This is a genomic window from Sphingomonas sandaracina (assembly GCF_036663695.1).
Lineage (GTDB): Bacteria > Pseudomonadota > Alphaproteobacteria > Sphingomonadales > Sphingomonadaceae > Sphingomonas.
Genome location: NZ_JAXOJK010000001.1, coordinates 803,053 through 1,028,243 on the forward strand (window position 1 = coordinate 803,053; position 225,191 = coordinate 1,028,243).

General features: G+C 65.2%; 227 protein-coding genes and 2 tRNA genes (2 of these 229 only partly in view). 109 read left to right on the forward strand and 120 right to left on the reverse strand.

The features are described from left to right. From U1707_RS03500 to U1707_RS03570, 15 genes are all read left to right on the forward strand, one after another. Nucleotides 1-645, forward strand: partial view of a L,D-transpeptidase family protein gene (locus U1707_RS03500; RefSeq protein ID WP_332798715.1) — the 3' portion only. The gene continues 831 nt to the left of window position 1, outside the view; 645 of the gene's 1,476 nt are visible here — the last part of the coding sequence; its start codon lies off the left edge, out of view; it ends in the stop codon at nt 643-645. A 499-nt stretch (nt 646-1,144) separates the two neighbouring features. Continuing rightward, complete coding sequence (locus U1707_RS03505; RefSeq protein ID WP_332798716.1) at nt 1,145-2,323, forward strand: inositol-3-phosphate synthase; 1,179 nt, start codon at nt 1,145-1,147, stop codon at nt 2,321-2,323. Then, nucleotides 2,320-3,213, forward strand: coding sequence for an HD domain-containing protein (locus tag U1707_RS03510; RefSeq protein ID WP_332798717.1), 894 nt, complete (start codon nt 2,320-2,322; stop codon nt 3,211-3,213). The genes U1707_RS03505 and U1707_RS03510 overlap by 4 nt, the downstream gene beginning before the upstream one ends. After that, nucleotides 3,210-4,304 carry a class I SAM-dependent methyltransferase gene (locus U1707_RS03515; RefSeq protein WP_332798718.1) on the forward strand — a complete coding sequence of 365 codons (1,095 nt, stop codon included), beginning with the start codon at nt 3,210-3,212 and terminating at the stop codon, nt 4,302-4,304. The genes U1707_RS03510 and U1707_RS03515 overlap by 4 nt, the downstream gene beginning before the upstream one ends. A gap of 2 nt (nt 4,305-4,306) precedes the next feature. Next, nucleotides 4,307-5,302: a Gfo/Idh/MocA family protein gene (locus U1707_RS03520; protein ID WP_332798719.1), complete on the forward strand. Its 996-nt coding sequence runs from the start codon at nt 4,307-4,309 to the stop codon at nt 5,300-5,302. Further along, entirely contained in the window at nt 5,293-6,108 is an 816-nt protein-coding gene (locus U1707_RS03525) for an MBL fold metallo-hydrolase (protein WP_332798720.1), read from the forward strand. The genes U1707_RS03520 and U1707_RS03525 overlap by 10 nt, the downstream gene beginning before the upstream one ends. Further along, a complete protein-coding gene (locus U1707_RS03530) occupies nt 6,105-7,625 on the forward strand; it encodes a YcaO-like family protein (protein WP_332798721.1) in 1,521 nt (506 codons plus the stop codon). Before U1707_RS03525 ends, U1707_RS03530 begins: the two co-directional genes overlap by 4 nt. Then, nucleotides 7,622-8,452 carry a sugar phosphate isomerase/epimerase family protein gene (locus tag U1707_RS03535; protein WP_332798722.1) on the forward strand — a complete coding sequence of 277 codons (831 nt, stop codon included), beginning with the start codon at nt 7,622-7,624 and terminating at the stop codon, nt 8,450-8,452. Before U1707_RS03530 ends, U1707_RS03535 begins: the two co-directional genes overlap by 4 nt. A 47-nt stretch (nt 8,453-8,499) precedes the next feature. After that, nucleotides 8,500-9,660 carry a glycosyltransferase family 4 protein gene (locus tag U1707_RS03540; RefSeq protein ID WP_332798723.1) on the forward strand — a complete coding sequence of 387 codons (1,161 nt, stop codon included), beginning with the start codon at nt 8,500-8,502 and terminating at the stop codon, nt 9,658-9,660. Between the two features lie 7 nt (nt 9,661-9,667). Beyond that, nucleotides 9,668-10,363 (forward strand): PIG-L deacetylase family protein, encoded by a 696-nt coding sequence (locus U1707_RS03545; RefSeq protein WP_332798724.1) that lies wholly within the window; start codon nt 9,668-9,670, stop codon nt 10,361-10,363. A 58-nt stretch (nt 10,364-10,421) separates the two neighbouring features. Continuing rightward, entirely contained in the window at nt 10,422-11,351 is a 930-nt protein-coding gene (locus U1707_RS03550; RefSeq protein ID WP_332798725.1) for a galactosyltransferase-related protein, read from the forward strand. Between the two features lie 7 nt (nt 11,352-11,358). Next, nucleotides 11,359-12,438, forward strand: a complete 1,080-nt coding sequence (locus U1707_RS03555; RefSeq protein WP_332798726.1) for a glycosyltransferase — start codon at nt 11,359-11,361, stop codon at nt 12,436-12,438. Then, nucleotides 12,428-13,360 carry a polysaccharide pyruvyl transferase family protein gene (locus tag U1707_RS03560; protein WP_332798727.1) on the forward strand — a complete coding sequence of 311 codons (933 nt, stop codon included), beginning with the start codon at nt 12,428-12,430 and terminating at the stop codon, nt 13,358-13,360. The genes U1707_RS03555 and U1707_RS03560 overlap by 11 nt, the downstream gene beginning before the upstream one ends. Beyond that, the gene (locus U1707_RS03565; protein ID WP_332798728.1) at nt 13,357-14,304 is read left to right on the forward strand and encodes a glycosyltransferase family 2 protein; all 948 of its coding nucleotides are present in this window, start codon (nt 13,357-13,359) and stop codon (nt 14,302-14,304) included. The genes U1707_RS03560 and U1707_RS03565 overlap by 4 nt, the downstream gene beginning before the upstream one ends. Before the next feature lie 87 nt (nt 14,305-14,391). After that, nucleotides 14,392-14,691, forward strand: coding sequence for an HNH endonuclease (locus tag U1707_RS03570; RefSeq protein WP_332799051.1), 300 nt, complete (start codon nt 14,392-14,394; stop codon nt 14,689-14,691). Between the two features lie 64 nt (nt 14,692-14,755). Here U1707_RS03570 and U1707_RS03575 read toward each other — a convergent pair whose 3' ends face one another. From U1707_RS03575 to U1707_RS03585, 3 genes are all read right to left on the reverse strand, one after another. Then, nucleotides 14,756-15,439: a hypothetical protein gene (locus U1707_RS03575; protein WP_332798729.1), complete on the reverse strand. Its 684-nt coding sequence runs from the start codon at nt 15,437-15,439 to the stop codon at nt 14,756-14,758. Nucleotides 15,440-15,571: 132 nt separating this feature from the next. After that, nucleotides 15,572-15,838: a hypothetical protein gene (locus tag U1707_RS03580; protein WP_332798730.1), complete on the reverse strand. Its 267-nt coding sequence runs from the start codon at nt 15,836-15,838 to the stop codon at nt 15,572-15,574. Between the two features lie 62 nt (nt 15,839-15,900). Then, nucleotides 15,901-16,416 (reverse strand): YciE/YciF ferroxidase family protein, encoded by a 516-nt coding sequence (locus tag U1707_RS03585; RefSeq protein ID WP_332798731.1) that lies wholly within the window; start codon nt 16,414-16,416, stop codon nt 15,901-15,903. A 195-nt stretch (nt 16,417-16,611) separates the two neighbouring features. Here U1707_RS03585 and U1707_RS03590 point away from each other — a divergent pair, with 195 nt between their 5' ends. Both U1707_RS03590 and U1707_RS03595 read left to right on the forward strand, forming a co-directional pair. After that, nucleotides 16,612-16,962 carry a hypothetical protein gene (locus U1707_RS03590; protein WP_332798732.1) on the forward strand — a complete coding sequence of 117 codons (351 nt, stop codon included), beginning with the start codon at nt 16,612-16,614 and terminating at the stop codon, nt 16,960-16,962. Nucleotides 16,963-17,205: 243 nt separating this feature from the next. After that, a complete protein-coding gene (locus tag U1707_RS03595; protein ID WP_332798733.1) occupies nt 17,206-18,195 on the forward strand; it encodes an SDR family oxidoreductase in 990 nt (329 codons plus the stop codon). Nucleotides 18,196-18,274: 79 nt separating this feature from the next. Here U1707_RS03595 and U1707_RS03600 read toward each other — a convergent pair whose 3' ends face one another. The 3 genes from U1707_RS03600 to U1707_RS03610 form a co-directional block, all read right to left on the reverse strand. Continuing rightward, complete coding sequence (locus U1707_RS03600) at nt 18,275-19,090, reverse strand: response regulator (protein WP_332798734.1); 816 nt, start codon at nt 19,088-19,090, stop codon at nt 18,275-18,277. A gap of 246 nt (nt 19,091-19,336) precedes the next feature. Next, nucleotides 19,337-20,668, reverse strand: a complete 1,332-nt coding sequence (locus tag U1707_RS03605) for an AmpG family muropeptide MFS transporter (RefSeq protein ID WP_332798735.1) — start codon at nt 20,666-20,668, stop codon at nt 19,337-19,339. A 77-nt stretch (nt 20,669-20,745) separates the two neighbouring features. Further along, complete coding sequence (locus U1707_RS03610; protein WP_332798736.1) at nt 20,746-21,195, reverse strand: response regulator; 450 nt, start codon at nt 21,193-21,195, stop codon at nt 20,746-20,748. Between the two features lie 119 nt (nt 21,196-21,314). Between U1707_RS03610 and U1707_RS03615 the strand changes: the two genes are divergently transcribed. Together U1707_RS03615 and rsmD are read left to right on the forward strand one after the other, a co-directional pair. Next, entirely contained in the window at nt 21,315-22,925 is a 1,611-nt protein-coding gene (locus U1707_RS03615; protein WP_332798737.1) for a pseudouridine synthase, read from the forward strand. Continuing rightward, on the forward strand, nt 22,925-23,461 hold the full coding sequence (gene rsmD, locus U1707_RS03620) for a 16S rRNA (guanine(966)-N(2))-methyltransferase RsmD (RefSeq protein ID WP_332798738.1): 537 nt from the start codon (nt 22,925-22,927) through the stop codon (nt 23,459-23,461). The genes U1707_RS03615 and rsmD overlap by 1 nt, the downstream gene beginning before the upstream one ends. Before the next feature lie 29 nt (nt 23,462-23,490). On the opposite strand, the gene U1707_RS03625 is transcribed toward rsmD, so the two are convergent. The 26 genes from U1707_RS03625 to rpsJ form a co-directional block, all read right to left on the reverse strand. Further along, on the reverse strand, nt 23,491-24,750 hold the full coding sequence (locus U1707_RS03625) for an MFS transporter (protein WP_332798739.1): 1,260 nt from the start codon (nt 24,748-24,750) through the stop codon (nt 23,491-23,493). Between the two features lie 51 nt (nt 24,751-24,801). Next, nucleotides 24,802-26,151: a sensor histidine kinase gene (locus U1707_RS03630; protein WP_332798740.1), complete on the reverse strand. Its 1,350-nt coding sequence runs from the start codon at nt 26,149-26,151 to the stop codon at nt 24,802-24,804. Nucleotides 26,152-26,157: 6 nt separating this feature from the next. Beyond that, the gene (locus tag U1707_RS03635) at nt 26,158-26,850 is read right to left on the reverse strand and encodes a winged helix-turn-helix domain-containing protein (protein ID WP_131586709.1); all 693 of its coding nucleotides are present in this window, start codon (nt 26,848-26,850) and stop codon (nt 26,158-26,160) included. A 480-nt stretch (nt 26,851-27,330) separates the two neighbouring features. Further along, the gene (locus U1707_RS03640) at nt 27,331-27,981 is read right to left on the reverse strand and encodes an adenylate kinase (RefSeq protein ID WP_332798741.1); all 651 of its coding nucleotides are present in this window, start codon (nt 27,979-27,981) and stop codon (nt 27,331-27,333) included. Between the two features lie 52 nt (nt 27,982-28,033). Then, nucleotides 28,034-29,398, reverse strand: a complete 1,365-nt coding sequence (gene secY, locus U1707_RS03645; protein WP_332798742.1) for a preprotein translocase subunit SecY — start codon at nt 29,396-29,398, stop codon at nt 28,034-28,036. Nucleotides 29,399-29,844: 446 nt separating this feature from the next. After that, on the reverse strand, nt 29,845-30,387 hold the full coding sequence (gene rplO, locus U1707_RS03650; RefSeq protein ID WP_056047631.1) for a 50S ribosomal protein L15: 543 nt from the start codon (nt 30,385-30,387) through the stop codon (nt 29,845-29,847). A gap of 120 nt (nt 30,388-30,507) precedes the next feature. After that, a complete protein-coding gene (gene rpmD / locus U1707_RS03655; protein WP_055872633.1) occupies nt 30,508-30,684 on the reverse strand; it encodes a 50S ribosomal protein L30 in 177 nt (58 codons plus the stop codon). A gap of 6 nt (nt 30,685-30,690) precedes the next feature. Then, nucleotides 30,691-31,482, reverse strand: coding sequence for a 30S ribosomal protein S5 (gene rpsE / locus U1707_RS03660; protein ID WP_332798743.1), 792 nt, complete (start codon nt 31,480-31,482; stop codon nt 30,691-30,693). A 3-nt stretch (nt 31,483-31,485) separates the two neighbouring features. Then, on the reverse strand, nt 31,486-31,842 hold the full coding sequence (gene rplR / locus U1707_RS03665; RefSeq protein ID WP_031393749.1) for a 50S ribosomal protein L18: 357 nt from the start codon (nt 31,840-31,842) through the stop codon (nt 31,486-31,488). Continuing rightward, entirely contained in the window at nt 31,842-32,375 is a 534-nt protein-coding gene (gene rplF, locus U1707_RS03670) for a 50S ribosomal protein L6 (protein ID WP_332798744.1), read from the reverse strand. Before rplF ends, rplR begins: the two co-directional genes overlap by 1 nt. Continuing rightward, on the reverse strand, nt 32,375-32,770 hold the full coding sequence (gene rpsH, locus U1707_RS03675) for a 30S ribosomal protein S8 (protein WP_031393751.1): 396 nt from the start codon (nt 32,768-32,770) through the stop codon (nt 32,375-32,377). The genes rplF and rpsH overlap by 1 nt, the downstream gene beginning before the upstream one ends. 10 nt (nt 32,771-32,780) lie before the next feature. Further along, on the reverse strand, nt 32,781-33,086 hold the full coding sequence (rpsN, locus tag U1707_RS03680) for a 30S ribosomal protein S14 (RefSeq protein WP_056015537.1): 306 nt from the start codon (nt 33,084-33,086) through the stop codon (nt 32,781-32,783). Between the two features lie 159 nt (nt 33,087-33,245). Beyond that, on the reverse strand, nt 33,246-33,869 hold the full coding sequence (rplE, locus tag U1707_RS03685; protein WP_332798745.1) for a 50S ribosomal protein L5: 624 nt from the start codon (nt 33,867-33,869) through the stop codon (nt 33,246-33,248). Then, nucleotides 33,862-34,179, reverse strand: a complete 318-nt coding sequence (rplX, locus tag U1707_RS03690; protein WP_056047623.1) for a 50S ribosomal protein L24 — start codon at nt 34,177-34,179, stop codon at nt 33,862-33,864. The genes rplE and rplX overlap by 8 nt, the downstream gene beginning before the upstream one ends. Beyond that, nucleotides 34,179-34,547, reverse strand: coding sequence for a 50S ribosomal protein L14 (rplN, locus tag U1707_RS03695; protein ID WP_031393755.1), 369 nt, complete (start codon nt 34,545-34,547; stop codon nt 34,179-34,181). The genes rplX and rplN overlap by 1 nt, the downstream gene beginning before the upstream one ends. Before the next feature lie 267 nt (nt 34,548-34,814). Next, nucleotides 34,815-35,087: a 30S ribosomal protein S17 gene (gene rpsQ / locus U1707_RS03700; RefSeq protein WP_031393756.1), complete on the reverse strand. Its 273-nt coding sequence runs from the start codon at nt 35,085-35,087 to the stop codon at nt 34,815-34,817. 10 nt (nt 35,088-35,097) lie between these two features. After that, nucleotides 35,098-35,304, reverse strand: coding sequence for a 50S ribosomal protein L29 (rpmC, locus tag U1707_RS03705; RefSeq protein ID WP_055872644.1), 207 nt, complete (start codon nt 35,302-35,304; stop codon nt 35,098-35,100). A 4-nt stretch (nt 35,305-35,308) separates the two neighbouring features. Then, complete coding sequence (rplP, locus tag U1707_RS03710) at nt 35,309-35,743, reverse strand: 50S ribosomal protein L16 (RefSeq protein WP_031393758.1); 435 nt, start codon at nt 35,741-35,743, stop codon at nt 35,309-35,311. Between the two features lie 15 nt (nt 35,744-35,758). Further along, the gene (gene rpsC, locus U1707_RS03715) at nt 35,759-36,466 is read right to left on the reverse strand and encodes a 30S ribosomal protein S3 (RefSeq protein WP_055872646.1); all 708 of its coding nucleotides are present in this window, start codon (nt 36,464-36,466) and stop codon (nt 35,759-35,761) included. Then, nucleotides 36,466-36,843, reverse strand: coding sequence for a 50S ribosomal protein L22 (gene rplV / locus U1707_RS03720; RefSeq protein ID WP_056047621.1), 378 nt, complete (start codon nt 36,841-36,843; stop codon nt 36,466-36,468). The genes rpsC and rplV overlap by 1 nt, the downstream gene beginning before the upstream one ends. Then, nucleotides 36,843-37,118, reverse strand: coding sequence for a 30S ribosomal protein S19 (rpsS, locus tag U1707_RS03725; RefSeq protein ID WP_031393761.1), 276 nt, complete (start codon nt 37,116-37,118; stop codon nt 36,843-36,845). The genes rplV and rpsS overlap by 1 nt, the downstream gene beginning before the upstream one ends. Before the next feature lies 1 nt (nt 37,119). Beyond that, nucleotides 37,120-37,959, reverse strand: a complete 840-nt coding sequence (gene rplB, locus U1707_RS03730; protein WP_055872649.1) for a 50S ribosomal protein L2 — start codon at nt 37,957-37,959, stop codon at nt 37,120-37,122. Between the two features lie 4 nt (nt 37,960-37,963). Further along, nucleotides 37,964-38,278 carry a 50S ribosomal protein L23 gene (locus U1707_RS03735; protein WP_056047618.1) on the reverse strand — a complete coding sequence of 105 codons (315 nt, stop codon included), beginning with the start codon at nt 38,276-38,278 and terminating at the stop codon, nt 37,964-37,966. Continuing rightward, nucleotides 38,271-38,897, reverse strand: coding sequence for a 50S ribosomal protein L4 (gene rplD, locus U1707_RS03740; RefSeq protein WP_056047616.1), 627 nt, complete (start codon nt 38,895-38,897; stop codon nt 38,271-38,273). Before rplD ends, U1707_RS03735 begins: the two co-directional genes overlap by 8 nt. Before the next feature lie 2 nt (nt 38,898-38,899). Then, the gene (rplC, locus tag U1707_RS03745) at nt 38,900-39,646 is read right to left on the reverse strand and encodes a 50S ribosomal protein L3 (RefSeq protein WP_056060507.1); all 747 of its coding nucleotides are present in this window, start codon (nt 39,644-39,646) and stop codon (nt 38,900-38,902) included. Nucleotides 39,647-39,934: 288 nt separating this feature from the next. Beyond that, nucleotides 39,935-40,243 carry a 30S ribosomal protein S10 gene (gene rpsJ, locus U1707_RS03750; RefSeq protein ID WP_007406109.1) on the reverse strand — a complete coding sequence of 103 codons (309 nt, stop codon included), beginning with the start codon at nt 40,241-40,243 and terminating at the stop codon, nt 39,935-39,937. Nucleotides 40,244-40,543: 300 nt separating this feature from the next. On the opposite strand from rpsJ, the gene U1707_RS03755 reads away from it, so the two are divergent. Beyond that, entirely contained in the window at nt 40,544-40,963 is a 420-nt protein-coding gene (locus U1707_RS03755; protein ID WP_332798746.1) for a hypothetical protein, read from the forward strand. A gap of 164 nt (nt 40,964-41,127) precedes the next feature. Here U1707_RS03755 and tuf read toward each other — a convergent pair whose 3' ends face one another. The 5 genes from tuf to U1707_RS03780 form a co-directional block, all read right to left on the reverse strand. Further along, nucleotides 41,128-42,321: an elongation factor Tu gene (gene tuf, locus U1707_RS03760; RefSeq protein WP_132741515.1), complete on the reverse strand. Its 1,194-nt coding sequence runs from the start codon at nt 42,319-42,321 to the stop codon at nt 41,128-41,130. Between the two features lie 106 nt (nt 42,322-42,427). After that, the gene (fusA, locus tag U1707_RS03765) at nt 42,428-44,524 is read right to left on the reverse strand and encodes an elongation factor G (RefSeq protein WP_332798747.1); all 2,097 of its coding nucleotides are present in this window, start codon (nt 44,522-44,524) and stop codon (nt 42,428-42,430) included. Nucleotides 44,525-44,648: 124 nt separating this feature from the next. Continuing rightward, nucleotides 44,649-45,119 (reverse strand): 30S ribosomal protein S7, encoded by a 471-nt coding sequence (rpsG, locus tag U1707_RS03770; RefSeq protein ID WP_055872660.1) that lies wholly within the window; start codon nt 45,117-45,119, stop codon nt 44,649-44,651. Between the two features lie 134 nt (nt 45,120-45,253). Beyond that, nucleotides 45,254-45,625: a 30S ribosomal protein S12 gene (gene rpsL, locus U1707_RS03775; protein WP_010164594.1), complete on the reverse strand. Its 372-nt coding sequence runs from the start codon at nt 45,623-45,625 to the stop codon at nt 45,254-45,256. Nucleotides 45,626-45,973: 348 nt separating this feature from the next. After that, on the reverse strand, nt 45,974-46,987 hold the full coding sequence (locus U1707_RS03780) for an alpha/beta fold hydrolase (RefSeq protein ID WP_332798748.1): 1,014 nt from the start codon (nt 46,985-46,987) through the stop codon (nt 45,974-45,976). A gap of 146 nt (nt 46,988-47,133) precedes the next feature. Here U1707_RS03780 and U1707_RS03785 point away from each other — a divergent pair. The 3 genes from U1707_RS03785 to nusG all read left to right on the forward strand — a co-directional run bounded on the left by U1707_RS03785 (nt 47,134) and on the right by nusG (nt 48,505). Continuing rightward, nucleotides 47,134-47,210 (forward strand) — tRNA-Trp (locus tag U1707_RS03785). A gap of 547 nt (nt 47,211-47,757) precedes the next feature. After that, nucleotides 47,758-47,955, forward strand: a complete 198-nt coding sequence (gene secE / locus U1707_RS03790; protein ID WP_056047594.1) for a preprotein translocase subunit SecE — start codon at nt 47,758-47,760, stop codon at nt 47,953-47,955. A gap of 13 nt (nt 47,956-47,968) precedes the next feature. Next, the gene (nusG, locus tag U1707_RS03795) at nt 47,969-48,505 is read left to right on the forward strand and encodes a transcription termination/antitermination protein NusG (protein WP_055872668.1); all 537 of its coding nucleotides are present in this window, start codon (nt 47,969-47,971) and stop codon (nt 48,503-48,505) included. A 492-nt stretch (nt 48,506-48,997) separates the two neighbouring features. Here nusG and U1707_RS03800 read toward each other — a convergent pair whose 3' ends face one another. Beyond that, a complete protein-coding gene (locus U1707_RS03800) occupies nt 48,998-51,232 on the reverse strand; it encodes a hypothetical protein (RefSeq protein ID WP_332798749.1) in 2,235 nt (744 codons plus the stop codon). 209 nt (nt 51,233-51,441) lie between these two features. Further along, on the reverse strand, nt 51,442-52,398 hold the full coding sequence (locus U1707_RS03805; RefSeq protein ID WP_332798750.1) for a hypothetical protein: 957 nt from the start codon (nt 52,396-52,398) through the stop codon (nt 51,442-51,444). Between the two features lie 416 nt (nt 52,399-52,814). Between U1707_RS03805 and rplK the strand changes: the two genes are divergently transcribed. From rplK to rplL, 5 genes are all read left to right on the forward strand, one after another. After that, nucleotides 52,815-53,246 carry a 50S ribosomal protein L11 gene (gene rplK / locus U1707_RS03810; protein WP_031392847.1) on the forward strand — a complete coding sequence of 144 codons (432 nt, stop codon included), beginning with the start codon at nt 52,815-52,817 and terminating at the stop codon, nt 53,244-53,246. A gap of 1 nt (nt 53,247) precedes the next feature. Beyond that, a complete protein-coding gene (rplA, locus tag U1707_RS03815) occupies nt 53,248-53,940 on the forward strand; it encodes a 50S ribosomal protein L1 (RefSeq protein WP_131585904.1) in 693 nt (230 codons plus the stop codon). Nucleotides 53,941-54,280: 340 nt separating this feature from the next. Continuing rightward, nucleotides 54,281-54,637, forward strand: a complete 357-nt coding sequence (locus tag U1707_RS03820; protein WP_332798751.1) for a GFA family protein — start codon at nt 54,281-54,283, stop codon at nt 54,635-54,637. A 277-nt stretch (nt 54,638-54,914) separates the two neighbouring features. Further along, nucleotides 54,915-55,430 carry a 50S ribosomal protein L10 gene (gene rplJ, locus U1707_RS03825; protein WP_332799052.1) on the forward strand — a complete coding sequence of 172 codons (516 nt, stop codon included), beginning with the start codon at nt 54,915-54,917 and terminating at the stop codon, nt 55,428-55,430. A gap of 64 nt (nt 55,431-55,494) precedes the next feature. Next, a complete protein-coding gene (rplL, locus tag U1707_RS03830) occupies nt 55,495-55,869 on the forward strand; it encodes a 50S ribosomal protein L7/L12 (protein ID WP_056047577.1) in 375 nt (124 codons plus the stop codon). Nucleotides 55,870-56,399: 530 nt separating this feature from the next. Here the strand turns inward: rplL and U1707_RS03835 are convergent. The 5 genes from U1707_RS03835 to U1707_RS03855 all read right to left on the reverse strand — a co-directional run bounded on the left by U1707_RS03835 (nt 56,400) and on the right by U1707_RS03855 (nt 59,321). Then, nucleotides 56,400-56,825: a hypothetical protein gene (locus U1707_RS03835; RefSeq protein ID WP_332798752.1), complete on the reverse strand. Its 426-nt coding sequence runs from the start codon at nt 56,823-56,825 to the stop codon at nt 56,400-56,402. Further along, on the reverse strand, nt 56,777-57,169 hold the full coding sequence (locus U1707_RS03840) for a hypothetical protein (protein ID WP_332798753.1): 393 nt from the start codon (nt 57,167-57,169) through the stop codon (nt 56,777-56,779). The genes U1707_RS03835 and U1707_RS03840 overlap by 49 nt, the downstream gene beginning before the upstream one ends. Then, a complete protein-coding gene (locus tag U1707_RS03845) occupies nt 57,166-57,384 on the reverse strand; it encodes a helix-turn-helix domain-containing protein (protein WP_332798754.1) in 219 nt (72 codons plus the stop codon). The genes U1707_RS03840 and U1707_RS03845 overlap by 4 nt, the downstream gene beginning before the upstream one ends. Continuing rightward, entirely contained in the window at nt 57,384-57,899 is a 516-nt protein-coding gene (locus U1707_RS03850; protein ID WP_332798755.1) for a DUF2975 domain-containing protein, read from the reverse strand. Before U1707_RS03850 ends, U1707_RS03845 begins: the two co-directional genes overlap by 1 nt. Before the next feature lie 111 nt (nt 57,900-58,010). Next, the gene (locus tag U1707_RS03855; protein WP_332798756.1) at nt 58,011-59,321 is read right to left on the reverse strand and encodes an LPXTG cell wall anchor domain-containing protein; all 1,311 of its coding nucleotides are present in this window, start codon (nt 59,319-59,321) and stop codon (nt 58,011-58,013) included. Between the two features lie 489 nt (nt 59,322-59,810). Here U1707_RS03855 and U1707_RS19000 point away from each other — a divergent pair, with 489 nt between their 5' ends. Next, a complete protein-coding gene (locus U1707_RS19000; RefSeq protein WP_443025654.1) occupies nt 59,811-60,308 on the forward strand; it encodes an META domain-containing protein in 498 nt (165 codons plus the stop codon). 267 nt (nt 60,309-60,575) lie between these two features. On the opposite strand, the gene U1707_RS03860 is transcribed toward U1707_RS19000, so the two are convergent. The 4 genes from U1707_RS03860 to U1707_RS03875 all read right to left on the reverse strand — a co-directional run bounded on the left by U1707_RS03860 (nt 60,576) and on the right by U1707_RS03875 (nt 65,117). Then, on the reverse strand, nt 60,576-61,853 hold the full coding sequence (locus U1707_RS03860) for a Xaa-Pro dipeptidase (RefSeq protein ID WP_443025642.1): 1,278 nt from the start codon (nt 61,851-61,853) through the stop codon (nt 60,576-60,578). A gap of 98 nt (nt 61,854-61,951) precedes the next feature. After that, a complete protein-coding gene (locus tag U1707_RS03865) occupies nt 61,952-62,548 on the reverse strand; it encodes a TadE/TadG family type IV pilus assembly protein (RefSeq protein ID WP_332798757.1) in 597 nt (198 codons plus the stop codon). 47 nt (nt 62,549-62,595) lie between these two features. Beyond that, nucleotides 62,596-63,177 (reverse strand): TadE/TadG family type IV pilus assembly protein, encoded by a 582-nt coding sequence (locus tag U1707_RS03870; protein ID WP_332798758.1) that lies wholly within the window; start codon nt 63,175-63,177, stop codon nt 62,596-62,598. Between the two features lie 2 nt (nt 63,178-63,179). Beyond that, nucleotides 63,180-65,117: a TadE/TadG family type IV pilus assembly protein gene (locus U1707_RS03875; RefSeq protein ID WP_332798759.1), complete on the reverse strand. Its 1,938-nt coding sequence runs from the start codon at nt 65,115-65,117 to the stop codon at nt 63,180-63,182. 204 nt (nt 65,118-65,321) lie between these two features. Between U1707_RS03875 and U1707_RS03880 the strand changes: the two genes are divergently transcribed. Further along, nucleotides 65,322-67,706 carry a hypothetical protein gene (locus U1707_RS03880; RefSeq protein WP_332798760.1) on the forward strand — a complete coding sequence of 795 codons (2,385 nt, stop codon included), beginning with the start codon at nt 65,322-65,324 and terminating at the stop codon, nt 67,704-67,706. Nucleotides 67,707-67,854: 148 nt separating this feature from the next. On the opposite strand, the gene U1707_RS03885 is transcribed toward U1707_RS03880, so the two are convergent. Next, on the reverse strand, nt 67,855-68,916 hold the full coding sequence (locus U1707_RS03885) for an SDR family oxidoreductase (protein ID WP_332798761.1): 1,062 nt from the start codon (nt 68,914-68,916) through the stop codon (nt 67,855-67,857). Between the two features lie 95 nt (nt 68,917-69,011). On the opposite strand from U1707_RS03885, the gene U1707_RS03890 reads away from it, so the two are divergent. From U1707_RS03890 to U1707_RS03900, 3 genes are read left to right on the forward strand one after another with little or no spacing between them, the layout of a single operon-like run. Further along, nucleotides 69,012-69,389 carry a winged helix-turn-helix transcriptional regulator gene (locus U1707_RS03890; protein ID WP_332798762.1) on the forward strand — a complete coding sequence of 126 codons (378 nt, stop codon included), beginning with the start codon at nt 69,012-69,014 and terminating at the stop codon, nt 69,387-69,389. 40 nt (nt 69,390-69,429) lie between these two features. Then, nucleotides 69,430-69,660: a hypothetical protein gene (locus U1707_RS03895; RefSeq protein ID WP_332798763.1), complete on the forward strand. Its 231-nt coding sequence runs from the start codon at nt 69,430-69,432 to the stop codon at nt 69,658-69,660. Nucleotides 69,661-69,687: 27 nt separating this feature from the next. Beyond that, on the forward strand, nt 69,688-69,975 hold the full coding sequence (locus U1707_RS03900; protein ID WP_131585933.1) for a hypothetical protein: 288 nt from the start codon (nt 69,688-69,690) through the stop codon (nt 69,973-69,975). Between the two features lie 119 nt (nt 69,976-70,094). Here the strand turns inward: U1707_RS03900 and zwf are convergent, their stop codons facing one another. The 4 genes from zwf to U1707_RS03920 form a co-directional block, all read right to left on the reverse strand. Next, nucleotides 70,095-71,594: a glucose-6-phosphate dehydrogenase gene (gene zwf / locus U1707_RS03905; RefSeq protein ID WP_332798764.1), complete on the reverse strand. Its 1,500-nt coding sequence runs from the start codon at nt 71,592-71,594 to the stop codon at nt 70,095-70,097. Nucleotides 71,595-71,691: 97 nt separating this feature from the next. Further along, nucleotides 71,692-73,299: a cation:proton antiporter gene (locus tag U1707_RS03910; protein WP_332798765.1), complete on the reverse strand. Its 1,608-nt coding sequence runs from the start codon at nt 73,297-73,299 to the stop codon at nt 71,692-71,694. 244 nt (nt 73,300-73,543) lie between these two features. After that, entirely contained in the window at nt 73,544-74,329 is a 786-nt protein-coding gene (locus U1707_RS03915) for a SapC family protein (RefSeq protein WP_332798766.1), read from the reverse strand. 61 nt (nt 74,330-74,390) lie between these two features. Then, a complete protein-coding gene (locus U1707_RS03920) occupies nt 74,391-75,818 on the reverse strand; it encodes an FAD-binding oxidoreductase (RefSeq protein ID WP_332799054.1) in 1,428 nt (475 codons plus the stop codon). A 107-nt stretch (nt 75,819-75,925) separates the two neighbouring features. Here U1707_RS03920 and U1707_RS03925 point away from each other — a divergent pair, with 107 nt between their 5' ends. From U1707_RS03925 to U1707_RS03935, 3 genes are all read left to right on the forward strand, one after another. Beyond that, entirely contained in the window at nt 75,926-76,405 is a 480-nt protein-coding gene (locus tag U1707_RS03925; protein ID WP_332798767.1) for a hypothetical protein, read from the forward strand. A 272-nt stretch (nt 76,406-76,677) separates the two neighbouring features. Continuing rightward, nucleotides 76,678-78,372, forward strand: coding sequence for a DEAD/DEAH box helicase (locus U1707_RS03930; protein WP_332798768.1), 1,695 nt, complete (start codon nt 76,678-76,680; stop codon nt 78,370-78,372). 5 nt (nt 78,373-78,377) lie between these two features. Next, nucleotides 78,378-78,896 (forward strand): thioredoxin family protein, encoded by a 519-nt coding sequence (locus U1707_RS03935; RefSeq protein WP_332799055.1) that lies wholly within the window; start codon nt 78,378-78,380, stop codon nt 78,894-78,896. Between the two features lie 524 nt (nt 78,897-79,420). On the opposite strand, the gene U1707_RS03940 is transcribed toward U1707_RS03935, so the two are convergent. The 7 genes from U1707_RS03940 to U1707_RS03970 form a co-directional block, all read right to left on the reverse strand. Next, nucleotides 79,421-80,035, reverse strand: a complete 615-nt coding sequence (locus U1707_RS03940) for a glutathione S-transferase family protein (protein ID WP_332798769.1) — start codon at nt 80,033-80,035, stop codon at nt 79,421-79,423. A gap of 188 nt (nt 80,036-80,223) precedes the next feature. Beyond that, on the reverse strand, nt 80,224-81,093 hold the full coding sequence (locus U1707_RS03945) for a dienelactone hydrolase family protein (protein WP_332798770.1): 870 nt from the start codon (nt 81,091-81,093) through the stop codon (nt 80,224-80,226). Between the two features lie 34 nt (nt 81,094-81,127). Further along, the gene (locus U1707_RS03950) at nt 81,128-82,192 is read right to left on the reverse strand and encodes an MBL fold metallo-hydrolase (RefSeq protein WP_332798771.1); all 1,065 of its coding nucleotides are present in this window, start codon (nt 82,190-82,192) and stop codon (nt 81,128-81,130) included. Nucleotides 82,193-82,641: 449 nt separating this feature from the next. Beyond that, nucleotides 82,642-83,319 carry a DUF1013 domain-containing protein gene (locus U1707_RS03955; RefSeq protein WP_107961628.1) on the reverse strand — a complete coding sequence of 226 codons (678 nt, stop codon included), beginning with the start codon at nt 83,317-83,319 and terminating at the stop codon, nt 82,642-82,644. A 100-nt stretch (nt 83,320-83,419) separates the two neighbouring features. Further along, the gene (locus U1707_RS03960; RefSeq protein ID WP_332798772.1) at nt 83,420-84,442 is read right to left on the reverse strand and encodes a glycosyltransferase family 4 protein; all 1,023 of its coding nucleotides are present in this window, start codon (nt 84,440-84,442) and stop codon (nt 83,420-83,422) included. A 160-nt stretch (nt 84,443-84,602) separates the two neighbouring features. After that, a complete protein-coding gene (locus U1707_RS03965) occupies nt 84,603-85,487 on the reverse strand; it encodes a UDP-2,3-diacylglucosamine diphosphatase (RefSeq protein ID WP_332798773.1) in 885 nt (294 codons plus the stop codon). Nucleotides 85,488-85,894: 407 nt separating this feature from the next. Next, nucleotides 85,895-86,926, reverse strand: coding sequence for an NAD(P)H-quinone oxidoreductase (locus U1707_RS03970; protein WP_332798774.1), 1,032 nt, complete (start codon nt 86,924-86,926; stop codon nt 85,895-85,897). Between the two features lie 73 nt (nt 86,927-86,999). Between U1707_RS03970 and U1707_RS03975 the strand changes: the two genes are divergently transcribed. The 14 genes from U1707_RS03975 (at nt 87,000) to U1707_RS04040 (ending at nt 101,732) form a co-directional block, all read left to right on the forward strand. Then, nucleotides 87,000-87,194 (forward strand): DUF1192 domain-containing protein, encoded by a 195-nt coding sequence (locus U1707_RS03975; protein WP_332798775.1) that lies wholly within the window; start codon nt 87,000-87,002, stop codon nt 87,192-87,194. Between the two features lie 143 nt (nt 87,195-87,337). Beyond that, on the forward strand, nt 87,338-89,656 hold the full coding sequence (gene clpA, locus U1707_RS03980) for an ATP-dependent Clp protease ATP-binding subunit ClpA (RefSeq protein ID WP_332798776.1): 2,319 nt from the start codon (nt 87,338-87,340) through the stop codon (nt 89,654-89,656). A 611-nt stretch (nt 89,657-90,267) separates the two neighbouring features. Beyond that, nucleotides 90,268-91,938 carry a GGDEF domain-containing protein gene (locus tag U1707_RS03985; RefSeq protein WP_332798777.1) on the forward strand — a complete coding sequence of 557 codons (1,671 nt, stop codon included), beginning with the start codon at nt 90,268-90,270 and terminating at the stop codon, nt 91,936-91,938. Between the two features lie 88 nt (nt 91,939-92,026). Further along, nucleotides 92,027-92,227 (forward strand): hypothetical protein, encoded by a 201-nt coding sequence (locus U1707_RS03990; protein WP_332798778.1) that lies wholly within the window; start codon nt 92,027-92,029, stop codon nt 92,225-92,227. A gap of 53 nt (nt 92,228-92,280) precedes the next feature. Next, the gene (locus U1707_RS03995; protein WP_131585984.1) at nt 92,281-92,520 is read left to right on the forward strand and encodes an exodeoxyribonuclease VII small subunit; all 240 of its coding nucleotides are present in this window, start codon (nt 92,281-92,283) and stop codon (nt 92,518-92,520) included. A 13-nt stretch (nt 92,521-92,533) separates the two neighbouring features. After that, nucleotides 92,534-93,424 carry a polyprenyl synthetase family protein gene (locus U1707_RS04000; RefSeq protein ID WP_332799056.1) on the forward strand — a complete coding sequence of 297 codons (891 nt, stop codon included), beginning with the start codon at nt 92,534-92,536 and terminating at the stop codon, nt 93,422-93,424. 22 nt (nt 93,425-93,446) lie between these two features. Beyond that, entirely contained in the window at nt 93,447-93,953 is a 507-nt protein-coding gene (gene coaD, locus U1707_RS04005) for a pantetheine-phosphate adenylyltransferase (protein WP_332798779.1), read from the forward strand. Nucleotides 93,954-94,169: 216 nt separating this feature from the next. Beyond that, entirely contained in the window at nt 94,170-94,892 is a 723-nt protein-coding gene (locus tag U1707_RS04010; protein ID WP_332798780.1) for a peptidylprolyl isomerase, read from the forward strand. Nucleotides 94,893-94,899: 7 nt separating this feature from the next. After that, nucleotides 94,900-95,925 (forward strand): tRNA preQ1(34) S-adenosylmethionine ribosyltransferase-isomerase QueA, encoded by a 1,026-nt coding sequence (queA, locus tag U1707_RS04015; protein ID WP_332798781.1) that lies wholly within the window; start codon nt 94,900-94,902, stop codon nt 95,923-95,925. Nucleotides 95,926-95,933: 8 nt separating this feature from the next. Further along, nucleotides 95,934-96,389 carry an EF-hand domain-containing protein gene (locus U1707_RS04020; protein WP_332798782.1) on the forward strand — a complete coding sequence of 152 codons (456 nt, stop codon included), beginning with the start codon at nt 95,934-95,936 and terminating at the stop codon, nt 96,387-96,389. A 1-nt stretch (nt 96,390) separates the two neighbouring features. Beyond that, nucleotides 96,391-97,539 (forward strand): tRNA guanosine(34) transglycosylase Tgt, encoded by a 1,149-nt coding sequence (gene tgt, locus U1707_RS04025; RefSeq protein WP_332798783.1) that lies wholly within the window; start codon nt 96,391-96,393, stop codon nt 97,537-97,539. After that, on the forward strand, nt 97,536-97,733 hold the full coding sequence (locus tag U1707_RS04030) for a hypothetical protein (protein ID WP_332798784.1): 198 nt from the start codon (nt 97,536-97,538) through the stop codon (nt 97,731-97,733). Before tgt ends, U1707_RS04030 begins: the two co-directional genes overlap by 4 nt. An 8-nt stretch (nt 97,734-97,741) precedes the next feature. Continuing rightward, nucleotides 97,742-100,579: a M16 family metallopeptidase gene (locus U1707_RS04035; protein ID WP_332798785.1), complete on the forward strand. Its 2,838-nt coding sequence runs from the start codon at nt 97,742-97,744 to the stop codon at nt 100,577-100,579. Nucleotides 100,580-100,718: 139 nt separating this feature from the next. Continuing rightward, a complete protein-coding gene (locus U1707_RS04040) occupies nt 100,719-101,732 on the forward strand; it encodes a cell wall hydrolase (RefSeq protein ID WP_332798786.1) in 1,014 nt (337 codons plus the stop codon). A 105-nt stretch (nt 101,733-101,837) separates the two neighbouring features. On the opposite strand, the gene U1707_RS04045 is transcribed toward U1707_RS04040, so the two are convergent. The 7 genes from U1707_RS04045 to U1707_RS04075 all read right to left on the reverse strand — a co-directional run bounded on the left by U1707_RS04045 (nt 101,838) and on the right by U1707_RS04075 (nt 106,236). Then, nucleotides 101,838-102,065, reverse strand: a complete 228-nt coding sequence (locus U1707_RS04045; RefSeq protein ID WP_131586001.1) for a hypothetical protein — start codon at nt 102,063-102,065, stop codon at nt 101,838-101,840. Nucleotides 102,066-102,167: 102 nt separating this feature from the next. Then, entirely contained in the window at nt 102,168-102,380 is a 213-nt protein-coding gene (locus tag U1707_RS04050; RefSeq protein ID WP_031394996.1) for a cold-shock protein, read from the reverse strand. A gap of 280 nt (nt 102,381-102,660) precedes the next feature. Then, complete coding sequence (locus U1707_RS04055; RefSeq protein WP_332798787.1) at nt 102,661-103,074, reverse strand: glycine zipper 2TM domain-containing protein; 414 nt, start codon at nt 103,072-103,074, stop codon at nt 102,661-102,663. Between the two features lie 76 nt (nt 103,075-103,150). Further along, complete coding sequence (locus U1707_RS04060; protein WP_332798788.1) at nt 103,151-103,603, reverse strand: DUF3597 domain-containing protein; 453 nt, start codon at nt 103,601-103,603, stop codon at nt 103,151-103,153. Nucleotides 103,604-103,652: 49 nt separating this feature from the next. Continuing rightward, nucleotides 103,653-105,062 carry a hypothetical protein gene (locus tag U1707_RS04065; RefSeq protein WP_332798789.1) on the reverse strand — a complete coding sequence of 470 codons (1,410 nt, stop codon included), beginning with the start codon at nt 105,060-105,062 and terminating at the stop codon, nt 103,653-103,655. Then, nucleotides 105,059-105,301 (reverse strand): hypothetical protein, encoded by a 243-nt coding sequence (locus U1707_RS04070; protein ID WP_332798790.1) that lies wholly within the window; start codon nt 105,299-105,301, stop codon nt 105,059-105,061. The genes U1707_RS04065 and U1707_RS04070 overlap by 4 nt, the downstream gene beginning before the upstream one ends. A 605-nt stretch (nt 105,302-105,906) precedes the next feature. After that, a complete protein-coding gene (locus U1707_RS04075) occupies nt 105,907-106,236 on the reverse strand; it encodes a hypothetical protein (protein ID WP_332798791.1) in 330 nt (109 codons plus the stop codon). A 166-nt stretch (nt 106,237-106,402) separates the two neighbouring features. Here U1707_RS04075 and U1707_RS04080 point away from each other — a divergent pair, with 166 nt between their 5' ends. Then, nucleotides 106,403-108,319, forward strand: coding sequence for an AAA family ATPase (locus U1707_RS04080; protein ID WP_332798792.1), 1,917 nt, complete (start codon nt 106,403-106,405; stop codon nt 108,317-108,319). 17 nt (nt 108,320-108,336) lie between these two features. Here the strand turns inward: U1707_RS04080 and uvrA are convergent, their stop codons facing one another. Next, nucleotides 108,337-111,228 (reverse strand): excinuclease ABC subunit UvrA, encoded by a 2,892-nt coding sequence (gene uvrA / locus U1707_RS04085; protein ID WP_332798793.1) that lies wholly within the window; start codon nt 111,226-111,228, stop codon nt 108,337-108,339. Nucleotides 111,229-111,456: 228 nt separating this feature from the next. On the opposite strand from uvrA, the gene U1707_RS04090 reads away from it, so the two are divergent. The 4 genes from U1707_RS04090 to U1707_RS04105 all read left to right on the forward strand — a co-directional run bounded on the left by U1707_RS04090 (nt 111,457) and on the right by U1707_RS04105 (nt 116,438). Further along, nucleotides 111,457-112,278, forward strand: a complete 822-nt coding sequence (locus tag U1707_RS04090; protein WP_332798794.1) for an energy transducer TonB — start codon at nt 111,457-111,459, stop codon at nt 112,276-112,278. A 120-nt stretch (nt 112,279-112,398) separates the two neighbouring features. Beyond that, nucleotides 112,399-112,926 carry a hypothetical protein gene (locus U1707_RS04095; protein ID WP_332798795.1) on the forward strand — a complete coding sequence of 176 codons (528 nt, stop codon included), beginning with the start codon at nt 112,399-112,401 and terminating at the stop codon, nt 112,924-112,926. A 271-nt stretch (nt 112,927-113,197) separates the two neighbouring features. Beyond that, the gene (locus U1707_RS04100) at nt 113,198-113,641 is read left to right on the forward strand and encodes a hypothetical protein (protein WP_332798796.1); all 444 of its coding nucleotides are present in this window, start codon (nt 113,198-113,200) and stop codon (nt 113,639-113,641) included. A gap of 187 nt (nt 113,642-113,828) precedes the next feature. Continuing rightward, nucleotides 113,829-116,438, forward strand: coding sequence for a class III lanthionine synthetase LanKC N-terminal domain-containing protein (locus U1707_RS04105; RefSeq protein WP_332798797.1), 2,610 nt, complete (start codon nt 113,829-113,831; stop codon nt 116,436-116,438). A 50-nt stretch (nt 116,439-116,488) separates the two neighbouring features. Here U1707_RS04105 and lpdA read toward each other — a convergent pair whose 3' ends face one another. The 18 genes from lpdA to sdhC form a co-directional block, all read right to left on the reverse strand. Next, nucleotides 116,489-117,883, reverse strand: a complete 1,395-nt coding sequence (gene lpdA / locus U1707_RS04110; protein ID WP_332798798.1) for a dihydrolipoyl dehydrogenase — start codon at nt 117,881-117,883, stop codon at nt 116,489-116,491. A gap of 1 nt (nt 117,884) precedes the next feature. Next, a complete protein-coding gene (locus tag U1707_RS04115) occupies nt 117,885-118,244 on the reverse strand; it encodes a DUF5615 family PIN-like protein (protein WP_332798799.1) in 360 nt (119 codons plus the stop codon). A 3-nt stretch (nt 118,245-118,247) separates the two neighbouring features. Next, nucleotides 118,248-118,484 carry a DUF433 domain-containing protein gene (locus U1707_RS04120; RefSeq protein WP_056060652.1) on the reverse strand — a complete coding sequence of 79 codons (237 nt, stop codon included), beginning with the start codon at nt 118,482-118,484 and terminating at the stop codon, nt 118,248-118,250. Nucleotides 118,485-118,491: 7 nt separating this feature from the next. Further along, nucleotides 118,492-119,742 carry a 2-oxoglutarate dehydrogenase complex dihydrolipoyllysine-residue succinyltransferase gene (gene odhB, locus U1707_RS04125; protein WP_332798800.1) on the reverse strand — a complete coding sequence of 417 codons (1,251 nt, stop codon included), beginning with the start codon at nt 119,740-119,742 and terminating at the stop codon, nt 118,492-118,494. 101 nt (nt 119,743-119,843) lie between these two features. Beyond that, complete coding sequence (locus U1707_RS04130) at nt 119,844-122,780, reverse strand: 2-oxoglutarate dehydrogenase E1 component (RefSeq protein WP_332798801.1); 2,937 nt, start codon at nt 122,778-122,780, stop codon at nt 119,844-119,846. A gap of 153 nt (nt 122,781-122,933) precedes the next feature. Next, entirely contained in the window at nt 122,934-123,818 is an 885-nt protein-coding gene (gene sucD / locus U1707_RS04135; RefSeq protein ID WP_332755579.1) for a succinate--CoA ligase subunit alpha, read from the reverse strand. Nucleotides 123,819-123,872: 54 nt separating this feature from the next. Continuing rightward, nucleotides 123,873-124,169 (reverse strand): GIY-YIG nuclease family protein, encoded by a 297-nt coding sequence (locus tag U1707_RS04140; RefSeq protein ID WP_332798802.1) that lies wholly within the window; start codon nt 124,167-124,169, stop codon nt 123,873-123,875. A 66-nt stretch (nt 124,170-124,235) separates the two neighbouring features. After that, entirely contained in the window at nt 124,236-125,198 is a 963-nt protein-coding gene (mdh, locus tag U1707_RS04145) for a malate dehydrogenase (RefSeq protein WP_056060667.1), read from the reverse strand. A gap of 271 nt (nt 125,199-125,469) precedes the next feature. Continuing rightward, on the reverse strand, nt 125,470-126,561 hold the full coding sequence (gene zapE / locus U1707_RS04150; protein WP_332798803.1) for a cell division protein ZapE: 1,092 nt from the start codon (nt 126,559-126,561) through the stop codon (nt 125,470-125,472). Nucleotides 126,562-126,683: 122 nt separating this feature from the next. After that, nucleotides 126,684-127,172, reverse strand: a complete 489-nt coding sequence (locus U1707_RS04155) for a PaaI family thioesterase (RefSeq protein ID WP_332798804.1) — start codon at nt 127,170-127,172, stop codon at nt 126,684-126,686. A gap of 187 nt (nt 127,173-127,359) precedes the next feature. Then, nucleotides 127,360-128,154: a succinate dehydrogenase iron-sulfur subunit gene (locus U1707_RS04160; protein WP_332798805.1), complete on the reverse strand. Its 795-nt coding sequence runs from the start codon at nt 128,152-128,154 to the stop codon at nt 127,360-127,362. Nucleotides 128,155-128,287: 133 nt separating this feature from the next. Then, on the reverse strand, nt 128,288-128,869 hold the full coding sequence (locus tag U1707_RS04165) for a ClpP family protease (RefSeq protein WP_332798806.1): 582 nt from the start codon (nt 128,867-128,869) through the stop codon (nt 128,288-128,290). Nucleotides 128,870-128,929: 60 nt separating this feature from the next. Then, nucleotides 128,930-129,127, reverse strand: coding sequence for a type II toxin-antitoxin system HicA family toxin (locus tag U1707_RS04170; protein WP_332798807.1), 198 nt, complete (start codon nt 129,125-129,127; stop codon nt 128,930-128,932). Nucleotides 129,128-129,133: 6 nt separating this feature from the next. Continuing rightward, the gene (locus tag U1707_RS04175) at nt 129,134-129,382 is read right to left on the reverse strand and encodes a DUF1902 domain-containing protein (protein WP_332798808.1); all 249 of its coding nucleotides are present in this window, start codon (nt 129,380-129,382) and stop codon (nt 129,134-129,136) included. Between the two features lie 188 nt (nt 129,383-129,570). Further along, nucleotides 129,571-129,843: a hypothetical protein gene (locus U1707_RS04180; protein WP_332798809.1), complete on the reverse strand. Its 273-nt coding sequence runs from the start codon at nt 129,841-129,843 to the stop codon at nt 129,571-129,573. A 1-nt stretch (nt 129,844) separates the two neighbouring features. Further along, nucleotides 129,845-131,647 (reverse strand): succinate dehydrogenase flavoprotein subunit, encoded by a 1,803-nt coding sequence (gene sdhA / locus U1707_RS04185; protein WP_332798810.1) that lies wholly within the window; start codon nt 131,645-131,647, stop codon nt 129,845-129,847. Next, nucleotides 131,647-132,033 carry a succinate dehydrogenase, hydrophobic membrane anchor protein gene (gene sdhD / locus U1707_RS04190; protein WP_187504522.1) on the reverse strand — a complete coding sequence of 129 codons (387 nt, stop codon included), beginning with the start codon at nt 132,031-132,033 and terminating at the stop codon, nt 131,647-131,649. The genes sdhA and sdhD overlap by 1 nt, the downstream gene beginning before the upstream one ends. Next, a complete protein-coding gene (gene sdhC / locus U1707_RS04195) occupies nt 132,033-132,443 on the reverse strand; it encodes a succinate dehydrogenase, cytochrome b556 subunit (protein WP_332798811.1) in 411 nt (136 codons plus the stop codon). Before sdhC ends, sdhD begins: the two co-directional genes overlap by 1 nt. Nucleotides 132,444-132,732: 289 nt before the next feature. On the opposite strand from sdhC, the gene U1707_RS04200 reads away from it, so the two are divergent. The 4 genes from U1707_RS04200 (at nt 132,733) to U1707_RS04215 (ending at nt 137,307) form a co-directional block, all read left to right on the forward strand. Continuing rightward, nucleotides 132,733-134,076, forward strand: coding sequence for a methyl-accepting chemotaxis protein (locus U1707_RS04200; RefSeq protein WP_332799057.1), 1,344 nt, complete (start codon nt 132,733-132,735; stop codon nt 134,074-134,076). An 8-nt stretch (nt 134,077-134,084) separates the two neighbouring features. Beyond that, the gene (locus tag U1707_RS04205) at nt 134,085-135,473 is read left to right on the forward strand and encodes a methyl-accepting chemotaxis protein (RefSeq protein WP_332798812.1); all 1,389 of its coding nucleotides are present in this window, start codon (nt 134,085-134,087) and stop codon (nt 135,471-135,473) included. Between the two features lie 219 nt (nt 135,474-135,692). Further along, nucleotides 135,693-136,382 (forward strand): SDR family NAD(P)-dependent oxidoreductase, encoded by a 690-nt coding sequence (locus tag U1707_RS04210; protein ID WP_332798813.1) that lies wholly within the window; start codon nt 135,693-135,695, stop codon nt 136,380-136,382. Further along, nucleotides 136,372-137,307, forward strand: coding sequence for a 50S ribosomal protein L11 methyltransferase (locus U1707_RS04215; RefSeq protein ID WP_332798814.1), 936 nt, complete (start codon nt 136,372-136,374; stop codon nt 137,305-137,307). Before U1707_RS04210 ends, U1707_RS04215 begins: the two co-directional genes overlap by 11 nt. A gap of 215 nt (nt 137,308-137,522) precedes the next feature. Here U1707_RS04215 and phhA read toward each other — a convergent pair whose 3' ends face one another. Then, complete coding sequence (gene phhA / locus U1707_RS04220) at nt 137,523-138,401, reverse strand: phenylalanine 4-monooxygenase (protein WP_332798815.1); 879 nt, start codon at nt 138,399-138,401, stop codon at nt 137,523-137,525. 22 nt (nt 138,402-138,423) lie between these two features. On the opposite strand from phhA, the gene U1707_RS04225 reads away from it, so the two are divergent. Beyond that, nucleotides 138,424-139,089: a TIGR02117 family protein gene (locus U1707_RS04225; protein WP_332798816.1), complete on the forward strand. Its 666-nt coding sequence runs from the start codon at nt 138,424-138,426 to the stop codon at nt 139,087-139,089. A gap of 256 nt (nt 139,090-139,345) precedes the next feature. On the opposite strand, the gene U1707_RS04230 is transcribed toward U1707_RS04225, so the two are convergent. After that, nucleotides 139,346-139,624 (reverse strand): hypothetical protein, encoded by a 279-nt coding sequence (locus U1707_RS04230; RefSeq protein ID WP_332798817.1) that lies wholly within the window; start codon nt 139,622-139,624, stop codon nt 139,346-139,348. After that, the gene (locus U1707_RS04235) at nt 139,625-140,641 is read right to left on the reverse strand and encodes a glycerophosphodiester phosphodiesterase (RefSeq protein ID WP_332799058.1); all 1,017 of its coding nucleotides are present in this window, start codon (nt 140,639-140,641) and stop codon (nt 139,625-139,627) included. Nucleotides 140,642-140,781: 140 nt separating this feature from the next. Between U1707_RS04235 and U1707_RS04240 the strand changes: the two genes are divergently transcribed. The 6 genes from U1707_RS04240 to U1707_RS04265 all read left to right on the forward strand — a co-directional run bounded on the left by U1707_RS04240 (nt 140,782) and on the right by U1707_RS04265 (nt 148,703). Continuing rightward, nucleotides 140,782-141,345, forward strand: coding sequence for a 2Fe-2S iron-sulfur cluster-binding protein (locus U1707_RS04240; RefSeq protein WP_131586072.1), 564 nt, complete (start codon nt 140,782-140,784; stop codon nt 141,343-141,345). Next, a complete protein-coding gene (locus U1707_RS04245; protein WP_332798818.1) occupies nt 141,342-142,334 on the forward strand; it encodes an FAD binding domain-containing protein in 993 nt (330 codons plus the stop codon). The genes U1707_RS04240 and U1707_RS04245 overlap by 4 nt, the downstream gene beginning before the upstream one ends. Next, on the forward strand, nt 142,331-144,568 hold the full coding sequence (locus U1707_RS04250) for a xanthine dehydrogenase family protein molybdopterin-binding subunit (protein ID WP_332798819.1): 2,238 nt from the start codon (nt 142,331-142,333) through the stop codon (nt 144,566-144,568). The genes U1707_RS04245 and U1707_RS04250 overlap by 4 nt, the downstream gene beginning before the upstream one ends. 287 nt (nt 144,569-144,855) lie before the next feature. Continuing rightward, a complete protein-coding gene (locus tag U1707_RS04255) occupies nt 144,856-147,060 on the forward strand; it encodes a molybdopterin cofactor-binding domain-containing protein (protein WP_332798820.1) in 2,205 nt (734 codons plus the stop codon). A 115-nt stretch (nt 147,061-147,175) separates the two neighbouring features. Beyond that, a complete protein-coding gene (locus U1707_RS04260; protein ID WP_332798821.1) occupies nt 147,176-148,099 on the forward strand; it encodes an XdhC family protein in 924 nt (307 codons plus the stop codon). Then, nucleotides 148,086-148,703, forward strand: a complete 618-nt coding sequence (locus U1707_RS04265) for a nucleotidyltransferase family protein (protein WP_332798822.1) — start codon at nt 148,086-148,088, stop codon at nt 148,701-148,703. Before U1707_RS04260 ends, U1707_RS04265 begins: the two co-directional genes overlap by 14 nt. Here U1707_RS04265 and U1707_RS04270 read toward each other — a convergent pair. From U1707_RS04270 to U1707_RS04290, 5 genes are all read right to left on the reverse strand, one after another. Next, nucleotides 148,678-149,886, reverse strand: a complete 1,209-nt coding sequence (locus U1707_RS04270; protein ID WP_332798823.1) for an ABC transporter permease — start codon at nt 149,884-149,886, stop codon at nt 148,678-148,680. The two genes, U1707_RS04265 and U1707_RS04270, sit on opposite strands and share 26 nt — an antisense overlap. Nucleotides 149,887-149,889: 3 nt before the next feature. Then, entirely contained in the window at nt 149,890-150,252 is a 363-nt protein-coding gene (locus tag U1707_RS04275; protein ID WP_332799059.1) for an endonuclease domain-containing protein, read from the reverse strand. An 80-nt stretch (nt 150,253-150,332) separates the two neighbouring features. After that, the gene (locus U1707_RS04280; protein WP_332799060.1) at nt 150,333-150,989 is read right to left on the reverse strand and encodes an ABC transporter ATP-binding protein; all 657 of its coding nucleotides are present in this window, start codon (nt 150,987-150,989) and stop codon (nt 150,333-150,335) included. Between the two features lie 58 nt (nt 150,990-151,047). Next, nucleotides 151,048-152,430, reverse strand: coding sequence for an efflux RND transporter periplasmic adaptor subunit (locus U1707_RS04285; protein WP_332798824.1), 1,383 nt, complete (start codon nt 152,428-152,430; stop codon nt 151,048-151,050). Next, a complete protein-coding gene (locus tag U1707_RS04290) occupies nt 152,430-153,911 on the reverse strand; it encodes an efflux transporter outer membrane subunit (RefSeq protein ID WP_332798825.1) in 1,482 nt (493 codons plus the stop codon). Before U1707_RS04290 ends, U1707_RS04285 begins: the two co-directional genes overlap by 1 nt. 693 nt (nt 153,912-154,604) lie before the next feature. Here U1707_RS04290 and otsB point away from each other — a divergent pair. Genes otsB through U1707_RS04305 form a run of 3 tightly spaced genes read left to right on the forward strand, consistent with a single transcriptional unit; the run spans nt 154,605 to nt 158,562 of the window. Then, nucleotides 154,605-155,384, forward strand: coding sequence for a trehalose-phosphatase (gene otsB / locus U1707_RS04295; protein WP_332798826.1), 780 nt, complete (start codon nt 154,605-154,607; stop codon nt 155,382-155,384). Next, nucleotides 155,381-157,177, forward strand: a complete 1,797-nt coding sequence (locus U1707_RS04300) for a glycoside hydrolase family 15 protein (RefSeq protein WP_332798827.1) — start codon at nt 155,381-155,383, stop codon at nt 157,175-157,177. Before otsB ends, U1707_RS04300 begins: the two co-directional genes overlap by 4 nt. Next, entirely contained in the window at nt 157,174-158,562 is a 1,389-nt protein-coding gene (locus tag U1707_RS04305) for an alpha,alpha-trehalose-phosphate synthase (UDP-forming) (RefSeq protein WP_332798828.1), read from the forward strand. Before U1707_RS04300 ends, U1707_RS04305 begins: the two co-directional genes overlap by 4 nt. A 103-nt stretch (nt 158,563-158,665) precedes the next feature. Here the strand turns inward: U1707_RS04305 and U1707_RS04310 are convergent, their stop codons facing one another. Next, nucleotides 158,666-159,754, reverse strand: coding sequence for a mechanosensitive ion channel family protein (locus tag U1707_RS04310; RefSeq protein WP_332798829.1), 1,089 nt, complete (start codon nt 159,752-159,754; stop codon nt 158,666-158,668). 106 nt (nt 159,755-159,860) lie between these two features. Here U1707_RS04310 and U1707_RS04315 point away from each other — a divergent pair, with 106 nt between their 5' ends. The 3 genes from U1707_RS04315 to U1707_RS04325 all read left to right on the forward strand — a co-directional run bounded on the left by U1707_RS04315 (nt 159,861) and on the right by U1707_RS04325 (nt 163,054). After that, complete coding sequence (locus tag U1707_RS04315) at nt 159,861-160,601, forward strand: phosphocholine cytidylyltransferase family protein (protein WP_332798830.1); 741 nt, start codon at nt 159,861-159,863, stop codon at nt 160,599-160,601. Further along, a complete protein-coding gene (locus U1707_RS04320; RefSeq protein ID WP_332798831.1) occupies nt 160,598-161,713 on the forward strand; it encodes a CDP-glycerol glycerophosphotransferase family protein in 1,116 nt (371 codons plus the stop codon). Before U1707_RS04315 ends, U1707_RS04320 begins: the two co-directional genes overlap by 4 nt. 201 nt (nt 161,714-161,914) lie before the next feature. After that, a complete protein-coding gene (locus U1707_RS04325; RefSeq protein ID WP_332798832.1) occupies nt 161,915-163,054 on the forward strand; it encodes a CDP-alcohol phosphatidyltransferase family protein in 1,140 nt (379 codons plus the stop codon). 135 nt (nt 163,055-163,189) lie between these two features. Here U1707_RS04325 and asnB read toward each other — a convergent pair whose 3' ends face one another. Next, nucleotides 163,190-165,094, reverse strand: a complete 1,905-nt coding sequence (asnB, locus tag U1707_RS04330) for an asparagine synthase (glutamine-hydrolyzing) (RefSeq protein WP_332799061.1) — start codon at nt 165,092-165,094, stop codon at nt 163,190-163,192. Nucleotides 165,095-165,240: 146 nt separating this feature from the next. Here asnB and U1707_RS04335 point away from each other — a divergent pair, with 146 nt between their 5' ends. From U1707_RS04335 to U1707_RS04375, 9 genes are all read left to right on the forward strand, one after another. Continuing rightward, the gene (locus U1707_RS04335; RefSeq protein ID WP_332798833.1) at nt 165,241-166,593 is read left to right on the forward strand and encodes a lipopolysaccharide biosynthesis protein; all 1,353 of its coding nucleotides are present in this window, start codon (nt 165,241-165,243) and stop codon (nt 166,591-166,593) included. Nucleotides 166,594-166,727: 134 nt separating this feature from the next. After that, complete coding sequence (locus tag U1707_RS04340) at nt 166,728-167,189, forward strand: DUF2141 domain-containing protein (protein WP_332798834.1); 462 nt, start codon at nt 166,728-166,730, stop codon at nt 167,187-167,189. 151 nt (nt 167,190-167,340) lie between these two features. After that, complete coding sequence (locus U1707_RS04345; protein ID WP_332798835.1) at nt 167,341-168,366, forward strand: diacylglycerol/lipid kinase family protein; 1,026 nt, start codon at nt 167,341-167,343, stop codon at nt 168,364-168,366. Continuing rightward, nucleotides 168,363-169,271 (forward strand): hypothetical protein, encoded by a 909-nt coding sequence (locus U1707_RS04350; protein WP_332798836.1) that lies wholly within the window; start codon nt 168,363-168,365, stop codon nt 169,269-169,271. Before U1707_RS04345 ends, U1707_RS04350 begins: the two co-directional genes overlap by 4 nt. Then, nucleotides 169,268-170,035 carry a nucleotidyltransferase family protein gene (locus U1707_RS04355; RefSeq protein ID WP_332798837.1) on the forward strand — a complete coding sequence of 256 codons (768 nt, stop codon included), beginning with the start codon at nt 169,268-169,270 and terminating at the stop codon, nt 170,033-170,035. Before U1707_RS04350 ends, U1707_RS04355 begins: the two co-directional genes overlap by 4 nt. Before the next feature lie 61 nt (nt 170,036-170,096). After that, nucleotides 170,097-170,870 (forward strand): 4-hydroxy-tetrahydrodipicolinate reductase, encoded by a 774-nt coding sequence (dapB, locus tag U1707_RS04360; protein ID WP_332798838.1) that lies wholly within the window; start codon nt 170,097-170,099, stop codon nt 170,868-170,870. Nucleotides 170,871-170,874: 4 nt separating this feature from the next. Continuing rightward, nucleotides 170,875-171,576 (forward strand): endonuclease III, encoded by a 702-nt coding sequence (gene nth / locus U1707_RS04365; protein WP_332798839.1) that lies wholly within the window; start codon nt 170,875-170,877, stop codon nt 171,574-171,576. A gap of 90 nt (nt 171,577-171,666) precedes the next feature. Next, nucleotides 171,667-171,743 (forward strand) — tRNA-Arg (locus U1707_RS04370). Nucleotides 171,744-171,893: 150 nt separating this feature from the next. Then, complete coding sequence (locus tag U1707_RS04375; protein ID WP_332798840.1) at nt 171,894-172,679, forward strand: hypothetical protein; 786 nt, start codon at nt 171,894-171,896, stop codon at nt 172,677-172,679. 28 nt (nt 172,680-172,707) lie between these two features. On the opposite strand, the gene U1707_RS04380 is transcribed toward U1707_RS04375, so the two are convergent. The 3 genes from U1707_RS04380 to U1707_RS04390 all read right to left on the reverse strand — a co-directional run bounded on the left by U1707_RS04380 (nt 172,708) and on the right by U1707_RS04390 (nt 175,794). Beyond that, nucleotides 172,708-173,748 (reverse strand): MlaA family lipoprotein, encoded by a 1,041-nt coding sequence (locus tag U1707_RS04380; protein WP_332798841.1) that lies wholly within the window; start codon nt 173,746-173,748, stop codon nt 172,708-172,710. Between the two features lie 179 nt (nt 173,749-173,927). Further along, entirely contained in the window at nt 173,928-174,692 is a 765-nt protein-coding gene (locus tag U1707_RS04385; protein ID WP_332798842.1) for a metallophosphoesterase family protein, read from the reverse strand. A 7-nt stretch (nt 174,693-174,699) separates the two neighbouring features. Next, nucleotides 174,700-175,794 carry a catalase family protein gene (locus U1707_RS04390; RefSeq protein WP_332798843.1) on the reverse strand — a complete coding sequence of 365 codons (1,095 nt, stop codon included), beginning with the start codon at nt 175,792-175,794 and terminating at the stop codon, nt 174,700-174,702. A 137-nt stretch (nt 175,795-175,931) separates the two neighbouring features. On the opposite strand from U1707_RS04390, the gene U1707_RS04395 reads away from it, so the two are divergent. The 3 genes from U1707_RS04395 (at nt 175,932) to U1707_RS04405 (ending at nt 178,090) form a co-directional block, all read left to right on the forward strand. Continuing rightward, on the forward strand, nt 175,932-176,606 hold the full coding sequence (locus U1707_RS04395; protein WP_332798844.1) for a fumarylacetoacetate hydrolase family protein: 675 nt from the start codon (nt 175,932-175,934) through the stop codon (nt 176,604-176,606). Between the two features lie 120 nt (nt 176,607-176,726). After that, entirely contained in the window at nt 176,727-177,857 is a 1,131-nt protein-coding gene (locus U1707_RS04400) for a PepSY-associated TM helix domain-containing protein (RefSeq protein ID WP_332798845.1), read from the forward strand. After that, nucleotides 177,854-178,090, forward strand: coding sequence for a hypothetical protein (locus tag U1707_RS04405; protein ID WP_332798846.1), 237 nt, complete (start codon nt 177,854-177,856; stop codon nt 178,088-178,090). The genes U1707_RS04400 and U1707_RS04405 overlap by 4 nt, the downstream gene beginning before the upstream one ends. A gap of 51 nt (nt 178,091-178,141) precedes the next feature. On the opposite strand, the gene U1707_RS04410 is transcribed toward U1707_RS04405, so the two are convergent. After that, the gene (locus U1707_RS04410; protein WP_332798847.1) at nt 178,142-178,804 is read right to left on the reverse strand and encodes a hypothetical protein; all 663 of its coding nucleotides are present in this window, start codon (nt 178,802-178,804) and stop codon (nt 178,142-178,144) included. Nucleotides 178,805-178,916: 112 nt separating this feature from the next. Between U1707_RS04410 and U1707_RS04415 the strand changes: the two genes are divergently transcribed. The 3 genes from U1707_RS04415 (at nt 178,917) to ctrA (ending at nt 181,870) form a co-directional block, all read left to right on the forward strand. Continuing rightward, nucleotides 178,917-179,582 (forward strand): response regulator, encoded by a 666-nt coding sequence (locus tag U1707_RS04415; protein WP_332798848.1) that lies wholly within the window; start codon nt 178,917-178,919, stop codon nt 179,580-179,582. Next, on the forward strand, nt 179,579-180,967 hold the full coding sequence (locus U1707_RS04420) for a sensor histidine kinase (RefSeq protein WP_332798849.1): 1,389 nt from the start codon (nt 179,579-179,581) through the stop codon (nt 180,965-180,967). The genes U1707_RS04415 and U1707_RS04420 overlap by 4 nt, the downstream gene beginning before the upstream one ends. Nucleotides 180,968-181,168: 201 nt before the next feature. Further along, entirely contained in the window at nt 181,169-181,870 is a 702-nt protein-coding gene (ctrA, locus tag U1707_RS04425; protein ID WP_055872989.1) for a response regulator transcription factor CtrA, read from the forward strand. A gap of 196 nt (nt 181,871-182,066) precedes the next feature. Here the strand turns inward: ctrA and U1707_RS04430 are convergent, their stop codons facing one another. Further along, nucleotides 182,067-183,494 carry a phospholipase D-like domain-containing protein gene (locus tag U1707_RS04430; RefSeq protein ID WP_332798850.1) on the reverse strand — a complete coding sequence of 476 codons (1,428 nt, stop codon included), beginning with the start codon at nt 183,492-183,494 and terminating at the stop codon, nt 182,067-182,069. Between the two features lie 100 nt (nt 183,495-183,594). Between U1707_RS04430 and dinB the strand changes: the two genes are divergently transcribed. After that, the gene (gene dinB / locus U1707_RS04435) at nt 183,595-184,680 is read left to right on the forward strand and encodes a DNA polymerase IV (RefSeq protein ID WP_332798851.1); all 1,086 of its coding nucleotides are present in this window, start codon (nt 183,595-183,597) and stop codon (nt 184,678-184,680) included. 26 nt (nt 184,681-184,706) lie between these two features. On the opposite strand, the gene U1707_RS04440 is transcribed toward dinB, so the two are convergent. From U1707_RS04440 to U1707_RS04450, 3 genes are all read right to left on the reverse strand, one after another. Further along, nucleotides 184,707-186,614, reverse strand: coding sequence for a CHASE4 domain-containing protein (locus tag U1707_RS04440; protein ID WP_332798852.1), 1,908 nt, complete (start codon nt 186,612-186,614; stop codon nt 184,707-184,709). Further along, nucleotides 186,614-188,524, reverse strand: coding sequence for a putative bifunctional diguanylate cyclase/phosphodiesterase (locus U1707_RS04445; RefSeq protein WP_332798853.1), 1,911 nt, complete (start codon nt 188,522-188,524; stop codon nt 186,614-186,616). The genes U1707_RS04440 and U1707_RS04445 overlap by 1 nt, the downstream gene beginning before the upstream one ends. A gap of 95 nt (nt 188,525-188,619) precedes the next feature. After that, nucleotides 188,620-189,534 (reverse strand): ROK family protein, encoded by a 915-nt coding sequence (locus U1707_RS04450; protein WP_131586140.1) that lies wholly within the window; start codon nt 189,532-189,534, stop codon nt 188,620-188,622. 189 nt (nt 189,535-189,723) lie between these two features. Here U1707_RS04450 and U1707_RS04455 point away from each other — a divergent pair, with 189 nt between their 5' ends. Continuing rightward, nucleotides 189,724-190,326 carry a Dps family protein gene (locus tag U1707_RS04455; protein ID WP_332798854.1) on the forward strand — a complete coding sequence of 201 codons (603 nt, stop codon included), beginning with the start codon at nt 189,724-189,726 and terminating at the stop codon, nt 190,324-190,326. A 70-nt stretch (nt 190,327-190,396) separates the two neighbouring features. On the opposite strand, the gene U1707_RS04460 is transcribed toward U1707_RS04455, so the two are convergent. Then, on the reverse strand, nt 190,397-191,035 hold the full coding sequence (locus U1707_RS04460; RefSeq protein ID WP_332798855.1) for a hypothetical protein: 639 nt from the start codon (nt 191,033-191,035) through the stop codon (nt 190,397-190,399). Between the two features lie 122 nt (nt 191,036-191,157). On the opposite strand from U1707_RS04460, the gene ispH reads away from it, so the two are divergent. Genes ispH through rnhA form a run of 3 tightly spaced genes read left to right on the forward strand, consistent with a single transcriptional unit; the run spans nt 191,158 to nt 193,544 of the window. Continuing rightward, on the forward strand, nt 191,158-192,114 hold the full coding sequence (gene ispH, locus U1707_RS04465; protein ID WP_332798856.1) for a 4-hydroxy-3-methylbut-2-enyl diphosphate reductase: 957 nt from the start codon (nt 191,158-191,160) through the stop codon (nt 192,112-192,114). Between the two features lie 27 nt (nt 192,115-192,141). Beyond that, nucleotides 192,142-193,092, forward strand: a complete 951-nt coding sequence (gene thrB, locus U1707_RS04470) for a homoserine kinase (protein WP_332798857.1) — start codon at nt 192,142-192,144, stop codon at nt 193,090-193,092. Further along, nucleotides 193,089-193,544: a ribonuclease HI gene (rnhA, locus tag U1707_RS04475; protein ID WP_332798858.1), complete on the forward strand. Its 456-nt coding sequence runs from the start codon at nt 193,089-193,091 to the stop codon at nt 193,542-193,544. The genes thrB and rnhA overlap by 4 nt, the downstream gene beginning before the upstream one ends. A gap of 37 nt (nt 193,545-193,581) precedes the next feature. On the opposite strand, the gene U1707_RS04480 is transcribed toward rnhA, so the two are convergent. Continuing rightward, complete coding sequence (locus U1707_RS04480; protein ID WP_332798859.1) at nt 193,582-194,106, reverse strand: hypothetical protein; 525 nt, start codon at nt 194,104-194,106, stop codon at nt 193,582-193,584. On the opposite strand from U1707_RS04480, the gene U1707_RS04485 reads away from it, so the two are divergent. After that, the gene (locus U1707_RS04485) at nt 194,105-194,659 is read left to right on the forward strand and encodes a hypothetical protein (protein WP_332798860.1); all 555 of its coding nucleotides are present in this window, start codon (nt 194,105-194,107) and stop codon (nt 194,657-194,659) included. The two genes, U1707_RS04480 and U1707_RS04485, sit on opposite strands and share 2 nt — an antisense overlap. Before the next feature lie 227 nt (nt 194,660-194,886). Here U1707_RS04485 and U1707_RS04490 read toward each other — a convergent pair whose 3' ends face one another. Continuing rightward, nucleotides 194,887-195,981, reverse strand: a complete 1,095-nt coding sequence (locus U1707_RS04490) for an NAD(P)/FAD-dependent oxidoreductase (RefSeq protein ID WP_332799062.1) — start codon at nt 195,979-195,981, stop codon at nt 194,887-194,889. Then, a complete protein-coding gene (locus U1707_RS04495) occupies nt 195,981-196,976 on the reverse strand; it encodes an alpha/beta fold hydrolase (RefSeq protein ID WP_332798861.1) in 996 nt (331 codons plus the stop codon). Before U1707_RS04495 ends, U1707_RS04490 begins: the two co-directional genes overlap by 1 nt. Before the next feature lie 19 nt (nt 196,977-196,995). Between U1707_RS04495 and U1707_RS04500 the strand changes: the two genes are divergently transcribed. The 8 genes from U1707_RS04500 to U1707_RS04535 are packed head-to-tail and all read left to right on the forward strand — an operon-like array spanning nt 196,996 to nt 204,592. Then, entirely contained in the window at nt 196,996-197,472 is a 477-nt protein-coding gene (locus U1707_RS04500; RefSeq protein ID WP_332798862.1) for an A24 family peptidase, read from the forward strand. 46 nt (nt 197,473-197,518) lie between these two features. Further along, a complete protein-coding gene (gene cpaB / locus U1707_RS04505) occupies nt 197,519-198,556 on the forward strand; it encodes a Flp pilus assembly protein CpaB (protein ID WP_332798863.1) in 1,038 nt (345 codons plus the stop codon). 1 nt (nt 198,557) lies between these two features. After that, nucleotides 198,558-200,153: a type II and III secretion system protein family protein gene (locus U1707_RS04510; RefSeq protein WP_332798864.1), complete on the forward strand. Its 1,596-nt coding sequence runs from the start codon at nt 198,558-198,560 to the stop codon at nt 200,151-200,153. A 48-nt stretch (nt 200,154-200,201) separates the two neighbouring features. Beyond that, nucleotides 200,202-200,831, forward strand: coding sequence for a CpaD family pilus assembly protein (locus U1707_RS04515; RefSeq protein ID WP_332798865.1), 630 nt, complete (start codon nt 200,202-200,204; stop codon nt 200,829-200,831). Then, nucleotides 200,831-202,120 (forward strand): CpaE/TadZ family protein, encoded by a 1,290-nt coding sequence (locus tag U1707_RS04520; protein WP_332798866.1) that lies wholly within the window; start codon nt 200,831-200,833, stop codon nt 202,118-202,120. The genes U1707_RS04515 and U1707_RS04520 overlap by 1 nt, the downstream gene beginning before the upstream one ends. A 53-nt stretch (nt 202,121-202,173) precedes the next feature. Beyond that, nucleotides 202,174-203,145, forward strand: coding sequence for a type II secretion system F family protein (locus U1707_RS04525; RefSeq protein WP_332798867.1), 972 nt, complete (start codon nt 202,174-202,176; stop codon nt 203,143-203,145). A gap of 10 nt (nt 203,146-203,155) precedes the next feature. Next, on the forward strand, nt 203,156-204,148 hold the full coding sequence (locus U1707_RS04530; RefSeq protein WP_332798868.1) for a type II secretion system F family protein: 993 nt from the start codon (nt 203,156-203,158) through the stop codon (nt 204,146-204,148). A gap of 54 nt (nt 204,149-204,202) precedes the next feature. Further along, a complete protein-coding gene (locus U1707_RS04535) occupies nt 204,203-204,592 on the forward strand; it encodes a hypothetical protein (RefSeq protein ID WP_332798869.1) in 390 nt (129 codons plus the stop codon). A gap of 265 nt (nt 204,593-204,857) precedes the next feature. Here the strand turns inward: U1707_RS04535 and ppdK are convergent, their stop codons facing one another. From ppdK to U1707_RS04550, 3 genes are all read right to left on the reverse strand, one after another. Next, nucleotides 204,858-207,521, reverse strand: coding sequence for a pyruvate, phosphate dikinase (ppdK, locus tag U1707_RS04540; RefSeq protein ID WP_332798870.1), 2,664 nt, complete (start codon nt 207,519-207,521; stop codon nt 204,858-204,860). 91 nt (nt 207,522-207,612) lie between these two features. Then, on the reverse strand, nt 207,613-210,021 hold the full coding sequence (gene glyS, locus U1707_RS04545) for a glycine--tRNA ligase subunit beta (RefSeq protein ID WP_332798871.1): 2,409 nt from the start codon (nt 210,019-210,021) through the stop codon (nt 207,613-207,615). A gap of 229 nt (nt 210,022-210,250) precedes the next feature. Continuing rightward, on the reverse strand, nt 210,251-211,090 hold the full coding sequence (locus U1707_RS04550; protein ID WP_093398883.1) for a glycine--tRNA ligase subunit alpha: 840 nt from the start codon (nt 211,088-211,090) through the stop codon (nt 210,251-210,253). 188 nt (nt 211,091-211,278) lie between these two features. Between U1707_RS04550 and U1707_RS04555 the strand changes: the two genes are divergently transcribed. The 4 genes from U1707_RS04555 (at nt 211,279) to U1707_RS04570 (ending at nt 214,496) form a co-directional block, all read left to right on the forward strand. Continuing rightward, the gene (locus U1707_RS04555; RefSeq protein ID WP_332799063.1) at nt 211,279-212,145 is read left to right on the forward strand and encodes a TraB/GumN family protein; all 867 of its coding nucleotides are present in this window, start codon (nt 211,279-211,281) and stop codon (nt 212,143-212,145) included. A 263-nt stretch (nt 212,146-212,408) separates the two neighbouring features. Continuing rightward, nucleotides 212,409-213,107, forward strand: coding sequence for a 50S ribosomal protein L25/general stress protein Ctc (locus tag U1707_RS04560; RefSeq protein WP_332798872.1), 699 nt, complete (start codon nt 212,409-212,411; stop codon nt 213,105-213,107). A 217-nt stretch (nt 213,108-213,324) separates the two neighbouring features. Beyond that, on the forward strand, nt 213,325-213,894 hold the full coding sequence (gene pth, locus U1707_RS04565; protein WP_332798873.1) for an aminoacyl-tRNA hydrolase: 570 nt from the start codon (nt 213,325-213,327) through the stop codon (nt 213,892-213,894). Further along, the gene (locus U1707_RS04570) at nt 213,891-214,496 is read left to right on the forward strand and encodes a TIGR02466 family protein (protein WP_332798874.1); all 606 of its coding nucleotides are present in this window, start codon (nt 213,891-213,893) and stop codon (nt 214,494-214,496) included. Before pth ends, U1707_RS04570 begins: the two co-directional genes overlap by 4 nt. 199 nt (nt 214,497-214,695) lie before the next feature. On the opposite strand, the gene U1707_RS04575 is transcribed toward U1707_RS04570, so the two are convergent. Further along, nucleotides 214,696-215,760: an NAD(P)-dependent alcohol dehydrogenase gene (locus U1707_RS04575; protein ID WP_332798875.1), complete on the reverse strand. Its 1,065-nt coding sequence runs from the start codon at nt 215,758-215,760 to the stop codon at nt 214,696-214,698. Between the two features lie 344 nt (nt 215,761-216,104). Here U1707_RS04575 and ychF point away from each other — a divergent pair, with 344 nt between their 5' ends. Then, nucleotides 216,105-217,202 (forward strand): redox-regulated ATPase YchF, encoded by a 1,098-nt coding sequence (ychF, locus tag U1707_RS04580; protein ID WP_332798876.1) that lies wholly within the window; start codon nt 216,105-216,107, stop codon nt 217,200-217,202. Nucleotides 217,203-217,240: 38 nt separating this feature from the next. On the opposite strand, the gene U1707_RS04585 is transcribed toward ychF, so the two are convergent. Continuing rightward, nucleotides 217,241-217,663 carry an excalibur calcium-binding domain-containing protein gene (locus U1707_RS04585; protein WP_332798877.1) on the reverse strand — a complete coding sequence of 141 codons (423 nt, stop codon included), beginning with the start codon at nt 217,661-217,663 and terminating at the stop codon, nt 217,241-217,243. Nucleotides 217,664-217,858: 195 nt separating this feature from the next. Here U1707_RS04585 and U1707_RS04590 point away from each other — a divergent pair, with 195 nt between their 5' ends. Together U1707_RS04590 and U1707_RS04595 are read left to right on the forward strand one after the other, a co-directional pair. Further along, complete coding sequence (locus U1707_RS04590) at nt 217,859-219,286, forward strand: ABC transporter substrate-binding protein (RefSeq protein WP_332798878.1); 1,428 nt, start codon at nt 217,859-217,861, stop codon at nt 219,284-219,286. Between the two features lie 5 nt (nt 219,287-219,291). Next, the gene (locus U1707_RS04595; RefSeq protein ID WP_332799064.1) at nt 219,292-219,717 is read left to right on the forward strand and encodes a DUF4112 domain-containing protein; all 426 of its coding nucleotides are present in this window, start codon (nt 219,292-219,294) and stop codon (nt 219,715-219,717) included. A gap of 30 nt (nt 219,718-219,747) precedes the next feature. On the opposite strand, the gene U1707_RS04600 is transcribed toward U1707_RS04595, so the two are convergent. From U1707_RS04600 to nadC, 3 genes are all read right to left on the reverse strand, one after another. Continuing rightward, nucleotides 219,748-220,461, reverse strand: coding sequence for a ribonuclease T2 family protein (locus U1707_RS04600; RefSeq protein ID WP_332798879.1), 714 nt, complete (start codon nt 220,459-220,461; stop codon nt 219,748-219,750). Further along, entirely contained in the window at nt 220,458-220,898 is a 441-nt protein-coding gene (locus U1707_RS04605) for a hypothetical protein (RefSeq protein WP_332798880.1), read from the reverse strand. The genes U1707_RS04600 and U1707_RS04605 overlap by 4 nt, the downstream gene beginning before the upstream one ends. A 64-nt stretch (nt 220,899-220,962) precedes the next feature. Continuing rightward, entirely contained in the window at nt 220,963-221,826 is an 864-nt protein-coding gene (gene nadC / locus U1707_RS04610; RefSeq protein WP_332798881.1) for a carboxylating nicotinate-nucleotide diphosphorylase, read from the reverse strand. Between the two features lie 165 nt (nt 221,827-221,991). Between nadC and U1707_RS04615 the strand changes: the two genes are divergently transcribed. Then, a complete protein-coding gene (locus U1707_RS04615) occupies nt 221,992-222,141 on the forward strand; it encodes a hypothetical protein (protein WP_332798882.1) in 150 nt (49 codons plus the stop codon). Nucleotides 222,142-222,184: 43 nt separating this feature from the next. Here the strand turns inward: U1707_RS04615 and nadA are convergent, their stop codons facing one another. The 4 genes from nadA to grxD form a co-directional block, all read right to left on the reverse strand. After that, entirely contained in the window at nt 222,185-223,168 is a 984-nt protein-coding gene (gene nadA / locus U1707_RS04620; RefSeq protein ID WP_332798883.1) for a quinolinate synthase NadA, read from the reverse strand. Nucleotides 223,169-223,197: 29 nt separating this feature from the next. Continuing rightward, nucleotides 223,198-223,911, reverse strand: coding sequence for a DUF4230 domain-containing protein (locus tag U1707_RS04625; protein WP_332798884.1), 714 nt, complete (start codon nt 223,909-223,911; stop codon nt 223,198-223,200). Beyond that, the gene (locus U1707_RS04630; protein WP_332798885.1) at nt 223,908-224,765 is read right to left on the reverse strand and encodes an MBL fold metallo-hydrolase; all 858 of its coding nucleotides are present in this window, start codon (nt 224,763-224,765) and stop codon (nt 223,908-223,910) included. The genes U1707_RS04625 and U1707_RS04630 overlap by 4 nt, the downstream gene beginning before the upstream one ends. 421 nt (nt 224,766-225,186) lie before the next feature. After that, nucleotides 225,187-225,191, reverse strand: partial view of a Grx4 family monothiol glutaredoxin gene (gene grxD / locus U1707_RS04635; RefSeq protein ID WP_332799065.1) — the end only. The gene runs 319 nt beyond the window's last position; 5 of the gene's 324 nt are visible here — the last part of the coding sequence; its start codon lies beyond the right edge, outside the window; its stop codon occupies nt 225,187-225,189.

Sequence of the window (225,191 nt, forward strand, 5' to 3'; positions counted from 1 at the left end):
GCCGCGGCGCAGCTTCGATACTACCACGACGGCACGATGCGGGACGTGCGCAAGGTCGTCGTCGGGGAACCGGGCCATGAGACCCCCGCACTTTCCTCGCCGATCTTCAGGCTCGTCGCGAATCCGACCTGGACCGTACCGAAATCGATCCAGAACGGCGAGATGGCGAACGTCGGAGCGGACTATCTGCAGGCGCACAACATGGTCCTGCGCGACGGCTGGATCGTCCAGCAGCCGGGACCAGACAATGCGCTTGGTCTCGTGAAGTTCGACATGGCGAACGATCAGGCGATCTACCTCCACGATACATCCGCGCCGGCATTGTTCGAACGCAGTCAACGTCACCTGAGCCACGGCTGCGTTCGGGTCGAGGATGCAGTGGGTTTCGCGCAGATGCTGGCCGACGACGAAGGCGTTGCGGACGCATGGCAAGCGGCGCAGGCATCGGGCGAGATGACATTCGTCCCCCTGCCGACCCGTATCCCGGTCCGACTGCTCTACCACAATGTCTATATCGGCGACGACGGGGCGGTCGCATTCCGCACGGATCCCTACGGCTGGAACGATCCGATCGCGGAGCAGCTCGGCTTCTCCAAGGCCGCAGCACGGCGTGCGGAGGCCCAGGCGATCGACGTCGGTCCGTGATCCCTGTGGTGCCGGGCATAGCAAACCGTGGTTTCGAGGGAGGTGGCGGCGCGCGCCTGCCTCCCGCTGATCGATCGATGCCCGACCGCTCGTAGCGGTCGGCGCGAGGCGGTTCACGCGGATACCATGTCGGTCTCACGAGATCGTTGAAATCTGGGTGAGACCGTTTCGACAGCGGAAAATGGCGATGTCCGCTCGTTCGAACGTAAACCAGTAGCCGGATCGATCATGTCGAACTGCGAAGGCCACGACGTGCGTCCGGTGAATGTCCCACGGACGCAGTCGAAATGCCATTGGTCTGGCATCGTGCACTTTTTGGACTTCCACCATCGAGCTCGCGAACCTGACTGGTCCCGTAAGGTCCCGTTATTTGATCGCGCATTCGGCAAACGGAAACATATGTAATCGCCGGCGCAATTTAGCTGGCGTTTGCGTAGACATCGGTGGACTTTGCTTATCGGTTGGCTAGCCACGCCATCTAAATTGAAGGGACGTAGCTATGGGCGAACGGGTCGGGATCGCAGTGATCGGACTGAATGGCGCGGTGGCCACCACCGCGGCCGCGGGCATCGCGATGATCCGCGCAGGGTCGAACGACCTGTCGGGTCTGCCTCTAGCCAGCCGCGACGTGGACGGCATGGCGGCATACCGCGACCTCCATTTCGGTGGCTGGGACCTCAGCCATGACGACCTCGCGACCGCCGCGCTGAAGCACGGCGTGCTGACGGAAAGCGAGCTTGCCAACGGTGCGTCGAGCCTCTCCGACATGCGGCCTTGGCCCGCGGTCGGATCGGTCGACTTTTGTGCGAACATCGACGGCGCGAACAAGATCGCAGCATCTGGCCACCGGGCCGCGGTGAAGCACATCCAGGACGATCTGGCGCGGTTCAAGACCGAGCAGAATCTTGACCGCGTCGTAATGATCAATCTGGCCTCAACCGAGCGCAAGGCCGATCTCGGCGCGGATGCGCTGACCAGCGTCGAAGGCTTCGAACGCGGCCTCGACGCCGACGATGCGGCGATCAGCCCGGCGATGCTCTACGCCTATGCGGCGATCGCGAGCGACACGCCCTATGCGAACTTCACCCCGTCGGTCGCCGCCGACGTGGCGCCGCTTGCCGAGCTTGCCCGCCAGCGCGGCGTGCCGATCGCCGGCAAGGACGGCAAGACCGGCCAGACGCTGCTGAAGACGGTGATCGCACCGGCGCTGCGTGACCGGGCGCTGCACGTCGATGGCTGGTTTTCGACCAACATCCTTGGCAATTCGGACGGCCTTGCGCTCGACGATCCCAAGAGCCTTGCGTCGAAGGTCGATACCAAGAAGTCGGTGCTCGACCAGATTCTCGGCTATCCGGTCGAGGATCACATCATCATGATCCATTATTACAAGCCGCGCGGCGACAACAAGGAAGCTTGGGATAATATCGACATAACGGGGTTTCTTGGCCAGAAGATGCAGCTCAAGCTGAATTTCCTGTGTAAGGATTCGGTGCTCGCCGCGCCGCTCGCGATCGAGATCGCGCGCTGCCTGGCCCTCGCCCAATCGCGCGGCGAAGGCGGCGTGCAGGACCAGATGGGGATCTTCTTCAAGATGCCGCAGACTGCCGATGGCGGCGAGCCGATCCACGCGTTTGGCGAGCAACAGCTGATCCTCGACACCTGGCTCGACCGCCGGTGAAGTTCGACGCGGCGCATCTCCCTCTGTTGCGCGAACTCGGCGCCCTGAAGCGGATCCGGTCGGCCGAGCGCGACGGGTCGATCGCTGAGCGACTTTTCGCGCGCGGGTGGGCTGCGCTAGCGGCGGGCGAAGCGCCGGCGGTGGTGATGCGTCGCACGGTCGCGGCTGCGCTCGCTGCGGCGCGGTTGGGCGATCTCGACCGGGTCACGCTGGCGGAGCTTGGTTTGTCGGACGCGGAAGCGTGCGCTGTGCTCGAACGTGGCTTCGACGAGGTTGCGGTCCTGCTCGATCCGGCGCTGGCGGCCGATCTGCGCGGAGCGCTCCCGGAGGGCGCACCGGGGGCAGAGCCGGTGCCGCGGTTCGTCGCGCAACTGGCGACGCAGCCCCGCGCGGGCGTCACCTGTCCCGGCCGGCCGCGCCTGTTGCTCCAGCCGCCGGAGAACCACGCCGAGCATTGCCTGATCGTCGCGGTGTACGGCGTGCTCGCGGCGCCCGGCTACGGCGCGGATCCGGCAGAGGTGTTCTTCGCGTCGATGGCGCATCATTTCCACAATGCGGCGATGCCCGATGCGGGGTTTACCGGCGAAGTGCTGCTCGGCGACCTGCTCGACCGTGTGATCGACGCGGCGCGCGAACAGGCGATGGCGATGCTCGATCCAGCGGTCGCAGCCGACGTCCGCACCGCGCTCGCGCCAATCGCCGGCGACGCGACACCGGCAGCACGCGCGTTCCATGCCGCCGACGTGCTCGACCGCGTGCTGGAGATCGAACAGCACACCCGCGCAGCCTCGGCGACGATGGACACCGTTCTCCACACCTACGAACTCGTCCACGCGGGGCCCGTGAAGGACTTCCACGACCGCGTGCTGGCCGACGTCGGCCTGTTGTGACCTACCGCTCGCCCGTCACCGGCCGGCCGCTTGTGGCCGACACGCCGCATTCGCTAGCGGCACCCGGCGAGCGCTGGCCGGTGGTCGACGGCATCCCCTATCTGCGGACCGATAGCGAGGGGCTGGTCGCGGTGGCGCTCGACCATCTCGACGCGGACTGCCCGGACGACGCGCTGGTCGCGCTGCTGACCGATCAGGATGCGTGGTGGACCGGCCCTGCGACCGATCTCGGCGAGCTGAAACGGCTCGTCCGCGAGCGCGACACATTGTCACTGCGCGCGGCGATGGCGTTGCTGCGGATGGGGCCCGTCGCGGATTATTTCGCGCATCGCTGGAGCGATCCGACCTATCTTGCCGGGCTCGCGCTGGTCGAGGCGCATTGGCGGGAGCCGGGTACCGCGTTCGAACTGGCCTGCGGGATCGGCCATTATCTGCGCGAACTGTCGGCGCGCGGCGTCGCGTGTGTCGGCGCGGACGTGGTGTTCTCGAAATGCTGGCTCGCGAAGCACTGGGTCGCGCCGGCCGCCGACTATGTCGTGTTCGACGCTGCCGGTCGGTGGCCGGTGGAAACGCAACAGTTCGACCTCGTCGCGTGCCACGACGCCTTCTATTTCCTGCCCGATCAGCCGCGGGTTGCCGGGTTGTTGCGCGAGACCGTCGCACCAGGCGGCGTGCTCGCGGTCAGCCATCTCCACAATGCCGCAGTCGCAGGCGGTGCGATGGGCCCGGCCCGCACCTCGGACGAATGGGCGACGCTCTTCCCGGCCGCCATCGCCTATGACGAGCGCGAATTGCGGCGTGCTCTACTCGCAAGCGATGCGCCCGTCCCGACCGGCTGGTTCGACGATCCGGGAACCGAGGCGTGGTCGATCATCGAGACGGACGCCGGTGCGCCGCGCACGCTGACCGGCGGGCTGGCGATGCCGGTTGCCAATGCGGTGCTGCAACCCAACCCTTTGCTCGAAGGCGATACGCCGCGCTGGCCCTCCGATCGCTACCGCGTGGAATATGGCTCGGCTGCAACATGGCTGTCGGACACCGGCGATGCGGCGCGAAACCGCCGCGTCGTCGACCTGCCGCCGCGGTGGTGAGCATGCGCTGGGGCATCGTCGGCTTCGGCTGGGTCGCACGCGACTATATGGCACCGGGCATCGCCGCGGCTGGCGGGACGCTGGTCGCGATCGCCGACCCCTCGTCGATGGCGCAGGCCAGCGCGATGTCGGGCGGCATTCTGGCCTATGATACCGCCGAGGCGATGCTCGCCGACGCTGCGCTCGACTGCATTTATGTCGCTACGCCCAATAATCTCCATGCCGACCCCGTCCGCGCAGCCGTCGCAGCGGGCGTCCCGGTGCTGTGCGAAAAGCCGATCGCCGCGACGCTGGACGATGCCGAGACGATCGGCGCGGCGGTTACGGGACATCTGTACGGTACCGCTTTCGACCAGCGTCACCACCCTGCTCACCGCGCCATGGCGCAGGCGATCAGCGACGGGGCGATCGGCCGACCGATCGCGGTACGGATCGTCTATGCCTGCTGGGTCGACCCGAGCTGGTCGCCTTCCGGCGAAGGCGGCGGCTGCAACTGGCGCGCCGATCCGGCAGCGGCGGGCGGCGGCGCGGTCATCGACCTCGCCCTCCACGGCCTCGATCTCGCCGCGATGTTGGTCGACGAACCGCTCGCGCGCCTGCACATCGACCTGCAGCGGCGCATCCACGACTATCCGGTCGACGATGGCGGCATCCTCTCGGGTCGCACCGCAGGCGGCATCCTGGTTCAGAGCCATGTCGCGTATAACTGCCCCGAAGTGCTGCCCCGTCGCCGGCTTGAGATCCTTGGCGAGGACGGCCTGCTCGTCGCGACCGACACGATGGGCCAGACCGAGGGCGGCACCGTGATCCGGCGTTGCGCACTGACCGGGAATGAGACCGCCCTGCCCTTCGACGCCGCGCTGTCGCCCTTCGCCGCGCAGGCTGCCGCGTTCGCCGCCGCCGTCCGCGGCGAAGCGCATGATTTCTCGATTCATAGGGACCTGTCGCTGATGCGCCTATTCGACGCCGCCTATACCGAGGCGCGATCATGCCTCTGAGCTGGTACGCCTGCGCGCATTGCGGTTTCTGGCAGCGCCATTTCGCGCCCGCCGATTGCCTGGTGTGCAACGATACGCGCAACGACCTGCCCGAGGACGGCTGGTCCTTCCTCCCCGAACAGGACGTCGCCGCGAGCCATGACGGCAGTTGGCGGCAGGTCGCCGACGATCTCTGGGCCTTCACCACGACGCCCCATCTGGGGTTAGGCGGTACCGGCTGGCTGATCGTCCGCGAGGGCGGCAATATCGCCTTCGAGGCGGCGCCCTATTATTCGCCCGCGATGCTCGAACAGATCGAACGGCTCGGCGGCATTCGCTATCTCGCGGCCAGTCACGCGCATGGCTATGGTGCGCTGTTCCAGCTCCAGCGCGAGTGCGCGCCGGAGATGCTCGCGATCCACAAGGACGACCTCGGCATGACCAAGGCGTTCCGCGTCACGACGCCGTATGACGACGTGCTGGAGATCGCGCCGGGCTATACGCTGCACCACGTCGGCGGGCATTACGAGGGCCAGGCGGCGCTCCACGATGCTATTGGCCGACGCCTGTTCTGCGGCGATATGTTCAAGATCGACCAGGATGCGGCGGGCGTCAGCCAGGCGATTTCGAGCCACAAGGCTTTCCACAAGGACATCCCGCTGACCCACGGCGAGATCCGCCACTACCGCGCGGTGATCGCGCCGCTGGCGTTCGACGCCGTCCTGACCCCGTTCGAATATGCCCCCGAAGTCGGTCGAGACGTCGCCATCGCCGTGCTCGACGAGGCGCTGGCCCGCGCGCCGGGCGTGAAGAGGATCCCGCTATGACCCGCACTGTCACCGGCCTGCCCGAACAACTCGGCGCGGCCTGCCATCTGTATCTCGACGCGTTTCCCGCCGGCGATATCGTCGCCTTCCCGATCGACGCAATCGACCGCGTCGGCATCCCGGTCTGGGTGGTCGCGCTGTTCCCGGAGACCGCGGAGCTGGGCGGCATCATGCCGTACGGCGTCGGCTATGGCGCGATCGACGAGGCCGCGATCCTCGGTGCCCTGGGCGAGATCGCCGAGATGGTCTGGCCGACGCTCACCTTGTCGGCGCGCGGCAAGACGCACGGCAGCTATGCCGACCTCGTCCGAGAACGCGGCGATCGGGGTATCGCCGATCCGCTGACCCTGTGCCTTCCCGCAGGGTCCCCGGTCGGACGCGACACCCCGCTCGACTGGGTCGAGGCCAGGCGGTGGGCGGACGGCTCCAGCGTGCTCGTGCCGATCGACCTCGCCGCCTATTCGGCCAAGGAACTGGCGCCGGGTTACGTGCCGTTCACGACGATCATTTCCAACGGGATGGGCGCCGGACCGGACCTCGACTGGGCAATCGGTCACGGGCTGTGCGAAATCCTTCAGCGCGACGGCAACGGGTTGCTGTTCCGCGCGCTCGACCGCGGCGTCGCGATCGACCTACCCGACTCGCTGCCGGCGGAGATCGGCGATCTGATCAACCGGTTCGCTGCCGCCGACGTCCGCGTGATCCCCAAGTTCGCCACCGACGAGTTCGGCCTTGCCAACGTCTACTGCGTCGGTGTCGACGCGCGCGATCCCACTGTGCCTATCATGGCAACCGCCTGCGGCGAGGCGGCGCATCCCGACGCGGCGGAGGCACTGGCCAAGGCAATCGCAGAATATGCCGCGAGCCGCGCGCGCAAAGCCTTCGCGCACGGCCCGATGGCGCTCGCCGAGAGTATCGCCCCGCGCGGCTATATCGACCGGTTCATGGCGCAGGCCGGCGGCGCCGCCAAGTCGAGCGACAGCCGTGCGTTTTCGGAGATGCAGCGCTGGACCGACGTCGATGCGGCGACGCTCAGAGACTGGCTCGCCGAAACGATGCTCGCCGAGCGCAGCCGCCGCGATTTTACCGACCTGCCGCGCGCGGACGTTCCCGATGCACGGGCTCGCGGACGGCTGGCGCGGGAAGCCGTCGAGGCCGCGGGTTTTGACATTCTCTACGTCGACATGTCCCCAGCGGACGCCAGCGTCGCGGTGGTCAAGGTGATCGTGCCCGGCATGGAGGTCGAGACGATGAGCTATTACCGGATCGGCGAGCGCAACGTCGCCAAGCTGATCGGACTCGACAGCCCGTTGGTCAGCTTCGGTGGGGAGGAAAGCACGACGCGCCGGCCCGTCCGTCTCACCGACGACGCGATCGCCCGGCTCGGCGGCCAGCCGTTCTTCGATACGGCATTGGCTGACGAGATCGTCGGGCCGCTGTATCCGCTCTACCGCGAGCCGGAGGCGCATCATGTCGCCTGGAGCGAGCGGAGCCTTGAAACGGAGGCGCCACGATGACTCTGCGCTTCGCCTACAACACCAACGGAGCCGCCAACCACCGGTTGGACGACGCGCTGCACCTGATCGCCGATGCGGGCTATGACGGCGTCGCACTGACACTCGACCACCACCACCTTGACCCTTTTGCCGACAATTGGACGCGCGAGGCTGAGCGCGTCGGCGCGCTGCTAAGGTCGCTCGGGCTAGGGTCGGTGATCGAGACCGGCGCGCGCTATCTGCTTGACCCGCGCGACAAGCACGAACCGACGCTAGTCACCGCCGACCCGGCCGGCCGAGACCGCCGCGTCGCATTCCTGGCCCGATCTCTCGAAATCGCCGCGATCCTGAACGCGGAGACGGTCTCGTTCTGGGCCGGCGTGCCAAAGCCGGGCGTCGCCCATGCTGACGCGCTCGACTGGCTCGACGCAGAGATCGGCAAGGTCGTCGAGCATGCATCGCGCGTTGGCATCCCGGTAAGCCTGGAGCCCGAGCCTGGCATGCTGATCGAAACCGTCGCCGACTATGCACGTCTCGCGGACCGCCATCCCGACCTGATGCTCGCGCTCGACACCGGCCATTGCCTCGTCACGCAGGATATCGCCCCCGATGCCGCGGTGCTGGCTTATGCCGATCGTCTCGGCACCGTCGCCGTCGAGGACATGCGGCGCGGCGATCACACGCACCTCCCCTTCGGCCAGGGCGACATGGACATTCCCGCCATCCTGACCGCGCTGGGAACGATCGAATACGACCGCCTCGTGTGCGTCGAACTGTCGCGGGAGAGCCCGCGCGCGCATCAGGCGATCCCGGAGTCGATCGCCTACCTTCGGGCGGCCCTGTCCTGATGCGGATCTGCTTCGTCTCGCGCCGCTTTTTCCCGGCGATATCGGGGATGTCCATCTACGCGATCAACCTGCTGCGCCAACTCGTGGCGGCGGGCCACGATGTGACGATGATCAGCCAATATTACGGCGATCCGGCGCGCGCACGCGTGTACGGCGGTGGCCCGCCGCCGCCCGTGCGGGGCGTGCGCGTCGTCGGGCTCGAAGCGCTCGGCGAGCAGGATGGCGGCGATTTCGAGCGGGATATCGACGCCATCGTCGACGCCATCGCGCGCGACCATGCCGTGCATCCGTTCGACATCCTCCACGCGCAATATGGCTATCCGACCGGCTGGGCGACGATGATCGCGGCCCGGCGCCTCGGCCTGCCCTGCGTCGTGTCGATCCAGGGCGGCGACGGGCATTGGGTCGGCTCGTGCTGCGAGACGCACCGGCTCGCGATGGTGCGCGTGCTCGACCATGCCGGCGCGCTGCTGATCGGCGGGAAGAGTTTCGCGAACGAAGTGCACGACCGGCTCGGCACCGCGCTCGACCGGTTCACCATCGTTCCCGGCGCAGTCGACACCGATCATTTCACGCCGACAACGCAATCCGCCCCCGAAGGCCCGGTCCGCCTCCTGTACCATGGCCGCGTCGATCGCCGCAAAGGCGTGCTCGACTTCCTCCAGGCGTTACCGGACGTACGCGGGGACTGGCACGCGACTATTTCCGGCATCGGCCCGGATGTCGACCCTGCGCAAGCGCTCGCTGGCGAACTCGGCCTTACCGACCGCGTGACGTTCAACGGCTATGCGGACTATGACGCCGTCCCCGCGCTCTACCGTGCGCACGACGTGTTCGTGTCGCCGACCTATGCGGAGGGGTTCTCGAACACCATCCTCGAGGCGATGGCATGCGGGCTTGCGGTCGTTTCATGCCATGCGGTCGGGGTCGTCGACTGCGTCCGCGACGGCGAGAATGGCGTGCTGACCGATCCCGGCGACGTGCCCGCACTGGCGGCCTCGCTGACCCGCGTCATCACCGATACGAACCTGCGCACGCATCTCGCGGCGGCCGCGCTGGAAGAATGCCGCCGGGTGTATAGCTGGGACGCGGTCGGGCAGCAGATCGTCGGAATCTACCGCGACCTGCGCGACCATTCGCAAGTCGCCTTCGACACGGACCTGCCGATCACGCCCTGCCGCTTTCGCAGCGAGCCGCATCTGCTGTGACCGATCGATGAAGCTGCTCGCGATATCGCCGCATCTCGACGATGCCGCCTTCTCAGCCGGCGGTTTGCTGGCGTCGCGCGTCGACCAGGGCTGGGAGGTTACGGTCGCGACCTGCTTCACCGGCAACGTCGCGCAACCGACCGGGTTCGCGCTCGCCTGCCAGCTCGACAAGGGGCTGGGTACGGACGTCGATTATATGGCGCTGCGCCGTGCCGAGGATATCGCCGCCTGCCGGGCGCTGGGGGCAAGCGCGATCCACCTGCCGTTCCTCGAGGCACCACACCGGGGCTATGCCTCGGCCGCGATGCTGTTCGCCGCGCGGCTGCCCGACGACCGGATCGTCGACGATGTCGCGGCGGCGCTGGCCGCGCTTCTTGCGGCGGAACGGCCGGATCTCGTGCTCGGGCCGTTGTGCCTTGGCAACCATGTCGACCATCACGTCGTTCTGCATGCGATACGGCGATCCTGTGCCGGTCGCACCGTGTTGCTGTGGGAAGACTGGCCTTATGCCGATCGCGAAGACCGGGTTGCCGCCATGCCGGCGGTGATCGAACATCTGACGCCCGAAACGCGGGCGCGGCGTATTTCCGCCTGTGCCGCATACGGGTCACAACTCGGCTTCCAGTTCGGCGGCGTCGATGCGATGACCGAGCGGACCGGGCGGATCGCCGAAGAACGTTATTACGCGCTGCACGCGGGCTGATCGACCGACCACGATCGACGCGTGCCGCCGCCATCCTATTGCAAGCAGAGCTATCGATATGACCGAAGTTTCCGTCGTTACCCTGGGCAAGGGGCGTCCAGACCATCTCGTCAACGTCGTCCGCGGGCTGATGCGCCAGACGCTATTGCCGACCGAGCTGATCGTCGCTGTGATGCAGGATGAGCTGTACGACCTGCCCAAGGCGCCGTTCCCGATCCGCCAGATGCAGGTCGTTGCCGACGCCTTGCCGCTCGCCTCCGCGCGCAACGCCGCGGCACACGCCGCGACTGGCGAGGTCATCGTGTTTCTCGACATGGACTGTATCCCGACGCCCGCGCTGCTGGCCGATTATTCCGGGTTCCTCGACACGTTCGACGGGCTGTTGATGGGCGAGGTCCTGTACCTGCCAGGCGGCGCGACCGTCGGCGACTGGTCGTACGACCGGTTCGCCGAGATCGCGGTGAAGCATTCGGACCGGCAAGGTCCGCCGCCGCGCGGCATCGAGATCTGCACCGACTATCGCTGCTTCTGGTCGCTGAACTTCGCGATGCGTAAGGCGACATTCCTCGGCCTTGGCGGCTTCGACGAACGCTATGTCGGCTATGGCGGCGAGGATACCGATTTCGGCAAGGCGCTAGACGAGGCCGGCATCCCGATCGCATGGATCAAGGGCGGTCTGGCCTATCATCAGTATCATCCGCACCACATGCCGCCGGTCCACCATCTCGACAGCGTTGTACGAAACGCGGAACTGTTCGAGACGAAATGGGGCTATCGAACGATGGGCCATTGGCTCCAGGCGTTCCGGCTGATGGGCCTGATCGATCCGACACCGGGCCGGCCGATCCGCATCCTGCGCCGTCCCGACGCCGCCGATCTCGCGCTGACCGGCCAGCAGAGCCACCAGCCCTATGCCAACACCGCGACCGTCATCCGCCTTCTGGAAGACCGGCTGGCAGCCACCGAGAATGCCGCAGCGGCCGAATGAGCGTCGTATGAAAATCGCTGTCCTTAGCCATGTCCGCCAGCCGATCGCGCAGCCGTTTGCGGGGGGCATGGAGTCGCAGTGCTGGCATCTGGCAGCAGGTCTCCAGGAGCGCGGTCACGACGTCGTGCTGTTCGCCTCGGGTGACAGCGATCCGCGTTTCACCATCGATGCCGTGATTCCTGAGCATTACGAACGGACCTTTCCGGGCGCGGAACACCGCGGCCACGCCCCTTTGATCGCGCACCTCGACGACGCCTACCAAGCCGCCTGCGACCGGATCGCCGCCGGGGGCTTCGACGTGGTCCACAATAACAGCCTGCATCGCTTTCCGCTCGAACCGGCGCGAACCGCCGCCGTCCCGACTGTCACCTCGTTGCATGTGCCGCCCTATGATGCGCTGCGCTGGTTCGTGCACGCGAGCGCGGTACCCACTCACCGCCTCACCGCGACGTCCGCGCACCAGCTTGCCGCCTGGTGGCCGGAGGGAGCACCACGCGAAGCGTCCGTGCTGCACAACGGAATCGATCCCGACGCATGGCCGTTCGTCGCGCAAGGGAATGGCACCGCCGTCTGGTGCGGACGGATGACGCCGGACAAGGCGCCGCATTTGGCGGCGCAGGCGGCCCGGATGGCGGGCATCCCAATCACTCTGTTCGGTCCGATCGAGGACCATGAATATTGGGACGCCGACGTCGCCCCGCTGCTGGATGACGACATCCGGTATGGCGGTCATCTCGGCGCGACCGCGCTCGCGACGGAGATGGGGCGCGCTTCGGTATTCGTTTTCACGCCCTGCTGGGACGAGCCTTTCGGTCTGGTTGCGATCGAGGCGATGGCGTGCGGCCTTCCGGTCGCGGCATTCGATAGAGGCGCCTTGCGGGAGATCGTCGGCGAGACCGGGTGTTTCGCACCGCCCGGCGATGTGCCCGCCCTTGCCCGAGCTATCGTTGCCGCCTTCCGACTTCCCCGCGTGCCTCAGCGCGATCGCGTCGAGGCCGCGTTTACGCAGGGTCGATGGCTGGGTCGCTGCGAGAGCCTCTACCGTGACGTCGTCGGCGACACAGCGGGACGACGTCATGATAGCTGACGATCCGCTGGCGCCACAGCACGCTGCTCTGGGTGACGTGTATCGAGCGCATGTCGGGCTTGGCGCCTGTTACGCGCTGGTCGATTTCCCTGATCATGCGAACGTCGGCGACAGTGCGATCTGGCTGGGTGAACTCAAATTGCTCCGGCAGATAACGGGGCGTGATCCTTGCTATGTTTCGACCTGGCACGATTTCGACCTCGATGCCTTCCGAGCGGCGTGCCCCAACGGCATCCTGTTCCTTCACGGCGGTGGAAACCTCGGCGACATCTGGCGGCATCACCAACGGTTCCGCGAGGACATCCTGTCGACGGTCCGCGACCGCCAGGTCGTCCAGTTGCCCCAATCGATCCATTTTCGCGTATCCGCAGAGGCCGATCGCTTCGCCGCGCGCGTCGCCAGCCATCCGGACTTCGTCCTGTACGTCCGCGACGGTCGCAGTCTGGATTTCGCCCGGCGGCATTTGGCATGTCCGTCGTACCTCGCACCGGACTCCGCGTATGCGCTCGGCAAGCAATGTCGCGCGGCGGCGCAATGCGATCTGCTCCTCCTGATGCGCACCGACGACGAACGGCAAGGCTACGCGATACCGTCGACCACACAGGCGACCGTCGTCGACTGGCTCGAGGACGATGCTGACCTGCCCGTCGGCATCGATGCTCCCGCGCGCGAGGCTCAGGCGATAGCGCGGGTCGAACGCGGACTGAGGCTGCTCGCCCGAGGCCGGGTGGTCGTGACGGACCGACTACACGGTCACATACTCGCTGATCTGTTGGGTATCCCCCACGTCACGCTCGACAATGATTACGGCAAGATCGCTGCCTATCTGGACGCCTGGCCGGATCGAACGACGACGATGACTAAGGCCACGACGATGGAACAGGCCTTAGCGCTTGCCGAACGGCTTGTCGGCGCACGGTGACTGCCGCCATCGACGTCTCTCTCCTCATTTGCACGCGCAATCGTGCCGGTTCTCTGGCGGCGACGCTGGACTCGGTCACGCGGGCGGCGGCGCACGCTGGCGCCGTGGCCTTGGAGGTCGTGCTCGTCGACAACGGCTCGGTCGACGATACCCCGCAGCAGCTGGCGGCGTGGCAAGCGATACAGGCGTTCCCTGTTCATCGGGTCCGAGAGCCGCGTCCGGGCCTTGCCCGAGCTCGCAACACCGGACTTGCCCTGTGCACGGGCCGCATCGTCTCACTGACGGATGACGATTGCGTCCTGCACGCCGGCTATTTCCCGGCGCTGCTCGCGGCGTTCGCAGGGGTCGGCGGATCGGCGATCATCGGTGGCCGCATTCTTTTGGGCGATCCGGCCGATCTCCCCGTCACCATCAAACTCGAAGATCACCCCATGGTGGCGCCCTCCAGCGGGTTTCCGGGCGGCTTCGTCATGGGAGCGAACCTGGCGTTCACCGCCGATGTCCTGTCGTTGACGGGAGGCTTCGATGAGCGGTTCGGCGCGGGAGCACCATTCGTCGCCGCCGAGGATACGGATTTCCTGTTTCGCGCGGCAGGGTTGGGCGTTCCGGTGCTCTACGACCCGCTGATCGTCGTCGACCACCATCACGGGCGACGTCATACGGACGACGAGACACGGCTGCTGGCGGGCTACAGCTTCGGCGACGGCGCCCTTTATGCAAAGTATTTCTTCTCGGACCGACGCGCGCTCTACGCCATCGCCGCCGATATCCTTGCCGTTCGCTTCGACATCACGCGTCCTGTGACGGCGCACGCGGGCATAACGCGGTTCTACTGGTTTCGCCTCCGCCACAAAGCCAGGGGCTTTGCCTATTTCTGGTGGCTCGCCCTGCGATCGTGCCTGCCGCAACGTGCTGTGCCCGCACCGGATTACATAAGAGGGTAGCGCGTCCGATGCTTGGTTGTCCGGCCCCGCGCACCATATTCCGGCGATGGGCGGACGTGTGAAGCGAATGGCGGGGCTGAAGCAGCCATGGTACGAGCGCACGCGATCGACGAGACCGACCGATGCGGCCTTTGCACGCGAACACTCGGTCGAAAAGTGGAATGGCATCACCGCATTCCGAAAAGCCGCGGCGGTACCGAAGTTCTGCCGGTTCATCCGATCTGCCACCGCATCATTCACGCCAGCGTCTCCAACCATGATCTCGCCACGACGTTCGCAGACCTCGACGCCTTGAAAGCACGACCGGATATCAGCCGCTTCCTACGCTGGATCGCGGATAAGCCTCCCGATTTCCATGCCCCCACCCGTCGCCCTGATTCACGATAGAGATACCGGTTCTGGTATTGGCGCGATGCAAACGCCGTAGTCAGGCTCTGCGTGCACGCATGATCTACGGGGTAGCAAAATCGCGTCTGACGGCGTCGAGCGATAGCGGTGCGGCTGGCACGACGAACCGCAATGCGGATATCGGCGCAGGGTCGATCGTGTCGAGTTGAAATCCGAAGAAAGACAGCGGTGCGCCCTTGGCCAACATGCCCGTCACGCCGATCAACGGACTGGCATCCCCGAAGATGGCGTGCATCGTCCCGAACGATGTGTCGAACTGCCGGCGCATCGCCGCAGCAAGCGGCGCCAATGCGGGATCGTCGCTGACGACCAGAAACGGTGCGTCGTCTGCCTCGCTTCTGCCTTCGGAGACCAAGCCGTAGGCAAGTCCCTTTCGCCCTCGTATGCCGACTTCGCCGCGTGCAACGAGACGGACACCCTTTTCGCCCTTGCGAGGCGAGCGGCGCACCTTTGGAGCCGCTTGCTCGATCATCGCGACGGCAATGTCTTCCTGACGCATGACCATGGGTCCGGCGGCGCGCGTCTCCACGTGATAATCCTGCCCCGCATGGGTGAGGAAATACGCGGTGTCGTCGCCGAACGTCATTCGAAGATCGCCATCGGAGGCGATTTCGATCGTCATCATCGTCGTTTCGTCAGGACCGACATAATGCGCCGTCATGTCGGCAAGCGCAGGGTTCGCCCATGCAAACGCGACCACTGCTAGACATGCAAACCCAAGCTTCATGGCCTGTCCGTGTTTGGATATGCCCGGCACGAGATACCGCGATCCATAGATCGGCGGCGGCATGGCCCAGCTTATCGTTCCTAGTTTCCATCGACGCGTTTGCAGACGAACCGCTGCGGCAGCGCTCAACGCTCAACGCTCGTTGGAGTGGCGATCTTCGGCGGGCGTGAAATACCGTGCGATATCCACATCGGTGATCGCATGACCGCTGGCCTCCTTGACGAGTGCCGCGATGTCGCCGTCGGTCCGACCGGCGTCGCGCAACTGCTCGATCTCGTCGCTCACCATGTTGATGAAGGCCGGAACTGGGAACCGCTCCTCACCCAGACCTAGCGCGTCACGAAGATGCTTCTGGGCGCTCAACGCCTCGGGGAGCGTGAACGCGATGTCGTCGGCCATGTCGGTGTCCTTCACTGAAATCTGCGACGGTCGGGGGGGCTGCCCCCCGACCGTCGCGATGCTTATGCCGTTACCGCTTCGGCCTTGGCGTTGACGCTCGTCGTCGCCATCGCCGTCAACTTGTCGTCGGTGGCATATTCCTCGTCGAGCGTTTCCTTCAGGATCGCCGCGATCTCGGAACGACCAAGCTGCTTGGCCCATGCGATCAGCGTGCCGTAGCGCGCAATCTCGTAATGCTCGACCGCCTGCGCCGACGCGATGAGTGCCGCATCGAGAACGGCCTTATCCTCGATCTCCCCTGCGACCTCATTGGCCTCCTTGATGATGCCGTCGATCGCGGGGCACGTGACGGCCTTGGCCTTCTCACCCAGCAGTTCGAAGATGCGCTCCAGGCGCACGACCTGGCCCTCGGTTTCGCGCAGATGCATCTCGAACCCCTGCTTCAACGCAGGCGCCGTCGCCTTCGCTGCCATCTTGGGCAACGCCTTGGTGATCTGGTTCTCCGCATAATACACGTCCTGCAACTGGTGCAGGAACAGGTCGTCGAACGTCACGATGTCTTTGGAAAACAAGCCCATGATAGTGTCCTCGCTCAGCAGGTAGCCGCGAAGCAAACTGCTCCGGTGCCGTCGGAACGCGCCGACTTCGGGGTAAGTTTCGTCGTGAAGGCGGACAACAGGCAGGCATATCCGGATCCGGGGTCGTTGCCGGCACGGTTATTCTGCGCCCCATCGCATGTTGGCGTCGGACCCGTCTTGTGTGAGTAAGGCCAAGTGAGCATCGGTCTGATCAAGATACTCGTCCTGCTGGCGTGCAGTATGTTCTACTGGCATCTGGTATGCAGGGTGACCGGGACGCAGGAGCCTTGGGATGCGGACACGTACTGGCGTGTCTGGTATCCGGTGTCCTTGGGTTTAGCCGCGTTTGCAGGGCTGTTCTTCCAGAGGCGCGGATGGATGGCGGGAGCGATACTGACGTTCGCTCAGTTGCCGGTCATGTGGTTGAATACTGGGGCGGGCAATATCTGGGTGACCGGTATCGTGATGTCGTGCGTACTGGCTCTGCCGGTTGCGGCGATCTCTGCAATGGCCGGCTGGCTCGCGGTTCGTCGACGGTCCGCGTGAGCGATCGGCCTCGGCTACCGCGGGAGGGTGACCGAACTCTCCAGTCGCACCTCGAATTTCCGACGCGGTGACAAGATAACGATCTTGTCACCCAATGATGACGGGATAAAACGATCCAACATCGTGATGCAGCGCGGCGAGCAATCGAGGCATTAACATAAACTAAGGTATAATAATCAACGATTTGGGAACATAAGGAAATGGCTGGCGCTTGGAGTGATGATCATTCCGGGAGCTACGACCATGACCGATACCACACGTCGCACATTCGTGACCGGGGCAGCAATTACGGCGGGCGCCATTGCCGGAACTGCCGCCAACGCCAAGCCGCAAAGTGGTGGCGCCACGCCGGCGACGACGCCCGTAGCGGCGGCTTATCCCAAGCCCCCCTACCCCGTGCAGCGCCAGCCGTGGCCGGGTCTGGCGTCCAAGATGATGCCGAGGCCGGATCATGGCGAGACGAGCTACAAGGGTTCGGGCAAGCTCACCGGCAAGAAGGCCCTGATAACCGGTGGCGACAGCGGCATCGGCCGCGCCGCCGCCATCGCTTATGCGCGCGAGGGTGCGGATGTGGCGATCAACTACTTGCCCGCCGAAGAGCCCGACGCGCGCGAGGTCGTTGCGCTGATCCGGGCAGAGGGACGCAAGGCGGTCGCCATTCCCGGCGACCTGCGGGACGAACGGTTCTGCCGCCGCCTGGTGCAGCAGGCGAGCGAGCAGCTCGGCGGACTCGATATCCTGGTCAACAACGCCGCCCGTCAGCAGACGCGTCCCGGCATCGCCGATATCACGAGCCAGGATTTCGACGATACGATGAAGACCAACGTTTACGCGCCCTTCTGGCTGACAAAGGCGGCGCTCGAACGCATGGGTCGGGGTGCGGTCATCGTCAACACGTCCTCCGAGCAGGCGGGCAATCCTTCACCCGATATCGTCGACTATGCCCTCACGCGTGCCGCCGTCCTGAACTTCACCAAGAGCATGGCCAAGCAGGTCGCGAGCCGCGGCATCCGCGTGAACGCGGTGGCACCGGGCCCGTTCTGGACGCCGTTGCAGGTCAGCGGCGGGGCGACGCCAGAAAAGTTGCGGAGCTTCGGCGGGGACTCGCCGATGGCGCGTGCTGGCCAGCCGGCCGAGATCGCAGCGCTCTACGTCGCTGCGGCCGATCCGGCGTTGAGCTATTCGACGGGCCAGATCTTCGGCTCGACCGGCGGCAACGGTCAGCCCGCCTGACGAAGCGTGCCGCAACCTGTTCGGGTTGCGGCACCGATCGACACGATGTTTACGGATGTACTCAGGCCGATTTGACGGCTCAGCTTTCGACGACGTCCGGCATCAGGATATAGCCGTTGCCACGTACCGTGCGGATGATCTCCGTCGAATCGAACGCCTGCAGCTTGCGCCGGAGACGGCTGATGTTGACGTCGATCGTACGCCCCCGCGACATGCTCTCCGCCCTGCCAGACCGCGCGATCATATCGTCGCGTGTGTGTACGACCTGTGGTTGCGACACGAACACGCTGAGGAGCTGAAACTCGCCGTCGGTGAGGCGGACCGCGGTGCCGTCGGGCGTGTAGAGTGTTCGCATTCGCGAGTTCAGCGTCCACCCGGCAAACGTGTATGCTTCGGTGCGGGCCGACGGTGGCGCGGTGGCCGCAGCCGGTTCGGGCGATCCCGACGGGGCGGGTGCCGCAGCACCACGCCGCCGCAACACCGAGCGTATCCGTGCGAGAATTTCCCGCGGGCTGGACGGCTTCGTCACGTAATCGTCGGCTCCGAGTTCGAGGGCGACCACGCGGTCTACCTCGCCAGCAAGCGCCGAGAACATGATGACCGCCGGCGCCTCGCCGCTTTGCGTAAGCGTCCGGAGTACCGAAAGGCCATCCTCGCCCGGCATCATCATATCGAGCACGACCAGATCGCACGGGTGACGGACCAACCACGAGCGAAGCGCCGCGCCACTCTCCACCGCCTCGGCGCGCAGGCCGTGATCGACCAGAAACTCTGTCAGCAATTCGCGCAGGCCCGGATCATCGTCGACGATGACGATCCGCGCACTGCCGACATGGTCGTCGACGTCGCTCGGGGCGGATTGGCGTGGGATGAAGCCGATATGGTGCGCGATCATGCCCGATTCTCTGCATCTCGTGTTTGTCCGGGATATTTCCGGTGTAACGCTGACGACATCGGAACGGCGCGGTTTGCGACAATCTGTTAGGCGTCGACGACGTAATGCGACCGGAGTATCACGCCATCGACCTGCAAGGCGGGGGTCGTGTGGTGAATCGAGCGGTCACGGTAGCGTGTCCCGCGGCATACGGGCGTCGCCGATCACTCGGCAACGCGAAAGGCGCATCGTTTCGCCGAAAGACGGTCAGTCCTGCGCAGGGACGCGAGCGTCGCCTTCGCCCTCCACGCCTGCACTGCCGATCGACCGGTCGATCATCCCCGAGCGGCTCATCCACCAGAACAGCACGATACCGGGCAGGGCAAGCGCCGTCGTGAGAAGATAGAAGTCGACATACCCCATGGCGTCGATGAGTCCGCCGGCGGTGGTGCCCGTGACGATCCGGCCGAGGACGCTCGCCGCAGCCGAGATCAGCGCGAACTGCGCGGCAGTGAAGCGCAGGTCGCAGAGCGCGGAGAAATACGCGATCACGACGACGCCACCGAAGCCGCTCGCCGCATTCTCGAAGCCGATCGCCGCGGCCATGCCGAGGTTCGAATGCCCCGCCGCGGCCAGCGCGGCGAACGACAGGTTCGATACGCCCATCAGGACGAGCGACAGCAGCACCGACCGCTTCATCCCCATCCGCGCATACAGGATACCGCCGATGAAGATGCCGACGAGATACGCGAAGAAGCCGACCCCGACGTCGTAGAACGCGATCTCGTCGCCGGTGAAGCCGAGATCGTCGAACAGCAACCGCAACGTGAGGTTGGCCAAGGTGTCGCCAACCTTGAAGATCAGGATGAAGGCCAAGACGACGAACGCGCCTTCGCGGGAGAAGAACTGCACGAACGGCACCCAGATGGCGCGAAATCCCTCGCCCAGCCCACGCCGTTCGATCGGCGGGCGGCGACGTTCGGGCTCGCCGAGTATCAATCCGGCCAGCACCGCCGGCAGCGTGAAGACCGTGCAAGCTAGATACGCCGCGCTCCACCCCGCGCGTTCGGCGACGACCAGGGCAAGCGCTCCCGCGCCGGCGGACCCGATCCGCCAGCCATATTGGCTCATGCCCGATCCGACGCCCAACTGGCGCGGTTCGAGAATCTCGATCCGGAACGCGTCGATCACGATGTCGAAGGTGGCACCCGCCGCGCCGACCAGGATCGCCGCGGTTGCGGTACTGGCGATGCTCGCCGAAGGATCGACCAGCGCCAGGTTGACGACCGCTGCGACGACCAGCGCCGCGGTCACGATCAGCCAGGAGACACGCTGCCCCAATCGACCGACGATCGGCAACCGAATGCCATCGACGATCCAGGCCCACAGGAACTTCAGATTATAGACGAGGAAGGCGAGACTGAACGCCGTCACCGTCTTCTTGTCGATTCCGCTCGCCGCGAGCCGGGTGGTCAGCGTCGCACCGATCATCGCGTAGGGAAAGCCCGACGACATGCCGAGAGCGAGCGCCGCTAACGGTGCCTTTTCCGCATACGGCCGAAACCCGTCGCTCCAGCGTCTGCTCGCGGTTTCGTTCATACGCTACACTCCCTACTCGATCGAGCGGGACCCTAACGCGAAAACCGCGCGATGCCAGCGCCGGCTAGCGCGCCACCTCAGGCCAGCGTCTCGAATAGCCTGAACCCGGGTGGGAGACGCTTGGGGACAGTGCCGCCAATCCTCGCGTCGATGACTGCGATCGCGCCGATCAGATCGCGCGGTGCATATGGCTTCGACAGGCACCCGGCTGCGAGCGTCGTGGCCTCGTCCGGGAAATTGCCGGTCACGAACATCACCGGCACACCCCGCGCTTGCGCCGCGCGCGCCACGTCGAGACCGGAGCCGTCAGCTAGATGGACATCGACCAGAACCAGATCGATGTCCGTATTGCCGTCTTCGCCAATGCTGTTGGCGATGATCGCCAGGGCGTCCGCCACCCGGTCGACCGTCGCGACGACCGTGTATGCGGCGTCGGTCAGAAAATGCTCGTTGTCGAACGCGATTAGCGGCTCGTCCTCGACCAGCAGGAGGCGCACGATGTTTCGTTTCTTCTTTCCGAACAACATGATCGCTAAGACCCCACCGCGCGCCGAACGGTCGTTACGCTTGTGTGTCTTAACGCGCCGCAGCACGAACGGTCGCAAATATTTCGCGCTGGCGAGCGATCCATAGTATCAGCCGCGCCATGACGACTTCAAAAGACGATAACCCGACTGCCAGCCCGTCGAACGACGCGCTTGCAACCCCAAACACAACCCCCGACACGACCAGCGCCCCCCCCCCAGCCGCACCGGTCAAGGGCGACCGTATCGCCAAGCTGCTCGCGCGCGCCGGCATCGCCTCGCGCCGCGATATCGAACGGATGATCGCCGAGGGGCGCGTCGCGCTGAACGGCTCGACGCTGGATACGCCCGCCACGATCCTGCGCAATCTCAACGGGGTGACGGTCGATGGCGACCCGGTCGAGGCGCCGAGCTCGGCGCGGCTGTTCCTGTATCACAAGCCGACAGGACTGCTCGTGACCGAGCGCGATCCCGCCGGACGCACGACGATCTACGACCGCTTGCCGCGCGAACTGCCGCGACTGGTGCCGGTCGGCCGCCTCGATCTCAACACCGAGGGGCTGTTGCTGATGACCACCGACGGCGGGCTCAAGCGCCAGCTCGAACTGCCCGCGACCGGTGTCGAGCGTGCCTATCGCGCGCGCGCCTATGGCAACATCACGCAGCTACAGCTCGAGGAACTGATCGAGGGGATCGAGATCGAGGGCGTCCGCTACGGCTCGATCAACGCGAATATCGAGCGCCGCACCGGCGCGAACGTGTGGATCGAAATGATCCTTACCGAGGGCAAGAACCGCGAAGTCCGTCGCGTGCTGGAGCATCTCGGGTTGCAGGTCTCGCGGCTGATCCGGACGCGCTACGGCCCGTTCGTCCTCGGCGATCTCGCGCCGGGGCAGATCGGTGAAGTCCTTCAGCATGACGTCGTGGCGTTCCAGAAGGAACTGGCGAAGGGCAAGCCCGAGGGTCCGGGTGCGCGCGCCAATATCGGTATCAGCGCCAGTGCCGGCGCGGGTGCCGGGATCGGCGCGCGGTCGAGCCAGCGTGGCAGCAACGCCCCCCGGCCTGCGCCGACGGCTCGACCCGCCCCTGGTGCCCGTCCGAGTTCGGGTGCGCGGCCTGCTGCCGGTGGAGTGCGTACGCCCGTTCGCAGTCCGTATGCGGCACCTGCAAGCTCGGGCTTTTCAAGCGGCGTAGCACCAACCGATCGGCCATCGCGACCGGCGCGTCCCGAGCGGATTCGGCCGACCGCGGCGATGCAGCGCGGCGACGTCAACGATCCCTGGGCACGGCCGGATGCGCGCAATGCCGCGCGGCCGACCGGAACGCATCATGCCCGGCCGACAAGTGGCGACACGACCAAGCCCTATGTGCGGCAGGAGCGCGCAGACCGCGGCGAAGAGCTGAGCACCAACCCCAAGATCAAGCATTTCCGCGCCGCCAAGCCGCCGCGGGAGCGTGCTGCGCCGTCTCGTGTCGGTGCGGGCGGCACCTCGGCTCCGCGTCAGGAACAGCCGCGGGGATTTCGTCCGCAGGCCGACGATTCGCGGGCACGCGGGGCGCTCGACAAGCGGGCCGCGCGCAGTGCCGCCGGACGTCCCGGTGCGGAGCCGCGACCCGTCCGGTCGGACGGTCCCACACGGCCTGATCGGGGCGCACGACCGACCCCACCCGGCAAGGGTCCATCGGGAGGGCGCGGTCATCCGCCCCGTGCACCGCGTGGAGGGAAGCGCTGATGCGGATCATCGCAGGCCAATGGCGCGGACGCACGATCGTCGCGCCCAAGGGTGACGCCACGCGTCCGACCGCGGACCGGATGCGCGAGACGTTGTTCTCGATGCTGACGAGCCGGGTCGGAAGCTTCGAGGGGTTGGCGGTCGCCGATCTGTTCGCCGGCTCGGGCGCGTTGGGTATCGAGGCGCTGTCGCGCGGTGCGGCAACATGCCTGTTCGTCGAGCAGGACAAGCTGGCGGTGGACGTGCTCAAGGCGAACCTCGCCAAGCTCGGCGTGCGCGGCGACGTGCGCGCGACGTCGGTGATGGCGCTCGGGCCGGCGCCTGCCCCGCTCGACGTTATCCTCATGGACCCGCCGTATAATACCGGCGCGGGGATGGTGGCGCTCGACAAGCTGGCGCGGCTCGGGTGGACGAGCCCGGCGACGTGGATCAGCCTGGAGACGGCGAAGGCGGAGGTCGTCGAACTCGCCGGCTTCGAGATCGATGCGACGCGCGTGCACGGGAAGGCCAGGTTGACGCTGTTACGGCCAGCGTGAGTGTTGTCCCGCAACGGCGGGAGCACATGTTATTTCGAGGGGGTGCGGCCGAGTATCAGCAGCCCGCATAGGCTCAGCACCCCCGCCGCCATCAGATACCCGCCGACCAGCCACAACCCGTGCGGCGCCAGCGCCTCCGCCACGATCGGCGCGAGCGCTCCGCCCAGCACCCCGCCCAGGTTGAACGTCATCGACACGCCCGTGTAGCGCACGCCCGCCGGAAACAGGCTCGGCAGCCATCCACCCAGCGGGCCATAGGCGAACCCCATCACGAACAGTGCGCCCGACAACCACAGCCACACGGTGAACAGCGATCCCGACCCCAGCATCGGCCCCATCAGCGCGCCGACGCCGATGCACCCGGCAAACCCGATCGCCAGCATCCGCGCCGCGGAATGCCGGTCCGCGAGCACGCTCGCCACAATCACGCCCCCTGCGAGAAACCAGATCGCGACCAGTTCGACCGCCAAGAACGCCTCACGCGAATAGCCGAGCGTCTTGGTCCCGTAGCCAAGCGCGAACGCCGTCGCGAGGTAGAACAGCGCGAAACACGCGATGACGCCGAATGTACCCGCCAACGTCGGCCGCAGATGCTGCGTAAGAAGCGTTGCGATCGGCACCTTGGGAAGCGCTTCGGTCGCCTCGGCCTCGAGGAAGGCGGGCGTCTCGGTCAGCTTCAGCCGCACCCACAGACCGAGCCCGACGAGGATCGCGCTCAACAAGAACGGGATCCGCCAGCCCCACGCGAGGAACTGCGCCTCGTCGAGGGCGAGCCCGATGATCAGGAACAGCCCGTTCGCCGCAAGGAAACCGACCGGCGCACCCAGCGGCGGGAACATGCCCCAGGTGTTCTTGCGGTGCGGTGGCGCATTCTCGACCGCGAGCAACGCCGCACCACCCCATTCTCCCCCGAGCCCCAGCCCCTGCCCCAGCCGCATCAGGCACAACAGCGCCGGGGCGATCCAACCGACTTGCGCGTAGGTCGGCAGGAACGCGATCCCGACGGTCGATCCGCCCATCAGCAACAGCGATGCGACCAGGGTCGACTTGCGCCCGATCCGATCGCCGAAATGCCCGAACACAATCGCACCGACCGGCCGCGCGACGAACGCAAGGCCGAACGTGGCATAGCTCAGCAGCAACTGTGCGGACGCCGATTGCCCTGAAAAGAACAGCGGCCCGAACACCAGCGCCGCGGCAGTCGCGTAGATGTAGAAATCGTAGAACTCGACCGCGGTGCCGACCAGGCTGGCGGCAAGAATGCGGCGGTGGGAGGCGAGCGTCGTCATGGACACGACATCGCCGCACCGACGATTGGGGTCAACCATCTGCCGCGCGGCTCATACGGGGAGAACGATCCGCGCGATCAGCCCCGGTCCGTTGTCCGCGAGTTCGAAATGCCCGTCATGGAGCCGCGCGACCGCTTCGATCAGAGCCATGCCGAGGCCGGCGCCGGGGGTGGAGCGAGCGCTGTCTAGGCGGCCGAAACGTTTCAACGCCTGCGCGCGGTCGGCGGCGGCGATGCCGGGGCCGCGATCCTCGACCTGGATCGCGACGCCGTCGCTACGGTGGACGATCCGTAGCGTCACTTCGCCACCGCCGGCGCCGTGGCGCAGCGCGTTGTCGATCAGATTGGTGATCGCCTGGCTGATGAGTTCGCGGTGCAGTTTCATGGGCGGCGGGCGGTCGTCGATCGCGATCGTGAAGACGAGGCCGGCGTCCTCCGCGACGGGTGCATAGAGTTCGCCGATCTCCTCGAGCAGGTTCGCCGGTGACACTTCGATAAAGCGATCGCGCGACACCGAACCCGAGCGGCTGATCTCGATAACCATCGTCAGCATCCGCATGACGAGATCCGTCTCGACCAGCAGGCCCCCGAGCGCGGCCTCGCGCGCATCGGGATCGGCGATCAGCACCGCCTGCTCGGTCTTCGTGCGAAGGCGGGCGAGCGGCGAGCGGAGGTCATGCGCCAGACTGTCGGTGACGATCCGCAATTCGGCCATCACGCCTTCGAGCTTGCCAAGCATGACGTTGAGCCGTGCGGCAAGGCGGTCGAACGCATCGCCGCCACCGGCGACCATGTCCACGCGGCGCGAGAGATCGCCCTCGCCCGCCGCCTCGATCGCCTTGGCGATACCGTCCAGGCGGCGTCCGACATAGCGGGTAAGGACGAGCCCCCCGAACACGCCGAGTGCAAGCGACAGGAAGACAGCGACGGCGAGCGCGCGTTCGATCGCGCGTTCCTCCGCGGCGATCAGGTCGAGGTTGCGGCCGGTGAGCAGCCAGTAATCGCCGAGCGGGTGAAGCGCATACCCGGTCTCTCGCGCGGACCAGAGTTCGTCCGAGCCGAGCCGCGCGATCCGGAACTGCGTGACACGGAGCGGTACGGCGAGGCGGGCGGGCGAGATGCCCACGACCGCTCGGCCGTTCGGATCGATGACGGCCAGCACCAGCGAAACGTCGCCGGGAACGACCGCGCTATCGATCGCCTGCCGCACCGCGGCAAGTCCACCGCTGCGCCATACCGCACGCAACGCCTCGGACTGTTCGGTGGTCTCGCGGCGGATCGCGTCGATCGCGTCGGCGCTGGTGGTCTTCCAGACGAAGCCGACCAGCGCGAGGTTGGACACAAGCGCGAGCGCAATCGAGAGCAGCGCGATCCGCGCCGTTACCGAAAGGCGCATCGCCATCCCGGATCAGCCTTCGACGGCGAGCCGGTATCCCGCGCCGCGCACCGTGTGCAGGATCGGCGTCGGAAAGCCATCCTCGAGCTTGCGGCGGAGGCGACCGATATGGACGTCGACGACGTTCGAGCCCGGGTCGAAATGATAGTTCCAGATCTTCTCGAGCATCATGGTGCGCGTCACGACCTGCCCTGCATGGCGGGCGAGGAATTCCAGCAAGTTGAATTCGCGCGCACCGAGCGGGATCGAGCGGCCGGCACGCGACACGGAGCGCGCGAGCAGATCGATCTCGAGATCGCCGACGGAAAGCTTGGTTTTTTGCGGCTCGGTCGCGGCGCGGTCGGACCGGCGCACGAGCGCTTCGATCCGCGCGGAAAGTTCGGCGAAGGAGAACGGCTTGCAGAGATAGTCGTCGGCGCCAGCCTTAAGCCCATCGACGCGGTCGTCGACGGCGGCGAGCGCGGACAGGATCAGGACCGGGGTGGCGATGCCGGCTGCCCGAATGGCGCTGACCATCGACAGCCCGTCGAGGCCGGGCAACATGCGATCGGCGATAATGAGGTCGAAGATGCCTTCGCTGGCGAGGAACAGGCCGTCGCGGCCGTCTGCACAGGCTTCAACTGCATGACCGGCTTCCGCCAGGCCCTTGGCAAGATAGGCGGATGTCGAGGCGTCGTCCTCGACGATCAGGATCTTGCGGCTCAACGCGGTCTCACCTTCCCTGCCACCGAAATCGGTCACTATCTCCGAACCTTATAAACGGAAAGGCCGGCGGAAAGAACCCTTCCCACCGGCCCCCACGGTACCCCCGGGAGTGACGGGCACCGATCTCTGGAAACTCGCGCGACCGTTGCTGATCACGGATTGCTTCTAGGATCGGACAGGGGTCAGGGCGATGACCGAGCAGTGACAATTTCGTCATGTTGATGTTGTTCGGATGTTCACAGCAGCGGAGACGGACGAGGTTGCCCCCGATGCTGGAGCATTCGCTAGGGCAGTCCAAAAATCCCACCATCCCCTCCGGTCATCCCGGCGAACGCCGGGACCCATGGTTGCGCGGGAGGTAATGGTTAAGCGCAATCGTTTGGTCCACCGTATCCGTAGGTCCCGGCTTTCGCCGGGATGACGGAAGAGGGGGCGAAGGCAGATACCCGAACCGCACCCCAACCTTCGCAAGAGAACAGGTTACTCGCCGTCGAGGATCGCTGCGATTGCAGCGCCGACATGCGCAATGTCGGCCATGCCGTCCACGCGGTGGACCAAGCCCCGTGCGTCATAGATCGGCAGGATCGGCGCGGTCTTCGCCCGGTATTCAGCCATGCGGTTGTGCACGGTTTCAGCGTTGTCATCGGGACGCCGCTTGAATTCGGTCGAGCCGCACACGTCGCAAACCCCAGCCACGACCGGCTTCTTGTAGCGATCATGATAACCGGTGCCGCACTTGGCACAGGTGTAGCGGCCGACGACGCGGTCGATCAGCGCGGCTTCGTCGACGCCCAACTCGATCACGCAATCCAGCGTACGCCCACGCGCGGCGAGCAACCCGTCAAGCGCTTCCGCCTGTGCGGCCGTACGCGGATAGCCGTCGAAGATGACGCCGTTCGCGGTATCCGGCTGGTCGAGACGCTCGCCGATAATGCCCGATACGATCTCGTCCGAAACTAGACCGCCCGATGCCATCACCGACTTTGCCTGAAGGCCGACCGGCGTTCCGGCGGCCACCGCTGCGCGCAGCATGTCGCCGGTAGAAAGCTGCACCATGCCGCGGTCTGCTACCAGCGTCGCGGCCTGGGTGCCCTTGCCCGCGCCAGGCGGTCCAAGAAGGATGATATTCACGAAACGCACTCCCCTCGTTCGTGCAGGATTTAATCCGGGTTAACCCCGCAGCTTACCGAAGTCGATTGCCCTTGAGCTTCGCCTTCTTGATCAAGTCGCCATACTGGTGAGCCAGCAAGTGCGACTGGATCTGCGTAACCGTGTCCATCGTCACATTAACGACGATCAACAGGCTGGTGCCACCGAGGTAGAACGGAATCTGCAACGCGGTCACCAGATATTCGGGCAACAGGCAGATGATCGTCAGATATGCAGCGCCGATGACGGTGATGCGTGTCAGCACGTAATCGAAGTAATTCTCGGTGTTCTTTCCCGGGCGGATGCCGGGAATGAACCCGCCATTGCGCTTCAGATTGTCGGCGGTCTCCTCGGGGTTGAAGACGACCGCGGTGTAGAAGAACGAGAAGAAGATGATGCCGGCGCCGTACAGCAGCATGTACACAGGGCTGCCGTGCTGCAGATACTGGTTGAGCGTGATGATGAAATCACCCCACTTCGACTCTCCCGCGACGCGCTGTCCTGCGAACTGCGAGATCGTCAGCGGCATCAGCAGCAGCGAAGAGGCGAAGATCGGCGGGATCACGCCGGCGGTGTTGATCTTCAAAGGCAGATGGCTGCGATCGGCCTGCATGCCGCGCTGAGTCTGGCGCTTGGGATACTGGATCAGGATGCGGCGCTGGGCGCGCTCCATGAAGCAGATGAAGAGGATCAGCACGACCACCGCGACGACGATGCCGATCAGCTTGATCGGATCGAGCGAGCCCGAGCGGCCGCCTTCGAGCAGGTTGACCAGCGTGACGGGCAGATGCGCGACGATGCCGGCCATGATGATCAGCGAGACGCCGTTGCCGATGCCACGGCTGGTGATCTGCTCGCCAAGCCACATCAGGAACATCGTACCGCCGATCAACGAGATGACCGCGGCGACGCGGAACGTCATGCCCGGCTCGATGACCGCCTGAATGCCCTGTGCGGCGCCAAGAGTCTCAAGGCCGACGGCGATGAAATAGCCCTGCACCGCGGTCAGGCCGACGGTGCCGTAGCGCGTATACTGGTTGAGGCGCTTGCGGCCCGATTCGCCGTCCTTCTTGATGGCGGCGAGCGTCGGCGACAGCGAGGTCGCGAGCTGCACCACGATCGAGGCGGTGATGTAGGGCATCACGCCGAGCGCAATCAGCGACATGCGGCTGAGCGAGCCACCCGAGAAGGTGTTGAAGAAATCGAGCACGCCGCCCTGCGTCTGCTGCGAGAGCAGGCCGAGCGCGGTTGGGTCGACACCCGGCAGCGGGACATAGCTGAGCAGGCGGAAAATGATCAGCGCACCGATCGTGAACCACAACCGCTTCTTGAGGTCGGTCGCCTTCGCGAATTTCGAAAGGCTGATGCTTTGCGCCATCTGGTCGGCTGCGGATGCCATGCGTGTGATCGTCCTGGAAACAAAGAAGGCGGGATGCGTTGTGACCGCCCCCGCCGCTCATATAGGCGCACGGGCGCGCTTGTCTAATGGCTAGGTGCGCTAAGTACCCACTCCGTTCGTCCTGAGTAGACACTGAGCTTGTCGAAGCGGCGTATCGAAGGACCCGCTCGATTGAGGCAAATCCTTCGATACGGGTCATCGGCTTCGCTCAGCTCCTACTCAGGACGAACGGGAGTGAGGGTCGCGACAGAGCCATATTCCGTTCGTCCTGAGCGAAGTCGAAGGACATTGCCCCAAGTGACGTACCCTTCGACTTCGCTCAGGGCGAACGGAGGAAGAGGAGTCCCGGAAAGCGCACGGATCGGAAATGAGCGGCGGGAAGACGCTAGGTCAGTCAAATAGAAAGGGGGCCAGCGCTTTTCGCACCCGCCCCCTTTTAGATCGGCTTAGGCCTTGAACGATGCCTTGTGCGCCGCACGCTCCTTATACTTCACGCCCTTCTTGGCGGCAGCCTTCTCGGCCGCGGGGACGAAGTGGATCACCTCGACCTTGCCGCCGATCTTCTCGACCGCTTCGATCGCGCCCTTGGACGCGCCGTCGACGGTGAACGAGAGGACCGTGGTCAGCTCGCCCTTGGCGAGGAGGCGGACGCCGTCCTTGCCGCCGCGTGCCAGGCCAGCGGCCTTCAGCGCGTCGTGGTCGAGCGTGGCGTTCGCCTCGATCTTGCCGGCGTCGACCGCGAGCTGGATCGCGCCGAGGTTGACCTCAGCGAAATCCTTGCGGAAAATGTTGTTGAAGCCGCGCTTAGGCAGACGCATGTGAAGCGGCATCTGGCCGCCTTCGAAGCCGGCGATGGACACGCCCTCGCGGCTCTTCTGGCCCTTCTGGCCGCGGCCTGCGGTCTTGCCCTTGCCCGAGCCGATGCCGCGTCCGACGCGCATCTTGGACTTACGGGCACCTTCGTTATCGCGGAGTTCGTTGAGCTTCATGGTAATGCACTCGCTTTCGCTTGTTACGCGCTGGTTTCAAATCGCCGGGTTCGAATCCGGAAATGAGGAAGGGGGCCGTTAGCCCCCTTCCCGGTATTTGTCACTAGGTAGCGTGAAGGCTCAGCCTTCGACGGACACCATGTGCTGCACCTTGCGGATCATGCCGCGGACCTCTGGGCTGTCTTCCAGCTCGCGGGTCTTGTGCATCTTGTTGAGACCGAGACCGATCAGCGTTGCGCGCTGATCCTTCTCGCGGCGGATCGGCGAACCGGTCTGCGTGATCTTGATGGTTGCCATGATCGCTTACTCCGTGATCGCAGCTGCATCGGCCTCGGCGGTCTTCGAACCACCATGGCCGAGCAGGTCGGCGATCTTCTTGCCGCGACGCTGTGCGACGGCCTTGGGCGAGGTCTGTTCGCCAAGGGCCTCGAACGTGGCGCGGATCATGTTGTAGGGGTTCGACGTGCCGACCGACTTGGTCACAACGTCGGCAACGCCCAGCGATTCGAAGACCGCGCGCATCGGGCCACCGGCGATGATGCCCGTACCCTGAGGCGCCGACCGCAGCGTGACCTTGCCGGCACCGAAGTGACCGTTGCCGTCATGATGCAGCGTGCGACCGTCCTTCAACGGAACGCGAACCATCTTCTTCTTGGCAGCAGCCGTCGCCTTCGAGATGGCTTCCGGCACTTCGCGTGCCTTGCCATGACCGAAGCCTGCACGGCCCTTGCCGTCGCCGACCACGACCAGCGCTGCGAAGCCGAAGCGCTTACCGCCCTTGACCGTCTTCGAGACGCGGTTGATGTGCACCAGCTTCTCGATCAGCTCTTCGCCGCCATCGTCCGCACCCGGACGACCGCCACGATTGTCGCGACCGCGACCACCGTCGCGACCACCGCGGTTGCCGCCTGGGCCACCGCTGCGGTTGCCACCGGGGCCACCACGACCACCACCGCCGCCACCGGGACCGCCGCGACCGCGACCGCCAACGGAGTTGCCGCCACCCTGATAGCCAGTCGGCGCCGGGGTGAGGTTTGCATCCTGTGCCGTCATCTCAACAGGGATGACTGCTGGCGTGTTGTTTTCGTCAGCCATGTCTTAGAACTCCAATCCGGCTTCGCGCGCGGCATCGGCAAGAGCCTTCACGCGACCGTGGTAGAGGAAGCCGCCGCGATCGAACACGACCTGGGTCACGCCCGCTGCCTTGGCAGCCTCGGCGACGCGCTTGCCGACCGAGGTCGCCGCGTCGATGTTGGCGCCGGACGTGCCACGCACGTCCTTCTCCAGCGTAGAGGCCGATGCGACCGTCGTGCCGGCGGCATCGTCGATCACCTGGGCATAGATGTGCTTGCCCGAGCGATGCACCGACAACCGCGGACGGGTGCCTGCACGTGCGCGGAGCGCGGTACGGTTGCGGCGACGCCGCTTGGCGAAAAGAGAAAGTCCCTTGGTCATTACTTCTTCTTCCCTTCCTTGCGGAAGATGAACTCGCCGTCGTACTTGATACCCTTGCCCTTGTAAGGCTCAGGCTTGCGCCACTGACGAATTTCCGCGGCCAGCTGACCGACCATCTGCTTGTCCGAACCCGAGATCTCGATCGTCGTGTTGTCGGGGGTCTTGACTTCGATCCCCTCCGGCACGTCGACGTTGACGTCGTGGCTGTAGCCAAGCTGCAGCTTGAGGTTGCGACCCTGGGCGGTGGCACGATAGCCGACGCCGGTGATCAGCAGCTTCTTGGTGAAGCCCTCCGACACGCCGGTGACCAGGTTCTGCACCATGGTACGCTGCATGCCCCAGAACGCGCGAGCGCGCTTGGTGTCGTTGGCCGGCTGCACCGAGATGCCGCCGTCTTCGATCGTGTAGCTGATCTCGTCGCGAAGCGGCATCTTGAGGGTACCCTTGGGGCCCTTCATCGTCAGCTGCTTGTTCTCGATGGTCGGCGTGATGCCCGCCGGTACGGTGACCGGCTTCTTACCAATGCGGCTCATCAGAACACCTCCGCGAGGACTTCGCCGCCGACGTTCTGCTCGCGTGCTTCGGAATCCGACAGCACGCCGCGGGGCGTCGAGACGATGGTGATGCCGAGGCCGTTACGGACGCGCGGGAGTTCCTGCGAGCCGGAATAGACGCGACGGCCGGGCTTCGAGACGCGCGCGACATGCTTGATCGCAGGCTGGCCCTCGAAATACTTCAGCTCGATGCGAAGGCCGGCCGCGGGGCCCATCTGCTCTTCGCTATAGCCACGGATATAGCCTTCGCGCTGCAGAACGTCGAGCACGCGGACGCGCAGCTTCGACGCCGGCGTGAGGACGGAGTCCTTCTTCGCGCGCTGGCCATTACGGATACGGGTGAGCAAATCACCCAGGGGATCGGTCACTGCCATGATTTAGTCCTTACCAGCTCGACTTCGTGACGCCGGGGATGAGGCCCTTGTTGGCCAGATCGCGCAGCTGAATACGGCAGAGCCGGAACTTGCGGTAATAGGCGCGCGGGCGACCGGTCAGCTCGCACCGGTTACGGATGCGGGTCGGGTTCGCGTTGCGCGGCAGTGCCGCCATCTTGAGGCGAGCGATCAGACGCTCACCGTCGTCGAGCGTCTTGTCCGCTGCGATCGCCTTCAGTGCCGCGTACTTCGGGGCATACTGCTTGACCATGCGCTTGCGACGCTCGTTCTTGTTGACTGAACTCAGTTTCGCCATCGACTTAAGTTCTTTCTTTCTTCTGCCCCCTCGCCCCTCCGGGGAGAGGGTCGGGGTGAGGGGCAGCCCAGCAGGGCCGCGCCTCCAGTTTAGGGGCGGGGCAAGGGAGACTCACTCCCCCTCACCCCAACCCTCTCCCCTGAGGGGAGAGGGAGTTACTTACGCTGCCTTCTTCTCGTCGGCAGCGTCGTCTTCGATCGGGAACGGGAAACCGAACAGACGCAGAAGCTCGCGAGCCTCGTCGTCGGTCTTTGCGGTCGTCGTCACGATCACATCCATGCCACGGACCTTGTCGACCCGGTCATAGCTGATTTCTGGGAACACGATCTGCTCCTTGATACCACAGGCATAGTTGCCGCGGCCATCGAAGCTCTTCGGGTTGAGGCCGCGGAAATCGCGGACGCGGGGAAGAGCGATCGTGATGAAACGGTCGAGAAACTCATACATGCGCTCGCGGCGAAGGGTGACCTTCACGCCGATCGGCATGCCCTCACGCAGCTTGAACTGCGCGATCGACTTCTTGGCCTTCGTCACGACAGGCCTCTGGCCGGCGATCAGCTCCATTTCGGAAGCAGCCTGGTCGACCTTCTTCTTGTCCTGCGTGGCCTCGCCGACGCCCATGTTCAGCACGATCTTGTCGATCCGGGGGATCTCCATGACGTTCTTGTAGCCGAACTTCTCGGTCATCGCCTTGATGATCGTCTCGTCGTACATCTTCCGCATGCGCGGCGTGTAGGCGACCTCGGTGCCAGCCTTGTCGGCGCCCGTGTTCTGATCAACCATTGATCTTCTCCCCGGTCTTGACGGCGACGCGGACCTTCTTGCCGTCCTGCTCCTCGAAGCGGACGCGGGTCGGCTTGCCGTCGGCGGTCACGTGCGCGACCTTCGAAACGTGCATCGGTGCTTCCTTGCGGATCAGGCCACCCTGCGGGTCACCCTGAGTCGGCTTGGTGTGGCGCACGGCGATGTTGACGCCCGATACGACGACCTTGTCGGTCTTCGGCATGGAGACGGTGACTTCACCGGTCTTGCCCTTGTCCTTGCCGGACAGGACGATGACCTTGTCACCCTTCTTGATACGCTGCGACGCCATTACAACACCTCCGGCGCGAGGCTGATGATCTTCATGTGCTTCTTGCCGCGCAGCTCGCGAACGACTGGGCCGAAGATACGGGTGCCGATCGGCTCCTCGTTCTTGTTGACCAGCACCGCGGCATTGCCGTCGAAGCGGATGACCGTACCGTCTGCACGGCGGATATCCTTGGCGGTACGCACGATCACCGCGCGGTGAACGTCGCCCTTCTTCACACGGCCACGTGGCTGCGCCTCCTTGATGCTGACGACGATGATGTCGCCAACGCCTGCAACACGACGCTTGGAACCCCCAAGCACCTTGATGCACTGCACCCGCTTCGCGCCGCTGTTGTCAGCGACGTCGAGATTGGACTGCATCTGGATCATGGATCCGTATCCCTTCTCTGTCTCTGGGGTCGATACCGACCGAACCCCGCCTAAAAAATCACCCCGCCACGGACGAACCGCAGCGGGGAGGAGCGGCCGCTTAGCCGTTCCCGTTTACGAAAACAAGAGCGCAGGAGGTTTCCCCCCTGCCCTCTTAACTCAAACCCGTCACCCCAGCGAAAGCTGGGGTATCCCTGTTCGAGCCGATCGCCCCTCACCACGAGATCCCAGCTTTCGCTGGGATGACGGGGTTTGGAGCGTACCAGTTCAGCCCTCGGCCGAAGCCCGCTCCGGCGTCGCGTGGGTGTTGACCCGCTCGATCACCTTCCAGGTCTTCAGCTTCGAGATCGGTGCGGTCTCTTCGATCCGCACGGTCTCGCCCTGCTTGAACTCGTTGCTCTCGTCATGAGCATGATACTTCTTCGAGCGACGGATGATCTTCCCGTAGAGCGGGTGCTTCACCTTACGCTCGACGTTCACGACCACCGTCTTGTCGCCCTTGTCGGACACGACCAGACCGGTCAGCACGCGCTTCGGCATGATACGTTCCTTACTTCGCGGCTTCAGCGCTGGTGCGCTGAGCCTGCAGGGTCTTGATGCGAGCGATGTCGCGGCGGACCTCACGAACGCGGCTCGGCTTTTCGAGCTGGTTCGTGGCGGCCTGGAAGCGCAGGTTGAACTGCTCGCGCTTCAGTTCGCCGAGCGACTCCGACAGCTGGTCGTCGCTCTTGGTCTTCATGTCGTCGATACGAGCCATGATCTTACTCGCCTCCCAGATGCGAGGTGTCGCCCAGGCGGGCAACGACCTTTACCTTGATCGGCAGCTTCATGGCCGCCCGCTCGAACGCCTCGGCGGCGATCTTGCCGTCCACACCGTCGAGCTCGAACAGGATCCGACCCGGCTTGACGCGAGCGGCCCAGTATTCCGGCGCGCCCTTGCCCTTACCCATGCGGACTTCGGCTGGCTTTCCCGAGACCGGAAGGTCTGGGAAGATGCGGATCCACAAACGCCCCTGGCGCTTCATGTGCCGCGTGATCGCGCGGCGGGCCGCCTCAATCTGGCGTGCGGTTATCCGGTCGGGTTCCATCGCCTTCAGGCCGTAGGAGCCGAAATTGAGCGAGAAGCCACTCTTGGCGTCGCCCGAAATCTTGCCCTTGAAGGCCTTCCGGAACTTGGTCTTTTTTGGTTGCAGCATGTCTGTTCCTGCCCCTTAGCGACGATCGTCGCGCTGCGGCCGCACGCCGGAGGTCTGAGCCTCCATCATGATGCGGTCGTACGACGTCGGATCGTTGCCGAGAATCTCGCCCTTGAAGACCCAGACCTTCACGCCGCAAACGCCGTAGGACGTATGCGCCGTAGCCTCGGCATAATCGATGTTCGCGCGCAGCGTGTGCAACGGAACCCGACCCTCACGATAGCTCTCCGACCGTGCGATCTCGGCGCCGCCGAGACGGCCACCGCAGTTCACCCGGATGCCCTCGGCACCGAGACGCATCGCCGACTGGACCGCACGCTTCATGGCGCGACGGAAGGCGATACGACGCTCGAGCTGATCGGCGATGCCCTGCGCGACGAGACGCGCATCGACTTCCGGCTTGCGGATCTCGACGATGTTCAGCGACACGGTCGACGACGTCATCTTGCCGATGGTCGAACGCAGCTTCTCGATGTCCGCACCCTTCTTGCCGATGATCACGCCGGGGCGTGCAGCGAAGATGGAGATACGGGCCAGCTTGGCCGGACGCTCGATGACCACCTTGGAGATCGCGGCCTGCGGCAGCGTCTTCATGATGAATGCGCGGATCTTGAGATCCTCGAGCAGGAGCCGACCATAGTCGGCGCCTTCGGCGTACCAGCGGCTATCCCAGGTACGGTTGATCTGCAGACGCAGACCGATGGGGTTGCTCTTCTGACCCATTATGCTTCTTCCTGCTCGCGCACGACGATGCGCAGACGGCTGAATGGCTTGAGAATGCGGGTCGACTTGCCGCGGCCGCGGGTAGCGAAGCGCTTCATCGTGATCGACTTGCCGACCGAAGCCTCGGCGACGACGAGTGCGTCGACGTCGAGGTTATGGTTGTTCTCGGCGTTGGCGATGGCCGAGGCCAGCACCTTGCGCGCTTCGATCGCCATACCCTTGGTCGAGAAGGCGAGGATGTTCATCGCATCGCCGACCTTCTTGCCGCGGATCAGCGCAGCCACGAGGCCGAGCTTCTGCGCGGAACCACGGATCTGCGTACCGACCGAAAGCGCCTCGTTGTCCGCGACCTTGCGCGGGCTGACTTGCTTAGACATCAGCGCTTGCCCTTCTTGTCGGCGGAGTGGCCGGGGAAGTAGCGCGTGGGCGCGAACTCACCGAGCTTCATGCCGACCATGTCTTCGTTGACCGAGACGGGCACGAACTTGCGGCCGTTATAGACGTTGAACGTGAGACCCACGAACGACGGCAGGATCGTCGAGCGACGCGACCAGGTCTTGATCGGCGAACGCGCGTTGGTGTCCTGGGCAGTTTCTGCCTTCTTGAGCAGATGAAGGTCCACGAAGGGGCCCTTCCAGACTGAACGAGCCATGTTAGCCCTTCCTCTTCGTCGAATGACGCGACCGGATGATCATCTTGTCGGTCGACTTGTTATGACGCGTGCGCGCACCCTTCGTCGGCTTGCCCCAAGGCGTAACCGGATGACGGCCACCCGAGGTACGGCCTTCACCACCGCCGTGCGGATGGTCGACCGGGTTCTTGGCGACGCCGCGCGTCAGAGGACGGATACCCATCCAGCGCGAACGGCCTGCCTTGCCCAGGTTCTGGTTCTGGTTGTCGGGGTTCGAGACCGCGCCAACCGTCGCCATGCAATCGCTGCGGATGTAGCGCTGCTCGCCCGAGTTCAGGCGGACCATCACCATGCCCTTGTCGCGACCGACGACCTGCACGTACGTGCCGGCCGAACGGGCGATCTGGCCACCCTTCATCGGCTTCATCTCCACGTTGTGGACGATGGTGCCGACCGGCATCTGACCGAGTTCCATGGCATTGCCTGGCTTCACGTCGGTCTTCTTGGCCGCGAGGACCTTGTCGCCGACGGCCAGACGCTGTGGCGCCAGGATGTAGGCGAGTTCCTCGTCTGGGTACTTGACCAGGGCGATGAACGCGGTGCGGTTGGGATCATACTCGATCCGCTCGACGGTGCCCTCGACGTCCCACTTGCGACGCTTGAAGTCGATGTAGCGGTACTTCTGCTTGTGACCGCCGGCGATACCGCGCGAGGTCACATGGCCCTTGTTGTTACGACCGCCGGTCTTGTGCTTACCTTCGGTCAGCGCCTTGACGGGGCGGCCCTTCCAGAGCGACGACTTGTCGACCAGGATGAGACCGCGGCGTGCCGGCGATGTCGGATTATAATGCTTGAGTGCCATGGCCTCAGATCCCCGTCGTCACGTCGATGGACTGACCGTCCTTCAACGTCACGATTGCCTTTTTCATGTCCGAGCGCGAGTAGTTCGTGCCCTTCCACTTCTTGGTCTTGCCCTTCTGGACGAGCGTGTTCACGCCGACGACGTTCACGTCGAACAGCGCCTCTACGGCCGCCTTGATCTCGGGCTTCGTGGCATCGTTCGATACCTTGAACACAACCGCGTTGAACTCCGACAGGGTCGTCGTCTTCTCGGTGATGTGCGGGGCCAGGATAACGTCGTAATGACGATTATCGATGCCCGCCTTCTGCTTCTTAGCCATGGAAGCGCGCCTCCAGCTTTTCGACAGCGGCGCGCGTCAGCACCAGCGTGTCATGCTTCAGGATGTCGTAAACGTTCGCGCCGGCAGCCGGCATCACGTTCACTTCGTACAGGTTGCCCGCAGCGAATGCGAAGCTGGTGTCGACCATGTCGCCGTCGATGACGAGCGCACGCTTGCCGAAGCCGAGCTTTGCGAGATCGCCCTGCAGCGTCTTGGTCTTGCCACCCTCGACAGCCAGGCTGTCCATGATGACCAGCGAACCCGCCTTGGCGTGGCTGCTGAGAGCCATCCGCAGGCCGAGCGAGCGAACCTTCTTGTTCAGCGACGGGTTGAAGTCACGGACGCGTGCGCCGTGAGCCTTACCACCACCGATGAACACTGGTGCGCGACGATCGCCGTGACGAGCCGTACCGCCGCCCTTCTGGCGACCGAACTTCTTGCCGGTGCGTGCGACGTCTGCGCGCTCACGGGTGCCACGAGCCGTCTCGCGACGCTTCTCGAGCTGCCAGGTGACGACACGGTGCAGGATGTCGGCGCGCGGATCGAGGCCGAAGACCTCGTCGTTGAGCTCGATGTCCGCTGCGTCAGTGCCGGCGAAAGATGAAACCTTGATCTTCACGCTCAGCCCTCCTGGCCGTCGGCTGCAGGTGCGTCGGTCGTTTCGGCCGGCGTGTCTGCTGCGGTGTTGCTGTTTGCGGTCTTGAGACCGGCGGGGAACGGTGCGTCGGCGTGGCGCGCGACCTTCACCGAGTCCTTGACGAAGAGCCAGCCGCCCTTGGAGCCAGGAACCGAACCCTTAACGAACAGGAGACCACGCTCGACGTCCGTCGACACGATCTCAAGGTTCTGCTGGGTGCGGTACTTGTCGCCCATGTGGCCGGCCATCTTCTTGTTCTTGAAGACCTTGCCCGGATCCTGGCGCTGACCGGTCGAACCAAGCGAACGGTGCGAGACCGACACGCCGTGAGTTGCCCGCAGACCGCCGAAGCCCCAACGCTTCATGCCGCCCTGGAAGCCCTTACCCTGGGTCTTGCCCTGGATATCGACGATCTGGCCTGCGACGTAATGGTCGGCCGAGATCTCGGCGCCGACGTCGAGCAGGCCGTCTGCGTTCACGCGGAACTCATGGACGACAGCCTTGGGCTCCACTTCGGCCTTGCCGAAATGGCCGCGCTGCGGCTTTGCGACATTCTTCGACTTGGCGACACCTGCACCAAGCTGGACGGCAGTGTAGCCGTCACGATCCATTTCGCGAACGGAAACGACCTGATTGCCTTCGAGTGCCAGAACGGTGACCGGCACGTGCCGACCATCTTCCTGGAACAGGCGGGTCATCCCCATCTTCTTCGCGATCACGCCAGTACGCATGATCTTGTCCCTTCCTAGACAGAGGCCCCGTCGGACTATTCCTCGGGGGCTTGCGGACCATGTCCGGAGCAAGCTCCATGATGCGTCCACCTGACCTCATCCCCGGCAAAAGCCCTGAATGGAGTCGGTTCAACCCGGTAAATACGAAACGTGCCCCCGTCCCGGGCTGGTGCTTCCGCGAGTACGGAAGCGTGACGGGGGACGCTGCCCCGTCGGTTTTCACCGACGGCGGTATCCCAATGTCGAACGGCGCGGGACCGTTACCGGTCGACCGCGCCGCGCCAGCCCTTAGGCGAGCTTGATCTCGACGTCAACGCCAGCGGCGAGGTCCAGCTTCATCAGCGCATCGACCGTCTGCGGCGTCGGCTGGACGATATCCAGCATACGCTTGTACGTGCGCACCTCGAACTGCTCGCGCGACTTCTTGTCGATGTGCGGGCCGCGGTTCACGGTGAACTTTTCGATGCGCGTCGGAAGGGGAATCGGACCGCGGATGAGCGCGCCGGTGCGGCGTGCGGTGTCGGCGATGTCGCCAGTGGCCTGATCGAGCACACGGTGATCGAACGCCTTCAGACGAATGCGGATATTGCTGTCCATAGTCCCTACCGATGCGAAAGAGCGGGCCCGTTTCCGGGCTCTTGCTGGTTGATGTTTAAACCGAAGGCGGGCCATTACGGGAGTGCGGGGGGAAACGCAACCGGAGGTTGAGGATTTTCCGATGCTTTACTCGACGCGATCCACATCAATCGAACCGTTGATCTGTGTCTTTCGGGGAGGATCGCGTCAATATCCTCCACTTATGACGGGTCGCCAGCGGACTAGCGTCATAATCAGTCGATATGCCCGGCGTTAAGAGATCGCCAAGCTGGTGGTCGTAGTCTGTCAGACATCAGCAGTGTGTATTTCTTCGCCGGGATTTTTGGCCTGCCGCTGCTCGCGCCGCTGATCCTGGTCGGCTGCCTGACCCCGCGCTACGTGCCTAGCGACTCTCTGGCAAGCGCCGTCGCCTCGACACCCTCGCCGGAACTCGCGCGCGAGCGCATTGCAGCGAGCTTCGTCAAGCATTGTAGTGGCAACTGGAACTTCGACCGGCTGCATCGACGCGGCGAAGCAACGTTGTATTCCTGGGAGAGCGATGCAGGACTGCTTGCCCGAACACGGATCAGCTGCATGCCAGACCAGCGCTGCTCGATTACTGCGCAGGCGCTCATACGTTGGCCGTTCCCACCTAAGCTTGGCAGTAAGCGTGTACCCACCCGCATCTGGGGCTGCGGAGCCAGCACCCCCGACTGGACTCGGCTCGATAGCGCTGAGTAGCGGGGGTTGCATTCTGCCCCATACGCCATTCGCATGCCTGGGTGTCAGCGAACGGCAATACCCGACCTAGTCGAAACATCTCGTGCGCGCTTCAAAACACGAAAAAGCCCGGCCTCTCTCGCGAGAAGCCGGGCTCTTCGATCAGCTCCCGAAGGAGATGATGCTTACTTGTCGATCTGGCTGACGACGCCTGCACCGACGGTACGGCCACCTTCGCGGATCGTGAAGCGCTGGCCCACGTCCATGGCGATCGGTGCGATCAGCTTGATGCCGAGCGACACGTTGTCGCCTGGCATGACCATCTCGGTGCCCTCCGGCAGCTCGACGGTGCCGGTCACGTCCGTCGTACGGAAGTAGAACTGCGGGCGGTAGTTGGCGAAGAACGGCGTGTGACGGCCACCCTCTTCCTTCGACAGCACGTACACTTCCGAGTTGAAGTCGGTGTGCGGCTTGATCGTGCCTGGCTTGCAGAGCACCTGGCCACGCTCGACTTCGTCGCGTGCAACGCCGCGGATCAGCGCGCCGACGTTATCGCCAGCCTGGCCCTGGTCGAGCAGCTTGCGGAACATCTCGACGCCCGTGACCGTGGTCTTGCGAACGGTCGGGTGGATACCGACGATCTCGACTTCCTCGCCAACCTTGACGATGCCGGTCTCGACGCGGCCGGTGACAACCGTACCACGACCCGAGATCGAGAACACGTCCTCGATCGGCATCATGAACGGCTTGTCGAGCGGACGCTCGGGCTGCGGGATGTACTCATCAACAGCCTGCATCAGCTCGGTGACGGCATCCGCACCCAGCTTCTGGTTCGAACCCGACAGTGCGCAGGTCGCCGAACCCTTGATGACGGGGATGTCGTCGCCCGGGAAGTCGTACGAGCTGAGAAGCTCGCGGATTTCCATCTCGACCAGTTCAAGGATTTCCTCGTCGTCGACGAGATCGACCTTGTTCATGAACACGACCATCGCAGGCACGCCGACCTGGCGTGCGAGCAGGATGTGCTCACGGGTCTGTGGCATCGGGCCATCGGTCGCCGAAACGACGAGGATCGCGCCGTCCATCTGGGCTGCACCGGTGATCATGTTCTTCACATAATCGGCGTGGCCGGGGCAATCGACGTGCGCATAGTGACGGTTGGCCGTCTCGTACTCGACGTGTGCGGTCGAGATCGTGATGCCGCGCTCGCGCTCCTCGGGAGCCTTGTCGATGTTGGCGAAGTCGACAGCGGTACCGCCGGTCGTCTCTGCCAGAACCTTCGTGATCGCAGCGGTGAGCGACGTCTTGCCATGATCGACGTGACCGATGGTGCCGATGTTGAGATGCGGCTTGTTCCGCTCAAATTTTGCCTTGGCCATTGTTTCCTACCTTCTGATTCGTATTCCGGTGCCACACCGGGAACCGCGCGAACGCGGCCCCATAGCGGCTGTTAAAGTCTGACGCTAGCCCTACCCTTTGAAAGGGTTAGGCCAACTTCGCCTTCACCTCGTCGGCGACGTTCTGCGGAACTTCGTCGTAATGCGAGAACTGCATCGAGTATTGTGCGCGACCCTGTGTGAACGAGCGCAGCGAGTTCACATAGCCGAACATGTTGGCCAGTGGCACCATCGCCTCGACCGTCTGCGCGTTGCCACGGCTATCGGTGCCCTGGATCTGGCCACGACGGCTGTTCATGTCGCCGATGACGTCGCCCAGATAATCCTCCGGGGTGACGACCTCGACCTTCATGACCGGCTCGAGCAGCGTGATGCCCGACTTCTGTGCCACTTCGCGCATCGCGCCACGCGCACAGATTTCGAACGCCAGTGCCGACGAGTCGACGTCGTGATATGCGCCGTCATACAGCACGATCTCGAAATCGATGATCGGGAAGCCGACCAGCGAACCGGTCGCCGCGGTCTCACGGAAACCCTTCTCGATCGCCGGCAGATATTCCTTCGGGATGTTGCCGCCCTTGATCTCGTCCTTGAACGTGATGCCCGAACCGCGCTCGCCCGGCGTGACCTTCACCTTCACGCGACCGAACTGGCCGGTGCCGCCCGACTGCTTCTTGTGCGTGTAGTCGACGTCGACCGGCTTCTTCAGATACTCGCGGTATGCGACCTGAGGAGCGCCGACGTTCGCCTCGACCTTGAACTCACGCTTCATGCGATCGACCAGGATCTCGAGATGGAGCTCGCCCATGCCCTTGATGATGGTCTGGCCCGACTCAGGGTCGGAAGAAACGCGGAACGAAGGATCTTCACGTGCGAGACGATTGAGCGCGACGCCCATCTTCTCCTGATCGGCCTTGGTCTTCGGCTCCACCGACAGCTCGATCACGGGCTCGGGGAATTCCATCCGCTCGAGAATGATCGGTGCGTTCATCGCGCAGAGCGTGTCACCGGTCGTAGTATCCTTGAGGCCTGCCAGCGCGACGATGTCGCCAGCGAATGCCTCCTGGATGTCCTCACGGCTGTTCGCATGCATAAGCAGCATGCGGCCGACCTTTTCCTTCTTGTCCTTGACCGAGTTGGTGACCTGCGACGCGGTCTCCAGCTTGCCCGAATAGATGCGGGCGAAGGTCAGCGTGCCGACGAACGGATCGTTCATGATCTTGAACGCCAGCGCCGAGAACGGCACGTCGTCCGACGAAGGACGCTCGTCTGGCGTCACGCCGTCGAGCTTCAGACCCTGGATAGCGGGAACGTCGAGCGGCGAAGGCAAATAGTCGACGACGGCGTCAAGCAAAGGCTGCACGCCCTTGTTCTTGAACGCCGAGCCGCAAACGACGGGGACGAACGCCATGCTCAGCGTACCCTTGCGGATCAGCTTCTTGAGGTCGGCGACGCTCGGCTCGTTACCTTCGAGATATGCCTCCATGAGGGCATCGTCCTGCTCGACGGCCATCTCGATCAGCTCGCTGCGATACTTCGCGGCCTTCTCGGCGAGGTCCGCGGGGATCTCGGCATATTCGAACTTCGCGCCGAGGCTCTCTTCGAGCCAGATGATCGCGCGGTTCTCGACGAGGTCGACGAGGCCCTTGAAGCCGCCTTCCATGCCGATCGGAAGATACAGCACGGCCGGACGCGCACCGAGGCGCTCGATGATCGAGTCGACGCAGAAGTAGAAATCGGCACCGGTGCGGTCGAGCTTGTTGATGAAGCACATGCGCGGCACGCCGTACTTGTCGGCTTGACGCCACACGGTCTCGGACTGCGGCTCCACGCCGGCAACGCCGTCGAAGCATGCGACCGCGCCGTCGAGCACGCGGAGCGAACGCTCGACTTCGATCGTGAAGTCGACGTGGCCGGGGGTGTCGATGATGTTGATAAGGTGCTCTTCGCCCTTACCTTCTTCGGCGCGCCACTTGCAGGTGGTCGCAGCCGACGTGATCGTGATCCCGCGCTCCTGCTCCTGCTCCATCCAATCCATCGTCGCGGTGCCTTCGTGCACTTCGCCGATCTTGTAGGACTTGCCGGTGTAATAGAGGATGCGCTCGGTCGTCGTCGTCTTACCGGCGTCGATGTGCGCCATGATGCCGATGTTACGGTAACGGTCGAGCGGATGGCTGCGGGCCATGATCGTGCTTCCTTAAGGATATGGGGAGCCGAACGTGCCGGCTCCCCAATATATAGGTGTTTGCGTGACAGGCGGAAGACCGCCCGCCGACGCGGTACCAGACGCTAGGCTTAGAAGCCCGCTTTTACCAGCGGTAGTGCGAGAATGCACGGTTGGCTTCTGCCATCCGGTGCGTATCTTCACGCTTCTTCACCGCGTTGCCACGGTTGTTGGCGGCATCCATCAGCTCGCCCGACAGCCGTGCGGCCATCGTGTTCTCGCTGCGCGAACGTGCCGCACCGATCAGCCAGCGGATCGCCAGTGCCTGTGCGCGCTCGGGACGAACCTCGACCGGCACCTGGTACGTTGCACCACCGACGCGGCGCGAACGGACTTCGATGCCCGGCTTCACGTTGTTCAACGCATCATGGAAAACGCCGATCGGGTCGCGCTTGGCGCGCTGCTCGACGGTTTCGAATGCACCGTACACGATCAGCTCTGCGACGGACTTCTTGCCGTCCAGCATGACGCTGTTCATGAACTTCGACAGAACCTCATCCCCGAACTTGGGATCAGGCAGGATGACCCGCTTTTCGGGACGACGACGACGTGCCATTTCAATTTCCTTGTAGACTTCAGCCGATTCCGGAACACGTCCGGGGCTTACTAAGCTTCGTAACTTCCGAGGCGTGGATCCCGGATAAGACCGCCGAGAGCGATCTTTCCGGGATGATCATGCCCCCGGCATGATCACTTCGGACGCTTGGCGCCGTACTTGGAACGCGACTGACGCCGGTCCTTCACACCCTGTGTATCGAGCACGCCGCGCAGGACGTGATAGCGAACACCGGGAAGATCGCGGACACGACCGCCACGGATCAGGACAACCGAATGCTCCTGAAGGTTGTGGCCCTCGCCCGGGATGTAGCTGATGACTTCGCGCTGGTTGGTCAGGCGAACCTTGGCCACCTTGCGCAGAGCCGAGTTCGGCTTCTTCGGGGTCGTCGTGTAGACGCGCGTGCAAACGCCACGCTTCTGCGGATTTGCTTCCATCGCAGGGACCTTGGACTTGGCCTTCTGCGGATCGCGGCCCTTGCGGACCAGCTGGTTGATCGTCGGCATTGAAGCCTTCACCTTTCAAGTGGTTACTTTGCTGGAGCCATGAGGCGCCTGAGAATACAAAAAGGACCATAGGAACGCGGGAGCGCCCCTCAGGTCCTGGAATGCATCCAGCAATGTTCAAGCATGCCCGGCGGGAAACACTCCCGAAGAACAGGCCGCGCCTATAGGTTAGGAGGCCGGTCGGGTCAACGGGGCGGAATCGCTTTGGGTCCTAGGTAGGCAATTGGCTTCAGGAGGACACGAACGCCCACGTGATGCCGCTGACAGCCGCCGCCTTAACCACAGCCATGTGTCGACTGCCACTCCTTCTAATCTTCCCTTCAAGGGGGGAGGATTACTTGTCTCACGCTAGCGCGATCGCGTTCCAAGCACTGCGAGCAGCGTCTTCTCGAATCGAGCAGGATCCTCGACCTGTGGCGAGTGACCCAACCCCTCCAGCGTCACCAGATTCGCATTCGGCATCTGCTTCACCGCGCGTGGCGCCACCATCGGGACGGGCTCGAGGAACTTGCGCAAACTGACCGGCGCCTGCGCGCGGCCGAACGCGGTCTTGTCGAGGGTACCGACGATCAGCGTCGTCGGGGGCGTAATCCGGTAGAGTTCGTGCGCGACCGATTGCGTCTTGATCATCTCGCTGGTCTTCGCCTGGGCGAGCGCGACGGTGTCGCGCCCTGCCCCCTGATACATGCCCGCCTGCATCCAGACCCAGCGATCGTAGGACGGCTTCCATATGCCGTGATAATAATTCTCGAGCTGGTACGCCTTGATCGAGGCGTAGCTGGCTTTCTTCTCGTTCACCCAGAGCGTGTCGACGTCGGTGTAGGGCACGCCCTCCTCGCCGCGATCCTTCAGGCCGAGCGGGTTCACCAGTACCAGCTTCTCTACCGACGCCGGGTACAGGATTGCGTAGCGCATCGCGAGCATGCCGCCCATCGAATGCCCGACGATCGTAGCCCTTGTGATGCCGCGCGATTCGAGCAGGCGCTTGGTGAACGTCGCCAGCATCTCGAAACTATACTGCGCCGCCCGCGGCTTGGACGATTTGCAGAAACCGATCTGGTCGGGGACGATCACCCGGTAGCCTACCTCGCTGAGCGCGCGCGCGGCACTGCCCCAGGTCGCACCGCAGAAGTTCTTGCCGTGGAGCAGGACGACGGTGCGACCGTTGGGCCGCTGTGGCGCGATATCCATGAAGGCCATCTGCGCGGGCGCGCCGACGATATCGACCTCCATCGTCTGGACAGGCCAGGGATAGGTGAAGCGTTCGAGCTGGGGCCCGAGATCCGGCACCAGTGGTACCGGGCCTGCCCCGATCAGCATCGCCGCGGCCGGCAGCGCCAGCATCATTAATCTCGCCTTCATACCGATTACGCTTTCCTACATCCAACGAGACCGCGTACGGTTAACGGCGAAACCCTGTGCCGTGCGACGCATCATCCTTACGATGACGAATTGCACGCGAGGCGCTTGCCCTTCTCGAAACGGCTGGGTATGGGGCGCGACCGCTTAGGAGTGTAGCTCAGTTGGTTAGAGCGTCGGTCTCCAAAACCGAAGGCCCTCGGTTCGAATCCGAGCACTCCTGCCACCCCCTTTAGAAGAAGTCCGATCTGTTCGAACGGCGCAGGTTCAGCCGGCGCTTTCGCGCGCCTATCGCGATTGCAGAAACTGCATTTCATAATGCAAATTTCGCAATTGCGATTTTCTCTGCTGCGATGCACAAAGATCGGGCCTTTCAGGCATCCTCTCCTAAAAACTTTCATGGCCGGTCTCAGACCGGCCTTTTTTTTGGTCCGCGTTCGGCATACACCTCAGCTGCCGTCGTCGCGCCGAACGATAACAAACACCGTGGGAGCGGAGCAGCCGGTCAAGCCGGCACCGGCAAGACGATCGTGCGGGGGATCGAGCGACCCAAGCGCTCTCCCCCGCTACCTCTCCACGAGCACAATGCCGCGGCCTACAGAACCGTCGCCCCGCCCCTCTCCTGCCGCGCACTTGCTTTCACGACGGGTGGAAGCTATCTGCCGCGCTTCCGACAGCGAGGACGGACCTGCCGCCGCTGCCCTTCCCAGGGAGCGGCTAGTGGGTCTATGCCTCGCATCTCAGTTTCTCAATCAGCGGGTTCGAAGAACATCGTGGCGAAGACGTCCCCCCTCGAATTCATCCAGCAGGTCCGCAACGAGACCGCGAAGGTCACGTGGCCGACGCGTCGCGAGACGGTCATGACCGGCGTGATGGTGGTGATCATGACGACGATCCTCGCGCTGTTCTTCCTGGGCGTCGACTCGATCCTGCAAGCGATCGTCTCCGCCCTCCTCAAACTCGCTCAGTAAGCAAGGTTCCGTCATGGCGCGCTGGTACATCATTCACGCCTATTCGGGCTTCGAGGGCAAGGTCCGCGACTCGATCATGGCCGAGGCGACCCGCATGGGTCTCGAACAGCTCGTCGAGCAGATCGAAGTCCCGACCGAAACCACCACCGAAGCCCGTCGCGGCAAGAAGATCGCGGTCGAGCGCAAGTTCATGCCGGGCTACGTTCTCGCCAAGCTGAACATGAACGACGACGTGTATCACCTGGTGAAGAACACGCCGAAGGTCACTGGCTTCCTCGGCAGCATGGGCAAGCCGCAGGCGATCAGCGAGGCGGAAGCCACGCGGATGCTGAACAGCAAGGAAGAAGCCGCCGCTGCGCCCAAGCAGAAGGTCAAGGTCGACTACGAGATCGGCGATCAGGTCAAGGTCCTTGACGGCCCGTTCGCGACCTTCAACGGGCTTGTGGAAGAACTCGACTTCGACCGCAGCCGCGTCAAGGTTTCGGTGTCGATCTTCGGGCGTGCGACGCCTGTCGAGTTGGAATTCGAGCAGGTCGAAAGAAGCAAGTAAGCCGCAAAGCGGCGCGCTTGCGGCCGCACGCGATTAGCGGTCAGCTAATCGCGAGACGGCCTCGACCGGCCGGCGGGCCAAAGGCCCGGCCGACGACGCGGGATTTACTCCCGCGTCGCGTTTTAGGCGGGCACGTTTCCCACCAGAGCCTCCCCCTCCGCCATCCTGACGAAAGTCAGGATCCAGAATTACGGAACGCTGACCGGCTTGCCTCTGGATCCTGACTTTCGTCAGGATGGCGTGAAGAGACGGACGATCCGCCCAACGAAATGCTCTTAGGTTTGGGAACGCCCAGCTTGTAGAGCCGCGCGCCGAAACTGCGCTATCTCGCGATCACCGCACCGCGTGCATCCGGCCTTGGCTCTATGAAACTGTGAGCGAAGCAAGCGACTTCAACAGAGCGCCCAACAACCGAAGTTCACGCCGGATTCAGCCCTATTCGGAACCGGCCATTGGTTCAGATGCTGTTAGAGGGCTAGAATGGGTCTGCTTTCAGCTTTTCAGTTCCGCTCTAACTTTCTCGCGCCGCTGTACGAGCAAAGCTGCATCATACGGCGAAGACCAATTGTCGGTATTTCTGGCGAACAGAACGCAGCTTGCGGCATCGTCCCGCTCCAGCGCTTCAGCCGCGAAATGCTCCATATGCTCGCGCCGCAAATTTGTGTTTTTACCCTCATAAACATAAAACCCGACCGTCGCTTTGCGATTGAGCGGCGGCACGATCTCGATGAAGCATTCATGGCCCGGCCTAGCGCTCTTGCGCGTGACCGATTTCCTTAGTCTATTCAGACCGCGCTCGACGGTTGGTTGCTCCTCAGGGCTTGCAGAGCTGAGAATGAAAATACCCATAGTGGTCCATCCGGCGGGCTTCGTCCGGGCCAGTTTATCGATGATCCCTTTGTAAGTTCGATGGATCGTCGCCGTGGGTTTCTTTATCTCTATTCCGGCGTCGCGGGCGGTATAATACCGATCGATCACGCCAGACATTCCAGACACCATTAGACGATAGGAGTTTTTTTGACTCGGCCCAAGATTGAAGCCTGTTGACAGATAAACGCCAAGGAAATCCAACTCGTCACCAAAAACGTCAAAATGTTTTTGAAAATGAAATCGCTCGGAAAAATAATGGAGAAATGGGATCTCTTCATCAATAATATTTGCGATGCAGCCAAGATCAGCAATATGTAATACCGGAGCTAGCGTATGACCCTCCGGAATAAGTCCGGCCTTCGCCATATCTTCTTCCGAGGAACTGAGAATAGATAGATCATCAAGAGTCAGCGATATTCGGATTATCTGATCGACGTTTTCTGCATCTAGTCCGAGAGACTGCGTGATCTTGAGGCTTTCGATATTGCCCGCCCGAGCAGCGACGATGTGCTCGGCCAGTCGAGCGGATTGAATGGACGGTGCAACTACCATTTCGTTCAAATGACGTTTGAGACGGTCGGGCGCGCCACGTAGCCCCTCAGGCGTCAATCGATGAGATTTGGCTTCAGCAAGAAACACCGTTTTATCGACGGTCGCGATGATATCGGTTTCAAATTGTTGAGCGCCTACCATCCATTTAGCATTTTTTGTAATTCTCGCTGTAGGAAGTACCGACCGGATTAAGAATTCCGTTTTATCTTCAAGATAGGCCGCGCGACGATCCGACAAGTCACTTTCAATCTTCGCCGATCTGGCAAAGCGCCACATAATCTCGTTGATATGGCTGAAGATCGCCTGTGGCACGACGAACATATATTTATCGTGAACATGGACTCCAGGCCTTGCCCAGACCGGATTGGAAAGAAACATGTGTTCAATTTTCTGGTCAGCGAGCTCACCTGGCTGGATCGAAAGCATACCTAAAATGCGGTTGACGCGCTCTTCCTCTTTACCAGTCGCTGCGGCGATTTCAGAAGCCGTGACGGACATATCGTTGGAATGCCGCAAGTCCGCATGCGACATCAGGAATGCTGCAACGCTTTTGCGTGGCATTCCTTCTGGTATCACATTGAGCAGTTTCTCGGGAGATCCGATCAAATCAGGGAACTCACGGAAATAGGCTTCTACTAGGGCCTGGACATCGCGAGCACGCACAACCCGCCTCAACGCACCCATGTGTTCATTACCGCGCTGTTCGATTGTTGTAAGAACGGTTTCAGACACATCGAGAATATCACTAAACGTGTACCCCGCTGCCGCTTCCAGTTTAGCGTCCAGTGCCGCGTACAACTCGCGGCAAATCAGTTTGACCTCGCTAAAATATCCCCAATTTCTGACCGCTTGTGTGTGCAGCCTGATCTTCTCCTGAAGCGCTATAAGCGCCTTGCGGCCGTCATCCACCTCGTCCGCTTCATCAATCAGTCGGCGTTTGAAAATCGTATCGGATATCTGCGGCAGAATATCGAACACGGTTTGTATGGCTTCTGCCGTGAAGGGATCTTCGCCCCAGTCAGCGACTGGCAAAGTGAGAGCTATGCCTTGTAGTAGCTCGATGTGATGCTGCTCAATACCTTTGGCAAAGCTGCGGGTTTCGCCCTTCGCGTTGATCGCCGCTCGCGTACCGTAGAATGCGAATGTCGATAGCACGCTTTCCGGCATCCGCTCTTTAAACACATCGAATAATCTACTGATTAAAGCTGGATACTTATCAACATCGTCGCGAGCCGATTTAAGGAGAGCCTGCTTAAAATCTTCATGGCGATCGCCTATGCCGAAATTTAATTTTTCGAAGCTCATCCTGTTCGGATCACCTCGGGACTCTGACGGGACCTGCTTTTTTAACTTTCGCCCTCGAGATATCGGCATCACTTACTCCCATTGACGAATCGTTTTGATCTGCTCTGCCAATTAGAATAGCTGTCTGCCAACAAATTCTGAATGAGCGGCTACTTACGCCGCTTTTGTGTCCAAGAGCGGACAATCCGCCCCCCTTAAAATTGACTCCGTTACTTCCAGTCTTTCAGTCGCCACCCACCGAACAGCGCAACATCGGGATCGTGCGGCACCTTCGTCGGGTCGGCCTTGCTCCAGCCGGTTACCTGATCGAGCGCCGGCAGGATTACCGCCTTCGGCGCCGGATACGGATTCGTCAGCGTCGGTTCGCCGCGTTCGTTGCGGGCGGCTTCGGCGATGTCGAAGGCTTCGCGGGCGCGGGCTTGGCGGGCTTCGTACATTGCCGACAGGCGGTAGCTGTGCGCTTCGCTCGATTCACCGCGGCGGCGTTTGATGTGCGGCGGTTCTTCCTGGAGGTGGACCGTCCGGTTGTGCAGGTGGAGGAGTTGCAACGCCTGGTTCGCAGTCATCGGCGGGATCGGTGGGGGATCGTTGTGGCGCCAGTCGCCGTGGTCGTGCGAGCCAGATAGCGAGCCGGCGAGCAGCGCGGACTCGACGGACTCGTAGCCGGCTGCGAGCGCGAGGCGCATCTCGCGGGCGAAGGCGGGGCTGGCTTTGCGGCGGGCGTAGAAGGCGGAGTGGCTGAAACCGGCGGCGGCGGCCGAGAGGCGGATGTTGGCGGTGGCGGAGAGCGCGGTGAGGAAGGCTTGCTCGGCGGCGTGACCCAGGCGGTTGGCGGGCGGGCGGCGGAGCTGGAGGCGGCCGTTGGCGGTTCTCGTCGTGGTGGGGGATGCGGTCGAGACGGCGGCGTTCGTGGTACGCCCCTCCCCCGCCCCCTCCGCCAAGCGGGAGGGGAGTTTTAGGGCCGCGTTGGCCAGGACAAGCGCGGCGTCCCATTTGGCGGCGAAGGCGGGGTGGGCGGCGCGGCGCTTCGTGAAGGTGGAGCGGTTATAGCCGAGCGCGCGGGCGGCTTCGCGGGCGTTGCCGGTGCGGCGGAGATTGGCGAGGAACGCAGCGTTCTGCGCGGCCTGGCGGCGGGTGAAGTGGTCGGGTTTGAAGGGGCGCGGCATCGTTAGCGGGTCTGCCTCGATATCCTACATTGCAAGGGGGCTTGTGCTGGGTGCGGCGGGGCCAAGAATGTTTCCCCGCGAGGGCAGGGATCCAGACTGGGCTCCCGCCTTCGCGGTAGCATAGGGGAGCGCTGTCTTTGGCAGGATTAGTTCATGCTAAGGCGCGAGGGCGCGAAGACCAGTGAGAAGAAAGGCAGATTCGGGGTTCGCGCGGAGGCGCGGAGACGCGGAGGAGAAGGGCGCGGAGAAGAAGGGGGTAGCGGGGTGTTGCCGCTTTGCGGGTTTTGGGGTATGCGCGCCGGCTTCCACCTTCACTGATGGAATTTTGCGGGAGGTTGCCGAGAGGTAGCCGCCATCACCGCTAGGCTCACCGGGCGAGGCGCTGTTGCGCTCAAAGCCCAATATAAGAGAGTGACATGGCTAAAAAGATTACCGGATACATCAAGCTGCAGGTGCCTGCAGGCGAGGCAAAGCCCGCGCCGCCGATCGGACCTGCGCTGGGTCAGCGCGGCGTGAACATCATGGAGTTCTGCAAGGCGTTCAACGCCGGCACGAGCGAACTGAAGAAGGGCATGCCGATCCCGACCGTCATCACGGTCTATGCGGATCGCTCGTTCTCGTTCGAGACGAAGACGCCGCCTGCCTCGTACCTGATCAAGGAGGCCGCTGGTCTCAAGTCGGGTTCGAAGGAGCCGGGCAAGGTCGTCGCCGGCAAGATCAAGCGCAGCCAGCTGAGCGAGATCGCCACGACGAAGATGAAGGACCTGAACGCCAACGATATCGACGCTGCGACGAAGATCATCGAAGGCAGCGCCCGCGCAATGGGCCTCGAAGTGGTGGAGGGCTGATATCATGGCATTGAGCAAGAAGCAGAAGGCCATCACGGTCGACCTCGTCAAGCTGCACGGCATTGACGAGGCCATCGGTCTCGCACGGTCGGGCGCCACGTCGAAGTTCGACGAGACGATCGAAGTCGCGCTGAACCTGGGCGTCGATCCGCGTCACGCAGACCAGATGGTCCGCGGCGTGGTGACGCTGCCCAAGGGCACCGGCAAGACCGTCCGCGTCGGCGTGTTCGCCCGCGGCGCGAAGGCTGAAGAGGCTCTCGCAGCAGGCGCGGACGTCGTCGGCGCCGAAGACCTGATGGAAATCATCCAGGGTGGCACGATCGATTTCGATCGCTGCATCGCGACCCCGGACATGATGGGCATCGTCGGTCGCCTCGGCAAGGTGCTGGGTCCGAAGGGCCTGATGCCGAACCCGAAGCTGGGCACGGTGACGATGAACGTCGCAGCAGCGGTTCAGGCAGCCAAGGGCGGCCAGATCGAATACCGCGTCGAGAAGGCCGGCATCATCCACTCGGGCATCGGCAAGGCGTCGTTCCCGGCGGAAGACCTGCGCGCGAACTTCGACGCGCTGGTCGACGCGGTGGTCAAGGCCAAGCCGTCGGGCGCCAAGGGCAAGTACGTCCAGAAGGTCGCGATCTCGTCGACCATGGGTGCGGGCATCAAGGTCGATACGGCCGAGGTTGCTGGCGCCTGAGCCGCACGGGGTTAGCGCGAGCTAATCCCGAGACGGCGAAAGCGCGGCCGGCGCGGGCAACTGCGACCGACGATGCCAGAGACGGGGACGGGATATACTCCGTCCTGCCGCTAAGAGACAGAGAAGGGCCGGGAGCGATCCCGGCCTTTTTTGCGTCCGGGATAGATTGATCGTTCGATGAAGATCGTCGCCCTACCCCCGGTCCCGTCATCCTGACGAAAGTCAGGATCCAGGGTTACGGGCGTCTATCCCTATGGCTCTGGATCCTGACTTTCGTCAGGATGACGGGGTTTTGGGAAAACACGTGAATGGCTCGCCGATATGGGCCATCTGCCGGCGCATGATCGAAGCTTCCTGCCATTGTGGCGCGGTAACGCTGACCGTCGACCTTCCGCCCCAATGGGTCGCCGACTGCAACTGCTCGATCTGTCGCCGTTACGGCGTACTGTGGGCGTATTACCAATTGAGCGACGTTCGCGTCGCGGCATCTGTCCCGACCGCCATCTACAGCTGGGGTGCCAAGACGTTGCGCTTCCATCGGTGCGGCGAATGCGGGTGCGTGACGCACCGGACGAAGGTCGACCCTGCGATCGACCGGATCGGGGTCAACGCACGCCTGATGCCACTCGAAATTCTAGCGGTGACACGCATACGCCGGCTCGATGGCGCGGATACCGGGCTCTACCTGGACGCCTGACCCGCTCGGCGATTGACTCCGCCGTCAATTCCGCTAAGGGCAGCGCTCGTTCGGCGGGCTTGCTCGTCGAACTCCGTCCGAGACAGTGGGTGCAGCGGGTTTGCCGGTGCTTAATCTCCCACCTAGACGGGGAATGAGATTTTGCGGAGCGCCATGCGCGCCTGCCCTCTCCCATGCCCCATCGACGAGACACCCGGGAGCGCGGGCTTGTCTGCGCCTCCGGTAGTAACCGGGTCGTTCGTTTCGGCGGACTACCCGACAAAACGTGGAGAATGGCATGGATCGTGATCAAAAGACCGCGGCCGTAGCCGAGCTGAACCGCACCTTTTCCGAGGTCGGCGTCGTCGTTGTGACGCGCAACCTCGGCCTGACCGTCGCACAGTCCACTGTGCTGCGGAACAAGATGCGCGACGCCGGCGCGACCTACAAGGTCTCGAAGAACAAGCTTGCCAAGATCGCAATGGACGGCACCGACTACAGCTCGCTGGGCGACATGCTCACGGGTCCGGTCGGTCTGGCCAGTTCCATCGATCCCGTCGCGGCCGCCAAGGTGGTCGTGGAATTCGCGAAGACGAACGACAAGTTCGAAATCGTGGGTGGGGCGATGGGCGCGACGACCCTCGACGTCGAAGGCGTGAAGGCGCTCGCAACGCTGCCCTCGCTGGATGAACTGCGTGCCAAGATCGTTGGCCTCATCGTGGCACCTGCCACGAAGCTGGCAACGATCACGCAGGCTCCGGCAGCGCAGCTCGCGCGCGTGCTTTCCGCCTACGCGGAGAAGGAAGCCGCCTGATCTTGCAGGCCTTTCGTTACTTTTTTGAACTGATGGGGCATGAGCCCCGAGATGGAGATTTATCATGGCAGACCTGAACGCGCTCGTTGAGAGCCTGAGCGAACTGACCGTTCTCGAAGCAGCTGAGCTTTCGAAGCTGCTCGAAGAGAAGTGGGGCGTTTCGGCCGCAGCAGCGGTCGCAGCACCGGCAGCAGGCGGCGGCGCCGCTGCTCCTGCAGCAGAAGAGCAGACCGAATTCGACGTCATCCTGACCGGCGACGGTGGCAAGAAGATCAACGTCATCAAGGAAGTCCGTGCGATCACCGCGCTCGGCCTGACCGAAGCCAAGACGCTGGTCGAGTCGGCTCCCAAGGCCGTCAAGGAAGGCGTGTCGAAGGACGAAGCCGCCAAGATCAAGGCTCAGCTCGAAGCAGCTGGCGCGACCGTCGAGGTCAAGTAAGCCGCAGCGGGAGAGACGGACCATCCTGGTCCGCACTCCCGCAAGGCCGGCCGGCGGTGCCTGCACCGACCGACGAAGCAGGGGCTTTGCCCCTGCTGGCCGCAGCTTGGAAAAAGGGCGGCCCCAGCGATGGGGTCGCCCTTTTTTTGTGTCTTACCGATATGGCGGCCTTTCCACTCGGGTACAGACCGAGGCCTTGGCGGGCGACCGCGCTGACTCCGCTCAGTTCACGATCACGATGGCCTTCCCAACTGGGCCCCGGCCTTCGCCGGGGTGGTGGCGTAAGCTGGTGGTAGTGGCGTGAGCCAAGGTAGCCTGAGCCGAGGTGGCGTGAGCCAGTGGTGGTGCGGCAGGCCGGTCAGGCCGTCCGGGTTTCGAACCTCGCCGCGACGGCCGCCTGCTCCACCGTTGCATCGAGATCGCGCGGGTGCAGGGTCAGCCCTTCCCCGTCAGTCCGGTCTTCACCGCAACGAACGTTGCAGAACCCATCAGTGGATGCCGGAAGGATTCCGGCATGACGGAGGGATGGGTCAGATGGCCGTCCCGAACACCGCTTCCGACCGACCACCTCGCACCGCGCCACGCGGCATCAGATCCACCCCCACCCTCGTTGTAGCTCGCATCGCAGCGTAATAACCGCCAGCGGCCATGACCGCGGTCAGCCACCCGACAAGCAGCGAGTCGACGACCAGAACCGGCCACAGCAGAATCTTGGGGCCGACCAGTCCAAGCGCTGCGAACCCGTAATGCGGGATCATCAGCGGCAGGATGACAACGAGTGTGAATGCAAACGTCCACGGTACGTGTCGCGCCATGACCGCGATCGACTCGCTAGGCCCAATCGCTGGATTGCCGAGCGACGCGGCGACGCCCCAGGCCAGCAACAGGTTGCCAATGATCGTGCTGACTACGAAACTGACCGCGAGGACCGCGCCCGACTGCGGAAGGCCGAACAACTGAACCGCTGCCAGGGCAACGTTGAACGCAAAAACATCGCAAAACGTCGGGTCGCCACAGAGTCCCGCATACGGGCAAAACGCGCGTCTCGGTGTGGCAGGTATCGGGTGACCCAGTAGAAGGGCAGCGTCAACGCCGCCACCTTGAGCATCCCGAACCCCATCCGCAGCGGATGATGCTCGACCGCCTTCGCCGCGGCGATGCTGCCGTACATGCCGATATGCACCTCGGCCGCGTGCTGCATCAGTTCGAACACTACCGGGATCAGCGCGAGCAGCGGGCAGGCAACGAGAAACGCCACGCTCCCGCTGTACGTGGCCTTGAACGCTTGCCAGAATGTCATGCCGTTTCCCCCTCTGCTGTGAAACTCAGGATGTCGCCCGGCTGGCAGTCGAGCACGGTGCAGATCGCCTCCAGCGTCGAGAAGCGGATCGCCTTGGCCTTGCCGGTCTTCAGGATCGACAGGTTCGCCATCGTGATATCGACGGCCTGCGACAGCTCGGTCAGCGTCATGCGGCGCGTGGCCAGCATGTCGTCCAGCGTGACGATGACGGGCATCAGACGGTCATCGCCAGATCGTCGCGCATGCCGGCGCCAACGCGGAACACGCGGGCCAGCACGAACATCATCACGACGGCGATCCAGCCGGTGAAGGCGGGCGTCCAGGTCGCGTGATCGACGCCGAGACGGTCGAGCGTGAGAACGATTCCGCCCAAGGCGAGATCCAGCAGTTGCGGCACGAGCAGAGCCCAGCCGATCCGCTGGAGACGATCGGCATTGGCGATGACGAACGGGTCGCCGGCGCGGACGCTTGCGACGATCGCCAGCAGCCGGGTAAACAAGTGATGCAGCGCGACGGCGGCCGCGATGCCGAGCAGCCCCATGAGACGCATGACCGCGATCGTCTCGACGACGTTGCGGCCGTGATATTTCGCCGACAGATGCGCAGCCAACATGTCGCCGAAGCCGAACGACAAGGCGATCGCCAGCACGAAACCGACCGCCGATATCCAGTTGGCCCAGTTCGCGAACCGCAAAAGTCCGCTGGCGACGACGAGAACCCGGTCCTGCATAACCACCCCTCCGTTTATCGAAAAACGATATGTATCGTTTTTCGATAAACGTCAATGGTGGCGGCGATGTGAGCCCAGGGGACGTGAGCCCAGGGGAAGCCGCGGGGGACCCTACCGGTCGAAGGTCGCGGCGTGGGGGCGCGCGGCGACCATCGTGAACATCTTCGCCGGTGCATCGAGCCAGAACGGCGCGAGCTTGGCGGAGTCGACGCGTTCGATCCCGACGACCCACGCGCGGGCGGTCTGCGCGTCGTCGCCGGCGGTCGTGTAGAGGATATTGGTCGCCACGACCGGGACGAACATCGGGCGGTTGGCGGCAGTCATCGTATGGATCGCCTCGCGCGCGATGGCGGTGACCGTGCGGACGGTGCGTGTCTCGCCCGGTGCCAGCGCGAACGGCGGCGCGGCGGGACGGACGACGGGCGCCGCATTGAACCGCACGAGGTCGGCGTCCTGATCGGAATGGGCGGTGAGCAACACGATCCCCGTACGGATCGCCTCGGCCGCGGCGTTACCGGTGTTGGTGATGACGAGTTCGCATTCGACCGTGGCACTCAACAGGTTGAGCCCGGCGCGTAGCGGACGAAGTTCGCAGGTGACGCGCGCTCGAGGTGCCGCTGGCGGCGACGGTGGCGGCGCCGGCGTCTTGGCCCGTGGCTCGAGAAATTTCGGCGCGGTCGGCGCGGAAACTGCGAGGGCCGCGACAGGCACTGCGACCGGGATCGCGACGGGCGTGGCGACAGGTTCTGGGGGCTGCGGCGTGACGAGTTGCTCGGCGGGGTCGGGAGTCGGTTCGGCGATCACCTCGGGCTCGGCGCGATCGTAGCGGGCGGCGGGCTTGCGGCGGCGGAGGAACCAGAGACCGGCGAGGACGACGACGATGACCGCCAGCGACAGCCATAGCGGCATCGCCCTTCCCGTCTCGGGTGCGGCCAGCGTCGACTCCTTCGGTGCGGGCGTGGTGGTCGGTGCCGCGTCGGTCGTCGTGAGTGGCGCGGTTGGTGTGGGCACAGGTTCGGGCGTCGTTGCCGGCGCCGGCGCGGCCGCCGTCGGCGACGACGTCGAGGCGCGCGGCTCGGCGGTCGTGTTCGTGTCGCCAGCAGAAGAGGGCGCGCGCGTTGCGGACTCCGCGGGGGTCGCGCGGGTTGCCGATCGGTCGCTGGTTGCCGGCCTTTTCGCGGTGGCCTTCGGGGCGGGCGTCGACGGGGTCGTCGTGCGCGGTGTGGTCGAGGGGAGGACGATCTTCGGCGCGTCGGGGACGGGGATCTGCGTCTGTTGGGGAGGCGCGAGTGCTTCCAGGCCGCGGACGGGGGCGGGTTGCGGCGTTTGCTCGGACGGAGAGGTCTGCGCGGCGGTCGGTGTCGCGCTCATCACGGCCAGGGTGGCGAGCAGGGCAGCGAGGGCCCCGCGGTCGGTCGTCATCGTCGAAAATCCCCTGCGCGGTCGTCGCGGCGTTGTGCGCGGGGGAGGCTGAACCTGCCGCGACGGCAACCCGTTATGCGACGAAACGCGTCTGGGCAGCGATGAAATGCTGGGAGTTGTTACGGGGGGTTACGTCTGGTCACCGGGATTAGGATCGGGCTTCCACGGCGACCTGTCCACTTGGACCCCGGCCTTCGCCGGGGTGGTTGGGCGGTCCTGGCGGCGAGGGATTGCGATGTTGCTCCACTCGGTCCCGCACATGCCGTTCTCTATTGCGAGCCGGGTTTTTCTAGCGGACTGAAAGCTATCCGCCCACCGGTCGCACCTGATGCAAAAAACCAAAAGTTTTGCATCAACGCAGCGGGTCATTTGACGCCAAGATTCGTCAGCGAAGCCAAGTTTGACTTAGCTCAGAAGCTGTTGCTCTTTGAGGGCGGTGCCACGCTTAGAAGGATTAACCTAATGGCGAGATACGCGCTGCTAGTGCTCATGTTCCTCTCAGGGTGTGTCGCTTCGGAGACTATCGATCGGCCAGTCCAGAGCGCTGGAGTGACCAGCAAAGTATGGTCCCTACGCCAGCTCGATGGCGAGCACGTCAAGCACACCGAGCCCGAGGCCGCTACTATTCGGTTCCGATCCGATCACGGGATCGTGGGAACATCGGTTTGCAATGATGTTGGCGGAAACGAGTTCGCTTGGTCTGCCGACCCTACCGGCATGAAAGGCGCGTTTAAACGTGATCAAACTGGAGCTACCATCGTCACCGTCGTCGGGTGTTTGGACAAGCGCGCAACCGATGTCGCTGATAGGTTCTGGGCAAAAATGCAAGGCGCGGGTAGATGGTCGTTGCAAGGCGAAAGATTGCGGATCGCATTTACAGATGGAAGCGCTGCGGAGTTGATGCCGGCTGCAACACCAGCTTCTAAAATCAAACCAAGCTGCGCAGCAGGAGACCAAAACAACTTTGATTGTCGAAAGTCACAGTAGCCACCTGCTTGCAAATAGCAGCTATCGCATTCTTTCTTTGCATTACCTGCCGGTCAATCGCTACCAGCGTTCCGCGTTCCTGATGCGAAACTCACGAATTTTGCATTAGACGAAAAAATTGCGAAAATTGGCGCGCTTTTGTGATGCAGATGTCTGACGCATTGCTTGAGCCGCGAAGGCGGCAGTTCAGAGTTGCGAATGTAGCCCGCGTGGTTCCTGAGGCCCCGCTTTCGCGGGGGGAAAAAACGCTATTCCGCTCCGCGTGACTTACCGCGCGGCGATGACGACCGCGCCGCCCTTCATGACGAAAATGGGGTGCTCCAACTGGCGGACGTCGGCGAGCGGGTCGCCTTCGACCGCGATCAGGTCGCCGAAGCGGCCGGGCTGGATCGCGCCGACGTCGGCGGTTCGGCCGAGCGCGATCGCGGCGTTGGAGGTGGCTGCCTGGATCGCTTCGATCGGGGTCATGCCCCATTCCACCATCTTGGCGAACTGCAGCGCGTTGTTGCCGTTGGGGTAGACGCCGCCGTCGGTGCCGAACAGCATCTTCACCCCAGCCGCGTGGGCGGCGCGGAAGGTCTGACGCTGCTTCAGTCCGATCGCCCGCTCCTTTTCGAGGCTCTCGGCGAACACGCCGTTCTTGGCACCCTCGGCCAGGATGTAGTCGTCGTCGTAGATGTCCATGTCGAACCATGCGCCGCTCGCCTTGGCCAGGCGGAACGATTCGGCGTCGGCGAGACTGGCGTGCTCGATCGTGTCGACGCCCGCTCGCAGCGCGTCGTTGATGCCGTCGACGCCGTGCGCGTGGACCGCGACCTTCATGCCCAGCATGTGCGCCTCCTCGACGATCGCCTTGATTTCGGGGAGGCTGATCTGCTGTGCGCCGACGCTGTCGGTCTTCGACAGGACGCCGCCGGTCATGCAGACCTTCACCACCTCGGCACCATATTTGCGGATCGTCCGCACGGCACCGCGGAACTCGTCCGGGGTGTTGGCGATCTGCGGATGCGGAACCTGGATCGACGGCGGAAATTCGGTCGCGTCGCAGTGGCCGCCGGTCGCGCCGAGCGCGTAGGTGGCGGGGACGATGCGCGGGCCGGGAACATAGCCACGCTCGATTCCCTGCTTGAGGGCAACGTCGTCGTAGTTCGCCGAACCGACGTTGCGGACGGTGGTGAAGCCCGCGTCGAGTGTCTTCCGCGCATTCGCGACGCCGACGACGGTCCAGAAATTGTCGGTGAATTCGAGCTGGCGATAGCCGCTGAGCGTCGGGTCGCTCGTCAGGTGGACGTGCATGTCGATCAGGCCGGGGAGCAGCGTGCGCGTGCCGAGATCGACGCGTTCGGCGCCGGCGGGGATCGCGTCGCCCTTGCGGCCGACCGCAGTGATGCGGCCGTCGACGATCGTTACCTGCGGGTTATCGACGCGCTTGCCGGCAAGGACGTCGATCATGTGCGCGGCGGTCACGACGACCGTCTTCGCGTCGGCTGCCGTGACGGCGGTGCTCGAAAGCAGCGCAGCGGCGTACATCAGTGCGGTCTTCATGTGTGTCCTTGCCCGATCCCGATCCCGATCCCGATCCCGATCCCGATCCGGGTGTGCGGTATGCGCGGTCACTGGGCAAGTAGTCACTGGCCAAGCGCTCACAGGCCATTTGCGGTCGTGCAATTGTCCTTGGGCGGAAATCGATTGTCGGGGGTCGGCGACTGGAAATCCTTGTTGCGCGCGCGGAACATCCCCATGCGCGTGAAATCGACTGGCAGCGACAGCATGCGAAACGGAGCGTCGGTCAGGATCGGCCGGTATCGGTAGCTCACCTGGACGTGGAACAGGATCTCACCCAGCGGCAATCTGCGACCTTTGGGCAGGATCGCGGTCGCGACGGTCTTGTTGCAGCCCACCCGCGGCGGGATCACATACCCCCCGTCGAAGCGTTGCCACAGGATTCGGTTCTCGGTCGTGCCGTTATTGTCGATGTCGGTACCGCGCACCCCGGTGATGACGATACGCCCGTCGTTGCGCAGGTTATAGGGTCGCGCGGTCAGGTCGAGCGCGCTGAACAGATCGTATATCTGCCCCTCGCCGATACCGATGTCGCCAGTACCGCTCTGCGCGACCAGATCCGCACTCATCGCGGCGAGGCGCTGCACGCGGTTATTCGCCATGATGTAGTTGCCGAACTCGATCGCGGTCAGCACGAACCCGAGAAACAACGGCAGCATCAGGGCGAATTCCAGCATCGCGATACCGCGCGGGTCGTGCCGAAAGGCAGGTCTTGCGCGCAGCCTCACGACGGGTTCGTCACGACGGCTTCGTTGCGGACGACCGTCGACGCCGACAGCGGAATGACACCCGAGCCATAGCCGATCGCGCTGCCGATGAACCCGAACAACACGCGCTTCGGGAATTTCACCGTATAGCTGACGACGTCGCCGGGTCCGCCGAGCGTGCCGCCCGCGACGGGAGTCGCATTGTCCCACACGCCGTTCTTGTTGCGATCGACATAGGCTTCATTCTTGTCATATTGTTTGTTGCCGTTCGCATCGGTGTAGGTCTCGGGAAATGCGGTGCTGAAATCGCGGTAGACGGTCGTGGTGATATCGATCGACTTGCCGGGCGCGGTGCCGAAGTCGCTCATCGACTTGGCGATGCTTGCGCGCATGATCGTGGCGCGCTCCGATTCCTTGGTCTCGAGCGTGGCGGTGGCGGCGCGGGCGGCTTCGGTCACCGCCCCCTCCAGCACGACGCGCGCGAACAGCATGTGGCCGAACTCGATCGCCCCGCAGATCAGCGACAGCATTGCCGGCAGGATGATCGCGAACTCGACGATGGTGACGCCGCGCAGGTCGCTGCGCAGCCTGGCCAGCACCTTCACTGGACGAGGTGGAGGTCGACGAGTTCGGAAGCGATATCGTCGAAGGCTGCCTTCAGCGTCGCGGTATCCGACGTCTGGTAGACATGACCCGGCGCGCACTGCTCAAACATCGCGAGCGTGTTCGTGTCGGTCGTGGTCAGCGCGACGATATACACCTTGGGCGGGTTGTCCTCCGCCTGGAGCGCAGCGCAGGTCTTGGCGAAACGCCGCTCCGACTGCCCTATCAGGCCGCCCCTGCTGGCCGATATCGGCGAGTCCGCGTAATTGCCGTAGAAGGTCCACGTCCGGTCCTCATACCCGTTCTGGCCGGTGGCCAGCGCAGTCTCGCCGTCGGTCATGAACACCAGTGCGCGCTTCGGTTGCTCCTGCGCGCGCGGAGGAGTCCGCTTGAAGACGTCATCGCGGACCAGCAACCGGTAGCCCCACAACAGCCCGGCATGATGCAGCGTCCCGTTCGCCGGATAGATCGCCGCGTTCTGGCGATCGATAACGTCGTCGTAGAAACTGCGCGACCGGCCGTAATCGACCTTCGTCGCGGCCTCCGGACATTGCCAGTTCGGCGATGGAAACTCGGTCTTGTTCCGCGAACCGTCGTCGACGCTGCCGCCGAGCGGGTTGACCGTATATTCCGTCGCGTCTTTCCAGTTGTTGAACTGTGGTATCTTCTCGTACCGGACCCTGAACTGCGCGCCGGTGCGCGTCGCGAAATTCCAAGGGTTGCTCGCCGGATCGTAGAAGCCGCCATTGTCCGCACGGACGATCACGTCGTCGTCCATTCTGGCGGCAGTGTCGTTCAGCGTGATGTACGCGGCGTAAAAGGCCTTGCGGTACGGATTGTTGGCGAACTGGTTACCGTAGAAATCCAGGTTCAGCATCTGGTCGTAATAAGTAGGGTGCAACTTGTAGAGATTGTTGTTCGGCTCGACATTCGCGACGCTGTAATAGGCACTCGACGGGTTCGACCTGGCGCCGTTCGCCACGGCATTCCCAGACATCTGCGGGACGTACATCGGCGGAATGAAGTAGGGGCTCACGGGCGGATGCACGCCCTCGCCCGGCAGCGTGCGATCGATATCCCACGCATTGGGTTCGCGGTACGTCAGCGTCGAATTCAGGTCCTTGACCGTGTCGTCGCCGAACACGCACCCCTTCCACCCGAGCCTGTTGCCGGGCCACGTACCGCCATAATTGGTCGCGATGACGTCGTTGAACCCGAACATCTGGCGCACCGACGACGATTTCCAGTCGGTCAGCAGTTTCCCGACGTTCACGGTGATGTCGTACATGACGTACCCCATCGCCAGATCCTTGCGGGTGTCGCTGCCCTGGAACAGGATTTCGTTGAAGCTCTTGGCGGCATCCTTCAATGCGGTGATGCGCGTCTTCACGACGCCGTTCGAATCGCGCGGGAGATTGGCCTTCAGCGAGCCGGTATTGTCGAGCACCATCATTACTTCGAGCGGGTGCGGGTTGATCGCCGCCTTGGCGATGGCGCGGACGGGTTGTTGGGTGAAACCGAACAACCGCATGAACGACATCGGCAGCGTCGCGGTAGCGACGACCGTGGTTGTATTGATGTCCTTGACCACGGTGAATGTGGGCGAGACCTTCAGGTTCGTGACGCCCATGTAGGTGTCGGGAAAGTTACCGCTGAAATACGCCGACACCTGATTCTCGCGCGAATTGGCCGCAGCGCCCGATACCGAGAACGCCCGCGCGCCGGCGAGCGCCGCGGCGTCCACACCGGTCTGCAACTGCGATTTCACGATGTAGATGCGCCCCGCGTCGATCGCCGAGCCCAGGGCAGCGATCGCGGGGATGAGTCCGGCCGCCATCATCGCGATCGCCGATCCCTTGCGGTCGGTCCGCAACCGTCGAAATGCGTGGCCTAGCGGCCCCCCCGGGCCGCCGGCTCGTGTCTTGCCTAGTAGCATCCATCCCCCTTCAAACCGGATCGGGTCCGGTTTCACTCATTCTGGTTTAATCGCATGGGAAGCTTAAATTGCCGTTATCATTGCTTTTTGCGCGAACGGCTTTGGAGGGAATGGGAAAAACGTGGCGTGCCTCAAAAACGACATCGCTTGCGCGCAGACCGCGGGCCGTACGTACCCTGCCGTCGCCAATCCGAGATCGCCCCGATGAAGCTCCGATTCCTACCATCATGCCTGATCGCGGCCGTGCTAATGCCGCTTGCCGCGCATGCCGATCCGGCACCGTTCGACCTGACCGGGCCGAGTTTGCGTGTCGGCGTGACGCGTGGGGCCACGACCTTGCCGATCGCACGCGTGCCGCGATTGGCGACCGGCGACCGCGTGACGATCGCGGCGGACCTGCCGACGGGCAAGAAGGACGAGGGCGAGCGGTATCTGCTGGTTGCCGGTTTTCTGCGCGGGGCGACCGAGCCGCCGCCGAAATCCTGGTTCTTCAAGGCCGAGACGTGGAAGGCGAAGAAGGCCGCGCTGACGTTGAAGGTGCCCGACGGGGCGCGGCAGTTGGTGGTGTTCCTTGTGCCCGACAGCGGTGGTTTCGATACCGTCGTCGCGGCAGTCCGCAAGCAGCCGGGGGCGTTCGTGCGCGCGGTGCAGGATCTCGACCAAGCGTCGCTCGACCGGGCGCGGCTGGATGCGTTTCTCGACGGTATCCATGCGCTGGAACGGACGCAGCCGGAACGGATCGAGGCGGTGTCGCCGCTGCTGTCGCGCAGTCTGGCGATCAAGCTGAAGGCGGAATGCCTCGATTTGGCGGCCGATCTGCAGGCGTCGTGCCTGACGCAGAGTCGCGATTCGCTCGTCCTGGCTGATGGCCAGAGCTCGACGCTGGCGGACACGCTGGTGGGGGCACCGACCGACCTGGCGTTGCAACTCAGCGCGACGCCGGCGGGTGGGCTCGGCTATTACAGCCCGTATATCGGCGTGGTGCGCGATCTGGCGAAGATCTTCGGCGCATTCCAGTCGACGCAGTTCCGCTACATCCCGGCGCTGGCACGGCTGCGCGACGACAAGATGGCGTTGCTGCTGAACGCCGCGCCATCGTTCGCGAGTCCGAAATCGGTGATGGTCGTGGCAATGCCGGTGATCGAGACGAGCACGCCGCAGACGCCGACGCTGCGCCGCGCGGAGGCCGACCAGCTGGTCTGTGCGGCCAAGCCCGACCTGGTCCTGCCGGTCGAGGGTGCGCCGCTGATCTATGCGACCAAGTTCGCGCACGACATGAGCTTGCGGGTGACGACGCCGCAGGGGGGCGTGACCGAACTGCCCGTGCAGGCCGATGCCGAGCGCGGCGGCTATGTGCTCGATCAGGTCGGGATGCGGACCGCCGGGCTCAGCAGCGTGACCGACGCGACGCTGCACGGGCGCTGGGGCTTTACGCCGTTCGACGGGCCGCGGTTTCGCTTGCAGGTGCCACGCGCGGGCGGCTGGCAGATGGTCGATACCGACCCCGAGAACCTGGTGGTCGGGCGCGACAATCCGGTGGCGCTCGCCGGACCGACGCCGAGCTGCGTCGAGGCGGTGACGCTGACCAGTGCGTCGGGCGACGTGCCGCTGGCGTGGACGACCGCCGGCGACCGGATCGGGCTGACCCTGCCGCTGGCCAAGACCGCGCCGGGGAAACTGACGCTGCTGGTGAAGCAATATGGCGTCGAGGCGCCCGACAGGATCGCGCTGACGGCATTGGCGGAGGCGGGGCGGATCGACGACTTGACGCTATATGCGGGCGATGCGGCGGGGACGTTGGCGGGCACCCGGCTGGATCTGGTCGCGGGGATGACGGTCGACGGGGTCGCTTTCAAGCCGGGCGAGGTCGTGCGTGCGGACAAGGGCGATCTGCTGCCGTTGACCACGGACAAGGCGGCAGGGTTTGCGGCGGGTCAGGCGAAGACGGCGCTCGTCACGCTGACCGATGGGCGCAAGCGATCGGTGAAGTTCGTCGTCGCGGCGGCGCGGCCCACGGCGACGCTGATCGCGAAAAGCGTCGTTGCGCCCCCCGCGCCCGGGCTTCCGGTCGTGCTGGCGGGCGATACGGCGATCGCGCAGGACGCCCGGCTGACCTTCTCGTTGCGCGCCGAGGGGACCAAGTTCACCGCCGGCGACAGCGTCGAGATCGCGACGGCGGACGGCGCGATGACGACCAGCGCGGCGTCGGCGCGCGGCCTGACCGTGCAGGACGACCGGATCGCGGTGGTGACGGTCGAACCGGGCAAGGCGCTGGGGGTTTCGGCGCATGGGCCGCTCAAGTGGCGACTGGTCCAGGGCGGCGTCGCTGGGGACTGGGTCCCGTTGACGACGCTGGTCCGCGTGCCGGGGCTGACCGGCGTGGCGTGCGCGGAGACGTGCACGCTGTCGGGGAGTGACCTGTTCCTACTCGATTCGGTAGCGGCGAATGCCGGCTTTGCCGATGCGGCGCGCGTGCCGGAGGGGTTTACCGGAGGGATGCTTACCGTGCCGAAACCGGTCGGGGGGACGCTGTTCCTGCGATTGCGGGATGATCCGGCGGTTGCGGCGACGGTGGCGGTGAAGAGCTAGGGGTTTCATCCTGCGATCCTCCCCCGCCAGGGGGAGGTGTCGCCGCAGGTGACGGAGGGGGCGGACACGGAACACATGTTTCGCCTGCCTCCCCCTCCGTCAGGCTGCGCCTGCCACCTCCCCCTGGCGGGGGAGGATTACCGTGGCGTTACGGAATGAGCCGGTCGGTGCGCAGCTGTGCGAACAGGTCGTAGAACGCGTCGTCGGTCGGCTGGTATTCCTTGAAGCCGAGCCGGCGGCTCTTGCCCATGTCGGTCACCACCTCGATCGGGCGGCCGAGATCGGCGTCCGTGTGCCACGGCGATGCGAGCCGCGACAGGTCGGCCTCGGCAAGGCCTTCGCGCGCGGCGATCTCGCGCCAGATGCCGGCATCGTCCTTCATCTGCTCGTCGAGTGTCAGGACGGTGCCGTCGAACGGTGCCGCCTCGATACCGAACCACGCGGCGATGCGCTCCCACATCCAGCTCCAGCGAAAGACGTCGCCATTGACGACGTTGAACGCCTCGTTGCGCGCCGCAGGCGTGGTCGCGGCCCAGATCAGGTGATCGGCGAGCAGGCTGGCGCTGGTCATGTCGGTCAGGCCGTTCCACTGCGCGGCCGAGCCGGGGAAGCGGAACGGACGGCCGGTCTCGCGGCACAGCGTCGCATAGGCGGCAAGCGTGGTGCCCATGTTCATCGCGTTGCCGACCGCCTTGCCGATGATCGTGTGCGGGCGATGGACGCTCCAGCCGAACCCGTCACGTGTCGCGGCCTCGAACACGGCGTCTTCCTGCGCGTAGTAGAAATTCTCGATGTCGAGCCGGCCCTGCTCCTCGCGGAACGGGGTCTGCGGGAGGGCGCCCTTGCCGTACGCCTCGAACGGTCCGAGGTAATGCTTGAGGCCGGTTACAAGTGCGACATGGCCGACGCTGCCCGCAGGCGATAGCGCGCCGAGCAAATTGCGGACCATGCCGCCGTTGACGCGGATGTTCTCCGCCTCGCTGTCCTGCCGCGACCAGGTGGCGATAAACACCGCGTCGGGCTTGAGGCCGGTGAGTGCCTTTTCGAGACTGGCGGGATCCTGGAGGTCCGCTGCGACGGGCTGGACGCCGTCCTGTTCGGTCGGGCGCCGCGCGAGACCGTGGACGGTCCAGCCCGACTTCACCAACGCCGCAGCGGTCGCGCTACCGACGATCCCGCTCGTACCTACTACCAATGCCGTCTTGGCCATCTTCAGCTCCCTATCTGCTCGCTACCAGCTAGGCACCGAACGCACCGGCTTCTAGAAGGCACCCTTTGGGGACATAGGCACCGGAAGGTTTCCACATGCAGCCGGGATCGGCCGAAGAAGACTGGCGCGAGGATTGCGCGCCGCGGCGGACGCTGGAGTTGTTCGCGACCAAGTGGACGAGCATGATCCTGCATACGCTGCACGTGCGGCATGACGGCCCGGTGCGGACCGGGGTGCTGCTGCGCTCGATCCCTGGCATCTCGAAGAAGATGCTGACGCAGACGTTGCGCGAGATGGAGGCCGCGGGACTGGTCGTGCGGCAGGTGCATGGGACAGTGCCGCCTGCGGTCGACTATGCGCTGTCGCCGCTGGGCGCGCGGTTCGTCGAGCCGGTCGAGCTGCTGTACGACTGGGGCCGCCGGAATGCCGATGCGCTCGATGCGTTGCAGGCCAAGCCCACCTCGCGTCGATAAGCCGGTTTGCGGTGATCGCGCGCACAGCTATGGGGCGCGGATGACCGCATCGGATCTCCAGAGCCTGTTCGTCACCAACCTCGTCCGGCATAATAGCGGCGACCGGCGGCGGTGGCGGCTGATCGTCGGCGACGTGAAGGTCTATAGCCTCGCCACGCACGCGCATTGCAACTGGGCGGTGACGCCGTCGGGCAGCGCGAGCGAGGTCGACGCGGTCGAGCGGCTGGCGGACCGGCTGCGCGAGGACCATCCCATTATTACCGCCGGCTGACGGCTATCCATTTTCGAGGAGCGACACATGGCAAAGCAATATTGGGCGCAGATCATCGAACTCGACGAAGAGATGACGGCTGCCACCATTCCTGGTGCGACCGATCACGAGGACGCGGCGGACTCGCTGGTCGCGGATTTCGTCGGCGCGATGGGCGGCGAGATCACCGAGGGCGCGGTGCGCGTCTGGGTGCAGGGCGGCGTCGAGAAGGTGTACGACTGGAAGGCCGACTTCACGATGCCCGACATGGACGAGATGGGCGACGAGGACGAGATGGAGGTCGAGGGCGAGATCGAGCTTACCGAGCGGGTTTGAGCTGCCTGCTCCCCTCCCTGGAAGGGAGGGGTTGGGGGTGGGTCGGCCAGTTGTCGGACGTCTTGCTTCCCAAGCGGCCTACCCACCCCCTGCCCCTCCCTTTCAGGGAGGGGTGAAGATTAGGGGACCGTCTTCCCGGCCGGCGCGAGTTCGTGCCAGGTGTGGTCGTCGTGCGCCAGGAGGGCATCCGCCGCAGCGGGCCCTAGCGTGCCGGCCTCGTACGGTTCCGGCATCTCCTTGTCGGTCGCCCACAGATCAATGAACGGCTGTACCGCGGCCCACCCCGCCTCGATCGCGTCGGCGCGCTGGAACAGCGTCTGATCGCCGACGAACAGGTCGTAGATCAGCGATTCGTAGCCGGTCAGGTGGCCGATATCGAACGCGTCGGCATAGCGGAAATCGAGCGCGATCGGTGCGGTTGCGACTTCGAGACCGGGGCGCTTGATGTTGATGTCCATGCTCAGCCCCTCGTCGGGCTGGATCTGGATGATCAGCCGGTTGGGCGGTAGCATGTCGGTCGGCGCACCGGCGAAAGACGCGAACGGGACCGGCTTGAAGGTGATCGCGATCTCGGTATCGCGGCAGGTCATCGCCTTGCCGGTGCGCAGGTAGAACGGCACGCCCGCCCAGCGCCAGGTGTCGACCATCAGCTTCAGCGCGACATAGGTCTCGGTCCGGCTGTCGGGTGCGACGTCGGGGCTGGCGGTGTAGGCCGGGACGTCGACGCCCTTTACCTTGCCTGCGGTGTAGGCACCGCGGACGCCGTTGCGTTTCGCCTTGCTGGGCGAATAGACGCGGACGGCCTTGAGCACCTTGCCCTTTTCGTTGCGGATCGCCTCGGCATCGAAGCTTGCCGGCGGCTCCATTGCGACCATCGCCAGCAGCTGGAACAGGTGGTTGGGCACCATGTCGCGCAGCGCGCCGGTCGCGTCGTAGAACTTGCCGCGCGTGCCGACGTCGACGGTTTCGGCCGCGGTGATCTGGACATGGGCGATGCTGTCCGAATTCCAGACGCGCTCGATCATCATGTTCGCGAACCGCGCGGTCATGATGTTCTGGACGGTTTCCTTGCCGAGGAAATGGTCGATGCGGTAGACCTGCGCCTCCGACACCTTGGCGAGGATCCGGGCGTTGAGATCGCGCGCGGAGGCGAGATCGTGGCCGAACGGCTTCTCGATCGCGATGCGGCGGAACGCCTGGGGCGCTTCGGTCATCAGGCCATGGTCGGCGAGCTTGTCGACGATGTCGCCGAAGAACTTGGCCGGCACTGCGAAATAGAACGCGACATTGCCGCTGACGCGCGCCTTGAGTTGTTCGAAAACGTCGTCCTTGGTGAAGTCGCCCTGGAGATAGCCGACGCGGTCCTTGAGCCTTGCCCAGGCGTCACCCTTCTCGCCGGCGCCCTCGCCGCCTTTTGCATCGAAACTGCCGAGCGCCTCGCGGAGCGACTGGTCGTTCCCCTCGTCGATGCCGACGCCGAGCACGTGAAAGTCATCTCCCACGAGCCCCAGCCGGGTCATGTTGATCAGTGCCGGCATCAGCAGGCGGCGGGTGAGGTCACCGAAGGCGCCGAAGATCACGAGCGTCGTCGGCGGCGCGGGCTTGACGGACTTGCTCACGATGACGCCTCGGACATGGGTTACCCTTTCTACGGTGGTTCCCTGAAACAGCGCAGCGGGGGCCGATGTTCCCGCGCCTTACCTCAGGTCGCAGGGTTCAGGTCGCCGTGAGAATATTGTCGCTGAAGGCGCGCGCGTCGACCTCCGCCCAGTCGAGTTCCTCCTGCAGGCGGCGATAGACGTCCTCGGCGACCTCGCCGTTGTCGCGCATCCTGTGCAGCACCACGCGCTGGCGGGCGATCATCTCGAGGTGGAGTTCGTCGAATTCGGACATCGCCTGTGGATCGTCCGCCTCCGCGGTGACCTTGCCCGCCGCGCCGTAACGGAAGCGCAGCGCCTCCGCCGCCTCGCCCGCGTGCGCCGGCAGTACCGAGAGGCCGGCATCGATCAACCGCTTGCGTGCAGGCGCGATCTCATCGGCAAGCCCGGTATCCGTGCCGATCGCGAGACGGCGGATCAGCGGGCCGAGCGTCAACCCCTGCAACACCAACGTGCCGATCACCACGCCGAATGCGGCGAGCACGATGAGGTCGCGGCCCGGCACCGAACGCGGCAAGGCGAACGCGGTCGCCAGGGTGAGCAGGCCGCGCATGCCCGACCAGGACAGGATCACGGACGCATTCCACGGTGGTGGCGTCGGCAACCACGACGGCGCGAAGCGGTCGGCGATCACCCCCTCGACGAAACGCACGAAGAACACCCAGACCACACGCGTGACGAGGACGGTCGCAAGCACGGCCGCGGCGAACCCGATCGCCGGCCAGCGCTCGGCCGCAGGCAGACCGGACAGCACGTCGCGCGACTGCAGCCCCATCAGCGCAAACGCGATGATGTTGAGGACCAGTACGACGGCCGACCATACCGCTGCGCCCTGCAATCGATCGCGCGCGGGTTGCCCGATCGGGCGACGCTGCGACACGATCATGCCGAACGTGACGACCCCTAGCACCGGCGAGAGGTGCAGCCGCTCGGCAAGCAACCAGATCCCGAACGTGACGGCAAAGTCGGCGAGGCTCGCGCCCAATGTGCCTGCGAACAACGGCGAGACACGCAGATAGAGCCATGCCGTGATCGCGCCGAACACGATCCCTCCGGGCACCGCGGCGGCGAGCGCGAGCGGTGTCGTGGGCGTGTCGGAATAGGTCGCAAACGCCACCGCCAGACCGAACAGCAGCAGCGCGGTCGCGTCGTTGAGGAGGCTCTCGCCCTGTAGCAACAACAGGCCGCGACGGGGGATGCCGACCTCGCCGAGCACGGCTTCCGACGCGGCGGCATCCGGCGGGGCAACGATCGCGCCCAGCGCGAACGCGGCGGCCAGCGGCAGGCCGCCCAGCGTCACACCTACCCATGCGACCATCGAGGCCGTGACCAGCACCGCAAAGACCGCCAGTGACAAGAGGGGGAACCAGTAGCGCAGCAGTGCGCGCGGGCTGGTATGATAGGCGGCATGGAGCAATGCGGGCGCGATGAACAGTGCCAGCGCCAGATGCGGCTCGACCGCGATCTTGGGCGCGAACGGCAGCACCGCGAAGCCCAGCCCCGCCGCCGCCAGCAACGTGGGATAGGGCACGTTCAGCTTGCGCGCGAGGACCAGCAGGACCAACGCGGCGAGCAGAATTGCATCAAGGCTTTCGAACAACAGCACGAGCACGCAACGGGCGGGGAGACCAGACGGGCCCACGTGATGCGCAATGACGTGGGCCAAAAAAAACCACCCCGTGCGGTGCACGGAGTGGCCTAGGTTCAGGGAGGAGGTACGCTAGAAGCGTACCGTACGGCGCCGCGAAAGGGGGGGACACGATGCCGTACAGGATCTAAATGGGTGAACCGCCGATTTGGTTCAACCCTTGGTGCGCCGCACACGCAATTTTTTGTAGCGAATGCGGCGACCAGTGTCTCACCGACGATCGAGCATCGGTGCAATGCCAAGGCGCGTGCTCAGCCCGGTGTCAGACGTTGAACTGCGCAGGTGCGGGCATCTGCGGCTGTGGCGTCATGCCGAGCTGCGCCTGGCGCGCGAAGATGTCGCGCATCAGCGACAGCGAGAACAGGTGCGCGTAGAGCAGCGGAAGCATGCCCGACTTGCTCATCTTGCGCAGCGCATCGCCGCGCAGGTCGATCAGCTTTTCCTCGTTGATCATCTGGAACCCGCGATAGACGAACGGCTGGTCGGCGCCGTCGGGCTGGATCGTGACTTCGCCGTCCATCAGCAGTTCGAGCTCGCGCAGTTCGTTCATGAAGTTCTGCGTGCGCGCGCCGGCCTGTTCGAACGATTCGTTGAAGCCGAGGATGTTCTTGGTCAGCTCGGTCGGCTGGCCGTTCTCGAACAGCGCATCGCCGTCCTCGAATTCGCCGATCGCCTGCGAGGTCGGATCGAAGCAGAGCGACAGCTCCTGCGCATCGGGGTGCAGGCGGGCGAGCATGTAGGGGTAACGGCGGACATACGCCGGCACGTAGAACGTGTTCTCGGTGAGCTTGCCGTCTTCGCCGACGAACACGTTGACGCCTTCGTTCAGGCCCATCAGCGCGAGCGGGATGGCGTCGTCACCGACCGAGAAGACGATCGGCATGTGACGCTGGACGAGCGGAAACTCGTCGACGGTGATCGGAATGGCGTGCTGGCCGACCAGGAACGGTGCGCTGTCCTGAGGGCGGACCTTGAAGTTCGCATGCGTGTCGCTCGAAAGCGGCTCGAGGCCATTATAGAAAAGCGGAAGCTGAGCGGTGCTGGCCATGTTACTCTCCGGATCGGTCGTTCAAATGCCGGTGGCTGGTGCCACCGATTGGGGCGAGGCTCTATGGTGCGCCGGGCGGGGGTGCAAGTGTGACGAGCTTGCCGGGGTTCAGGATGCCGAGCGGATCGAGCGCCGACTTGATGGCCCGAAGCGCGGTCATGCGCGCCGGCGACGACAGGCGTTCGAGTTCGCCCAGCTTCATCTGACCGATGCCGTGCTCGGCGGAGATCGAGCCGCCTGCCGCTGTGACGAGGTCACCGACGAAGCGGGTCACGACGGTTGCATCCTCCGCATACCAGCGCGCGGGGTCGGTGCCGGGCGCGGCGCGGACGTGGAAATGGACGTTGCCGTCGCCGAGATGGCCGAAGCCGCTGGCGTGCGTGCCGGGAAAGCGTGCGTCGCAGGCCGCCGCCGCCTCGATCATGAAGCGCGGCATCGTCTCGACGGGAATCGATATGTCGTGCTGCGTCGCGGGGCCGAGTGCGCGTTCGGCGGCGGACAGCGAATCGCGCAGGAGCCAGAACGCGTCCGACTGGGCTTCGCTGGTGGCGATCGTCGCGTCTTCGATCGCGCCGTCCTCCAGCGCCCTGGCCAGCAGGCGTTCGAGAAGTGCGGCGGGGGACTCGCCCTCGGTCGTGGCCGCCGTGGCCTCGATCAGGAGGTGCCAGGGATGACGGCCCGAGAGCGGCGGGCGGGCGTTCGAGAGATGCGCGATCGCGGCGTCGAGCGACTCCGCGGGGAGGATCTCGAAACTTTCGATCGCATCGGTCCGCGCCTGCATGCTCCGCAGGAGTTCGAGCGCCGCCTGGGGGGACGCGATGCCGACCCATGCGGTGCCGCGTGCGGCGATCGCCGGGGCGAGGCGCAGCGTCGCGGCGGTGACGATCGCCAGCGTGCCCTCCGCGCCGATGAAGAGTTGATCGAGGTCGTAGCCGCGATTGTCCTTCTTGAGCGCGGACAGGCCGTCGTGGATCGTACCGTCGGCGAGCACCGCCTCGACGCCCGCGACGAGGCCGCGCATGGTGCCGAACTTGAGCACCTGCGTGCCGCCGGCGTTGGTCGAGACGAGCCCGCCGATCGTCGCCGTCCCGCGCGCGCCGAGCGTCAGCGGGAAGCGCCACCCCTGCCCTTGCGCGGCGCCGTCGAGGTCGGCGAGGATGACGCCGGCCTCGGCGATGGCGAGCCCGGCGTCGGTATCGATGCTGCGGATGCGGTTGAGACGACGCAGCGACAGGATCAGCGCGCTGCCGTCGACAGGCGCGGTCGCGCCGCCGACCATCGAGGTGTTCCCCCCTTGCGCGACGAGCGGCACGCGGTGCTCGGCCGCCGCCTGCACGATCAGCGCCACCTCCGCGGTCGAGGTCGGCGCGAGCATCGCGGGCGCGACGCCGTGGAAGCGGCCGCGCCAATCGTGCAGCCAGGGATCGATATCCCAGGGATCGGTGACGATCGCCTTGCGGTCGAGCCGCGCGGAGAGGGACTCGAGCATCGCGGTCTGCGAAGGCGTCAGGGTTGCTGTCTGAATTTCGGCCACGAACCACGCGCTAGACAAAATTCATCGCGCGTTCAACGAATGGCCCTAACGATTACGTCAACATGATCCATCCCGTGATTCCCGCCACCCTGCTCGCGCTCGCGGGACCCTTCGCTGCGGCGATGCGCGATATGCCGTCGCCCGCCGCGTCGTCCGGGTTCGCGTTGGACGGCATGCAGGTCGCGCAACTCTCGATCCACGAGCGCGTCATCATACGCGTGCCCCGGATGAGCCGGATGCCCTCGCGCACCTACATGCCGCCGAGGGAGTGGAAGGAGCACAAGGGCCCGAAATGCATCGCAGTCGCCGAGATCGCCGGCGCGATGCTGAACAAGGAAGGCGCGCTCGACCTGCTGATGGCCGACACGACGCGATTGCGCGCGCGACTGGACGGCGATTGCAAGCCGCTCGATTATTATTCGGGTTTCTATCTGCGGCCGGGACCGGACGGCCTGATCTGCAGGGATCGCGACGCCATTCGCATGCGGTCGGGCGCGCGGTGCGAGATCGACGGGTTCAAGAGCTTGCGGTTGAAGAAATAGCGGGGCCCTGACAGTCGCGTGTATGGCGAACGCAGTCTCACCTCGCTCCGTCATCCTGACGACAGTCAGGATCCAGAGTAACTGACGGTACGTTGCTTGGCTCTGGATCCTGACTTTCGTCAGGATGACGGGGGTTTTTGCGGAAATACGCCGCCCGCCGCCTCGTCCCCACCTTCGTTTCGCCGCGTTTCCTTGACATTTGTCGCCAAATCAGCGAGCGCCGGAATGCTTGAGGGCAGTGCATTTTCACCCTCCATTTACCGGACATTTGCATGAGTTTTGCCGATCTCGGCCTCTCCGACGAACTGCTGAAAGCAGTTACCGACTCCGGCTATACCGAGCCGACCCCGATCCAGGCCGGCGCGATCCCGTCGGTGCTGATGATGCGCGACATCATCGGTATCGCGCAGACAGGCACCGGCAAGACCGCGTCGTTCGTGCTGCCGATGATCGACATTCTGGCGCACGGGCGCAGTCGTGCGCGGATGCCACGTTCGCTGATCCTCGAGCCGACGCGCGAACTCGCCGCGCAGGTGGCCGAGAATTTCGAGAAATACGGGGTGAACTCGAACCTCTCGATGGCGTTGCTGATCGGGGGCGTCTCGATGGGCGACCAGCTCGCCGCGTTGGAGAAGGGCGTCGACGTGCTGATCGCGACGCCGGGCCGGCTGATGGACCTGTTCGGGCGCGGCAAGATCATGCTCAACGGCTGTTCGCTGCTGGTGATCGACGAGGCGGACCGGATGCTCGACATGGGCTTCATCCCCGACATCGAGGAAATCTGCACCAAGCTGCCGAAGCAGCGCCAGACGTTGCTGTTCTCGGCGACGATGCCGCCGCCGATCAAGAAGCTGGCGGACAAGTTCCTCACCAATCCCAAGATGATCGAGGTGTCGCGCCCGGCGTCGACCAACCTGAACATCAAGCAGTATCTGGTGCCGGTGCCGAGCCAGAGCGCAAAGCGCGACACGCTGCGCCGCATTCTCGCGCAGGAGGAAGTGACGAACGCGATCATCTTCTGCAACCGCAAGACGACGGTGCGCGACCTGAACAAGGTGCTGAAGCAGGCGGGCTACAAGTCGGGCGAGATCCATGGCGACATGGAACAGCCGCAGCGGCTGGCCGAACTCGAGCTGTTCAAGTCGGGGGCGGTGACGATCCTCGTGGCGTCCGACGTCGCGGCGCGCGGGCTCGACATCAAGGGCGTGTCGACGGTGTTCAACTATGACGCGCCGTGGCATCCGGACGATTACGTCCACCGGATCGGGCGGACGGGTCGTGCGGGGGCGAGCGGTACGGCGTACACGTTCGTCGCGCCGGACGATGCGGAGAACATCCAGAATATCGAGAAGTTGACGGGTCAGACGATCGAGCGGCTGAACGCGGAGCCGAAGGTCGTGGCGCCGGTTGCCGTGGAGGTCGAAGAGGACGTGGGCGCGCCGCGTCGCGAACGGTCGCGGAACCGTCGCGGAGGACGCACGGAAGGTGCGGCTCCGGTCGCCATCGCCGAGGATGCCGCACGCGAGCAGCCGCGGACTCGTCGCGTGCCGCGCGAAGACACGGTGGCGCCGGCGATCGTCGCCGAAGTGCTTGCTGCGATCGAACCGGTCGTGGCGGCAAAGCGCCCGCGGTGGGAACGAACGCCGATCGACGAGCCTGTGCCTGCGGTTAAGCCGCGCGTTGCTGAGGAAGTCCGGACGGCAGTCGTACGGGCTGAGCCGGTCCAGGTCGAGCCGGTTAAGGTCGAGCCGGAGTATGTGGAACCGGTTCGTGCCCCTGTTCGGGCTGAGGCGGTCCGGTCGCAGCCTGTTCGTCCGGACGCGGCAAAGGTCGAACCGCCACGTTGGGAGCGTGTCCCGGCGGAACCGAACCGTGGCCGTCCCCAGCCGGTCGCCGATGCACCGGCGGATGGCTGGAACGGTCCGTTCCCGAGCTTCCTCAATGCCGTGATCGGAGGATATGAATGATGTCGATGCGCCGTATCGCCGCCCTCGGACTGCTTGCCACTGCGGTGGCCGCACCGGCTGCCCCTCGCGCGAAGGTCGTGGCGCCGCACGTCAATACGGCGAGCTTCGACAAGCTGCCGCAGCCCTTGCCGCTGCCGTATGACGAGTCGGCGAACGCCAATGCGCAGGTGGCCGCGGCGCGGGCTCGCGCGCTGAAGACGCACAAGCGGTTGCTGATCGATCTCGGCGGCAACTGGTGCCTCGACTGCCGGCTGCTGGCGGGGACGATCGACCTGCCGGAGATGAAGCGGTTCGTGGACAGCAAGTTCGTGGTGGTAACGGTCGACATCGGCCGCTTCGACAAGAACGGACAGATTGCGGCGGGCTACGGCATCAAGGGGCGGCTCAAGGGCGTGCCGGCGGTGCTGGTGGTCGATCCGCGCAGTAATCGGTTGCTGAACGCTGGGCATGAGACCGAGCTGGCAGATGCGCGGTCGATGGGGCCGCAGGCACTGGCGAACTGGCTGGCGAAGTGGGCGGCCTGATCGGGGGTTTTTGAGGGCGTTTGGGGGACTGGCTTTCGGCGGGCTTGAGGCGGTCGGGGTGGTTCTGTTGTTCTGCTTCGATTCCTGACCATTACCGTTTCGCCAACCGTCGGTCATCCTATCCGGCGCCGAAGTTGGGTAGCAACATTACGTCGCTCTGTGCGGCTTGCCCTCATCCTTCGCCGCCTTCGGCGTCTCTCCCTCTCCCCGATGGGAGAGGGAATGGGTCCGAGCCGCTAAATCGTGCGAGCTGCCGCTAGCGGTTAATGCTAGTTCGACACTGCCCTCGTGCTTGTGAGGCAGTCCAGCGCGCCCCTCTTGCTCGTAAAGTCCGACATCCGTTGTGTGGCATTAGTCGCGAGGCAATCGGTTCTCTAGTAAGCCGGTTTAGCCGCTCCGTTGACTCCAATTGTCGCCGTCATCCTGACGAAAGTCAGGACCCAGGATTCCAGGCGTTAGCCCCTGTGGCTCTGGATCCTGACTTTCGTCAGAATGACGGGTTTGCGCGGCGCGGTCGCTCGCCCTTACGCGGCGACCGCGATCAGGGCGTCGTCCAGTGCTGCAGCGCGTAGATACGTCGGGCGTTCGGTAAGACGAGCGGCATAGTCGGCGAACGTTGCGCGCTTTGGGAGCCAGCCGAACTGCATGCCCCAGATGACCTGCGATCCGACGTAAACGTCGGCGGCGGTGAACCTGTCGCCAGCGATATACGGGTGCGCCGCCACGGCCTGTTCCAGCACGTCGATGACGCGGTCGAAGCTGCCATAGCCGATCATCCGCTGTTGCGCGGCATCGGGTACGACGCCGAGCGCGCGATTGCCGGTAGCCGCCTCGACCGGGCCGGCCGCGTAGAAGAGCCAGCGGTAATAATCGGCGCGTTCGTTTGCTTGGGCCGCGAGCTCGGCGTCGGGGAACGCTTCGGCGAGATAGGAGCAGATCGCGGCGCACTCGGTGATGGTCTTGCCGTCGTGGATCAGCGCAGGGACCTTCGCCATCGGGTTGACCGCCCGATACGCCTCAGCCTTCATCGTCGTGTCGTAGTCTAGGACGATCGTCTCATACGTGGCGCCGACCTCTTCGAGCATCCAGCGCGCGATGCGGCCGCGGGACATCGGGTTGGTGTACAGGGTCAGCGTCATGCGACTCTCCTTGAGAACGGATCGTGAACGATGGTCTCATGGGGCGGAATCAGCGTCAAGCGCCGCCTTTGGTTGCAGGACGTCGCTCCAACTGCCGTCATCCTGGGCTTGACCCAGGATCCAGAGCCACGAGGGTCAGCCCCTTTTGGCTCTGGGTCCTGACTTTCGTCAGGATGACGAGAAGAGATTTATACCAGCGCCTTGTCGAACAGGGCGAGCATCCGCGACCATGCCTTGTCCGCCTGGACTGCATTGTAGACCTTGGAGTCGGGCGGGCACCAGCCGTGCATCGTACCTTCGTACACCTCGATCTCGGCCGGCAATTTGGCTGCGGCGAATGCGGTGCGGAGCGTGTCCTTCTCCTTTGGCGCGCGGGCGTCGTCGTTGGCGGCGATTGCGATGAGGTATCGGCCCTTTATCTGCGGGATCAGCAGGTGCGGGCTGTCTGGCTTGTCGGTGACGAAACCGCCGCCGTGGAAGGTCGCGCCCGCGCGGATGCGGTTGGAGACGGCTGCGGCGGTACGCATGACCATCGGGCCGCCCATACAATAGCCGGTGGAGGCCATGCCCCGCTTGCGATCGACCTGCGGTTGCGCGTCGATGAAGGCGGTGAAGGCACGCGCGTCGCGGACCGTGCCTTCGGACGTAAGCGCTTCGCGGAATGGTGCGATGCGCGCGCGGACGGCGGGCTGGTCGTAGGATTCGCCGGGCTTCAAAAACGGTGCCTTGGTCGAGCGGTAGAACTGGTTGACGACGAGCACCGCATAGCCCGATTGCGCGAGACGGTCGGCCATCTGGCGGAAGGCGGGGCGCAGGCCCATCACGTCGGGCCAGATCAGCACGCCGGGATGCTTGCCGGTGGCGGCCGCGACGAAATAGGCGTCGGCCTTGCCGTCGAGCGTGGTGATCGACACGTCGCGCCCCTTGATGACCGCGGCGTTTGCGGGCGCGGGGAGCAGCATCGTCAGGCCCATCGCGCCGGTCATCACGCCGAACTGGCGGCGCGAGACGCCGGCCAGATAGGCTTCGTTATCGTCTGCGGTATGCTCGTCGCACATGGGCCTATCCTCTTGAGTTTGGCCGCATGCTAGCTCAAGCCTTGCGCCACCACCACACGCCATCGCGTGTTTCGCGGGCGGCGCGGCCTTCGACTTCGAGGCGGCGGAGATGGGCTAGCGCCTCGCCGGTCGCCATGCCGAGCACGTCGGGTCCGATCGCGCGGCGGAACAGGCGGCCGAAACAATCGACCGCGCGGCGGGGTTCGTCGAGGAAGACGGCGAGTTCGTCGAGACGCTCGCGGTGTTCACGGTCCATCGCGTCGAGGCGGGTGTGGAGGCCGGTGAACGGGTCGCCATGGCCGGGGAGGACGAGCAGGTTCGACGGCAGCGTCTTGAGCTTGGCGATCGAGGCGAACCATTCGCCCAACGGGTCTGCGTTCGGTTCGGTGACGCCGAGCGAGACGTTGGGGCTGATGCGGGGGAGGACCTGGTCGCCGGCGATAAGGATGCCTTCGGCTTCGTCGAGCAGGCAGGCGTGTTCAGGGGAGTGACCCGAGCCGGTGACGATCCGCCAGTCGCGCGTGCCGATCGTGAGGGTGTCGCCGTCTTCGATGCGGGTATAGCTGAGCGGCAGCGGGGTGATGATTTTCCGGAAGCCGGCCCAGCCCTTGCCGGTCGCGTGGGCGATCTGATCGGCGTCCCAGCCTGCACCCTGCCAGAAGGCGAGCACTTCGTGCGGGACAGAGTCGCGGGCATCGGCGGCGAGCATGCGCGCGGTGAGCCATTCGGCTCGGGTCATGATCAGGGGTGCGGAATGGTGATCGCACATCCAGCCGGCGAGGCCGATATGATCCGGGTGGAAATGCGTGCCGATCATTCGCGTGATGCGAACGTCCGCCTTGGGGCCTTTGAAGAGGGCTTTCCAGGCGTCGCGCGCGGCCGCGGTGTTCATGCCGGTGTCGACCAGCGCCTCGCCGTCAGTGTCGGCGAGGAGCCAGCAGTTTACGTGGCGTAAGGGGCCGGGAATGTGGAGGCGGACCCAGTCTATGCCGGGGGCGACCTGCATCGTGCCGCCGTTCGCTGGCTCCGCGCCGCCGAAGGGGTAGGTCAGGCCCTTGTGGCTGGTGGGCGCGAATGCGGTGTCGGGTGCGGTTGCCATCCGTTGCGGTTAGCAACTGGATGGGGCGGGAGATAGTGCTGCTTCGCGGCCGCCCCTCTCTCGATCCTCCCCCGCCAGGGGGAGGTGGCACCGCAGGTGACGGAGGGGGAGGACACGGAGCCGAGATGGTCGCTTGCCTCCCCCTCCGTCTGGCGAATGCCAGCCACCTCCCCCTGGCGGGGGAGGATTGAGTTGGCCCGCGGATTCGCGTGTGCTCCGTCACCCCGGACCTGTTCCGGGGTCCACCCTTCCGCAAACCAAATTCTATCGATTTTGCGGGACCGTGGATGCCGGAACGAGCCCGGCATGACGGAGAAGCAGGGGCGGACTCACGCTTTGGGTCGAGTGGGGTTTGGGCTCAAGGGTTGGAGGTCCTCGCTAGCCGTATTGCACGAGGAGAGCGCGAGCCCACCCCCTGCCCCCTCCCGCTTGCGGGAGGGGAAGTGCGATCAGCGCTTGAAGGGGTCGTCGAAGAGCGGCTTGACGGGGAGGACGCCGCCCTCGGCCACGAACTGCGCGTCCGCTGCCGCCTGGGTGCGCTCGGCGCGGAGCTGCTGGAGGAGTACCTCGCGGTCGCCTTCGAGGCGGGTATCGGTCGGGGCTTCCATGCCGGCTGCCTTGGCTGCCTTGGCTACTGCCGCGTCCAACTCACGCTGCGAGGTCAGGCCCAGCGTGACCGGGTCCTTCGGGGTGATGTTGGCGATGTTCCAGTGGCTGCGGTCGCGGATCGCGGCGATCGTCGTGCGCGTGGTGCCGATCAGCAGCGAGATCGCGCCGTCGGTGATTTCGGGGTGGTTGCGGATGATCCACGAGATGCCGTCGGGCTTGTCCTGGCGCTTCGAGACCGGCGTATACCGGGGCCCCTTGGTGCGGCGGACCTGCTCGGGGCCCTTGATCATCTTGAGCTGATAATCGGGATCGGCGGCACCCTTGTCGATCTCGTCCTGCGTCACTTCGTGTGCGCGGACGGGATCGCGACCGGTGAGCTTGGTCGAGGTCGTGTCGTCGGCGATCGCCTGAATCTCGAGGATGTGCAGGCCGCAGAAGTCCGCGATCTGCTCGAAGCTGAGCGCGGTATTGTCGACCATCCAGGCGGCGGTCGCGTGGGGCATGAGCGGCTGGGCCACGGCGAGAACTCCGTAAAAATAGAAAGGGCCGCCCCTTTCGGAGCGGCCTGACATGGGAGAGACTTAGTGCGCGCCGCGCTATCAAGCAAGCGATCAAGCGTCAGGCCGCCATGAGCTTTCCTTCGAGCGGCACGAGCGCGTGGAGGAACTGGCGCGCGCTGGCGGGCCAGCTGTAGCGTGCGGCGTAGGCGGCGCAGGTCACGCTGTCGCGGGTGAGTGCGGTGGCGATCGCGGTATCGAGGTCTTCGTTCATGGCGCCGACGCGGTCGTCGAGAACATCGATCGGGCCGGTGACGGGAAAGGCCGCGACCGGCGTACCACAGGCGAGCGCCTCGATCATGACGAGGCCGAACGTGTCGGTGCGGCTCGGGAAGACCAGCACGTCGGCGGTGCGATAGGCGGCAGCGAGGTCGAGGCCCGAGCGCTGGCCGAGGAAGACGGCATGCGGAAAGCGGCGGGCGAGCGCGGCGCGGGCGGGGCCGTCGCCGACGACGACCTTCGTACCGGGATGCGCGGAGGACAGGAACGCCTCGATGTTCTTCTCGACCGCGACGCGCCCGACATAGAGCAGGATCGGACCGGGGAGCGAGGCCATGTCCGGGTCGCGCGCGCCGTCGAGGCCGAACTGCGCGAAGTCCACGCCCCTGCCCCATTCGCGGACCTGGTGCAGGCCCTGGTCCGCGAGCGTCTTCGCCACAGACGGCGTGGAGACGAGGATCGACTGCGCGGGACGGTGGAACCAGCGGATGTAGCGCCAGATCCAGTCGGGGTTCGCGCCCGTGCGCGCGGCGATATAGTCCGGGAATTGTGTGTGATAGGCGCTGGTGAACGGAAGAGCGCGAGCCAGGCACCAGGTACGGGCAGCGAGGCAGACGGGGCCTTCGGTGGCGAGATGGATGGCGTCGGCGCCGAATGCGGCGAGCATGCGACCGACCGCGCCCGAGCGGGCAAAGGCGAGGCGGATCTCTGGATAGGTCGGGCACGGCATCGAGGCGAAGCGTTCGGGGGAAACCACCAGGACCTGATGACCGACGGATTCGAGTTCGCGCTGGACCGATTGAAGCGTGCGGACGACGCCGTTGATTTGTGGGCTCCAGGCATCCGTGACGATCGCGATACGCATCGGTCTTCTCCTGCTTGCCCTCGCCCGTCTGGGAGAGGGAGGGACCCGGCCGGCGCAGCCGGGTGGGAGGGTAAGGGGACGCTTTTCGTTAGCGTTGTGGACTTGCCCTCACCCGCGCCGCTGACGCGGCTTGCCCTCTCCCCATCGGGGAGAGGGTTAGTTACGCAGCAATCGCTATTACCTTGTCGCGCTCCCGCGCGGCGATCTCGTCGCCCCAGTGGAGCAACTCCATGCGGCCGTCGAAATGCTCGACCAACGCGGTGCAGCCTTCGACCCAGTCGCCGTCGTTGTAATAGGCGATGCCGGCGATATCGCGCATTTCGGCGGTATGGATGTGACCGCAGACCACGCCCTCGACGCCGCGGACGCCGGCAGCATGCGCGACGACCTCCTCGAAGTGCGAGATGAAGGCGACCGCGTTCTTGACCTTTGCCTTGGCGTGCTTCGACAGCGACCAATAGGGCATGCCCATCCGGCGGCGTGCGCCGTTGACCCAACGGTTGAGGCCCATCAGCATCGTGTAGGCGGCGTCGCCGATGTGCGCGACCCAGCGGTGGGCGAGCGTGATCGCGTCGAACTCGTCGCCGTGTAGCACCAGCAGCCGGCGACCATCGGCGGTCTCGTGGATCGCCTTCCGCCGGATCGAGATGCCGCCGAAGTCGAGCCCGGAATATTGCCGGAACACTTCGTCGTGATTGCCGGGGATGTAGACGACGCGCGTACCGCGCTTGGCGCGCTTCAGCAGCCGCCAGAGGACGTCGTTGTGGGCAGCGGGCCAGTAGAATTTCTTCTTCAGCCGCCAGCCGTCGATCATGTCGCCGACGAGGTACATCGTCTCGCTGTCGACGTGATCGAGGAAGTCGTTGAGCATGACTGCGTTGCAGCCGCGCGTGCCGAGATGGACGTCGGAGATCCAGATCGTGCGATACTGGCGTCGCTCGACGATCGGCTCCGGAACTGCCGGGCGCGAGTGGATGAAGTCGGCGATATCGGTGATGTCGGCGCCCATGATGCCAGATGGCGAAAACGTCGTAACGGCGTCCATAAGCCTGCCCCCGCAAAACTAACCTTGTCGCGAGTATTAGCCGAGTATTGTGACAGGGTAGTCGCAGTCTGGTGACTCTTCGAAGTCATGGGCGAGTATAGTCTGCTTCCCCGCGAAGATGGGGGTCCAGACTGGGCTCCCGCCTGCGCGGGAGAACAGGTCCGGGGCCGAGTAGCGTTTTGCGCAGACTGGCCTAGCTGAATACTCCCCCCCCGGCGTAGGCCGGGGCCCAATTGGAAAGGTCGCAGTAACGGAGAGCTACGCGCGATCAGCACCGTCCCCCAATTGGGCCCCGGCCTTCGCCGGGGTGGTGGTGGTGGCGCTGGAGGGGTGTCGGCCGTCAAAAAGGGGATACCCCAGCTTTTGCTGGGGTGACGGGAGGGGGCGCGGCGTCTGGTGCCCCATCCTCACCCCATCGTCAGGACTATCTTTCCGACGTGATCGCCTGCTTCCATCCGCGCGTGTGCTGCCGGTGCGTCGGCGAAGGCGAAGGTGCGGTCGATCACCGGCTTCAGCTTGCCGGCCTCGACGTGCGGCCAGACGGTGCGCGCGAGTTCGTCCGCGACCAGCGACTTGAATGCGGTGTCGCGCGGGCGGAGCGTCGAGCCGGTCAGCGTCAGGCGGCGGCGCATGATTTCGAACAGCGGGACGGTCGCCATCATGCCGCCCTGGACAGCGATCGACACGTGCCGGCCGTCTTCTGCGAGGCATTGCAGGTTGCGCGGCACGTAATCGCCGCCGACCATGTCGAGCACCGCAGCGACGCCCTTGCCGCCAGTGATCTGCTTCACGCGCTCGACGAAATCCTCGGACTTGTAGTCGATCGCATGCGTCGCGCCCAAGCTGAGCGCGGCTTCGCACTTGGCCTTCGAGCCGGCGGTGACGATGATGTCGATCCCGAACAGGTTGCACAGCCCGATCGCCATCGTGCCGATCCCGCTGGTGCCGCCGTGGACGAGGACCGTGTCGCCTTCCATCGCGTAGGCGCGCTCGAACAGATTGGTCCACACGGTGAAAAGCGTCTCGGGCATCGCCGCCGCTTCGACCATCGTCAGCGCGTCGGGAACAGGGAGGCACTGGCCGAACGGCGCGACCGCATATTCGGCATAGGCACCGCCCGAGATCAGCGCGCAGACCGACTGGCCGATCTGCTCGTCGCCGACGCCTTCGCCGACCGCGACGATCGTGCCGGATATTTCCATTCCGAGGATTGAGGGCGCACCCGGGGGTGGCGGGTATTTGCCCTGGCGTTGCATGACTTCGGGACGGTTGACGCCAGCGGCGGCAACCTTGACCAGTACCTCGCCCGCGGCCGGCACGGGTACGGGACGATCGACCAGCACCAGGACTTCGGGACCGCCGGGCTGCGCCGGATCGATCGCCTTCATGACGTCAGGTAAACCTGCGTTACTGGATTCGAGTTCGGGTTTCGCGGTCATCTGTTCGTCACGTCCCTTTAGATTTCCGCGCCTTATTGACATCACTCTGGTGCGGGTCAACGTTAGAGGCACGATGGACCTGGAAGACACCCCCTCCCGTCCCGACGATCTGCTTGACGCACTCGTGCGACAGGACCTCGATCCGTTGTCGGTCGCCGAGCTCGATGCGCGGATCACCGTTCTGCAGGGCGAGATCGCGCGATGCCAGCTGAAGAAGGATCGTGCGGTCAGCCACCGGGCCGTCGCCGACGACCTTTTCAGGCGGTGACTGCCCTGCCCGCCTACCCACCGGTTGTTTTTGAACAGCGCAGGAACGGACGGGGCCGGGTTCAAGTGCTTGATGCGGCCGATATCAATGCCGACATAGTTGCAAAGGGCCCGCGTTCTCGCGGCCCGACAGGAGTATTGTAAATGCCATCATTTGCACCCGCCCTCGAGACCACGCTGCACAAGGCGCTCGAGGCGGCATCGTCCCGGCGGCACGAATATGCGACGCTGGAGCATCTGCTGCTCGCGCTGATCGACGACGAACATGCGTCGAAGGTCATGACCGCGTGCAACGTCGAGATCGGCGATCTGAAGAACACCGTCTCGCATTACCTCGACAGCGAACTCGATGCGCTGAAGGTCGATGCGGCGACCGACCCCTCCCCCACCAGCGGGTTCCAGCGCGTTGTCCAGCGCGCGATCCTGCACGTCCAATCCTCGGGCCGCGACGAAGTGACGGGTGCCAACGTGCTCGTCGCCTTGTTCAGCGAGCGCGAGAGCTATGCCGTCTATTTCCTGCAGCAGCAGGACATGAGCCGCCTCGATGCGGTCAGCTTCATCAGCCACGGTGTCGGCAAGGGCGGGCAGCAGGCGACCGAAGCCTCCACGCCCAAGGGTGCGGACGACGAGAAGCCGGCCAAGGGACAGGAGAAGGGCAAGACGGAAAGCGCGCTCAAGCAATTCACGGTCGACCTCAACGAGAAGGCCAAGAACGGCAAGGTCGATCCCCTGATCGGACGCGGGCCGGAGGTGGATCGCACGATCCAGATCCTGTGCCGCCGGTCGAAGAACAACCCGCTCTATGTCGGTGATCCCGGCGTCGGCAAGACCGCGATCGCGGAAGGCCTGGCGCGCAAGATCGTCGAGGGCGACGTGCCCGACGTGCTGTTGCCTGCCGTGATCTACTCGCTCGACATGGGCGCGTTGCTGGCGGGGACGCGGTATCGTGGTGACTTCGAGGAGCGCTTGAAGGCGGTCGTCAACGAGCTCGAGAAGCTGCCGGATGCGGTGCTGTTCATCGACGAGATCCACACCGTGATCGGTGCGGGTGCGACGAGTGGCGGCGCTATGGACGCATCGAACCTGCTCAAGCCGGCTTTGTCGGGTGGCACGATCCGCTGCATCGGCTCGACGACGTACAAGGAGTTCCGCAATCACTTCGAGAAGGACCGCGCGTTGCTGCGGCGCTTCCAGAAGATCGACGTGAACGAGCCGACGATCGAGGACACCATCAAGATCCTCGCGGGTCTGCGCTCGGCGTTCGAGGATCACCACAACGTCAAATACACCCCCGATGCGATCAAGTCGGCGGTCGAACTGTCGGCGCGATACATCAACGACCGCAAGCTGCCGGACAAGGCGATCGACGTGATCGACGAGGTCGGCGCGATGCAGATGCTGGTGCCGCCGAACAAGCGCAAGAAGACGATCACGCCCAAGGAGATCGAGCAGGTCATCGCGACGATGGCACGCATCCCGCCGAAGTCGGTCTCGACCGACGACAAGCTGGCTCTGGCGACGCTGGAGACGGATCTGAAGCGTGTCGTGTTCGGGCAGAATGCGGCGATCGAGAAGCTGTCGTCGGCGATCAAGCTGGCGCGGGCGGGCCTGCGCGAGCCCGAGAAGCCGATCGGCAACTATCTGTTCACGGGGCCTACGGGTGTCGGCAAGACCGAAGTCGCCAAGCAGCTGTCGACGATCCTCGGCATTCCGCTCCAGCGGTTCGACATGTCCGAATATATGGAGCGGCATTCGGTCAGCCGTCTGATCGGTGCGCCGCCGGGCTATGTCGGGTTCGACCAGGGTGGTCTGCTGACCGATGCGATCGACCAGAACCCGCACTGCGTCCTGTTGCTCGACGAGATCGAGAAGGCGCATCCGGACCTGTTCAACATTCTCTTGCAGGTGATGGATAATGGGCGGCTGACCGACCAGCACGGCAAGTCGGTCGATTTCCGCAACGTCATCCTGATTATGACGACCAATGCGGGCGCCAGCGACATGGCACGCGAGACGGTCGGCTTCGGCAACCTTTCGCGTGAGGGCGAGGATGAGGTGGCTGTGACGAAGATGTTCACGCCCGAATTCCGCAACCGTCTCGATGCGGTGGTGCCGTTCGGGTATCTGCCGACCGAGGTCGTGGCGCGGGTGGTGGACAAGTTCATCCTTCAGCTCGAACTTCAGCTGGCGGATCGCGGTGTGCACATTGTCCTCGACGACGAGTCGAAGGCGTGGCTGACGACCAAGGGCTATGACAAGCTGTACGGCGCCCGGCCGATGGGTCGCCTGATCCAGGAGAAGATCAAGCAGCCGCTTGCCGAGGAATTGTTGTTCGGCAAGCTGGTCCATGGCGGCGAGGTTACGGTGAAGATGAAGGACGGCGCATTGTCGTTCGCGATCGAGCCTGCTGCGCCGAAGAAGCCGAAGAAGAAGGGCAAGGTCGAGACCGTCGACGCGAAGTAACGCCCGTCTGTTAGATGTTATGAGCCCGCCGCTGGAGCGATCCGGGGGCGGGCTTTTTTTTGGGCGCCGTCGTCTTGGGCTGGGCGATGGTTGCGGGACGGGTCGACCCTCAGGGCTCGGTTCGGCCCCCCTAGCCACAAGGGAGCGTGTTCCCCCGCGAAGGCGGGGGCCCAGACTGGGCTCCCGCCTTCGCGGGAGAACAAGGAGCGCGAGCCGAGCCTGAATATTTCGGTCCTTCGACCTGAGCGCCCCCCTCCCCGGCGGAGGCACCTCCCGGCGGAAGACCCTTCCCGGCGGAAGCCGGGGTCCAAGTGGGAAACGGAGCCGGCGATGGTTGCGCTCAGTTATAACGACCTCGCCAACTGGGCCCCGGCCTTCGCCGGGGAGGTGCATTGTCCGGACGGTACCGATTCTCCCCGTCGGGGGGGTGCCGAAGGCGACGTAGGGGAGGCACGGAACAGAGTTCTGCCTAACCCCTTCCACCGTCTGGCAAACGCCAGCCATCGCCCCTGGCGGGGGAGGATACGTGGAGCATCGACGATCCATCACCAATCTCGCCGCCGTTTACTTATAATTGGGGAAGCAGGGGCTAGCGCTGCGGTATGGAAAGCATGGCATGGCTGCGGTGGATGATCGGCGCGTTGGCGCTGACGTTCGGCGTTGCCTTTGCCGTGCCGGCCGCTGCGGTGACGGGCATACCCCTGTCAGTCTGCGTTCGTCCTGCGGTCTCCGGACAGACGCCGGGCGCCTTGTTCGGCCAGCCGCGTGGTTTCGACTGCGCCACGTCGCAAACCCGATTTGGCAGTGGCGATTTCTGGATCCTGTCACAGCGCCTGCCCGCGATCAGCGGGAACGGCCATACGGTCCGCTATGGCAGCACCTGGGTGAACCGGGTCACGCTTTTCATACTGTATGCCGACGGTTCGATCCGCCGTACCGGCTTCACCTCGCGCACTGCGGGACGGTTGCTGGGGCTTGGCGCAGTGATCGTCCAGCCGTTGCCGCGACACGATGCGGCGCCGGTCCGACTACTCTGGCATGTCGAGGGTGCGGCGAACCTGCGCGGACTGATCCTTGGCCCGGCGATCGCGAATCACGACCAGCGCGATGTCACCGAAATTCTGCTCGCCGCGCTCTACGGCGCCTTCGGTGGCATGGCTATCGCGTTGATCGTCTACAACCTAGCTTTGTGGGGGGCGCTGAGGCAAGCGTTCCAGCCCGCTTACTGCCTGCTCGTACTGTGCCTCTTCGCCTATGCACTGACCTCGTCGGGAGCGCTGGGCCAGCTTGTACCGACGCTCGACAACAATGATCGCCAGCGACTGAACGCACTGTTCCTCGCCGGATCCGCGGCGTCGGCGCTGCTGTTCGCGCGCACCTTCTTCGAGCGGGCGGTGTTCACCGGATGGCTGCGCCCGGCGAGTACGATCGTGATGGCAGGGTTGCTGTTCGCCGGGCTGGTATGGGCGGCCTTCGCCCCGTGGCATTTCCATATGCTCGATACGCTGCTGGCGATTGCGTATCTCGCATTGCTGGTGCTGATCCCCACCGTCCTCTTCCGGGCATGGCGCGTAAGGAGCAAGTTCCTGTGGCTGTTCGCGCTGGCCTGGAGCGTGCCGATCGCGGTGGCGGGTCTGCGCGTGGCGAATGCGTTCGGCCTTATCGAATGGAGCCGGTGGCTCGACAATTCGACGATCCTGTCGATGGCGCTCGAATCGATGCTGTCGAGCTTGGCGATCGCCTACCGGATCCGGCTGCTCAGCGTCGAACGCGATACCGCGCGCGAACAGGAGATCGCCGCACGGCTGCTGGCAGACACCGAGCCGCTGACCGGGCTGCTCAATCGGCGCGCGTTCCTGGCGCAGGCGATCGGACGACCCGGCGACCAGATGCTGCTGATCGCCGATGTCGATCATTTCAAGCGGGTCAACGAGACGATCGGCCATGATGGCGGCGACGAGGTGCTGCGCGTCGTCGCGCGCGCGCTGCGTGCTGCGGTGCCGCCCGACGCGCTGGTGGCGCGGATCGGCGGCGAAGAGTTCGCCATCCTGCTCGACGCGGCGAACGCGGTCACGCCCGACGCCGTGCTCGACCGGCTGCGCGGCCAGCGGATGCCGTTCGACATCGTGGTGACCGCCAGCATCGGTGCCTGCACCGGGCCGTTGCTGAACGAGACCGACTGGAAACTGCTCTACAACTGCGCCGACCGGGCGTTGTTCGCGGCGAAGGCGGCGGGACGAGACCGTGCCCGCGAGGCACCGCGACTGTGCATCGCCGCCTGACCATTTCGCCTGCTCTGCACGTTTAGCAGCTCGACTTGTCGGCAGGCGCGATTTGCGACATGATCCGTCATCATCGGGGGGACACGGGATGCGCAATCGTAAGGCAACGCTGATGGTCGCAGGGCTGCTCGCGGTAACGATGCTCGCGGTGCGGCACCCGACCGTCGACTTGAAGCTCGTTACACACGACTCGCGCGATCCCGCACCGCACCGGATGCAGGCGGCGGTCGATTTCGGGCTGGTCGGCGTTTCGGTACTCTATACCTGGACCGTGAACCGGTTGCGCTGAAGGCTAGCGCACGTCCTTGACCCCCATCGCGTGCCTGCGCCATAGCACCGGGTATGGACACGCCGATCGAAGACCTCGCGTTCGAGGATGCACTGAAGGAACTCGAGCTTATCGTCGGGAAGCTGGAAAGCGGCGATACGCCGCTCCAGCAGGCGATCGAGCTGTACGAGCGCGGCAACAAGCTGCGTCAGCGTTGCGCCGACCGGCTCGACGCGGCGCAGGCGCGGATCGAGGCCATCCGACTGGACGGCGACGGCAAGCCCGCCGGCGTCCGTCCGTTCGCGGCGGCCTGAACCGGTGAGCCAGATGCCCGTCACGCTGGATGCCGCACTCGCCGATGTGTCGGCCGAGATCGACCGGCAGTTCGACCAGTTGCTGACGATCCCCGACGATCCGCGCGGCGACCTGTACCGGGCGATGCGGCATGCGGCGATCGGCGGGGGCAAGCGATTGCGACCGTTGCTCGTGTTCGCGACCGCCAACCTGTTCGACGTCGCGCGCGACTGTTCGGCGCGGGCGGCGACCGCGCTGGAGGCGATCCACGTCTATTCGCTGATCCACGATGACCTGCCGTCGATGGATGACGACGACATGCGGCGCGGCAAGCCGACCGTGCACAAGATCTTCGACGAAGCGACCGCGATCCTGGCCGGCGACTGCCTGCACGCGCTGGCGTTCGAGATCCTGGCCGATCCGGCGACACATCCCGATCCGTTCGTGCGTATCGAACTGGTCATGGACCTGGCGCGCGCTGCCGGCCCGAACGGCATGGCGGGCGGGCAGAAGATGGATATCGAGGCGGAGAACACGCGCTTCGACCTGAACACCGTCACGCGGCTCCAGCAGATGAAGACGGGGGCGTTGATTTCGGCATCGGTCGAGGCCGGGGCTATCCTGGGGCGCCTGCCGCCTGAGGGGCGCGTCGGGCTTCGCGGTTATGCGCATGATCTGGGGCTCGCGTTCCAGATCGCCGACGACCTGCTCGACGCCGAGGGCGACGAGGCCGTCGCGGGCAAGAAGCTGCGCAAGGACGAGGTCGCCGGCAAGGAGACGTTCCTGTCGCTACTCGGCCCCGAACGGGCGCGCGAACAGGCGCGGATGCTGGTCGACCAGGCGATCGCGCATCTCCACAGCTATGGCAAGGAAGCCGATCTGTTGCGGGATATCGCGCGCTACGTGCTCGAACGCGACCGCTGAACCGATAACCGGAGAGTCCGACATGACCGCACGCATTGGTGTCTATCCAGGCACGTTCGATCCGGTCACCCTTGGCCATATGGACATTATCCGGCGCGGGGCGAAGCTGGTCGACCGACTGGTAATCGGCGTGACGACCAACCCGTCCAAGTCGCCGATGTTCACGATCGAGGAGCGGATGGCGACCGTCCGCCGCGAGGTCGCTGGGATCGGCGGCGACATCCAGGTCGTCGAATTCGATTCGCTGCTGATGGATTTTGCCGAGCGACAGGGTGCGAAAGTGATCGTCCGTGGCTTACGCGCCGTCGCCGACTTTGAATATGAATATCAGATGGCGGGGATGAACCAGCAGATCAATCCGCGCGTCGAAACGGTCTTCCTGATGGCCGATGTCGCGTTGCAGCCGATTGCGAGCCGGCTAGTGAAGGAGATCGCGCTGTACGGCGGGAACATCGCCAAGTTCGTGCCGGAATCGGTGCGTGAAGAGGTGGTTGCACGGGTGGAGAAGATCGGGCGCAAGGGGAGCTGACCTCGCGTTCTCCCCTCCCTGGAAGGGAGGGGTTGGGGGTGGGTCGGGTTCCGCTTGGTCAAACGCTTGAGGCTCAAGCGGGCCAACCCACCCCCGGCCCCTCCCTTTCAGGGAGGGGAGCAGTGATCCCCCATCACGTTCAGATTGGCGCAAGCCGGGATTTGCTCTAAGTGGCGGCAGCCTGGTTGCGCCGGGCCTCTTTCGAGTGGGAATTTGATGCGCTTTTTCGTCGGAATGTTCGCGTTGCTCGGGTGCCTGGTCACGGTGCCGGTCGCGGCGCAGAAGAAGGATGTCGTAGCCGCCCCTGCGCGCGCGACGCCGCCGCTTACGACCGACAAGCAGAATTTGCTGCTGCTCGACCTGTCGACCGGCGGTCGCGTGACGATCTGGCTGCGGCCCGATGTCGCGCCGCTGATGGTCGAGCGGATCAAGACGCTCACTCGCCAGCATTTCTATGACGGTCTCGCCTTCCACCGCGTCATCGACGGCTTCATGGCGCAGGGCGGCGATCCCAAGGGTGACGGCACCGGCGGATCGACGCTGCCGGACCTGAAGGCCGAGTTCAACTACCTGCCGCATGTCCGCGGCGCGGTGTCGGCAGCGCGGTCGGACAAGGAGGACAGCGCGAACAGCCAGTTCTTCATCGTCTTCCAGCCGCGCCTGAGCCTCGACAAGAAATACACCGTGTTCGGTCGCGTGATCGACGGAATGCAGTATGTCGACGCGATCGAGCGTGGCGAGCCGCCGGCGAACCCGTCGCGGATCGTTCACGCGTATATCGCGGCGGACAACCCTCCGGCGTATGTCGCGGGTCCGCCCGCCCCTGCGTTGGGCGCCCCGGTGACTTTGCCTGGTACGGCTAGCGGCCCCGACGCGGCCAAGCCCAAGCTCGCGCCGGCCCGCAAGGTGCCGGTCAAGAAGGCTCCTGCAAAGAAGTGATCTCGCGTTGAACGTCGACCTTTTCGACTTCGACCTGCCGACCGACAACATCGCGCTCCGCCCTGCGGCGCCGCGCGATGCTGCGCGGATGCTGGTGCTCGAAGGTGATCGCACGCTTGATGCAGGCGTTTCGGACCTGCCCTCGCTGTTGCGGCGCGGCGACATGCTCGTGTTCAACGATACGCGCGTGATCCCGGCGCAGCTCGACGGGCGGCGCGGCGATGCGAAGATCGGCGCGACGTTGCACAAGCGTGAGGGCCCCAGGCGGTGGCGCGCGTTCATCCGCAACGCGCGGCGGTTGCGCGATGGCGACGTGATCGAGTTCGGCAACGGCGTCAGCGCGGCGGCGGTCGATCGCGAGGATGACGGGAGTTACGCGCTGGTGTTCGCGGGCGACGAGCCGGTCGAACTGCTGCTGGAGCGCGCGGGCCACATGCCCCTGCCCCCGTATATCGCCGGCAAGCGCCCGACCGACGAACGCGATGCGGACGATTACCAAACGATGTTCGCGTCCGAACCGGGTGCGGTCGCGGCGCCGACCGCGGCGCTGCATTTCACGCCTGGGTTGATGGCAGCGCTCGATGCCGCAGGTATCGAACACGCCACACTGACGCTGCATGTCGGAGCGGGGACGTTCCTGCCGGTCAAGGCGACCGATACGACCGAGCACCGGATGCACGCTGAGTGGGGACGGATCGATGCGGGGACTGCGGATCGGCTTAACGCGGTGCGTGCCGCCGGTGGTCGCGTGATCGCGGTCGGCACTACGTCGCTGCGGCTGATCGAGAGCGCGACCGGCGAGGACGACGTTATCCGGCCGTTCGATGGCGACACCGCGATCTTCATAACGCCGGGATACCGGTTTCGTGGGATCGACGGGCTGATGACCAATTTCCACCTGCCGCGCTCCACCTTGTTCATGCTGGTGTCGGCGCTGATGGGGCGCGAGCGGATGCAGGCGGCGTATGCGCATGCGATCGCTGAGAAGTATCGCTTCTACAGCTATGGCGACGCCTCGCTTCTGCTGCCATGACGGGCGGCATGCTGCTCGCTTTCGCTCTGCTCCAGGCCATTACCGCCGCGCCGCCGCCCGCGGGGACGCCGCAGCCGCCTGCAACGATCTTCGCCGAGCCCGCGGCGCTGTTCATCGCCGCCTGCGATGCGAATGGCGATGGCCGCGTGACGCAGGCTGAGCTGACCGCCTGTGTCGCGCGGAGCTATGCCACCGCCGAGGGCGCAGCGACCGGCTCCATCGGGTACATCGCCTATGCCGATTGGGCGCAGGCGTGGCTCGGCGATCGCAACGCGTTGCCGAGCCCGTTCGAAGTCGATCGCGATGGCGACAACCGAATCACGCTGGCCGAATTACAGACCCGGTTCACACAGTTCTTCGCGCGGTTCGACCGTGACAAGGACGGCGTGCTGACCCGCGCCGAACTCATCACCATCCGCGGTGCTCCAGTCGGCGAGCGCTACGGCATCCGCAAGAAACGTTGATATGACCCGCCCTCGCTTCGACTTCACCATTTCCGCCACCGACGGCAGGGCGCGCACTGGCGTCATCGCAATGCAGCGCGGCGACATCCGCACGCCCGCGTTCATGCCGGTCGGTACCGCCGCCACCGTGAAGGGGATGAAGCCCGCCGACGTGGTCGGTGCGGGCGCCGACATCATTCTCGGCAACACCTATCATTTGATGCTGCGACCGGGGGCCGAGCGGGTCGCCAGGCTTGGCGGGCTGCACGCGGTTTCGGGGTGGTCGAAGCCGATCCTGACCGATTCTGGCGGCTATCAGGTGATGAGCCTCGCCGACCTGACCAAGCGCTCCGAGGAAGGCGTGTCGTTCAAGTCGCATCTCGACGGGACGCGGCATCTGCTCAGTCCCGAGCGATCGATCGAGATCCAGCGGTTGCTCGGCTCGAACATCGTCATGGCTTTCGACGAGCTGGTGCCGACGACCTCGACGCGAGAAGTCCAAGCCGCTGCGATGGAGCGGTCGATGCGCTGGGCGAAGCGGTCGCGCGAGGCGTTCGATGCCGGCGAGGCGCATGCGGAGAACAACGCGATTTTCGGGATCCAGCAGGGTGCGCTGAACGAGGGTTTCCGGAAGTCGTCGGCGGATGCGCTGATCGATATCGGCTTCGACGGCTATGCGGTCGGCGGGCTCGCGGTCGGCGAAGGCCAGGAGGCGATGTTCGGGTGCCTCGACTTCGCGCCGGACCAGTTGCCGGTAGACAAGCCCCGATATTTGATGGGCGTCGGCAAGCCGGACGACATCGTCGGCGCGGTCGAGCGCGGGATCGACATGTTCGATTGCGTGATGCCCACGCGGTCCGGGCGGACCGGCCAGGCCTTCACGCGGACCGGGCCGATCAACATCCGCAACGCGAAGTTCGCCGAGGATATGGGGCCACTCGATCCCGCCTGCTCCTGCCCGGTCTGCGCGACCTGGGGCCGGGCGTATCTGCATCACCTCGTCCGGTCGGGCGAAATGCTTGGCGCAATGCTCATGACGGAGCATAACATCTGGTTCTACGAAACGCTGATGGCGGATCTGCGGGCGGCGATCGCCTCGGGGACGCTGACGCAATTCGCGAATGATTTCCGGGCGGTGTATGCCCGGAAGAGTGAAGGAGAGCCCAAATGACCATCAAGATCGACAGCGATACCCCCAACGAGATTCTCGCCGCCGCCAAGGAGGCGAAGCTGCAGGCCGAAGCCGCCACGCGCAACGCCGCCGAGAAGGCCAAGAGCTGGCCGCTGGCGAAGATCGGGCTGGGCGTCGGCATCGGCTCGGCGGCGATCGCAGGCGCGGTGCTGTTCGCGAACCGCAACAAGTAAGGACCTTCATGCGCCTCCTCCGCTCCGCTTTGTTGCTGACCGCAGCATGTCTTCCCGTAGCGGCGGTGGCGCAGGCCGCTCCCACGCAGATGCCCTCGCAGGCGGGGGTCAAGCCGATCGCCTATACCGAGCGCACTTTGCCGAACGGCCTGCGCGTGTATGCGATCCGCGACACGGGCACGCCGAACGTGTCGGTGCAGGTCTGGTATGACGTGGGCTCAAAGGATGATCCCAAGGGGAAATCCGGGTTTGCGCACATGTTCGAACACCTCATGTTCAAATCGACGCGAAACCTCGTCTCGGAGCAGATGGACCGACTGACCGAGGATGTCGGCGGCTACAACAACGCGTCGACCGGCGACGACTACACCAATTATTACGAAGTGATCCCCGCCAACCATCTCCAGCGACTGTTGTTCGCGGAGGCCGACCGGATGGCGAGCCTGGTCGTCGAGCCCAAAAGCTTCGGGTCGGAACGCGACGTGGTGAAGGAGGAATTGCGCCAGCGCACGCTTGCGCAACCTTACGGTAAGCTCTTCTCGATCTATTATCCCGAGCTCGCGTACACGGTTCATCCCTATGCGCGGCCCGGCATCGGTAGCCTCGAGAACCTGGAAGCGGCCGGGATCGACGACGTCCGTGCGTTTCACGCGACCTATTATCGGCCGGACAACGCGATCCTCGTGATCTCGGGCAATTTCGATCCCGCGCAGTTGAACCGCTGGGTCGATCAATATTTCGCGGGCATCAAGAAGCCGAGCACTGCCATTCCACGCGTGACCGTCGCCGAGCCTGCGCGGACTAGCGCAGTGACGCGGACCGTGTACGAGCCCAACACGCCGCTTCCCGCCGTGCTGATCAGCTATCACCTGCCGCCGGACCGCGACGCGGATATCCCGGCGCTCACGGTGTTGAAGGCGGTGCTCGCGACGGGCGAAAGCTCGCGGCTGTACGAGAGTCTGGTGTACCGCGAGCAGCTCGCGCAGTCGGCGGAGGCCATGCTCGATACCAAGCAAGCGACCGGCAACATGGTCGTCTACGCCATTCTGGCGGGCGGCAAGACGGTCGACGCCGGCGAAGCCGCCCTGAAGCGCGAGATCGCCCGGTTCCGCGATACGCCGGTGACCGCGGCCGAACTGGCCGAGGCGAAGAACGAGATCCTGACGCAATCGATCCTGTCGCGCGAGACGGCCGAAGGCAAGGCGAGCACGCTTGCGTCCGCGGTGCTGGTCGATGGCGATCCGCAGGCCGCGGACAGGCAGTTGGCCGCGATCGCGCGCGTAACGGCAGCCGACATTCAGCGCGTCGCGCGAAAATACCTGGGTGAAAACCAGTCTGCGACGATCCGCTACATGCCGATCGACGCGAAGCCTGCCACCGCCCCGGCCACCACAATCACGGTTGCCGACACGGTACAGGTCGCCGAGCTGAAAGCCCCGCCTAACATCGAGGTCGTCACGCCAGCGCCTGACGCTCAGCGCGTTCGCCCGCCGGCTCCAGCTGCACCGATAGCGCCGACGATCCCGCAGCCGGTGGAACTTCGTCTCGCCAACGGCATGCGCGTCGTTACCGTCGAGCGTCACGACCTGCCGATCGTGACCGCGTATCTGGTGACGGCGGGCGGCGCCGCGACCGATCCCGCAAACCGTTCGGGCGTCAGTAGTCTGTCCGCGGGACTGTTGACCAAGGGAACGAAGACGCGGTCGGCAACGCAGATCGCACGCGCGATCGAAGGTCTTGGCGGGGCGATCGGCAGCGATGCAGCGAGCGATGGTGCATCGGTCGATGTGACGGTGAAATCGGATCAGCTGGCGCCGGCGATGGCGATCCTGGCTGATGTCGCGATCAATCCCGCGTTTGCTCCCGATGAGATCGAACGCGCGCGGACGCAACAGATTGACGCCGTCACGCTAGCGCTCAAGGATCCCGCCCAGGTCGCCGGGCTCGTCGCAGACCGCGCCGTGCTGGGCGTCTCGCCTTATGGCGCGCCGAGCGGGGGCACGCCGCTATCGCTGAAGGCGATCACGCGTGACGACATCGTTGCGGCCTATGCGCGAAGCTTCCAGCCGGCGCAGGCGACGCTGATCATGGTCGGCGACGTGACGGCGGCAAGGGCCGAGGCGCTGGCCGAAGCGCAGTTCGGTGGTTGGCGGATGCAAGGCACGGGCGCGCCCAAGTCGATACCAGTCCTTTATCCTAAACCACGCGTGATCGTAGTCGATATGCCCGAGGCCGGTCAGGCTGGCGTTGTCGTCGCGCGACCCGCTATCGAACGGGCCGACCCCCGCTATTATCCACTGGCGGTAGGTAACACGGTTCTGGGTGGCGGCTTCTCTTCCCGGTTGAACCAGGAAATCCGGATCAAGCGCGGGCTGGCATATGGTGCGGGCAGCGCGCTGGATGCCGGCAAGACGCAAGGAACGGTCGCGGCCCGCACGCAGACCAAGAACCCGACCGCCGCGGAGGTCGTGACGTTGATCGCAGCCGAGATGGCTCGCATGGGGTCGGCGCCGGTGCCGGCTGCCGAACTCGATAGTCGGAAGGCGGTACTGATCGGGAATTTCGGGCGCCGGATCGAAACCACCTCCGGGGTCGCCGGTATTCTCGGCACCTACGTCCAGAATGGCGTACCGCTGGGTGAACTCCAGCGGTTCACGGGAGCGGTCGGTTCTGTCGATCCGGCGGCGGTCCAGGCGACTGCGGTAGCACTGCTCGATCCGAAGGCGGCAAGCATCGTCGTCGTGGGCGACGCGAAACAGTTCATCGCACCGCTGCGCAAAGCCTATCCGAATGTCGAAGTCATTCCCGAGACTGCATTAAAACTCGATACGCCAACGTTGCGGTAAGCAATTTCTGCCAAGACACCGCGTCGTCTCTTAGCGGGACGGGCCCGAAATACGGGACAGATCGGGGCGGTCAAATCGGCTATGCCCGGTCTTTCCGTATAGGACGGCCAGAGGCGGGGTAGGACGGTTGCGGGTTCAGTTGCGGACATTTCGGCTGATACGCCGCATCTGGCTGATCATGGTCTCGGTGCTGTTGGTCATCGGCGCCGGTATGTCCGCACAAGCTGCGCTGCGCGCGATCGCCAGACGCGGTGCGGTCTCGGCCGGTCCGAAGGCTGTTGCAGTCCCACCGGACGCAACGTCGCTATCCGCGATGTCGGGGAACCAGGAGACAGGAGCCCCGGCGGCTGGCGTAACGGGAACGATCGACCTTCCCGACCTGCCGATTCCCGTCGGCACGCCAGTCGATGTCGGTGTCGTCCCTGCCCGCCCGTTCACGATGACCGGCATATCGGCAATCGATCGCGGTCGTGCGGTGCAGTGCCTGACCGCGGCGATCTATTACGAAGCGGCATCCGAGCCCGATGCCGGCCAGCAGGCCGTTGCGCAGGTGATCCTGAACCGTACGCGGCATCCGGCGTTTCCGGCGACCGTGTGCGGGGTCGTCTATCAGGGCTCCGAACATGCTGGCTGTCAATTCAGCTTTGCCTGCGACGGCGCGACGGCGCGCATTCCCAATCGTGCCGCCTGGATGCGGGCGGCGCGGAACGCGGGAATGGCGCTGTCCGGGTACGTCTATGCGCCGGTTGGGCTGGCGACGCATTACCATACCTATGCGGTGACTCCGGCGTGGAACCGCAGCCTCGTGATGACCGATGTCGTCGGCGCGCATTTCTTCCATCGGTGGAAGGGGTATTGGGGCACGTCGGCGGCGTTCAACCAGCGTTATATCGGGGGTGAGCCGGTGCCGGGACCGCATATGTCGTTGGCGCCGGTCGTTGCGCCGACGCCTGCCATGATTGCAGCCGGCATTGCGGCAGCGAGTAGCGTTCCGGCTCCAGTTGCGCCGGCGATCGCCATGACTTCGGCGCAGCCCGTAGCGACGTCGGCGAAGTCCTCCCCGCCTCCCGCTGCGCCGGTTGCGAGCGACATGCTGCCGCCGGAGTCGCAGATCCTCGATCGGTGGAAGGACTCGGGCAAGCCCTTGAAATAGACTTTAGGCTGACCGGGAAGCGCTTGGACACAGCGAAGCCCGGGTGCTGGGGGCACCCGGGCTTATTTCGTTTCAAACCTTGACCGCAATAATCGCGAGGCCTGCCTACTCGGCGGCGATCATGACGTGGGTCATGTTCATGCGCTCGCCACCCGGTGGGGCGGCTTCACGGGCCGCGCGGAGGACTTGGGTGCGTTCTGCGCGCGAAGCCATTTCGTCCCAGGCCTTTTCGGCGCGGCGGCAGCGGTCGCGGACATTGTCGAGGAGGGCGGCATCGCCATTGCGACGCTCTTCATCAGCGCGGGCCCGGTAAAATTCTGGATTATCGGCCATGCTGGTGCGCTCCTGCGGGAAATTTCATAGGGTGATGCGGCGGCCGTTATGGCCGCCGCATCGCAACCGAGATCAGCTTGGCGGATCGCTCCGCCAGCCGGATCAATCGGCTGGCTGGAGGTTCACGGCCGACTGCTTGCCCCGCTTGTCGGGCTCGAGCTCGTAGGTGACGCGCTGGTTCTGGTTCAGCGTCGGCATGCCGGCGCGCTCAACCGCGGTGATGTGCACGAATGCATCGTTGCCGCCGCCATCCGGCGCGATGAAGCCATAGCCCTTGTCGGCGTTGAAGAATTTGACGGTTCCGGTGATAGCCATGAGATGGCTCCTTCTTAGTATGGGGCGACCCGACGTTCGGGACACCCTAGTGCCGCGGAGCAGGGAAAGAGGGAGAAAGGAGCCGCAAAGCGCCAAGAACCGTCGATGTGCGACTGTAGCTGAGCACTATCTAGGCCAAGACTGCCGGAAATGCAAATCTGGACGACGGGATGGGTCAACAATTCTGGCGATTTTCGACCATAATCTTTTCGCGCCAGGTGCCCGCACCGGCGGCGAATTGGAACGACCGGCGCCGATATTTCGGCGCCGGTCGAGGCAATTAACGGCAACGCGTCTGGTTGCTGGAGCGATCAACCGCACGGCCGGCGAGTGCGCCGCCGGCGGCACCGAGCACCGTGCCGAGCAGGCCCGAACCGCCGGGAGCGATAACGTTGCCGAGCACGCCGCCGGCGACTCCGCCGACGATCAGGCCCGTCGTGCCGTCGTTGCGGCGGCAATAATAGCGGCCGTCATTGCCACGATAGACACGCTCGTTCTGCGACAGACGGCGCTCGCGGTAGCGGCGGTCGTCACGGTAATAGCGACCGGCGTCGTAGCCACCATAGGCGGGGTCGGGCGCATTATAGTCGTAGCTACGATAGCGCGGGTCGACGCCGTAGCGACTGCCGCCGTCGCCGACGCAGCCGGCAACCAGGGTGGAGGCGGCCAGCAGGCCCAGCATCGCAACGCGCATTTCGTGTCCTTTCAGGGGGTTGTTACCGACGAAACAATGATCGGCGCCGCGATTTGGTTGCGGCGCCGAACCATCCTTAATCCCGGAGGCTGGCGGGTACGGTGCCGCCGTTCTTTTCCAACTCCCGCATCACGGCCTTTTGCAGCCAGATGTTCATCTCCGCGCTGCCGTCCTTCGCGCCGGTATAGCCGAGCTCGGTGGCGAGTTCCTTGCGGTTGTCGAGGCTCGAATCGAGATCGAGCAGCTTCATCAGGTCGACGATCGAGGTGCGCCAGTTGAGCGTCGACCCCTTCTTCGCGGCGATCCCCGAAAGGACGGCCTCAACGTCGACCGGCTGCGCGGCCGGTGCGGGCGCGGCGGGGGCGGCTTGGGGTGCCTGGGTCGGTGCAGGCTGGGTCGGCACAGGCTGGGCGGCGGTGGTCTGCGGCGCGGGTGCGGGCGCGTCGGCCTTGGGCGTGCCGAAGGGGCCGCCGCCGAGCGGGCCCTTTTCACCGAAAATGGCGGACTTGATCTTGCTGAAGATGCTCATGGGGGTCTCCGTCGAATGAAGTGACGGCGGGAGAACGCCCGGTATCGGATTAGGGTGCAGGCCCCGCGAGCGGTTGCGCCGGACCGCCCGCGCGCGGCGGATGGATGGCGTAGAACCCGGCGGCGGGATCATCCTGGCGACCGAGGCCCTGGCGGGGGTCGGAATCGACCCTGGCGAGGGGATCGAAGGTCCAGGCGAGCCCGGCGACGCGGTCCGCATCGGTGGCGCCGATCGCCTCGGCGCCCGCTTCGTCGATCAGCCCGGCATCGATCGCATAGCCGACGAACCACGTATCGCGGTCGGCGCTCTCGGCGACGACGCGCGCGGCGATTTCGCGGTCGCGCGGCGCGTCGAGGATGATCACCTCCTCCTCCGAACACTCGCGGGCATACCCATCCTGGCCGAACGCGCCGTCTTCGGTGCCGCTATAGCCGTCCGGCGGGGGAAAGCTGGTTTGCCAACCGTCGATATCCGGGTCGAACCAGACCGGGCTGGCATCGGCGTCGGCGTCGTCCGGTGCGGAGTGAAGTTCAGGAAGTGCAGACGCTGGCGCGGGTTCGGGTTTGCGTTTGGGCGTGGGCGTGGGCGTGGGCGGGGGCGGGGGCGCGAGTTGCAGCAGGCCGGCGGCTTCGGCGCGCGCCCATTGCTTGGCGGTCCAGTCGGCGCGGGCGGCGGGATCGAGATCCGCGACGGGGATGGCGGAGGCCAGGCCGGCGCCGGTGCGCAGCCAGCGGTCGGCGCGGGCCAGCGCGAGGATCGGCGCCATCGCCGCCTCGGCTTCCCCCTGCCCTGCCCCCGAGCGGGCGGCGTCGGCGTCGATACGCTCGCCGAGGAACAGGCCGGCGCGCGCCGGGCTGGCGTCGCCGGCGATGACGTCGAGGAACGCGTCGAATTCGGCGGCGACCATGCGGGTGGCGGCATTGGCGGCCTCCGACGTGTCGGCGTGGCGATCGAGCCGGTTGAGCAGCGACATGGCGAGGCGGTTGTCGTAGCGATGGCGCTCGATGACTTCGCCGTCTGCCTTCGTGACGCGCTCGGTCTGGCCGGCGATCGCGCGGAGGAACAGCGTCTCTGCGACGATCGGCCGCGCGACGAGCTTGGCGGCGTCCCAGCCGAGCGCGAACGCCGCCCCCGCCGCGCGTCGCCGCAGGGAATAGGCGGCGCGGGGCGAGAGGCCGACGCTGGCGCTGGCCTCGTCCACGGTGGCGCCCTCGGCGATGCTTTCGAGGAAGCCGCGCTGGCGATCCGGGGTCCAGCCGTCGAGGCGCTGCGTGTAGCGGGTCGGGGTGGCCGGGATGTAGGCGCGCGCGGTGTTATCGGCTTGCGCGGCGTTATCTTCTAGCGCGGGGGGGTCGGCTTGTGGCGGTGCGGGGTGATCGGGGGCGGTTTGCGTGGGGGTTTGGTTGCCGGTTTGGTCGGTGGCTTGGTCGACGCCGGGCTCCTGGAGAGCGGCGGTCACTTGCGCATGGTCCGGGCGAGTGCGGTCCAGCGGTCGCGGTTGGCGGCGATTTCGGGCGATACGGGCATGCGGTTGCCGATCCGGCCGGCGTCGACATGCGCTTGCCAGGCGACGACGTGGCGGACCGCGTCTGGGAGGTCGTCGGGGATCGCGGGTTCGCACCGTGGCCGGGGTACGGGGACCGCGCGCGCGCCGATGTAGCATGGGTGCGGGCCGGCCGGGGTGGGTGCGTTCGCCATGATCGATCCTCGCCTGAAGAGAGGACCGATCAGGTATGCCGGATCGGGGTGTGTAGGACAGCGGTTTCGGGGGGTGGTACCCGTCATCCTGACGAATGTCAGGACCCAGCGTTACGGGGTATGGCGCTTTTGGCTCTGGGTCCTGACGTTCGTCAGGATGACGGAAAAGGGGGGTGCTTCAAGCGTCATGGGATGCGGTCTTGTTCCCCGCGAACGCGGGGGCCCAGGAGCCACGATCGCCGTCCTGCTTGATCCTGGGCTCCTGCCTTCGCAGGAGAACGAGGAGGGAGGTTATGCCCTCCCCCGTCATGCCGGACCCTTCGGCTTTGCTCAGGAGAGCCTTGTTCCGGTATCCACCGTTCCGCCCACCGTTGCTGTCGAGTTCGCGGGAGCGTGGACCCCGGAATCAGTCCGGGGTGACGGAGCGCGAGGTGGCGTCGGGATCAGTTTCGACCGTCGGGCTTTCCTATCCTCCCCCGCCAGGGGGAGGGTGGCACCGCAGGTGACGGAGGGGGAGGACACGCAACAGGGGTGATCGCCCCCTCCCCCTCCGTCTGGCAAGCGCCAGCCACCTCCCCCTTGCGGGGGAGGATCAGGAAGGCGCGTCAGCCGAGCGTCGAACCGCGATCCGCGGCGAACGACGGGGCCGGGCCGGTGGCGGGGCGCAGCGACTCGCGCTCGGCATTGGTGGGGACCGCGGTGGGATCGGGGCGGAAGGCGTCCGGCGCGCGGTCGGTCGCACCCGGGCGGGGCTTGTCGAGCGCGAGATCGGGCGCGGCATGCTCGGCGGGGTTGGCCTTCGACCGAAGGAACACCGCCAGCAACGCACCCCCGAGACCGATCGCCGCAGCCCCGATCGACAGCGCGTTGATGCCGAACGTCTTGGCGTTTGGCTTGGTGCTGGGGGCGGGCTTGTGCGGATGAGGCTTGGTCATGGGAATGTCCTTTGTTTTGAGTGAGGCGTTGAGAGACCAATCAGGATCGCTTAAACGAATAATATCAGCGCTGTAGGATAGAAGTTCCCAATCTCAAGCGAGCGATGTGAACCACTCGCCATTCGCGCACCCCTCCGTTATTGAATAACGATCACGGGGGGACTTCATGGAACTACAATCGGTAACGCTTACAGGGTATCGGCGGTTTGCGGTCTCGACGGAACTGAAAACGACTGGTAAATTAGTCGCTCTCCTCGGGCCAAACGAGGCGGGAAAAACATCGATCCTTAAAGCCATCAGCCAAATCGGATCATCGGTTCCCATTCCAAAAGCAGATTATGCTCGAGCAGCGATCGTCAGCGATGATGACATTATCATAGTTGCCAGGTTTCGGCTAGAAATTGAAGATCTTACTGCCGCCCAGTTGACCGGTCCGACGTGGTACATTTTGGATAAAAAAGCGTCGGGCCAGCAGGTTCATCACTTCGAGCCCAAGGTTCATCTACGGGACTCCTCCCACCGCGCGAAGCTAAAGGTTGCTTTGGCAAAGGTTCGCAAAAACAACAAATTGCTCGGGCGACTTATTCAAACAGTCTCAACAATACCCGAGATTTTAGACCAGGTTGATGAAATACTTTTATCCAAAAAGGAAACTTTGTCTAAAGAAGAAATTGCAAAAATTGAAGAATTTAAGGAGTTGATCTCGGATAAAGCGGATGAGACCGATCCTGCGTATTTTCGCGACTTAGCCGCAAAATTATTGGAATGCATGCTGCTGGAGAAGGCTCCAACCCCATCGGAAAACGCATATTCAGTAATATTCAAGCGAGTGCCAAAATTTCTCCTATTTTCAGAAAATGATCGACTTCTAAAGGGAAGCTATAGCGTAGAAGAGGTGAAAACTGCTATACCATCCGCTTTGTCAAATTTGGCCAAGGTAGCAGGTTTGGATATCGCAAAGCTTGTTTCTGCGATTGATGATGAAGATACTTCAACTATAGCAAAACTGAAGCTTCAAGCTAATGATGCACTTAAGACTCAATTTTCAGAAAACTGGTCTCAATCAGGCGTTCATGTCGCCTTCGAGGTTTTCAACGGAGAAATTCAGATATTAGTCCAAGAGGAAGGATTTAATTTCACAAAACTTGCAGAGAGAAGTGATGGCCTTCGCCAGTTCGTAGCTCTTCAAGCTTTCACGACATGTGAAAGAGTAGAAAATCCAGTTTTACTGATAGATGAGGCGGAAATGCGCCTTCATTATGATGCGCAAGCCGATCTTATACAAATGCTATCCCGGCAGACCGTTTCCCCAAAGATAATTTACACGACCCATTCGGCAGGATGCCTACCAGAGGATTTAGGAAATGGCGTCAGTCTAGTTGACTACGCCAGTAAAGACGACGAAGTTCCAAGTAGTACCGTTCGAAATCATTTTTGGAGTCGGGAAGGTGGAGGACTTGAGCCCTTATTGTTTGGAATGGGCGCCGCAACACTAGCATTTTTTCCAATACGAAGAGCGTTGTTGACCGAGGGAGAGTCAGACATGCTACTTCTACCGACAATGTTTCGCGAATGCTTTGGGTCATCTAACCTGGATTTTCAGGTTGTTCCCGGATTATCGAAAACCAGCGGCATAAACTTACCAATTTTGGCACGAAACGGCAAAGGAATCGCCTTTATTCTAGACAATGATCCTGGCGGATCCGCGATCAAAAACAAGATAGTTGAAGCAAGCTTCGATGAGCACGCCGTCTTTTTCCTAAAAGGACCGAATAACACAGAACATCAACTTGAGGATTTCATCGATCCTAAACTTCTCTCTATTGGCGCTCATTCGGCGCTATCGGACAGCCATCCTGACAAGAGCAGTATACCTCCGTCCAGCTTCAGATCGAATGGGAGGTTAAAACTAATTGCCTCTCATTACGGCCTTAAAAATCAAGGTGAGATATCAAAAACAAGAATGGCATACGCAATACTAGACCATCTCACATCAAATCCAGAAAAGACCGTGGTTGATCCTCAGAAAAAACAATCATTCGAACGAATAGCTGGAAACATTCGAGCGTACTTATCAAAGTAAATTTCGTTAGATTACCACTACGACTTGCCTACCTTCTCCAGCAACGGCGCCAGATACTTCCCCGTAAAGCTGCCCTTCGCCTTCGCCACCTTCTCCGGTGTGCCCTCGGCGACGATCTCGCCGCCCTTGACGCCGCCTTCGGGGCCCAGGTCGAGGACCCAGTCGGCGGTCTTGATGACGTCGAGATTGTGTTCGATCACGACGACCGTGTTGCCTTGCTCGACCAGCGCGTGGAGGACCTCCAACAACTTGCGCACGTCCTCGAAGTGGAGCCCGGTGGTGGGTTCGTCGAGGATGTAGAGCGTGTTGCCGGTGGCGCGGCGCGAGAGTTCCTTGGCGAGCTTGACGCGTTGCGCTTCGCCGCCCGAGAGCGTCGTCGCCTGCTGGCCGACCTTGACGTAGCCGAGGCCGACCTCGACCAGCATCGCCATCTTGTCGCGGATCGGGGGGACCGCCTTGAAAAACTCGGCGGCGTCCTCGACCGTCATGTCGAGCACGTCGGCGATCGAATGGCCCTTGAACTTCACCTCGAGCGTCTCGCGATTGTAGCGCGCGCCGTGGCAGACGTCGCAGGTGACGTAGACGTCGGGGAGGAAGTGCATCTCGATCTTGAGCACGCCGTCGCCCTGGCACGCCTCGCAGCGGCCGCCCTTGACGTTGAAACTGAAGCGGCCGGGCTTGTAGCCGCGCGCCTGCGATTCCGGCAGGCCGGCGAACCAGTCGCGGATCTGCGTGAAGCTGCCGGTGTAGGTGGCGGGATTGCTGCGCGGGGTGCGGCCGATCGGCGACTGATCGATGTCGATGACCTTGTCGAGATACTGGAGGCCGGTGATCTTGTCGTGCTTGCCCTGGACGATGCGCGCGCCGTTCAGCTCGCGTGCGGCGGCTGCGTAGAGCGTGTCGATCGTGAAGCTCGACTTGCCCGAGCCGGAGACGCCGGTGATGCAGGTGAAGGTGCCGAGCGGGAGGCTGGCGGTGACGCCGCGCAGGTTGTTGGCGACGGCGTTGTGGACGGTGAGCTTCTTGCCGTTGCCTTTGCGCCGCGTGGCCGGGACCGGCACTTCGCGCGTGCCGTTGAGATAGTCGGCGGTGATGCTGCCCTTCGAGTTGAGGATCTGCTTCAGCGTGCCCTGGGCGACGACCTGGCCGCCGCGGACGCCGGCGCCGGGGCCCATGTCGATGATGTAGTCGGCGGTGCGGATCGCGTCCTCGTCATGCTCGACGACGAGCACGGTGTTGCCGAGATCGCGCAGACGGCGGAGCGTCTTGAGGAGCATGTCGTTGTCGCGCTGGTGCAGGCCGATCGAGGGCTCGTCGAGGACGTAGAGCACGCCCGACAGGCCGCTGCCGATCTGCGACGCCAGGCGGATGCGCTGGCTTTCGCCGCCGCTGAGCGTGCCGCTGGTGCGGTCGAGGTTGAGGTAATCGAGGCCGACATTGTTGAGGAAGCCGAGTCGCTCGACGATCTCCTTGAGGATGCGTTCGGCGATCGCGTTCTGCTGGTCGCCGAGATGCTGCGGCATGTCGGTGAAGAACTGGAGCGCGTCGACCACGGACAGGTGCGTGGCGTAGGAGATGTCCTTCATCGCGATCTTGACCGCGAGTGCTTCCGGTTTCAGGCGCGCGCCGCCGCAGACTTCGCAGGGGGCGGCGGACTGGTACTTGCTCAGTTCCTCGCGCATCCAGGCGGAGTCGGTCTGGAGCATGCGGCGGTTGAGGTTGCCGATGACGCCCTCGAACGGCTTCGACACGTCGTATTTCTTCTTGCCGTCGATGAAGGTGAGCGTGACGGGCTTGCCCTTCGAGCCGTGCAGGATGGTGCTCTGGACCTCCGGCGGGAGTTGGCCCCACGGCGTCTCGATGTCGAACTGGAACTCGCGCGCGAGGCTGCCGAGGACCTGCATGTAATACGGGCTCGGAGGGTTGGATTTCGCCCAGGGGACGACCGCGCCCTTCTTGATGCTAAGCATGTGGTTGGGAACGACGAGGTCTTCGTCGAACAGCAGCTTCTCGCCGAGGCCGTCGCAGGCCGGGCACGCGCCCTGGGGGGCGTTGAACGAGAACAGGCGCGGCTCGATCTCGGAGATGGTGAAGCCGCTGACCGGGCAGGCGAATTTCTCGGAGAACACGATGCGGCCGTCGGGGGCGTTGTTGCCGAGGATTTCCGATTTCGGCGTGTGCGGCTCTACCGGGTCGGCGGGGTCGACATAGGCTAGGCCGTCGGCGAGCTTCAGCGCGGTTTCGAACGATTCCGCAAGGCGCGTGGCGATCTCGCCGCCTACTACCAGGCGGTCGACGACGACTTCGATGTCGTGCTTGTACTTCTTGTCGAGCGCGGGGGCTTCGTCGATGTCGTGGATCGTGCCGTCGATGCGGACGCGCGCGAAGCCGGCCTTCTGCCACTCGGCGAGTTCCTTGCGGTATTCACCTTTCCGCCCGCGAACGACGGGGGCGAGCAGGTAGAGGCGCGTGCCCTCGGGGAGCGCCATGACGCGGTCGACCATCTGCGACACGGTTTGCGCCGCAATGGGCTCGCCGGTCGCGGGCGAGTACGGGATACCGACGCGCGCCCATAGCAGGCGCATGTAGTCGTAGATCTCGGTGACGGTGGCGACGGTCGAGCGCGGGTTGCGCGACGTCGTCTTCTGCTCGATCGAGATCGCGGGCGAGAGGCCTTCGATGTGGTCGACATCGGGCTTCTGCATCAGTTCGAGGAACTGGCGGGCGTAGGCGGACAGGCTCTCGACGTAGCGACGCTGGCCCTCGGCGTAGATCGTGTCGAACGCGAGGCTCGACTTGCCCGAACCGGAGAGGCCGGTGATCACCGTGAGCGTGTCGCGGGGGATGTCGATGTCGACGTCCTTGAGGTTGTGCTCGCGCGCGCCGCGTACGGAAATCTTTGTCAGCATGAGGCTGGTTCTACTTCTGTTCTGTTCGGGAAACTAGATGGAGAGATAGGAATGCATGAGGCCGGGTGCCAGTTCATCCGTGGCGAACGATCGGCCGTCGATCGCGCGGCCTTCGATACTACGTCGATTATGGTCTCGAACGCGGCTTGAAACCCGGCGGCACATTGGCGACAACCGAAGCGCCGACCGGCACGTCGAGGGGGACGATACGATGCAGGACATTCACCGATGCCAATGATGTTGGCGCTGACCGCGGCCGCCGCCATGGCCGAGCCGACAGCCGCGGCGCCGATGAAGCCGTCCAGCAAGTGGAACGTCGATTACGGCGATACGGCTTGCGTACTCGGGCGGACGTACGGCACCGGCAAGGCGGAAACGATCCTGCTGCTGCGCAGGGTGCCGCTGGCGTCTTCGCTCGACCTGATGGTCTACACCAATGATCGCGGTACGACGATGCGGATGGGTCAGGCCAAGATCAGCATCGTCGGTGGCGAAACGCGCGAGGGCCATTACGAAAGCTTCCCGACGCAGGCGTCGGGAAAGCGGTTGACGCAGATGTCTGTCGATGTCGCGCTGTTTGAGGCTCTGCAAGCCGGCGCGGTGCTTCAGGTCTCGCCCGAGAAAATGCCGGGATGGGTCTTTGCCGTGCCCAATGCGAAGGCGGCGTTCGAGGCGCTGGCCAAGTGTAACGATGCGACGGTCAAGCTGTGGGGGATCGATCCGACCGAGCGATCGCGGATCGCCCAGCCCGCAGAGCCGAAAAGCTATCCGGGAAACTGGATTTCGACCACCGATTACCCGATGACGGTGGTCAGCAAGGGCGCGCAGGGCACGACGACGATCCTGTGGACGATCGGTCTGGATGGCCACGCCGCCGATTGTCGGACGGTGGTGAAAAGCGGCGAAGTCGAGCTCGACAAAGCGGCCTGCCGCGCGATCATCGCGCGGGGACGCTACAGGCCCGCGCTTGGCTTCGACGGCAAGACGATGCTGAGCCACAGTTCGCGCAAGGTCATGTGGCGATTGCCGGGGACGTGGTCAGGCAAGTGAGCGGGTTCGGCGAGTGAGCGGGTCTGGGAAGTGAGCGGGTCCGAGGAGCACCGGGGTTGCGATCCCGCTTTGGTGTATTATCTTCGTCGTACACACTGACAGCGAACGACCGAGGACGACATGGGCAAGAAGAAGGACGAGCGTAAGCGGCGCGAGCGCGAGGCAGCGTCGCACAGAGTCGAAAGCCAGAGGACGGATGACAAGGCGGGTGACAGGGCGGGTGCCTTTGGCGCTAAGTACGGCTGGCCCGGCAAATTGGAAAATGCCGCTCCCATGGCTGGTATTGCCTCCGCCATTGCCCGGCAGATGGGAACGCCAGCCGGACGGCAGGTGATTGCAGCGGGATTGATGGCGGCGGCGAGTGCGATTGCGCGGCAGGATACGAAGCAAGCGGCACCGCCATCTTCGCCGCCGGCTCCACCCGCGCCACCGCCACCTCCCCCCACTGCCGAACCGCTCGCTAAGGCGCATGCGTCCACGGAACGCTCGACGGGGCCATTCGCCGGCGAGACACCGGAACCGCCGCGCGCTGATAGCCCTGCCCTTCCGCTCGAAGTCGCCAAAGTGATCGCATCGGTTTCGACAGGGCTGGAACGTTGGGTCACGGGACTTGGCAAACCCGCGAAAGGCAAGGACAGCGGAGAATAGGGCTCCGAATATCCGCTAAGGACCTGAGCCCCCGTCGCTGCATCACTTAGATTCAGCGATGGGGGCTTTTTATATTAGTCACTCAGGATCGGTCAGGCCAGAAGAAAACCCGCCACCCCGTTACCATTCGAAAAGCTCAATGGTTTCGATTGCTCCGTAATGGTTGCATACTATTAGTTACCCATGATTTACATCCGTATTGCCTCAATCTCGACACCTAGATGCTGAATCTCGACCTATACATACCGAACCAACAATTGGAGTGATTGGTATGTCGAAGGATAACTTGTCGGGCGTCGAAGCCATTAATCAAAACCCGATCATTACTTCTCTGCCGGATGAAAGGTCGCTGCCGGACTGTAGCACGTACGCAACGTATCGGCCGATTATCGAGGCGGCGATCCCGCTGATCACCAAGCTGATACCCAAGGTCGGTTCGGCGCTGACCTATCTGGTCATGCTGGCGGATTCGGTGTGCCAAATCGCACCGAGCGCAACGAAGGCCAGTTCCCCCGAGGATATGCGCCGACATCTGGCGGAAACCATCCTGAACAAGGCGGCGACGGACCCCGCATGGAAAGCGCAGCTGATCAACGATCCGAACGGCACGCTCAACGGCGATGCGATCGGGACCGAGATCGAGATGCTGAAAAGCCTGCATGCGCTGGCGCCGCCAAGCGTAGCCTGCTCGTTCAGCTGCATCATTAGCACCTGACACCGCGAAACGGCGCCCGGCCATTTTCGATGGTCGGGCGCCATGCTGCTAATGCTTGGGAACCGTTGCCATGACCCCACTTCGCATTCGCCATGCCCAGTTGCGTCCCTCAAACACGAATGTTGCGCCCCTCAAACGCCTGAGGACTGGCATTCCCGGAACGTTCGCCGCCCTAGTCGATGATGCATTGACCGCATGTCGCGGTGAGGATCTATGGCGTACGCAGCCGCATGCTGGTCCGGAACGAAGCTGGACCTATATCCGCCATCGCGATGCGACCACGCCCGATCAGGGGTGGAAACTGCACGTTACCGCGACCGCATGGTCGGCGGATGATGTCCTGCGACGCGTTCTGGCGGTGCTGCTCGACGAACCGACCAGCTTCAAGATTGCTGCCGAACGCGAGACTCTCCGTCGGTTGAACCGTGGCGAATTGGGACCGACCCAGATCGGCAAGCTCGTCACCGTTTATCCGGTCGACGACCTGCAGGCCGTTCGGTTGGCGGAGCGCCTGCATCGGGCGACTACCGGGCTCCGCGGACCACCGGTGCCGACCGACCGACGGTATCGTGCCGATAGCCTCGTATCATTCCGGTATGGAGACTTTACCGGCCGCGAACTGGCGTATCCGACCGGTGCAACCGTTCCGGCGATCCTGACGCCCGATGGGCAATTGATCCCGGACGAGCGTGGCATGCAGTATGTGGCGCCATCCTGGACGACCGATCCCTTCGGGGGCGGCGTCGCTGCGGTCGTTCCGCCGTCACCGGGCGATATGCTCGATGGGCGACTGCTGGTCGTCGCGACGTTGGCCGAATTGCCGCGCGGCGCTACCCTGCTTGCGGCCGATCTTCGCAGCGGCGAGCGGCGGGTGTTAAAGACCGCCATCCGTGACCATCTGATCGATCGCGACGGTGACGACGCTCGCGTGTACCTTCGTCGCGAAGCCGATTGCCTGCACGCCGTGCGTGACGTCACCGCTTTTCCGACGTGTCACGCACTGATCGAACACCGCGATCTCTTGATCCTGGAAATGGAAGATTTTGCCGGCGAACGGCTGGACGATCATATCGCAGGCCTTGCGACGCGCGGCCAGTTACCGGGCGATGCGGATGTGGTGCGCATCGGGCTTCAGATCACCGCAGTGATCGGCACATTGCACGACCGCGGCTTTGCGCACCGCGACATCAAGACGACCAACGTCATTCTGAACCCGGACGGCAACGTCCGAGTTATCGATTTCGGGCTCTCCCATTCACTCGACGCGCAGACAGGCGGGGAATTGGGCACCCGCGGGTACCGATCGGTCGAACACGATTCGCCGATCGCAGCGGACATTCACGCAATCGGTGCACTGCTCTATGCGTTGGCGACAGGTGCCGAGCCCGCGCTGGCGCCGAACGATCATGGTCTGCTCGATCGCCCGATCGCAGTGCTCAATCCCCGCATCGGTCACGCGCTCCGCACCGTGATCGCCGCATGCCTAGCACCAGAAACACGATACCAGGATATGGCCGGCCTAGCTGCAGCTTTGCGGGATGCTGGATCGTCGACGCGCCCTTCGGCAACCACCGCCGTCAAAGGTACGCGGTATCTTGTCGATCTGGCCAGTCCTGCTGGATGTCTGTCGGCGGCCAAGCGGCTTGGCGATACGCTTTGTACGACGCTCAGCGCCGATGCGACGGCCAACGGGGAATGGACGGACGCCCAGGACTGCACCCATGGTACGGCGACCGATCTGGGAGCGGGGAGGGCAGGATCTTTGCTGGCTCTTGCGGAATTGGTCGCGGTTATTGGCGACGAAGGTCATCGCGCGGTATTGGCGCGCTGCGCGCATGCGCTTGCCGCACGCCCCACCCCTACGCCGCATCTGCCCGGGCTATATGTGGGAACCGCCGGGATAGGTGCGGCGCTGCTTCGTGCCGGCCACGCGCTCGCCGATGACACGCTCGTCGCCTCGGCGCTGCAACGCGGTCGGATGGTAGCATCCGCACCATATACGTCCCCCGACCTGTACGTCGGCACCGCAGGCCGGTTACGCTTCCACCTACTCCTGTGGAATGCGACGAGCGATTCCTGCGCGCTCGATGCTGCCATAGAGGCCGGAAAGGCGTTGATTGACTGCGCCGAAACCGAACAGGGCGGAACGGCCCGCTGGACCATTCCACCCGGCTATGCGCACATGTCGGGCCACGCCTATCTCGGCTATGCCCACGGCGCGGCAGGGATCGCCGACAGCTTGCTCGATCTGTTCGCGGTTACGGGATGTGGCAAGGTGCTGCATGTGGTTGAGGGCGTCGTGCGCTGGCTTGCCGCCACTGCCGTTTCCACGCTGTACGATGCAGATGGCCTGAATTGGCCTGATCAGGCCAATGGAACGGCTGCCGGAGCCTATTGGTGCCATGGCGCGGGCGGCATAACGTCGTTCCTGAGCCGCGCGGCGCGGATCGGGTCGATTACGGAAGCAGAGCCGATGGCAGCCGCGGCAACGCGGACAGTGGCGGCCGCAACGCGGTGGTTCGATGCGACGCAGTGCCATGGCCTGTCGGGCAGCATCGAATGCCTGCTCGACCGGTATCAGGCCACGGGCGATAACGACATCCTGACGCAGGTCGGCGTCTTTGCGGAAATACTGCAGGCGTTCGCGTCGGAGCGCGATGGTCTGCTGATGTGGCCGTCGGAAGCACCGGGAGCATTCGTTCCCGATTATCTCACGGGCTATGCGGGCGTGGCGACGTGTCTGTTGCGGCTTGCCGACCCGAAGGCCCGCAGGCGCATCCTAACGGTTCCCAGATGACCGTTCGGACCAGGCGGCGGCAACGGTCGATCCGGTGCCGCCGCCTGTCATCAGATATGGATGGACTTGCCCTGCACCGCCATCGCGGCTTCCTTCATCGCCTCGGCATGGGTGGGATGCGCGTGGCAGGTGTAGGCGATGTCCTCGCTGGTCGCGCCGAATTCCATCGCGATGGCGGCTTCGGCGATCAGCGTGCCGGCGAGGCTCGAGACGATCCAGACGCCGAGGACGCGGTCGGTCTTGGCGTCGGCGATGATCTTCACGAAGCCGTCGGTGTCGCGGTTGGTCTTGGCGCGGCTGTTCGCGGCGAACGGGAACTTGCCGACCTTGATCTCCGTCAGGTCTTTTGCCGCCTCTTCCGTCAGGCCGACGCCGGCGATTTCGGGCATCGTGTAGACGACGCTCGGGATGACGTCCTCGTTGACGATTCCGGTCTGGCCGGCGATGTTTTCCGCGACCGCGACGCCCTCGTCCTCGGCCTTGTGCGCGAGCATCAGGCCGGGGATGCAGTCGCCGATCGCCCAGACGCCGTCGACCTTGGTGCGGAAGCTGTGGTCGGTTTCGATCTGGCCGCGCTTGTTGAGCTCGAGGCCGATGGCTTCGAGATTGAGGTCGTCGACGTTAGCCTTGCGCCCGATCGAGACGAGCACCGCGTCGGCGGTCAGCGTCTCGGATGCACCACCGGCTGCGGGCTCGACGGTGACGGTCGCGACGCCGTTGTCGACGGTGACGCCGGTGACCTTGGTCGAGAGCTTCAGCTCCATGCCCTGCTTCTTGAAGAGCTTGGCGGTCTCGCGGCGGACTTCGCCGTCGAAGCCGGGGAGGATCTGGTCGACGAACTCGACGACCGTGACCTTCGCGCCGAGACGACGCCAGACGCTGCCGAGTTCGAGACCGATCACGCCGCCGCCGATGACGACCATGTGCTCGGGCACCTTCGGCAGCGCGAGCGCGCCGGTGCTGTCGACGACCGTCGTCTGGTCGACATCAACCCCGGGGAGCGGCATGACGCTCGAACCGGTGGCGATGACGATGTTCTTCGCGGTGACCTTCTGGCCCGCGACGTCGACGGTGTGTGCGTCCTGGAACGCGGCCTTGCCCTTGAGCCAGGTGACCTTGTTCTTCTTGAACAGGAATTCGACGCCGCCGGTCAGTTCCTTGACGGCCTTGGCCTTCTCGGCGTGCATCTGGTCGAGGTTCAGGGTGACGCCGGCGAACTCGACGCCGAACTTCGTCATATGGCCGCCCTTGGCCTCCTCGTAGATCTCGGAGGCGTGGAGCAGCGCCTTCGACGGGATGCAGCCGACGTTGAGGCAGGTGCCGCCGAGCGTCTCGCGCGATTCGGCGCAGGCGGTGCGCAGGCCGAGCTGTGCGGCACGGATCGCCGCGACGTAACCGCCGGGGCCTGCACCAATTACGAGGACGTCATAGTCGTAGTCAGCCATGTTATGCTCCAGCGGGGAACGGCTTACTGCGTTCGCCGTCCTTGGTTATCGTTGTGATGTGGCCTTCGAAGCCACCACCGGCCAACACTGCAATCAGGCGGTCGGCGATGGCATCCGGATGCACGCGGTTCAGTCGATTATATAGTATCGCGCGGGGCGCAGGGTAACCACGGTTGAAGATCAGGTCGCCGAAGTCGCGGTCGTCGGTGATCAATATCAGCGTCGTGATGTCGCCTCGCGCCAGTATCTCCGGATCCTTGGCGCCGCGCGATGTTTCCCGGATCCATTCGACGGCGTGCCCCGCACTTCGCAACCGCGCGACGACAACCGGATGCTGGTTTTCGTCGGCGAGCAGATGCACCCGTCAGGCCGCTTTGCGCTGCGCCGCGACCGTCGAGTCGACCAGCAGGTCTCGCGCGAACGCGATCGCTGCACGGACGTCTTCCTCGGTAATATGATCGAAGGCGGCGAGAACATCGGTAATGCTCGCGCCGTCTTCGAAATATTCGAGGATCAGCTCGACCGATATCCGCGTACCCTTGACCACGGGCTTGCCGCCCAGGATTTCGGGGTCCGAATGGATGTGGTCGCGCCAGTTCATCGCTACCTCACAGGTCGATCAGGATACGGGTCGGATCCTCGATAGCATTTTTCAGCGCCACCAGGAACGTCACGGCTTCGCGGCCGTCGATCAGGCGGTGGTCGTAGCTGAGCGCGAGGTACATCATCGGGCGGATGACGATCTGGCCGTTGACGACGACCGGGCGCTCCTCGATGCGGTGGAGGCCGAGGACCGCGGACTGCGGCGGGTTGATGATCGGGGTCGACATCAGCGAGCCGAACACGCCGCCGTTCGAGATCGTGAAGGTGCCGCCCTTCATCTCGTCCATCTTGAGCGCGCCTTCCTTGGCGCGCTTGCCGAAGTCGCCGATCGTCTTCTCGATCGTCGCGACGGACATCTGGTCGGCATCGCGGATCACGGGGACGACGAGGCCGCCCGGCGACGAGACCGCGACCGAGATGTCGGCGTAATCGTGATAGACGATGTCGTCGCCGTCGATCGACGCGTTGACCGACGGGATATCGCGCAGCGCCATCGTCGCGGCCTTCACGAAGAAGCCCATGAAGCCCAACCGGACGCCATGCTTCTTCTCGAACAGGTCCTTGTACTTGGCGCGGGCCTCGATCACCGCGGTCATGTCGACGTCGTTGAACGTCGTCAGCATCGCGGCGGTGTTCTGCGCTTCCTTGAGGCGCTTGGCGATCGTCTGGCGCAGGCGCGTCATGCGGACGCGCTCTTCGCCGCGGCCCGATGCGGCGGCGGGGGCTGCGGCAGTTGCCGGCGCTGCGGCCGGGGCGGCGGCAGGCTTGCTCGACGCGGCGGCGGTCACGTCTTCCTTGGTGATGCGACCGTCGCGGCCGGTGCCCTTGACGGTGCCGGGGTCGACCCCGTGCTCGAGCACCGCGCGGCGGACCGACGGGGAGAGTGCGGCGGGCGAATCGCTGGTGCCGGCGCCGGGCTGGTCGCCGTACCCTGCGCCGGACTCGTCCTTGGCGGGAGCGGCTGGCGTTGCTGTCGCGGCGGGCTCGGGCGCCTTGGCCGGGGCAGCGGCGGCGCCGTCACCGGAGTCGATCGTGGCGAGCATTGCGCCGACCTGCACGGTGTCGCCGACGGCGACCGCGTGCTGGCCCATGACGCCGGCAACCGGCGACGGAACCTCGACCGAGACCTTGTCGGTCTCGAGGCTGGCGATCGGCTCGTCGACCGCGACGGGGTCGCCGGGCTGCTTCAGCCACTCGCCGAGGGTGGCTTCGGTGATCGATTCACCCAGGACGGGGACGGTGACTTCGGTTGCCATGTTTGCTTCTACCTTTTGTGCTCCTGCGGACGCAGGGGCCTAGGGTTACTCTGCCGGACCCTGGGTTCCTGCTTTCGCAGGAAAACAGAGGCCGGATTCAATCAGTTCCCGCGGGTGCGGCGGATTTCGTCGCGGACGCTGTGGCCGAGCGCGTCGGCGACCAGCGCCCCCTGCTCGGTCTGGTGACGCTTCATCAGGCCAGTCGCGGGCGATGCCGAGGCGTGGCGGCCGGCATAGCGTGCGCGCTTCACCGGCGAGTTCACTGTTGCCAGCGCCTCCTCGATCAGCGGCTCGACGAAGAACCAGTAGCCGTTGTTCTTCGGCTCTTCCTGCGCCCAGACGATCTCCTCCAGGTTCGGCATGCGCGCGACGCGCTCGGCGATCGGGTTGCCGGGGAAGGGATAGAGCTGTTCGACGCGGACGATCTGGATGTCCGTGTCACCGTGCGCGTCGCGGGCCTCGATCAGATCGTAGGCGACCTTGCCGGTGCATAGCACGAGCCGCTTCGTATCGACGTCCGCCGCACCGTTGGTGTCGGACAGGAGACGGCGGAAGTGGCTGTCGCCCTGGAAATCCTCCGCGTTCGACACCGCGAGCTTGTGCCGCAGCAACGACTTCGGCGTCATCACGATCAGGGGCTTGCGGAAGTTGCGGTGCATCTGCCGGCGCAGCAGGTGGAAATAGTTCGCCGGGCTGGTGCAGTTCGCGACCTGGATATTGTCGTCCGCGCACGACTGGAGGAAGCGCTCGGGGCGTGCCGAGCTGTGCTCAGGCCCCTGCCCTTCATAGCCGTGCGGGAGCAGCATCACGAGGCCGTTGGCGCGGAGCCACTTCGACTCGCCGGACGTGATGAACTGATCGATCATGATCTGCGCGCCGTTGACGAAATCGCCGAACTGCGCTTCCCAGAGGACCAAGGTCTTCGGGTCGGCAAGTGCGTAGCCATACTCGAACCCGAGCACGCCGTACTCGCTGAGCGGGCTGTCGAGCACTTCGAAACGGCCGTGTTCGATCTCCTGCAGCGGCACGTATTTGTGCTCGTCGGTCTGGTCGACCCACACCGCGTGACGCTGCGAGAAGGTGCCGCGGCCCGAATCCTGGCCGGACAGGCGGACGCCGTAGCCTTCCGAGAGCAGGCCGCCGAATGCCAGCGCCTCGCCGGTCGCCCAGTCGAAGCCCTTGCCCGACTTGAACATCTCGCGCTTGGCATCGATCACGCGGTTGAGCGTCTTGTGGATCTTCACGCTGTCCGGAACCGTGGTCAGCGTGCGGCCGAGCGAGTCGAACAGCTTCTGGCTGAGGCCGGTCTCGACGTTGCGACGGGCCGACGCGCCGTCGGTCGGCGCGCTGAGGCCCGTCCAGCGACCGCCGAACCAATCCGCCTTGTTCGGCTTGTACGACGACCCGGCTTCGAACTCACCCTCGAGGCGGAGCGTGAACTGCTTCACGTTCTCGTCGATCCAGGGCTGGTCGATCACGCCTTCCTTGATCAGGCGATCGCCGTACACCGACGAAACGCCAGGGTGCTTGCGGATGATGTCGTACATCAGCGGCTGCGTGAAGGACGGCTCGTCGCCTTCGTTGTGACCGAAGCGGCGATAGCACCACATGTCGATGACGATGTCGCGGTGGAACTTCTGGCGGAATTCCATCGCCATCTTGGTCGCGAAGGTGACTGCCTCGGGATCGTCGCCGTTGACGTGGAAGACCGGCGCCTGGACGCCCTTGGCGACGTCCGACGGGTAGGGCGACGAGCGCGCGAACTGCGGCGAGGTCGTGAAGCCGACCTGGTTGTTGATGATGAAGTGGACGCAGCCGCCGGTGTTGTAGCCGCGGATGCCGGAGAAGCCGAGGCACTCCCAGACGATCCCCTGCCCCGCGAACGCCGCGTCGCCGTGGATCAGCACGGGGAGCGAGGCGACGTGATCCTTGAGGTCGCCGGCGATGGTCTGGATCGCGCGCGTTTTGCCGAGCACGACGGGATCGGCAGCCTCGAGATGCGACGGGTTGGCGACCAGGCTCATGTGAACCTTGTGGCCGTCGAACTCGCGATCGGTGCTGGTGCCGAGGTGATATTTCACGTCGCCCGAACCGCCGATATCGTCGGGGTTGGCCGAACCGCCGGCGAATTCGTGGAAGATCACACGCAATGGCTTGGCCATCACGTTGGCCAGCACGTTGAGGCGACCGCGATGCGCCATGCCGATGACGAGCTCGCGCACGCCCATCTGGCCGCCGTATTTGATGACGCTCTCAAGCGCGGGGATCATCGATTCGCCGCCGTCGAGCCCGAAGCGCTTCGTGCCGACATATTTCTTGCCGAGGAATTTTTCCCACTGCTCGGCCTGGATCACCTTGGTGAGGATCGCCTTCTTGCCGTCGGTGGAGAATTCGATCGCCTTGTCCTGGCCCTCCATGCGCTCCTGGAGGAAACGGCGTTCCTCGACATCGACGATGTGCATGTATTCGAGGCCGACATTGCCGCAATAATTCTTGCGGAGCGTGTCGACGAGCTCGCGGATCGTGACCCATTCGAAGCCCATCGTGCCGCCGAGATAGACTTTCCGGTCGATGTCGGCGTCGGAGAAGCCGTGATATTCGGTCTTCAGGTCCTCGGGCATCTCGCGCTTCGACAGGCCGAGCGGATCGAGGTTCGCGGCGAGATGGCCACGGACGCGGTAGGTGCGGACGAGGAGCTGCGCGCGGATCGCGTCGGCGGCGGCCTTGGCGATCTCTTCCTTCGAGACGGGTGCAGGCGCTGCTGCGGCGGGGGCCGGCTTGCCACCCTTTGCGGGCTTGGGCGCGGGCTCCATCTGGGTCGGATCGAGCGCTGCGGTCAGGTCATCCGTGGTGGTGAGCGGCCAGCGGGCGCTCTCCCAGCTCGGGCCCTGTGCGGAGCCTTCGAGACCCTCGAAGAACGCGCGCCAACCGGATTCGACCGAGGCCGGGTCCGCGTTGAACTTGGCGTAGAGCGTCTCCACGAACGCCGGGCTGACGCCGGCTACGATATCGCTGAAATCCTGGCCTTCGTAGCCCATCGTCTCGATCCTTCTTCCCCTCTCCCCTTGTGGGAGAGGGAGGGGCCCAAGCTGCAAGCTTGGGAGGGTGAGGGGGACACCGTTGCGGCCCCCACTCCCCCTCATCCGACACCCTGACGGGTGCCACCTTCTCCCCAAGGGGAGAAGGATTTGTTAGCCCTTCAACACGCTCAGCAGCGTCTCGCCGAGCAGGCTGGGGCTTTCCGAGACCTTGATCCCGGCAGCTTCCATCGCCGCGATCTTGCTCTCCGCGTCACCCTTGCCGCCCGACACGATCGCGCCGGCATGACCCATGCGACGACCCGGTGGCGCCGTACGGCCGGCGATGAAGCCTGCCATCGGCTTCGACCGACCGCGCTTGGCTTCGTCGCGGAGGAACTGCGCCGCCTGCTCTTCTGCGTCGCCGCCGATTTCGCCGATCATGATGATCGACTGCGTCTCGTCGTCGGCGAGGAACAGCTCGAGCACGTCGATGAAGTTCGTGCCGTTGACCGGATCGCCACCGATGCCGACCGCGGTCGTCTGACCAAGGCCTGCGTTCGACGTCTGGAACACCGCCTCATAGGTGAGCGTGCCTGAACGGCTGACAACGCCGACCGAGCCCTTCTTGAAGATCGAGCCGGGCATGATGCCGATCTTGCACTCGCCGGGGGTCAGCACGCCGGGGCAGTTCGGGCCGATCAGGCGCGACTTGGAGCCGGACAGCGCGCGCTTGACCTTGACCATGTCGAGGACGGGAATGCCCTCGGTGATCGCGACGATCAGCGCGATCTCGGCGTCGATCGCCTCGAGGATCGAATCAGCGGCGAAGGGGGGCGGCACGTAGATGACCGACGCGGTCGCGCCGGTCATCGCCTTGGCTTCGGCGACGGTGTTGTAGACGGGGAGGTCGAGGTGGGTGGTGCCGCCCTTGCCGGGCGTGACGCCGCCGACCATCTGCGTGCCGTATTCCAGCGCCATCTTCGTGTGGAAGCTGCCGGTTTCGCCGGTCATGCCCTGGGTGATGACCTTGGTGTTCTTGTCGACGAGGATGCTCATCTTGTCTCGTTCCTTACCACCCCGGCGAAGGCCGGGGCCCAATTGGGAAAGCAGTCATGGTCGTGCGATGCGATCGTAAAGGTCGTCCCAAGAGGGATTGAAACCGTTGATCTCACGCAGCTTCCAGTCCCGCTTCCACTCCTTCATGTGCAGCTCGCGCTGCCGGGCGGCTTCCCAACTACCGGCTAACTCATACCAGACGAGCAGCTTGCAGTCGTATTTCTTCGTGAACCCGGCGACGACGGCGTTGCGGTGTTCCCACACGCGCTTCGCCAGGCTCATCGTCGAGCCGAGGTAGATCGTACCGTTAAACCCACTTGCCATGATGTAGACGAACGCTTGTTCTTCCATCAGCGGGGCCTTCCCAATTGGGCCCCGGCCTTCGCCGGGGTGGTGCGATCCTTACCTCACCTCAAATCAGTTCAGCGAACCATCGATACCCTTGCACGCAACGATCAGCTCCTTGACCGCATCGACCGACACGGTGAGGTTCTGCTTGGCTTCGTCGTCCAGCTTGATCTCGACAATCTTCTCGACGCCGCCAGCCCCGATCACCACCGGCACGCCGACGTAAAGATCGGTAAGGCCGTACTCGCCCGACACATACGCCGCCGCCGGCAGCACGCGCTTCTGGTCGTACAGATACGCCTCGGCCATCGCGATGCCGCTGGTCGCCGGCGCGTAATAGGCCGAGCCCGTCTTCAACAGGGCGACGATCTCGCCACCGCCGCCGCGCGTACGCTTGACGATCGCGTCGATCTTTTCCTGGCTCGACATGCCCATCGCGATGAGATCGGGAACCGGGATGCCCGACACGGTCGAGTAGCTGATGACCGGGACCATCGTGTCGCCGTGGCCGCCGAGCACGAAGCTGGTGACGTCCTTGACCGAGACCTTGAACTCGTCGGCGAGGAAGTGGCTGAAGCGCGCCGAGTCGAGCACGCCGGCCATGCCGACCACCATGTGGTGCGGCAGGCCCGAGAACTCGCGGAGCGCCCACACCATCGCGTCGAGCGGGTTGGTGATGCAGATCACGAACGCGTCGGGAGCGTTGGCCTTGATGCCCTCGCCGACGGCCTTCATGACCTTCAGGTTGATGCCGAGCAGGTCGTCGCGGCTCATGCCGGGCTTGCGTGCGACACCGGCGGTGACGATGATGACGTCCGCGCCGGCGATGTCGGCATAGTCGTTCGAGCCGGTGATCTGCGAGTCGAAGCCTTCGACAGGTCCGCACTGCGACAGGTCGAGCGCCTTACCCTGGGGGATGCCCTCGGCGACGTCGAACAGGACGATATCGCCAAGGCCCTTGAGTGCTGCGAGGTGCGCGAGCGTGCCGCCGATGTTACCGGCGCCGATCAGCGCGATCTTCTTGCGAGCCATTCCAATCCGTCTCCGTCTGATGTGCGGGGTGATTGGTGACGCCGGTTACGCGCATTATGGCGCTACGGCAACCGTTAAAGCGGAAAAGTGACGCAGTTATTGCGACTGGTTCGCATGTGCAATAAGCTTTAGTCACGCCCGCCTCCCCACTCCGTCACCCCGGACTTGTTCCGGGGTCCACGGTTCCGCACACCCGATAGTCGTGAGAATGCGGAACGGTGGATGCCGGAACGAGCCCGGCATGACGGAGTGGGTTTGGTACGCGGAGCGGTTAAAGATGGCCTTCCGCGAGGTATTCCTCGGAGCGCATTTCTTCCAGACGGCTGATCGTGCGGTCGAATTCGAAGCGGCCGTCACCGCTTTCATAGAGGTCGCCGGGCTGTGCATCGGCAGCGGCAAGCAGCTTCACCTTGTGCTCGTACAGCGCGTCGATCAGCGCGACGAAACGCGCGGCCTCGTTGCGGTTCTCGGGGCCGAGCTTGGGGATGCCGACCAGGATGACGGTGTGGAATTTCCGCGCGATGGCGAGGTAGTCGGCCACCCCCCTCGCCTCCCCGCACAGCTTCTTGAAGCTGAACACCGCGACGCCTTTGAGCGACTTCGGCACCCTAAGCGTGCGGCCCTGGACGATCAGGTCTTCGGCGGGAACGTGCTCGCTGTCGTCGGTCGAGAAGTCGGTGAGGCGGAAGAATGCGGCGGAGAGCTGCGCGGTCGCCTCGGCGCCGTTGGGGACGAGCCAGGTGTCCTGGCTGCCGAGCCGGTCGCGGCGATAGTCGACCGGGCCGTTGAGCGGGAGCACGTCGAGGCGCTGTTCGATGGTCGCGATGAAGGGGAGGAAGTGTTCGCGGTTGAGACCGTTCTTGTAGAGATCCGATGGCGGCCGGTTCGAGGTAGTGACGATCGTCACGCCGGAATCGAGCAGCGAGGTCACCAGCCGCGACAGGATCATCGCGTCGGGGCTGTTGGTGACCATCATCTCGTCGAACGCGAGCAGCCGCGTCTCGTCGGCGATCGCGGTGGCGACGGGGACGATCGGGTCGCCGACTTCCTTGCGGCGTTCGCTAGCGATGCGGGCGTGGACCTCCATCATGAACTCGCCGAAATGCACGCGGCGCTTCTTCGTGACGGCGGCGTTCTCGAAGAACAGGTCCATCAGCATGGATTTGCCGCGACCCACGCCGCCCCAGAGGTAGACGCCGCGGGGGTCGGGCTTATTGGAGAAGCGGGCGAAGAAGCCGGTGGATTTGGGGGTGGCGAGTTCGGTTGCGAGGGTGTTGAGGCGGGCGGCGGCGGCGGCTTGTTCGGGGTCGGGGCGGAGTTCGCCTGACGCTACGAGGGCTTCGTATGCTTTGAGGACGGTCACTTACCCATCCCTGCACTACCCCGGCGAAGGCCGGGGCCCAATTGGAAAGGTTTCGATAACGGAGCGGGGCGCTTCAACACTGATCGTTTCCCAATTGGGCCCCGGCCTTCGCCGGGGTGGTGTTAGGTGGCGGCGTCAGCCCGTGGAGGCTTGCCGGACGGCTTGCGGATCGTGGCCGAGAAGGCGGCGATCTTCGTTTCGTCGTCCCCTTGCACCACGAGACCCCGGAGGAACAAGAGGCGGCCGGTTTCCTTGAGGACTTCGACCTGCGCTTCGATCGGCTCGCCAACGCGGCCGCCGCCGATGAACTGCGTGTTGAGATCGAGCGTGACCGCGGTGCCGGCGGTGATCAGGCCGAAGCCTCTGGCGGCTGCGAACAGTGCGATGTCGATGAACGCGAGGAGCGCGCCGCCGTGGACGTTGTTCTGGAGGTTGGAGTGGCGATGCTCGGGAGTGATGCGGACGCGGACGGTGTTTCCGTCGACGCGGTAGAGCATGGGGCCGAGGAGGGTGTTGAAGCGGGTCGGGTCGGAGAGTGACCAACTGTGCCAGCCTGGGTTGGCGGGGTCTTCGGCTTCGACGAAATGGGGTTGGGGAGCAGCGGTGGTCACGAACCTGTCCTTCGATCCCCACACCGTTCGCCCTGAGCGAAGTCGAAGGGCATTGGGAAATTCCATCCCCCGCCCCCAGCGTGTGCTTCGACTTCGCTCAGCACGAACGGGAGGGGGGAGCGGGACCGGAGGGAAAGCGAATTGGGGCGGGGAAGAGGGAGTGAAACACGCCCCCTTCCCTACAGGATCAGACGATCCGTTCGGCTTCCATCTTCTTGATCTCGGCGATCGCCTTGGCGGGGTTCAGCCCCTTGGGGCACGCATTCGCGCAGTTCATGATGGTGTGGCAGCGATACAGGCGGAACGGATCCTCGAGTTCGTCGAGACGCTCGCCGGTCATCTCGTCGCGGCTGTCGGCGAGCCAGCGATAGGCCTGCAACAGGATCGCGGGGCCGAGGAACTTGTCGGCGTTCCACCAATAGCTCGGGCACGAAGTCGAGCAGCACGCGCACAGGATGCACTCGTACAGGCCGTCGAGCTTCGAGCGGTCTGCCGGCGACTGGAGGCGTTCCTTGCCCGAGGGCGGCGGGGTGACGGTCTGCAGCCACGGCTTGATCGACGAATATTGCGCGTAGAAATGCGTGAAATCGGGGACCAGGTCCTTGATCACGTCCATGTGCGGCAGCGGCGTGATCTGGACCTCGCCCTTGCAATCCTCGATCGCGGTCGTGCAGGCGAGACCGTTCTTGCCGTTGATGTTCATCGAGCACGAGCCGCAAATGCCCTCGCGGCATGAGCGACGGAAGGTCAGCGAGGAATCCTGCTCGCTCTTCATCTTGATCAGCGCGTCGAGGACCATCGGGCCGGTCTCGTCGAGATCGAGCGAGAACGTATCGTAACGCGGGTTCTCGCCGCTGTCGGGATCGTAGCGATAGACCTTGAACGATTTCAGACGCTCACCCCCGCCAGAGCCTTGACCAGCGGGCGCGTGCTTGACGCCCTTCTTGACGACGCTGTTTTTCGGGAGCGAGAATTCGGCCATTGCGAGCGGTCCGTCCGTGGTGTGATTATAGGTTGTCAGAGCCGATACATGACAGGGGCCCTCCCCGCAAATCCTTAGCTTCGCGGGTGCAACATGGGTCACACCCGCTGTCGCGTCGCCCGCTCACCTAGTGTCAGATGATATCTAGGATCAGGCCCAGGTCGCGCGCCTCTTCGGCCTCGATATACCAGTTGGAGGGGGCCTTCTTCCTCAGGTCTTCCAGCGACACCTTCGACCCTTCGACGATCGCACGAAAGCCCTCCTCCTGGATGTTTATCGAGTCCTCTATCTCGTGCAGCTTGGCCTTGAGCGTGGCCGACAGCGAATGAAGCGGGCCGTTGAGCTCGATCGTGCTCTGCATCTGGCGCTCGTGGATCATGATCCTGCTGCCGCGCGTCAGGAAACGGCTATCCACCGGGAAGGCGGACATGAACGTCGCGCCGGCGGAATAGACCGCGACCTTGCCGAGGAACAGCGTCTCGCGGCCGGTGTATTCGCGGAGCAGGCGGATGTTGTCGCCCATCGCGCGCGCGACTTCGGGATCGCCGCCCAGCGTGGTGATCGAGACGACGAGCGGGCCTTCGGTGGGCGCGGCGACGAGTTGCGACTTGAAATTGTCGTACATCGCATCATCGACGGGGCCGTGGAGGTGGATGTGGGGGGCGGCCAGCAACGGGTAGTTGCGGGCGTTCGAGGCGGGGGATGTGTCGGTCATGCCGCGGCAAACTTTTGCGGGGGCGGAGGGTTCCGCAATATCGAGGCGTCGTTTCCGCGACTAAAGCTTCGTACCGATACCTGCCTGCTTCAAAATGGCGTTGGCCGTATGCCGGGACAGAATCGTGCCATCGACGGCGATCGGCCGTGCCGCATGCGGGCTGTACCAGATTTCATGATCACCCTTGCCGCTGCGCACGAAGGTGCATCCGTTGGCCGTGAGGATATCGCGAACCTGCGCAGCGTATCCTCGGACCATGATGCGTCAGGCCGCGATCTCGAAATCGCGCTCGTGGTGCGCGATGATCCGGATGCGGTGCGGGCCAGCGAGGCGCGCGGGATCGGCGACATCGTTCGCGTGGATATCGAGCAGGTCGGGAAGCATCGCCGCGGCTTTTTCCACCAGTGCTTCGAGCGTGGCGGCGTCCGCAGCGAAACCGGGAATGTCGCCGTCTACCGAATACCAGACGCTGGCTTCGGGGTCGTAGTCTGCACGGATCGTCCAGTGCGCCATGTCCAACCTCGTCTTTCCGCGGATTGCTGGACTTGGTGTACGCCGGAATGGGGTTTGGCGCCACAGGCGCGGTGTTGCCGGGTCGGATGCGGGCTACGCTCAACAGCGGTTCTCCTGCGAACGCAGGAGTCCAGGATGACAGATGCCGCGCTCCGCCACCCTGGGCTCCTGCGTTCGCAGGAGAACGGTCAGCTAGCCTTGGTTGTGCGCTTGTACTGAAGGATCCAGCCTACCAAGCCGCCTGGCACGCCGCCCACCAACGAGAACAGCGCGTAGAAGGTGATGGCGATCTTTTGGGGTTCTTCGCCGACGCCGCGGGGTTCGATGGCGAAGACGTAGATCGCGGTCAGGATGGCGACGACTGCCGGCCATAGGAAGCCGGCGATCATCGGTTGGAAGCGCGTCAGTAGCCCCACCGCGACGGGTACCAGGAACCCGATCGCGATGATGGCCCACGTCATCTTAGTATACCCGCTTCTTGGGCTTGATGTAGTCGATGTCGTCGGTGAGCGTGTAGTCGTGGACCGGGCGGAAATCGATCTTGGTCTCGCCGCCCTTGCCGCCCCAGCCGTTGAAGGTGGTGATGGTGTGCTTCATCCAGTTCGCGTCGTCGCGCTCAGGGAAATCCTCGTGCATGTGAGCGCCGCGCGATTCGGTGCGGTTGGCGGCAGAGTTCATGGTCACGACCGCCTGGCCGATCAGGTTGTCGAGCTCCATCGTCTCGACCAGATCGGTGTTCCAGATCATGCTGCGATCCTTGACGCCGACGTCGGTCATCCGGTTGTAGATCCCGGCCATCTTCTCGACGCCCTGGTTCAACAGTTCGGTATCGCGGAACACGGCGCAATGCTTTTGCATGGTCTGCTGCATGTCGAGACGGATCTGCGCGGTCGGCGAACCGCCAGCCGCATTGCGGAAATGGTCGAGACGCGTCAGCGCGAGGTCTTCCGAACCCTTGGGCAACGGCGCGTGCGCCGTGCCGGGCTTCAGCGTGTCCTTGATCCGCAGGCCGGTCGCGCGGCCGAACACCACGAGATCGATCAGGCTGTTCGAGCCGAGGCGGTTGGCACCATGGACCGAAACGCACGCTGCTTCGCCGACCGCGAACAGGCCGGGGACGACCGCGTCGGGGTTGCCGTCGACGAGGTTGACGACTTCGCCGTGGAAGTTGGTCGGGATGCCGCCCATGTTGTAGTGCACGGTCGGCGTGACGGGCAGCGGCTGGCGCGTGAGATCGACGCCGGCGAAGACCTTGCCGGTCTCGGTGATGCCCGGCAGGCGCTCGGCGAGCACCTTGGGATCGATGTGATCGAGATGCAGGAAGATGTGGTCGCCGTTCTTGCCGACGCCGCGACCTTCACGCATTTCGAGCGCCATCGAGCGGCTGACGACGTCGCGCGAGGCGAGGTCCTTCGCCGACGGGGCATAGCGCTCCATGAAGCGCTCGCCCTCGGAGTTGGTCAGATAGCCGCCCTCACCGCGTGCGCCCTCGGTGATGAGCACGCCCGCGCCGTAGATGCCGGTCGGGTGGAACTGGACGAACTCCATGTCCTGAAGCGGCAGGCCGGCGCGGAGCACCATCGCGTTGCCGTCGCCGGTGCAGGTGTGCGCCGAGGTCGCCGAGAAATAGACGCGGCCGTAGCCGCCGGTGGCGAGCACGGTCTGGTGGCTGCGGAAACGGTGGATCGAGCCGTCTTCCATGCACAGCGCGATGACGCCGCGGCAGACGCCGTTTTCCATGATCAGGTCGAGCGCGAAATACTCGACGAAGAAGTCCGTGTTGTACTTCAGGCTCTGCTGATACAGCGCGTGAAGCATCGCGTGGCCGGTGCGATCGGCGGCAGCAGCGGTGCGCTGGACCGGGGGCCCCTCGCCCATGTTCTGCATGTGGCCGCCGAACGGACGCTGATAGATCGTGCCGTTCTCGTTTCGGCTGAACGGCATACCGGCATGTTCAAGCTCGTACACCGCCTGCGGGGCTTCGCGGCACAGATACTCGATCGCGTCCTGGTCGCCGAGCCAGTCGGAACCCTTGACGGTGTCGAACATGTGCCAGGTCCAGTGGTCCGGCGAGTTGTTGCCGAGCGAGGCGGCGATGCCGCCTTGGGCTGCGACGGTGTGCGAGCGGGTCGGGAAGACCTTGGTGATGCACGCGGTCTTCAGGCCGCTCTCGGCGATGCCCATCGTGGCGCGCAGGCCCGAGCCGCCGGCACCGACGACGACGGCGTCGTAGGTATGATCGATGATCTTGTACGCAGCTGACATTACGCGGGGGCTCCGGAGAAGGCGACCTTCAGGATCGCGAACAGGGCGATGCCGCCCAGCGTGAAGGTGAACAGGTTGAGGAGGATCATCGTGACAACACGGCTCTCACCATGCTGATAATCCTCGATCACGACCTGAAGACCGAGACGGAAATGGTAAAAGACCGACAGGATCAGCAGCGCCATCGGCACCGCGACCCAGGCCGACTGCAGCCACATATGGACGGCAGCGTAATCATAGCCGGGCATCCGCGCGACCGAGATCATCAGCCAGAGCATGAGGAACAGGTTCGAGCCCGCCGTGAGGCGCTGCTGCCACCAGTGATGCGCGCCGTGCTTGGCGCTGCCGAGGCCGCGGACGCGACCGATTGCCGTACCGCTACCCATTACTTGATCCCCATGTAGAGCCAGAACACGATCGTCAGCGCTACGCTCGCGACCATCGTCGCGAGCGCGCCCATCTTGTTCCGCTTCAATTCGTAGCCGGCGCCGATATCGAGCACCATGTGACGGATGCCCGTCATCATGTGCTGGAACAGCGACAGCGTCAGCCCGACCGCGATGATATAGCCGAGGATGTTGAGACCACCGGTATCGGTGGTGAACACGTCGACGAAGGTCGCATAGGCCTGATCGCCCGCGGCGATCGCGGCAAGCCACCAGACGAGCAGCAGGCTGCCGACGGTCGCCATCCCGCTGCCGGTCACGCGGTGCAGGATCGAGACCAGCATGTGCGGGCCCCATTTATAGACCTGCAGATGGGGAGAAAGCGGGCGTGCCGGGTTGCGCGATGCCAAGGGCGGAGTCCTCGAACCAAAAGATGACGAACCAAAAATACCCCGAGAGGTACCGCGGTCCAAAATATAGATATCGGGCGACCTATTATCCACCGCGTGCTGCGATGCAACCCATTGGGCCGGTTCCGGTAACCCAAGGCAATGGCGGACCGCGCGTTGCGTACTTGGAAAAGCCATGCGCCGAACTGGGTAATCCTGTCGCCGCCCATCCCTAACCAGGTCTTAATCAATGGGCTTTACCGCTGGACCGGCAAACACCGATCCGGAGTCCACCGTTTTGACCACAGACATGCCGACGTCCGGCGCGACCGCTGCCACCATCGACCTTCCGGCGCGGTTGCGGGTGTTCGACTTCGACGGGACGCTGACGGCCGCCAGCCGTGCCGTGTGGGACGCGATCGAACCCGAGATCGCCATGGTGTCGAAGGCGTATTGGGAACAATGGCTGCGCTGCTTCGCCGACGAACGGGTATGGGCGCTGCACGAAACCGAGAAGATGATCGCGGTCGGGTGCACGTTCCTGCGGAACCGGTTCCTGGACACGACCGGGCGGGCCTGGATCGAATCGATCGATCGGTCGGTCGCGGCGGCGTATGCGGCCGACGTCTCGCCGATGGCCCTGCTGTCGATGATCAGCGCGAGCGACCGCGCCGCGCTCGACGTGCTGATGCGCCGCGTCGACCGCAACGGCGACGCGCTGCCGATCTATATCGACACGCTGATGCGGCTGTCGGCGCTGGAGGGCGAAATCACGGTCGCGATCTATACGGCCTATCGCGCGCATTCGGCGCAGGACGCGCGCGACACGCTGGCGAACGAGTTTCGCGACGGGATCGCGGCGATGGTCGAGACCGCGACGCACGAGGGGCATACGCTGCGCGAACAGGCGGTGCGCAGTTCCGCCTCGACCCGCGCGGTGCTGGGCAAGGCGAGCGAAGTCGCCGCCGCCGCCGAACAGTCCGCGGTCGCCATGCGCGAGGCGGCACAGACCGCAGCGGGCCTGATCCGGGCGATCGAGGATGCGCGGACCGAGGTGGAGGCAGCAGCCGAGATCGCCAATCGCGCGTCCGCACAGGCCGGCCAGGCGGTCGGCATGTCGGAGGCACTGAGCGATCATGCCAAGTCGATCGAATCGATCCTGGGGCTGATCCGCGACATCGCCGGCCAGACCAACCTGCTGGCGCTGAACGCGACGATCGAGGCGGCGCGCGCGGGCGATGCCGGACGCGGGTTCGCCGTCGTCGCGCAAGAGGTGAAGAGCCTCGCGAACCAGACCGCCCGGGCGACCGACGACATCGCCGCCAAGATCGCCGCGATCCAGTCCGCGACGCGCGGCACGGTCGAGACCAATGCCAGCATCAAGGCGACCGTCGCCGAGGTCCAGGAATCGGCCGATCGCATCCGCTACGCCATGGAGGCGCAGGCGCAGACCGTGACCGCGATCACCGCCGCGGTCGACGAGACCGCGCTGGCCGCGGATTCGATGTCGACGACGATCGCGACGATCCGCGAGGATACCGAAACCGTCGCGCGCGAGATCGACAGCGTCGGTCGCGGCTTCGACGTGCTCGACGGACGGCTCAGCCATCTGAAAAGCAGCGCAGGCGAGTTCGTGGCCAAGGTCGCCGCGTAGGAACCCCGATGACAGCGATATCCGACAGCCCGTCACATCGGCATACGCCCCCCGCAGGATGGGGCAGCGACAGTCGGTCGCTGCGCGAACGGGTGCGCGATTACGATTGGGATGGGCTGATCGAACCGACCTGCGCGACGTTGACCGCGCTGCTGGACGAGGCGGACCATCGCCGGATCGCCGAGACGTTCTGGCAGCATTACCTGTCGCTGGATGCGGTGCGCCACGTCGTCGCCTACTTCACGCCCGAGCGGCTGGCGCGCCGCATCGAGGCCAGCGCGCGGTATGCCCGGCTGAAGTATCTGTCGCCCTATGACGAGGCGTGGAAAGCCATCGCGATCGGTCATGCCGACGATTCGCGCAAGTCGGGCATCCCCCTGCCCGCGCTGCTGTCGTCGCTGGCGTTCGCGCATAGCGTGACGCTGAGCCTGGTGGCGGACCGCATGGGCACCGACACGGCGCAGATGCGGACGCTGGGCGATATCGTCCAACGCCTCGCGCTGATCGAGGCGGACCTGATGGCGTCGCACCTGGGCGCCACCGACGCCGTGCAGGCGCGCGTCGAACGCGGCGCGCGAGCGGCCGATTTCCGCGAGACCATCGCCGCATCGATCGAGGATACCGCGGCACTGGGCGCGCGCATCCGGGTCCAGGCCGAATTCGCGTCGTCGTCGACCCGCAGCGTCCTGGGCAAGGCGAGCGAAGTCGCCGCCGCCGCCGAACAGTCCGCCGTGGCGATGCGCGAGGCCGCACAGATCGCCGCCGGACTGATCCGCGCGATCGACGACGCGCGTATCGAGGTCGATTCCGCCGCGCGGATCGCCGACCGCGCATCGGCGCAGGCCGACCTCGCGGTGGGGACGTCGGACGCGCTGAGCGATCATGCGAAGTCGATCGATTCGATCCTCGGGCTGATCCGGGACATCGCCGGGCAGACCAACCTGCTCGCGCTGAACGCGACGATCGAGGCGGCGCGTGCGGGTGATGCGGGACGCGGCTTTGCGGTGGTGGCGCAGGAGGTGAAGAGCCTCGCGAACCAGACCGCGCGGGCGACCGACGACATCGCCGCCAAGATCGCCGCGATCCAGTCCGCGACGCGTGCGACCGTCGAGACCAATGCGATCATCAAGTCGACGGTCGCCGACGTGCAGCACTCCGCCGACCGCATCCGCCGGGCGATGGAAGCGCAGGCGCAGACCGTGTCAGCGATCACCGCCGCGGTCGACGAAACCGCGCTGGCGGCGGACTCCATGTCGACCACGATCGCCGCGATCCGCGAGGATACCGAAACCGTCGCCGCCGAGATCGACGGCCTCGGGCGCCAGTTCGGCGAGGTCGACGACAAGCTCGGCGTGCTGCGTGGCGCGGCGGACGGGTTCTCGGCTAGCGTGGCTTGAGAAGGGCTGGAGGAGAGTAAGGACAGAATGGGTTCACGCGGATACGCGGAGACGCGGAGACGCGGAGGGTTCGGCGGAACCGGAGGTTCTTTAAAACTCTCGTCGTTACGCGCATCGTCTGACCAACGCGCGCCATCTCCGCGCCTCCGCGTCTCCGCGTGAATCAATCCTGTGCTTGGGCTTGGTGACGGATACGGCCTGCGGCGCTAGAGCGCAGAGATGACTATTCTTCTTACTGGCTCCAGTCGCGGTATCGGCGCGGCTATTCATGTGGCGCTGACCGACGCGGGGGCTTCCGTCATCGGGCATGGGACCGCTAGCGGTATCCCGGCCGACTTCAGCGATCCGGCGGGGCCGACTGCGTTGTGGAACGCTGCGCTGGCGCAGGCTGGCGGGGCGATCGATGTGTTGATTAACAATGCGGGCGTGTTCGAGGCGGCACCGCTCGCCGACGACGACTGGACCGCGCAGTGGGAGCGGACGATGCGGATCAACCTTACCGCGTCGGCCGAGCTTTGCCGGCTGGCGGTGCTGCACTGGCAGGCTCGGGGTGTCGGTGGGCGGATCGTCAATATCGCGAGCAGAGCGGCGTATCGCGGGGATTCGCCGGCGCATTGGCATTACGCCGCGTCGAAGGCGGGGATGGTGGCGATGACCAAGACCATTGCCCGGGGGTATGCGCGGGAGGGAATCCTGGCATTCGCGGTGTGCCCCGGGTTCACGATGACCGGGATGGCGGAGGATTATCTGTCCAGCCGCGGCGGCGATGCGTTGCTGGCGGATATCCCGCTCGGCAAGGTCGCAGAGCCTGCCGAAGTGGCCTCGGTCGCACGCTATTGCGCCCTCGAGGCGCCGGCTTCGATGACCGGGTCGGTGATCGACGTGAACGGGGCGAGCTATGTCCGATAGTTGGAAGCTCACCCTGCCCTGCACGCGGGCGGAGGCGGAGGCGATCGACGCTAGCGACGATCTGACGATCGATGGCGTGTTGATGACCACCGAGGAGATCGAGGACGACGTCGAATCCTGGCGGCTCGATGCGTATTTCGAGCATGAGCCGGCGGCCGACACGGTTGCCGCCGTCCGCGCGCTGGTGCCGAGTGCGGCGGGGACCGAGATTGCGGTCGAGCGGTTGGGCGATGCGGACTGGGTGACGATGAGTCAGGCTGGGCTGGAGCCTTTGTCGGTCGGGCGGTTCTTCGTGCATACCGGGGCGCATGCGGGCGCGGTGCCGGCGGACAAGCGGGCGTTCCTGATCGAGGCTAGCCGGGCGTTCGGGACCGGGCATCATGAAACGACCAGCGGGTGCCTGGCGATGCTCGACGGGTTGGCGGGCGCCGACTTTGCGAACGTGATCGATATCGGGACGGGGACGGGGTTGCTGGCGTTTGCGGCGGCGCATCTTTGGCCTGCGGCTGCGGTGATGGGGACGGATATCGATCCGGTCTCGATCGATGTTACGGCGGAGAATGCGGCACTCAATGGGGTCGAGGGGATCGATCTGGTTGTGGCGGATGGCACGCTGAACGATGCGATCGTGGTTCGCGCGCCGTATGATCTGGTGATCGCGAATATTCTTGCCGGGCCGCTGGTGTCGATGGCGCCGGAGATCGCTTCGATTGCCGATGTGGGGGCGACTGTCGTTCTTGCCGGGTTGCTGGAGACGCAGCGGGCTGGGGTCGTGGCGGCGTATGAGGCTTGCGGGTGTTCGCTGGAGGCGGTCGACCGGCGGGGGGATTGGAGTGTGCTTCGGTTGAAGGCTGGGGCTGTGCGGTTCGTGGCGGAGGGGCCGTTCGATCCGAAGGGGCGTGATGGGTGGGCGCTGGATATCTGAGCGAACCGTAGAACGATGTTCCCCCGCGAAGGCGGGGGTCCAGTCTGGGCCCCCGCCTTCGCGGGGGAACAGGTTGGGAAGAATTACGCTCACCCCGTCGCTGACACCACCCCGGCGGAGGCCGGGGCCCAATTGGGCGAACCTTCGAGATGAATCGCTCCGCCATTCCAATTGGGCCCCGGCCTTCGCCGGGGTGGTAGCGTATCTGGGGAGGCTTATGTGGGCTGGGCGGCCACCTTCGCATTGGCGTAGTCTTGGGTACCCTCGGTCAGCACCACGTCGCCCGGCTCGATCCGCGCGACGGGGATGTCCGGGAGTGCCTTCAACTCCTCGTACAACGGCGCGAAGTCCGTCTCTACCGTCAGCCGCAGCAACTCGTCGAAGCTCGGGATGACGAAGTAGTTCTGCTGGAAATCGTCGATCCGGTATTCGGTCCGCATCACCCGGGCAAGGTCCAGCGCGATGCGGTTGGGGCTCGGGTCGTCGAGCGCGAACCGCGTTTCCGCGTAGCTGGAGACGATGCCGGAGCCGTAGATACGCAGGCCTTCGGGTTCCGCGATCAGGCCGAACTCGACCGTGTACCAGTAGAGCCGGCCGAGATACTTCAGCGCATCGAGCCCGAGCGCGCGCTGGCCGCCGCGGCCGTAGGCGGCGAGATAGTCGGCGAACACCGGGTCGGCCAGCATCGGCACGTGGCCGAACACGTCGTGGAAGACGTCGGGTTCCTGCAGATAGTCGAGCTGGTCGGGGCGGCGGATGAAGTTGCCCGCGACGAAACGCCGGTTGGCCATGTGGTCGAAGAACACGTCGTCGGGGACGAGGCCGGGCACCGCGACGACCGACCAGCCGGTGAGCTTCGTCAGGCGCTCGGACAGTTCCTCGAAATCGGGGATACCGGGCTTCGACAGCTTCAGCACGTCGAGCCCGCGCAGCCAGGCGTTCGACGCGCGGCCGGGGAGCAGCTTCGACTGGCGCGCGAACAGCGTGTCCCAGGTCGCGTGATCCTCCGCGGTGTAGGCCGCCCAGTTCTGCGGGATCGTCCAGTCGGGGGCGCCTTCGGGCGGGGTGCTCAGTACGTGCGTGTCATTGGCCATGCGGCTGGTCTAGCATGACGGAATGAAGACGGAAACGCGCTGGGTTAAGTGGATTATTTGGGCGATCGCGGCGGTCGTTGGCGTGGTTGCTAGCTATGCGGTGGCGGGGCTGATCGGGGGATCGATCCCGAGCAATCGCGGCTGGGTCGCGCCTGCGGAGGGCGTGCATATCTTCGTCGAGAGCAACGGCGTCCATACCGGGATCATCGTGCCGAAGGTGGCCGCTGGGGTGGACTGGCGCGGGGTAGCTCGGGCTGAGGACCTGCGTGATCCGCGCTATGCGGCGTTCGATCATGTGTCGTTCGGGTGGGGGGAGAAGACGTTTTATCTGGAGACACCGACCTGGGCCGACGTGAAGCTGCGGACGGTGGTTGCTTCGGCTGTCGGAAGCACTCGGACTTTGATGCATGTCGATCATCTGCCGAGGCCGCGCGCGGGGGACGGGGCTCGGGAGATCGTGGTGACGCCGGCGCAGTATCGGCGGTTGGCGGCGTATATCCGGGCGAGCTTTCGCGACGGGGGTGCGCGGTATCGGGGGTATGCCGGGTATGATGCTTTTTACGAGGCTAATGGGCGGTATAGTGCGGTTCGGACGTGTAACAGTTGGACGGGGGATGCTCTGCGGTTTGCGGGGGTTCGGGTTGGTTGGTGGACGCCGTTTCCGGTTACGGTGATGGGGTGGTTTTGAGCCCAGTTTGTTCTCCCGCGAAGGCGGGAGTCCAGACTGGGCTCCCGCCTTCGCGGGAGAACAAGTTGGGGGCGGGATGCGGTATCAGTTTTAGGCCCCCCCCCCGGCGGAGGCCGGGGTCCAATTGGGAAACGGTGTTAATTGAGCGCAGTGCGTAGTTACCTCCGTTCGCCCAATTGGGCCCCGGCCTTCGCCGGGGTGGTATTGGGGGAGCCGGGTGGTGGTGATCGTGGAGAAAGGACGGCGCGCTTGCCGCTCAGTTTCCTGCGCGATACCCCTGGTACTGCCCGCATTCCGACCGCTGCGGATCCTTCTTGCAGCGTTTGGCGAGTTCCTTGCGCTGCTTGCCCTCTTCGGCTTCCTGCTGGCGCATCTTCTTGCCGTAGTTGCGGTCCGATTCCTGCTGGCTGGTCGTGGTCCAGTCGACGGCCTTGCCGGCGACCTGGAACGGGGCCTTCACGATCGAGGCGGCGGTGCTGATGCAGCCGCTGACGAGGAAGGGGAGAACCGCGAGAACGGGGACGATTTTACGCATCTACTTCACTCCTGTGCGCGCGGTTTCCTGAGCCCGGCTGCGCGCCTGCGCCCCGTATAGCGGAAAATCGGTGAAGAAACCGTCGATACCTTGTGCGAGGCCTGCGTCGATCTCCGCGGCGATGTCGCCGTGCGCCGCGGGGTCGCTGCCGCGGCGGAAGCGTGTCGGCTCGAAGTAGTTTTCCGCGCGGTAGGTCCAGGGGTGGACGCGCAGGCCGGCGGCGTGAGCGTCGGCAACCAGCGTTGTGGGTGTCGCGTCGGTCCAGAGCATGCCTTTGTTCGGGCCGATGCCGTAGGCGTAGGCGGCGACGGCCTTCAGGCCTTCGGGCGTGATCATCGCCTTGTAGCTCGGCTGCGCGCCATCGGCGGGACCGCCCTCGCCGTCCATGAGCTGGATCAGGCGGACTTTGGTCATCTTGTGGAGGCGCTGGAGATTGGCGACCTCGAACGACTGGATGAAGACCGGCGCTTTGGCCGAATCCCAGCCGGCCTCGCGCAGTTCGGCGACCAGCTTCGCGTCGGTCGGGTGGCCGATCTTGGCGAAATAGGTCGGATGCTTGGTCTCGGGATAGATGCCGATCGTCCGGCCCGTCTCGGTCGTGCGGCGCTTGGCGAGCGCGATGATCTCGGCGAGCGTCGGGATTGCGAATTGGCCATCATAGGCCGTGTTCGCGGGGCGGAGCTTGGGCAGGCGCTCCTTCGCGCGGAGCGTCTTCAGTTCGGCGAGCGTGAAGTCCTCGACGAACCAGCCGGTCATCGTCTGGCCGTCGATCGTCTTGGTGGTCTTCCGCGCGGCGAACTCGGGGTGATCGGCGACGTTGGTCGTCTCGGCGATGTTATTCTCGTGGCGCGCGACGAGGACGTCGTCCCTGGTCGGCACCAGATCGGGCTCTATAAAGTCCGCGCCCTGGTCGATCGCCAGCGAATAGGCCGCCAGCGTGTGCTCGGGGCGGAGACCGCTCGCGCCGCGGTGCGCGATCACGATGACGGGCGACAATCGGGGGGAAGCGGGGGTCATCGCGACACCCTGCGCGCTCGCGGCGACGAGCGCCAGCGCACCGATGTGTGAGAGCTTGTCGCAATAGGAAACCATCGGGCGCATCGGCGTTCAGTCCTCGTATCCGTAAAATCCCAGCGCATTTAACGAGGGGTCACCTCATGCATTTCACGATCAATGGTCAATCATATGACGCCGAGCCCGATATTCGCACGTCGGTGCTCGACCTGTGCCGCGAGCATCTCGGGCTGACGGGATCGAAGAAGGGCTGCGATCATGGCCAGTGCGGGGCATGCACGGTGCTGATCAACGGGCGGCGCGTCAATTCCTGCCTGACGCTCGCGGTGATGCACCAGGACGACGAGATCACGACGATCGAGGGGATCGGCCAGCCGGGCAATCTCCACGCGTTGCAGGACGCGTTCGTGCGTCACGACGGCTATCAGTGCGGCTATTGCACGCCGGGGCAGATCTGTTCGGCGGTCGGCATGCTCGACGAGGTCAAGAAGGGCTGGGCCAGCCACGCGTCGGGCGACCTGACCGATCCTAAGTTCGACGACGCCGAAATTTCCGAGCGGATGAGCGGCAATCTGTGCCGCTGCGCCGCGTATCCGAACATCGTCGATGCGATCCGCGAAGTCGGTGGTGCCGAGCCCGCGGGCCGGACCGCAGACGAGAAGGACGCGGCGATGGACGCCGATGCGCGCGGGGAGCTGGTGGCATGAAGACCTTCGCATACGAGAAGGCCGCGACGCCCGAGGCTGCGGTCGCCGCTTCGATCGGGGACATCGATACGATCGGCGCCAAGTTCATCGCGGGCGGCACGAACCTGCTCGACCTGATGAAGTTGCAGGTCGAGACGCCGGACAAGCTGGTCGACATCTCTCGCCTCGATCTCGCGAAGATCGAGGAGCGCGAGGATGGCGGGCTGACGATCGGTGCGATGGTGCCGAACAGCGATCTCGCCGCGGACCGCCGCGTCGTCGCGAAGTACGAGGTGCTGAGCCGCGCGTTGCTGGCCGGTGCCTCGGGCCAGTTGCGTAACAAGGCGTCGACCGGGGGCAATCTGCTCCAGCGGACGCGGTGCTACTATTTCTACGACACCGCCGCGGCATGCAACAAGCGTGAGCCGGGCAGCGGCTGTTCGGCGATCGGCGGCTTCAACCGCATCCTCGCCGTGCTGGGGACGAGCGAGCATTGCATCGCGACGCACCCGAGCGACATGGCGGTGGCGATGCGTGCGCTCGACGCGACGATCGTGACGCTGAAGGCGGATGGCGATCGTCGGCGGATCTCGATCCACGACTTCTATCGTCTGCCGGGCGACACGCCGCAAATCGAGAACGCGCTCGAAGTGGGTGAACTGATCACGCACATCGAGCTTCCTGCGCCGCCCAAGGGTAAGCAGGAATATCGCAAGGTGCGCGACCGTGCCTCGTACGCTTTCGCGCTCGTGTCGGTGGCAGCGATCGTCGACGTGCACGACGGCGTGATCGCGTCCGCCTCGCTCGCGTTCGGCGGGCTCGGGCCGATGCCGTGGCGTAATCCGGCGGTCGAGGCCGCATTGGTCGGCAAAACGCCGTCCGACGCCGTGTTCGAGGCTGCGGCGACTGCGCTGCTGGCCGATGCCAAGGGTTACGGCTCGAACGACTTCAAGATCCCCCTCGCCCGTCGCACGCTGATCGCGACGCTGCGCAACGTTACGGGAGCATGAGCATGTTTGGTCTTGGCACCACGAATAGCCTGACGATGGACAAGCCGCATCCGGACAGCCTGCTGGATACGGGCGTCCAGGGCGTCATCGGCAAGCCGCTCGACCGGATCGACGGGCCGCTGAAGGTCACCGGCACCGCGACCTATGCGGCGGAATACCAGTTCGCGAACATGGCATACGGCGTGCTGGTCGGCACGAAGATCTCGGCGGGCAAGGTCGTTTCGATCGATGCCGACGCGGTGAAGTCGATCCCGGGCGTGATCGACGTCGTGACCGATTTCGACCAGTTCATCCGCGTTTCGGCGCAGGGCGGCGCGACCGACGCACCGACGCAGGGCGTGAAGGACATCGCGTTCTTCGGCCAGATCGTAGCGATCGTGCTCGCCGAGAGCTTCGAGGTCGCGCGCGATGCGGCCGCGCGGTTGCCGATCGAGTATGATGCGGCCGAGGGTCAGTACGACTTCGCCGCGCACCGGACCGAGACGCGCACCCCGCCGGATGACTCGACGCCAGCGCACTTCAAGCAGGGCGATGTCGACAAGGCGATGGCCGAGGCGGCGGTGACGATCGATTCGACTTATGTCACGCCGAGCCAGAATTCGGCGGCGATGGAGCCGCATGCCTCGACTGCGGTGTGGGAAGAGGACGGCTCGCTGTCGCTGTACGGTGCGTACCAGATGCCGACATCGGACGCGATGCAGCTGGCGAAGTCGCTCGGGGTTTCCGAAAAGAAGGTGCGGATCATTGCGCGCTATATCGGCGGCGGCTTCGGGTCGAAGCTCGGCATCGCGCCCGAGAGCGTCGCGGCGGCGATCGCGGCGAAGCAGCTTGGCCGTCCGGTGAAGGCGGTGATGTCGCGTCCGCAGGTGTTCGAGGCGACCGTGCGTCGGTCGAATACCGAGCAGCGCGTGCGGCTTGCCGCCGATGCCGATGGCGTACTGAGCGCGATCGGTCACGAGACGCTGACGTCCAACCAGTCGACCGAGGATTATTTCGAGCCGGCGGGTATCGGCACGCACATGATGTACGGCGGCGAGAACCGGCTGATCACGCACGACATGGTCGACCTGAACTTCGTCGTGTCGGGATCGATGCGCGCGCCGGGTGAAGCGGTCGGGATGCTGGCGCTGGAAGGCGCGATGGACGAGCTGGCCGAAAAGCTCGACATGGATCCGATCGAGCTGCGCAGGCGCAACGATCCGAAGATCGACCCCGAGAAGGACGTGCCGTATTCGTCGCGCAACCTGACCCGCGCGCTCGACGAGGGTGCGGCGAAGTTCGGGTGGGACAAGCGCCGGAAGGCCGGCACGCGGCGCGAGGGCGAGTGGCTGATCGGTATGGGTGTCGCCGGCGCGGTGCGCGGCAACATGCTGCAGGAATCGTCCGCCAAGGTCGAGATCCATCCGGACGGCTCGGCGACGGTGTCGTCGGCGATGACCGATATCGGCACGGGCAGCTACACGATCCTGGCGCAGATCGCGTCGGAGATCCTGGGTATTCCGGTCGAGAATATCACGATGTCGCTGGGCGATACCAACGATCCTCCGGCGGCTGGTTCGGGTGGTTCGTGGGGTGCGGCGTCGTCCGGAACGGCTGTGTATCTGGCGTGCGAGATGTTGCGCGGGAAGTTGGCCAAGGCGGCGGGCGTCGATGAGGACGGCCTGACGCTGAAGGACGGCAATGCGATCGGTGACAACCGTTCGACACCGATCGGCGAACTGGTCGGCAAGGGTCTCGAGGCGACCGGTCACGTCAAGCCGGGCAAGCAGGAGAAGGAAACCACGCAGGCCGGGTTCGGCGCGCATTTCGCCGAGGTCGCGGTGAACGTGGTCACGGGCGAGACGCGGGTACGGCGGATGCTGGGGTCGTTCGCGGCGGGCCGCGTGCTCAACGCGAAGACCGCGCGGTCGCAGTGCCTGGGCGGGATGACCTTCGGGATCGGCGCGGCACTGACCGAGGATCTGGTCCATGACACGCGGACCGGGAAGCTGGTGAACCACGACCTCGGCGAGTACCATGTGCCGGCGAATGCCGACGTGCCACAGATGGACGTGCATTTCGTCGACGAGCGCGACATCCATGCGAACCCGATCCACGCGAAGGGGATCGGCGAGCTGGGCATCTCGGGCGCGGGCGCTGCCGTGGCGAACGCGGTGTATAATGCGACGGGGATCCGGGTGCGCGAGTTCCCGATCACGCTCGACAAGCTGCTGGATCAGTTGCCGGCTGTTTGAGGGGAAAGTACCCCCTCCTAGTTCCCCCGCGAAAGCGGGGGCCCAGGAGCCAAAAAGCGGTATCGCCCGAAACCCTGGATCCCCGCCTTCGCGGGGAAACAGTAGGGCGAGGCCAATTATCCCATCTTCCGTCATGCCGGGCTCGTTCCGGCATCTACCGTTCCACGCACTCATCAACGGCGAGTTCGCGGAACGGTGGACCTCGGAACTAGTCCGGGGTGACGGAGGGGCGGTTAGCAAATCCTCCTCTGACACCCATATCCATCCCTCCACCCGAGGACCGACGCATGAACGAACACGTGATGGATGCGGCGTTTCGGCCGGGTGGTCTCGACCGCGCGAAACAGGGCGTTTTGGGGCTTGGGCTCGATCGGATCGAGGGACGCGCGAAGGTTACCGGCGTTGCGGACTATGCGTATGAGGGTACGCCCGACGGTATCGCCTACGCCGCGATCGTCGGCACGCCCGTAGGTAGCGGGCGCATTCTCGGTATCGATGTAAGCGCGGCCGAATCTTTGCCCGGCGTCATCGCCGTCATTCACAACGACCCGCGCATGCCGGCGGGCGAATCCAATTCACGCGCGATGCCGAAGTTTGATACCGACGTCATCCTCCACCTCGGCCAGCCCGTCGCGATCATCGTCGCGGAGGACCAGGCGATCGCGCGCGACGCCGCGGCGCTGGTCGTGGTCCGCACCGAGGCGGGCGAGGATCGGTTCGACGTCGAGGCACAGCCGGTCGATACCGCGCCGAAGATCGGCTTCCTCCCGCTGATCGACAATGGCGATCTCGACGCGGTGATGGCGGACGCGGCGGTGACGTTCGACCGGACCTACACGACGCCCGTGCACTTCCCCGCCGCGCTGGAACCGCACGCCACCACCGCGTGGTGGGAGGGCGGCAAGCTCACTGTGCGCACCAGCAACCAGGTGATCGGCGGCGCGCGCAAGACGATCGCCAAGGCGCTGAAGATCGATGCGGACAAGGTGCGCGTGCTGGCGCCGTATGTCGGCGGCGGGTTCGGCGGGAAGACCGGCGTGGGTCCCGAGGCGATCCTCGCGGCGATCGCGGCGGAGGTCGTCGGGCGACCCGTTAAGGTCGCGCTGCCCCGTCGGCAGACCGCGTATATGGTGCATCACCGCTCGCACACGACACAGCGCATCCGCATCGCTGCCGACGAGCACGGCGTGATCCTCGGCATGGGGCATGAGAGCGTCGTCGCGCAGAACGACGATGGCGAATTTCTCGAGCCGGTGCCGTTCGGGACGTTGCCGCTCTACCGGGGCGAAGCACGGCGGTTCAAGACCAACCTGGTCCGCGTCGACCTGCCCGCAAGTGGTGCGGTGCGCGCGCCGGGCGAAGCGGTAGGGACGTTCGGGGTCGAGTGCGCGATGGACGAGCTGGCCGAGCAGCTCGGGATCGACCCGATCGAACTGCGGCGGCGCAACGAGCCGGAAACCGATCCGGTGAGCGGCAAGCCGTTCTCCACGCGGCGGATGCTGGATTGCTACACGCAGGGGGCCGCGCGGTTCGGGTGGCCTGCGAAAGTGCCGGCGCCGGGCTCGGTGCGCGACGGCGAGTGGCTGGTCGGGATCGGCATGGCGGCGAGCCTGCGCGGCAACTTCACGGTCGAGGCGCAGGCGCGCGTGCGGCTGGAGGCGGATGGCCACGCGACGGTCGAGTGCGACATGACCGATATCGGCACGGGGACGTACACCATCCTCGCGCAGACCGCGGGCGAAATGCTCGGGCTGCAGGTGGCGGACGTGAACGTGCGGCTCGGCGATACCGACTTCCCGCCTAGCGCCGGGTCGGGCGGGTCGTTCGGGGCGGGCAGCGCATGTTCGGCGGTGGTGCTCGCGTGCGAGGATATCCTTGGCGAATTGGCGCTCAGGATGAATGCCGCGCCCGAGGACCTGAGCCTGCACGATGGCTGTGTGAGTGCCGGCGGACGGTCGGTGAAGCTGGCCGATCTGGTGCGCGGCGAACCGATCGTGGCGATGGGCAAGACCGGGCCGGGTGCCGAGAGCAAGCGTACCAGCCAGGCGAGCCACGGCGCGCACTTCGTCGAGGTCGCGGTGAACGCGGTTACGGGTGAAACGCGGGTGCGGCGGATGCTGGGCGTGTTCGATGTCGGGCGGGTGCTCAACCGCAAGACGGCGACGAGCCAGATCACCGGCGGGATGGCGTGGGGGATCGCCTATGCGCTGAGCGAGGAGGGCATCGTCGATACGCGGACGGGGGCGTTCGTGAACCCCGATTTCGGCGAATATCATGTCGCGGTGAATGCCGACATTCCCCAGCTCGAAGTGCATTTCATCGAGGAGATCGACGAGTCCGCGAACCCGGTTGGAGCGAAAGGCGTTGGGGAGCTTGGGATTTCCGGCGCGGGGGCGGCGGTGGCGAATGCCATCTACAACGCGACGGGGGTTCGGGTTCGGGACTTTCCGGTGACGCTCGACAAGCTGCTGGCTGGTTTGCCGGCCGTCTGACGGAACTCTCCGTCACCCCGGACTTGTTCCGGGGTCCACCGGACCGCACATCGAACGCTGAGGGTTTGCGGCACCGTGGATGCCGGAACAAGCCCGGCATGACGGAAGAGAAGACATGGCCGAAAACGATAGCGTGCTCGCTGCTGCGAAGACCTGGAAGGGCGAGAAAATGGCGATCGCCACGGTCGTCTCGACCTGGGGATCCGCGCCGCGGCCCAAGGGGAGCCATATGCTCGTCCATGCCGATGGGCGGTTCGAGGGATCGGTGTCCGGCGGCTGCGTCGAGAGCGATATCCTCGCCACCGCCGCCGAGGTGATCGCGGGGGCACCGTTCCAGGTGCGCAACTACGGCGTGGCGGATGCGGCGGCGTGGGAGGTCGGGTTGCCCTGCGGCGGCGAGATCGCGGTGATGGTGCAGCCGGTGTCTGCCGAGGGGTTCGATCCCGAGTTGTTCGACCGGATCGCTGACGCGCGCGACCAGGGCGATGCGCTGACCGTGACCACCAACCTCGCCACTGGGCACAGCGACGCGCGGCCGCTGGAGACCGGCGAGGTGTTCGTCAACCGCTACGATCCGCCACGCCGGTTGCTGATCGTCGGCGCGGTGCAGATCGCGCAGGCGCTGGCGGGGCTCGCGCGCGAACTCGGGATTGAGACGATCGTGATCGATCCGCGGGCGCGCTTCCTGACCGAGGAGCGGTTTCCGCGCGTGACGCTCGACGATCGTTGGCCGGACGAGGCGATCGCCGCGCTCCGCCCCGGTCCCTCGACCGCGGTCGTGACACTGAGCCACGACATCAAGATCGACGACCCCGCGCTGATCGCGGCGCTCGCGTCCGATGCCGCGTATGTCGGTGCGCTCGGCAGCCGCAAGAGCCATGCGGCGCGGCGCGAGCGGCTTGCCGCGGAGGGTGTTTCGCCCGAGAACATCGACCGGATCGATGCGCCGGTCGGGCTCGATATCGGCGCGATCGGGCCGTCGGAAATCGCGCTGTCGGTGGCGGCGGCGATGATTGGAGCGTTCAATGATCGCCGCTGAAGACGTCTTCCTCATCCTGCTTGCGGCGGGACGCTCGGAGCGGTTCGGCATTCCGAACAAACTGGAAGTGCCGTTCCTCAACAAGCCGCTCGGCCTGCACGTCGTCACCGCGTTCGAGAACATTCCGTTCAAGCGCCGGCTGGTCGTCACCGATGGCTGCAAGCTCGACTTCGTCAGCCATCATTTCGAGGTGGTGCATAACGACAATCCGTCGTCGGGGATGTCGCAGTCGGTGAAGCTCGGCGTGCAGCGCGCCAAGGACGAGGGCGCGGCGGCGGTACTGATCGCGCTGGCCGACATGCCGCGCGTGACCGCGGCGCATATCTACCGGATGCTCGATGCCGCCGACAGCGCGGACGCGGTGGTCGCGTCGAGCGATGGCGAGAAGCCGAGCCCCCCTGCCCTGTTCGGGCGCGACCGGTTCGATTTTTTGCTGACGCTGGACGGCGATGCGGGTGCGCGCGACCTGGTGCAGGCCGGGCGGCACGTCGTGACCGCGCCGGCCGAGCTGATCGATATCGATACGCCCGAGGATCTCGACCGGCTGCGGGCGCTGGTCCGCGATCCCAAGGCGGCGATCACTCGTGCCTTAACGCGTCGATAGGGTTCATCGCCGCCGCGCGCCGCGCCGGGAAATAGCCGAAGACGACGCCGATCACCGCGGAGATCGCGAACGCGAAGATGTTGATCTCGGGCACGAACAGCCACTGAACCTTGATCAGCGGCGCGATGATCGCGATCGCCGCCTGCGCGACGATCAGCCCGATGACGCCGCCGAGACACGACAGCGCGATCGCCTCGACGAGGAACTGCAACAGCACCTCGCGCGCGACCGCGCCGATGGCCAAGCGTATGCCGATCTCGCGCGTGCGCTCGGTCACCGACACCAGCATGATGTTCATGATGCCGATCCCGCCGACCACCAGGCTGATCCCGGCGACCGCGGCGACGATGCCGGTGAGCAGCGTCGTGGTGCCGGTCAGCGTGTCCGAAATCTGCTTGGTGTCGAAGATGTTGAAGTTGTTGTCCTGGCCCGCGGCGAGATGGCGACGCTCGCGCAGCAGGTCGGTCAGCGACGCCTGGACCTGTTGCGTATCATAGCCCTGGTCGACGCCGACGAGGATCGCCGCGACGTTCTGGTTGCCGGTGAAGCGGCGCTGGACGGTCTTGATCGGCATGACCACGACATCGTCCTGGTCGCCGCCGAAGCCCGCCTGCCCGCGCGTGCTGAGCGTGCCGATCACGTCGCACGAGATGTCGTTGAGGCGGATGCGCTGGCCGATCGGATCGGCACCGCGGAACAGGTTCTGGATGACGGTATTGCCGAGGATGCAGACCGCCTTGCCCGCGGCTTCCTCCTGGCTTGTGAACAGGCGGCCGCCTGCGAGCGGCCAGGGCTGGACCTCGAAATAGGCGCCGGTGGTGCCGTTGATCGAGGTCGTCCAGTTGGCGCCGTTGTAGATCGCGGTGGCGCTGCGCTGTTCGGTCGGGGCGACCGCGGTGACGCCGGCGATCTGCCGCGCGATGGGATCGATGTCGTCCATCTTGAGCGGCGGCGGCGGCGGTCCGCCACCACCACGGCCGAAGCCCTGGCCGGGACGGATCTGGAGGATGTTGGTGCCGAGCGACGAGATCGACTGCTGGACGGCAGCGGTGGTCGCCTTGCCGAGCGTGACCATCGTGACGACCGCACCGACGCCGATGACGATGCCGAGGATGGTGAGGAACGATCGCAGCATGTGCCGGCGGATCGAACGGAGCGCGAGGACGAGGGTGGTGCCGAACATGATCTAAAGCCCCTCCCCTTCAGGGGAGGGGTTGGGGTGGGGAAACCGCCAGTTCACGCGCGCCGGTAATGATTGGGCAACCGAAAGAACGTGAAGGAGAACACCTTCGGCGTTGCTCATGACGTCGACGTTGGTCACCCGAACGATCGTGAATCCCAAGTCCTGCATCAAGGCGTCCCTGTTCCGATCTGTCGCCTGGTCGTGGGTGTGGCCATCCACTTCGAGGATGAGGCCGATCGCAGGACAGAAGAAATCGACGATGCGACTGCCGAGCACAGCCTGTCGCCGGAACTTGAAGCCACCCAATTGGCTGTTGGATATGCCCCGCCACAAGCGTTTTTCTGGCTCGGTCGGTTCTCGACGCATATGCTTCGCATGACCGGCAAGCGTCGCTCCCCACCCCAACCCCTCCCCTGAAGGGGAGGGGCTTTTCGGGGCGACACCGCTCACGAGACCACGCTTTCGCCTTGGCGGTGCTGGCTTTCGATGCGTTCTACCAGGCCGTCCTTGAAGTGGACGACGGTGCGAGCGAACGCGGCCATGTCGGATTCGTGGGTGACCATCAGGACCGTGATGTTCTTCTCCGCGTTCAACCGCGTGAGGAGCTGCATGATCTCGATCGAGCGTTCGCTGTCGAGGTTGCCGGTCGGTTCGTCGGCGAGCAGCACGTCGGGGCTGGTCACCAGCGCGCGGGCGATCGCGACGCGCTGTTGCTGGCCGCCGGACAGTTCGGCGGGGGTGTGGTCCCACCAGTCGGCGAGGCCGACCGTCGCGAGGCTCGCCATCGCCGCGTCCCTGCGCGCGCGCTTTTCGTCGCCGCGGTAGAGCAAGGGGAGTTCGACATTCTCCAGCGCGGAGGTGCGCGAGAGGAGGTTGAAGCCCTGGAACACGAAGCCGAGGTGGTTGCGGCGGAGCAGCGCGCGCTGGTCGCGGTCGAGCGTCTCGACATGGTGGCCCTGAAACGTGAACGTCCCCGCGCTCGGCACGTCGAGACAGCCGAGGATGTTCATCGTCGTCGACTTGCCCGAGCCCGATGGCCCCATCACCGCGACGAAATCGCCCGCCGCGATGTCGAGGTCGACGCCCCGGAGCGCCTGGAACATCGTCGCGCCGGTGCCGTACGTCTTGGTGACGCCGCGCAGACTTATTAGTGGCGGCGGATTACTGGCCACCACCCGCACCCTTGCTGGCGCCGCCCGGCCGGCGCGCGGCGGTCTTGGTCGTGGCGGTGCCGGTGGCGAGCTGGCCGATGATGATTTGCGCGCCGGGCTGGAGATTGCCCGACAGGACTTCGGTCATCGTCCCGTTGCTGTCGCCCGTGGTGATCTGCACGGGTTGTGGCGTGCCGTCGGCGCCCTTGACGTAGATCGTCTGCTGCGAACCGCGATCGAGCTTTGCGGTCCGCGCGTTGCCGCCGGCGCCGCGCCGCGGGCGGAAGGTCAGCGAGCCGGCGATGCCGCCGCCCGAATCCTTCGCGCCGTCCGCACTCGGCTTGAAGCGCAGGGCGGCGTTGGGGACGAGCATGACGTTGCGCTTGTCCGAGGTGATGATGTCCGCGGTGGCGGTCATGCCCGGGCGCAGCGTCAGCGACGGATTGGCGACGGTGAGGTCGGCGGCGTAGGACACGACCTGGCCGGTAGACGTCGTCGCCGTTGTCGTCGTCGACGAGGTCGCCGAGCTGACCGTCAGGTTGGAGCCGAGATCGACGCGCGTGATCGTCGCGGGGAAGGTCTGCCCGGGGAACGCGTCGACGGTGAAGCTGGCCTTCTGGCCGACCTTGACCTCGCCGACATCGGCTTCGTCGATCGCGACCTCGAGCTTCATCTTGGTGAGGTCTTCGGCGATCACGAACAGCGTCGGCGTGTTGAACGACGAGGCGACGGTCTGGCCGGGGTCGATCTGGCGCGCGAGCACGACGCCGGTAACGGGCGAGCGGATGATCGCGCGCGCGCGCTGCGTCTGGTTCTGCGCGAGGAGGGCGCGGCTGGCGACGACGTTGGCTTCGGCGACCTTCTGCGCCGCGACCGCACGCGCGTAATCGGCGCGGCCGGTCTGGAGTTCGGTCTTCGACGGCACGCGGCCACCCGACAGGCGCGAGACCTCTTCGAGGCGGTTCAACTGCGCGCGCGATTCGGCGACGGTGGCCTGCGCCTGCGCAACCTGCGCCTGGTTCGCCGCGAGCTGTGCGCTGGTCTGGCGGATCTGGTCGTCGAGCTGTTCGGGATCGATCAGCGCGAGCGGCTGGCCGGCGGTCACGCGGTCGTTGACGTCGACCACGACCTTGGTGACGAGACCCGACAACTGCGAGCCGACCGTGACCTGCGTCGTCGGGGCGAGCTTGCCGGTAGCCGATACCGTGACGGTGAGGTTGCCGCGTTGCGCCGCCTGGGTCGAATATTGCGTCTGTTCCTTCGCACCGAAGCAGCGCGCGAGGAGGAGGCAGAGCAGGACCACGCCGACCGCGATCGCCACCCACTTTACATAGCGCCTCCAGGGAGCCTGCGGCTTTACGCCGAGGAAGTCGTCGATCGATGCGTCGGCCATCAGCGTGCCTCTGGATTGGTTGGCGCGCGAACCGGCGCTTCTGGAATGAGGGCGGAGTCCCAGCCGCCGCCGAGCGCCGCATAGAGTGCGATCAACGCGGTCGCGGCGTCGGCGCGCGCCTGCGTCGCCCCGTTGCGTGCGGACAGGAGCGCGGTTTCCTGCTGGTTGAGCGTGGTGAAATCGGTGAGGCCGGTGCGATATTGGCTGCGGCTGAGGATCGCCGAATTGTTCGATGCGTCGAGCGCGATGGCGAATTGCCGCTCGCGTTCCTGCGCGGTCTGGAGCGCGACGACGGCGTTCTCGACATCCTCCAGCGCGGTCAGGACGGTGGATTTGTAGAGCGCGAGCGCGCCGTCGGCGGCGGCTTCGCTGGTGCGGACCTGGCTTCGCAACCGCCCGCCGTTAAAGATCGCCTGGGTCAGGCCGGCGAACAGGCTGCCGGTGATCGCGTCGCCGATGCTGCCGATCGACGTTGCGTTGGTGTTCAGATTGCCGGTGATGGCGAGCGCAGGATAGAGCTGCGCCTTGGCCACGCCGATCCGCGCGGTGGCGGCGGCGAGTGCGCGCTCGGCGGAGCGGATGTCGGGGCGCTGGCGTAGCGTGTCGCCGGGAATGCCGACGCCCACAGCCGCGGGGCCGGTCGGGATCGCCTTGGCGGGCGCCATCAGCGGGCGGAGCGCACCGGGGGCCTGGCCAAGCAACACGCCGATCCGCGCGACGGCGGCCGCGTATTGCTGGTCGAGGCTGGGGATCGTCGCGGCGGTCTGCGCGCGCTGGGCACGGGCCTGTTCGGCGTCGACGCTGGAGACCAGGCCGGCCTGGACGCGGAAGCCGGCGATCTCGAGATTGTCGTCCTGGATGGCCAGCGAGGCGCGGGCGTTGGCGAGTTGCTGCTGGTAGAGCCGCGCCAGCACGTAGTTGCGCGCGACCTCGCTTTCGACCGAGATCAGGACGGTGGCGTAGTCGTAGCCCGATGCGGCATAGTCCGCGCGGCTGGCCTCGACGGTGCGACGGATCTCGCCGAAGACGCCGACCTGGTAACTGGCGCTGGCCCCGAGCGTGAAGCTGTTGGCGCCGCCGCCGCCGGTATCGACGACGGTGCCGTCGGGCAGCGTGAACGAGCGCCCGCCGCCGCGGACGTTCTCATTGCGCTGGTAGCCGGCCGAGCCGTTGACCGTCGGGAGGAGGGAGGCGCGGTTCTGGAGCAGGCTTTCGCGGGCCTGGCGGAGGCGGGCGACGGATTGCGCGATGTCGAGGTTGGCGGCGGCGGCCTGCTCGACGAGCTGGCCGAGGACCGGGTCATCGAACTTCTGCCACCAGCGGGTGAGGTCTTCGGGCGTGGTCACGGGGGTGACGGAATAGGCGTCGGGCACACCGAGCTCTGCCGCCGCCTTGGGGTGGTAGTCCGGGCCGACGGTGCAGCCGGCTAGCAGGACGCCCGCGGATACGGGTGCGAAGAGGAGGGCGCGGACGCGGGACATGGACGGCAGGCATGGCTAACGGGCGTTTGCTAGTCCAGCGGTTTTGTGTCGCGAGGTGTCGCAGGTGGGGTGGGTTGGCGGGGGTGGTGGGGCAGGCTCGTCACCCCGGACTTGTTCGGCGGCTATCCGGATTGGACGTCGTACGCGCCGTCCAACGCAGGTCACGACCGCTTCTTTGTTCTCCCGCGGAGGCGGGAGCCCAGTCTGGGTCCCCGCCTTCGCGGGGAAACAAGGTTTGCTGGCCTCCGTCACCCCGGACTTGTTCCGGGGTCCACCGTTCCGCATTCTCTCGAGGTCCTGGAAGTGCGGAGCGGTGGATGCCGGAACGAGCCCGGCATGACGAGGCAGGCGTGAGGGCGCATCCTTTGCCCCCCCGGCGGAGGCCGGGGCCCAGTTGGAACGTCTGAGGTAATAGCGCGCGGGCGTGCTTCATTGCCGTCCCCCCACTGGGTCCCGGCCTTCGCCGGGGTGATGGTGTGTTGGAAAGGTTAGAGTTCGCTCTTGTTGTTCCCCCGCGGAGGCGAGGAGGCAGGGTTACGGACGGTGCGCTGCTGGGTCCTGGGCTCCCGCCTTCGCGGGAGAACAGGAAGGGCGGTCGCGCCATCCACCCCCTCCCCCACTCCAAAAATCGAACCGCACCCGTTACAATTTTGCAGTGCAGCGGAACGGAGCGGTGCCGCTATGGGTTCAGGGATGATGCTAGCCGAACGCCAGCCCGCGACTGATGTCCTCGCGCCGCCACTCGTCTTGCCCGACGCAGTGAGCCTTTTCTTCGATTTCGACGGGACGCTCGTCGACCTTGCCGCCACCCCGGATGCGGTCGTGGTCGACCAGATCCTGCTGGATAACCTCGATACGCTCGCCGAACGCTTTCCCGGTCGGGTGGCGATCATCAGCGGGCGTTCGATCTCGCAGCTGGACGCAATGCTGGGCCGCCACGCGCATCTTTTCGCGGTCGCGGGCAGTCACGGGGCCGAACGTCGCACCCCCGAGGACGGTCACGTCGCGGCGGAGCGTCCCGCCTCGCTGGAGGCTGCTGCCGACGCGTTGCGCACGTTCGCCGACGCCAACGGCCTCGTCTACGAAGCCAAGAGCCTTGGCGCCGGGCTACATTACCGGATGGCGCCCGACTTCGAGCCCGACGCCGTCCGCCTCGCCGAAGACCTCGCCGCGACACACGGGCTTACGCTCCAGCGCGGCAAGATGATGGTCGAACTGCGCACTCCAGGCGACAAGGGTGCGGCGCTGCGCGAACTGATCACGGCGCCGGCGATGGCGGGCAGCGTGCCGTATTTCTTCGGCGACGACGTCACCGACGAGGACGGGTTCGAGGCGGCGCGCGATCTCGGCGGAGCGGGCGTGCTGATCGGCGAGCAACGCCCTACCGCTGCCACCTACCGCCTGAACGACGTTGCCGCACTTCGCGACTGGATTGCTGCCATATTGGAAACACCCACGTTGGAAACACGATGACCGCACCTACCCAAAAAGCCGACATGAACCTGTGGCCGATCGGCAATTGCCAGGTCTCCGCGCTGATCGACAAGACCGGCACATTCGTCTGGGGCTGCGTGCCCCGGGTGGATGGAGACCCGGCGTTCTGCGCGCTGCTCGGCGGCGATGCGCCCAAGACCGGTTTCTGGGCGATCGAACTCGAAGGCTGTACGAAGACGACACAGGCCTATATTCGCAACACGCCGATCCTAGTGACGCGGCATGAGGACGAGGCCGGTAACGCGGTCGAGATGATTGATTTCTGCCCGCGGTTCGTGCGCGAAGGGCGGACCTATCGCCCGACCAGCTTCGTCCGGATCGTCAAGCCCGTCGCAGGATCGCCGCGGATTCGCATTCGGATGCGCGTGGCGACGAACTGGGGCAAGCCGACCGAGCATACGCAGGGCTCGAACCACATCCGTTTCCAGATGGACGATCAGACGTTGCGGCTGACCACCGATGCGCCGGTCGGGCATATCGTCGGCGAGAACTGGTTCCGGCTCGAACGACCGATGCACCTGTTCCTCGGCCCGGACGAGAGCTTCGCCGGCGTGCTGCACGAGGCCGCCGAGGCGATGCTGTCGCGCACCAAAGAGGAATGGCGGCACTGGGTGCGCGGGTTGGCGACGCCCGTCGAATGGCAGGACGTGGTCATCCGCGCGGCGATCACGCTGAAGCTGTGCCAGCATGAGGAGACCGGCGCGATCGTCGCCGCGCTCACCACCTCGATCCCCGAGCATGAGGGGTCGGAGCGCAACTGGGACTATCGCTACTGCTGGATCCGCGACGCCTATTATACCGTTCAGGCGCTGAACCGCCTGGGGGCGCTCGACGTGCTCGAGGGCTATCTCGAATATCTGCGCAATATCGTCGACGCGTCGAAGGGTGGCCATGTCCAGCCGCTCTACGGGGTCGGCGGCGAGGCGACGCTGATCGAGCGGATCGAGAGCGACCTGCCTGGCTATCGCGGGATGGGTCCGGTGCGTGTCGGCAACCAGGCCTATGAGCAGATCCAGCACGATGCGTACGGCCAGATCATCCTGTCCGACGTCCAGGCGTTCTTCGACAAGCGGCTGTTCAGGATGTCGAGCGAAGAGGATTTCAAGAGCCTCGAACTGGTCGGCGACCGCGCGTGGGAGACGTACGACAAGCCCGACGCAGGGCTGTGGGAGCTGCGCACCAAGGCGCATGTCCATACCTATTCGGCCGCGATGTGCTGGGCGGGATGCGACCGGCTGGCCAATGCCGCCGATGTGCTGGGTCTTCAGGACCGTTGTGCGTTCTGGCAGGACCGGGCGGACACGATCCGCGGCGTGATCGAGCAGTCGGCGTGGCGCGAGGATACGCAGCGTATCTCTGCGACGTTCGGTGGCGACGACCTCGATGCGAGCCTGATCCAGTTGCTCGACCTGCGGTTCTTCGCGCCCGACGATCCGCGGTTCCAGTCGACGCTGAAGGCGGTCGAGGAGGGCCTGCGGCGTGGCAGCCACATGCTGCGCTACGCCACCGAGGACGATTTCGGCCTGCCGCATACCGCGTTCAACGTCTGCACCTTCTGGCTGATCGAGGCGCTGCACTTCACCGGCCGGACCGCGGACGCGCGTGCGCTGTTCGAGGAGATGGTCTCGCGGCGTACGCCGGCTGGGCTGCTCTCTGAAGACATCGATCCGAACACCGGCGAGCTCTGGGGCAATTACCCGCAAACCTATTCGCTGGTGGGGCTGATCAACTGCGCCGTCCTGCTCAGCAAGCCTTGGAGTGCCGTACGATGAGCCGCCTCGTCGTCATCTCGAACCGCGTCCAGTCGGTCGATGCGCCCTCCGGCAACCAGGGTGGCCTCGCGGTCGCGTTGCTCGCCGCGCTCCGCGAAAAGGGCGGGGTGTGGTTCGGCTGGTCGGGGTCGACCACCGAGACCTTCACGGGGCACATCAATTTCCAGCAGGGCAAGGGCGTCACCACCGCGACGATCGACCTCGAAGAGCAGGATTTCGACGAATATTATAATGGCTATGCGAACCGTACCTTGTGGCCGCTGTTCCATTACCGGATCGACCTGACCGAGTTCGAGCGCGACTTCTCCAGCGGGTACGCGCGCGTCAACAAGCGGTTCGCGGAGACGGTGCTGCCGTTGATCGAGCCCGATGATCTGGTGTGGGTCCACGACTACCATCACGTTCCGCTCGGTCGCGAGTTGCGCAAGCTGGGCGTCGAGAACAAGATCGGATTCTTCCTTCACATTCCTTGGCCGCCGATGGCTATGCTGCTGTCGCTGCCGAGCCACCGCGCGCTGGTCGAATCGATGTTCGCGTACGACGTGGTCGGCTTCCAGACGCAGGATTGGCTCGACAGCTTCCTGCATTATGTGACGAGCCAGCTCGACGGCGTGGTCGGCGAGGATGGCTGGGTGACGGTCGGCGATCGCACGATCAAGGCGATCACGACGCCGATCGGAATCGAGACCGCGGACTTCGAGAAGTCGGCGAACAGCGAGGCGGCGCGGCACTCGAAGGAGCGGATGTACATGTCCGCGACGGGGCGCAGCCTGATCGTAGGCGTAGACCGGCTCGATTATTCAAAGGGCCTAGCCGAACGATTCGCGGGATACGAGCGGTTCCTGGGGGCCAACCCGGATCGGCGCGGGCTGGTCTACATGCTCCAGATCGCGCCGCCGAGCCGCGAGAAGGTTGACACGTATCAGGAGATCCGCGCGAACCTCGATTCACTGTCGGGGCGGATCAACGGCGAATATTCGGACATCGACTGGACGCCGATCCGCTACGTCAACCAGGGCTTTCCGCGTGACGTGCTGGCGGGGATCTACCGCGCGGCACGTGTAGGCTTGGTGACGCCGCTGCGCGACGGGATGAACCTCGTCGCGAAGGAATATGTCGCAGCGCAGGATCCCGAGGATCCGGGCGTGCTGATCCTGTCGCAGTTCGCCGGCGCGGCGACGCAGTTGAAGGACGCGGTGCTCGTCAATCCGTACAGCCCCGAGGAGATGTCCGACGCGATCGGCCGGGCGCTCAAGATGCCGCTCGCTGAGCGCAAGGCGCGCTGGGAAAAGCTGATCGACAATGTTCGCAAGGAGGACGTGATGTGGTGGTGCGAGTTGTTCATCACCGCGCTTGAGGCGGTGCCGGAGCACGTCGAGGCCTGACGGCCCTCTGGCCCCAGCCACGTAACCCTCCCCGTCATCCTGACGAACGTCAGGATCCAGAGCCATTAAGGACGGCGTTCGTAACTCTGGATCCTGACTTTCGTCAGGATGACGGGGAGCGCGTCACCGGGTCCGGCGCCATAAGCAGGCGGTTGCGTGGGATCGCCTCCGGCATGTCCTCGCGGATATATTTCAGCAGCGCCTCGCGGACGTCGCAGCGCAGATCGAACGCGATCGCAGCGTCCTTGGCGGTCATCAGGCCGCGCAGTTCGATGCAGTCCGTCTTCACGTCCGTTACCTGGAGATTGTAGAACCTCTTGTCCCAGCGGGGGTTCGAGGTGACGATCTCGCCCAGTTTCTCGCGCAAGCGTGGCACGTCCGCGGATGGATCGAGATACCAGAATACCGAGCCCATCAACTGACTCGTCTCGCGCGTCCAGTTCTGGAAGCTTTGCTCCAGGAACTTCGACACCGGCACGACGAGGCGGCGTTCGTCCCAGATCTTGATGACGACGAACGTCAGGTTGATCTGCTCGACCCGCCCCCATTCGCCGTCGACGATCAGCACGTCGTCGATCCGGATCGGCTCGGTGAACGCCATCTGCACGCCGGCGATCAGGTTCTTCAACGCAGGCTGCGCGGCGGCACCGACGACGAGGCCGGCGATACCTGCCGACGCCATCAGCGTGACGCCGATCGAGCGGATGCCGGGGACGCTGAGCAGCATCAGGCAGACGCTGATGAAGACGATGAAGAACGTGCCGATCCGCCCGAGGATCGCGGCGCGCGTGCGTTTGCGGCGCGCGCGCAGATTGTCCTCGACCGAGATATCGGCGCGGATCTCGACGACGTCCTGGAACGCGCGGAGTGCCGCGACGGCGAGCCAGCCGAGCAGCGCGGGGACGAGGAAGCCGAGCAGTTGTTTCCACAGATCCTCGATATCATTGTCCATCGGCAGGATCCGCGCGACGAACGCGACCGAGACCGAGACGAACACCGCGCGCAACGGCCGGCGGACGCGGGCGAGGACGAGGCCGTCGGTCTTGGCGGTGGAGCGCCGCTGCGCATGGCCGCCGATCCGCATCGTCAGCCAATGCGCGATCAGCGCGACGAGGACGGCCGCCGAGACGACGGCGACACTTTCCAGCCAGACCCACTCATGGGGTATGTGAAGCGATCTGAATATGCGCATGACAGCGCAACGGTGCGCGGCGTCAGATGTTCCGCTGCAGTGCAGCATAAGCTTGCCGTAACGGTGAGGCTTTTTTCCTGCCACACTTCGTGCGTAAGTCCGGCCCATGAAGGCCATCATCCTTGCCGCAGGCCACGGATCGCGGCTGCTGCCGTTGACGCTGACCACGCCGAAATGCCTCGTGCAGGTCGGTGGCCGCGCGATCCTGGATCATCAACTCGACGCGGTCGCTGCGGCCGGGTTCGAGGGCGCGGTGATCGTCGGCGGGTACCGGATCGATCAGATCGCCACGCATCTCGCCGCGCGCGAGGGTGGAATACCGACCGACCTCGTCTTCAATCCGTTCTGGTCGACCGCCAACAGTATCGGCAGCGTGTGGGCCGCGCGGGAATTCCTCCACGCGCCGTTCGCGTTGATGAACGGCGACACCGTCTTCGACGCGCCGATCCTGCGCGCCGCGGTCGCCGATCCGGTGGCGGGCGTGAAGCTGGTCATCGAGCCGTTGGACGCGCCGGGCCTCGACGACATGCTGGTCGAGGCGGACGGCGACCGCATCGTCGCGGTCGGCAAGCATCTGGTCGGACACCAAGCGACGGCGCGGTCGCTGGGGCTGATCGTCTCGACCGGTGGCACCGCCTATGCCGATGCGCTGCGCATGGTGATCGGCGAGGAGGACGGCATCCACGCCTATCATCACGCCGTCGTCCGCCGTGCGGCGGAGACCGTCGGCGTGCACGCGCTGCGGATCGCGCCCGATGCGCGCTGGCAGGAGATCGACCGGCCCGAAGACATCGCGCAGTGGCAGCAGGATCACGACGCGCTCGCCGGAGACGGGTCGGTCGCATGACCCGGAAAGTCGCGTTCCTGTTTCTCGGCGAGACGCTGCTGATCCCGCATCTGTATCCGATCGTCGAGGCGCTGGCCGCGACGTCGGATGTGCCGATCGACCTGTGGGTTAGCACGTCGGTGCACGAGACGTTGCTGGGGCGCTGGACGGGCCCCTTCCCCACCGTCCGCATCCGTCGCGCGCCGGGGTTTCGTCACGTCGCGGACGACGTGAGCGGGCGCAATCCGGTGTTGCCGGCGAAGATGCCGATGTTGCTGCGGCTGCTTCCCTATCTGCGCGGCACGACGGTCGTGGTGTGTGCCGAGCAGACGAGTTTGTGGCTCCCGCGGCTGTTTCCGATGCGCGCGAAGTTCGTGAAGACCTCGCACGGGGTCGGTTCGATGAGCGCGCGCGACGACCCGAGGCGGCGGGCGGCGGCGCTGACGTTGGTGCCGAGCGAACTGGAGCGGCAGACGTATCTTGCGCGCGGGTTCGCGCCGGAGCGGTTCGTCGCCACCGGCTATGTGAAGGCGGATTTCACGCATCGGACGCACGCATCGCCGCCGTTCGCGGATACGCGGCCGGTGGTGCTGTATGCGCCGCACTGGCAGCAGCATCGTTCGTCCTGGTGGCGATGGGGCGCGGAGATCGTGCGGCGGATCGTCGCCGATGGTCGCTACAATCTGATCTTCGCGCCGCACCAGCGGCTGATCGAGCGTGCGCCGGAGGTGGCGGACCTGATGCGCGAGATTGGTGACCTGGCGCATGTCCACTGCGACATCGACGGGTTCGCGATGGTCGACGGCAGCTATACCGGCGTGGCCGACGTGTATCTGGGCGATACGTCGAGCCAGGTGATCGAGTTCCTGATGCGCCCGCGGCCTTGCGTGTTCCTCAATGCGGGTGGCGTCGCGTGGGAGGGTGATCCGAACTACGCGATGTGGGTGTGTGGCGAGGTGGTCGACGACGTCGCGGATGTGGTGGCGGCGGTGGAGCGCTCGGCGCTGATGCATGGGGGATATGCGGGGGTTCAGGCGGAGTTTGCCGGGCGGTCGCTGGGCGCGGTCGAGGGTGGCGCGGCCCGGGCTGCGGGGGAGGTCGTTCGGGTGCTAAAGACCGCGACCGGCCGTTAACTCTCCACCACCCCGGCGGAGGCCGGGGCCCAATTGGGGGACGTTCCAACGAAGGACTGCGCAAGGTTACTCTGGTCATTCCAATTGGGCCCCGGCCTCCGCCGGGGTGGTGCAGTCGGGGTGGTGGTTCGTGAGGGTATGTACCTCCACCTACCCCACGCCCCTCTCGCTTTCACGACCAGATCGGCTAACGGGTGCGGCATGGTAGATTTTGCATCCCCCACGCCAGCGCTCCGGACCGTCCGGGCGAACGACACGCTGCTTTGGGGCATGACCAATGCCGAGCGGATCCGGCGGATCGGCGTCGCGCAGGGGTTGGCCACAGATGGCGTTGGAGACGGCGGCGGCGGCGCGTCCGGTCCGGTGATCCTCGCGAACCTCGCCTACGCGTTCGATCCGATGTGGATCGCGTATCTCAAGACGCGGCCTGGCACCGTCGTCACGCGGACCGGCGTTCCTGTGCTCGCGCATGTCCGCGATGCCGACGAGCGCGCGCGGATGACCGCGGCGATGCTCGGCGAAGCGCCGCTGGTGACCGGGCTGACGGTGATCGCGGCTGAAGCTGAGGAAGGCATCTTCAACGAGGCGTTGCGCAAGCGGGAGCGGCCGTTCGCCGAACTGCTGACCCCCGCGGCGGTGCCGGCGATCGAGCGCGCCAGCTATGTCGGTGCGTACAAGGGCGTCACCGACCTGCTGACCAAGTATCTGTGGCCCGAATGGGCGCTGGCGATCACGCGGGTCTGCGCGCGCGCCGGGATCACGCCGAACCAGGTGACGGCACTTGGCTCCGTGCTGTGCATCGTCGCGACGGTGGCGTTCTGGTACGGCTGGTTCTGGACGGGGCTCGCCACCGGGCTCGTCTTCATGGTGCTCGATACCGTCGACGGGAAGCTGGCGCGGTGTACGATCACCTCGTCGAAGCTGGGCAATGCGTGGGACCACGGCGTGGATCTGGTCCATCCGCCCTTCTGGTGGTGGGCCTGGGCGGCCGGTTGCGCGCCCTATGGGCGGCCGCTCGAGGACGGCGTGTTCTGGGCGGTGATCGGGACGATGCTGTTCGGCTATGTCGCGCAGCGGCTGATCGAGGGGGCGTTCATCGTGCGGTTCGGGATGCACATCCATGTCTGGGAGCGGTTCGACAGTTGGTTCCGGCTGATTACCGCGCGGCGTAATCCGAACATGGTGATCCTGTTCGCGGGGCTGGTGGTGATGCGGCCGGACTGGGGAATCATCGGGGTGGCGGCGTGGACCGCGATCTCGCTGGTGGTGCATCTGGTGCGGCTGGTGCAGGCGATGGTGCGCAAGGCCAAGGGCGAGACGCTGGTGAGCTGGCTGGCTTGAGCGCGACGTCATCCTGACGGAAGTCAGGATGACGGTGTGTGATTTGGTTCACCGTTCTCCTGCGAACGCAGGAGTCCAGGATCACGAAGGGTGGCATTTGTAACCCTGGGCTCCTGCGTTCGCAGGAGAACGGGGTCAAAAAGTCGTGACGGCCAGGGCCTTGGGCCGTCCGATCCACCACAGGCAGTAGATCGCCAGCGCATACAGGAAGCGGCTATAGTCGCGCTTGCCCGCCCGGTGATCGGCGAACACCTTGTCGACCGCGCCGTCGCGCCAGATGCCCTGTTCGCGCACGCCGCTGTCGCGCCAGAGTTGCTCGGCATACGCCCCGAAATCACCCGCGAACCAGGCGGCGAGCGGCATCTGGAAGCCTTGCTTGCGGCGGTCGAGTATGCCTTCCGGCAACCACGGCGCGATCGCCTGTCGGATCACGTATTTACCGATCTTGCCGTTGAGCTTCATGTCGGCGGGCATCGACAGCGCAAGGTCCACCATCCCCTGCCCCAGCATCGGCACGCGCACCTCGAGCGAATGTGCCATGCTCGCGCGATCGACCTTGGTCAGCATCGCGCCGGGGAGATTGAGCGCAAGGTCGGCGAGCCCGAACTGCTCCAGCGTATCGGTCGAGATCGCGTCGGGATCGGGGAAATACTCCGCAACCAGCGCGGCGATCCCGCCCTCCTCCTCGGCGATGAACTCCGCGGAGAATATCTCGCGGCGGAAGGCTTCGTTCGTGATCTGCGTCTTGGCGAAGAACCGCGCGATTCCGTTCGGTAGCGCAGCGCTGCCGGTGGTCTTGCGCCAGCGTTGCAGCACCGCGTTCGCCTGGCGCGACGGCAGCGTCGGTACTGCATCCAGTGCGCGGGCCAGACGACGCAATGGCGCCGGCAGCGCGCCGATCCGCCGCTCGGTCGCGTGGCGTTTATAGCCGAAGAACAGTTCGTCGCCGCCATCGCCCGACAGCGCGACCTTCACCTCCTGCGCGGCGATCTGGCTGACGTACCAGGTCGGCACCGCGGAAGGGTCGGCGAACGGCTCGTCGTAACAATGCTGGACCTCGGGAAGCATCGCCTGCGCGTCCGCCAGTTCGAGCGTGCGCGTGACGTGGTTGCAGCCGAGATGCCGCGCGATCGCCTCGGCATGCGGCGATTCGTCGAAGCGCGGGTCGGGAAAACCGATCGTGAAGGTCCGCACCGGTCGATCCGAAACCCGCGCCATCGCCGCCACCACGGCCGACGAGTCCACGCCGCCCGACAGGAACGCGCCGACATCGACGTCCGCGACCATCTGCTTGCCGATCGTGTCGAGCCATTCGTCGCGGAACCGCTCGATCCACTGGGCCTCGGACCGCGGCTCTGCGGGGTGATAGGCGGGGGTCCAGTAGGCGCGCATGGTCGGCGCGCCGTTTCCCTCGACGGTCATCACGTGACCCGGCAGCAGGGTCCGGACCTGCGCGTAGATCGAGCGCGGGGTGCGGACATGGCCGAAGCTGAAATAGTCATGGAGCGCCCGGCGATCGACGTCGAACGCCATGCCCGGCAGCAGCGTCAGCGTCTTGAGTTCGGAGCCGAACGCGAACCCCGCGGCCTGGTCGGTATAATATAGCGGCTTGATCCCGATCGGATCGCGCGCCAGCGTCAACCGCCGGGCAGGGATATCCCACAGCGCGACGACGAACATCCCGTCGAGCTTTGCCCAGACATCGTCGCCCCAGCGTTCGTAACCGGCGAGGATCACCTCGGTATCGCCGGCGCTTTCGAACACCCGGCCGAGCGCCTGCAACTCGCGCCGCAGATCGCGGAAATTATAGATCTCGCCGTTGAAGACGAGCGCATAGCGGTGGTCGGGCGAATGGAACGGCTGGTGCCCGCCTTCGATGTCGATGATGCTCAACCGGCGCATGCCGAACCCGAAATCGCCATCGGTCATCACGCCCTGATCGTCGGGGCCGCGATGGAGGATCGTATCGCATTGCGCGGTGATCAATTGCGGCGAAACCGCGCCACCGCCCCGTGCGTAAAGTCCGGCAATTCCGCAGATGACGAACGATCCCTAGCCATGACGCGGCGCTGCCGCCCGATCGCGCGCGGTCTAGGAGCCGCCCGCCGCTTTGTCACCTTCCGCGCACCCCGCCCGCCCCGCGCATCTTGCCGCACCCGCCATCGCGCTCTAGGGGCCGATCGCAGATGGTTCAGGACCCCGCTCCTTCTCCGGCCCCGGCGGATGCACCGGTACGCTCGGGCACGACCGGGATATTCCGGGCGGCGGCGCGCAATCTCGGCTGGCTGCTTGCCAGTCGCAGCGTGCTGGCGATCCTGTCGCTCTTCTATCTCGGGTTCGCGACACGCACGCTGGGGGTGGTCGATTTCGGCCGGTTCGCACTGATCTCGGGTGCGGCGCAGGCACTGGCGACCTTCGTCGGCTTCCAGACCTGGCAGATCATCGTCCAGTACGGCGTCGAGCCGAGCCAGCAGGGCGACACGCCGCGGCTTGCGCGGTTGCTGCGGCTGTCGGCGATCCTCGACATGTGCAGTGCGCTGGTCGGCGCCGCGCTGACGGTCGGAATCCTGTTCGCGTGGAGCGACGGCTTCGGCATCCCGCCGGACCTGATGCGCGACACGCTGATGTTCGCGGTGGTGCAGTTGATCACGATCCGCTCGACCCCGCTCGGCATCCTGCGGCTGCGCGATAAATTCTCGTTGTCGGCGGTCGCGGACAGCATGACGCCGATCATGCGCTTCGTCGGCGCGGGCGCGGCGATGATCTTCGAACCGACGATCCGCGGCTTCATGCTGGCCTGGGCGGTCGCCGAGATCGTCACCGCCGCCACCTATTGGATCATGGTCGCCCGAAGCGGCGACCTGCGGCTGCTCGCGAGCGGCCGCGGCACATGGCGGCAGGTGCGCGCGGAAAATCCCGGCATCGTCCGCTTTTCGCTGAGCACCAACGCCAGCGCGACGCTGGGCCTGTCGAGCAAGCAGATCCCGCTGCTGCTGGTCGGTGCGTCGATCGGCCCGGCGGCGGCGGGCGCATTCCGCCTCGCGACGCAATTGGCGCAGGCGCTGGCGAAATTGTCGCAGATGTTGTCGCGCGCTGCCTTTCCCGAGATCGTCCGCGCCGTGCGGACGGCGGAGCCGTCGCGGCTGCGCCGCATTCTGGTGCGGACGATGCTTGCCAGCACCGCCGCCGCGCTCGTCATTCTCGCGATCGTCGCGCTGGTCGGCGAACCGATCCTGAAGCTGGTCGGTGGCAAGTCGTTCGGTGGCGCCTATCCGGTGCTGTTGTGGCTAGCCGCTGCGGGATGTTTCGACCTCGCCACCGTCAGCCTCGACACCGTGATGACCGCGCTGCACCGCGCCGGCACGGTGTTCGCGATCCGCGCCGTCGGTGTCGTGCTGATGTTCGTCGTCGCGTTCCTGCTGATGCCGGCGTACGGCTCGACCGGAATCGCCGCGGCGGTCGCGGGGGGATCGGTCGCGGTCGCGATCCTGCTGGGGTTCGCTGCCGCCCGCATGACCCGGGCGCCTCGCCAAGCCTGACCGCCACTGGCGTGACATCGGGCACGCGGCATCGGGAACGCGGGGGCTCGGCGTGCGACATACAGGCGTCATTCACGCCGCAAATGTCATCTGCGCGCCGCTCTATCGCCACTTTCTTGGGTCTTAGTCTGCCGATGAATCATGTAATCCTAATGGCGCTGGGCGCGGCGGCCGTGCTCGCGCCGGTCCAGGCGCGCGCGGCCGAGAGTTGCCAAGGTACGCAGGGCAACGGCAATGCCAAGCTGATCCTCGAGGCAACGACGATGCACAACGCCGTCGGCGAAGTGGCCTTCACGGTGTATCCCGACGACAAGAAGCGGTTCTTGTCCAAGGGCGGCAAGCTGGTTCGCGCCCGTGTGTCGGCTGCGAACCCACGTGCGTGCTTCTGGCTGAAGCCCGGATATTACGCGATCGCGCAATATCACGATGAAAACGCCGATCATGATTTCAACCGGACGCTGTTCGTGCCGAAGGAAGGATTCGGGTTTTCGAACGATGCACCGACATCGATCGGGCTGCCCTCGTTCGCGTCGGTCCGCACCGCCTTGCCGGCATCGGGCACCATCGTCCGCATGAAGATGCGGTACCGCCGGTGAACCAAAAGCGGTTCGCAGACATTGAACCGAAATCTTCCTGACACAAATTTGTAGCGGTTATGTGCCGCGACGGGTATCTTATATCGTGGCTGATGCTGTTTCGAACTTTCAAGCCTTTGGCAGGCACCCCCTCTCGCCACCGGCGCCACCTGTGTGGCGGCCCGATGGGCTGTTCGATCCGGTCGTGTCCGAACGGCACGGCGTGAGCCCGCGCGAGGCCGCGGCGAAGATTCGTACCGGCATCATCTGTAACCCCAAGAGCCACCGCAATCGCAGCAGTGTCGAGGCGACCAAGCCCTTCCTGTCGGGTACCGTGCTGGCCGTGACACCGCGTACGCAGGACGAACTCGCCGAAGTGCTGACCGACTTTGCGCGCCACGGTATCGAACTGCTCGTGATCGACGGCGGCGATGGGACGATCCGCGACGTCATGACGGCGGCCGCCCGCGTCTGGACGGGTGCCGCCCCGCGCGTCGCGATCGTGCCGTCGGGCAAGACCAACGCACTCGCGCTCGACCTCGGCATCCCCGACGACTGGACGCTCGACCAGGCACTGACCGCGGCGCGGCATGGCCGGGTCAAGTCGCGCAGCCCGATCGAGGTGGTTCGCAAGGACACCGGCGCCCGGTTGTGCGGCTTCCTGTTCGGCGCCGGTGCCTTCGTCGATGCGACCGCGCTGGCGCAGCGGACGCACCGTGCGGGTGCCTTCAATGGCGTCGCGGTCGGTCTCGCCTTGTGCTGGGCGATCCTGCAGACCCTTTTTGGTGGTGCGAACAGCGCGTGGCGGGCGGGCAACCGCATGCGGATCAAGTTCCAGTCGCGCGGCGACGAGGGTGTCCACGCGGCAGGCGAGAATGCCAACACTGATCGCGCGCGCTATCTCATGCTCGCCTCAACCCTGAAGCGGATGCCGATCGGTATTCGCCCGTTCGGCGTACCGCGCGACGGGCTGAAGACGCTATTGGTCGATGCGCCGCCGCGGTGGCTTGCCGCGGCGACGCCGTTGATCGTCGCCGGCTCGCCCGCCGCATGGCTCGATCGCGCCGGCTATCACCGCATCGATTCCCCAAGTATCGAACTGAAGATGGACTCCGGCTTCATCCTCGACGGCGAAGTCTATCCCGGTGGCGACCTGATCGTCCGCGAGGCGCGCACGCTCAGCTTCGTCGTTCCGTGATCACGCTGGACGATTTCGTCCGCCGCCAGCTTTACGTTTCGACCATCCCGGCGGTCCGCGACGTGGCAGCCCTGCTCGCGGCGGACGCACACGTGATTGCGGTGCTGTTCTACGGATCAAACCTGCGCACCGGCTCGACCGAGGGCGTGCTCGATTTCTACGTGCTCACCGACGGTCCGCCTGAGCGCGGCCTGTGGCCGACAGTCAGCTACCGCGAGTTTGCCCACCGGGAGTTAGAGGGGCCGGGCGAGACGTTGCGCGCGAAGATCGCGACGATGCGGATGACGACGTTTGCACGGGCAGCCGCAGCGCGGACGCTCGACACGACGATCTGGACGCGGTTCGTGCAGCCGGCCGCGCTCGTCTGGGTGCGCGATGCGGCGACGGCGACACTGGTGGCCGACGCCATCGGGGACGCCTCGAAATCGGCGGCCCGCTTTGCCGCGGCGCTCGGGCCGGACGCGGGCACGGCCGACGTCTATTGGCGCGCGCTGTTCCAGCAGACCTACGCCGCTGAACTGCGGGTCGAACGCAAGGGACGCGAGGGGCAGATCCTCGGGTTCGATCCGGACCGATACGCCCGATTGCTGCCACTTGCATGGACCGCCGACGGTATCGCATTCGCCGACGACGCCGGCGTGTTGCGCCCGAGTCTCGCGGCCGAGACGCGCCGAGACCTGTTGCGCGCCTGGCGCCGTCGTCGCCGTGCCGGCAAGCCGATCAATGTAGCCCGGCTGGTCCGTGCCGCGTTCACCTTCGAAGGTGCTGCCCAATACGGGTTGTGGAAGGTCGAGCGACACACCGGGATCGCCGTGCCACTGACCCCGTGGCGCGAGAAACACCCGATACTCGCGGCGCCTGGCATCTTCTGGCGGGTATGGCGCGAACGGGGCAGGACGGCATGAGCGAGGGATTTGACGCACTGATCCTTGCCGGCTCGCGCGGCGGTGTAGATCCCGTTGCCGACTATGCAGGGGTCTCGCACAAGGCGCTGATCGTGCTGGAGGGGGAGACGTTGTTAGCGCGTGTGGCTCAAGCGTTGCGCGACGCGGGCGCGACCCGGATCGCGGTCTCGGTATCCGACGACGCGGTCCGCGCGCATGCGACGGCCCTCGGACTCACCGTACTGACCGCCGCCAAGGGCCCCAGCCTCAGCGTTCGCGAGGGACTCGTCGCGCTCGGCACGCCATTGATGGTGACAACCGCCGACCACGCCCTCCTCCGGCCGGAATGGATCCGCCGGTTCCGGGCCGATGCTCCGGCGAGCGCCGACGTTGCCGCACTGCTCGCGCGGCGCGACGTGATCGAACAGGCTGCGCCTGGGACCAAGCGGACCTACCTGCGGTTCGCCGACGGTGCGTGGTCGGGCTGCAACCTGTTCCAGTTCGCCACCCCGCGCTCGATCGCCGCGCTGGATCTGTGGGCACAGGTCGAGGCGGATCGCAAACGTCCCTGGCGGATCGTCCGTCGGCTGGGGATCGGCACCTTGCTGCGCTATCTCTCGGGAAGATTGACGCTGGTCGAGGCCATCGCGCATCTCGGCCGGATGGCAGGACTGGATGCCGCCGCGGTGGCGACGCCGTACGGCCTTGCCGCCGTCGATGTCGACAAGCCAGGCGATCTCGATCTGGTTCGGACGCTGCTCGCCGGGCAGGCCTCAGCGCACTAAATTACCGCCAACGGGCAAATCCACCCTGCCCCGCTTCCCGGTTTTGTGGCAGGGCGACGCCATGCAGACGACAACGCTTTCCGCGCGCCGCCCCGCCCCGCCAATAGCGACCGCGATAGGCATCTATGGCAGCGCCGGTCGGATGGGGCGCGCGATCGCCGATGCGATCGAGACCGCCGGCGCCATGCTGGCGGGGGGCGTCGATGCCGGCGAAGATCCCAATCCGATCGCGACGATTGCCGATGTGATGGTCGACTTCTCGTCGCCATTGGCGATCGAGGCGCATCTCGCCGCGGCGCGCGGCGCGGGCACCGCGATCGTGATCGGTACCACCGGCCTGTCGCCGCAGCACCAGTCGCTGATCGATGCCGCCGCCGCCGACATTGCCGTCCTGCAGACCGGAAACACCTCGCTTGGTGTGACGCTGCTCAACATCCTCGTCCGCGATGCCGCCGCCCGGCTCGGCGCCGACTGGGACATCGAGATCGTCGAGATGCATCACCGCCACAAGGTCGACGCGCCATCGGGCACCGCGCTGCTGTTGGGCGAAGCCGCAGCGAAAGGTCGCGGGACGACACTTGCCGAACTCCGCGTCGACAGCCGCGCCGGTCTGGTCGGCGCGCGCAGCGAGGGCACGCTCGGATTTGCCTCCGTGCGGGGCGGATCGGTGATCGGCGACCACAGCGTGATCTTCGCGGGCGAAGGCGAGCGGATCGAATTGAACCACCGTGCCGACGACCGCTCGATCTTCGCGCGCGGCGCGGTCCAGGCGGCGATCTGGCTCGCCGGACAGCCCGCCGGCCGATACCGGATGGGCGACGTGCTCGGCCTGTAACGCCGTGACGAAGGCCGATGTCGTCGAATTCTATGCGCGGCTGGCCGAAGCCGACCCGCATCCCGAAACCGAGCTCGAATTCGTCAATCCGTACACGCTGGTCGTCGCTGTCGCGTTATCGGCGCAAGCCACAGATGTCGGCGTCAACAAGGCGACGCGGGCGCTGTTCCGCGAGGTCGACACGCCCGCTAAGATGGTCGCACTCGGTCTCGACGCGTTGAAGGGGCACATCAAGACCATCGGCCTGTTCAATACCAAGGCCAAGAACGTCATCGCGCTTTCGCAGATGCTGATCGACGACTATGGCGGCGAGGTCCCGAACGACCGCGATGCGCTCGAACGGCTGCCGGGCGTCGGGCGCAAGACCGCCAACGTCGTGCTGAACGTGGCGTTCGGCGCAGAGACCTTCGCGGTCGACACGCACATCTTCCGGGTCGGCAACCGCACCGGACTGGCGCGGGGCAAGACGCCGCTCGCGGTCGAGCTGAAACTCGACAAGGCGACCCCGCAGCCCTTCCGCCTGCACGCGCATCACTGGCTGATCCTGCACGGCCGCTATGTGTGCAAGGCGAGGACGCCCGAATGCTGGCGGTGCATTGTCAGCGATCTGTGTGCCTATAAACCCAAGACGCCATCGCCCAAGGAACGGGGCAAGATCGCGACCGGAATTGCGAGCGTGACGGGTACATCGACAGCCGAACGTTGAGCGTTTGCGCCGACCGTTGAGCAAGTCCCGCGTCGATCTGCGTGAAAACGGCTAGCGCGTCCCGTTGCGCTTTGCTAGGCGACCTGTCCGGCACCCGTAGCTCAGCTGGATAGAGCGCTGCCCTCCGAAGGCAGAGGCCACTGGTTCGAATCCAGTCGGGTGCACCAAACTTCGTCGTATTCTGCAACAGTTCGTAGATTTCCGCTCGTGCGGGGCTGCATGCACTCGGTACGCGCCGGGGTCGGCATTAATGAAGTGTTCGTCATACCGCGTGCGGCGGTTGCAGGCGGGACGTGGCGGGGCTAGGCGGACAGCCGATGCGATTGACGTACCATTCTTCGTCGATCGAGACGCGCGGTTCGGCAAGGCGGCGAAGCATCGCGGTCGGCCTGACGATCCTCGCGCATATCCTGATCATCCTGTTGCTGTTGCGGCTGGCGCCGTCTTCGGTCGTGAAGCCGGACGAACCCCGCAATCCGGTGACGTTCCAGCTAGCGCCCGATCAGACGACGCCGACCCCGGCCAAGCGGACGCCGTCCCCCACCAAGGCCAAGCGCGCGAGCGGCGGCTCACCCCCGCGCGCGGCGCCCCGAGCCGACGTCGCGCAGGCGCCCCCCGCGCCGCCCAAATCGCCACCACCGCTGCCCATCAAGATGCTCGGCGGGATGGAGATGTTCGACGCCGCGGATATCTCGAAGATGCCGTCGCATCCCGACGATCAGCTGGCCGGGGGGGATGGGGGTAGCGGTTCGGGGAAGGGTAAGGACAGTGGTTCCGCCTATGGTCCTGGCGAAGGACCCGGCGGTGAGCGCCTGTACAAGGTCGAATGGTATCGCCGTCCGACCGACGCGGAACTGAACGGCTATCTGAAAAGCCCGCCGCCGCCGAACAGCTGGGCGAAGATCGCCTGCCGGATGATCGCCAATTACCAGGTCGAGAATTGCCGTGCGCTGAGCGAGTCGCCGGTCGGATCGGGTCTTGCCCGGTCGATGCGTCAGGCCGCGTGGCAGTTCCGCGTTCGCCCGCCCCGCGTCGGCGGCAAGCAGATCCTGGGCGGGTGGGTCGAGATCGACATCGAGTTCAATTCGGGCAAGGCGCCGTAGACCCCGGCGTCCGCGCGTGCAGCGAAACCTATGGTCGAGCGGGTTCCGCGATGACGGGCTCCACCACGCTCGGGCTCGAGGCAGTTGGCGCTTGAAGCTGTTCGATGATCGGCATGGCCGCGCGCGGTGGCGGTTCGGTCACCCCGCCTGGCCCCAGGATATCGTCGACGTTGCGGCCGTGGAGATGGTCGATCTCCGCCTGGCGCCGACGCAGGTAGAATTCGCGCGAGGCCGCATAGGGGTCGGCGGCGTTGTCGTGCAGGTCCTTCAGCGTGTCATCGAATTCCGAGCGATGATCGAGCGCGCCGAGCGCCCCCGCCGGAATCGTATAGGTCGGGCTGGTGAACGGGTCGCCGACCGCGGCTGGCAGCAACAGCCGGTCGATGCCGCCGCCGACCAGGTCGCGTACCGTCGTCGGACCGACGAGCGGGAGAAACAGGAACGGCCCGTTCTTCACGCCGTAATAGCCGAGCGTATTGGCAAACCCGTTGGAGCGACGCGGGAGGCGGAACGGCTTGCGCTTGGCGATATCCAGCACGCCCACCGCGCCGATCGTCGAGTTGATCGCGAACCGCCCGACGGTTTCCGCGGCCTTGCCGGGCTTGAACTGCAGCAGGAAGTTCACGAACACGATCGGCTCGCGCAGATTGTACAGGAAATTGTGAATGCCGCGGCGGATCGGCGACGGCACGGTCTTCTTGTACTGACGCGCGACCGGGCCAATGACCGCCGTATCGACCGCCTGGGTCGCCCCGAACGCGGCCGCGTTGACCGACCGCAGCGGATCGCCCGCGAGCGGTTTGCGTCCGATGATGACGATGTCGCGCTGGGAACCGGGCCTGACCGGCGCGGGGGGCGCTGCCTCCGCCATCGGTAGATCGGTCCGGGGTGGCACCGGCCCTGGGACGGGCGCGGGCGTGGGCGTAATCGACAGCGAGGTTATCGGCGGACTCGCAGCCCTGTCACCGACGCTCTCCTGTGGTTCCAGAGGCCGTTGCGCGACGAGCGATTCGCCGTTCGCCTGCATCGATGTTGCAGCCATCAGCAACGCGGTCGTCCAGGCCAACATACGCAATCTTTACCCCGTTTTACCGGCGACAATGTGCACGCTTCGAAGCGGCTACGCCATCACGACCGATACAAGACAGCCGCTGCGACGATTAGCGTCGCAAGGCAAGCGCGTAATCGTCTTCAGGGTGTCGGGCGGGGCGATCTTGCGAGGGGCCGACCTTGTCCGCCCCCGCCCCGTTAGCGAGACATACCGATCGGCTGCTTGCGGTCGGCCGACAACGTACGCGCCAGCGCGACGATGTCGCTGCCATCGACCTGAAGCTCGTTGAAGGCCGGGGGGGTACCGCGCGTCCGCTTCGACAGCGTGCCTGCGCCGATCATGCGGATCGTCTGGCCTTCGCGATCGACGGGGATATCGAAGGGATCGTGGACATGTCCGGACAGGACGGCGTGCGCCCCCGCCTGCGCGAGTGCGGTCAGCGCCTCGTCGCCGTACCGCGTCTTGGCAGTACCGGTCGTCCCCCCCTCGATCAGCGGGTGATGGGCGGCCACGAAGATCAAGTTCCCCTTCGGGGCGTCGGCGATCATCGCGAGCGCGCGTCGCAGCGAGCCTTGGCCCACCCTGCCCTTCGACCAGTTCCACCGCCACTGCGCCCGCGCGGTCGTCTTCAATGGCACGATCGTCAGTCCAGGGAGTTCGAGCGGGCGTTCGATCATCTGTTCGACGGCGGCATAGCGCTGATACGGCGCGAAAATCCGGCGAAACGGGTCCCAGTAATAGGGAATGTCGTGGTTACCGACCTCCAGCGTGACGGGCACGCCGAGCGAGCGCAGCCATTCGCCACCCTGTTCGAACTCCCGCTTGGTGGCGCGCATCGTCAGATCGCCGGTCATGATGACCGCATCCGGTTTCTCCGCGGCGACCCGCTCGCTGAACCACGCAATCGCCGCGGGGTCTTCCGCGCCGAAATGGACGTCGCTGACGTGGAACAGCTTCAACATGCGCGGATTACGCAAGTTCGGAGAGGGTTGCAGGCTGGTGTACCGGGCAACCGTTGAAGTTGCCGCGGAAGTTCGCCGACTGCGTATAGGTATCCTTGCGCACGCGGTTGACCCCGCCGAGCGGCTGATGCGCCGCCACGCCATTCCAGATGCTGTAGTACAGCGCATCGTCGGTGCGGTCGGTAACGCCGTGCTCCCAGGAGATCTGCGGCCCGACCGTCAGCGTGGCGACCGTGACGAACGGGCTTTCCGCCTCGTCCCAGACGACCGAGGCATCCTCGATCGGCATGGCCGCGAGGTCGGTGTTGAGCTGGACGCGCAACTCCCAGACGCCGCCATGTTCCACCATCTCTTCGCGCACCACTTCGCGCAGGGCGTCCGGGCGTGCGGTGATGTCGACGGTATCGCCGGTGAGGCGCGTCAGTTCGGGCGCGACGGGGAACAGCGCGACCTTCGCGATATAGTCGCCGTAGCGCAGCGGCGTCTGCGAGTAATAGGTCTCGCCAAGCGGGTGGACGGGCTTTGCGCCACCAAGCGTCTTCAAGGTCGTGGACTGGGCACCGACGGCCTCGAGCGCAGCCTCGACGACGCGGAAGGTGGCGGACATCGCCTTCTTCACGCCTTCGAACCGGTCGGTCGTCTTCGACAGGAGTTTGAGGTTCTTCGAGAACGCCTTGGGATCCGCGGCGGCGAATGCAGGCGTATTGACCATGATGAAGTCCTGCGTCGTCGCGCCTTCGGACCCGGGCAACCGCGGTCCGTCGACATCGAGGACCTTCAGCGCGATCCCGCGCGGCAGGCTGATGCTGTCGTCGAGAATGTCGCCGGCGTTGGTCGAAATGCGAACGACCGCCTCATGCTCGCCGGACTTGGCGAAGATCCCCTGGGCCAGTTCGGCGGGCAGATCGGCGGCGATGGTGAGCGTGCCGCGCGCGATCCCGTGTGCCTTGGCGTGTACCGCCCGAACCGCATGGCCATAATCCTGCGACGTCGTCTCGAGAATCTCGCGAAACGACTCCTGGAGTCCTGCCAGCGTCTCCTGCTCGTCGGAGGCGACCGTCTCGACGGACGGATCGTAGCGGACGGGGTGCTTGCTGGACATCGGGTAGAACTCCTCTTGGTACCGCGTCGTAACCCCCTGGTCCGAGAAGACGTTCCCGCGGTGCCGATACGCGGGTGCAAACACTGCGTTGCAAACCTGCCGTCGACCGCCGATCAGCGGCATCGAAGGAGCATTCGATGCAGATACCCGAAATCACCATGCCGACGGTCGCGATCGTCGGCGTCACGGACCGCTTCCCGGTGCGTCGCATCTTCTGCGTGGGGCAGAATTATGCGGACCACGCGCGCGAAATGGGATCCGATCCGGACCGGCAACAGCCGTTCTTCTTCTCGAAGCCGGCGGATGCCGTCGTCGCGAGCGGTACGACCTTACCGTTTCCGACGCAGACCGAGGACCTGCATCACGAGGTCGAGCTGGTCGTCGCGATCGGCGTCGGGGGAAAGGCCGTCGCCGCGAGCGACGCGGCCGCGATGATCTTCGGCGCAGGTGTCGGCATCGACCTTACGCGGCGCGATCTGCAGGCGGTTGCGAAAAAGGCGGGTCGCCCGTGGGACATGGCGAAGGGGTTCGATCGGTCGGCCCCGATCGGCGCGCTGACCCCCGGTCTGCCCGCCGCACAGGGTGCGATCGCGCTGACGGTCGATGGCGAGACACGCCAATCGGGCGACCTGTCGATGATGATATGGAGCGTGGCCGAGGTTATCGCGGTGCTGTCGACGTTCGTCGAACTCGCCCCGGGCGACCTAATCTTCACCGGCACCCCTGCGGGCGTCGGCCCGATCCGGCGCGGCCAGCGCGTACGTGCCACGATCGACGGACTCGAACCGCTGGAGATCGCCGTCGGGGACTGACGCACGACCGACGACGCCGTTCGCGTCGTTCCGCTATTGCACATCGTTATCATTTCTATACCAGAGGCGTATGAGTGCGCGCCGCCTTGCAGAATCGAACCGCCCGATGGCCCCGAGGCCATGACGCGCGGTACGATCAAGGCGTGGTACCTCGTCCACAAATGGACGAGCCTGATCTGCACGGCGTTCCTGCTGATGCTGTGCGTGACCGGCCTGCCGTTGATCTTTCATGAGGAGATCGACGGCTGGCTCGATCCCCCCGCGCCGCTGGCTGCGCTACCCGTGACGACCCCGTCGCTCTCGCTCGACACCATCCTGGCGCGCGCCGCCGCACAGGCACCGGGCGACATTCCGCTGTATATCAGCTTCGACGCCGACCGGCCGATCGTCTACGTCACGACCGGCCCGACCGCCGACGCGGTTCCTGCGGCGATGCACTTCCTGGCGCTCGACGCGCGCACCGGGGCGATGCTGCCGCCGCATGTCGACGGCGTCATGGACATCGTCCTGAAACTGCATACCGACATGCTGCTCGGCTTCTGGGCGGAGATCTTCCTGGGCGTCATGGGCCTGTTGTTCTTTGCGGCGATCGTATCCGGCGTGGTGCTCTACGCGCCGTTCATGGCGAAGCTCGATTTCGGGACGCTGCGACGGAACCGTAGCACGCGGCTCGGGTGGCTGGACCGGCACAACCTGCTCGGCATCGTCACGCTCGTATGGGCCAGCGTGGTGGGGGTTACCGGGACGATCAACACATTCGTGGTGCCGATCACCGGGATCTGGAAAGCCAACGAACTTGCCGCGATCATCGCGAGCGAAACGCGGACGCCGCTGGGTGGGCAGCGCGCATCGGTGCAGGCCGCGCTGGACGCGGTACAACGCGAGGCGCCCGGCATGAAGCCGCAGTTCATCGCCTTTCCCGGCGTCGTGTTCAGCAGCAAGCATCATTATGCCGTGTTCCTGCGCGGTACGACGCCGTTGACGTCGAAACTGCTGCTGCCGGGCTTCGTCGATGCGGCGACCGGGCGGCTCGACGCGGTGACGCCGATGCCGTGGTACATGCAGGCGATGCTGCTCGCGCAGCCGCTACACTTCGGCGATTATGGCGGGATGGCGATGAAGATCGTCTGGGCGGTGTTCGACGTGCTCACGATCGTGGTGCTCGGGAGCGGCCTGTACCTCTGGCTTCGGCGACGCGGCGGACCGAGCGAACAGCGTGTCCGCGAAGTCGTGATGGCGGGTGAAGCATGAGGCACAAGACGATGCTCCAGATCTTCGGCATTCCGATGCTGATCGGTATCCTGACGCTTCTCGGGCTGGTGGCTGGCCTGCTCGGGGACGACGGCTGGGACGTCGCGGCCGGTATGCTGCTTGCCGCGCCGCTGGCGATCACCGCCTGGTATTGGACCAGACCCGCGGTGCCGACCGCGAAACGCGATCGTACCGGCGTGACCCGGCGCATGCCCGAGGTTCAACGAGCATAACCGTGCGGGGCCGGTTGATAACCGACCCCGCACCGTCATTCGGTCGCCCTTTCAGGCGCCGCGCGCCGGTTGCGCGACGGGCGCGGTGCCGGCTGCCGGGAGCGGCGCAGTCCCAGTCTGCGGGACCACGGCGCCGGATGCCGGGACCGCCGGCAGCGTACCGGGAGCCATTGCCGTAGGCGCCGGCGGAACGACACCCGCGGGCGGCGGGGGTGCACCGGGACCGCCGGGACCACCATCTGGGCCACCACGACCGGGATCATCCGGGCCGGGACCATCCGGGCCGGGACCGGGGCGACCACGCGGCGGCCCACCGACCGGACCGAGTGCGGTCACCTTGCCGTCGGCGCCGACCAGGAACGCGGCGTGGACGAAGCCCTGCTCGAACTGACCCTGGACGGTGACTGGCTGACCGGCGGTGACGAGCGTGCCGTCCTCGCCTTCGCGGCCGAGGTCGACGAGCGCGCGGCCGGTGCGATCGGCCATCACGAACTTGTTGCCATAGACTTCGGCGACGTTGCCGCGGATCGTGACGATCCCGTCCGACTGGAGCGAGCGGATCGCGACCGGCGTGGCGGGGGCCATGGTCACGGTAGGGCGGGTGGCGGCGACAGTGACGGCGCCGGCGGCACCGCCGACGACGAGCAGACCGGCGGCGGCGATCGCCAGACGGTTGCGGCGAAACTTCGAGCGATCGGCTGGGTGTTCCGACATGATGTCTGTCCTCTCGTTGGTTGACGAGGGACGTTCTACGCCTCGCCGACCGACGCCCGCTGAACCAAGCCGTTCAGTTTCCGTTTGGTACGCAGGATTAGGGACGACAGGCATGCGGGTATTGGTGGTCGAGGACGATGCGGCGATCGCCGACGGGCTGGCGCGGGCATTGCGTGCGGAGAATTTCGCGGTGGATGTCGCGACCAACGGCGAAGACGGCGGCCATCTCGGCGCGACAGAGCTCTACGATGTCGCGGTGCTCGATCTGGGCCTGCCCAAGCGCGACGGCCTGTCGGTGCTGCGCGACTGGCGGTCGGCGGGGCGCGACCTGCCGGTGCTGATCCTGACCGCGCGCGACGGCTGGTCGGAAAAGGTCGAGGGGTTCAAGGCGGGCGCCGACGATTACGTCGTGAAGCCGTTCCGCGTCGAGGAGGTCGTGATGCGCCTGCGCGCGCTGGTCCGGCGCGCCGCGGGGCATGCCGCATCGCGCGTGACCTGCGGGCCGCTGGCGTTCGACGCGCAGCTCGGCACGTTCGAGCTGGACGGACTGCCGCTCAAACTGACCGCGTTCGAGTGGCGCGTGCTGTCGGCCCTGATGCTGCGGCGCGAGGTCGTGATCGAACGCGCCGACCTGATCGAACGCGTCTACGAAGGCGATGCCGATGTCGATTCGAACTCGATCGAGGTGATCATCGGCCGGTTGCGGCGCAAGATCGGCGCGCAGATGATCGAGACGGTGCGCGGGCGCGGCTATCGCCTGACGGGTGATGGCGCGTGAGGCTGCTACGGTCGCTCGTGCCCCGCTCGTTATACGGCCGGATGCTTGCGATCTCGGCGATCTCGACGCTGTTCGCGCTCGTGTTCGCGGGTTTCGCGATCAGTCATGTTCTCGAGCGGTTCGTCATGCGCGGGCTCGACGATCGGCTCGATGCGCAGATTACCGTGGTCGCGCGCGCCGTTCGCCCCGATGGGAGTCTCGACCGCGCGCGGATCGTCGATCTGGCCGGGTTCGATTCGCCCGGGTCGGGATGGGCCTGGCAGGTGGCTGGCCCCGCGGGACGCGTGACGAGCGACGGTTCGGCGTCCCGGCCTATCGTCCTGCCCGAGCCCGGGGCCGGTCCCCCTCGCCCGCCCCTGGAGGGATCGCCATCGCCGTTGCCGCGCGTCGACACGCAGCCGCGTCCCGGTGAGGCGCGTGACCGGCATGGCGAACGGCTGCATTCGCGCACTGCGATCGTCGCCAGCCGCGCGGGTCCGGTGACGATCACTGCCGTCGGTCCGCGCCGGATCGTCGAGGCGCCGCTGCGTGAGGCGATGATCCCGCTGCTCGGCTCGCTTGCGCTGCTCGGCATCGGCCTTGCCCTGGCGACGCTGTTCCAGTTGCGGATCGGTTTCGGTCCGCTCCGCGATCTGCGCGAGTCGCTCGCGGCTGTCCGGGCCGGCAGCGAGCGCCACATTCCCGATAAGCAGCCCGGCGAACTGCGTCCGTTGGTCATCGAACTGAACGCGCTGATCGACCAGAACGCCGCCGGGCTGGCGCACGCACGCCAACATGTCGCGAACCTTGCGCACGGGCTGAAGACACCGCTCGCCGCACTGTCGCTCAAGCTCGCCGAAGCCGGCGCGGCGGACGATCTGCGCGATATGGTCGACCAGATCGACTCGCGCGTACGGCATCATCTGGGTCGCGCACGCGCCGACGCCGCCGGTTCGGGTACACGCGCCAGGACCGCGATAGCGCCCGCGATCGACGACCTCGCGAACGTCTTGCGGCGTGTTCATGCCGAACGCCCCTTGTCGGTCGATATCGCCGTGCCGACCGATATCGCGGTGGCGGTCGACCCGCAGGATCTCGACGAGATGGTCGGCAATCTGCTCGACAACGCCTGGCGTCATGCACGCACCCGGATCGTGGTCTCGGTCGTCGTGGCGGGCCCTGTCGTATCGCTGACGATCGCCGACGACGGCGATGGGCTGGAGACGGCGGCGATCGGCGAGGCGATGATGCCCGGCCGTCGTCTCGACGAACGCGGCGATGGGCACGGGTTCGGCCTGTCGATCGCCCGCGAACTCGCAGAACTGAACGGTGGTGGGTTAACGCTGGGACGCTCTGCCGAACTCGGTGGCTTGTCGACCACGCTAACCCTTCCGATACAGTCCTAGCCCACCGTTAACCCGCGACGAGCCTCCGATAATTCCCAAAATTACAATGTGCTGCGCCCATTGCTGTTGCATCGGTAACATCAGGCAACATCCCGCTTAAGTCGAAATTAACCTTTTACCTTCATTTGTCCTGTGGTTAATGAATCGAAGTCGAGCGGCTGACATGGGGTGTCGGGCGGTCTCGCGATAAGGGGACGACGCATGCGGGTGCTGCTGATCGAGGACGAGCCGACCACGGCCAAGGCTATCGAGCTGATGCTGACGACCGAGGGGTTCAACGTCTACATCACCGATCTCGGGGAAGAAGGCCTCGATCTGGGCAAGCTGTATGATTACGACATCATCCTGCTCGACCTTAACCTGCCCGACATGCACGGATACGACGTGCTCAAGCGCCTGCGGGTCGCGCGCGTGTCGACACCGGTGCTGATCCTGTCGGGCGTCAACGAGATGGACTCGAAGGTTCGCAGCTTCGGCTTCGGCGCGGACGATTACGTCACCAAGCCGTTCCACCGCGAAGAACTGGTCGCGCGCATCCACGCCGTCGTGCGTCGGTCGAAGGGCCATAGCCAGTCGGTCATCCGCACCGGCAAACTCGCGGTCAATCTCGACGCCAAGACGGTCGAAGTCGATGGCAGCCGCGTCCATCTGACCGGCAAGGAATATGCGATGCTGGAGCTGCTGTCGCTCCGCAAGGGCACGACCCTGACCAAGGAAATGTTCCTCAACCACCTGTATGGCGGGATGGACGAGCCGGAACTCAAGATCATCGACGTGTTCATCTGCAAGCTGCGCAAGAAGCTCAGCCTGGCATGCGATGGTGAGAATTACATCGAGACCGTCTGGGGTCGCGGATATGTGCTGCGCGAACCCGACGAGGTGCTCGAAGCGCAGGTCGCGTAACTCCCCTGTAATTTCGGGAGCGCATGAGGCCGCGGCACCGGGGGGTGCTGCGGCCTTTCCTGTTTGCCCCGTCATCCCGGCGAACGTCAGGATCCAGAGCGATAAAGCGGTGCGCTTGGAACCCCGGGTCCTGACTTCCGTCAGGATGACGGGGCGTTTTGGGCGGTGGCCTGTACTCTCGCCAGCGACGTCCGCCCTACTTCTTCCGCCGCAGTCGCCGGAACAGCCCACGCTTGCTGAGGGACTCGAACATCTCCTCCGGGCCTTCGGGATCGAGCACTTCGTTGTCCGCCAGCCATTCCTCGACCGAGGTCAGGTCCGGCACTTCGTAAGGCTGCAGCGTCTTGCCCTTGCCGCGCAGGCGTTCGATCGTGTCGATCAGCGACCCCGTCTCCGCGATCAGGTCGGTCACGATATGCGGTTCGACCCCCAGATGCTCCGCGATCAGACCGTTGCGAATTGCGGCGATACCTTGCGATGTCGCATCGTCGGTAGCGCGGATCGCAAGGTCGCACTCGGTATCGAGCCGGAGCGAACGATTGTTCATGTTCGACGACCCGAGCCGGAACACGTCGTCGTCGGCGATCAAGATCTTCGCGTGGCAATAGATCGCCTCGCCGCCCTTCGTGAAGGGATGATACATGCGGAGCCGGCTGTGTGTGTCACGCCGGTGCAGCGCCTCCATCAACCGCGCACGCGCGGTATCCATCGCGATCGGCTCCAGCCAACCTTGCGCGGTCGTCGGGTTGATGATGACAATCTCGGGGCCGGCCGCCTCGTCGAGCCGCTTCGCCACCGCCTCGGCGATCTTGCGCGACGCGAAATATTGGCTTTCGATATACAGATGCTTCTTGGCGCGTGCGATCTGGCCCAGGAACAGCGCCTCGCTTTCGTACACCGGTTCCTGATCGGACATCTCCGGCTCGCTGCGCGCGATCGCGACATCGACGTCGCGAAAATCGACCTCGAGTCCCTCGGGCCAATAACGGCTGCCAGGCTGACCGGCGGCCATCTTCATGCCCCCGGCCAGATGCCAGCGGCGGCGGAACAGTTCGCCCAGCGCGTGCGCGACGGGGCCTTGGACGGCGCTAATCGCGTCGTGCCACGGCTTGTACGGCTTGCCCGATGGCTGGACGCGATGCGGATCGTCGTCGTGGTGATCACGCGTATCCCAGCGATCGCCGGTCATGTCGATGCCGCCGCAGAACGCCAGCGCATCGTCGATGATGACGATCTTCTGGTGATGCGAGGCCGCGGTCGGGTGGTGGCCGTCGAGCTTGGTATGGATACGCTTGTGCCGCATCCATTTCATCATCGTGAAGATCGTCGAGCCGCGAAACACCGACTTGATCGCACCGGTATCCCAGCGCAGCACGAACACCTCGAGTTCGGGCTCGCGCTCGACCAGCCACAGCATGAAGTCGCCAAGCGTCTTGGGCTCGCCGGGCCGGTCGACGCCTGGCTCGAGCTCGATGCGGGCGTCGAAATCCCAACCGATCAGCAGGATGCGACGCTTGGCGCCCATCATGGCGACGCGTGCGGTACGGAAATACTTTTCCGCATCGACGATCACCGCCATCTGTTCGGCGCGTTCGACCCGCCAGCATTCCGTCCCGACCTGCATTCGCGTCCCTTCGTTTGCCTGTCGGCATTGTGCGCAGTCACGCATTTGGTTGCGCCCCCGCCCTGTATCGCCGCCGCTCGCGCGCCTATCTAACGCGCTGATGGCCGCCCCTCCTACCCAGCCGCCCGCCCAGCGCAAGGTGATCCATGTCGACATGGATGCCTTCTATGCGTCGGTCGAGCAGCGCGACGACCCGTCGCTGAAGGGAAAGCCGGTCGCGGTCGGCGGATCGCGCGCGCGCGGCGTCGTGGCGGCGGCAAGCTACGAAGCGCGCGCGTTCGGCGTGCGCAGCGCGATGCCGTCGGCAACCGCGATCCGACGCTGCCCGGACCTGGTCTTCGTGCCGCCGCGATTCGACGTCTACCGCGAGGTCTCGGACCGGATCCGGGCGATCTTCGCGGACTACACCCCGCTGGTCGAGCCGCTGTCGCTCGACGAGGCCTATCTCGACGTGACGGAGGACATTCGCGGCCTTGGCACCGCGGCCGCGATCGCGGAGGAGATCCGGGCGCGCATCAAGGCGGATACCGGGCTGACCGCGTCCGCCGGGGTCAGCTACAACAAGTTCATCGCCAAGCTCGCGTCGGACCAGAACAAGCCGGACGGGATCTGCATCATCACGCCGAAGCGTGGCGCGGCGTTCGTTCAGTCGCTGCCGGTCAAGCGCTTTCACGGCGTCGGACCGGTCACAGCGCAGAAGATGGAGCGGCTGGGAATCGTCACGGGCGCCCACCTGCACGACCAGAGCCTGGCGTTCCTCCAGGCGCATTTCGGCAGCTATGCGGAGTATCTGTACGGCGCGGCGCGCGGCATCGACCATCGTCCGGTGCGGGTAGATCGTGCCGCCAAGTCGGTCGGCGCCGAGCGGACGTTCGAGACCAATCTCAGCGAACCCGAGGACCTGCGGGCCGCGTTGCACCGCGTCGCGGATGCGGCGTGGCTACGGATCGAAAAGCACGGGACGCGCGGACGGACGATCACCCTGAAACTGCGTCATGCCGATTTCCGGACGATCACGCGGGCACGCTCTTCGCTGGCCGCCGTCACGGACAAGGCGGCATTTCTGACCGCGGGGCTGGAATTGTTGATGGCGCAGATGCCCGTCCCGGGGGGAGTTCGCCTGCTTGGCCTCACCTTGTCTGGGATCGTGGCGGAAGACGACGACGTGCAACCGACGCTGTTCTGACGCCGACGGCACTCGCTTACGATTAGCTACGCCGCGCGTGCCATTCCGACCGCGGCCCGGTGCAGCGTGACGATCGCGACCGCGCCCAAGCCCGATCCTTCGCTCTCCAGCCGCAGCGATCCCTCCATCGCGGTCATCGAGTTCGCACACCAGTGCAGTCCGAGACCGCCCGACTTGTGATGCCGCGTCGAGAACCCGCGTTGGAACAGGTTCGGCGCGAGTTCGGGGGCGAACCCCTCGCCGTCGTCACGGATCAGGATCGTGACGCGGTCGCCCTGTTCGACGATCGACGTCATGATCGATCCGCTGCCGAGCCCCCGCGCGGCGATCGATTCGGATGCGTTGCCGAAAAGATTGCCGATCACCTGACTGAGGATCACCCGGCTGGCCATCACGTGGATCGGCCCGGCGGGAAAACCGAACGCGATCGAGACGTTCTGCGAATAGCGGGCGATCGTCGCGTTGCGGGCGATGATATCGGCGACGTCGCACTGTTGCAACGTCGGCCGTTCGTGGGCCGCCTTCTGCTGCTGGCCGATGATCTCGAGGACCTGGACCATCGCTTCGCGCCCGACCGCCAATTCACGGCGAGTCGCCTCGCGGTTGGCGGTTTCGGCCTCGATCGCGGCGGCGACGAAGGCCACCAGTTTTCGACGGCGCGCCTCGGGGACATCGCCGCGTACGAGTTCGCCGAGCGCGCGGTCGATCGTGGTGCGATCGATCGGCGGGGCCTGCGCGATACCCTGGCTGAGGATCGTGCTGATCGGGGTCAGCGCGTTGCGGACGTTGTGCATCACCGCCACCGCGCTCTCGCTGCGCCCCAGATCGAAGGATTGCACCTCGATCTGTTCGCGCAGGTCCTTCAACTGGCGCAGCATCGCGTTGAAACTGCGGCCAAGCGAACCGATTTCGTCGCGGCGATCATATTCGTTCAACAGCGCCAGCGAGCCCGATGCGCGCACCCGCTGCATGTGGTTTTCCACGCGGTGGAGCGGGCGCAGCACGAGCCGCGTGATCGTCCGGCGCAGGACGGCCAGGACTAGCACCAACAAGACGGTCGAACCGACGACCGCCAGCAGGAGCATGCGGCGGCCGAGGAGGGATACGTCGCGTCTCACGTTAAACCGCGTGTTCGCCACCGCCGTCCCGTCGGCGCCCGTCATCGGTACGGCGATCGTCAGCGTACCGGTATTCGGGGTCACCGTTTCGGTCACGGTGGCCGCATGCGGGTCGATCCGGGCGTCGAGCTGGAGCAGGTCGGAGATCTGCCGAGAGGTGATGCGCCGCGCCATCAGCACATAGCCGCGGGGCGCGCCACTGCCGTCCGAGCGGCGAACCCGCGCGATCCCGATCGCCGCGACGCTGTTACCGACGCGCGCGTAGAACCGTCCCGAACTCCGCCCCGCCAGCCCGCGCACAAGGTCGGTCCGCGCGATCGTCGCGATCCAGCGCCGGCGCATGGCCGCGGGGCCGACGCCATCGACCGATTCGCGCCACCGGGCGATGACGATGCGGCCGTCGGGCGTGACATACGCCATGCCGTCGATCCCGATGTTGCTCATCGCCAAGGGCGAAAAGCTGTCGTTTTCGAACCTGGCGCGTTCGCCACTCTCAAGTTCGACCTTGCCGTCGGGTTTCGTCAGATAGGCGTAGCTGTCGTTCCAATCGCCATAGTCGCGGGCGGCGCTTTCAACCTTGGCCTCGTACTCGAACAGTGCGGCGCGGGTCCGCTCGATATGCCCGGCGATCGCCGTGTCCTCGAGCTTGGTGAAGCTAGGCGTGATGATGCCGGCAAGCAGCATCGTGATCGCGATCGAGGCGCACAGCCCGACCCCGGTCATGATCAGCACGAGCTTGGCGCCGAGCGACGCGGGGCCGCGAATCGGTCCGACCCGCGTCCTAAACCGCCGCGCGAGACTGGCGCGCGATGCCATCAACCGCGCGTCCCATTGCCCATTCTGGGATACGCGGCATGGCCGTCGCCTGCGGTATCGTCGCTGCCCCCGACGATCCGCGCATTGGCCATGTCCTGCGCGATCTCCGCGACCACCGGACGCGAGAAGAAATAGCCCTGCAGATGGCTCGCGCCGGCCAGGCGGAGCGCCTGCACCTGGGCTTCGGTCTCGACGCCCTCCGCAATGACGCCGAGCCCGAGTGCGCGGCCGAGATGGATGATCGAATGGACGATCGCCGCGCTTTCGCGTTCGCGGCCCATGCCGTCGATGAACGATTTGTCGATCTTGAGACAGTCGAGCGCGAACTTGCGGATGTTGTAGAGGCTGGAATAGCCCGTCCCGAAATCGTCGAGCGCGATGCGGAAGCCCATCTGGCGCAGCTTGTAGAGCGTTTCGGCGGCGCGTTCGGCGTCGTCGAAGATCGCGGTTTCGGTGATCTCGATCTGGAGCCGGGCCGGCTCGATACCGGCGCGCTGGACGCTCTGCATGACATGGCCGACGAAATTCTGGCGGCGGAACTGGCGCGGGCTGAAATTCACCGAGACATATTGGCCGGGCCACTGCTTGAGCCCTTCGAGCGCTTCGCCGAGCACCCAGTCGCCCAGTTCGTGGATGAGGTTCGACTCCTCGGCGATCGGGATGAAGATCGACGGACTGATCGGTCCGTATTCCGTGGTGTTCCAGCGGACGAGCGCTTCGAAGCCGACCACCTCGATCGCGTTCCCGGACACGATCGGCTGATACACCAGGCCGAGTTCGCCCTTTGCGATCGCCTGGCTGAGGCCACCCTCGACCCGGCGGCGAAAGCGAATGCCCTCGTCCATGCTCTCGTCGAACACCCGGACGATCCCGCGGCCGCCGCGCTTGGCGCCGTTGAGCGCGAGATCGGACCGGCGGATCACATCGACCGGGTCGCCGCCCTGCCCGCCTTCGGTGACGACCAGCCCCGCGGACGCGCCGCCATGCACCGAATTGCCGAAGACCTGGACGCAGACCGAGCAGGCGGCCACGATCCGGTCGCACGCCATCACCGCCGCGGCCTCGCCCGAGGAGGCTTCGAACAGGATGCCGAATTCATCGCCGCCGAGGCGCGCGACCATCGCACCGTCAGGCGAGGCACGGTTGAGGATCGCGCACATCTCGCGGATCAGCGCGTCGCCCGCGAGATGGCCGAGCGTATCGTTGATCAGCTTGAACCGATCGAGGTCGACCATCACGGTCGCGAACGCGCCGGGCCGCTTGGTGCGTTCGCCGAGCGCACGGAGAAAGGCGAGCCGGTTGGGCGCTTCGGTCAGCGAATCATGCGTCGCGATGTGGATCGCGCGGCTTTCGTTCGCGGCGAGTTCGGCGCTCTGCTCCTCGAGCTGGACGACCTGCGCCGCCAGCAGATCGCGTGCCGCCACCAGCTCGCGGTCGTTCTCCCACCGCTTGGCGAGCGCGGTCGCGGTCTGCGTAATCTCGGCCACTTCGAACGGCTTGGCGATGTAGAAGATCTTGTCGGGGGGGCCGGCGACCTTGCTGATCTCGACCGGCGAGAAATCGGAAAAACCGGTGACGATGACGAGGTTGATCGCCGGATCAATCGCGCGGATCCGCATCGCCGTTTCGCGGCCGTCGATTCCGGGCGGCATGCGGACGTCGATGAAGGCGACGGCGTAGGGATCATTCTCGGCGAACGCGCGCGCGACTTCGGCGACCGCATCGAGACCCTGGTCGCAGTGCGTCAGGACGAACGCGGGGATCGCGTCGGCGGTATCGAGCACATCGTCGCCGAACAGCTCGACGGCCATCGCCCCCAACGCCGCGCCGCCGATGGGATATTGGCCGGCAAAGCTGCGACGATAGCTGTCGTGCATCGCCGGCTCGTCGTCCACGATCAATATCCGCATCGAATTTCCGCTCCTTGGTCGGGCTTGGCAGGCCGCGACTTGGCGGTGCTGTGCGATGCCCCTCGCTATCGCCACCAAGGGCTAACGGAACACGGTTAAGACGGTGTGAACGACGTCTGCAGTTGCTCGCTAAGTGCCTGTGCGCCCAACACGATCGCACCGAGTGGCCCGGCGTTGTTGCCGAGCGCGGGCGGCACGATGAACGTGTCGGTCAGCGCGACCTCGGGCAGCGTGACGTACCCGCCGAGGCTCCGCGTCATCGCCGCCCGCACGCGCGGGAACAGATGCGAGGCGCCCATCACGCCGCCGCCCATGACGATGCGCCGCGGGATGCCGGTCAGGACGAGCGTATGGCAAAGTTGGCCGAGCGCATCGGCGACGCCGTCCCAGACGGGATCTTCCGCCGGCGCCTCGTCGGCGGGTCGACCGATCCGTGCGGCGATGGCGGGCCCCGATACGAGCCCCTCCAGGCAGGCGCCGTGGAACGGACAATTGCCGATCCAGTCGTCGCCGCGGAACCGGACGGGGCGGATGTGACCGAGTTCGGAATGGGTCAGTCCGTCGATCGGGCGGTGGTTCGCAATCATCCCCGCGCCGACGCCGGTCCCGATCGTGACATAGGCGATATCCGGCAGCCCCTTCGCCGCGCCCCAGCGCGCCTCGGCCAGCGCCGCGCCGACGACGTCGGTATGGAAGCCGGTCGGCACGCCGTACCGGCGGTGAAGACGACCGGCGATGTCGGTGCCGGCCCAGCCCGGCTTGGGCGTCGAGGTGATGTGGCCGTAATCGCCGGCGTGACGATCGATCGAGACCGGTCCGAAACTGGCGATGCCGATCGCGACGAACCCGCTCCAGCCGTCCAACACGGCCTCGATCGCCGCCAGAGTCTCTTCGGGGCGGGTGGTCGGGATGCGGACGGTTTCCTCGATCTGGTCGGGGCCGCGCGCGAGAATGCAGATGCATTTGGTGCCGCCGAGTTCGATCCCTGCGACCAAAGGTGCTTCCGTCATCCTGAACTCCTATGCGTTTGACCGCGCCCGCTTCCTTTGCCCGCGTCGTCCAGTCAAGAGGCGGATCCGGCAGCCACGCGTGCCATGACCGATAATCCCGATCACCCTCAACGATGTTTTCGTCCGCTATCGATCCGCGTGGTCGTGCGTTGTGGCACTTCCATCATGCTTGCAGACAGGAATTTACCTATGGCCAAGAAGCTCGAAAAAATGGCGAAGGTTGATACGTCGATCGAAGCACAGCCGCAGTACAAGGTCGAGTATCGCGAGATCCAGCCGTACGGAACGCTGAAGCGTCTGCCGATCGCGCTCGAAGACAATGCCCGTGCGCAGAGCGTGTCGATCCTGAACCAGGTCCTCGCCGACACGATGACGTTGCGCGACATGTACAAGAAGCATCATTGGCAGATGTCGGGTGCGACCTTCTATCAACTGCACCTGTTGCTCGACAAGCATTACGAGGAGCAGGCAGCTTTGGTCGATCTCATCGCGGAGCGGATCATGGCGCTCGGCGGGATCAGCATCGCGATGGCGCATGACGTCGCCGAGATGACCACCATCCCCCGTCCGCCCAAGGGCCGCGAGGACGTGCCGACGCAGCTCGCACGCCTGCTCGAAGCGCACGAGCTGATCCTGCGCCAGGCCCATGAGGGCGCCGAAGTGGCCGACGAAGCCGGTGACGATGGCACCAACGATCTGCTCGTCAGCAACATCGTGCGCACGCACGAGCCGCAGGTCTGGTTCCTGGCGGAGCATCTTGCCGAAACCGAACTCGTCCGCAGCGACAAGTAAACGAAAACGGGGTCCGATCGCCTCGGCGATCGGACCCCGCATCTACTGCGCAAATGAAACGCGACCGCCCTTAGCGGGTCGCGTTATACTTCAGCTGGTCGTCGGTGAGCTGGAACCCGACCAGCGCTTCGAAGCTGGCACGCAGGACCGCCTGACGGACTTCGGGGGTGCTCAGCGGATCGACGGCGGCATCCTGGTCGCCGGCCTTGCGCTTACGCGTCAGCTTCTCGCGCACGTCGTCGGGCAGCGTCGCTGCGGCGCGCGAGATGGTCGACGATGCGGTCGCCGACGTCGATGCGAGCGCCTGGCCCGCGTCGAAATGCAGCGTGGCGCGGCCGATGCGCTTGGCGACGACGGCGCTGCCGCCGCGGACCACGGTGATGAAATAGGGCAACGTCACGTCGCGGGGTCCCTCGGTACGCGTGCGACGAGCGCGGATATCGAACGTGACGTTGGTGACGACCTGATCGGTCGCGTCGGCACAGGTCGAGCGGACGTTCGTCATCAAGGCGGCGACGTCGATCGCCGACTGATCGCGGCTCGTCGCGGGATCGAACAAGGTGATATCACCGGTCGCGGCGGGGATCGCCACGGCCGGGCAGACCGAACGGACCGCGGAAATACCGCCGGTCGCGTCGACTTCGCCCTTGCCGGCGCATCCTCCCAAAAGAACTGCAACGGCCGAAACGGCGAGGATGGGGGCTTTCACGGCGACGCTTACCTTCTCGAACGAGCGAAAGGGCCGCCGCTTGTCGCAAGCGGCCCCTGTCGCGGCGCACCATAGGAACCGGCTATCGTCCAGGCAAGCAATCGCGTAGAGGCGAGGACATCATGAGCCCAATCGACAAGCCGCCGCTCGAACTGTTGATCGCAGCACCCCGAGGCTTTTGCGCTGGCGTAGACCGCGCGATCCGGATCGTCGAACTGGCGATCGAGAAGCACGGTGCCCCGGTCTATGTCCGCCACGAGATCGTCCACAACAAGTTCGTCGTCGATTCACTGAAGGCGCAGGGCGCGATCTTCGTCGAGGAACTGGACCAGGTGCCGGACGGTGCGCCGGTCGTGTTTTCGGCGCATGGCGTGCCGAAATCGGTGCCGCTCGATGCGCAGAACCGTGGCCTGGACTATCTCGATGCGACCTGTCCGCTGGTATCGAAGGTCCACCGCCAGGCCGAACGACTGGTCGGGGCGGGCCGGCATATCGTGTTCATCGGCCATGCCGGGCATCCCGAGGTGATCGGGACGTTCGGTCAGGTGCCCGTCGGGGCGATGTCGCTGATCGAGACGGTCGACGATGCCGAGGCGTTCGCGCCCGCCGATCCGACCAACCTCGCTTTTCTCACGCAGACGACGTTGTCGGTCGACGATACCGCGGCAGTGGTCGCGACGTTGCAGCGGCGCTTTCCCGCGATGCTGCCGCCACGCGGCGAGGATATCTGCTACGCGACGTCGAATCGCCAGACCGCCGTCAAGGCGATCGCCCATTCGTGCGACGCGATGCTGGTGATCGGTGCGCCCAATTCGTCGAACTCGGTACGGCTGGTCGAAGTCGCCGAGCGCGAGGGAACGCCGGCGCGATTGATCCAGCGCGCGAGCGAACTCGATTGGGCATTCCTGACCGGCGTCGCCACGCTGGGAATCACGGCAGGCGCATCGGCCCCCGAACTGCTGGTCCGCGAACTGGTCGACCTGCTGTCCGAGCGCTTCACCGTGACGGAGCGCGAGGTCGAGACCAATCGCGAGACGATCGCCTTCAAGCTGCCGCGCGGGCTCGAGGCCGCCGCGTAGGATGGGCGCGTAGGATGGGCGCGTAGCATGGCGGTCTATACGCAGGTATCGGCCGAAGCGCTGGCGACCTTCCTGGCCGGCTTCGATCACGGCGAACTGGTATCGTTCAAGGGCATCGCCGAGGGTGTCGAGAACAGCAACTACCTGGTCGATACGACGGCCGGGCGGTTTATCCTGACGCTGTACGAGAAACGTGTCTCGGCAGGCGACCTGCCGTTCTTCATGGCGATGCTCGACCATCTGGCGACCGACGGCAATCCGGTACCGCGCGCCTTGGCCAACCGCGACGGTGTCCTGATCCACGACCTGTGCGGACGTCCCGCGTGCCTGATCGAGTTCCTGCACGGCGTATCGGTATCGCATCCGACGGCGGCGCAGGCCTATGCCGCCGGCGAGGCGATGGGGGCCATGCACGAAAGCCTGGCCGGGTTCGCCCTCGATCGGACGAACACGCTGGGTCCGGCGGGGTGGCAGGCGTTGCTGGTGCAATGCGGCCGCGACCTCGACACGATCGAGCCCGGATTGTTCGACCGCGTGTCGGTTGCGTTGCACGATGTCGTCTCGGTCTGGCCCGAGGCTTTGCCGCGCGCGGTCATCCATGCCGACCTGTTCCCGGACAATGTGCTGATGCGCGGCGACGCGGTGGGGGGATTGATCGATTTCTACTTCGCCTGCACCGATATCCGCGCCTATGACCTGGCGATCATGCATAGCGCATGGAGCTTCGACGACCGCGGCGAGCGCTATGACGGGGCGGTCGGCGGTGCGCTGGTACAAGGCTATGCCGAGCGTCATCCGCTATCCGACGACGAGCGGGCGGCGCTGCCGATCCTGGCGCAGGGCGCCTGTTTGCGGTTCCTGCTGACGCGAGCATGGGACTGGCTGAATACGCCGGCGGGTGCACTGGTGACGCGGAAGGATCCGCTGGCCTATTGGCGCCGCTACGAGGCTTACGCAAAGGACGATATGTTTGCATGACTGACGGCGAGATGAGCAAGGTCGAGATCTTTACCGACGGTGCGTGCAAGGGCAATCCCGGCCCCGGTGGCTGGGGCGCGGTGATCCGGATGGGCGCGCACGAGAAGGAATTGTCGGGCGGCGAAACCCCGACGACGAACAACCGCATGGAAATGACCGCGGCGATCCAGGCCCTCAACGCGTTGACGAGGCCGTGCGCGGTCACGCTGTACACCGATAGCAAATACGTCATGGATGGCCTCACCAAATGGGTGAAGGGGTGGCAGCGCAACGGCTGGAAGACCGCCGACAAGAAGCCCGTCAAGAACGCCGAACTCTGGCACGCATTGCTGGCCGCGGTCGAACGTCACAAGATCGAGTGGCAGTGGGTCAAGGGCCATGCCGGTCACCCCGAAAACGAACGCGCCGACAAACTGGCGAGCGACGCGGCGATGGCAGCCGGACGCTCCTGACTTGCGGGCCTGAATAGCGGACCCGCTGCCGGCGCGGTCATGCGCCGATCACGTCGCCGAACTGCGTATCCTGCTTCGTCGTTTCGTCGCGCCACACCGGGGCATCGCGCTGCAGGGTCAGGTTGATGATCACGATCCCGGCATAGGACGGCCGTGTCGGATGAGGGAGACGCAGGACGCGGCGACCCGAGTGATACGTGGCCAGCGCCGCCGCCTTGATCCGCCGAGCGGCATCGACGCCGTGCCAGCCGACGACCGCGACCGCGACGTGCGCGACATCGCTTACCGCGACGACCATGTCGCGGCCATGGTCGCGCACCTGTTGCAGCGACCGCTGGCGCCATGACGGCTGGTCGAACGCCGAAACGTCCGTCGACCGCCACGCGACCCGCAACCCGTCGGGCACGCTGGTCCAGCTATCGGCCGGTGCCGATTCGCTTGACGGCCGGGCGGAGCGGATCAGGTCGTGCCGGCAGCGTTGGCACCGGCTGAACAGAAAGCCCTGGTTTTCCAGCACGAGCGGTGCGGCGACGTGGCCCGAGACGTGACATAGCAGGTTCATGACGATCCTCCCTGGTGAGCGGTGTACCGAGGTGCAGTGCGGCAAGGACGATCAGGTCGCTCGGCCCCTGTTCGAGAACCTGGTCGAGGTTCCAGACCTCGAAATGACGGCCCATGCCGATCAGCAGCGCGCGTTGGCGGATGCCGCGTCGCGACCGCATCCACGACGCGATGTGGATACGCCCCTTCCCGTCCATGTGGGCCGGCGCAACGAAACCCAGCCGTCGTCGCAACAGCATGTCGCGCGCCTCGCGCTCCCAGCCGTCGAACATGATGCCTTGGGCTTCGTCGCGGTGAACGGCGATGCCGTCGCGAGCGCAGACGATCATGCAGGGATGATCGGCATGAAGACCGACGAACAGTTCGTCGCGGATAGCTCGCGATTGTATCGCGACACAGAAATGGTCTGGCAGGGGGAGTTCGCCCTTGGCGTTGATCGCCGAAATCGAACTGCCAACGAAAAGATCGGCCATGGTACACACACCGCAAAATCTGGCTTTACGTCGCCAGCACATGAATTATGTTCCGTTAACCATCATTCGTACTTAACTTAGATTTAGTTTTTCTGACTAACCCACTCCGGTCCAGGTCTAGATCCCAAACTCCGGATATTATCCAATGGATCGGCGAATCTGCTTGCCATTCTGGTGTACGAAAAGATCGATACACTCATTACGGGAATGCTAGATCGTGGGGGCTTTGTCGAAATACCGTTCTATAGCAGCGCGGTAGGCGGCGCGACTCGCGTCGCCGGTCAATCAGGCCGAGCCGAGTCGCTGGGTCAGCTCCCGCACAATCGATGCGGTGAATACCGACCGGGATCGATCCCCGCGATCTCCGGTTCGGGGCTGATCCCGACCATCAGGCTTGCCGCCAGCGCAGCCGCAGCGGGCGCGGTCTGGATACCGAAACCGCCCTGCCCCGCGTACCAGAAGAACCCCGGCACGCGGGGGTCGAAGCCGTAGACCGGCAAGCGATCGGGCGCGAAGGTGCGCAGTCCCGCCCAGCGACGCTCGACCGCGGCGACGCGCCAGTCGACGACCTGTTCGAACCGATCGATCGCCAGCGCAACGTCGATCTCCTCCGCCGCGGCGTCGCACGCCTCGCTGGGGATCTCGTCATGGGGTGTCAGCCAGACCCGCCCGCCGGGCTCCGGTTTGAAATAGAAACGCCCGGCGATATCGGCGACATGCGGCATGCCGTCGGGTGCCCCGGGATCGGTACGGACCTGTGCCATCGTCCGGCGATACGCCTGCAGTCCCAGCGTACGGACGCCGGCCCGTGCCGCGACGATGTCGGCCCAGGCGCCGGCTGCGTCGACCAATATGGTCGCCGCATACTGCCCTGCCTGCGTTTCGATCATCCAGCGCCCCCCGGAACGCGTCGCCGCAGTGAAGGCCGCGTTGGTGACAAAATCCGCTCCCGAACGCCGCGCGGTGGCGATGACGTCGGCGTGGAGCGCGGCGACGTCGATATAGGCGCAGCTCGCCTCCAGCACGCCGATCGTCCAGTCCGGGCGGAGACCGGGCACCAGTGCCGCCGGATCGACGCGCTGGAGCGCAACGTCGCTATTGGCGAACATGGCCAGGAATGCGTCGGCTGCCGCTGCATCTGTGGCACGACCGATATGCAACGACCCGAGCGGTGCGAGATAGCCGGATTTGCGGAGGAAAGGGCCCGATGCGGTCGTCAGCGGCTGGATAGCGGGGCCGCCGTATGTTTCCGACCAGAACGCGGCCGAGCGACCGGTGGCATGATAACCTGGCGTTTCCTCCGCTTCCAGCACGACCACCCGCGCATGCGGCGCAACCGCCGCGGCAAGGCTGGCGCCGGCCATTCCCGCACCGACGATCGCGATATCGTACGGCGCCGCCATCAACGCGGTGGCACGCACGCCGCCAGAAACGAATCGATCGCCGACAGCGCACGATCCCGCACATCGTCGGCCTCGCGCAGGATCTCATGCGCGCAATCGCGGCCGAACCGAACGACCTGGGCATCCGGCAATCGCGCCGCCAGCCGGAGCGCGGCGCGCGGATCCACGAGCTTGTCCGCGTCGGCGACCAGCATCAGCACGGGTATGTCGATCGATTCGACGCGGGGGTCGGTCGCCAACGCCGCCGCCCCCGCAAACCCCTGTGCCAGCCACGCCCAGCTCGGCGGCCCCAGCACCAGATCGGGACATGTCCGCTGCCACCAGCCCTCATCGTCGTAGCGCGCGACATCATGCGTCAACAACGTCTGGCGCGACGCGACCGACCCGGGCCGCTCGTTGGTCCGCCAGGCCGCACGCGCGGGATCGCCACGCGCCGCCATCCACTGTGCGACCCTGCCCGCAAAGCCCGCGCCGAACGGTGATTTCAGTCCGATCATGGGCGCCACGAGGATCGCCGCCGCCGGCCGGATCGCGCCTGCCGCCAGCGCGCGCATCACCATCATGCCGCCCATCGAATGGCCGAGAACGACGCGCGGCAGCATCGCCGACCGCGTGTCCTCCGCGCTCCAGTCCGCCCAGAACGCCTGGAGGTCGCGGTCGTACACGCCGTAGTCGCTGGCGTGGCCGACATGGGGATCGGCGGAAAGCCGTCCCGAACCGCCCTGCCCGCGCCAGTCGAACGCCGTCACCGACCACCCCTGCGCGACGAGATGCGCAAACGTTTCGAGATACTTTTCGAAGATATCGCCGCGACCGGTCTGGAACAGGATATTTCCGCGCGGCACCTCGGCGGGCCAGTCGAACCGGCGCAGCTTCCAGCCGTCCGGGGCGGCCCAATATCCTATGCGGGCATCGGCGGGGATCGCCCGTCGTGCCGCTCCCGCGGCGGAAGCCCCAGTCGATTCTCGTGGCACGGTTACTTTTTCGAAAGTCATCTCCGTTAGGACTTAGCCGATGGGGTCCAGCATTGCTCTTCCAATTTTGATTTTCGTGCTGGGAGGCCTGCTGCTTTCCGCCGGCATCGAGGACGTTCGGACGCGAGAGATCGCCAACTGGAAGAACGCCGCCGTCGCGTTGCTGGCACCGGTGTGGTGGTATGCCAACGGGCTGGACGTCTGGCCCGACATGGCGATCCAGCTGGGGTGCGCGGCGGCGGTGTTCGCCGTGTTCCTGATCGCGTTTCATTTCGGCGTGATGGGTGGCGGCGACGTTAAGCTGATCGTCGCGCTCGCGTTGTGGCTGCCGTTTCCTGCGTTCCTCTCGATGCTGATGGTGATGTCGATCGCCGGTGGGATCGTCACGATCGTGATGATGATCGAGCGCATGATCAAGAAGGGGGCTGGCCAGATCGAAGTCCCCTACGGCGTTGCGATAGCGTTCGCCGGGCTGCTCGCACTGCGCGAACCACTCCTTAATCAGTTTCAGTCATGATTAACGCCGAAGCAAAATACCGGCGCCTGAAAGGCACGAACTAGTCATGGACAGTCGTAAGATCATATTGCTGGTTGGCGCGCTGATAGTCGCAGCCATCACGGCATTCTTTGCGAGAACGCTGATCGCCGGCAGTTCCGCGCCGCAAGCCGGGGCGGTCGTGATGACGGCGCCGGTCGTCGACGGGCCCGAAGTGCTCGTCGCGACCCGCTCGCTACCGGTCGGCACGATCCTCGATGCGACCGCGCTGAAGTTTCAGCCCTGGCCCAAGGAACTGGTCGACAACGCGTACTACCTCCGGGACAAGACCAATCTCCAGTCGCTGCAGGGCACGGTGGTGCGCAGCATCATCACTGCCGGGCAGCCGGTGACGCAGGGTTCGCTCGTGAAGCCCGGCGACCGTGGCTTCCTTGCCGCGGCGCTTGGCCCTGGCATGCGCGCGGTCTCCGTACCGGTATCGGCACAGGCTGCGGTGGCGGGCTTCGTGTTTCCTGGCGATCGGATCGATCTGGTCCTGACGCAGACCGTCGCCGGTGGCGGCGACGGCCAGCCGCTCAAGGTGTCGGAAACGATCATGCGCAACATCCGCGTGCTCGCCACCGACCAGCGGACCGACAATCTGGTCGGCGAAGACGGCAAGACCAAGGTCCAGACATTCTCGAACGTGACGATCGAGGCGACGCCGAAAATGGCGGAACAGGTTGCGGTCGCGCAGACGCTCGGTTCGCTGTCGTTGTCGCTGCGCTCGATCGCCGACAATTCCGCCGAGCTCGAAGAGGCGATCGCCTCGGGAGCGGTGCGCGTACCCGACGGCAATGATCCGAAGGCCGAAAAAGCGATGATGGTGCGGCTTGCGAGCCAGCCATCGGCCGGTGCCGGCAGTTACCAGACGGGCGCCGACGTGTCGCGGTACCAGCGTAGCTCGGTCCCCGGCAAACCGGCCGAGACCGGCGGCGGACAAGTTGGCATGCCGATGATCCAGACCGCAGCACCTGCGACCGGCGTGGTCGCCGTGCAAGGACCGATCGTGCGGGTGGCGCGCGGCAACGCAATGACCGTCGTTCCGGTCGGGGGGAAGAATTAAGATGCGTACTTCATCGACGCACTCCTTCGGCACGGCGCGCCAGAAAGCCACGTTCGGCTGGCCGCTTGCAGTCGCCCTGGTCGCGGCGAGCGCCGCACCCTCGGTGCCCGCAATGGCGCAGCGCGCGCAGGGGGCAAACGCCGCTGCCGGATCGCCGGTCGTCCAGGTCAATACCGGCCGCGGGCGTCTCGTGACGCTGGCACGGCCGATGAGCGATCTGTTCGTCGCCGACGATGCGATCGCCGATGTCCAGGTGCGCTCGCCTACCCAGCTCTACGTGTTCGGCAAGAAGACCGGCGAAACGACGATCTCGGCCACGACCAAGGGTGGCGCGGTCGTCTATTCGGCAACGATCCGCGTCGGCAACAACCTCGATTCGGTGCAGCAGATGCTCGGGCTGGCAATGCCGGAAGCCCAGGTCTTCGCGACGCCGATGAACGGCCTGATCCTGTTGACGGGTACGGTCGCCGCACCGGAAGACGCAGCCGAGGCCGAGCGCCTCGTCCAGGCGTTCGTGGGGGACTCGACCAAGGTCCTGTCGCGGTTGAAGACCGCAACGCCCTTGCAGGTGAACCTTCAGGTGCGGATCGCCGAAGTCACCCGCAGCTTTGCCAAGAATATCGGCGTCAACCTGTTGACCCAGGACCGGGCTGGATCGGGCTTTCTATTCGGCAGCACCTCCGGGACGCCCGGAACGATAACCTACAACCCGACCACCGGCGCGAAGACCTCCACCTATACGACGGGATCCCAGCGGACGACGCTCGGCATTGCTGGTCGGCTGCTCGGTACCGACCTGCTTGCCGCGATCGATCTCGGCGAAACGACCGGCCAGGTCACGACGCTTGCCAATCCGAACCTTACCGCGTTGTCCGGTGAGACGGGTACGTTCCTTGCAGGCGGAGAAGTCCCGATCCCGCTCGCGCAGGCGTTGGGCACCGTCTCGGTCGAATACAAGCAATATGGCGTCAGCCTGGCCTACACGCCGACAGTCCTTTCGGATGGGCGCATCTCGTTGCGTGTCCGCCCCGAAGTCTCGCAGCTCGATTATTCGAACGCCGTGACGCTCAACGGTACGCGCGTACCGGGCCTGACGACGCGACGGACGGAAACCACCGTCGAACTCGGCTCGGGCCAGAGCATGATGATCAGCGGCCTGCTGTCGAACAGCCACAACAATTCATACGACAAGACCCCGGGCCTGGCGAACCTGCCGATCATCGGCGCGCTGTTCCGCTCCAACGCGTTCCAGCGCAACGAGACCGAACTCGTGATCGTGATCACGCCCTATCTCGTGAAGCCCGTCAACAACGCGCGCGACATCGCCCTGCCGACCGACGGTGCGCGTGCCCCTACCGATATCGATCGGGTGTTGCTGGGAACTCTCAGTGCGGGTGGCGGTGGCCAGCGTCCGGTGCCGACCGTCGCGCGTCCCGCCTATGTGCAGCCGTCGGTCGGTGCGGCGGCTCCGGTCATGCCGGTGCCGCTCGGCGACGTGCGTCGCAACGAAGACGCCGTCAGGACGCCCGCTCCGATGCGCAAGGGTAACGGCAAGCCCGGCAAGGCCGTCGTCCCCGCCCCCGGCTTCTCGAACTGATCGGTGCGCAGTGACATGCCCCTGCGCCCAGCGCCTCAAGGATTCCCGATGATCAAGAAATCGATCCTAGCGTCCCTCGCCACCGCCGTGCTTCTGGGCGGCTGCATGGGTACCGAGAACCGCGGCCTCGAATCGGTGCATCAACCGGTCGTCAGCCGATCCGACTACGCGCTCGATCTGGGCGTCGCCGGCGGGGCGCTGGCGAGCGGCGAACAGCAGCGGCTGGCAGGCTGGATGCAGACGATGCGGCTCGGCTATGGCGACCGCGTCGCGATCGACGATCCCGCCGGTGAAGCACCGCAGGCGCGCGGCGACGTGGCCGCGGTCGTCGCCCAATACGGGCTTCTCCTCAGCGACGAGGCACCGGTCACGCCGGCCCCCCTCGTGCCCGGCGCGATCCGCGTGGTCGTCAGCAGGATGCGCGCCGCGGTACCGCGTTGCCCCGACTGGTCGCGTGACGCGACCAACGAGTTCGAAGCGAACACGTCGTCGAACTATGGCTGCGCGATCAACAGCAACTTGGCGGCGATGGTCGCGAATCCGGGCGATCTCGTTCGCGGTGCGCCGGGTGCCGAAACCACCGATGCGGCGGTTTCGTACAAGGCGATCGACACGTACCGTAAAAAGGTACCAAGCGGTGCAGGTGGTTTGACCGCCGCCACCACGGCGAGCAAGTGATGAACGCCCCCTGGAAACCCGCCGGTCTCTCGCAGCGTGAGCCCTTTACGGCGTATGTCTGCGACGAGGTTACCGCGGATGCGCTGCGTCCGATTGCCACCGAACTCGGATGGTCGGTGGACAAGATCTACAAGGGTGGCCTGCGCAACGCGATCCAGTCGTTGTCGGTGTCCGCCTCGCCGCAGATCCTGTTCGTCGACCTTGCCGAATCGGGCGACCCGCTGAACGACATCAACGCACTCGCCGAGGTCTGCGAGCCGGGCACGGTGGTGATCGCGGCCGGACAGGTGAACGATGTTCGGCTGTACCGCGATCTGGTTGCCAGCGGCATCCAGGATTACCTGCTGAAGCCGCTGCATCCCGAGATGCTCCGCGAGGCGTTCGGAAATGCGCAGACGATCCTGAACGCGCCCAAGCATGTCGAGATATCGTCCGATCGCTTGCATTGCGCGGTCGCGGTCATCGGTACGCGTGGCGGCGTCGGCGCTTCGACGATCGCCACGTCGATCGCCTGGTTGCTGGCGGAGAACGAGAAGCACACGACTGCGTTGCTCGATCTCGACGTTCATTTCGGCACGGGCGCGCTCAGCCTCGATCTGGAACCGGGACGCGGCCTGACCGATGCGATCGACAATCCGAGCCGCATCGACGGGTTGTTCATCGAACGCGCGATGGTGAAGGCGTCGGAGAAGCTCTCCGTGCTGTCGGCCGAAGCGCCGATCAACGCACCGCTGATCACCGACGGCTCCGCCTTCTTCCAGTTGCAGGAGGAAATGCGCGCGGCGTTCGAATGCACCGTGGTCGACCTGCCGCGCGGCATGCTGATCCAGTATCCGCATCTGATCAGCGAAGTGAAACTGATCGTGCTCGTCACCGACCTGACGCTGGCGGCGGCGCGCGATACGATCCGAATCCTGTCGTGGCTGAAAGCCAACGCGCCACAGACGACCGTGTATGTCGTCGCCAACCGCATGCATGCCGGCGGACAGCTCGAGATCAACCGCAAGGATTTCGAAGGGTCGATCGAGCGAAAGATCGATTACGTCGTGCCGTTCGACCAGAAGCTGGCGGCGCAGGCGGCCAAGCTCGGCAAGCCGATCGTCGAAGTCGGCAAGAATTCGAAGACCATCGCGCCCATCCTCGCGCTGGCCGGCGAACTCGCCGTGGCGGCGGCCGACACCGATGGCGGCGGCACCCATGCTGCGAAGGGCAAGTCGCTGTTGGGCAAGTTCAGCGACCTGAGGGGCATGATCCCGAAACGCGCAGCCAAGACGGCAGCAGCGAAATGACCCAGGGCTACCGAGTTGCGCCGGTCGCTTCGATCGAAAGGCGTTAGGCTGCGATGGACATGATGCCGCTCCTTATGGTGATGATCGGTTCCGTGGTGGTGCTGTGCATGGTGCTGTTCGCGTTCGCCGGACCGAGCGGCGGACGGGCGCAATCCCGCCGGATCGCCTCCTTGCGGGAACGTCACGGCGACGCGCTCGTGATGGCCGAAGCGCAGATGCGGCGGATTGCGACCAATCGCGATACGAAGATGGACGTGGCGTTCGGCCGCATCCTCCCCAACCCCGCACTGCTGGCCAAAAGGCTCGCGATGACGGGCAAGACGTGGACCGTCGGACAATATGGCATGGCGACGGCGGGGGTCGCATTGGTCATCGCGATGCTCATGCTGATCAAGGGGTTGCCGATCCTGCTCGCGTTGATGTTCGGGCTGTTCGTCGGCATCGGCATACCGCATTTCGTCGTCAGCAAGACGATCCAGCGACGGATCGGCAAGTTCACGGCGAAGTTTCCCGACGCGATCGACCTGCTTGTCCGCGGACTTCGCTCTGGCCTGCCGATCACCGAAACGATCGGCGTCGTCGGTCAGGAGGTCGACGGGCCGGTCGGCGAGGAGTTCCGCGCGGTCAGCGACAAGATGAAGATCGGCCGGACGATGGACGCCGCGCTGCAGGATACCGCGGACCGGCTCGGCACGCCGGAATTCCAGTTCTTCGTGATCACGATCGCGATCCAGCGCGAGACCGGCGGCAATCTGGCGGAGACGCTGGCCAACCTGTCGAACGTGCTGCGCATGCGTGGCCAGATGAAGCTGAAGATCAAGGCGATGTCGTCGGAATCGAAGGCGTCGGCCTACATCATCGGCGCGCTGCCGTTCATCGTGTTCGCGATGATCTGGTTCATCAACGGCACGTACATGCAGAATTTTTTCATCGACGAGCGGCTGATGGCGATCGGCATGGGCGGCATGGTGTGGATGGGTATAGGCGCCTTCATCATGTCCAAGATGATCAGCTTCGAGATTTAGGGACACGACGATGGGCGGAACCGCCGGACCTACCATTCTCGGGATCGACGTCCTGCTGGTCGCGACGATCCTGTCGGGTGTCGCTGCATTCGCGGTCATGATCGCGATCTATGCGGTGACGACCGTCAGCGATCCGATGACGAAGCGCGTGAAGGCGCTGAACGACCGCCGCGAACAGTTGAAGGCGGGTATCACCGCATCGACCAAGCGGCGCGCCAAGCTGGTCCAGCGCAACGATACCGCGGACCGGATGCGCGGCATCCTGTCGTCGATGAAGGTCCTGCAGGACAGCCAGGTCAAGGCGGTTCAGGTCAAGCTGATGCAGGCCGGCATCCGGTCGAAGGAATGGGCGCCTGCGGTCATCTTCGGCAGGCTCGTCATCCCGATCCTGCTCGGCAGCATCATGCTGTATTGGGTGTACGGCACCGAGGGGTTCGCGACCTGGTCGCCGCTGAAGAAATACGGGCTCGTCGCGATGACGTTCATCCTGAGCTACAAGTCGCCGGACCTGTATCTCGACAACAAGATCAAGAAGCGGTCCGATGCGATCCGCAAGGGACTGCCCGACGCGCTCGATCTGCTCGTCATCTGCGCAGAGGCCGGCCTGACCGTCGATGCCGCGTTCCACCGCGTCGCGCGCGAACTGGGGCGAGCCTATCCCGAGCTTGGCGAGGAGTTCACGCTGACCGCGATCGAACTGGGATTTCTGACCGACCGGCGTCAGGCGTTCGAGAATCTGGCGCAGCGCGTGAAGCTGGATGCGGTGAAGGGGGTCGTCACGACGATGATCCAGACCGAGAAATACGGCACACCACTGGCGTCGGCGCTGCGCGTGCTGTCGGGCGAATTCCGCAATGAGCGGATGATGCGGGCGGAGGAGAAGGCCGCGCGGTTGCCGGCGATCATGACCATCCCGTTGATCCTGTTCATCCTACCTGTGCTGTTCGTCGTCATCCTCGGGCCGGCGGCATGTTCGATCTCCGATGCGCTGTTGAAGACCTGAAGCAACCGCCGGGCGGCATGATCGTTGGGCTCCCGTAACAGGAGGGTTTTTACGATGCCGTTGTTTTCCACACCTACGCAGTTCGCGGCGCTTGCGCTGGTATTCGTCGCCGGTTGGCTATTCGGACTGGCCAGCCATCCAGGGGGCAAGAAGTGGAAGGCGCGGTATCTGGCCGAGCGCGATGCGCACGCTGTCGCCAAGAAGGATGCCGATGTCCGGGCGGCGGCGGCGGAGAAGCGGGCCGTCGAGGCGGAACATGAGAATGGCCGGCTGGTGAAGGCCGCTTCGGTGGCGCCGGCGGCTGCTCCGGTTGTCGAGCGTCGGCCGGTTGTGGATACGGCGCGGTCCGGCGCGCTGTCTTCGGCGCGATCGGCTTATGCTCGGCCGGCGTATAATGCCGATGGGACCAAGCGGGGTTGGTTCGATTTCGATCAGCGTCGGTGAGGTTTGGGGGCTGGTTTAGGTCGGCCCCTGCCCCCTTGTTCTCCCGCGAAGGCGGGAGCCCAGTCTGGGTCCCCGCCTTCGCGGGGAAACATTATTAGTTTACGATCACCCAACCAAATAGCCACCACCCCGGCGAAGGCCGGGGCCCAGTTGGGGATGTCGAGTAACTGGGGACGGTCCTTCGTTACTTCGGACGTTCCAACTGGGCCCCGGCCTTCGCCGGGGTGGCGGCCCTCATTGGGGTGGTGCTACTTTTGAGCGAGCGTTACTTCTTCGACAGCGCTGCTTGAGCCGCCGCCAGGCGAGCGATCGGGACGCGGTACGGGCTGGCCGAGACGTAATCGAGGCCGACCTTTTCGCAGAACGCGATGCTGGCGGGGTCGCCGCCGTGTTCGCCGCAGATGCCTAGCTTGATGCCCTCGCGGGTTTTGCGGCCGCGCTCCGCTGCGATCTCGATCAGTTCGCCGACGCCTTCGACGTCGATGCTGACGAACGGGTCCTTGGCGTAGATGCCCTGCTCGACATACGCGCCTAGGAAGCGCGAGGCGTCGTCGCGGCTGACACCCAAGGTGGTCTGCGTCAGGTCGTTGGTGCCGAACGAGAAGAACTCGCCGACTTCCGCGATCTCGCCGGCCCGCAATGCTGCGCGGGGGAGTTCGATCATCGTGCCGACGAGATACTCGATCGTCCGGCCCTTCTCGGCGAACACCGCCTGGGCGGCCTTGTCGACGACCGCCTTCATCAGCTCCAGCTCGCGGCGGGTGGCGACCAGCGGGATCATGACTTCGGGAATCGGGGCGGCGCCGGACTTCTCCGCGACGTCGACCGCGGCCTCGAAGATGGCACGTGCCTGCATCTCGTAGATTTCGGGGTAGGTCACGCCGAGACGGCAGCCGCGGTGGCCGAGCATCGGGTTGAACTCGTGCAACTCCGCCGCGCGGCGCTTGAGCGTGTCGACGTCGACGCCCGCTGCGGTCGCGACTTCGGCGAATTCGGATTCCTCGTGGGGGAGGAACTCGTGGAGCGGCGGATCAAGCAGGCGGATCGTCACCGGCAGGCCGGCCATCACCTCGAGGATCTCGGTGAAATCCTTGCGCTGTTCGGGGAGCAGCTTTTCGAGCGCGGCGCGGCGGCCCTTTTCGTCCGAGGCGAGGATCATCTGGCGGACGTTGGTGATGCGGCTGCTCTCGAAGAACATGTGCTCGGTGCGGCAGAGGCCAACGCCCTCGGCGCCGAATTCGCGCGCAACGCGGCAATCCTCAGGGGTCTCGGCGTTGGCGCGGACCTTCAGGCGGCGGACCTCGTCGGCCCAGACCATCAGCGTCGCGAAATCGCCTGACAGTTCAGGCTGCACGGTCGCGACCGCGCCGATCATCACTTCGCCGGTGGTGCCGTCGATGGTGAGCAGGTCGCCCTCCTTCACCTCACGACCGCCGCAGCGCATGATCTTCGCCTTGGCGTCGATGGAGAGCGTGCCGGCGCCCGAAACGCAGGGGCGTCCCATGCCGCGTGCGACGACGGCCGCGTGCGACGTCATCCCGCCGCGTGCGGTGAGGATGCCCTTCGCCGCGTGCATGCCGTGGATGTCATCCGGCGAGGTTTCGGTCCGGACGAGGATCACGGCGACGCCGTCGGCGGCCTTCTTCTCCGCGGCATCGGCGTCGAACACGACCGCACCCGAGGCTGCACCCGGCGATGCGGGGAGGCCCTTGGTCAGCACGTCGCGGTGTGCCTTGGGATCGAGCGTCGGGTGGAGCAGCTGGTCCAGCGCCATCGGCTCGATGCGCAGGATAGCTTCCTCGCGCGTGATGAGGCCTTCGTTGGCCATGTCGACGGCGATCTTGAGCGCAGCCTTGGCGGTGCGCTTGCCAGCACGGGTCTGGAGCATCCAGAGCTTGGTCTTCTCGACCGTGAACTCGATGTCCTGCATGTCGCGATAGTGGTTTTCGAGCGTGTCGAACACGTCGGCGAGTTGGTGATAGACCTCGGGCATCGCCTCTTCCATCGAGGCAGGCTTGGCGCCGGCGTCTTCGCGCGCGATCTTGGTCAGATACTGCGGGGTGCGGATGCCGGCGACGACGTCCTCGCCCTGCGCATTGATCAGGAATTCGCCGTAATAGGCGCGGTCGCCCTTCGACGGGTCGCGCGTGAACGCGACGCCAGTCGCCGAGGTGTCGCCCATGTTCCCGAACACCATCGCCTGGATGTTGACCGCGGTGCCCCAGCCGCCGGGGATGTCGTTGAGGCGGCGATAGACCTTCGCCCGCTCCGACTGCCACGAGCCGAAGACCGCGCCGACCGCGCCCCAGAGCTGGTCGTGGACGTCCTGCGGAAAGGGCTTGCCCCAGAGCTTCTCGACGAGGCCCTTATACTCAGCGACGAGTTTGCGCAGGTCGTCGGCGGAAAGTTCGGTGTCGAGCGTGAAGCCCTGGTCTTCCTTGGCGATCTCCAGCGCTTCCTCGAACGCGCCGTGATCGAGCTCGAGGACGACATCGGCGTACATCTGGATGAACCGGCGATAGCTGTCCCAGGCGAAGCGCGCGTCCTCGGACTTGGCGGCGAGGCCTTCGACGGTCTGGTCGTTGAGGCCGAGGTTGAGGACGGTGTCCATCATCCCCGGCATCGAGGCGCGGGCACCGGAGCGGACCGAGACGAGCAGCGGGTCGGCGGGGTCGCCGAACTTCTTGCCGGTTACGCCTTCGATGTGGGCGAGGCCAGTGGCGACCTCGTCACGCAGGCCCTGCGGGAACTGGCCACCCTCGTCGTAATAGACCGCGCAGAAGTCGGTCGAGATCGTGAAGCCCGGCGGGACCGGCAGGCCGATCGACGCCATCTCGGCAAGGTTCGCGCCCTTGCCGCCGAGCAGGTTCTTGTCGCCCTTGCCGCCGTCCGAAACACCGCCGCCGAAGCGGTACACATATTGGGTCATGGTCGGTCCTCTAAGTGCTTGTTTTCATACGCTGGGCCAAAGTGAAGTTCACAAAGTGCAGACGCTGGGAACGTCTGCACTTCGATTTCGATCAGCCCTCGATCTTCGAAAAATCTGCGACATTGTGCACTGCGGCACGGACTCGCTCAAGTAGCGCGAGACGGGCGGAGCGCTTGGCGGGATCGGAATCGTTGACGATAACGCTATCAAAGAACGCGTCGATCGGTGCGCGGAGGCTTGCAAGGGCAGCCATCGCGGCGGCGAAGTCTTCGCGCGCGATCGCGGCGGTGGCGCGGGGTTCAGCGGCGTCTAGCGCGGTCATCAGCGCGGTCTCTGCCGGTTCGGGGGTGTAGGACAGAACTTCTTCGCCCCTCCCTGGAAGGGAGGGGTTGGGGGTGGGTCGGCCCGAGGCGGGCGCGACGTTCCCACGAGGGCTACCCACCCCCGGCCCCTCCCTTTCAGGGATGGGAGCAGAAGAGGCGGCGTCGTCCTTCGGCGCTTCCTTCTTCAGGATATTGGCGGCGCGCTTGTAGCCGGCGAGCAGGTTCGCGCCGTCCTCGGTGGTGACGAACGCCTGAAGCGCGTGGACGCGAGCGAGCAGGCGGACGAGATCGTCCTCGCCCCCGAGCGCGAACACCGCGTCGATCAGGTCGTGACGGACGCCGGCTTCGCGTTGCTGGACTTTGAGGCGGTCAACCAAGAAGTCGAACAACGCCTCGAACGCGACCCCATTATCACGTTGATCAAATGTTGCTACTCGGGCGCGAAGGTCTGAAGCTAATTCATTAGCACGGCTAGGATCATCTGTTACCATCGCCGCCGATGAGGCGAGATGTGGCTCTACCATCGAAACTTGGCGATCACTGCGCTGCTTGTTGTCAATTAGCGACCACTGCGTAGCCATACTCTGAATGCCAAATCGAACGCCACCGTTCGTAGCGAGACGAATAATACCTAACGCTGCGCGTCTAAGTGCGAATGGGTCTTTCGATCCCGTCGGCTTTTCATCAATCGCAAAGAACGACGCTATCGTATCAAACTTGTCCGCCAGGCTTACCGCGACCGTTACCGGGTCGGTGGGGACGTCGTCGCCTTGGCCGACCGGCTTGTAGTGGTCGCGGATGGCGGTGGCGACGGCCGGGTGCTCGCCCTGCGCGGCGGCGTAGTAGCCGCCCATCAGGCCTTGCAGCTCGGGGAACTCGCCGACCATGCCGGTTACGAGGTCTGCCTTTGCGAGGCGGGCTGCGCGGTCTGCTAGGTCTGCAAGCCCCTCCCCTTCAGGGGAGGGGTTGGGGTGGGGGCTGTCCGCGGATACGGACGTGGGCGTTTGCGGTGAGGCCCCACCCCCAGCCCCTCCCCTGAAGGCGAGGGGAGCAGAAGTGACTATGCCCTCTTCTACCAGCCAGCGGGCTAGCTTCGCTACACGGTCGACCTTGTCGGCTACGGTGCCGAGCTTCTCGTGGAAGACGATCTTCGACAGCTTCTCGGCCTGCTCTTCGAGCGGGACCTTCAGGTCGGTGTCGTAGAAGAATTTGGCGTCCGACAAGCGCGCGGCGAGGACCTTGCGATTACCCTCGACGATCTTCGCGCCGCCGTCGTGGGCGGCGATGTTAGCGGTACAAACGAACGCGTTGGCGAGCTTTCCGTCGGCGCCGCGGCAGACGAAATATTTCTGGTTCACGCGCGCCGTGAGCTGGATCACCTCAGGCGGCACGTCAAGAAACGCGGGGTCGAACCGGCCGAGCAGGGGAATCGGCCATTCGGTGAGGCCGGCATTCTCTGCGACTAGCCCCTCGTCCTCGATCAGTTCGAGGCCGGCCTGCATGGCGGCTTCGCGGGCGTGGTCGCGGATCAGCGTGGCGCGTTCGTCGTGGTCGACGATGACGTGGCAGGCGCGCAGCTTCTCGACATAGTCGTGCGCGCCGCCGATCGTGATCTGGTACGGGTGGTGGAAGCGGTGGCCGAGCGTGGCGGCGCCGCTGGCGATCCCGGCGATCTCGAACGGCACGATCTCATCACCGAGCAGCGCGACGATGCCTTGCAGCGGGCGGACCCAGCGGAGCGACTCGGTGCTGGCGGAGGCGTCGCCCCAGCGCATCGACTTCGGCCACGGGAACGCGCGGACGATCGCGGGGATGGCGTCTGCGAGCACGGCGGCGGTGGCGCGGCCGGGCTTCTCGGTGACCGCGAAGAGCGTGCCGTTGCGGTCTATGAGTTGCTCGCGGGTGAGGCCGGTCTTGCGGAGGAAGCCTTCAAGCGCCTGGGGGGGCGCTGAGGTCTTGGGGCCCTTGGTTTCCTCGGAGACGGCGGCGGTCTCGAGCGGCAGGTCGCGCGCGATCAGCGTCAGGCGGCGCGGGGTCGCGTAGGTGACGATGTCGCTGGTGGCGATGCCGGCCTTGGCGAGCTCGGCGGTGAACAGCTTGGCGAGATCTTCGCGCGCCTTGGACTGCATCCGGGCGGGAATTTCTTCGGAGCGGAGTTCTAGGAGGAAGTCGGTCATTTGGGTTCGCACGCGAAGAAGAAGGAGTTGGGTTCACGCGGAGACGCGGAGACGCGGAGTAGAAGGGGAGAAGAAAGGTTTGAGGCGCTGCGCGCGGCCGTCTGACGCCGCAGGCGTCTCGCATCACCATGCTGGATGCTGGGAGCAAGAACGCGGAAACGCGACACATTGCCTACCTTCTGCTCCGCGTCTCCGCGTCTCCGCGTGAACACACCTTCTAACGAGCGCATCATGCCGCCCATCCGTGCTTGTCCATCCAGGCGGCGCAGGCGCCTTTCGCGAGGTCTCGGACGCGGCCCATATAGGCTTGGCGTTCGGCTACCGAGATTACGCCGCGGGCCTGAAGCAGGTTGAAGATGTGGCTGGCTTTGATCGCCTGTTCGTAGGCTGGGATCGGGAGCTTGGCGGCTAGCGAGTTCTCGCATTCGGCGACGTGCTTGCGGAACTGGTCGAAGAGCGAGTCCGTGTCGGCGATCTCGAAGTTCCACTTCGACATCTCCTGCTCGTTCTCCAGGAACACGTCGCCGTAGGTCACGCCGGCATCGTTGAACGCGAGGTCGTAGACCGAGTCCTTGTCCTGGATATACATCGCGAGGCGCTCCAGCCCGTAGGTGAGTTCGCCGGCGACGGGCTTCATGTCGAAGCCGCCCATCTGCTGGAAATAGGTGAACTGAGTCACCTCCATGCCGTCGCACCAGACCTCCCAGCCGAGACCCCAGGCGCCGAGCGTCGGGCTTTCCCAGTCGTCCTCGACGAAGCGGATGTCGTGCTTCAGCATGTCGATGCCGATCGCCGCGAGGCTGCCGAGGTAGAGTTCCTGGAGGTTCGCGGGGCTCGGCTTCAGGATGACCTGGTACTGGTAGTAATGCTGGAGCCGGTTGGGGTTCTCGCCGTAGCGGCCGTCGGTCGGGCGGCGGCAGGGCTGCACGAACGCGGCGTTCCACGGTTTCGGGCCGAGCGCGCGGAGCGTCGTGGCGGTGTGGAAGGTGCCCGCGCCCATTTCCATGTCGTAGGGCTGCAGGATCAGGCATCCGTGTTCGCTCCAGTAATCGTGGAGCGTGAGGATCATGCGCTGGAAGCTAAGAGGCTTTATCACGGGCTGGGTCACGCGCGGGCTTTGGCGGATGGGGGTGCGGGAGGCAAGTGGTGCGTTGCGGCCGGGCGTCCTACATGGGCTGCACCAACGATAAGGATTCCCTCCCCTTGAAGCTGTTTTCGAAGATCGTTTCGTTCCGATCCGCGCTGTCTGCCATCGCCATGGCGTTCGCCCTGCCCGCCTGTGCGCAGGTCGCGCCGAAGCCTGTGCAAGCCGCGAACGATGCCGATCCAGCCTTGTGGGTGGTGAAGGACAAAGACACGACGATCTACCTGTTCGGGACGATCCATGTGTTGAAGCCCGGCATGACGTGGTTCGACGAGGCGGTGAAGACCGCGTTCGATCGCTCGAACCAGGTGGTGCTGGAGCTGGTGATGCCGGATCCTGCCAAGATGCAGTCGTTGGTGATGGCGACCGGCGTGTCGAAGGACGGCCCGACGCTGACCGAGCAGCTTCCCGCGGACAAGCGTGCGGCGTATGCGAAGGCGGTGACCGACCTGGGCTTGCCGGCGAATGCGTTCGATCGGTTCAAGCCTTGGCTGGCTGCGACCAACCTGTCGATCGCGCCGCTTTCGAAGCTTGGCTATGATGCGGCGAACGGGCCGGAGCAGGTGATCACGGCGGCGGCGAAGGCTGCGGGGAAGCCGGTGATCGGGCTGGAGACGGCGGAGCAGCAGTTGGGGTATTTCGGCGGGTTGTCGCAGAAGGCGCAGATCCAGTTTCTGGGAAGCACGATCGACGAGTTGCCTAAGCTCGAGAGCACGATGGCGACTATGGTCGACGAGTGGGCGAAGGGGGATCCTGAAGCGCTCGCCAAAGAGATGAACGACAGTTTGAAGGATTCGCCCGAGGTGGCGAAGGTGCTGCTAGTGGACCGTAATGCGCGCTGGGCCGAGTGGGTCGCGAACCGGATGAAGTCGCCGGGGACAGTGTTCATCGCGGTCGGTGCAGGGCATCTTGCGGGCAAGGATAGTGTGCAGGCGCAGTTGGCGAAGCTTGGGGTGAAGGCCGAGCGGGTCGAGTATTGAGGTGCCGAGTCCCTCTCCCCTCGGGGAGAGGGAGGGAGGAGCGCTTGCGACGGAAGGGTGAGGGGGAGTTGGCGCGAACGTCCTGAGCCTCACTCCCCTCACCCTCCCACGTGCAAGCGCACGCGGGCCCCTCCCTCTCCCCGGAGGGGCGAGGGTTTAGTTGATTAAATCCCCCACTTCCGCTATGCGCCCGCGCTTCCGGTCCATGGTCATCCCTGGAGGCGTGGGCGGGAAGGACAACAAACGAGTTTCGGAGAATACAGATGAGCGACCAGTTGACGCTCGCAGCCGAGACGCGTGACCGGGTTGGCAAGGGAGCCTCCCGGGCGCTGCGTCGTGATGGCCGCGTGCCTGCCGTGATCTACGGCCTGAACCAGGAACCAACCTCGGTTCACCTCGAGGAAAAGGCGCTGATGAAGGCGCTGATGACCGGCCACTTCATGAATTCCGTCGTGATGGTCAACGGCGTGCGCACGCTGCCGAAGGACGTCTCGTTCCATCCGGTTTCGGATCGCCCGATCCATGTCGACTTCCTGCGCATCGGCGAGCATTCGACCGTCACCGTCGCGGTGCCGATCGTGTTCACCGACGAGGACGACGCGCCGGGCATCAAGAAGGGCAAGGGCGTCCTCAACATCACGCGCCACGAGGTCGAACTGGTCGTCGACGCTTCGGACATTCCGAGCGAGATCACGATTTCGCTCGCCGGTCTGGAGATCGGTGATTCGATCCACATCAGCGACGTGAAGCTGCCCAAGGGCGCGACGCCCGCGATCGACGACCGCGACTTCGCGATCGCCACGATCGTGCCGCCGACCGTGCCGACCGTCGAGGACGAAGAACTCGCGGCCGAAGTCGCCGAGACGCAGGCTGCCGAGGCTGCTGCCGAGGAAGAGACCCCGGTCGAGCCTAACGACGATAACAACGACGACGACAAGATCACGCCGCAGAAGAAGGACTAATCTCCTTCGTCTTCGGATGACTTTTGTATGCTTTTGGGCGGGCGGGAAAGCTAGGGCTTTCCCGCCCGTTTCGTTTTATGGGGCTTCCCCTGCCCTCCTGTTCCCTCGCGAATGCGGGGGTCCAGGATCAAGCAGCGGCGCCGCCCGTTACCCTAGGCTCCTGCTTTCGCAGGAGAACCCGGTTAAGTGGCCGACGCGTTCTTTTGGAGAATACCACGTGCAGATTTGGGCGGGACTCGGCAATCCGGGGGCGCAATATGCGATGCACCGGCATAATGTCGGGTTCATGGTCGCCGACGCGATCGCCGAGGTGCACGACTTCGGCGCGGTCAAGAAGCAGTTCCAGGGCTGGACGCAGGAGGGGCGGATCGGCTCGACCAGGATCCTGCTGCTGAAGCCGGCGACCTTCATGAACGAGAGCGGCCGCGCGATCGGCGAGGCGCTGCGCTTCTACAAGCTTGGCGTCGAGGCGCTGACGGTGTTCCATGACGAACTCGATATCGCGCCGTTCCGCGTGAAGGTTAAGACCGGCGGCGGGACCGCGGGGCATAATGGCTTGCGCTCGACCGACCAGCATCTGGGGCCGGAGTTTCGCCGCGTGCGGCTGGGGATCGGACATCCCGGGCACAAGGATCGCGTGACCGGGTATGTGCTCGGCAATTATGCCAAGGCGGAGATCGAGCCGCTCTCCGACATGCTCGGCGCGGTCGCGGCGGAGGCCAAGTGGCTGGCGGAGGGCGACGACGTCCGCTTCATGAACGATGTCGCGTTGAGGATGCAGCCATGACCACCCGCTCTTTGTTTGCCACGCGGTTCTACGAGGCCGATCTCGGTGACGACGATCTGGTCGAGGAACTCGAGGATGCGGCGCTCGAACTGGCGAAGGCCGATCGCGCGGGGGTCGCTTGGTCGAAGGCGCATGGGTATCGCGGGTACACGTCGTACGCGTCGCTGAACGACCTGCCACTCCGCGATCCGCGGTTCGGGGATCTGGTACGGCTGCTGAACAAGCATGTCGCGCAGTTCGCGAAGGACTGCGCGTTCGATCTTGGTGGGCGGAAGTTGAAGCTCGACAGTTTTTGGGTGAACGTCCTGAAGCCTGGGGGCGCGCATTCGGGGCATATCCATCCGCATAGCGTCGTTTCGGGGACGATGTATGTGGCGATTCCCGAGGGGGCTGGGGCGTTGAAGCTGGAGGATCCTCGGCTGCCGATGATGATGGCGGCGCCGACGCGGCTGGAAGATGCTGCGGAGGATCTGCGGACGTTCGTTTATGCGGAGCCTAAGCCGGGGAGTGTGTTTTTGTGGGAGAGCTGGTTGCGGCATGAGGTGGTGCCGAATGCCGCCAAGGGTGAGCGGATTAGTATCAGTTTTAATTATCGGTGGTGATTGGGGCGCCTGAAACAGCTCTTCATCCAAAAAACCACCCCGGCGAAGGCCGGGGCCCAATTGGGAAACGCTGCTAACTGAGGACTGCCCTTCATCAGATTGGCCTTCCCACTTGGGCCCCGGCCTTCGCCGGGGTGGTAGTGTTTGGGGGAGCGTTCGGCACCTTCTTACCTTGAAGCGCGCCCCGCCCCCTCCCCGATCAGGCCGCCTTCATCGTCGCCATGTCGATGACGAAGCGGTATTTCACGTCGCTCTTCACCATGCGCTGATACGAGGGTTCGATCTCGTCCATGCGGATCATTTCGATGTCCGACACCAGGCCGTGCTCGTTACAGAAATCAAGCATCTCCTGCGTCTCGGCGATGCCGCCGATCAGCGAGCCGGCGATTGCGCGGCGCTTGAAGATCAGGGCGCCGACCGAGGGCGACGGATGCGCGTGCTCGGGCACACCGACTAGCGTCATCGTGCCGTCGCGCTTCAGCAGTGCGGTGAACGTATCGAGGTTGTGGCTCGCCGCGACGGTGTTCAGGATGAAGTCGAAGCTGTTGGCGTGCTCGGCCATCGCGGCCTCGTCCTTCGACACGATCAGGTCCTTCGCGCCGAGACGCTTGGCGTCGTCGCGCTTGTTGGGCGAGGTCGAGAAGACATAGACCTCGGCACCCATCGCGTTGGCGATCTTGACGCCCATGTGGCCGAGACCACCGAGGCCGACGATGCCGACTTTCTGGCCGGGGCCGACCTTCCAGTGCTTGAGCGGCGAATAGGTGGTGATGCCGGCGCACAGCAGCGGCGCGACCGCGGCGAGGTCGGCTTCGGGATGCGAGACCTTCAGCACGAAGCCTTCGTCGACGACGATATGGTCCGAATAGCCGCCGAAGGTGTGGCCGCCGAGGACTGGATCGGGACCGTTATAGGTGCCGACGAACCCGGTCGTCTCGCAATATTGCTCTTCACCGTCCCTGCACGACGGGCACTCGCCACAGCTGTCGACCATGCACCCGACGCCGGCGATGTCGCCGACCTTGAACTTCGTGACGTCGCTGCCGACGGCGACGACGCGACCGACGATCTCGTGGCCGGGGACGCAGGGGTAGAGCGTGCCTTCCCACTCGCCCTTGGCGGTGTGGAGGTCGGAATGGCAGACGCCGCAGAACGCGATATCGATCGCGACGTCGGTCTTGCCGGGTTCGCGGCGTTCGAACGAGAAGGGCGCGAGCGGGGTTTCGGGCGATTGCGCGGCGTAGCCGTTGGCGGTCGTGGTCATGAGGTTCCTGATCTATCTCAAGCTGGGCTCGGGATATAAGTGTCGACCATTTGATAACTACCGACCGGTATGATTATTTTGCTGCACTGCGGCAATCGAGTGGGTCGATCAGGCCTGCCGCCTAGATTAGAAACCACCCCGGCGGAGGCCGGGGCCCAATTGGAAAGGTGGCAATAACGTGGTGCCGACCATCGTTAGCAACGTCCCCCAATTGGGCCCCGGCCTTCGCCGGGGTGGTGGCGTTAATCAGAGTGGCGCCCAATGATGCGCGAAGGCGTCCTTGCTGGCCTTCCTTGCCGCCCTGCCCTAAAGCCCGGCGCACATTCTTATACCAAGGGCATATCATGGGTTTTCGCTGCGGCATCGTGGGGCTGCCGAACGTCGGCAAGTCCACTCTCTTCAACGCGCTGACCGAGACGGCCGCGGCGCAGGCGGCGAACTATCCGTTCTGCACGATCGAGCCGAACGTCGGTAACGTCGGCGTGCCCGACAAGCGGCTCGACGCGCTGGCGAAGATCGCCGGATCGCAGAAGATCATCGAGACCCAGCTCGGCTTCGTCGACATCGCCGGCCTCGTGCGTGGCGCGTCGAAGGGCGAAGGGCTCGGCAACCAGTTCCTCGGCAACATCCGCGAGGTCGACGCAATCGTCCACGTGCTGCGCTGCTTCGAGGACGGCGACGTGACGCATGTCGACAACAAGGTCGACCCGATCGCCGATGCCGAGACGGTCGACACCGAACTGATGCTGAGCGACCTCGAAAGCCTCGAGAAGCGCGTTCCCAACCTCGCCAAGAAGGGCATGCAGGGCGACAAGGAAGCCAAGATCGGTGCCGCCGTCCTGGGCCAGGCGCTCGAACTGCTCCGCGAAGGCAAGCCCGCGCGGCTGACCGTGCCGAAGGACGAGGACGAGGCGCGGGTGTTCGCACAGGCGCAGTTGCTGACCGCCAAACCCGTGCTGTACGTGTGCAACGTCGACGAGGGCGATGCGGCGAACGGCAATGCGCTGTCGGCGCGGGTGTTCGAGAAGGCGAAGGCCGAGGGCGCCGAGGCGGTCGTGGTGTCGGCGGCGATCGAGGCGGAAATCGCGACGATGCCGGCCGAGGATCGCGGCGAGTTTCTGGGTGAGTTGGGGCTGGAAGAGACGGGCCTCGCCCGCGTCATCACCGCCGGGTACAAGCTGCTTCACCTGCTGACGTTCTTCACGGTCGGCCCGAAGGAGGCGCGTGCCTGGACCGTCCACGAGGGCGCGACCGCGCCACAGGCGGCGGGCGAGATCCACGGCGATTTCGAAAAGGGCTTCATCCGCGCCGAGACGATCGCGTTCGACGACTTCATCGCGCTGGGCGGTGAATCGAAGGCGCGCGAGGCGGGCAAGCTGCGCGCGGAAGGCAAGGCCTACGTCGTGCAGGACGGCGACGTGATGCACTTCCTGCATAGCTGATCGGCGCAACCCCCGGCGCCCCGGATCGGGGGTAATGATCAGCGGCGATAGGCTTCGCAGGCGACTCCGTCGCCGTCGCCGTCCATATGCGCGCCATAGCCGGGCGTTCCGCGGTACAAAGGCGTGACGCCCGCCGCGCGTGCTTCGCGGCATCCGCGATAGACCGCATTTGCGGGCGCGGACCGCACGACCGGCGATGCGGTCTGCCCATAGACCGATCGCGTGACGTTGTACGGAGCGGCGTCGCGGACCGGTGCGGCTATTTTGACGCGAGGGGGTTCGCCGGCCTTCGAGGCTTTTGCTGAAACCGGCAGAGAGGCCGCGTCGACCGGGCTAGCCAGATCGAGCGACGGTGGCGGGGCTTCGGGCAGCGGCGTGCCGGTAGGCGCCGTGGCGCTCCAGACACCGGCGAACATCAGCGCCGACGCCGTGGCGGTTATCGCTATGAACGATCGATCCATGACGCCATGCTATGCGCGAACCCGTTGACGAAAGCTTAGCGGCCGCCGGGGCGACAGGTTGGCATTGCCCCCTGTCATTGACCCCTGACCCTGGCTATTCCCGATCGGGCGGTTTTGGACGGAGGGCGGCGATTGACGAACCAGAGGGCCGATTCCTTCGCCGGGCGATCGAGCATTGTCCGCGGCGCCGTGATAATGTTCGCCGGCTGCGTGCTGCTGGCGGGGTGCGACCAGCGACGCGATACCGGTGCGGTCGTCGTCAGTGCGATCGGCGCGCGACCCGAGGCGCGCGACGCAAGCCGGGTCGCGCTCGACACGCCGGCCCGGTTGCTGATGGATTCGACCGCACAGGGCCTCGTGCGGTTCGACGCGACCGGACAGATCGAGCCCGGCATCGCCGAACGCTGGATCGTGATCGACGGCGGCATGAGCTATATCTTCCGCCTGCGCGAGGTGAAATGGAGCGACGGTACGCCGGTGACCGCGGCACAGGTCGTGGCGATGTTGGAACGGCAGTTCCGGTCGGGATCGCGCAACCCGCTGGCGCCGTTCATGACGGCGATCGACGAGATCGTCGTGATGACCCCGCAGGTCATCGAGGTGCGGCTGTCGCGCCCGCGCCCCGACCTGTTGAAGCTGTTCGCGCAACCCGAACTCGCGCTGCTGCGGTTGCGGCCACCGGGTGGCACCGGGCCTTTTCACATCGCCCAGGCCGGGACGGCGCCGTTGCTGCGGCCTGCGTTCGATCCGGGCGCGGCGGATCCCGACGACCAGCATGACGTGATCGCGGAGGAGGACGTGCGGCTGATCGGCGAACGCGCCTCGCGCGCGATCGCCCGGTTCGCCAACCGCGATTCCGACCTGGTCAGTGGCGGCAGCTTCGTCGACTGGCCGCTGCTCGCGACCACCGACATCGCGCCGGCCAATGTCCGGGTCGATCCCGCCGTCGGCCTGTTCGGACTGGCGATCGTGCGGCGCGACGGTTTTCTGGCGGATGCCGGCAACCGCGCGGCGATTTCGGAGGCGATCGACCGGACCGCGCTGACCGCGGCGATCGCGCCGTCCTGGGACCCCGCGGACCGTATCCTGCCCGATATCCTCGATTCGGCATCGCTGCCGCAGGTTCCGTCCTGGACTCTGCTGACGCAGGACGAGCGGCGCGCGGCCGCGCGGCAACGCGTCGCGGCATGGACCGGCGGACCGATCGGCCTGCGGATCGCGCTGCCCGAGGGGCCTGGTGCGACAGTGCTGTACGCGCACGTCGCCGCGTCGTTGATCGCGATCGGCATCACGCCGTCGCGCGTGGCGATGGATGCCGATGCCGACCTGATGCTGGTCGATGCGGTCGCGCCCTATGACAGTGCGCGCTGGTACCTGGCGAGCGCCTGCGTGGTATGCGGCGATGCCGCGCAGGCCGCGGTCGAAGCGGCACGCGAAGCGCCGACCCTGGCGGAGCGCAGCGCGCGCATTGCCCTGGCGGATGCGGCGATGAACGAGGACGTCGCATTCATCCCGCTTGCACGTCCGCTACGCTGGTCGTTGGTGAGCGCGCGGCTGGCGCAGTGGCAGCCCAACCCGCGCGCCTGGCACCCGTTGAACCGGTTGCGCGCCGATACCAAATGAGACGTATGAAACCGACCGTCACCCGCATCGCCCCCGGATCGATCCTCGACTCGCTGCCGATGGGGCGTGACGCGCTGTCGGTTCGCCGCCGGGTCGAGGCAATGGAACGCGTGATGGAGGGGCTGTTCCAGATCCCCGGCACCAACCGCAAGGTGGGCCTCGACGTCATTCTCGATCTCGTGCCGTTCGCGGGCAGCACGATCGCGGCCGGGATCGGTGGCTGGATGGCGTGGGAAGCGCGCAACATCGGCATGTCGAAGGTTCAGGTCGCGCGGATGGCCGGCAATATCGGAGTCGACTGGGCGCTCGGCATGATCCCGTTCGTCGGCGCGATCCCCGACTTCTTCTTCCGGTCGAACACGCGCAACCTGCGGATCATCAAGAAGCATCTGGACCGGCATCACCCGTCGACGACGACGCTCGACGGGTAATGCCGGGTAACGGGCGTTAGAGCGACCGGTTTACCGACCGCCGCGCCATATCTTGAGCGGTGCGCCATCGGCCAGCCCGCCCTGGTGCACGGGGCAGCGGCGATACCGGAACCGGCGATCGAGACAGATCCAGACCTCGTCGAGCCACCCCTGCTTCGTCGCCGTCACCCGCATCATGTCGGCCCTGAGCCCCGGGTTGGCGCCCGCCATCGCCGCGGCGAAGCGCCCGGCGGTCAACGGGGTGCGCGACAGGGCGTTCATGTCCGGATAGCGCAGCTTGCCGTAGAGGCCGGCGGACTGGCTGAAATACCGCGCCGGTCGATAGCCGGGCATGCACGTGCCGTGCTTCGCCCATTCATGCTGCATCAGCTGGGCGGACGGGGTCGTGCAGAGATGCGCGCGGATCACCGGCGGGGGTACGAAGTCCGCCGCGCGGCAATATTGCGGCCAGTCCTTGCCCACGCCGTCCGGCCACAGACCGTGCAGCGTGAAACCGAAGCGATTGCCCGATCCGCACTGGAACCCGGACGATGCCCGATCGCCACTGTCGCGGCAATATTGCGGCGCCCAGGTGATCGCGAGCGTGTAGCTGCCGATCGGGATGTCGCGCTTCGGCTGGCTGGCCGACGGCAGGTCGGGGCGGACGCGCTCGACAGCGGCGGGCGTCGAGCATTGATAGGCCTGCGCCTGGACGATTCCGGGCAACGCCAGCGCCGCTGCAGCGACGGTCAGTCTAACGATCATGCGGCATGTCCTCGTCCAGCCTGGTCGAACCAGAGTTTCGCGTCGGGTTTCAGGAGTTGCAGTGCGGACACGCAGTACACCACGCTCATGATGATCGACAGCACGAGCGTCGCGTCGAGCGTCGTTCGACCGGTCGCCAACTGCACCAGCGAGATCGCGATGCCGAGCGCCGAAAGCGCCGCCAGCACGACCACCACCCACTTCGCCGCATTGCTCGGCGCGCGCGCGGTGAAATACCAGAGCAGCATCGTGATCGCGATCCCGGCCACCTCGAACGCTGGCAGGATCCAGCCGATTTTAGCGAGGATAGGGGTGGCCGCGACCATCGCGGTCCGCTGTCCCCAACTGACTGCCGACACGATCAGACCCAACGCGAACGAGGCCAGATACAGCCGTTCGTACCGTATGATGGAAACCGGCCTGATCATCGTCGTCATCCCCGTCATCGATTCTGTGCAGCGTTCGACCCGGCAAAACCGGGCGCGCCGGTCATGCCGCCGGTCATGCTGCCGTGAAGTCCAGACCTATATCCGCCGCCGGTGCCGACTGCGTCAAGCGACCGACCGAGACATAGGTAACGCCGGTCTCGGCGATCGCGCGGATCGTGTCGAGGGTGACGCCGCCCGACGCTTCGGTCGGTACGCGTCCGTCGACCAGCGCGACCGCCTCGCGCAGGGTCGCCGGCGGCATGTTGTCGAGCAGGAGATGCGTCGCGCCAGCGTTCAGCGCCGGTGCGATCTGGTCGATCCGGTCCACCTCGACGATGATATGCGCGATCCCCGCGTCCTTGGCGCGACGCACGGCTTCGGCGACCCCGCCCGCGACCGCGACGTGGTTGTCCTTGATCATCGCCGCATCCCACAGCCCCATGCGATGGTTCTGCGCGCCGCCCATCCGGGTCGCGTATTTCTCCAGCACGCGCAGGCCCGGAATCGTCTTGCGCGTATCCAGCAGGATCGTGCCGGTGTCGGCGATCGCGTCGACATAGCCGCGCGTCATCGTCGCGATCCCCGACAGATGCTGGACGGTGTTCAACGCCGACCGCTCGGCCGTGAGCATCGCCCGCCCCGCCCCTTCGAGCCGCAGCAATTCGGTGCCGGCCTCGACCTGCTGGCCGTCCTGGACCAGGCGCTCGATCTGTACGTCCGGATCGAGCGCCCGGAAGAACGCCTCGGCGAGGGCGAGCCCGGCGACGACGATCGGGTCGCGACTGTCCATTACTCCGGTGAACCGTGCGTCGGCGGGGATCACGGCGGCCGACGTGATATCGCCGATCGTGCCGAGATCCTCGGCCAGCGTCGCCGTGATGAACGCGGTGACGTCGAACCCGGGAACGTCGAAGGAGGCGGGCAAGGCTGCGTTCATCTGGAGTCTTTCAAAAACTGCCGACGGTCATGCCAGCGCCGGTGCCAAAAAACCGTGCACGGGGATAGCGAATTCACGACGTCGCCGATCGAGGGAATTCTTTTCGCCATGTCGGAACAAAGTCATCCGACGCGAGTTTCCCGACCGAGCTCAAGGAAAATCTCTATGCCTGTAACGACGTTAGCCCCGACCGCACACCTGACCGCGCTTCTCGACGAAGCGCTCGCTCTGGCCGATACGCTGAAATTGCCGATGGCGGCGATCCATATCGATCAGGCGATCGCGCACCTCCGGGCGGACGCAACCGTGGACTGACGCCACCGGGCGGGAACCCCCGCCCGGTCGATGATCTGGCCGGTTACTTCGGCCCCAGATCGCCTTGTCCGACCGTCTTCGACGCCATCGACAGCATCGCATCCAGGCTCTTCTTGGCCTGAAGCCTGAGGCCCTCCTCGATTTCGATCCGTGGGCTGAGATCGCGAAGCGCGACGTACAGCTTTTCGAGCGTGTTGAGCGCCATGTACGGGCAGATGTTGCAGTTGCAGTTACCGTCCGCGCCCGGCGCCCCGATGAAACGCTTGTTCGGCAGCGCCTTTTCCATCTGGTGGATGATGTGCGGCTCGGTCGCGACGATCAGCGTGTCGCCGGGCATCGCCAGCGCATAATCGAGGATGCCGCGCGTCGATCCGACATAGTCGGCGTGGTCGAGGATGATCGGCGGGCATTCGGGATGCGCCACCACGGGCGCACCGGGGTGCTGCGCCTTGAGCTTCATCAGTTCCGTTTCGCTGAACGCCTCGTGGACGATGCATACGCCGGGCCAGAGCAGCATATCGCGGCCGGTTTTCCGCGCGAGATAGCCGCCGAGATTGCGGTCGGGGCCGAAGATGATCTTCTGGTCGAGCGGGATCTGCGCGAGAATCGTGTCCGCCGACGACGAGGTGACGATGATGTCGGACAGCGCCTTCACCTCGGTCGAGCAGTTGATGTAGGTCAGCGCGATGTGATCGGGGTGCTTCGCGCGGAAAGCAGCGAACTGCTCGGGCGGGCAGCTGTCCTCCAGGCTGCACCCGGCATCCATGTCGGGCAGCACGACGATCTTGTCGGGCGAGAGAATCTTCGCGGTCTCGGCCATGAACCGCACGCCGCAGAATGCGATGACATCGGCGTCAGTCGCCGCGGCCTTGCGCGACAGATCGAGACTGTCACCGACGAAATCGGCGAGATCCTGAAGCTCGGGCTTCTGATAGTAATGCGCGAGGATGACGGCGTTCTTCTCCTTGCGGAGCCGCTCGATCTCGGCGCGAATGTCGATGCCGGCGAAGTTCTGCTTCAATTCCATGGTCGTATCCCGAATCTATCGCCCGTATCCTAACGATGGTTCCCTAGCACGTCCTGCAGCGAGCGCGAGGTGTCCCAGCGCTCGGTGTTCGCGACCGGCTCGTCGGCGAAGGTCACCGCGACGCTCGCGTCGATCCCGGCGGCGCGCAACGGCATCGCGAAACTGCGTTCGACCGCACGGCGCGTCGCGTCGCGGGCGAGCTTGATCATCGCCGGTTCGCGCGCCTGACGGATCAGTTCAATCTGTCCCGCACGGCGGTTGGCGGCGTCGAGACGCTTCTCGGCGTCGGTGAAGGTAGTCAGCACGCCGCCCGAACCATATTCGCGGACGGCGTTGAGATCGACCTGCGGACCATCCGCCTCGACCGCGGGCAGGCGAACGGACAGCGTCTTGCTGGTGCCATCCCAGGCGACGTCGGCCTGAGTGAGCTTGGCCATGTCGACCTCGTACCGGACCATGCCGGGCATGATCAGCGTCTTCTCGGTCGTGAAGCCGAGCTGCGACTGTTTCGAGGTGACGACCGCGACATAGCGCGCGGCGAAGGCGGACAGGCGGTTCTGCTCGCGTAGGCCCTCCAGGCTGGCGCTGGCGATCGTCGTCGGATCGGGCGTCAGGCGGTCGCTGACGTAGCGCTGTACGCCCCACAGCGCGAGCAGCCCGGCGAGGACCAGGATGACGACCACGCCAGCCGCCTTGGCCAGGAAGCCGCCGACGCCTGCACCCTGGCGCGTCGGTTCGGTCATGTCGTTGCCTGCCATATCTCGCCGTCCTCCGTCACCAGTCCACGCGTTTGCAGGTCGTAGAGATGCGCCAGCACCGATCGCTCCGCAGCGGGAACGAGTTGCGCGTCGAGCCCGACATACATCTGTTCGACCATCCGTCCGATCGGGTGTGCACCGCTGCGCAACAGGCGCAGGATCTGCCCCTCGCGTTGCCTGCGGTGGCCCAGCATGCCGCGCACCAGCCGCTGCGGCCGCTCGACCGCCTCGCCGTGTCCCGGATAATAGATGCGGTCGTCGCGGCCCATCAGCTTTTCCAGGCTGGCCATATACGCCGCCATGTCGCCGTCGGGCGGTGAGACGATCGTCGTCGACCATCCCATGACATGATCGCCTGAGAACAGCGCCCTGGTTTCTGGCAAGGCGAAGGCGAGATGGTTGGAGGTATGGCCGGGCGTCGCGATCGCCGCCAATGTCCAGCCATCGCCGCGGACGGTTTCCCCTTCGACCAGCACGCGGTCGGGCGCGTAGGCGGCGTCGAAGGACGCATCGCCTCGCGCGCCGACATTATCGACGTCGAACGGCGCGCAACCGACGATCGGCGCGCCGGTGATCGCCTGGAGCGGACGCGTCGCAGGACTGTGATCGCGGTGGTGATGCGTGACGACGATCGCGGTGACGGGCCGACCGTCGATCGCATGGATCAACGCGGCGATGTGCGCGGGATCGTCGGGACCGGGATCGATCACCGCCAGATCGGTCGTGCCGACGATATGCGTCTGCGTGCCGGTGTACGTGTAGGGCGACGAATTGGGCGCGAGCACGCGAACGACGAGCGGCTCGAGCTGGATCGGGATACCGGTCGGATGCTCAGCCATAGGACCGGGATGACCGTTCTACCGGGTGATGGCAAGGCCCCGCCGTCATGCGCATGTGTCGCCGCCTTTTACACGTCGTGCGCGCCGGCACCGGGCATTAACCAGCGAAAGTCGCACGGAGGTGTCGTTTATCGGGTTTGGCATAAGCACTGCATCGTGTGTCGCGTCACCGAACGCTGCGGCGTTCAAGCAGGGTGGATCGATCGCTACCGTCCGGTCTCGCGTCGATCCACCCGCCCCGGTGCCGTCTCGGGATTCATACGCGCCGCCCCGTCATCCTGACGAAAGTCAGGATCCAGAGCCACGGGATGCTGCGCTTCGTCATCCTGGATCCTGACTTTCGTCAGGATGAGGGAGGTGGGGTGAGTCATCTTCATCGAAGCGATTACGAGTGCCCCACCCACCTAGCTGAGCGACGAACTCAGC

Bases quoted from the DNA above. Each gene is read 5' to 3' on its own strand.
- U1707_RS03505 (WP_332798716.1), top strand. From the start codon at position 1,145: ATGGGCGAACGGGTCGGGATCGCAGTGATCGGACTGAATGGCGCGGTG.
- U1707_RS03520 (WP_332798719.1), top strand. From the start codon at position 4,307: ATGCGCTGGGGCATCGTCGGCTTCGGCTGGGTCGCACGCGACTATATG.
- U1707_RS03525 (WP_332798720.1), top strand. From the start codon at position 5,293: ATGCCTCTGAGCTGGTACGCCTGCGCGCATTGCGGTTTCTGGCAGCGC.
- U1707_RS03530 (WP_332798721.1), top strand. From the start codon at position 6,105: ATGACCCGCACTGTCACCGGCCTGCCCGAACAACTCGGCGCGGCCTGC.
- U1707_RS03535 (WP_332798722.1), top strand. From the start codon at position 7,622: ATGACTCTGCGCTTCGCCTACAACACCAACGGAGCCGCCAACCACCGG.
- U1707_RS03540 (WP_332798723.1), top strand. From the start codon at position 8,500: ATGTCCATCTACGCGATCAACCTGCTGCGCCAACTCGTGGCGGCGGGC.
- U1707_RS03545 (WP_332798724.1), top strand. From the start codon at position 9,668: ATGAAGCTGCTCGCGATATCGCCGCATCTCGACGATGCCGCCTTCTCA.
- U1707_RS03550 (WP_332798725.1), top strand. From the start codon at position 10,422: ATGACCGAAGTTTCCGTCGTTACCCTGGGCAAGGGGCGTCCAGACCAT.
- U1707_RS03555 (WP_332798726.1), top strand. From the start codon at position 11,359: ATGAAAATCGCTGTCCTTAGCCATGTCCGCCAGCCGATCGCGCAGCCG.
- U1707_RS03560 (WP_332798727.1), top strand. From the start codon at position 12,428: ATGATAGCTGACGATCCGCTGGCGCCACAGCACGCTGCTCTGGGTGAC.
- U1707_RS03570 (WP_332799051.1), top strand. From the start codon at position 14,392: ATGGTACGAGCGCACGCGATCGACGAGACCGACCGATGCGGCCTTTGC.
- U1707_RS03575 (WP_332798729.1), bottom strand. From the start codon at position 15,439: ATGAAGCTTGGGTTTGCATGTCTAGCAGTGGTCGCGTTTGCATGGGCG.
- U1707_RS03580 (WP_332798730.1), bottom strand. From the start codon at position 15,838: ATGGCCGACGACATCGCGTTCACGCTCCCCGAGGCGTTGAGCGCCCAG.
- U1707_RS03585 (WP_332798731.1), bottom strand. From the start codon at position 16,416: ATGGGCTTGTTTTCCAAAGACATCGTGACGTTCGACGACCTGTTCCTG.
- U1707_RS03595 (WP_332798733.1), top strand. From the start codon at position 17,206: ATGACCGATACCACACGTCGCACATTCGTGACCGGGGCAGCAATTACG.
- U1707_RS03600 (WP_332798734.1), bottom strand. From the start codon at position 19,090: ATGATCGCGCACCATATCGGCTTCATCCCACGCCAATCCGCCCCGAGC.
- U1707_RS03605 (WP_332798735.1), bottom strand. From the start codon at position 20,668: ATGAACGAAACCGCGAGCAGACGCTGGAGCGACGGGTTTCGGCCGTAT.
- U1707_RS03610 (WP_332798736.1), bottom strand. From the start codon at position 21,195: ATGTTGTTCGGAAAGAAGAAACGAAACATCGTGCGCCTCCTGCTGGTC.
- U1707_RS03615 (WP_332798737.1), top strand. From the start codon at position 21,315: ATGACGACTTCAAAAGACGATAACCCGACTGCCAGCCCGTCGAACGAC.
- rsmD (WP_332798738.1), top strand. From the start codon at position 22,925: ATGCGGATCATCGCAGGCCAATGGCGCGGACGCACGATCGTCGCGCCC.
- U1707_RS03625 (WP_332798739.1), bottom strand. From the start codon at position 24,750: ATGACGACGCTCGCCTCCCACCGCCGCATTCTTGCCGCCAGCCTGGTC.
- U1707_RS03630 (WP_332798740.1), bottom strand. From the start codon at position 26,151: ATGGCGATGCGCCTTTCGGTAACGGCGCGGATCGCGCTGCTCTCGATT.
- secY (WP_332798742.1), bottom strand. From the start codon at position 29,398: ATGGCATCCGCAGCCGACCAGATGGCGCAAAGCATCAGCCTTTCGAAA.
- rplO (WP_056047631.1), bottom strand. From the start codon at position 30,387: ATGAAGCTCAACGAACTCCGCGATAACGAAGGTGCCCGTAAGTCCAAG.
- rpmD (WP_055872633.1), bottom strand. From the start codon at position 30,684: ATGGCAACCATCAAGATCACGCAGACCGGTTCGCCGATCCGCCGCGAG.
- rpsE (WP_332798743.1), bottom strand. From the start codon at position 31,482: ATGGCTGACGAAAACAACACGCCAGCAGTCATCCCTGTTGAGATGACG.
- rplR (WP_031393749.1), bottom strand. From the start codon at position 31,842: ATGACCAAGGGACTTTCTCTTTTCGCCAAGCGGCGTCGCCGCAACCGT.
- rplF (WP_332798744.1), bottom strand. From the start codon at position 32,375: ATGAGCCGCATTGGTAAGAAGCCGGTCACCGTACCGGCGGGCATCACG.
- rpsH (WP_031393751.1), bottom strand. From the start codon at position 32,770: ATGGCAGTGACCGATCCCCTGGGTGATTTGCTCACCCGTATCCGTAAT.
- rpsN (WP_056015537.1), bottom strand. From the start codon at position 33,086: ATGGCGAAACTGAGTTCAGTCAACAAGAACGAGCGTCGCAAGCGCATG.
- rplE (WP_332798745.1), bottom strand. From the start codon at position 33,869: ATGGTTGATCAGAACACGGGCGCCGACAAGGCTGGCACCGAGGTCGCC.
- rplX (WP_056047623.1), bottom strand. From the start codon at position 34,179: ATGGCGTCGCAGCGTATCAAGAAGGGTGACAAGGTCATCGTCCTGTCC.
- rplN (WP_031393755.1), bottom strand. From the start codon at position 34,547: ATGATCCAGATGCAGTCCAATCTCGACGTCGCTGACAACAGCGGCGCG.
- rpsQ (WP_031393756.1), bottom strand. From the start codon at position 35,087: ATGCCGAAGCGCGTGCTGACCGGTCTGGTCGTGTCCGACAAGGGCGAC.
- rpmC (WP_055872644.1), bottom strand. From the start codon at position 35,304: ATGGCTCGTATCGACGACATGAAGACCAAGAGCGACGACCAGCTGTCG.
- rplP (WP_031393758.1), bottom strand. From the start codon at position 35,743: ATGCTGCAACCAAAAAAGACCAAGTTCCGGAAGGCCTTCAAGGGCAAG.
- rpsC (WP_055872646.1), bottom strand. From the start codon at position 36,466: ATGGGTCAGAAGAGCAACCCCATCGGTCTGCGTCTGCAGATCAACCGT.
- rplV (WP_056047621.1), bottom strand. From the start codon at position 36,843: ATGTCTAAGCAAGTCAGCCCGCGCAAGGTCGCGGACAACGAGGCGCTT.
- rpsS (WP_031393761.1), bottom strand. From the start codon at position 37,118: ATGGCTCGTTCAGTCTGGAAGGGCCCCTTCGTGGACCTTCATCTGCTC.
- rplB (WP_055872649.1), bottom strand. From the start codon at position 37,959: ATGGCACTCAAGCATTATAATCCGACATCGCCGGCACGCCGCGGTCTC.
- U1707_RS03735 (WP_056047618.1), bottom strand. From the start codon at position 38,278: ATGGCTAAGAAGCAGAAGGCGGGCATCGATAATCGTCATTACGACGTT.
- rplC (WP_056060507.1), bottom strand. From the start codon at position 39,646: ATGCGTACTGGCGTGATCGCGAAGAAGATGGGGATGACCCGCCTGTTC.
- rpsJ (WP_007406109.1), bottom strand. From the start codon at position 40,243: ATGGACAGCAATATCCGCATTCGTCTGAAGGCGTTCGATCACCGTGTG.
- tuf (WP_132741515.1), bottom strand. From the start codon at position 42,321: ATGGCCAAGGCAAAATTTGAGCGGAACAAGCCGCATCTCAACATCGGC.
- fusA (WP_332798747.1), bottom strand. From the start codon at position 44,524: ATGGCCCGCAGCCATCCGCTCGACCGTTACCGTAACATCGGCATCATG.
- rpsG (WP_055872660.1), bottom strand. From the start codon at position 45,119: ATGGCACGTCGTCGTCGTCCCGAAAAGCGGGTCATCCTGCCTGATCCC.
- rpsL (WP_010164594.1), bottom strand. From the start codon at position 45,625: ATGCCGACGATCAACCAGCTGGTCCGCAAGGGCCGCGATCCGCAGAAG.
- U1707_RS03780 (WP_332798748.1), bottom strand. From the start codon at position 46,987: ATGAAGGCGAGATTAATGATGCTGGCGCTGCCGGCCGCGGCGATGCTG.
- nusG (WP_055872668.1), top strand. From the start codon at position 47,969: ATGGCGCGCTGGTACATCATTCACGCCTATTCGGGCTTCGAGGGCAAG.
- U1707_RS03800 (WP_332798749.1), bottom strand. From the start codon at position 51,232: ATGAGCTTCGAAAAATTAAATTTCGGCATAGGCGATCGCCATGAAGAT.
- U1707_RS03805 (WP_332798750.1), bottom strand. From the start codon at position 52,398: ATGCCGCGCCCCTTCAAACCCGACCACTTCACCCGCCGCCAGGCCGCG.
- rplK (WP_031392847.1), top strand. From the start codon at position 52,815: ATGGCTAAAAAGATTACCGGATACATCAAGCTGCAGGTGCCTGCAGGC.
- U1707_RS03820 (WP_332798751.1), top strand. From the start codon at position 54,281: ATGATCGAAGCTTCCTGCCATTGTGGCGCGGTAACGCTGACCGTCGAC.
- rplJ (WP_332799052.1), top strand. From the start codon at position 54,915: ATGGATCGTGATCAAAAGACCGCGGCCGTAGCCGAGCTGAACCGCACC.
- rplL (WP_056047577.1), top strand. From the start codon at position 55,495: ATGGCAGACCTGAACGCGCTCGTTGAGAGCCTGAGCGAACTGACCGTT.
- U1707_RS03840 (WP_332798753.1), bottom strand. From the start codon at position 57,169: ATGACATTCTGGCAAGCGTTCAAGGCCACGTACAGCGGGAGCGTGGCG.
- U1707_RS03845 (WP_332798754.1), bottom strand. From the start codon at position 57,384: ATGCCCGTCATCGTCACGCTGGACGACATGCTGGCCACGCGCCGCATG.
- U1707_RS03850 (WP_332798755.1), bottom strand. From the start codon at position 57,899: ATGCAGGACCGGGTTCTCGTCGTCGCCAGCGGACTTTTGCGGTTCGCG.
- U1707_RS03855 (WP_332798756.1), bottom strand. From the start codon at position 59,321: ATGACGACCGACCGCGGGGCCCTCGCTGCCCTGCTCGCCACCCTGGCC.
- U1707_RS19000 (WP_443025654.1), top strand. From the start codon at position 59,811: ATGTTCCTCTCAGGGTGTGTCGCTTCGGAGACTATCGATCGGCCAGTC.
- U1707_RS03860 (WP_443025642.1), bottom strand. From the start codon at position 61,853: ATGAAGACCGCACTGATGTACGCCGCTGCGCTGCTTTCGAGCACCGCC.
- U1707_RS03865 (WP_332798757.1), bottom strand. From the start codon at position 62,548: ATGCTGGAATTCGCCCTGATGCTGCCGTTGTTTCTCGGGTTCGTGCTG.
- U1707_RS03875 (WP_332798759.1), bottom strand. From the start codon at position 65,117: ATGCTACTAGGCAAGACACGAGCCGGCGGCCCGGGGGGGCCGCTAGGC.
- U1707_RS03880 (WP_332798760.1), top strand. From the start codon at position 65,322: ATGAAGCTCCGATTCCTACCATCATGCCTGATCGCGGCCGTGCTAATG.
- U1707_RS03885 (WP_332798761.1), bottom strand. From the start codon at position 68,916: ATGGCCAAGACGGCATTGGTAGTAGGTACGAGCGGGATCGTCGGTAGC.
- U1707_RS03890 (WP_332798762.1), top strand. From the start codon at position 69,012: ATGCAGCCGGGATCGGCCGAAGAAGACTGGCGCGAGGATTGCGCGCCG.
- U1707_RS03895 (WP_332798763.1), top strand. From the start codon at position 69,430: ATGACCGCATCGGATCTCCAGAGCCTGTTCGTCACCAACCTCGTCCGG.
- U1707_RS03900 (WP_131585933.1), top strand. From the start codon at position 69,688: ATGGCAAAGCAATATTGGGCGCAGATCATCGAACTCGACGAAGAGATG.
- U1707_RS03915 (WP_332798766.1), bottom strand. From the start codon at position 74,329: ATGGCCAGCACCGCTCAGCTTCCGCTTTTCTATAATGGCCTCGAGCCG.
- U1707_RS03920 (WP_332799054.1), bottom strand. From the start codon at position 75,818: ATGCTCGAGTCCCTCTCCGCGCGGCTCGACCGCAAGGCGATCGTCACC.
- U1707_RS03925 (WP_332798767.1), top strand. From the start codon at position 75,926: ATGATCCATCCCGTGATTCCCGCCACCCTGCTCGCGCTCGCGGGACCC.
- U1707_RS03930 (WP_332798768.1), top strand. From the start codon at position 76,678: ATGAGTTTTGCCGATCTCGGCCTCTCCGACGAACTGCTGAAAGCAGTT.
- U1707_RS03935 (WP_332799055.1), top strand. From the start codon at position 78,378: ATGCGCCGTATCGCCGCCCTCGGACTGCTTGCCACTGCGGTGGCCGCA.
- U1707_RS03940 (WP_332798769.1), bottom strand. From the start codon at position 80,035: ATGACGCTGACCCTGTACACCAACCCGATGTCCCGCGGCCGCATCGCG.
- U1707_RS03945 (WP_332798770.1), bottom strand. From the start codon at position 81,093: ATGTGCGACGAGCATACCGCAGACGATAACGAAGCCTATCTGGCCGGC.
- U1707_RS03950 (WP_332798771.1), bottom strand. From the start codon at position 82,192: ATGGCAACCGCACCCGACACCGCATTCGCGCCCACCAGCCACAAGGGC.
- U1707_RS03960 (WP_332798772.1), bottom strand. From the start codon at position 84,442: ATGCGTATCGCGATCGTCACGGATGCCTGGAGCCCACAAATCAACGGC.
- U1707_RS03965 (WP_332798773.1), bottom strand. From the start codon at position 85,487: ATGGACGCCGTTACGACGTTTTCGCCATCTGGCATCATGGGCGCCGAC.
- U1707_RS03970 (WP_332798774.1), bottom strand. From the start codon at position 86,926: ATGACCGCGAAACCCGAACTCGAATCCAGTAACGCAGGTTTACCTGAC.
- U1707_RS03975 (WP_332798775.1), top strand. From the start codon at position 87,000: ATGGACCTGGAAGACACCCCCTCCCGTCCCGACGATCTGCTTGACGCA.
- clpA (WP_332798776.1), top strand. From the start codon at position 87,338: ATGCCATCATTTGCACCCGCCCTCGAGACCACGCTGCACAAGGCGCTC.
- U1707_RS03985 (WP_332798777.1), top strand. From the start codon at position 90,268: ATGGCATGGCTGCGGTGGATGATCGGCGCGTTGGCGCTGACGTTCGGC.
- U1707_RS03990 (WP_332798778.1), top strand. From the start codon at position 92,027: ATGCGCAATCGTAAGGCAACGCTGATGGTCGCAGGGCTGCTCGCGGTA.
- U1707_RS03995 (WP_131585984.1), top strand. From the start codon at position 92,281: ATGGACACGCCGATCGAAGACCTCGCGTTCGAGGATGCACTGAAGGAA.
- U1707_RS04000 (WP_332799056.1), top strand. From the start codon at position 92,534: ATGCCCGTCACGCTGGATGCCGCACTCGCCGATGTGTCGGCCGAGATC.
- coaD (WP_332798779.1), top strand. From the start codon at position 93,447: ATGACCGCACGCATTGGTGTCTATCCAGGCACGTTCGATCCGGTCACC.
- U1707_RS04010 (WP_332798780.1), top strand. From the start codon at position 94,170: ATGCGCTTTTTCGTCGGAATGTTCGCGTTGCTCGGGTGCCTGGTCACG.
- U1707_RS04020 (WP_332798782.1), top strand. From the start codon at position 95,934: ATGCTGCTCGCTTTCGCTCTGCTCCAGGCCATTACCGCCGCGCCGCCG.
- tgt (WP_332798783.1), top strand. From the start codon at position 96,391: ATGACCCGCCCTCGCTTCGACTTCACCATTTCCGCCACCGACGGCAGG.
- U1707_RS04030 (WP_332798784.1), top strand. From the start codon at position 97,536: ATGACCATCAAGATCGACAGCGATACCCCCAACGAGATTCTCGCCGCC.
- U1707_RS04035 (WP_332798785.1), top strand. From the start codon at position 97,742: ATGCGCCTCCTCCGCTCCGCTTTGTTGCTGACCGCAGCATGTCTTCCC.
- U1707_RS04045 (WP_131586001.1), bottom strand. From the start codon at position 102,065: ATGGCCGATAATCCAGAATTTTACCGGGCCCGCGCTGATGAAGAGCGT.
- U1707_RS04050 (WP_031394996.1), bottom strand. From the start codon at position 102,380: ATGGCTATCACCGGAACCGTCAAATTCTTCAACGCCGACAAGGGCTAT.
- U1707_RS04055 (WP_332798787.1), bottom strand. From the start codon at position 103,074: ATGCGCGTTGCGATGCTGGGCCTGCTGGCCGCCTCCACCCTGGTTGCC.
- U1707_RS04060 (WP_332798788.1), bottom strand. From the start codon at position 103,603: ATGAGCATCTTCAGCAAGATCAAGTCCGCCATTTTCGGTGAAAAGGGC.
- U1707_RS04070 (WP_332798790.1), bottom strand. From the start codon at position 105,301: ATGGCGAACGCACCCACCCCGGCCGGCCCGCACCCATGCTACATCGGC.
- U1707_RS04075 (WP_332798791.1), bottom strand. From the start codon at position 106,236: ATGACCAAGCCTCATCCGCACAAGCCCGCCCCCAGCACCAAGCCAAAC.
- U1707_RS04080 (WP_332798792.1), top strand. From the start codon at position 106,403: ATGGAACTACAATCGGTAACGCTTACAGGGTATCGGCGGTTTGCGGTC.
- uvrA (WP_332798793.1), bottom strand. From the start codon at position 111,228: ATGCTGACAAAGATTTCCGTACGCGGCGCGCGCGAGCACAACCTCAAG.
- U1707_RS04090 (WP_332798794.1), top strand. From the start codon at position 111,457: ATGCCAATGATGTTGGCGCTGACCGCGGCCGCCGCCATGGCCGAGCCG.
- U1707_RS04095 (WP_332798795.1), top strand. From the start codon at position 112,399: ATGGGCAAGAAGAAGGACGAGCGTAAGCGGCGCGAGCGCGAGGCAGCG.
- U1707_RS04100 (WP_332798796.1), top strand. From the start codon at position 113,198: ATGTCGAAGGATAACTTGTCGGGCGTCGAAGCCATTAATCAAAACCCG.
- lpdA (WP_332798798.1), bottom strand. From the start codon at position 117,883: ATGGCTGACTACGACTATGACGTCCTCGTAATTGGTGCAGGCCCCGGC.
- U1707_RS04120 (WP_056060652.1), bottom strand. From the start codon at position 118,484: ATGAACTGGCGCGACCACATCCATTCGGACCCCGAAATCCTGGGCGGC.
- odhB (WP_332798800.1), bottom strand. From the start codon at position 119,742: ATGGCAACCGAAGTCACCGTCCCCGTCCTGGGTGAATCGATCACCGAA.
- U1707_RS04130 (WP_332798801.1), bottom strand. From the start codon at position 122,780: ATGGGCTACGAAGGCCAGGATTTCAGCGATATCGTAGCCGGCGTCAGC.
- sucD (WP_332755579.1), bottom strand. From the start codon at position 123,818: ATGAGCATCCTCGTCGACAAGAACACCAAGGTCATCACCCAGGGCATG.
- U1707_RS04140 (WP_332798802.1), bottom strand. From the start codon at position 124,169: ATGGAAGAACAAGCGTTCGTCTACATCATGGCAAGTGGGTTTAACGGT.
- mdh (WP_056060667.1), bottom strand. From the start codon at position 125,198: ATGGCTCGCAAGAAGATCGCGCTGATCGGCGCCGGTAACATCGGCGGC.
- U1707_RS04160 (WP_332798805.1), bottom strand. From the start codon at position 128,154: ATGGCCGAATTCTCGCTCCCGAAAAACAGCGTCGTCAAGAAGGGCGTC.
- U1707_RS04165 (WP_332798806.1), bottom strand. From the start codon at position 128,869: ATGACCGACACATCCCCCGCCTCGAACGCCCGCAACTACCCGTTGCTG.
- U1707_RS04170 (WP_332798807.1), bottom strand. From the start codon at position 129,127: ATGGTCCGAGGATACGCTGCGCAGGTTCGCGATATCCTCACGGCCAAC.
- U1707_RS04175 (WP_332798808.1), bottom strand. From the start codon at position 129,382: ATGGCGCACTGGACGATCCGTGCAGACTACGACCCCGAAGCCAGCGTC.
- U1707_RS04180 (WP_332798809.1), bottom strand. From the start codon at position 129,843: ATGACGTGGGCCATCATCGCGATCGGGTTCCTGGTACCCGTCGCGGTG.
- sdhA (WP_332798810.1), bottom strand. From the start codon at position 131,647: ATGTCAGCTGCGTACAAGATCATCGATCATACCTACGACGCCGTCGTC.
- sdhD (WP_187504522.1), bottom strand. From the start codon at position 132,033: ATGGGTAGCGGTACGGCAATCGGTCGCGTCCGCGGCCTCGGCAGCGCC.
- U1707_RS04200 (WP_332799057.1), top strand. From the start codon at position 132,733: ATGCCGACGTCCGGCGCGACCGCTGCCACCATCGACCTTCCGGCGCGG.
- U1707_RS04205 (WP_332798812.1), top strand. From the start codon at position 134,085: ATGACAGCGATATCCGACAGCCCGTCACATCGGCATACGCCCCCCGCA.
- U1707_RS04210 (WP_332798813.1), top strand. From the start codon at position 135,693: ATGACTATTCTTCTTACTGGCTCCAGTCGCGGTATCGGCGCGGCTATT.
- U1707_RS04215 (WP_332798814.1), top strand. From the start codon at position 136,372: ATGTCCGATAGTTGGAAGCTCACCCTGCCCTGCACGCGGGCGGAGGCG.
- phhA (WP_332798815.1), bottom strand. From the start codon at position 138,401: ATGGCCAATGACACGCACGTACTGAGCACCCCGCCCGAAGGCGCCCCC.
- U1707_RS04225 (WP_332798816.1), top strand. From the start codon at position 138,424: ATGAAGACGGAAACGCGCTGGGTTAAGTGGATTATTTGGGCGATCGCG.
- U1707_RS04230 (WP_332798817.1), bottom strand. From the start codon at position 139,624: ATGCGTAAAATCGTCCCCGTTCTCGCGGTTCTCCCCTTCCTCGTCAGC.
- U1707_RS04235 (WP_332799058.1), bottom strand. From the start codon at position 140,641: ATGACCCCCGCTTCCCCCCGATTGTCGCCCGTCATCGTGATCGCGCAC.
- U1707_RS04240 (WP_131586072.1), top strand. From the start codon at position 140,782: ATGCATTTCACGATCAATGGTCAATCATATGACGCCGAGCCCGATATT.
- U1707_RS04245 (WP_332798818.1), top strand. From the start codon at position 141,342: ATGAAGACCTTCGCATACGAGAAGGCCGCGACGCCCGAGGCTGCGGTC.
- U1707_RS04250 (WP_332798819.1), top strand. From the start codon at position 142,331: ATGAGCATGTTTGGTCTTGGCACCACGAATAGCCTGACGATGGACAAG.
- U1707_RS04255 (WP_332798820.1), top strand. From the start codon at position 144,856: ATGAACGAACACGTGATGGATGCGGCGTTTCGGCCGGGTGGTCTCGAC.
- U1707_RS04260 (WP_332798821.1), top strand. From the start codon at position 147,176: ATGGCCGAAAACGATAGCGTGCTCGCTGCTGCGAAGACCTGGAAGGGC.
- U1707_RS04265 (WP_332798822.1), top strand. From the start codon at position 148,086: ATGATCGCCGCTGAAGACGTCTTCCTCATCCTGCTTGCGGCGGGACGC.
- U1707_RS04270 (WP_332798823.1), bottom strand. From the start codon at position 149,886: ATGTTCGGCACCACCCTCGTCCTCGCGCTCCGTTCGATCCGCCGGCAC.
- U1707_RS04275 (WP_332799059.1), bottom strand. From the start codon at position 150,252: ATGCGTCGAGAACCGACCGAGCCAGAAAAACGCTTGTGGCGGGGCATA.
- U1707_RS04280 (WP_332799060.1), bottom strand. From the start codon at position 150,989: ATGTTCCAGGCGCTCCGGGGCGTCGACCTCGACATCGCGGCGGGCGAT.
- U1707_RS04285 (WP_332798824.1), bottom strand. From the start codon at position 152,430: ATGGCCGACGCATCGATCGACGACTTCCTCGGCGTAAAGCCGCAGGCT.
- U1707_RS04290 (WP_332798825.1), bottom strand. From the start codon at position 153,911: ATGTCCCGCGTCCGCGCCCTCCTCTTCGCACCCGTATCCGCGGGCGTC.
- otsB (WP_332798826.1), top strand. From the start codon at position 154,605: ATGATGCTAGCCGAACGCCAGCCCGCGACTGATGTCCTCGCGCCGCCA.
- U1707_RS04300 (WP_332798827.1), top strand. From the start codon at position 155,381: ATGACCGCACCTACCCAAAAAGCCGACATGAACCTGTGGCCGATCGGC.
- U1707_RS04305 (WP_332798828.1), top strand. From the start codon at position 157,174: ATGAGCCGCCTCGTCGTCATCTCGAACCGCGTCCAGTCGGTCGATGCG.
- U1707_RS04310 (WP_332798829.1), bottom strand. From the start codon at position 159,754: ATGCGCATATTCAGATCGCTTCACATACCCCATGAGTGGGTCTGGCTG.
- U1707_RS04315 (WP_332798830.1), top strand. From the start codon at position 159,861: ATGAAGGCCATCATCCTTGCCGCAGGCCACGGATCGCGGCTGCTGCCG.
- U1707_RS04320 (WP_332798831.1), top strand. From the start codon at position 160,598: ATGACCCGGAAAGTCGCGTTCCTGTTTCTCGGCGAGACGCTGCTGATC.
- U1707_RS04325 (WP_332798832.1), top strand. From the start codon at position 161,915: ATGGTAGATTTTGCATCCCCCACGCCAGCGCTCCGGACCGTCCGGGCG.
- U1707_RS04335 (WP_332798833.1), top strand. From the start codon at position 165,241: ATGGTTCAGGACCCCGCTCCTTCTCCGGCCCCGGCGGATGCACCGGTA.
- U1707_RS04340 (WP_332798834.1), top strand. From the start codon at position 166,728: ATGAATCATGTAATCCTAATGGCGCTGGGCGCGGCGGCCGTGCTCGCG.
- U1707_RS04355 (WP_332798837.1), top strand. From the start codon at position 169,268: ATGAGCGAGGGATTTGACGCACTGATCCTTGCCGGCTCGCGCGGCGGT.
- dapB (WP_332798838.1), top strand. From the start codon at position 170,097: ATGCAGACGACAACGCTTTCCGCGCGCCGCCCCGCCCCGCCAATAGCG.
- U1707_RS04375 (WP_332798840.1), top strand. From the start codon at position 171,894: ATGCGATTGACGTACCATTCTTCGTCGATCGAGACGCGCGGTTCGGCA.
- U1707_RS04380 (WP_332798841.1), bottom strand. From the start codon at position 173,748: ATGTTGGCCTGGACGACCGCGTTGCTGATGGCTGCAACATCGATGCAG.
- U1707_RS04385 (WP_332798842.1), bottom strand. From the start codon at position 174,692: ATGTTGAAGCTGTTCCACGTCAGCGACGTCCATTTCGGCGCGGAAGAC.
- U1707_RS04390 (WP_332798843.1), bottom strand. From the start codon at position 175,794: ATGTCCAGCAAGCACCCCGTCCGCTACGATCCGTCCGTCGAGACGGTC.
- U1707_RS04395 (WP_332798844.1), top strand. From the start codon at position 175,932: ATGCAGATACCCGAAATCACCATGCCGACGGTCGCGATCGTCGGCGTC.
- U1707_RS04400 (WP_332798845.1), top strand. From the start codon at position 176,727: ATGACGCGCGGTACGATCAAGGCGTGGTACCTCGTCCACAAATGGACG.
- U1707_RS04405 (WP_332798846.1), top strand. From the start codon at position 177,854: ATGAGGCACAAGACGATGCTCCAGATCTTCGGCATTCCGATGCTGATC.
- U1707_RS04410 (WP_332798847.1), bottom strand. From the start codon at position 178,804: ATGTCGGAACACCCAGCCGATCGCTCGAAGTTTCGCCGCAACCGTCTG.
- U1707_RS04415 (WP_332798848.1), top strand. From the start codon at position 178,917: ATGCGGGTATTGGTGGTCGAGGACGATGCGGCGATCGCCGACGGGCTG.
- ctrA (WP_055872989.1), top strand. From the start codon at position 181,169: ATGCGGGTGCTGCTGATCGAGGACGAGCCGACCACGGCCAAGGCTATC.
- U1707_RS04430 (WP_332798850.1), bottom strand. From the start codon at position 183,494: ATGCAGGTCGGGACGGAATGCTGGCGGGTCGAACGCGCCGAACAGATG.
- dinB (WP_332798851.1), top strand. From the start codon at position 183,595: ATGGCCGCCCCTCCTACCCAGCCGCCCGCCCAGCGCAAGGTGATCCAT.
- U1707_RS04440 (WP_332798852.1), bottom strand. From the start codon at position 186,614: ATGGCATCGCGCGCCAGTCTCGCGCGGCGGTTTAGGACGCGGGTCGGA.
- U1707_RS04445 (WP_332798853.1), bottom strand. From the start codon at position 188,524: ATGCGGATATTGATCGTGGACGACGAGCCGGCGATGCACGACAGCTAT.
- U1707_RS04450 (WP_131586140.1), bottom strand. From the start codon at position 189,534: ATGACGGAAGCACCTTTGGTCGCAGGGATCGAACTCGGCGGCACCAAA.
- U1707_RS04455 (WP_332798854.1), top strand. From the start codon at position 189,724: ATGGCCAAGAAGCTCGAAAAAATGGCGAAGGTTGATACGTCGATCGAA.
- ispH (WP_332798856.1), top strand. From the start codon at position 191,158: ATGAGCCCAATCGACAAGCCGCCGCTCGAACTGTTGATCGCAGCACCC.
- thrB (WP_332798857.1), top strand. From the start codon at position 192,142: ATGGCGGTCTATACGCAGGTATCGGCCGAAGCGCTGGCGACCTTCCTG.
- rnhA (WP_332798858.1), top strand. From the start codon at position 193,089: ATGACTGACGGCGAGATGAGCAAGGTCGAGATCTTTACCGACGGTGCG.
- U1707_RS04485 (WP_332798860.1), top strand. From the start codon at position 194,105: ATGACGATCCTCCCTGGTGAGCGGTGTACCGAGGTGCAGTGCGGCAAG.
- U1707_RS04480 (WP_332798859.1), bottom strand. From the start codon at position 194,106: ATGAACCTGCTATGTCACGTCTCGGGCCACGTCGCCGCACCGCTCGTG.
- U1707_RS04490 (WP_332799062.1), bottom strand. From the start codon at position 195,981: ATGGCGGCGCCGTACGATATCGCGATCGTCGGTGCGGGAATGGCCGGC.
- U1707_RS04495 (WP_332798861.1), bottom strand. From the start codon at position 196,976: ATGACTTTCGAAAAAGTAACCGTGCCACGAGAATCGACTGGGGCTTCC.
- U1707_RS04500 (WP_332798862.1), top strand. From the start codon at position 196,996: ATGGGGTCCAGCATTGCTCTTCCAATTTTGATTTTCGTGCTGGGAGGC.
- cpaB (WP_332798863.1), top strand. From the start codon at position 197,519: ATGGACAGTCGTAAGATCATATTGCTGGTTGGCGCGCTGATAGTCGCA.
- U1707_RS04510 (WP_332798864.1), top strand. From the start codon at position 198,558: ATGCGTACTTCATCGACGCACTCCTTCGGCACGGCGCGCCAGAAAGCC.
- U1707_RS04515 (WP_332798865.1), top strand. From the start codon at position 200,202: ATGATCAAGAAATCGATCCTAGCGTCCCTCGCCACCGCCGTGCTTCTG.
- U1707_RS04520 (WP_332798866.1), top strand. From the start codon at position 200,831: ATGAACGCCCCCTGGAAACCCGCCGGTCTCTCGCAGCGTGAGCCCTTT.
- U1707_RS04525 (WP_332798867.1), top strand. From the start codon at position 202,174: ATGGACATGATGCCGCTCCTTATGGTGATGATCGGTTCCGTGGTGGTG.
- U1707_RS04530 (WP_332798868.1), top strand. From the start codon at position 203,156: ATGGGCGGAACCGCCGGACCTACCATTCTCGGGATCGACGTCCTGCTG.
- U1707_RS04535 (WP_332798869.1), top strand. From the start codon at position 204,203: ATGCCGTTGTTTTCCACACCTACGCAGTTCGCGGCGCTTGCGCTGGTA.
- ppdK (WP_332798870.1), bottom strand. From the start codon at position 207,521: ATGACCCAATATGTGTACCGCTTCGGCGGCGGTGTTTCGGACGGCGGC.
- glyS (WP_332798871.1), bottom strand. From the start codon at position 210,021: ATGACCGACTTCCTCCTAGAACTCCGCTCCGAAGAAATTCCCGCCCGG.
- U1707_RS04550 (WP_093398883.1), bottom strand. From the start codon at position 211,090: ATGATCCTCACGCTCCACGATTACTGGAGCGAACACGGATGCCTGATC.
- U1707_RS04555 (WP_332799063.1), top strand. From the start codon at position 211,279: ATGGCGTTCGCCCTGCCCGCCTGTGCGCAGGTCGCGCCGAAGCCTGTG.
- U1707_RS04560 (WP_332798872.1), top strand. From the start codon at position 212,409: ATGAGCGACCAGTTGACGCTCGCAGCCGAGACGCGTGACCGGGTTGGC.
- U1707_RS04570 (WP_332798874.1), top strand. From the start codon at position 213,891: ATGACCACCCGCTCTTTGTTTGCCACGCGGTTCTACGAGGCCGATCTC.
- U1707_RS04575 (WP_332798875.1), bottom strand. From the start codon at position 215,760: ATGACCACGACCGCCAACGGCTACGCCGCGCAATCGCCCGAAACCCCG.
- ychF (WP_332798876.1), top strand. From the start codon at position 216,105: ATGGGTTTTCGCTGCGGCATCGTGGGGCTGCCGAACGTCGGCAAGTCC.
- U1707_RS04585 (WP_332798877.1), bottom strand. From the start codon at position 217,663: ATGGATCGATCGTTCATAGCGATAACCGCCACGGCGTCGGCGCTGATG.
- U1707_RS04590 (WP_332798878.1), top strand. From the start codon at position 217,859: ATGTTCGCCGGCTGCGTGCTGCTGGCGGGGTGCGACCAGCGACGCGAT.
- U1707_RS04595 (WP_332799064.1), top strand. From the start codon at position 219,292: ATGAAACCGACCGTCACCCGCATCGCCCCCGGATCGATCCTCGACTCG.
- U1707_RS04600 (WP_332798879.1), bottom strand. From the start codon at position 220,461: ATGATCGTTAGACTGACCGTCGCTGCAGCGGCGCTGGCGTTGCCCGGA.
- U1707_RS04605 (WP_332798880.1), bottom strand. From the start codon at position 220,898: ATGACGACGATGATCAGGCCGGTTTCCATCATACGGTACGAACGGCTG.
- nadC (WP_332798881.1), bottom strand. From the start codon at position 221,826: ATGAACGCAGCCTTGCCCGCCTCCTTCGACGTTCCCGGGTTCGACGTC.
- U1707_RS04615 (WP_332798882.1), top strand. From the start codon at position 221,992: ATGCCTGTAACGACGTTAGCCCCGACCGCACACCTGACCGCGCTTCTC.
- nadA (WP_332798883.1), bottom strand. From the start codon at position 223,168: ATGGAATTGAAGCAGAACTTCGCCGGCATCGACATTCGCGCCGAGATC.
- U1707_RS04625 (WP_332798884.1), bottom strand. From the start codon at position 223,911: ATGACCGAACCGACGCGCCAGGGTGCAGGCGTCGGCGGCTTCCTGGCC.
- U1707_RS04630 (WP_332798885.1), bottom strand. From the start codon at position 224,765: ATGGCTGAGCATCCGACCGGTATCCCGATCCAGCTCGAGCCGCTCGTC.